The following is a 220,965-nucleotide window of genomic DNA, read 5'->3' on the forward strand; positions in this document are numbered from 1 at the left end:
CGTTCATCGTAAAGGTGAGCCGGGCCAAGGCGTTGAACGCGTTTCTTGTCGAGACGCCAGACCACGCGATCGCCGCGGCCACTGCTGCCGATACTGCGCGCGAAGCCGGCGAGACGCTCAAGCCGCTGGCCGGCGTGCCGATCGGCATGAAGGACCTGTTCTGCACCAAGGGCGTCACGACGACCGCGGCGAGCCATATCCTCGAAGGCTTTACGCCGACCTACGAGTCGACCGTCTCGCAGAACCTGTGGGACGCGGGCGCGGGGATGCTCGGCAAGCTGAACATGGACCAGTTTGCGATGGGCTCGTCGAACGAGACCTCGGCGTTCGGCAACGTGATCTCGCCGTGGAAGCGCAACGATGGCGGTAACGCCTCGCTGGCTCCCGGCGGCTCGTCGGGTGGCTCGTCGTCGGCAGTTGCCGCAAGGCTCTGCCCCGGCGCGACCGGCACCGACACCGGCGGTTCGATCCGCCAGCCCGCCGCCTTCACCGGCATCTCGGGCATCAAGCCGACCTATGGCCGCTGCTCGCGCTGGGGGACGATCGCGTTCGCGTCGTCGCTCGACCAGGCCGGGCCGATGGCGCGCGACGTTCGCGACTGCGCGATCCTGCTGGAGGCGATGGCCGGGTTCGACGCCAAGGACGGCACCTCGCTGCAGCTCGACGTGCCGAAGTGGGAAGCGGGTTTGTCGGGCAATTTCAACGGCTTGCGCGTCGGCATTCCCAAGGAATATCGCGTCGACGGGATGCCCGAGGACATCGAGGCGCTCTGGCAGCAGGGTATCGACTGGCTGAAGGACGCCGGCGCGACGATCGTCGAGGTCTCGCTCCCGCACACCAAATACGCGCTCCCCGCCTATTACATCATCGCCCCCGCCGAAGCGTCGTCGAACCTCGCGCGCTATGACGGCGTCCGCTACGGGATCCGCGACCTGCCGACCGGCGCCGGCTTGCAGGACATGTACGCCGCGACGCGTGCGGAAGGCTTCGGCCCCGAGGTGAAGCGCCGCATCATGATCGGCACGTACGTGCTGTCGGCCGGTTTCTACGACGCGTATTACACGCAGGCGCAGAAGGTCCGGACGCTGATCGCGCGCGACTTCGAGCGGGCTTGGGAGACGTGCGACGTCCTGCTGACCCCGACCGCACCGTCGGCGGCGTTCGCGCTCGGCGAGAAGTCGGCCGATCCGATCGCGATGTATCTGAACGACGTCTTCACCGTGCCGTCGTCGCTCGCCGGTCTGCCGGCGATGTCGGTGCCGGGTGGCCTCGACAAGCAGGGTCTGCCGCTCGGGTTGCAGATCATCGGCAAGCCGCTCGACGAGCAAGGCGTGCTGAACGCAGGGCTCGCGATCGAACAGCGCGCCGGGTTCGTCGCGCGGCCGGATGTTTGGTGGTGAGTTGGATCGGTGAGATCGTTTCCCAAATCATAGGGGAAGGTCTCGCCGAAGGTTTCAAGCGGCTTTTTCGCGGGCGTTCGCAATCGAAGATGGCGAGGCACCACGCGCCTGAAATGCAAAATCGGCGCGCACGGCTGCGTCAGAACGGACGAAAGAACCGATGAGCGATTACAGAATCCAGGGCGAAACCGGCGAGTGGGAGGTCGTGGTCGGCCTCGAAGTGCACGCGCAGGTGACGTCGAACGCCAAGCTCTTCTCGGGCGCGGCGACCGCGTTCGGCGCGGAGCCCAATACGCAGGTGTCGCTGGTCGATGCGGCGATGCCGGGCATGCTGCCGGTCCCGAACCGCGAGTGCATCCGCCAAGCGGTCCGCACCGGCATGGCGATCGAGGCGCAGATCAACAAATGGTCGCGGTTCGACCGGAAGAACTATTTCTACGCCGATCTGCCGCAGGGCTATCAGATCAGCCAGCTCTATCAGCCGATCGTCGGTGAGGGCGCGATCGACATCAGCCTCGACGAGAAGAACCCCGATGCCGCGGGCAAGCGGATCGGCGTCGAGCGCATCCATGTCGAGCAGGATGCGGGCAAGCTGATGCACGACCAGCATCCGACCCAGTCGTACGTCGATCTCAACCGGTCGGGCGTTGCGCTGATGGAGATCGTGTCGAAGCCCGATCTCGCATCTCCAGCGGAAACAGGGGCTTACCTGCGGAAGCTGCGATCGATCCTGCGCTATGTCGGGTCGTGCGACGGCAACATGGAAGAAGGCTCGATGCGCGCCGACGTCAACGTCAGCGTGCGCAAGCCCGGCGACGAGCTGGGCACGCGGACCGAGACGAAGAACGTCAATTCGGTGCGCTTCGTGATGGCGGTGGTCGAGCAGGAGGCCAGGCGTCAGGTCGAGGTGCTCGAAGCCGGCGGCAAGATCCAGCAGGAGACGCGGCTCTACGATCCCGATCGCAACGAGACGCGGTCGATGCGGTCGAAGGAAGATGCGCATGATTACCGCTACTTCCCCGATCCCGATCTGTTGCCGCTGGTGCTCGATGACGCGTTCCTGGCCGAGTGTCGGGCTTCGTTGCCCGAGCTGCCGGATGCGAAGCGCGCGCGGTATGAGGCGCTCGGGATCACCGCGTATCAGGCGACGGTGCTGACCGCCGAGGTCGAGGCGGCGCGGTGGTTCGATGCGTTGCTCGACGCGGGCGTGAAGCCGGCGGCGGCGGCGAACTGGACGACGTCCGAGCTGTTCGGCGCGTTGAACCGGACTGGCAAGGACATCGAGAACTCGCCGGTGTCGCCGGCGCAGGCTGCGGAATTGCTGGGGCTGATCGCGGACGGCACGCTGTCGGGGAGTCTCGCCAAGCAGGTGTTCGAGGTGATGCTCGAGACCGGCGACGGCGCGGCGAAGGTCGTCGAGGACCGCGGGTTGAAGCAGACCAGCGATACCGGCGCGATCGAGGCTGTGATCGCCGAGGTGATGGCGGCGAACGCGGACAAGGTCGCTGATTACCGCGGCGGCAAGGACAAGCTGTTCGGGTTCTTCGTGGGCCAGACGATGAAGGCGATGGGGGGGAAGGCTAACCCTGCTGTCGTGAACGAGGTTCTGAAGGGGATGCTGGGGGAGTCGATGGCCTCGTAAAGCTACCGACTTCTTTGCTCTCTCTCCCGCCCTTTCCGTTCTCCCGCGATGGCGGGAGTCTAGGGTAACCGAATGCAGCGCTGCTTGATTCCTGGGCCCCCGCGTTCGCGAGGGCACTAGCAGAAGTGTAGTCCGCCCGCCCTCGACAGGCACCACCCCGGCGAAGGCCGGGGCCCAATTGGGGGACGGTGATAACGGTGGGCAGCGCTTCGTTACTGCAACCTTTCCAATTGGGCCCCGGCCTTCGCCGGGGTGGTTGTATACGGACGCGGCCTTACCCGTCGACCTTCTGCGGATGATGCGGCACGAGGATTAGCGTGTTCTCCTCTACCCGCCACGACGCGAGGCGCGACAGGAAGTTCATCCCCAGCACGTTGGTCTCGCCGAACGCGGGCGACACCACCACCTGCAAGTCCCGCGCGACGATCGCGCCGAGACGCAAACTCGCGATCTTCCCCGTCGTCGCCGCGATCGAGCCGTTGGCGGTCTGCAAAACGATCGGCACCACGCCAACCCGCGCCTCAACACCAGCTTTCTCCGCCGTCTTTTCCGAAATCGCCGTGATCGTGGCCCCGCTGTCGATCAGCAGCCGTTGGCTGACACCGTCGATCGTCGCGCGCGCCCAGAAATGGCCATCCGGCGACATCCGGATACGGACCTCGCCGCCGACCACCTGCTGGTCCTCGATCTTCAGGAACCGGGCGATCTTGCCGACATACGGGTCGAACTGGCGCCGCTGGTCGACCGCGACGAACAACAGGCCGACCAACACGAGCGTCATGCCGATATTCACCAGCGTCCGCACGATCGGGATGCGCTGCGCGACGACGAGCACGACGACGGCGATACCGAGTGCGACATACAGCGTGTGCGGTTGGCCGGGGTTGGGCAGCGTGAAGATCGACGGGTCCTGAAATAGAGGTGCTGGCAGTATCTTAGCGTAGGCGCGGCAACCTGTATCGGTGCTGACCGACGCGTGGGTAAAAGGCGCTCGCGAAAGGGACCGATCCGAAACCGGCCGGATTGCCGTTCCTGCGGATTGCGCGTGTCCGTCGAACGCGCTTCACTGCGACCCGGGGGCGGCAGATGGCGATCAGATGGACAATGACAATCGCGATCCTGACGCTCGCCATCGGTCAGGCATCGGCCGCATCAAGCAGGTCCAGCGGCGAGCGGCGGCTTGCGGCGATGACGCCGGCGCAATTCCAGGCCCGAACGACGCTTCATGACGATGATCTGGACACGGTCGCGACGATCACCACCGCGAACGGGTTCGTCGATCGAAAGCCGCTGCTGAGGCCGGCGCTCGATGACGTATTTCTTCGCGCTTTTATCGACAAGAAGACGGGCCGGACTGCGTATCAGGCCTATGTCAGGATACGGTACCGCGACTATGGTTGGGCGAACTGGGATACGGCCAATTATGCAACGCCCGCCGGGCCGCGCACGATAGCGACGCAACGGATTGCGCGCTTGAAAGCATCTTGCCCGAGGGGGTTTGCCTGCCTGAGGTCCGAGACCGTCGGGTTTGCGATCGCGGCGGCGTTGCTCAGCGCCAATGCCAAATTGTACGCAGGCGACGGGATCACGTCATTGCCATTCAAGATCATGGCGCAAAACGGCGGAGAACGCGCTTTTCTGCTTTCGACGGCGGAAATTGCCGGCCTGTTAATGGCGGTCGATGCGTATCGCACCGACCACCATCTACCGACCTCATGACGCTTACTGCGCGTCGTTGTCCTGGTTCTTCACGACGCCCCCGGTGCCACCGACGCCGTCGGGCAGGCCGCTGTCGGTGAACGTCTCGGGCTCGTCGCCGCCTTCGCCGCGCTCGACCGCGTCGGAGCGCGACTCCACTGCCTGTTCGATGTCGCTGCGGGTATCCTCGTCACGATCCTCGGGGAGCGTTTCGGGATTGGTGCCGGAATGCGGATCGCTCACGCTCAAAACTCCGGCTGGACGGGTGCGGGATCGTTCGACGGCGTTCCTGGCACAGGCACGTCGATGTCGGGCGCCGGCGGATTGAACTCGGGCGGCGGCGCGGTCGGCTCGACGGGCGACGTCGGGGTCGGGAATTCTGCCGGGGGTTGAGTAGCCATGATGTCTCTCCTTCTGGGTGTTCAACGCCTGTAATCGAGCGCGGTTGCGTTGGGAGTTGCCTATGTGCTTGCCCCCGCATGCATCGTTGGTATAGACGCGCCCGCTACGGCGATGTCCTGTGCGGGCGTGGCGGAACTGGTAGACGCGCTTGGTTTAGGTCCAAGTATCGCAAGATGTGGGGGTTCGAGTCCCTTCGCCCGCACCAGCCCGCCGCGCAGGCGAGGCGACCGCCCGAAGAATTATCCTGAATGCTCTTTTAGACAAAGGCCGGACATGCAGACTGTCGAGACGTTGAACGAGGGCCTCAAGCGCGCCTTTACGCTCACCATCACCGCGAAGGATATCGATGCCAAGGTCGATGTCGAGCTGAAGCGCCTCGCGCCGCAGATGAAGATGCCGGGCTTCCGTCCGGGCAAGGTGCCGGCGAACCTCATCCGCAAGATGCACGGCCCGGCGCTGACGCAGGACGCGCTGAACGCGGCGATCCAGGAGAGTGTCCAGACGCTCGTCGCCGAGAAGCAGCTTCGCCCCGCGATGCAGCCTTCGGTCGAGCTGGAAGACGGCTATGACCTTGGCAAGGACGCCGTGGTCAAGGTCGAGATGGAGGTCCTCCCGCAGGTCCCCGCACCCGCGATCGACGGCATCAAGCTCGAGCGCCTGACCGTGCCCGTCGCCGACGACGCGGTGACCGAGCAGCTCCAGAAGTTCGCCGACCAACAGAAGAAGTGGGACGACGCAGGCGACGATTACGTCGCGGCGATGGGCGATCTCGTCACCGTCGACTTCGTCGGCAAGACCGCCGACGGCGTCGCGTTCGACGGCGGCACGGGCACCGACATGGGCGTCGAGCTCGGTTCGGGTCGTCTCATCCCCGGCTTCGAGGATCAGCTCGTCGGCGTGAAGACCGGCGACGACAAGGTCCTGAACGTGACCTTCCCCGAGGAGTATCAGGAGAAGTCGCTCGCAGGCCAGCCGGCGACGTTCGACATCACCGTCAAGTCGGTGAAGACCGCGGGCGAGAGCAAGATCGACGAGGATCTGGCGAAGTCGCTCGGTCTCGAGAGCCTCGAGCAGCTCACGGGGCTGTTGAAGGGTCAGATCGAGCAGGAGCATAACGGTCTCACGCGCACGCACATGAAGCGCAAGCTGCTCGACCAGCTCGCCGAGGGTCACGACTTCGAAGTGCCGCCGTCGATGGTCGAAGCCGAGTTCAACCAGATCTGGTCGCAGCTCCAGCATGAAGCCACGCATGAGGCCGATCCGGAGGCCGCGATGGCCGAGATGGAAGGCGAGCGCGACGATTACCGCAAGATCGCCGAGCGTCGCGTGCGCCTTGGCCTGCTCCTGTCCGAGATCGGCCAGGCCAACGGCGTCGAGGTTTCGAACCAGGAAATGCAGCGTCTGCTCGCACAGGCCGCGCAGCAATATCCTGCCGAGCAGCGCCAGCAGTTCATGCAGTACGTCCAGCAGGAGCCAATGGCGGCCGCCCAGCTGCGCGCGCCGCTGTATGAGGACAAGGTCGTCGACTTCCTGTTCGAGAAGGCCGAGATCACCGACCGCGAAGCGACGCGCGAGGAGCTGGAAGCCGCGATCGAGAGCGAGGACGGGTTCGCCAGCGGCACGCACACGCATGATCACGACAACCACAAGCCGAAGAAGAAGGCCGCTGCCAAGAAGGCCAAGCCAGCTTCGGACGAGGCTGCTTCGGATGACGCCGTGACGGACGAGGCGCCTGCTTCGGACGCGACGGACGACGCCAAGCCCGCGAAGAAGGCGCCGGCCAAGAAGAGGGCGGCTCCGGTCGAAGCAGAGACCGCTATGACGGAGTCGTCGCCGGTTGCTGCCGAGAACGCAGAGGGCACCGAAGCCGCAGACGCACCGGTGAAGAAGCCGCGCGCGAAGAAGGCTCCGACCAAGACCGAGGCGTAAGCTTCGCCTCCGTTATGCCGGGCTCGTTCCGGCATCCACCGTTCCGCACACTCTCAAACCGAAGAGCATGCGGAACGGTGGACCCCGGGACAGGTCCGGGGTGACGGGTGGATGGGAATCGGTAAGAAATTGTTTCCCCGCGAAGGCGGGGACCCAGCCTGGGCTCCCGCCTTCGCGGGAGAACAAGGAAGTGAAGAGGCGTCCGTGCCCGAGGTGTTCAGCCTGAAGGCGCCGTACGTCGATCGTGGCGTTTCAATGCGAGGGCAGGGCATGACCGAACCGAGAATCGCCGTCCTGCTCCCGTGCTACAACGAGGACGCCGCGATCGCGCAGACGATTGCGGGCTTCCGCGACGCGCTGCCCGGCGCCACCATCTACGTCTACGACAACAACAGCGCCGATCGCACGATCGAGGTCGCGCGTGCCGCCGGAGCCGTCGTCCGAACCGAGCGGATCCAAGGCAAGGGCGCGGTCGTCCGCCGCATGTTCGCGGACATCGACGCGGACATCTACGTGATGGCCGATGGTGACGCGACTTACGACGCTGCCTCCGCCCCGAATCTGGTCGCTCGCGTCCTGGACGAGCAGCTCGACATGGTCGTCGGCTCGCGCATCAGCCAGGTCCAGGAAAGCTATCGCCGCGGGCATCGGTTCGGCAACGCGCTGCTCACCGGTATGCTCGCCCGCCTGTTCGGCCGCAGCTTCACCGACATCCTCTCGGGCTACCGCGTGTTCTCGCGCCGGTTCGTGAAGAGCTTCCCCTCGCTCTCCGCCGGGTTCGAGATCGAGACCGAGATCAGCGTCCACGCGCTCGAGCTGAAGATGCCGATCGGCGAGGTCGAGACGCCCTATTACGCGCGCCCCGAAGGCTCCGAATCGAAGCTCAGTACGTATGGCGACGGCTGGCGCATCCTCCGCACGATCATGACGCTCTACCGGATCGAGCGGCCGCTCTGGTTTTTCGGCGCGATCGGCAGCGTCTTCGGCCTGCTCGCGCTGATCCTCGGCATCCCGCTGGTGCTGACGTACATCGAGATCCACCAGGTCCCGCGCTTCCCGACCGCGATCCTGATCACCGGGCTCGGCATCTTCGCCGCGCTCAACGTCTTCACCGGCCTGATCCTCGACACGGTCGTAAGAGGCCGCCGCGAAGTCCGCCGCCTGGCGTACCTAGCTTACCCCGCCCCAGGCATCTGACTCCCTCGCCCCTCCGGGGAGAGGGAAGGAGGAGCCGCTTGGCGACGGGAGGGTGAGGGGCGGTTGGCGGATCCCAACCGCCCCTCACCCTCCCACCCGCAAGCGCGGGCGGGCCCCTCCCTCTCCCCGGAGGGGCGAGGGCAAGCAGTCCCCGAGGCGAGGGCAGGGAGGGCTTGAACTCCCCTCTCGGACCGCCGATGTTAGCGGTTCACTGGGGCATAAGAGAGATTTCCATGCACAATCCGTTCGAGACCGGCGATTTCGCGAGCCCGTTGGCCAGCGCCGGGCTCGGCCTGCAGCAGACGCAAGCAGGCCTGGTTCCCATCGTCATCGAGCAGTCGAACCGCGGCGAGCGTTCGTTCGACATCTTCTCGCGCCTGCTCCGCGAGCGCATCATCTTCGTGACCGGCGGCGTCGAGGACGGCATGGCCTCGCTGATCACCGCGCAGTTACTCTTCCTCGAGTCCGAGAACCCGAAGAAGGACATCTTCATGTACATCAACTCGCCGGGCGGTGTCGTCACGGCGGGCATGGCGATCCACGACACGATGCGGTACATCCGTCCGCGCGTCGGCACCGTCTGCATCGGCCAGGCCGCGTCGATGGGCAGCTTCCTGCTCGCGAGCGGCGAGCCCGGCATGCGCGTCGCTATGACCAACGCGCGCATCATGATCCATCAGCCATCGGGTGGTGCACAGGGCATGGCCAGCGACATCGAGATCCAGGCACGCGAGATCCTGCGCATCCGCAAGCGCATGAACGAGCTGTATTCGCAGTACACCGGCCAGCCGATCGAAGAGATCGAACGCCGGATGGACCGCGATACGTTCCTCGAAGCGAACGAGGCGAAGGATTTCGGGCTGATCGACGAGGTGTTCGACAAGCGTCCGGCGGTATCCGAGGATGCCCCGAAGCCTGCCTGATATCCGCTTGAACGACGCTGGCATGGGGTGAATCGTAAACCCCGCCGGTTTATTTGATTGTAGGAACTCCGGGGTGCGTTACGGTAGCGGCCCCGGAAACGGCACGTGCACCGACATGCGCGAGAGGTGATTGAATGACGAAGCTGAGCGGTGGCGACTCGAAGAGCACCCTCTATTGCTCGTTCTGCGGGAAGTCGCAGCACGAGGTCCGCAAGTTGATCGCCGGGCCGACGGTCTTCATCTGCGACGAGTGCGTCGAGCTATGCAACGACATCATCCGTGAGGAGACGAAGTCGGCTTTGGTGTCCAAGAAGGACGGTGGCGTGCCGACTCCGCAGGAGATCTGCGACGTCCTCGACGATTACGTGATCGGCCAGAAGCGCGCCAAGCGCGTCCTCTCGGTGGCGGTGCACAATCACTACAAGCGGCTCAACCACGGTGCCAAGGGCGCCGATGTCGAGCTGTCGAAGTCGAACATCCTGCTCGTCGGGCCGACCGGTTGCGGCAAGACGCTGCTCGCGCAGACGCTCGCGCGCATCCTCGACGTGCCGTTCACGATGGCCGATGCGACGACGCTGACCGAAGCGGGTTACGTCGGCGAGGACGTCGAGAACATCATTCTCAAGCTGCTCCAGGCGTCGGACTACAACGTCGAGCGGGCGCAGCGCGGGATCGTCTATATCGACGAGATCGACAAGATTTCGCGCAAGGCCGAGAACCCCTCGATCACGCGCGACGTGTCGGGTGAAGGCGTGCAGCAGGCGTTGCTCAAGCTGATGGAGGGGACGACGGCGTCGGTTCCTCCGCAGGGTGGCCGGAAACATCCGCAGCAGGAATTCCTGCAGGTGGATACGACCAACATCCTGTTCATCTGCGGCGGTGCGTTCTCGGGTCTCGAGAAGATCATCGGCGATCGTCTGCAGGGCAAGTCGATCGGCTTCGGCGCGTATGTCGCAGGACCCGACGAGCGCAAGACCGGCGAGACGCTGAAGTCGGTCGAGCCCGAGGATCTGCTGAAGTTCGGGCTTATCCCCGAGTTTGTCGGCCGTCTGCCGGTGATCGCGACGCTCGAGGATCTCGATGTCGACGCGCTGGTGAAAATCCTGAAGGAACCGAAGAACGCGCTGGTCAAGCAGTACCAGAAGCTGTTCGAGATGGAGGACGTCGCGCTCGGCTTCACCGACGACGCGCTGGTCTCGGTCGCCAAGAAGGGCATCGAACGCAAGACCGGTGCGCGCGGGCTGCGGTCGATCTTGGAGAGCATCCTGCTCGACACGATGTTCGACCTGCCCGGCATGGACGGCGTCGACGAGGTGATGATCGACAAGGACGTGATCGAAGGCCGCAAGGAACCGATCCGCGTCTATGCCGAAAAGAAGAAGACCGGCGACGCTGCATAGCGTGGGGTTGGTTCGAGATACGGGAGAGGGCGTCGAGCGATCGGCGCCCTTTTTCGTTTGGGGGCAAGCGCCTCGCAGGGACACCCATCCGTCATCCTGACGAAAGTCAGGACCCAGAGCGACGAAGACCTGCGCGTTGTACCCTGGGTCCTGACTTTCGTTAGGATGATGGGGATGGGTAGGGCAGCGCGTCTGTATCGACCGTCCCGTCTATACCCAGTGCATCCTCCGGCACCTCTCCCTCCCTCAACTAGAAGAAGGAAAGGGTTCGTCACGCCTCGCGGTGGGAAGCGTAGGTGCGGCTCTGACGCTACATCTGAGAAGTTAAAAGCCTAACCCGCTCCAGATCTTTCGGCCGGCCGAACAGCCTGAGCATCTCGGCCAGTTCCACCCGGTCAGGCATATAAACGACGCGTCCCTGCACGATGATCGGCACGCGCGTCCGGGGCAGCACTTCCGTCCACCCCGCGCCGGTCGCAACATGAAACCCCGCCATGATCTCGACGACCAAAGGCGGCGTCTGCCACCGCGCGAACAGCGTCGACCGGAACATCTCTCTCTCGCCATCCTCGATCGGTGCGACACCGAGCTTGTCCATCAGCCGTCGAGCATCCCCCACGCTCATCAGCAGATCGACATCGCCAACCTCGATCGGCGTTACCCGGTGAAGCGCCACCGCTGCGCTGGAAATGACCCACCAAGGGTCTTGTGCATCCGACATCGCGTCGGCGGTCTTGACGAGCGTTTCGAGAAGGTCGGAAGCTAGCATCCCGGCAACCTACTCGATCTCTACCGGCCCGCAATCGCCCCGACCCGGACCCTTATCGCCCCTCGCGCATCCGTTGATCAGGTGGAACGAAAGAGCATGCATGACGATCGAAGCTGCCGACCGACCGGACGAAGGCTTGGTGGAAACGATGCCCTACCGTCTGGCACGGCCGATCTGGGCTCTGACCAATCCAGCCTTGATGAGCGCCGACACGTTACGCGGGGTCGGCCCGCTTAACCCAGCGCGGTGACCGAATGGCAGGGGGATACGCAGCCTCTGGTTGCAGGCGTCACCAGATATCAGATATGTCGGGTGAGCAGATGCGGGTAACCCTCTTCTTTATGCTCTGTCTCGCGGCAGTCTGCTTCGTGTCGGCGTTCAAGATCGCGACGAGCCCACCCACGGTCGATCGCGCGACCATCATGGCGCTTGGAGTGGTGACGGCGCTGGCGGATGGGCCACATCACGCCATCGTGACGGTTGCGCCACCCGGAGAATCGCCTTTCACCTTTCCGGCGAATACACAGGCGGGCCTGGAAAAAGGCCAGCAAGTGACCGTGCGGTATCAACCTGGTGAACCCGTCGCGACGGCACACGTCGTCGACGCCGGCGCCGTCGGCAATGGCAAGGCGACAATCGTCTGGTCGCTCGTCGTCATGGGGGTGCTGCTGCTGGCCGTTGCCGGAATTGGCCCTTACTTAGTGCGATGGTATCCGGATAGGTTCGCCTTCCGGATACGACCGTGAGCCTTCGCGTCCGTAGGACCAAGGTCGATCAGATGAGCAGGTCGCATGTAGCACGACGTTGCCCGGCCCTATCTAAGACGTGACTACAGCCCGCTCCGACTACGTGCTGTTCATGCTGGGTCGCGACCAAGTGATCGGTCCGATACGGCGTATCGCGGCGCGCATACTCAGTTTCTATCCGCGAGCGCCGATCCATATCTTGGCCGATGCCGGCTGGGGTGAGTTCGACTGGATGATATCGTCGCTGGTCCGGTGCGCCCTGCTACGGCTGTGTCACCAACGCGCAGACTATTGGCGCGAGCAGGCTGGCACGAAATTGCCTTCATCGGGTTGGCCGGGGAGCCTGTTCGTGGCTGCAATATGGCTGGGTTTGGTGGTGGCCGTATATCAGGTGTTTCCGATTCTGCCGGACGCGTTGATCCGTTAGACGAACGGGCGACTGGCGAAGGCCGGGTCGACCGGCGAAGGTGAATGAGAAAGCCGGATATCCTCGGCCGGATGAAACACGCCGACCAACCTTCAATGCCCTTTGGCGCCGACCTTGTGGCGAGCTTGCTGCGCACGAAACACTGTCCCGCGGACCCATCGCGCGCCTCGCGCATTCGTTATTTAAGTGAAACGAGGGAGCATGCATGACGATCGAAGTGGCCGACCGACCGAACGAACACGTAGTGGAGACGATGCCGGACCGCTTGGCGCTGCCGATCTGGACGCTGATCGCGCCGGGCCTTGGCCTCATCGCCGTCCTCGTCGGACTTGCCAAGATGGGCACGCTCGGTACGGCTGCGGCCGTCATCGTCCTGATCGGCAGCGTGCTCGCTGCGGTCCATCACGCCGAAGTGATCGCGCACAAGGTCGGCGAGCCGTTCGGGACGCTCGTCCTCGCGATCGCGGTCACCGTGATCGAGGTATCGTTGATCGTCTCGCTGATGCTCTCCAACGCCGGCGACGCCACCACGCTCGCGCGCGACACGGTGTTCGCGGCGATCATGATCATCCTCAATTTCATCATCGGCATCTGCCTGCTCGCGGGCGCGGTGCGGCATCATGAGCAGCGGTTCACGCTGAAGGGCATGACCGCAGCGCTCGGCGTGCTCGCGGCGATGGCGGTGCTGTCGCTGATCCTGCCGAACTATACCTCGTCGACACAGGGCCCGACCTACGCGTCGTCGCAGTTGATTTTCGTCGCGGTCGTGTCGCTGATCCTCTACGGTACGTTTGTGCTGGTGCAGACGGTACGCCACCGCGATTATTTCCTGCCGTCGACCGACGATAAGGACGATCACGCTGCGCCGCCATCGGGCCGCGCGACGGGCATCGCCTTCGCCGCGCTGCTGGTGGCGCTGGTGTCGGTGGTGCTGCTCGCGAAGACGCTGTCGCCGACGATCGAGGCCGCGGTGCTCGGTGCAGGCCTGCCGCTGACGGTGGTTGGCGTGGTGATCGCCGCGCTGGTGCTCGCGCCTGAAAGCCTGGCTGCCTACAAGTCGGCGCGCCGCAACCGGTTGCAGACCAGTCTCAATCTCGCGCTCGGCTCCGCGCTGGCGACGATCGGGCTGACGATCCCGAGCGTGGCGATCGTGTCGCTGGTGCTCGACCTGCCGATCGCGCTCGGCATCGATGCGAAGAGCATGACGCTTCTCGCGCTCTCGCTGTTCGTCGCCACGCTCTCGCTCGGCACTGGGCGGACGACGGTGTTGCAGGGCGTCGTCCACCTCGTGATCTTCGCCGCCTATCTGTTCACGACGGTGGTGCCGTAAGCTCAGGGGTCCTGCGTCGATAGGTAGGCGATGACGTCGGCGCGGTCCTTCGGGTCGGGCAAACCTGCGAACGCCATCGTCGTGCCGGGCACCATCTTGCGCGGGTTGGTGAGCCAGGCGTCCATGCGCTTGGCATCCCAGTTCCCGCCGAGAGCTTTCAGCCCGGCGGTATAGGAGAAGCGCGGGCGTCGCTCGCCGATCGGGCCGCCCATAACGCCGTAGAGGTTCGGACCGTCGGTATCGCCGGCATATTGCCCGATCGTATGGCAGGCGGTGCAGCGGCGGAAGACGCGTTCGCCGCTGTTTATCTGGCTGGTGGTGCCGGCGTCGGGGCTCGAACCGCATCCGGCGAGCGCCAGCGCCAGCAGGGGCCACCGCGGCAGGGTCATCGCTTTTGGCGTGCAGCCAAGGCGAGGCCGGCTGCGATCTGCACGACGGCGTAGAGGCGGCGGCGGCCAGGCCGGTCGACGAACGGCTTCACGAGTTTCTCGGTCCCGAGCGCTTCGTCTTTCCAGAGGTCGACGTGGCGACGGGGTTGGAGGAGGCCGATCAGGCCGTCCCCAACCATGAAGATCGCTGCCATCTCCGCCGCGCGAGACGCCCAGATGTTCTCCTGCGCACGCAGGAGTCCAGGAGTCACGAGCGTCGTCTCCTGGGGCTCTGGGCCCCCGCTTTCGCGGGGGAACGGTGGAGAGGTCATTGGGGCTTGGCCTTCGCAGCTTGCGCCGCTTTCCAGGCGGCCACGTCTTCCAGTGCGATACTCCGACGCAGGACCAGCGCATCCGGGTCGATCACGACATGTGCGCTAGCCGGGACGGACAAGCTCGCCTTTCCCCCAGTCATCGGCAATGTCCGCGTCCTGCCGTCGATCTGCACCTGTACCGGCAGCGGGAAGGGGCCATTCCCCGGCACCTTCCAGGCCAAAGTCAGCGTATTCCCCGTCCGCGTCTCGACCAGTTCGGGCAAAGCCGCCTGCCGGAGATACACGTCGAAGAACCACGCATAGTCCTTCCCCGTCACCTTGCGGACGAGCGCCTCATATTCCTTCGTCGACCCGAACCGCGGCGCGAAATTGCCCGGCTTCGGATCCGCGCGTCCGTACACCGCCAGCCGCGTGACGTCGAAGAACGCCTTGTCGCCGATCAGGCTTCGCAGCGTGTGGAGCATCCAAGACCCCTTGTAGTAGATGTCCTGCCCCGCACCGCCCTTGTCGAGTTCGTACACCTCCTCCTCGGTGGTGACGCGCTGCTGCGTGATCGGCTTGAGGTTCATGATCGAGGTGCGCTCGCCCTGCATCATCGCGGCATAGCGCGAACGCCCCTCGCGCCACTGGCCATAGAGCGGCTGCATGTACGTGCCATAGCCCTCGTGCAGCCAGTAATCGTCCCAATTGGCGGCGGTCAGCTGGTTGCCGAACCATTCATGCGCGAACTCGTGCTGGAACAGCCAGTCGAACCCCTCTGGCGCCTTGGCGTATTCGTTGCCGTACGCGTTGATCGTCTGGTGCTCCATGCCCTTGTGCGGCGTCTCGACCACGCCGAGCTTCTCGTCGCCGAACGGGTAGGGGCCGATCATGCTTTCGAAGAAATCGAGCGTCGGCGCGAACTCGGCAAACAGCTTTTCCGCCTGCACCTTCTCGCCCGGCAGGTACCAGTAATACATCGGGATACTGTTGCCGAAGCGGCTCTTGTACGCGCCGCTGATCTCCTCATACGGCCCGACGTTCAGCGCGATCCCGTAGGTGTTGGGATGCTTGGCGCGCCAGTTCCACGTCGTCCGGCCGTCCGCCAGCGTATCGACGCCTAGCAGCACGCCGTTCGACGGTGCCTTCAAACCCTTGGGCACGGTGATGTGGAGCGTCACCAGCGCAGGCTCGCCGGTCGGGAAGTCGAGGCACGGCCAGAACAGGTCGCAGCCATAGCCCTCCGCGGTCGTCGCGAACCACGTGCGACCGTCAGGCGTTTTCGACCAGACCATGCCGTCGTCCCACGGCGCCTTCACCGCGACGTGCGGCGTGCCACCATAGGTGATCTTCGCGGTGACCTTGCCGCCTGCCGCGACCGGCTTGGGCAGCGTGATAGTCAGTCGACCCTCGGGATTGCTCCACGCCGAGGGGGCAAGCGGCACGCCGTCGATCGCGATCGCGTCGACCGGTAGATTGCGGTCGAGGTCGATCGGCAGGCGGGTGAGGGGGGCCTTCGCAGTAAAGGTGAGCGTTGCCACGCCGTTCAGGCTCTCCGTCTCGGGCAACACCTCGAACGCCAGGTCCGCGCTGTCGAACCGTAGCGCGGTCTGCTCGGGCGTGAGGACCCCACCCGAACGCTGCGTCTGCGCAGTGATCGCCGGCTCTCCCTTTTTCGGAAGCGGTGCGGCGGCGAGAAGCGCGGTGGCGCTGGCGGCGAGGAGAAAACGCGAGATCATGCCGCGTTCTCGCGCCTGGGCGGCTCGTATACAAGTGCGATCCGGCACCGCCCGTTCTCCTGCGAACGCAGGAGCCCAGGATCGCGAATACCGCCGCCCGTTACCCTGGACTCCTGCGTTCGCAGGAGAACGGCTGGCGCTTGGGCAACGCGCTAAAACCCCTAACCACCGCCAACCAATTGATGGACGGTTCATCCTCACCATATAAGCTGTTAGATTATGCCCCCATGCAGGCACCCACCGGAGCGTTCATGACCCAGTACCCCGTCCTTCCCCTTCGCGACATCGTCGTGTTCCCGCACATGATCGTGCCGCTGTTCGTCGGCCGCGATAAGTCCGTTGCCGCGCTCGAAGCGGCCATGGCGGCGGACAAGGAGATCTATCTCGTCGCGCAGGTCGATCCCGCAGAGGACGATCCCTCGCGCGACGACCTGTATTCGATGGGCGTCACCGCGACGGTGCTCCAGTTGCTCAAGCTCCCTGACGGCACCGTCCGCGTGCTGGTCGAGGGCAAGGGCCGCGCCACGCTGGAGACGCTGGACGAAAGCGGCGACTTCCTCACCGCAACGGTCGAGCCGGTCGCCGATGCCGAGGTCGAAGGGCCGGAGCTCATCGCGCTGATGCGCTCGGTGGTCGACCAGTTCGAGAACTACGCCAAGCTCAACCGCAAGCTCTCGTCGGAAACGTCGGTGCAGCTGTCCGAGATCGAGGACGCGTCGAAGCTCTCCGACGCGGTGATCGCCAACGTCCAGATCAAGGTTGCCGAGAAGCAGGCGATCCTGCTCGAAACCAACCCGTCGAAGCGCCTCGAAATGGCGTTCGCGGCGATGGAGGGCGAGCTGGGCGTCCTTCAGGTCGAGAAGAAGATCAAGAGCCGAGTCAAGCGCCAGATGGAGAAGACGCAGCGCGAATATTACCTCAACGAGCAGTTGAAGGCGATCCAGCGCGAGCTCGGCAACGAGGACGGCGAGGGCGAAGGCGACGAGATCGCCGAGCTGACGCAGAAGATCGCGACGCTCAAGATGAGCAAGGAAGCGCGCGGCAAGGCGACGTCGGAGTTGAAGAAGCTCAAGACGATGGCGCCGATGAGCGCCGAGGCGACCGTCGTGCGCAATTATCTCGACGTGCTGCTCGGGCTCCCCTGGGGCAAGAAGTCGAAGATCAAGAAGGACATCGCCGCCGCGCAGGTGACGCTGGACGAGGATCATTACGCGCTCGAGAAGGTCAAGGACCGGATCGTCGAGTATCTCGCCGTGCAGGCGCGCACCAACAAACTGAAGGGGCCTATCCTGTGCCTCGTCGGCCCTCCGGGCGTCGGCAAGACCTCGCTCGGCAAGTCGATCGCCAAGGCGACCGGGCGCGAGTTCATCCGCCAGTCGCTCGGCGGCGTGCGCGACGAAGCCGAGATCCGTGGGCATCGCCGCACCTATATCGGCTCGCTGCCGGGCAAGATCGTGACGAACCTCAAAAAGGCCGGCACGTCGAACCCGCTGTTCCTGCTCGACGAGATCGACAAGCTCGGCCAGGATTTCCGCGGCGATCCGGCGTCGGCGCTGCTCGAGGTGCTCGACCCGGAGCAGAACGGCAAGTTCCAGGACCATTATCTGGAGGTCGATATCGACCTGTCGGACGTGATGTTCGTCTGCACGGCCAACTCGCTCAACCTGCCGCAAGCGCTGCTCGACCGCATGGAGATCATCCGTCTGGAGGGCTATACCGAGGACGAGAAGGTCGAGATCGCCGAGCGTCATCTGGTCGAGAAGCAGATCGAGGCGCACGGCCTGAAGCCGGGCGAGTTCACGCTGACGCAGGAGGGGCTTCGCACGCTCATCCAGCAGTACACGCGTGAGGCCGGCGTGCGCACGCTGGAGCGCGAGATCGCCAAGCTGTGCCGCAAGGCGCTGCGTCAGATTCTCGAGAACAAGACGACCAGCGTTACGATCACGCCCGAGAATATCGGCGAATATGCCGGCGTGCAGAAGTATCGCCACGGGCTCGGCGAGACCGAGAACCAGATCGGTGCGGTCACCGGGCTGGCCTGGACCGAGGTCGGCGGCGAGTTGCTGACGATCGAGAGCGTGACCGTTGCAGGCAAGGGCCAGGCCAAGCTTACCGGCAAGCTCGGCGACGTGATGAAGGAGTCGATCGAGACCGCTTTCAGCTTCGTCAAGGCGCGCGCGCCGAGCTACGGGATCAAGCCGAGCCTGTTCGCGCGGAAGGATATCCACATCCATCTGCCCGAGGGTGCGGTGCCGAAGGATGGTCCGTCGGCGGGTATCGGCATGGTCACGTCGATCGTCTCGACGTTGACCGGCGTGCCGATCCGGCGCGAGGTGGCGATGACCGGCGAAGTGACGCTGCGCGGCCGCGTGCTGCCGATCGGTGGCCTCAAGGAGAAGCTGCTGGCGGCGCTCCGTGGCGGAATCGAGACGGTGCTGATCCCGGCCGAGAACGAGAAGGACCTCGCGGAGATTCCGGCGAACATCAAGGCGGGGCTCAAGATCATCCCCGTTTTGCATGTCGACGAGGTGCTCCGTCTGGCGCTGACCGAGCCGCTCGAAGCGATCGAGTGGACCGATGCGGACGAATTGGCGGCGCTGCCGCCGGCACCGATCGCACCGGTCGGGGGTGGCCTTCACCACTGATCCATGTTTGGTAAGCGATGACGCGGCGGTTTCGTTTGACAGCAGACGGGGCCGCCGCATTATTGCGCGCTGAGTGCGGTCGCGAGTCCATCGTGGCTGATTCGAGTTTTTTCCGGGGGATTATATGAACAAGCAGGAGCTGATCGCGACGGTTGCCGACACGTCCGGGCTGGTAAAAGCCGACGCGGTCAAGGCGGTCGAGGCGGTGTTCGACGCGATCGAGGCATCGCTCAAGAAGGGCGACGAGGTTCGCCTGGTCGGTTTCGGCACGTTCTCGATCTCGAAGCGCAAGGCGTCGACCGGCCGCAATCCCCGCACCGGCGAGCCGATGACGATCAAGGCCTCGACCCAGCCTAAGTTCAAGGCCGGCAAGGGCCTGAAGGACGCGGTCAACTAGGACCGGTGTCGATAGGGCTGGACAGGTGGACGGGGTCTGCCTAAAGGCCCGCTTCCGAACGAGTTTCGGGCGCGTAGCTCAGTGGTAGAGCACACCCTTCACACGGGTGGGGTCGCTGGTTCAATCCCAGCCGCGCCCACCATATTTACGCCGGTCCCTTCGCACGAAGGGGCCGGCGTTGCTGTTTCTGTAGTGCGTCGGGATAGGGTGATTTGGCCAGAGGCATAGTTAAGCCTCGTCCGTCATCCTGACGAAAGTCAGGACCCAGAGCCACACTGTGCAACGCCCGTTACCCTGGATCCTGACTTTCGTCAGGATGACGGAGCGGCTTTCGTGGCGCAGCGTGCGGCAAAGATCAGTCCTTCGTACAACATGACAGCTTCTTCATTAGGCTGGTTCGTTCGATCGAACTAAACGCCGCTCGTGGTCCAGTCCCGACTCCTCGACATCGCGATCAGCGAATTCGGCACCAAGGGGTTGGAGGGGGCGAGCACGCGCGGGATCGCCGCGGCGGCGGGGACAGCGATGTCCTCGATCACCTATCATTACGGTGGCAAGGAGGGCTTGTACCTCGCCGCCGCTGACCGGATCGCCGAACGCATGTCGGCCGTCATGGGCGACCCGTCCGAGCTATCGCACGACGTCGCAGCGGACGACGCCAGCGAAGCCCGCGCCCAGATCCACCGCATCTTCGGCCGGCTGGCGGACAAGATGGCGAGCAACGAGAGCGCCGACTGGACGCTGTTCGTCCTGCGCGAACAGATGAAGCCGAGCGAGGCGTTCGAGCGGATCTATGGCGGCGTGATGGGCCAGATGGTGCGCAGGCTCAGCGATCTCGTCTGCATCGCCACTGGTTGCGCCGAGATCCGCACCGGCAGGATCGCGACGATCACCTTGATGGGGCAGGTCATCACGCTGCGGGCGAACCGCGCGACCTGCCTCAAACTGCTCGAGCGCGATACGCTCGAACCTAACGACATTCTCGATATCAAGGCGCGGATCGACGCCAATATCGACGCCATTCTCGATTCGATGCGTGCTGAAGAACAGGGCCAGGCATGACCGACCAGATGAACCACTCCGACGCCAACCACGACGACGAGGATCGCAAGGACGATCCGAACGGTGAGGATCAGCAGTCCGATGCCGACCAGCAGGACGAGTCCGAGGACGACAAGAAGCCGTCGGTGTTCAAGAAGCCGATCTTCTGGATCATCCTTGTCATCGTCGTCGGCGGACTGATCATCGGCGGGGTGCTCTACTGGCTGCACGCGCGGCAGTTCGAGTCGACCGACGACGCGTTCGTCGACACGCACATCGTCCGCCTCGCGCCTCAGGTCGCCGGCACCCTGGTCCAGGTCGCCGATATCGACAACCGGCATGTCGAGGCGGGTCGCCTGCTTGCGGTGATCAAGTCGTCGGGCCGCCACGCGCAGGTCGTCGAGGCGCAGGCGAACGAATCGCAGGCGCGTGCGCAGTTCGCGCAGGCGCAGGCACAGGTCACCGCTGCCGAGGCGCAACGCCATCAGGCCGCCGCACAGGCGCGCGTACCGATGGCGGCCGCCGTGAAGGCCCAGCAGGATCTCGCGCGCTACGAGGCGCTGCTACGGCTCGATCCGAGCGCAGTCGCGGGCCAGCAACTCGATCAGGCGCGCGCCACCGCCCGCCAGACCGCCGCCGATGCCGCCGCCGCCCGCGAGCAGATCGACACCGCCACCGCGCAGATCAGCGTCGCCAGGAAGCAGGTCGGCGCGGCCAAGTCGGTGATCGACGCCCGCCGCGCGCAGGTCGATCAGGCGAACGTCACGATCGGCGATCTCCGCGTGACCGCGCCGGTCGCAGGGCAGGTCGTCAATCGCTCGGTCAACGTCGGCTCCTATGTCGCGCCCGGCACGCAGCTGATGGCGATCATCCCCGACAAAATGTGGGTGACTGCGAACTTCAAGGAAACGCAACTTACCTTGATGCGGATCGGCCAGCCCGTCGACATCCACGTCGACGCGTATCCCGGCGTCGACTTCAAGGGCCACGTCGACTCGATCCAGCGCGGCGCCGGCCAAGCGTTCGCCCTGCTGCCCCCGCAGAACGCGACCGGCAACTATGTGAAGGTGGTCCAGCGCGTGCCGGTGCGGATCGTGTTCGACGCGAAGAACGGCCCCGATCCGAAGCGCTATCCGATCGGTCCCGGCATGTCGGTGGTGCCGACCGTCAAGGTCCGCTGAGGTGGCGAAAGCTCCTGCGAAAGTCGATGCGGGAGGCGGTCACACGTGGTCGCCAAGCCGGTCGGCGGCGGGCAAATACAGCCCGTGGCTGATCGTCGCGATCATCTCGATTCCGACCTTCATGGAGGTGCTCGACACCTCGATCGCCAACGTCGCGCTCGATCATATCTCGGGCGGGCTGTCGATCACCACCGATCAGGCGACGTGGGTGCTGACCAGCTACCTCGTCGCCAACGCGATCGTCATCCCGATCTCGGGTTGGCTGTCGGACGCGATCGGCCGAAAGCGCTATTTTCTGCTGTCGATCGCGCTGTTCACGCTCGCATCGCTTCTGTGCGGCCTTGCTCCCAACATCGGGACGCTCGTCGTCGCGCGCGTGCTGCAAGGCATCGGCGGTGGCGGACTGGCGCCAGTCGAGCAGTCGATCCTCGCCGACACCTTCCCGCCCAAGCAACGCGGGATGGCGTTCGCCGCGTTCGCGATCGTCGTCGTCGTTGGCCCCGTGCTCGGGCCGACGCTCGGGGGCTACATCGTCGAATATTCGAGCTGGCACTGGGTGTTCCTGATCAACGTCCCCGTCGGCATCGCCGCGTGGTTCCTGGTCGAGACGTTCGTCGACGAGCCCGACCAGGTGAAGAAGGACCGCGACGAGCGCTTCAAGAACGGCCTGACGATCGACTATGTCGGCGTCGCGCTGGTCGCGCTCGGGCTTGGCTTCCTCGAACTCACCTTCGATCGCGGCGAGCGCGAGGACTGGTTCGCGAGCGGCTTCATCGTCATGTCGGCGATCATCGCCGCGGTGTCGCTGGTCACGCTCGTCATCTGGGAGCTCAACCACAAGGACCCGGTGATCGACCTCAAGCTGATGAAGAACCGCAACTTCGCGCTGACGATCGGCGTGATGGGCGTCACCGGAATGATTCTGTTCGGCACCACGCAGTTGATCCCGCAGATGCTGCAACAGGTGCTCGGCTACAGCTCGCTCGACGCGGGTCTCGCGCTGACCGCCGGCGGTCTCGCGACGCTCGTCATGGTGCCGTTCGCGGGCCGGTTGAGCGGGCTGGTCGACGTGCGCTTCCTGCTGTTCCCGGCGTTGCTGGTGCAAGCGTTCGCGCTGTGGAACATGAGCCACCTGACCGCCGACATCGCGTTCTCCGACGCGGCGTTCGCGCGGCTGTTCCAGGCGATGGCGCTGCCGTTCCTGTTCGTGCCGATCAACGCGATCGCCTATGTCGGGCTCAAGCAGACGCAGACCGCGCAAGCCTCGAGCCTGCTCAACGTCTCGCGCAATCTCGGTGGGACGATCGGCATCTGCTTCGCGCAGACTCAGCTCGCGGGCGGATTGCAGCGGCATCAGTCGGAACTGACGCAGACGCTCAACCAGCTCGATCCGAATTATAACGACTGGATGCAGAAGGCGACGAGCGTGTTCGGCGGGCAGGGCGATTCGACGACGCCGCTGGCCGTTCTCTACAGCCAGATGCAGCGGCAGGCGACGATGCTCGCGTTCCTCGACGTGTTCCGCGCGATGATGGTGGTCGTGCTGTGCGTCGCGCCACTGGTTCTATTCATGCGCTCCGGCAAGACCGGCGGCGCGCCCTCGGGAGGGATGCATTGATGCGTGCGCGGTTCATGGTGGTTGCGGTTGCGGCCCTGCTCGCGGGGTGCACCGTCGGCCCTAACTACACGCCGCCCGAGATGGCGGTGCCGCCGGCGTTCGTCGGTCCGCAGGCCACCGTCGGTGCGACCGTCGATCCGGCGCGCTGGTGGTCGGCATTCGGCGATCCGCAGCTGGACGGCCTCGTCGACCGCGCGTTGAAGGGCAATCCCGACATCGCCATCGCCGCCTCGCGCGTTCGCCAGGCGCGGTTGCAGGAGATCGTCGCGCGCTCGCAAGGATTGCCGAGCGTCAATGCGAGCGCCAGCCCGAGCCATATCGAGTTCAGCAAGAATGCCGGCCTGTCGTCGATCGCCCGTGCGTTCAGCGGCGGCGCGGGGGCAGGCGGCACCGGCTCGACCGGCGGCATCGCACTCCCCGGCAGCGGGATCACGACCTATTCCGTCGGGTTCGATGCGAGCTGGGAACTCGACCTGTTCGGTGGTGTCCGTCGCAGCACCGAGGGCGCGCGGGCGCGGACCGAATCCGCAGTCTGGTCGAAGCGCGATGCTGCGGTGACTTTGGCCGCCGAAGTCGCGCAGGCGTATTTTGCGCTCCGGCTCGACCAGGCGCAGCTTGCGACGATCGAGGGCGAGATCGCCAACCAGCAACGCGCGCTGACGATCGCGGGCAACATCGCCAAGGTCGGCCTCGTCCCGCCGATCGACGTCACCCGCCAGCGTGCCTCGATCACCTCGACGCAAGCGCGCGCCGAACCGGTCCGTGCCGATGTCGACGTCCGCATGCACGCGCTGGCCATCCTGCTCGGGGAGCCGCCCGCGACGTTGATGACCGAACTCGCAGCGCCTTTGGTAGCACCGCTAGGCGTACCGTCGATCCCGGCGGGCCTGCCTTCCGAGCTGTTGCGCCGCCGCCCCGACGTACGCGCGGCCGAACGAGATCTGGCGGCCTCGACCGCGGATATCGGCGTTGCGGTGGCGGACATGTATCCGAAGTTCAGCCTCACTGGCATGGGCCAGCTGATCTCGACCGCGCTCGGCAATCTATTTTCGGGGGACAGCCTCCAGCTGACCGCGTCCGGTGCGGCGCAGTTTCCGTTGCTCGACTGGGGCCGGCGCAAGTCGACTGTGAAGTCGCGCGAGGAGGACCGCCAGCAGGCGTATCTGCGCTATCGCTCAACCGTGTTGCAGGCGTTGCGCGACGTCGAGGACCCGCTCGCACAGATCGCGGCCGAGCGTCGCCGCAACGCAGCGTTGCAGCGCGGGGTAGTTGATGCGCAGAGCAGCGCGAACGCGGCGGAGTCGCAATACCGGACCGGCTTCGTGGCGCAGAATACGCTGCTGAATGCTGAGACGGACGTCCTGACGGCGCGCGAACAGCTGGTGTCGAGCGATGCGCAGTTGCGGCAACTGACGGTGGCGTTGTTCAAGGCACTGGGGGGCGGTTGGGAGCAGGCGGAGTAGGAGCGCGCTTCACCCCGTCCGCTACCCACACCTAATTGTTCTCCCGCGAAGGCGGGAGCCCAGACTGGACTCCCGCCTTCGCGGGAGAACAAGGTAGTTGGAGAACCGTACCCACCCTCAGCAAACCACCCCGGCGAAGGCCGGGGCCCAATTGGGAAACGTCGGTAACCTAGGTGTGCGCTTCACCACTGCGACCTTGCCAATTGGGCCCCGGCCTTCGCCGGGGTGGTAGTCTTTTCGCGTAAGGCGCTTTTAGCAAACGGTCGGTGGTTCACAAAGGAGGGCGGCCAAACGACCGCCCCGAATCACTTCTTCTTATTCTTCCGCGCCGCGTACTTCGCGTCACGGATCGCCTTCTTCTCGGCGTCGGTCAGCTCGACCTTGGCCTCGGCCTCGCGCTTCTTCGCAGCAGCGGCCTCGGCTTCAGCCTTTTTCACAGCCTTCGCCTCGTCTTCGGCGGCACGCTTGGCAGCGCGCTTCTCGCGCTCGGCCAATTCCTTGGCCTCACGCGCGGCGAGGCGCTCGGCAACGACGGCTTCGTCGATCGGCGGCTTGGCACGCAGCGCTTCCAGCGCCTTCTGCTTGGCGGCGGCTGCGCTGCTCGTGCGGTCCTGGAAACTGGGGTCCTTGAAAGAGGCCATTGTCGTCGAATAATCCTGTAATGATGGTCTGACCGCTCGGACGCAGGGTTGCGCGAGCGGTGACGCTGGCAGCGCCTGTAAATCATCGCGCGCCGGATCGGAAGAGATGTGTTCGATAGCGCGGTTTTCAACCCCGTAGGGCGGCAGCATCCCAATCGACCGTCATCGAACCGTCACATCATAGTCATGCAAGCGTAACCCAAATCGCATCGCAGCGTCATCTGGCCAGCCTAACCGCCATGTCACGGTCGACAGGGGGGAGCCTGGGTCGATCCGAACAATCAACGGTACGACTCGGGAGTCCTTCGCATGACCAGCTTTACTCGCCTCGGCACGATCCTGCTGACCGGCACGGCCTGCCTCGCACTCACCGCATGCGGTGGGGCCGACGACGTCGCCTCGCCGGGCGCTGGCACGGTGATCATCACGCCGCCCGCCACGCCGACGCCAACACCTGCCACCCCGACGCCCACGCCGACGGCGATTACCGCCGCGCAGTTCGCCTCGACCTCGGGCGGCCGCTCGGACGGCACGATCACGATCAGCGCCGACGAGCAGCTTGCGATCGTCAACGCTGGCACCAACAACAACGTCAGCGGCACCAACGTCCTGACCGGCGTGTACCCGACCGCCGCGACGTCCGCCACGACCGCGACCGACCCGTCGTCGATCAACCCGTTCTTCACCAGCACGAACTTCGTCGGCGCGCTGAACGGACCGTCCGACACTGCGTTCCAGGGCTGGACCTGCAACTCGTCGTCGGCGCAGTTCGGCGGCAGCACGACTGCGAGCTGCACGGCCGTCCCGAGCATCGGTGCTTATAGCGCTGCGACCTCGGTATGCCCGACGGGTACGATCGACGATGGTACGAACGAAACCAGTTCGGCGCCCGCAACGCGCCGCCTCTGCCGTCTGCCGACGCTCATTACGACGAGCCTGACGCTGCCGAAGATCGCTGGTGTCGTCTACCGCCTGCGTGGCCAGACCGAAGTCGGCGCCGATGTCGGCACGACCGGTGCGGATACCGGCGTGACGCTGACGGTCGCGCCAGGCGTGGTTGTCGCGGCGGACTCGACCGAAGTCACCGCCGATCTCCTGCTCGTCAACCGCGGGTCGAAGATCAGCGCCGTTGGTACGCGCGATGCGCCCATCATCTTCACGTCGCAGCAGAACCTGACCGCCAACGGCGTCAGCGATGCGACGCAGGGCCAGTGGGGCGGGATCATCCTGCTCGGCCGCGCTCCCGTCGCGGTCTGCGCCACCGGTACCGGTCCGAACAACGCTGGCGGCACGAGCACGACCTGCCAGCAGGCGATCGAAGGCGTCACCGGGCGCTTCTACGGTGGCCCGACCGCCGCGGACAACAGCGGCACGATGCAGTATGTCCAGATCCGCTACAGCGGCATCGCGATCAGCGACGGCAACGAGCTTCAGGGCCTGACGTTGGGCGGCACCGGTTCGGGCACGACGATCGATCACGTCCAGAGCCACAACTCGGCCGATGACGGCATCGAAATCTTCGGCGGCACCACGAACGTCCGGTATTTCGCGGTCACCGGCGCGGACGACGACGGCTACGATATCGACAACGGCTATCGCGGCTTCATGCAGTTCATCATCGCTGCGCAGAAGATCACCCCGGCGACCGCCGACTCGTTCTCGACCGAGATCGACTCGAACGCTGCCGAGGATCTGCTGCCGCGGACCTTCGGCCAGTATTCGAACTTCACGTTCGTCCAGACCGCGCTTGCGCCGGCCGCGATCCGCCAGCGTGGCGGGTCGGACATGCGCTTCATCAACGGGATCGTGAAGACACCGGCGACCGTCGCCTGCCTCAACCTGATCGCGCAGGAAACCAGCCAGGCCGATCGCTCGACGATCCGCGCCGCCGATGCGTCGAAGCAGGACGTTGGCCCGCCGATCTTCACCTCGGTCTACTTCAACTGCAACGGCCGGTAAGCCTCCGGTCGGCTCTCCGCAGTCGATGATGTGAGCAGCGATGCCGGGGCGGTTCCAAAGACCGCCCCGGCATTCGCCCATAGACCCCTGATCTGGATATTCGGCCATGCAAACGCGCTTCGGCTATGCCACCTTACTTCTCCTGACCTCGCAGCTGGTCGCGCCGGCCGCGCTGGCCCAAACTGGTGGTGCAGCACCGGCTCCCGCCGCGCCGCCCCCCGCCTCGACCACGCCGACGGGGCCTGTCTCGACGCCGGTGGACACGTCTGCGCCACAGGCCGCAGGTGCACAGGCCGAAGTGTCGACGCCTGGCTATGATCCCAATGGCGGCGAGGACATCGTCGTCGTCGGCCGCAACATCCCGAATTTCGTCCGTGCGACGCCGCAGGTCGTGTCGGTCCTGTCGACCGAGGACATCGCCCGCACCGGCGAAGGCGACATCGCCGGCGCCTTGTCGCGCGTTACCGGTCTCAGCATCGTCGGCAACGGCTTCGTCTATGTCCGCGGTCTCGGCGATCGGTACTCGTCGTCGCTGCTCAACGGTTCGCCCTTGCCGAGCCCCGAGCCGCTACGCCGTTCGGTCCCGCTCGACATCTTCCCGACCACGATCGTCGGGTCCGCGCTGGTCCAGAAGACCTATTCGGTGAACTATCCCGGCGAATTCGGCGGCGGCGTGATCAACCTCACGACCAAGACGATCCCGGACAAGAACTTCCTGTCGTTCGGCGGCTCGGTTTCGGCCGACACCGCGACGACCAGCGAGCTCGGCTACACCTATTACGGCGGCGATAAGGACTGGATCGGCTACGACGACGGCACCCGCAAGGTGCCGAGCTTCATCAAGGATGCGTCAAAGGGCAACGGCAACATCTCCGCCGCGCAGGCCGCCACGCTCAGCAACGCCTCGACCTCGCTGCTCCAGCGCAACAATCAGCTTCCCGCCAATTTCTCGGGCGAGATCAGCGGCGGTACGGTGTTCGACATCGGATCGGGCCGGCTCGGCGTCATCGCATCGGTCAGCGCGAGCAACACCTTCCGCACCCGCAACATCACGCAGCAGGATTCGGTCACGCCCGAGGGTCTGCTGCGCAACGATTTCCAGACCCTGCTGACCGACAACCGGATGGTCGCCAACGGGCTCCTCGGCATCGGCTACGAGTTCGGCGAGAACAGCGTCAAGCTCACCAACGTCTACATCCACGATACGCTCAAGCAGGCGCGCGGGTCGGCGGCGACCACCTACAACAACTCGAGCGGTCTGCGTTTCCAGCAGAATACCAACTGGTTCGAACGCCAGTTGTTCGAGACCCAGCTGGTCGGCGCGTTCAAGCCGGTGGACGCGCTGACGCTCGACGTCCGCGGCGCCTACGCCAACTCTAAACGCAACGCGCCATACGAGCGGCAGTTCGATTACCTCTGCTCGAACACCACCACGACCGGTCTGCCGATCACCGTGCAGGATCCGAACGGCACCGGGGGCGCGCAGTGCAACGGCGCCTATCAGGTGACGCAGCGCTTCTCGCCGTTCGCGTCGATCATCTTCAGCGAACTGAAGGAGGACCTCTACAGCGGGCAGGCCGATCTGGCCTACAAGCTGTCGACCGCGCGGCCGGTGACGCTTTCGACCGGTTATTTCTATTCGGATACGAAACGCACGTCGTCGCGCCTTCAGTTCAATTACCAGACGCCACGCGGTGGTGGCACCGCGCCGGGCTATCCCTACAATCTGCTGCGCCCGGACTATCTGCTCGCGATCGACACGAACGATCCGAACAACTCGCTGGAGCTGCAGTTCAACACCCCGCTCGGCGCGTACCAGTATGACGCGTCGCTGCGCATTCATGCAGGCTATGTCCAGGCCGAAGCCGAGGTCGCCGACGGTATCCGCGGCACGATCGGCGTCCGCTACGAGACGGCGGACGAGCGGGTGACCCCGATCGATTCCGCGACGACGCGCCTGAAGAACGACTATTTCCTGCCGGCTACCACGCTGACCTGGAATTTCGCGCCCGACATGCAGTTTCGCGTCAGTGGATCGAAGACGATCTCGCGCCCGCAGTTCCGCGAGCTTGCGCCGCAGCAGTTCCGCGATCCCGAATCGGATCGCCTGTTCTTCGGTAACCCGCTGTTGCAGGATACCAAGCTGTACAATCTCGACGCACGGTACGAGTGGTTCTTCGCGCGTGACCAGCGCTTCACGCTCGGTGCGTTCTACAAGCGGATCGACAAGCCGATCGAGCAGGTCGGTTTCTACACCGGTGCCGACGATCGTCTCCAGACCGGCTTCACCAATCTGCCCAAGGCCAAGCTGTACGGCGGCGAGGTCGAGTTCCAGAAATACGTCCCGCTCGACACGCTCGGCAGCGATTTCTTCGCGACGCGCCGCCTGCTGTTCATCGCCAATTACACCTATACGAACTCGTCGATCACGGTGGACGACACCTGCGTGCCGAACGTGGTCGACCAGACCACGAAGGTCGCAGGGTGCGATACCGGGTTTGCGCCCGCGACGGGCAATTTCCGTGACGGCGCGCCGCTCACCGGTCAGTCGGATCACTTGGTCAACGTCCAGCTTGGATTGGAGGATACCAAGCGGCTGTCGCAGATCACGCTGCTGTTCAACTATGCCAGCGACCGCGTGACGAACCGCGGCCCGTCCAACCTCGGTGGTGCGGGCTTCCTGCCCGACATCATCGAAAGGCCCGGCATCCGCCTCGATCTCGTCGCGCGCCAGGGCATCGAACTGCGCGGTGCCAAATTCGAGGTGAAAGCCGAGGCTCGCAACCTCACCAAGATGCGGTTCAGCGAAGGCCAGACGTTCGAGAATGGCAACAAGGTGTACATCAACCGGTACAATCTGGGTCAGGTATTCACGCTGGGTATCAGCACGACGTTCTGATGCGGACTGACGGCGGGTGACCGCCAGTCGGTAACTACCTCCCCGGCGAAGGCCGGGGCCCAATTGGAAAGCGCCGAGTAACGTAGCGCGACCTCGGTTAGCAACGCTGCCCAATTGGGCCCCGGCCTTCGCCGGGGAGGTGCTTAACTTTTCAGACGAGATCGAGATCGCTCGGCAAGTCCGCTTGCCCTGTTCTGACCGGCTAAGCCTTACTCAGCTCAGCCTAGCCCCATGCCTTCTCGCGAAACCACTTGGTGATCACATACTTGACCCCCGACCGTACCTTCATCCCGTGATGCAGCGTCGCAGGGTTGAGGCTGCCATCCGCTCGCCGGTTGTTCCACGCGAGCAGTTTGCCCGTCTCCGGCTGAACGATCTTGTCGATCGCCTTGAAGCGCGTCGCACCGCCCGCGTCTGGCCGGTTCAGGTAGATCATGACGGTCCACGTCCTGTTCCCCGCGACGCCGCAATAGCGCGTATAATCCACCCCGTTCGGCTCGAAATAATCGGTATGCCCCTTGAACTCCTGGCCGACCGCATAGCGCTGGCCCTGCAGCGGCTCGCCGTGCACCGGGTCGAGTCCGGTCAGCGCCGCGATCCGGCGCTCGACCTCGATCGCCACGGGATCAAGCGGCGAAAGATCGCCCGTCTCACTCGTCCGATAGCTCGCGTCACCGTTCGAATCGGAGATCGTCGACGGCCGCCGTACCGCATCGATCCGCTCGATCAGCGCCGCGCACAGGTCGGGCGGCAGGAAGTCGCGCCGCACGAACAGGTCGAGCTTCGGGCTTGGTACGCGCTGCACGCCGGGCACGGACAGCCGCGCCAGGATCGCTGCGGGGGGCAGGCCGGAGCCACTGGACGGGAATGTATCGGACATGCGCGTCTTCTGCCCATCGCCGACGCGATGCGCTACCCTGTCCGTCATCTCGGCGCGCCCGGCACCGGATTGCGCATATTCGGCGGGCAAGCCATTGACGCGGAATTGTAACATGGCATGCCTACGCGACGGGATGCGGGAAATTGGGGTGGGTCGCGGATGCGGTTGAAGCTGGACGCGCGGGCGCGCCGTATCTTGCGGCGTATACCGGTCGTGAATGTCTATAGTGTCGTCGAACTCGCGCTGCTGGCCGGGCTGGCCACGCAGTGCGCGCGGCTTGCGTGGACGATCGTGACGCCGATCACGCCGCTCGGCGACTGGCGCCCGGCTGCGCCGATGGTCGTCGGATCGCCCGCCGATATCTTGCGCGGGTTCGATCCGTTCTTCCGCCTCGGTGGGGCGGCGGGCGCACCCGCCACCGTCACGTCGCTCCAGCTGACCCTGTTCGGCACGCGCATCGACGAAGCGATGGCGCGTAGCTCCGCGATCATCGCCGGTCCTGACGGTCTCCAGCAAAGCGTCGCGGTCGGCGACGAGATCCAGCCGGGCGTGCGCCTCAAGTCGGTCGCGTTCGATCACGTCACGATTGACCGTGGCGGTGCCGACGAGGACCTGTTCCTCGACCAGTCGGGCGCCGTCACGCCGGTCGCTCCGGGTGCGGCACCGGCGGGTGCGCCCGGAGCACCAGCGCCCGCCGCCGGTATCCCGATCGCTCAGTTGCGCAGCGAGATCGGCTTCATCCCGAGGATCGACGGCGGCCGCATCAGCGGGCTGACGGTCCGGTCGCAGGGCTCGGGCAACGTCTTCCGCTCCGCCGGGCTCAAGGACGGCGATGTCGTCACCTCGATCGGCGGGCGGCCCGTTTCGGGCCCCGGCGATCTCGACCGCATCGCCAAGGATTTCGCGGGCGGCGGCAACGTCCCCATCACCGTAGAACGCGGCCAGGATACCCTGCCGCTCGCCATTACGATCGCGCCACCCCAATGAAAAAACTGCTTCTCGGCCCCGTCGTGGCGCTCGCACTTGCGGCAGGCGTCCACGCGCAGACCACGCTCAACGTCCGCGATGCCGATATCCGCGCGTTTATCGCCGACGCCGCCAAGGTCACCGGGCGCACGTTCATCATCGACAACCGCGTCGCCGGCAAGGTGACCGTTGTCACCGATCGCCCGCTGTCGCGCTCCGAATATTTCGAGATATTCCTCTCGACGTTGCGCGCCAACGGCCTCGTCGCGGTGCCGACTTCGGGCGGCGCGTTCCGCGTCCAGCCGCTCGACAACGCCGCCTCGCAGCCGAGCCGGATCGGCGTCGCGGGCGCCGCACGCAACAGCTACGTTACCGAGATCATCCGCCTCCGCGCGATCGACGCGCAGTCCGCAGTCGAGACGGTTCGCCCGCTGGTCAGCGCGCAGGGCTCGGTCAGCGCGAACCGTGGCGGCAACAGCCTCGTCGTGGTCGATTTCGCCGACAACATCCGGCGCATCCGCGAAGTCCTTCGCCGGATCGACACCGACACCTCCTCCACGCGCGTCGTCGCGCTGAAGAACGCCAGCGCGAAGGAGATCGCCACCGCGCTCCAGGGCCTGATCGGAACTGGCACTGGCGGCGGTCAAGGCGGGCAGGGCGGTGGCGCAGGCTCCGGCCCGAGCGCATCGGTGGTCGCGGTCGAGGGCTCGAACGCGGTCGCGCTGCGCGGCGATCCGACCACGGTCGCCCGCCTCGCGCAGGTCGCCGCCGACCTCGACCAGAAGGCACGCAACGGCACCGAGATCAAGGTCGTCTTCCTCGAAAACGCCGATGCCGAGCAACTGCTGCCGGTGTTGCAGGAACTCGTCGGCCAGACCCCGACGCAGCCCGTGCAGACCGCCTTGTCGCGCTCGAATTTCGGGTCGAGCAGCACTAACGGTGCGTCCGGCGGCCAGTCGAACTTCTCGCAACCTCAGATCCCGCAATCCGGACCGTCGTCGAGCGGCGGGGGCGGCGGATCGGGCCAGGCGGCGATCACCGCAGCCGGCGGCAAGACCGCCGCGGTCGTTACGCGCTTTGCCGGTGCCAACGCGATCGTCATCGCCGCACCCGCCGAGATCCAGCGTCAGTTGAACGAAGTCGTCCGCCAGCTCGACACCCGCCGCGAACAGGTACTCGTCGAGGCTATCGTCGCCGAGGTCTCCGATTCGACCGCGAGGACGCTCGGTGCGCAGTTCATCGTCGGTGACCCGAGCGGTGGAGCGTTCGGCGCATCGACCTTCTCGAACTCCGCGCCCAACATCCTCCAGATTGCCGGCGCGATCGGCGCGCGTTCGATTGGCGGCAACGGCACGACGGTCGTCGCGCCCGATGGCACGCGCACCGAAACGAACACGCCCAATGCCGCGGCGGACGCTTTGCAGCAGTCGGCGATCGCATCGATCCTCGCGGCCACCGGCGGCTTTGGCGGGTTCGGCGGCAAGATCGGCAGCACGTTCTTCGGCGCGATCATCAACGCGGTGAAGAGCGACACGACCTCGAACCTGCTCCAGGTCCCGCACCTCGTCACGCTCGACAACCAGGAGGCGCACAGCCTCGTCGGGCAGGAGATTCCGATCACCACGGGGCAGGCGCTCAGCACCAATTTCGACAACGCGTTCCGCACCACGCAGCGCCAGAATGTCGGCATCGAGCTGACCGTGCGGCCGCAGGTGAACTCGAGCGGTACGGTGAAGCTCAACCTCCGCCTCGAGGTCAGTTCGATCGCCGGCCCGGTATCGAGCGACAATAGCGACCTGATCCTCAACAAGCGCGAGGTCGAGACCGTCCGCACCGTCGACGACGGCCAGATCGCGGTGATCAGCGGCCTGCTCGACGATAACGAGCGCCGCACGATCGAGAAGATCCCGCTGCTCGGCGACATCCCCGTGCTCGGCCATCTGTTCACCTCGAAGGCGAAGCAGCGGTCGAAGACCAACCTGATGATCTTCATCCGCCCGACGATCCTGCGCACCGCGGAAGACAGCCGTAAGCTGACCGAACAGCGCTATGGCTATGTCCGCCTGCAACAGGGCTTGCAGGAGCCGGGCGCCGAGCCGTCGATCGACCAGCTCGTCCGCGACTACATGGGCGCGGCTCCGCCGATCCCGAGCGCACCGATCCCCGGCAACATCGAAGACCCGCGCATCGCCGTCCCGGTCCGCACCTCGACGATGGTCGTGCGGCCCAGGAAATGATCATCCGCGAAGGCCACGAGATCGACGCTTCTGCTCCCCTCCCGCTTGCGGGAGGGGTCGGGGGAGGGCCTGTCTTACTCCCGGACGACGCGATCGAGGGGTATGTCATTCCCTCCCCCAATCCCTCCCCCAATCCCTCCCGCGAGCGGGAGGGGAGCAGTGATCTCCCCCAGATCACCATCCCCTACGCCTTCGCCCGAAAGTTCGGCGTCGTAGTCGACCACGCCGACACGGACTCCCACCTCACCATCGCCATGCGCGCCGGCGCAGACCCGAAAGTCCTGCTCGAACTCCGCCGCTATCTCGCTCGCCCGTTCGACGTCACCTTCGTCGAGCAGATCGCGTTCGACCGCCTCCTGTCGAACGTCTACGCGATGGACGGCCAGGCCAACGCGCTCGCCGCAGTCGGGATGGGCGACGAACTCGACCTGCTCGCCGGCGACATGCCGACGGCGGAGGACCTGCTCGACACCGCCGACGATGCCCCCGCTATCCGTCTCATCAACGGCATCATCGCCGACGCCGCGCGCAACGGCGTGTCGGACATCCATATCGAGCCGTACGAGTCCGGCCTTGTCGTCCGCATGCGCATCGACGGCGTGCTGCGCGAAACGCTGCGCATGCCGCCCAACGTCGCGCCGGTCGTGGTCAGCCGTATCAAGGTCATGGCGCGCCTCGACATCGCCGAGCGCCGCGTCCCGCAGGACGGGCGGATGGGGCTGACGCTCGGCGGCAAGCTGCTCGACGTCCGCGTCTCGACGCTGCCGTCGCGCGCAGGGGAACGCGTGGTGCTGCGTATCCTCGACAAGGAAAACGCCGGCATCGACCTCAAAGCGCTCGGGCTGCCGCCCGCGTTGTTCGCACTGCTCAACGAAGCGCTCAGCGAGCCCAACGGCATCATCCTCGTCACTGGCCCGACCGGTTCGGGCAAGACCACATCGCTCTACGCCGCGCTACGCCTGCTCAACGACGGCAGCCGCAACATCCTCACCGTCGAGGACCCCGTGGAGTACGCGGTCGACGGCGTCGGCCAGACCCAGGTGAACCCAAAGGTCGGCCTGACCTTCGCGGCAGGGCTACGCGCGATCCTCCGCCAGGATCCGGACGTCGTGATGGTCGGCGAAATCCGCGACCGCGAGACTGCCGAGATCGCGGTGCAGGCGTCGCTCACCGGCCATCTCGTGCTGTCCACGGTCCACACCAACGACGCGATCGGCGCGATCACCCGCATGCGCGACATGAAGGTCGAGAGCTTCCTGCTCGCCTCGACGTTGCGTGCGGTGATCGCCCAGCGCCTCGTCCGCCGGCTCTGCCCGACGTGCCGTAAGGCCGTGCCCGCGTCGGATACGGTAGCCCCGTTGCTCGGCATCCCCTCCGACGCGATCGTCTACGTCGCGCAAGGCTGCGAAGACTGCAACCAGACCGGCTACAAGGGCCGCATCGGCGTCTTCGAAGCTGTCCGCATCGACGACACGATCCGCCGCCTGATCAACACCGACGGCCACGAGTCGGAGATCACCGCGCACGCATTCGCGAAGTCCCCGAACTTGGCGCAATCGGCCCGCGACCTAGTCCTCTCCGGCCAAACCACCGCCGAAGAAGCCGTCCGAGTATCCCGCCGCGACACCACCGAAGCAGTCGAGGATTCAGTAGTTGCGTAGCGTGCGGCAATTCCTCCCCGGAACGGGGAGGGGAACCAGCGAAGCTGGTGGAGGGGGCTCACCACGCTCGCACCACCGGCCGTACGCCGCCAGCAGTGCGTGGCGGCCACAGCCGGAACGTGCGCGGCACGCCCCCTCCACCACCGCTTCGCGGCGGTCCCCCTCCCCTTGCAGGGGAGGATGATGGCGGACTTCGACTACATCGCGATCGACACCAAGGGCGCCGAACGCCGCGGCCACGTCGCCGCGTCCGACATCGACGTCGCACGAGCGACCCTCGACGCGCGCAAGTTCTACGTCGTGAAGATTTCCGCCGGCGCGCCGCCACAAGCCTCGAAAGGCCGCCCGCTCTTCGGCCTTCAACTCGGCACGCCGAAGATGTCGGGCAAGAACCTCACGCTCTTCACCCGCCAGCTCGCCACCCTCAACCGAGTCTCCCCGCTGGAGGAATCGCTCCGCACGATCACGCGCCAGACCGAGCAGGACAGCGTCCGCACGATAGTCCAGCACGTCCACGCCGGCGTCGTCGAAGGCCGCCGCCTCGCCGACGCAATGGCGCGCGAACCCAAGAGCTTCCCGCCGCTCTACCGCGCAATGGTGTCCGCCGGTGAAAGCTCGGGCTCGCTCCCGACCATCCTCGACCGCTTGGCGGCCCTGCTCGAACGCCAGGCTGAAATCCGCGGCAAGCTCATCACTGCGCTCGCCTACCCGTCGATCCTCGCGCTCGTCGCGTTCGGCGTCGTCACCGCGCTGATGATGTTCGTGGTGCCGCAGGTGGTCGAGCAATTCGACACGGTCGGCCAGCAACTGCCGCTGTTGACGCGCATGGTGATGGCGTTCTCGGCGTTCCTCGTCGGATACTGGTGGGTGATGCTGCTGATCGTCGTCGGCGGCGGTCTCGCCGGGTGGCGGGCGCTCAAGGACCCGACGCTCAGGCTCGCCTTCGACGGCTGGCTGCTCCGCATTCCGCTGCTCGGCCGGCTGATCCGAGACCTCCACGCAGCACGTATGGCGCGCACGCTCGGCACGATGGTCGCGAGCCGCCTGCCGCTGCTCGATGGCCTCAACCTCACCGCCAGCACGATCCACAACCGCCGCCTCCGTCAGGCGTCGGACCAGATCGTCGACGCGATCCGCGGCGGTGGTTCGCTCTCCGCCGCGATGCGCCGCGCCGGCGTCTTCCCCCCGCTGCTGACCTATCTCGCGGCAAGCGGTGAAGCGGCGGGCCGGCTCGACGAGATGCTGGAGCGCGCCGCCGATTATCTCGAACGCGAGTTCGACCGTTTCACCGCCACCGCACTTTCGCTGCTCGAACCGCTGATCATCGTCGTGATGGGCGGCATCGTCGCGACGATCGTGCTATCCATCCTGCTCCCGATCCTCCAGCTCAACACGCTGGCCGGACAATGAGGTTGTTCATGCGTCCCGAAGATAAAAAGAAGCGCCGCGAGGCCGGCTTTACCCTCGTCGAGCTGATGGTGGTGATCGTGATCATCGGCCTGCTTGCCACCATCGTCGCGCTCAACGTGCTGCCCTCGGGCGACACCGCGCGGATCCAGAAGGCGAAGGCCGACATCGCGCAGATCGAGGGTGGGCTGGAGCTCTACAAGCTCCAGAACATGACCTTCCCCAACACCACGCAGGGGCTGAACGCGCTCGTCTCGGCGCCTGCAGGGCTCGCCGATCCATCGCGCTATCAGCGTGGCGGATATCTGAAGAAGCTGCCGAACGATCCCTGGGGTCGTCCTTATCTCTATGCCTCGCCGGGCGCACACGGCGAGGCCGACGTCTGGACCTTCGGGGCTGACGGCAAGGAAGGCGGCGAGGGGATCGATGCCGATATCGGCAGCTGGCAATAAGTCCTTGGACTGGGTCCCCGCCTGCGCGGGGACACTTTCGCGGAGACGCGAAAGTGGCTTCACGCTGGTCGAGCTGATGGTCGTCGTCACGATCATTGGCTTGGCCTCGGCGGTAGCTGTGCTCGTGATGCCGGACCCGCGCGGCCGCGTGCTCGACGAGGCGACGCGCTTCGCCTTGCGGGCCCGCGCCGCGCATGACTCGGCGATCGTCGAGGCGCGTCCGGTGAGCGTCTGGATCAGCGGTGGTGGCTACGGCTTCGACCGGCGGCTGGCTGGCGGTTGGACGCCGATCGCGGAGAAACCGATGCGCGTTGAACGCTGGAACGACGGCACCAGAGCCAGCATCGGCGACACCAGCGGCCGCCTGCGCGTGACGTTCGACCCGACCGGCCTCGTCGATCGCCCTGCGGAGATCCGCCTTGATCGTGGCGGTGTAGCAGCGACCGTCCACATCGACGCCGACGGCAGCGTAAGAGCCGATGCGGGCTGAGCGCGGCTTCACCCTTCGTCGACGTTACGCCGAACACGGCTTCACGTTGATAGAAATCATGGTCGCGCTGGCAGTCTTCAGCCTCGCGGCGATGGCGCTGGTGCGTCTGGAAAGCGCGACGATCCGCGGCGCCTCCATCCTCGACGAAACGCTCGTCGCACAGATGGTCGCGCGCAACGTCGCGATCGACGCGGTCACCAGCGCGCAACCACCGACCGCAGGCCGCGTCACCGGCGTCGAGACGAACGGCGGCCAGCCCTGGATGTGGACCCGGCAGGTCAGCGCACTCGGCGGATCGAGCGTGTTGCGGATCGACGTAGAGGTCGCCGACCGGACCGGCACGCAACTCGGTCGTCTGACGATGGTCCGACCAGCACCGCGGATGGTGATGTGACGCCTCCGAAAACCGAGGCCGGCTTCACGCTCATCGAAGTCATGGTGTCGCTTATGATCTTCGGCATGATCGCCGCCGCCGGCGTGGCGATCCTGTCGTTCAGCGTGAAGGCGCAGAGTTCGACCGGTGCGAAGCTCGACGACATCAGCGCACTCACGCGGACGATGTCGATCCTGTCCGCCGATCTCGCCCAGGCGTCGAACCGCGCTACCCGCGACGAGGCCGGCACCAGCGTTCCCGCGTTCATCGGCGAGAGCGGGTCGGGCGTCACGCCGATGCTCCGCCTCGTCCGCGCCGGCTGGAGCAATATCGACGGTGCGGCGCGCTCCAGCATGCAGAAGGTTGCCTATCGCGTTGATGGGGGCGTGTTCCAGCGGATCGCCTATCCGATGGTCGACGGCGCGCAACCGCTTCCGCCTGCCGCGTTGCTCACCAAAGTCCGCCAGGTCGCACTCCGCTATCGCATCGCGGGCGCCTGGAGCGATCGCTGGGATGGTGCGAGCGGCAGGCCGTTGCCCGACGCGATGGAACTTACCGTCCAGCGCGACGACGGTACGCAGTTCCGCCAGATGTTCCTCGTCGGCACCAGCTACGTGCCCGCGCCATCCGATGGAACGGGTCCAGCCGCCACGCCACCTGCGGTCACACCTCCCGGACAGGAGACGCCCGGTGCGCGCACCTGATCGCGGCCTCGAGCGTGGGCGGGAACGGGGCGCGGCGCTGCTCACCGTGCTGATGCTCGTCGCGATCATCGCGGTGATGGCGGGGGCGGCGCTGGAAAAACTCCGGCTGTCGACCCGGCTTGCTAGCAATGCCGCGACCGGCGAGCAGGCGCGCGCCTATGCACTCGCGGCGGAGACGATGGCGCTGACTCGCGTCTCCAACCTGCTCGCGCCAAAGCCTACGCGAGTCACGTTGGCCGGCGGCTGGAGCAACACCCCGTTCGGCCTGCCGGTCCCCGGAGGCTTCGCGACCGCGCGCGTCCGCGACGGGGCGAACTGCTTCAACCTGAATTCTCTCGTCGGCATGACCACCCCCGGCGTGTACGTCGCGCGTGGCGATGTGCGGCCGCAGTTCGTCCGCCTGATGCGGCTGCTCGACGTGCCGGTGCAGGTCGCGGAACAGGTCGCGGCGGGCACGACCGACTGGATCGACAGCGATCAGGACCAGTCACCGATGGGGGCCGAGGACGGCGCATATCTCGGCCGTGTGCCGTCGTACCGCACCGCCGGCACGCTGATGAGCGACCCCAGCGAACTGCGCGCGATCGCCGGGATGACGCCTGAGATCTACACGAAGATTCGCCCGTGGATCTGCACGCTGCCCTTCACCAAGCCGTCGCCGATCAACGTCAACACGCTGCTGCCCGAACAGAGCGTGCTGCTCGCGATGATGTATCCGGATACTCTGTCGGTTGGTGCCGCCCAGCAACTGCTGCTGCGGCGACCGTTGCAGGGCTATGCGACCTTCGACGAATTGCAGAAGGGCGCGTCGTTGCTTGGCGCCGCCAATATCGCGCCCGGTGTGGACGCGCAGGTGCTGTCGAAATGGTTCACGCTCGATATCGACGTGACGCTCGGCACGACGCAAATGCAGGAACGTGCGTTGATCGACGCGAACCGGCTTCCCGCGCAGCTTGTATCGCGGCAATGGGGCGAGCCATCATGACGACTTTGCTGTTCCTTCCCGCCGGCGAGACCGGATATCGCTGGATGCGCGTTGCGGATGCGCGCGTGGTCGGGGAAGGGGAGGGTATCCCCGATGCGATCGACGACGAGACGATCGCGGTCGCGCCCGCCGACGCGGTGACGCTGCATTGGGCGGAACTGCCGTCGCGGTCCGCGGCGCAGGCGACAGCGGCCGCGCGTATCCTGGCGAGCGAAGCAAGTGCGTCGCCGCTCGCCGAACTCCATGTCGCAGTCGGGGACGAAGGCACCAGCGAACGACCGATCGGCGTCGTCGGTGCCGCGACGATGCGCGACTGGCTGCTGATGCTGGCGGAGGCGGGCGTCGACCCGGTCGCCGTCATTCCCGCACCGATGCTCCTTCCGCGACCCGAAGAGGGGTACGCGCGGGCGGAACTCGCTGGCAGCGGTGTCGTGCGTGGCACCTCCAGCGGGTTCGCCGATGAGGCGCGACTGACGGAGCTTGTGACCGGCGGCACTGCGCCTGCGACGATCGACCGCGATACGCTGGAGGCAGCGATCGTTGCCGCCGTCGCGTCGCCACCGCTCGACCTACGCCAGGGGCCGTTCGCGCGGCGGCGAAGGTTCGCGATCGACTGGGGGCTGATCCGTCGGCTCGCGCTGTTATCGCTGACGATTCTGGCCGTGACCCTCGCGATTTCGCTCGTCCGCATCGCGAAGTACAGCTTCGGCGCGGATGCGTTGGAGGCGGAGGCCAATACGGTCGCGGTCACCGGTTTGCCGCGCGGCGAGACGGTCGTCGATTCCAGCCGCCAACTCGACGAGCGCCTGTCGCGCGTCCGCGGCCCGGGGCTCGGCTTCACCAGCACGACCGCGGCGGTGTTCGCGGCGGTGCGTGCGACGCCCGGCACCGAAGTCACCGCGCTCGATTTCCAGGCGAACGGCGACCTGCGCCTGTCGGTGGCGGTCGAACGGGAAGCCTTGGCGACCGACCTCAAACGAGCGCTCGAATCAGCCGGCTTCTCGGTCCGCGCCGGCGTGTTCCAGGCGGCAGCCGGCCGCGTGACGGGTGAACTCACGATCAGCCCGGAGAGCGGACGATGACCGGACTGAAGACGTGGTTCGAAGGACGCTCGCTCAGGGAGCGGCGGCTGTTGCTCGTGATGGCGGGGCTAGCGGTCCTTACGTTGCTATGGGCGCTGATCATCCGCCCGGTCGGCGACGGCCTGTCCAGTGCGCGCGAACGTCACGCCGACGCCGTTACCCGGCTCGGCGAAACGCGCGCGCAAGTCGCGACGTTGCGCGATATCCAGCGGACGCGCGCCACGCCGCTGACCGGCACGCTGGCCGACGCAGTACGCGCCGAGGCGGACCAGGCCGGCTTCGCGCTCGCCTCGCTCGATCAGGATGGCGCGAGCCGGGTCCGCGTCGGCATCCAGTCGGCACGTCCTGCTGCATTGGTCGCGTGGCTCGCGCGGCTTGAACGGCTCGGCATCCTCGTCGATTCGGTGGCGATGACCGACAAGGGCGACAAGACCGTCGGCGTCGCGCTTACGTTGAAGGCGCGTGCGGCATGAGGCGGATCCGTTTGCGAACCGGTCCCGCCGCGCTGTTCGGTGGCATGCTGCTGATCGCGCTGATCGTGTTCCTGCCGATGCGCGCGGTGCTCGGCTGGGTCGGTGTCGGCGACGAAGGGCTGGTCGCGCGGCGCGTGTCGGGGACGATCTGGGGCGCGACGCTGACCGAAGCGCGGTTCGGCGATCTCGCGCTCGGCGATCTGCACGCGCGGCTGTCGCCGCTGCCGCTGCTGGTCGGCCGCGCGACGATCGTCTTCGCCGGTCCCGAATCGGTGTCGGCCAAGCCGTTGCGCGGGTCGGCGAGCGTCAGTCGCCACGGCTTCGGCGTCGATCACATGACCGCCACGGTCGCGACCGGCCGGCTGTTCGCGCCGGTGCCCGTCTCCGCGCTCGACCTCGACGACGTCTCGGTCCGCTTCCGCGATGGCCAGTGCGAGGCCGCCGAGGGCCGCGTCCGCGCAACGCTGGCGGGTGACGTCGGCGGGATCACCTTGCCGCAGTCGGTGAGCGGCACCGCGCGCTGCGACGGCACGGCGTTGCTGCTGCCGCTGGCGAGCCAGTCTGGGACCGAGGGCATCGCGCTCCGGATCGAGGGGGCAGGGACCTACCGCGCCGAGCTGTCGCTGCGTCCGTCCGATCCGTTGGCGGTCCAGAAGCTCGAGCAGGCGGGCTTCGTGAGCGGCCCGAACGGGTACAAGCTCGCCATCGAAGGACGTTTTTGACGTCTTTTTGGCAAGTCGACGGTTGACGCCGCCCGGTGACCCCCGCTAGGGGGCGATGCCTACGCGGCGGTCGTAGTTCAATTGGTTAGAGCGTCGGCTTGTGATGCCGGATGTTGCGGGTTCAAGTCCCGTCGGTCGCCCCATTTTCCCATTATTTTTCCGAGCCTCCCCAACGTGAGCGCTTTGGGCTGGTAAAACCGGCCGGAAAATAATATTTCGCCTCCCGGTAATTTTATTCTCCTCAGGAGCCGGCGATGACAGCGGTTTGGGACCTTCCCGATTTCGACGACCACGAGGGCGTTCATGCCTTCACCGATCCCGAATCGGGCCTGCACGCGGTGATCGCGGTGCACTCGACCAAGCTCGGGCCGGCAGCCGGTGGCGCACGCTTCTGGCATTATGCGGACAATGGCCGCGCGGTGACCGACGCGTTGCGTCTGTCGCGCGGCATGAGCTTCAAGAACGCGATGGCGGGCCTGGAGCTTGGCGGCGGCAAGGGCGTGGTCCTCGCGGCCAAGCCGGGCGACGTCATCACGACCGCGCAGCTCGAGGCGTTCGGCCGCGCGGTCGACTCGCTCGGCGGGCGCTACGTGACGGCCGAGGACGTCGGCATGTCCGAAGACCGCATGAAGGTGATCGCCAGCCAGACGCGCTACGTCTCCGGCCTGCCGGTCGCGAGCGGCGCTGCGGGTGGCGATCCCGGGCCGTACACCGCGCTCGGCATCTATCTCGGCGTGAAGGCGGCGGCTCAGCGTGGCCTCGGCGCGACCGACATGAAGGGCGTGCGCGTCGCGATCCAGGGCGTCGGCTCGGTCGGCGGCGGTCTCGCGCGGTTGCTGGCCAAGGACGGCGCGGTGCTGACGCTGGCCGACGTCGACGAGGGCCGTGCGCAGAAGCTGGCGGCTGAGCTCGGCGCGACCGCGGTGGTGGCCGAGGCGATCCTGACCACCGAGGCGGATATCTTCAGCCCGAACGCACTCGGTGCTATCCTGACCGAGATGTCGATCGCCGCGCTGAAGGCGAAGGTCGTCGCCGGCGGCGCGAATAACCAGCTGAGCGTCCGCGAGGACGGTGCTCGGCTGCACGCACGCGGCATCCTGTATGCGCCGGACTACGTCATCAACGCAGGCGGGATCATCAATGTCGGGCTCGAATATCTCGGGCAGGGCGACGAGGCCGAGGTTAAGGCACGGATCGCTCGGATCCCGGAGCGCTTGATCGAAGTGTGGAACGAGAGCGATCGTTCGGGCGAGCCTTCGTCGGACGTCGCAGACAGCATCGCGAAGGGCTTGATCGGCCGCTAAGCGTCCTTCTCCCCTCAGGGGAAAAGGTGGCACGCAGTGCCGGATGAGGGGAGTTGGGGCGAACGATCCAAGCCTCACTCCCCTCACCCTCCCACCGCAAGCGCGGCGGGCCCCTCCCTCTCCCCGCCGGGGAGAGGGGCTAACTCTCGCGTGACGACGGCGGATTTAGCCAATAAGGCTATCCCCAGTGGCCACCCTACACGCCTTCGCAAACCCAGCGCGCTTCCTGAAGATCGCCAAGCCGTTGACGCCGTTGCTCTTCTGGGCCGGTGTCGCGCTGATCGCGCTGGGTTGCTGGGCGGGCCTGACGCAGACTCCGCCCGATTACCTTCAGGGCGAGACCGTCCGCATCCTCTACATCCACGTCCCCGCCGCCTGGCTCGGCATGGGCGGATGGAGCGGGATCGCGATCTCCAGCATCATGTTCCTCGTCTGGCGCCATCCGCTCGCCAGCGTCGCGGCGCGCGCGATCGCGCTGCCCGGCGCGGTGTTCGCGGCTCTATGCCTCATGACCGGCTCGATCTGGGGACGGCCGACCTGGGGAACGTGGTGGCAATGGGACGGCCGGCTGACCTCGATGCTGCTGCTGTTCTTCGTCTATCTCGGCTACATGGCGCTCGCGAAGGCCGATGCGGATCGCGGCGGCGACGGGCGCGTGCCGGCGCTCTATGGGATCGCGGGCTCGGTGCTGCTGCCGATCATCCGCTATTCGGTGGTGTGGTGGAACACGCTGCACCAGGGCCCGAGCATCGGCCTCACCAAGTCGACCATCGCCGGTTCGATCCTGTGGCCGCTGCCGATCATGCTCGCCGGCTTCACCTTCGTGTTTGCAGGGATCGTCTTGATGCGGATGCGGACGATGCTCGCCGTTGCTAAGAGCGAAGCCCGTATGCGCAGGATGGCCAGAGCATGAACCCTTGGCCGTTCGTGACTGCCGCTTATGTCGTGACGCTCAGCGGCGGCGCGATCCTCGCGCTGCTGAGCTATTTCGCGATGGGTAGGGCCGAGAAATGAAGGCCAAGCATCAACGCCTCACCCTCGCGCTGCTAGCGCTGGGAGCTGTCGTGGTAGCGGGGTTGCTCGCGTTGTCGGCGCTCAAGGACCAGGCCGCGTTCTTCTATGCGCCCTCCGACGTGCGCCGCGACGGCCTCCCGCTCGGCCGCGCGGTCCGGCTCGGCGGGATGGTCGAGAGCGGTTCGGTCAAGCGCGCCGCTGACGGCATCACCGTGCACTTCGTCGTCACCGACGGCCAGGCAACCACCCCCGTCGTCTTTGCCGGCATCGTCCCCGACCTGTTTCGCGAGAAATCAGGCGTCGTCGCCGAAGGCCAGTTCCAGCCCAACGGCAGCTTCGTCGCGTCGAACCTGCTCGCCAAGCACGACGAGAAATACATGCCGCCGCAGATGGCCGGTAAGATGCACGAGACCAAGACACTCGACCCGGACGCCAAGCAATGATCGCCGAAGCAGGCCTCGCCGCGCTCTGGTTCGCAGGCGCGCTCGCGGCGTTGCAGCTGGTTATGGCCGCGATCGGCATAGCGCGCGATCGTGACGACGTCGCTGCGGCGGTGCGGCCTGTGGCGATCGTCCAGGGCCTGCTCGCATTGCTGGCGATGGCGCTGCTGATCGAGTTGTTCCTCAACTCCGACATGTCCGTAAAACTGGTCGTCGAGAACAGCCATTCCGCCAAGCCCTGGCTCTACAAGTTCGCCGGCGCATGGGGAAATCACGAAGGCTCGATGCTCCTCTGGGTGACGATCCTCGGGCTGGCCGGCGGGGCGGTGGCGATCTTCGAGCGTTCGCTGCCCGAACGCACGCTCACCGCGACGCTCGGCGCACAGGCGACGATCGCGCTCGGATTCTACGCCTTCCTGCTGTTCTCCTCGAACCCGTTCGCGCGACTCAATCCTGCTCCGGCCGATGGCCTTGGGCTCAACCCGCTGTTGCAGGACCCGGGCTTGGCGTTCCACCCGCCGACGCTCTACACGGGCTATGTCGGCCTCTCGGTCGCGTTCTCGTTCGCGGTCGGCGCACTGGTCACCCGCGATGTGGGGCCAGCGTTCGCCAAAGCGATGCGCCCTTGGGTGCTCATCGCGTGGATATTCCTGACGCTCGGCATCACCGCCGGATCGTACTGGGCGTATTACGAACTCGGCTGGGGCGGCTGGTGGTTCTGGGACCCGGTCGAGAACGCCTCGCTGATGCCGTGGCTCGCGGCGACCGCACTGCTTCATTCGGTGACCGTGCTGGCGACCCGCGACGGCCTGCGCGCCTGGACGATCATGCTGGCGGTCGTCGCGTTCTCGATGTCGATGATCGGCACGTTCCTGGTGCGCTCGGGTATCCTGACGAGCGTGCACGCGTTCGCGGTCGATCCGGAGCGAGGCGCGTTCATCCTGGCGTTGCTCGCAATCTACATCGGCGGTGCGCTCGCGTTGTTCGCCGCGCGGATTGGCACCGTCCGCGCGGGCACGACCTTCGATCCGGTCAGCCGGGAGGGCGGACTGGTCGCGAACAACCTGCTGTTGTCGGTGATCCTCGGGATCGTCCTGATCGGCACGCTCTACCCGATCGTCGCAGCAAGCTTCGACGTTCAGCTTTCGGTCGGCCCGCCGTTCTTCAACAAGGCGGCGGGGCCGATCGCGTTGCTTCTCGTCGCGGTGATGGCGGTCGGGCCGTTGCTGCGCTGGCGGCGTGACGAAGCGAAGGCGGTGCTGGGCCGTGTGATGTTGCCGATCGGTGCGACGCTGTTGGCAGCGATCGCGTTGCTGTTCGTCTGGCCGGGCGTGCTCCCTTGGGCCGGGCTTTCGCTTGCCGCCGGGCTCGCCGTCGCCAGCGTCGCGCCTCTTTGGAAGCGCAATCTCAAGCGCACGCCGCTTTTCACCTACGGCATGGTCATCGCGCATCTCGGCATCGCGGTCAGCCTCGCCGGGATAGCGTCGGACAGCGCGTTCACCCAGGAAACGCTGGTCGCGGTGCGTGCGGGTGAACCGGCGCGAGTCGGTCCGTATACCGTGACGCTCGACGGCATCTCGCCGGTGATTGGGGAGAACTGGTCGGCACTCGAGGCGCGGCTCACCGCCACGAGGGGCACGAACGCGAGCATCCTGCGGCCGCAGCGGCGGTTCTTCGCCAATCCGCCGACGAGCACGAATGAATCCGCTATCCTGACGGTACTAGATGGCCAGCTCTATACCGTGCTCGGCCAGCCAGACGGGCAAGGGCGGTGGCAGCTTCGGCTCTGGTGGAAGCCGTTCGTGACGCTGATCTGGTTCGGTGGCGTGCTGATCGCACTGGGGGGCATGCTGTCGCTGCTCGGCCGGGTGCGGCGTGAGCGCCGCGCCGCGATGCGGGTTGAATGGGCATGAAGCGGTTCGCACTCTGGGCGCCGCTGGCGATCTTCGCGCTGCTGTTCGCGGTCGTAGCGAGCGGGCTGTTCCGGCCCGCGGAAAAGGTGGTGCGATCGGCGATGGTCGGCAAGCCGCTCCCCGATTTCGCGCTGCCGGCGATGGTCCCTGGCAAACCGGGCCTGACCAGCGCGTCGTTCCGACAGGGCAAGCCGCGGTTGCTCAACGTGTTCGCAAGCTGGTGCATCCCGTGCATCGCCGAGGCGCCGCAACTGATGCGGTTGAAGGCGATGGGCGTACCGATCGACGCGATCGCGATCCGCGACACCGCGCCGGCGATTAGCGGGTTCCTCCGACGCAACGGCGATCCGTACGAGCGTATCGGCAGCGATCGGGCCAGCCAGGTGCAGTTGGCGCTGGGCTCGTCAGGCGTGCCGGAGACGTTCGTGATCGATGGCCGCGGGATCGTCGTGAAGCAGATCATCGGCGATATCCGTCCGGAGAATGTGGCCGAGATCGTGCAAGCCGTGAAGGACGCGCGGTGAGGGGCTCGCACTTCATTCCCCTCCCGCTTGCGGGAGGGGTTAGGGGAGGGGCTTCTCCTCCAGCATCACGCGCGCGTTCGCGTCATGCCCTCCCCCGGCCCCTCCCGCGAGCGGGAGGGGAGGTTCTTTCCGCGCTGTTGCTCTGCATCTCGCCGGCCTTCGCACAGCCGGTCACTCCGCCAGCGCATTACGCCAACGTGCAACTTACCGACCCCGCCAAGGAAGCCTCCGCCCGCGCGCTAATGGAAACGCTGCGCTGCCTCGTCTGCCAGGGCCAGTCGATCGCCGACAGCGATGCCGACATGGCGGCCGACATGCGCGCGCTCGTCCGCGAGCGGATCGAGCGTGGCGAAAAGCCTGCCTCGATCCGCGATTGGCTGATCGCGCGCTATGGCGATTACGTGACCTATGATCCACCGCTGTCGGGGCTGACCTGGCCGCTGTGGCTCGCGCCGATCCTGCTGCTTGGCATCGGCGGCTGGATCGCGCGGTCGAGCTTCCGGCGGAGGACGCGCTGATGGGCTGGGTGTGGCTTGCCGTCATCGGTGCAGGCGTGTTCGCGCTGCTCGCGGTGTTGAAGATCGATCGGCTGTTGTGGACGATGGTCGCGTCGGCGTTGATGCTGGGCGCAGCGGGCTATGCGTTGCAGGGGCAGCCGGGGCTCGCCGGGCATCCCGTTACGACCGGGCTCGCCCCGGCGCCCGACGATAGCGCAATGCTCGAACTGCGCGATCAGATGCTGGAGCGATACACCGGCGCGGCGGCGTATCTGGTGGCTGCGGACGCGATGACGCGGATCGGCGACCGCCGAGCGGCGGTGCAGGTGTTGCTCGGCGGCATCCGGATAGCGCCAAAGAGCCTGGTGCTGTGGACTGGTCTCGCCAATGCGCTTTCCGCGCACGATGCCAATCAGGTTTCGCCGCCCGCGTTGTTCGCGTTTCAGCAGGCAATGCGACTGGCGCCCAAACACCCCGCTCCGCCGTTTTTCCTGGGGCTGGCGTATGTGAGAGCCGGTGAGTTCGCGATGGCGCGACCGTATTGGGCTAAGGCGCTTGCCTTGACGCCAGCCAACATTTCGTATCGGGGCGAGATCGCCACGCGACTGGCTATGCTGGATCGGTTCCTGGCTATGCAGGACGTGCCGAACGCAGGCCAAAAATAGTCCCGTCATCCTGGGCTCGACCCAGGATCCAGAGCCATGAACGTTAAGCTATTTGGCTCTGGATCCTGACTTTCGTCAGGATGACGGGAAAAGGGGTGACAGGAATATGGCCTTACTGCCCGCGGCCGGTCTTCGACTGCAGTTCGTCGATCTTCTTCGACGCATCCGCCTTGGTCAGCGTTTCGTCGAATTCCTCATGCGCTTCCTCGGACAGCGTCTTGAGGTAGCTCGCCTGCGCACCGGTCATCTTCTCGTCGCCGGTGGTCCAGTCGTCCGGGTCCTTCTCGGCGTTCGAGAACGGTTCGGACTTGGGGTTCGGGGTGTCGGACATTGGAAATTCCTTTCCCCTGTCCAACACCCATGTTCCGTATCCGTTCCCGAGTCAGCCAGCCCATGCTTCGTAAGGTAAACCTAGATCATCGGCGACCGCCTTGTACGCGATCTTGCCCTTGTAGACGTTCAGCCCGTTGGCGAGGTGCGGGTCGGCCTTCATCGCGGCCTCGGCCCCCAGATTTGCCAACTTGAGCGCGAACGGCAGCGTCGCATTGTTGAGCGCGAATGCCGAGGTGCGCGCCACGGCGCCCGGCATGTTGGCGACGCAGTAATGGATCACGCCGTCGACCTCGAACACCGGATCCTCATGCGTCGTGGCGTGCGACGTCTCGAAGCACCCACCCTGGTCGATCGCGATGTCGACCAGCACCGAGCCGCGCTTCATCGTCTTCAGCATCTCGCGCGTGACGAGCTTTGGCGCAGCGGCCCCCGGCACCAGCACCGCACCGATCACCAGATGCGCATTCTTCACCGCCGCCGCGATCGCAGCCTTCGATGCGTACGCCGTCTTGATCTGGCTGGAGAAGAACATGTCGAGCTCGGCGAGGCGATCGTTCGAAATGTCATAGATCGTCACGTCGGCGCGCATGCCGACCGCCATCTGCGCCGCGTTGACGCCCGACACGCCGCCGCCGAGGATGGCGACCTTGGCCGGAGCCACACCGGGGACGCCGCCGAGCAGCACGCCACGTCCGCCCTGCTCCTTCTCCAGATAATGCGCGCCGACCTGTACCGACATGCGGCCTGCGACCTCGGACATCGGCTTCAGCAACGGCAGACCGCGACGGTTGTCGGTGACGGTCTCGTACGCGATGCAGGTCGCGCCGGACTTCATCAGCCCCTCGGCCTGCGGCTTGTCCGCGGCGAGGTGGAGGTAGGTGAACAGCAGGTGGCGCGGTTCGAGCATCGCGATCTCGCTCGGCTGCGGCTCCTTGACCTTTACGATCATGTCGGCGCCGGCGAACACGGCGGCGGCCGTCGGCAGGATCGTCGCGCCTGCGTCGATATAGTCCTGGTCCTCGAAATCGATGCCCGATCCGGCCTGCGTCTCGACGACGACCTCGTGACCGGCTGCGACCAGTTCGGCGACCGACGGCGGGGTCAGGCCGACGCGATATTCGTGATTCTTGATTTCCTTGGGGACACCGACGCGCATTGATTCCACTCCATTATCGTTTGCGCCATACTAGCGCGCCTTGGACGGGAAGGGTTCGCAAACTCGTCGCGGTGCGATACCGCATCTGCAAGATGATTGCATCCATCGCCCTTGAAACGGGATAATCTTGAGCATCACGATCGAACGCAGGATCCTAGACCTGCTCGCCGCCAATTCTGACCTCACCAGCGCCGAGCTTGGCGACGCTGTCGGCCTGTCGGCGAGCGCGGCGCATCGCCGGGTCGCGCAGTTACGGGAGAGTGGCGCGATCACCGGCTATCGTGCGGTGTTGTCGCAGGCTGCGCGGGGCGATCCCAGTATCGTCCTGGTCAATGTCACGCTGCGGGATCAGCGCAAGGAGACGATGGCCGCGTTCGAGGCCGAGATCGTCGAGTGCCCGCAAGTGGTCCAATGCTTCCTGATGAGCGGGGAGGCGGACTACATGCTTCACGTCGAGATCCGCCACGGCGAGACGTTCGAACGCATTCACCGCGAGACGCTGTCGCAACTACCGGGCGTAACGCGGCTCGCGTCACACTTCGTCATTCGCGAGGTCATCAGGCGATAGCGTTTTCCTGCGAACGCAGGAATGCAGGATCAAGAACAGCCGCGCCTGTTACTCTGGGCTCCTGCGTTCGCAGGAGAACCGGAGCGTTCTCACCTTACGCGCTGGTCCGATCAGCCTCGGTTAATCCACGCTAACCGCCTCGCCGTTGCCGCCTTCCGGCCCGCATGCTAAATGCGCGCGCTTGGGGCACAGGGTGAAATCGGAAATTCGATGAAGATTGCTGCACTTCCGAGTCGATTCACCGTCCAGTGAGCGTCGACCAGACCGCCGCGGCCTCGACCGTGCCACCCGCCAATCTCGATCTCGAGACGGGGCATCACAACTCTGACGGCATGCTGAAGCTCGCCTTCGGTGCGATCGGCATCGTCTTCGGCGATATCGGCACCAGCCCGCTCTACGCCTTCCGCGAGACCTTCGCCGGCCACCATAAGCTCGCGCTCGACGCGGCGCACATCATGGGCGTCATCAGCCTAATGTTCTGGTCGATGATGATCGTCGTGACGGTCAAATACGTCATCATCATCATGCGCGCCGACAACAAGGGCGAGGGCGGCAGTTTGGCGCTTCTCGCGCTCGTCTCGGGCAAGACCAAGACGAAGCGCTGGAGCAAGGGCATCATCCTGCTCGGGGTGTTCGCGACGGCATTGTTCTACGGCGACAGCATGATCACGCCCGCGGTGTCGGTACTGTCCGCAGTTGAGGGCCTCGCCGTCGCCGCGCCCGCATTCGGCGGCCTCGTGCTGCCGATCGTGATCGTGATCCTGATCGCGCTGTTCTGGGTGCAGAAGAGCGGCACCGCGCGGATCGGCCTCGTGTTCGGACCGATCATGCTGGTGTATTTCAGCGTCATCGCGGTGCTCGGCATCCTCAGCATCGTCCAGACTCCCGGCGTGCTCTGGGCGCTGTCGCCGCACTACGCGGTCGAGTTCTTCATCATCGACCCCGAGCGCGCCTTCCTGGCGCTCGGCTCGGTCGTGCTCGCGGTCACCGGTGCGGAAGCGCTGTACGCGGACATGGGCCATTTCGGGCGCAAGCCGATCGGCCTGTCGTGGCTGTTCTTCGTGCTCCCCGCGCTGATCCTCAACTACATGGGGCAGGGCGCGCTGCTGTTTCGCGAGGGTCGCGAGGCGCTGATCAGCCCGTTCTACAACCTTGCCCCCGAAAGCCTCCAGCTTCCGCTCGTCATCCTCGCGACGATGGCCGCGGTGATCGCGTCGCAGGCGGTGATCTCCGGTGCGTTCTCGGTGACGCAGCAGGCGATCCAGCTCGGCTTCATCCCGCGCCTCCGGATCGAGCACACCAGCGCCTCGACCGCCGGCCAGATCTACATCCCGCTCGTCAACGGCGCGCTGATGGTGATGGTAATCCTGCTCGTGCTGTTCTTCCGCACCTCGTCGAACCTGACGAGCGCGTACGGAATCGCGGTGACCGGCGCGATGTTCATCGACACGTGCCTGCTCGGCGTCGTGCTGTTCCGCCTCTGGAACTGGCCGAAGATCGCTGCGATCCCATTGCTGGCGATCTTCTTCACCGTCGATGGCGCCTATTTCGCGGCTAACCTCACCAAGGTACCCGCCGGCGGCTGGTTCCCGCTGCTGGTCGGTTTCATCATCTTCACCTTCCTGACGACCTGGTCGAAGGGGCGGCAGCTGATGATCGACCGGATGCACGAGGCGGCGATGCCGATTAAGGTGTTCATCGGCTCGGCGGCGAGTTCGGCGTCGCGCGTGCCGGGGACCGCGGTGTTCATGACCTCGACCGCGGATGGCGTGCCGCACGCGCTGCTCCACAATCTCAAGCACAACAAGGTGTTGCACGAGCGCGTCATCTTGCTTACCGTGAAGATCGTCGGCCAGCCCTATTGGCCCGCCAACGACCGTGCGGTGCGCGAGGAGCTTGGCGACGGCTTCCACCGCCTCGTGCTGCGCTACGGCTTCATGGAAGATGCCGACGTGCCCGCTGCGCTGCGCCAGGTCCATAATTGCGGTGCGGACTTCAAGATGATGGACACCAGCTTCTTCCTGTCGCGCCAGACGCTGCTCGCATCGGACAAGCCCGGCATGATGATCTGGCGCGAGAAGCTGTTCGCGTGGATGCTGCGCAATGCGGAGAGCGCGATGGAGTTCTTCCGCCTGCCGACGAATCGCGTGGTCGAGCTGGGTAGTCAGGTCGAGATTTGATGGGCCACCTCGTAAGCCTCAGCGTAACAAGCACGCATCTTTTTCCGACAGTAGCTCCCCCCCGGCGCAGGCCGGGGCCCAATTGGAGAGGTCTTGGTAACGGAGCGCGACCCTCGTCATCGACGTTTCCCAATTGGACCCCGGCCTCCGCCGGGGGGGAGCCTCTATGACGGCTAGTCCAACCGAAGTAGCCCCGATCATCGTCACCGCGCTATTCGGCCGCCAGGACACCGCGTTTTTCGATGCCATGCGCCGCGAGCATTTTCCGCCCGAGCGCAACCAGCTCGACGCGCACCTGACGCTGTTCCACCACCTGCCGCCCTCGGGCCTCGACGAGCTCAAGCACCGCCTCAACCAGGAAACGCGCGGCATCCGGGCTCCACAGGCGCGTGTGGGCGGCCTGATGTCGCTAGGGCGGGGTGTCGCCTACCGGATCGAGTCCCCAGAACTGGTTGGTATCCGTGCGCGCCTTGCCGACGCGTTCACCGGCATGCTCACCCCGCAGGACGCCGGCGGGTGGCGGCCTCACGTCACCATCCAGAACAAGGTCAGCCCGCAGGTCGCCAAGCTCCTGCTCGGGAACCTGCAGCGCGATTTCACCCCGCAAGACGTAGAAATCGCCGGTCTTGGCGCGTGGTGGTACCGCGGCGGACCATGGGAAGCGATTTCCCGGCACATGTTCGCTTGACCGCCTCGAAACCGCTTCCTATAGGCCGCGCCTCGCAGGGAAGAACGCTTCCCTGACGGACGGTACGGCGAAGTAGCTCAGTTGGTTAGAGCACGGGAATCATAATCCTGGGGTCGGGGGTTCAAGTCCCTCCTTCGCTACCATACTTACGTAGACAGCGGTACACAGCAGTCTACCTGCCCTTGCAAATCATCCATTTCCGCCCTTCATATTGGCCTGTCAGGTCCATGGCGGTATCCCCGCGTCTACCATGCGACATGGCACAATCCATGGCATCGGCTCTCGGTGCACATGGTATCGGAGCAATGCCATGCTGACTGATGCGAAAATCAAAGCTCTGAAGGGCAAGGACGCTTCCTACCGGGTGAGCGACGCTGGCAGTCTCTACGTCCAGGTTAGCCCGTCCGGTGGCCGCCATTGGCGGATGAACTACACGTACGGTCGTAGTGCCAAGGATCCGACCAAGCCGGCGCAGAAGACGCTGAGCTTCGGATCCTACCCGGCCGTTACGTTGGTCGAGGCCCGCAAGCGCCGCGACGAGGCGAAGGCGCAGCTGGCGGCCGGCAACGATCCCGCGATCGAGAAGAAGACATCACACGGTGAGCGCGCCGCATCGAACGCCAACACGCTGAGGGTAATCAGTGAGCGCTGGTACACGCTGAAAAAGAAAACGTGGGTGCCGAAGCATGCCGAGAAGGTGTGGGCGAGCCTCGTCGAGAATATCTTCCCGGCAATCGGCGACCTGCCGATCACGTCGATCAAGGCGCCCAAACTGCTCGCCGTCCTAAACGATGTCGAGGCGCGGGGGGCGGTAGAGACCGCCCACAGGCTCCGCCAGCGCCTGTCTGGCGTCTTTGCCTACGCGATTGCCGCCGGCATCGCTGACAACGACCCAGCGGCCTCGCTAGGCAAGGTTCTTAGCGCCAAGCCCCGAGTAAAGCCGCAGCCCTCGATTATCGACGGCATTCGCGACCAGCCCGGGCGAATCGAGGCGACGCGTGAGATGCTTGCAAAGTGTGAGGCCGAGCGTTGCCGAGCCACTACGAAGCTTGCGCTGCGCCTGCTCGCCCTGACCGCGGTCCGACCGGGTGAACTCGGTGGCGCGCGGTGGGCTGAGTTCGAGGGGCTCGACGGCACTGCGCCGCTCTGGCGTATCCCGGCGGCGCGCATGAAAGGCGACGAGGATCGGAAGATGGAGGCAGAGGGCGATCACCTCGTACCGCTCTCGGCGCAGGCTGTCGCGATCCTGCGCGTGCTGAAGCCGCTTACCGGTGATCTGACACTGGTATTCCCCGGCGAGCGTCACCTGCACAAGCCGATCTCGGAGAACACGCTGCGTCAGCTGCTGATTCGAGCCGGTTACTATCAGCGCCATGTGCCGCACGGTTTCCGCGCGGCATTCAGCACGATCATAAACGAGCGGCTCAAAGAAGAGGGGAAGGGCGACGATCGCGCCGTGGTCGACCTGATGCTTGCGCATGTGCCAAAGGACAAGGTCGAGGGCGCTTACAACAGGGCGGCTTACATGCCCCGGCGGCGCGAGATCGCGCAGGAGTGGGCGGACTTGCTTCTTGACGGTTTCGTGCAGCCAGAGGCGCACCTTGGCCAGCCAATCCGGCATGCGGCGACGGGGCCGGGACGGCGAGCTAACGATCCCCACGCGTTTTATTCTGATGGGGAAGGGCCGGAGTGGGGTGCTTGAACGGTTTCCTATGATCAGAATTAGGAACTTGCAAACGCGTGCACGGCAAACGATGAGTGCGGACGCATCGAAGGGGTAACGGCAGATGGAGAGCAGCGCAAAGCGCCTTACGGAGGTTCATATCGAGAACTTCCTGTCGCTTCGCGACGTTGATGTCACGCTCGAGCCGCTCAACGTGCTGGTTGGTCCTAACGGCGCTGGCAAGACTAACCTTTTGAAGGCTTTCCAATTTTTAGGAGAGATTGCACGTCGCGAGTTAGTGCCGGCCGTCGAGGCGATCGGCGGTTATGACGATCTATTCTATCGCGGCATAAACCCATCTGGGACAACGATAAAGATCAGCCTAAAAGGCCTTATTACCAAATATGCGACTGAAAACGCGCCAGACGAATACAAGCTTTCATTCTGGAGGCGTAAAGGCCGCACCGTCAAACTGGCTGACGATCGGCTAGTCCGTACTCCTGAATTTCTCCAGCGCTTTGAAGAGATACGCTTCAAACGTTTTGCCGGACAGGGACGTCGCATCACCCTACAAGGCGGTAAGGCGACTGTAGTAACCACGCTGGGGAAGAAGCAGTCCGGTCCGCAAGCGTCGACCTCAATAGAAATTGAGGGTGGGGCTACTGGTTTGGGAACGTTGCGTCGGTTCGGGGAAACCTACGGATCAAGCGAATGGAACAGCTTCGCCGCCTTGGTTGAGGACCTTAGACTTTTTGAAATTGATGTCGAGCAAGCACGGTCGGCGAGCGCGTCAACTGGAGAACGCCTCAGCGCCAAAGGCAATAACGTTGCCGCATTCCTACACCGGCTGTCATTAGATTCTCCAGCTGTATTCGATCGCGTAAAGGACGATGTACGTTTTGTCCTGCCAGGTTTCGAAGATTTTGTATTTACCCAAATTGGGGGCGCAAGTGATGCTATTCGCCTCGATTTAAAGGAGCAGCATTTACGAGACACCACGCCGCTCGGCCGGGCATCCTTCGGCACGATCCGTGCGATTGCCCTTTTTGCGATGCTCAACGATCCCGCGCCTCCAGCACTTACCTGTCTTGAAGAAATAGATCACGGGATGCACCCTCACGCCTTGGATCGGGTGGTCGAACGCCTTCGAGATGCTTCCCAAGCAACTCAAATTCTTGTTGCGACTCATTCTCCCGCGTTGGTCAATCGATTGGATCCAAGCGAATTGATCGTTGTCGAAAGAGACCCCGATTCAGCTGCTAGTCGTGTGTTCCGCCCATCGCCGGACATGATCAGCGAGATTCAAACGGCAACTGGATACGATCTTGGCGAGCTTTGGTTCTCCGGCTTGATAGGCGGAGGACTATAAGATGGCCCAAGCGTTGGCACTTATATTCGGCGAAAGCTCAAACGATACCAACGCGCTTCGCCATCTCATCCCTGCGTTGTTGCCGCCGGAAGTAATTCCATTGTGCCGCGCCGTTCGAGAGCCGGGCACGCTTTCGCGGAATGCCGCGGTGCCAAAGCGAAAAGCGGTCGCCCAGGCAATTGCGATAGTCGCCAAGTACGAGGCTCGCAGCAGAACCGTTGCGGTGGTCGCTCACGAAGACTGCGACGCAATCGAAGATGCACATTTAGGTCGGATGGCTAGTATCAAGGCGGAACTTTCGAAAGCGGGCGTAACGCATCCTATTGCGGCAGCTCCCGCGTGGGAAATGGAGGCCTGGTGGATGCTATTTCCTGAGGCATTGCGAGCGGTCCGGAAATGTTGGGCAGAGGTGGATTTTGGAGGTCGAAACGTCGGCACGATAACCGATGCAAAGGAAGTTTTGCGCCGCGCGCTACGCCCTAGTGTAGGGGCCAATAAGTGCCCCGACTATGCAGAGTCTGACTCCGTACGTATCGCGGAAGAGATAGGCCGGCTCGGCCTCGGCCGTGATGACGGCCGCCTTAAAAGGTCGAAGTCGCTGACCGCGTTCCGAGACGATTTAGCGCTGGCGTTTGCTCGGGCTTGAGGAGCAATTGGTGTCACCGCGCAGGCTACTATCAGCGCTACGTCCCACACGGTTTTCGCGCGGCGTTCAGCACGATTATGAATGAGCGGCTGAAAGAGGAAGGAAAGGGCGACGATCGCGCGGTCGTCGACCTGATGCTTGCGCACGTACCGAAGGATAAGGTCGAAGGAGCTTACAACCGAGCCGCCTATATGCCCCGGCGGCGCGAGCTCGCGTATGAGTGGGCTGATCTATTACTGGATGGCTTTGTGCCACCCGGGAATCATTTGGGACAACCGATGCGATATGCGGCGACGGGCGCGGGGCGGGGCTAATGGCAGCCTCCAAGAAGCGCAGGGAACGGTTTTTTGAAGAGCACCCGAAATGCTGTTTTTGTGCCGGACTAAACGATGCGGTGGAAGAGGATCACCAGCCGGGACGGGTGTTTTTTCTCGAACGGAAATGGCCGGAGGGGTTCGTCTTTCCGTCGTGTATCCCCTGCAATCGGGTGTCCCGCGAAGCTGAAAATAGGCTTTCAGTGCTGATCGCGAACGTCGAAGGGCCCGAGGCAGAGGAAGCATATCGCAAGCGCGTAGATTCAGTCCGGTCGAATTACCCAGGGGTCATTCCTTCTCTGCTGCAGATGTCCGGCAATCAGAAACGCACTTTCGTGAAAAGGCGGGGTTTAACGTTACCGTCCGGAGTGGCTGCATCTGACCTGCCGATCGTACACATAAAGCCCGAAATTTGGCTCAATGACCTTGAGATGTTGGGGCGAAAACTTATGCTTGCGCTGCACTATCAAACGCATCGACGGCCGCTGCCTTTAGATGGCGCAATTTGGCTACGGATAATTACTAACGGCCAAGATCCAGGAGAGGAGTGGATGCAGAGAGCAAGGGGCCTAGCTAATATTTCTGTGACGCCCGCGCGTGCTCGTCAGTTCCTTCACGAGCAGTTCTCCATCCGCTACACATCGGCCAATGAACCGCGCATGGGTTTCTATATCGCAACCTTACAGAAGACATTTATCTTCATGGGGCTGGCCACGGAGCGGCCAGACTTACACACTGATCTCGGCGAAAAGAAGTTGCTTCGCCCTTTCATCTGGCCTGTCCCAAGTAGCTAGACGAACGGGCGTTTTCCACTTTTGTCCGCCATGCGCGTACCTCGCTCTCGACCCATCGCGTCGCAATTCCACCTGGCTTGCATGGCTTCGGGAACCGCTCCGTACTGACCAGGCGGTAAACCATCGCCTTGCTCAGGCCAGTAATCTCCAGAACCTGCGCCAATCGCAGGAGACGATTGTTCAACAGGTCGGTCGTGGCCTCAACCATTCACGTTCTCCCCGGTTGGCACGATCTTCACCCGCGCTACCTCTTGCAGGATCACGAACGTCGAATCCGGCATAAGGCCGAGCAGTCGGCCGGCCTCGGCCTCAGCGGCGGCGAACGACGGGTGACGGAAGCGCGGCGGCCGGACGCGGTGCGTCTTCGCTTCTTCGGTACCGCCAGCGCCGCCGCCGCGCTTGAGCGCGTTGCCGGCCTTGCGGAACAAGAGGAACTTGCCGGCGAAGCTTTTCGTGTCGAGGGCGCGCGCGGACTTCGATCGGTCTGCCGGCGTCGGCAAGGCGATCGGGGGCGTTGTGGTGTCGGTCATCGTGCATTCCTTGTTAGTGGCACGCCGGAGCGGCTGGTTTGATCTTGTTCGCGGCGGATCTCCGCTGCGATCTTCTGCGCGGTTCCGACGATCCTCTCATCGAGCGCGTTGCCAGGCTGCGGCAGGGCCTGAGCGACCAACTGCACGAACCTGCAGGCCTGTTCGGAGGCGGGCGTCACGCGGCGTCGCCCGGATCATCGCCCAGGAACAGCTTGCGCCATTCATCCCAAAGGCGGGCGGTCTCGCCGGCCAGGCGCTGGCGAGCAGCGCTATCGGCAGGCGTGTCTGTCGTGAGGTCGATATGCCGGTACATGTAGTGGAAGCGCAGGGCTGCGGCGTCGAAAGCTGCCCAGGCGAGATCTACCGGCGACGTTGTTGTGGCGAGGCGGATCATGCCGCCACCTCATCTGCAACGGCTTCATATCGGCCGCACCAATCGATCGCGCTGGTCGCAGGGAAACGGCTAGCGCTGACAAGATCGAGCGGCATCATGTCGGGATCGGTCTGTTGGCCGTAGGCGAGCGCCGGCATGAGCGGCTTGACGATGACCTCAACCAAGCGAGGCGGCTCGCGGCGGCACGATCCGAAACCCCAGTCGGCATCGTGCGGATCGCGGTTCGACATATCCTCGAGCCAGAAGCGGCATTTATTGCAGCGTTCGGCGGGCAAGCTGTCCGTCATGGGGTCACCACCAAAATGAGATCGAAGACCGCCCAGAAGGCGGGGGCGATCGCGACGATCATCGCGGCACCGCCGTGGGTGAGGCCAGTGCCGAGCACGGGCTTTCGGAGAATGGCGATCATGACGCGCAGGCCATCGCGCGCGCGATGCGGCTTGGTTCATTCGCCACGATGTACGCGCCGACAGCTGCGCTACGTGCCGTCCCGAATCCGCCGCCGTTTCCGGTCAGCAAGCGCTGGACGCGCTGCTCGCGTTCGATCTGGACCGGGCCACCGCCAGCGCCGCCCATGCCAACCCAAAGCGCCTGCCCTTCGTCCGGTCCGATAACGACCGTAACCGCGAGGCCAGCGCGATCGGCCGCAGCGAGCCATGCGGCGGGTTCGAAGTCCAGCCGCCCGAGCGCCATCAAGCAGCACCCCAAGTCGGTATCGTGGAGATCGCGGAAATATGCTTCCTGCGCGGCTCCGTCGTTAATGCCGAGCCCTTCACCCAACTGGCGCCGCTCAATCTCGAAGGGGAAGCCTCCGGGCTCCGCACCCCAATTAGTTCCGCCATGCTCGCCGAGCATCTCGACGAACACTTTCGTCAGGAAATCACCGGGCGTGAAACACGGCGCTGCGTGCAGAGCAAGGCCCGCGGCAGACGCCGCGTCGCCCAGATGTTTGCCGTGCTCGTCCGAACCGTCGTGGTCTTCATTCACAGCCCGCACGGCTTCCCGCCAAACGTCGAATAGCTGAGACATGCCGGGGCTCACGCAGGGTCGCTGCTGCTCCATGAGATCGCGCTCGATCTGCGCCATGTACCGGGGGTAGTGGTCGGTCCAGCCTGCTCCGACGTCGCGCGTCCGCATGACCTCGAGCTTGCGCAAAATCTCGGTCGGCGTGAAAGCAGGCGCGATCAGGAAGTCTTCGAGCGTTGAATATTCCAGCTTGCCTGCGGATTCTTCGGCGGCACTACGATCTTCATTGCGAGGCGGATCATCATCGGCGAAAACGTCATGAGCGGCGTAGGCATCGCGCCATGCGGTGAGACGGGCTGCAAACTCGGGTGTGGTGTGGAAGCGCATCAACGTGCTCCTTCAGGCGCGGCGGCGTAGAGGCGGCCGATAAGGAAAGCGGTGTCGCGGGCGAGCCAGGGCAAGGCGTAGTCGATGCCCTCGGCAGCCATGATCTTCATCTTGCGAAGATACGCGTCGTGGTCGGGAGCTATGGTTCGCAAGAGTGCGTTCAGCGCGACACCGCTCCGGTCTATCATGTGGTTCTGCACCTGCTCGGTGGCGTCATCGGCATTGACGGCGGGGCCTTCATGCTCACCGCGCGCACGCGCCTCCAGCGCTACCGGATCGGTAACCGCCCGAGCCGCGCCAGCTTTTGTCAGGTCCGCTTCCGCGCGCTCGTAGGCTGCCAGAGCCTGTTCCCAGTCGAAGTGGTAGAGCTCATGGATGGCGTGGACCATCTGCCGCTGATCGCCGTTGAGTTCTTTGATGCGGCGATAGACTGCGATGAAGCCGCCCTCGCTCATAGCGCGGTCGATCCATCGATCGCATTCGCGGGTGAGCAAAGTCTGCAACCGGGCGATGATGCCGGGAATGGTCGAGGCGTGATTGTCGTGGATCTGATCCTCGACAGCGATGATCCGCTCGTCGGAAGCGGCTATCTCCTCTTCGGGCGCGTCCGGCTTGCCGTCGAACGAATAGACCCACGCCCGCTGGCGGTGCACCTCGTCCTGCGCCTCAAGGATCGTGCTATCTGCGCTGTCCGGGTCGAACGTGGGGATGATGAATGGCGCGATCATGCCGCGTCCTCCCCATTGTACCAGCGGATCAGCTGCGCGGCCTGTTCGTCCTGCTTGTACGGCTGGAACTTCGGCGTCCGCCCGATGAAAAGCGAAAACGTGACGCCGAAGCCTTCGAAGCCGATCGAGGCGGCGCGGCCTTCGCCTGCGCAGTCCCAGCGCTCGATCAGATTTTCACGATCGAAAGTAAAGCCGGGCTCAATCCGGCGCCAGAACGCCTTCAGGCGTTGGGCAAAGTTCGACTGTTCGCGCACCGAGGGCGCGCGTTGTGCTTCGGCGGCCATAAGCCATCCTCCCTGCAATGATGGAACAGGGCGATTGGCGGAGGTCGGAGCCTGATATCAGAGCTCGCGGCACGCTTTCCGGTCCTGCTTTATCAGGCGGGACCGGAAGCGTCGTTTGAACGTGCGCACCAGATCGCCTGATGAGCACTCAATACCTTAAGTATCGGTAAACTGCAATACAAAATGTACCGTCATTTAGCTGGTTGGCCGATCCAGAGGACCTGGCCCCAGATTCTAAGGTCCTTGAGCGCTATGCGGATCGAGGTATCCGCTGCTCGCAACAGCTCTACGGTTCCGTCGGGATGTCGGAACATTTCGCTAACCCCTGCAAACCCGGCGTAGGTGTAAAGCATCAGAGCGCCTTGGCGGCCGATCCTTGGGCCGGCCTGATCAACAAGTAAAATAGCGCCAAGATCGATCTCTCTCGCATCAACACGGGTATCAACACGAATGGCTTTAAAAGTGAGGGGCGTGGTGCTGCGTCCAGGAGCAACCTGCTCGATAACGCTAGCGTCAAGTGCGAATGTTTCTTTGAACATGTGATTTACGTAATCATCGTTAAGCGCCGATAGGGGCGAACTATCCAAGATGACGACCCCGAACTCTTTGGCTACCTTATCGTTAAATTCTCTAAGCGACTCAGCTTCCGCATCGGTATATATTAGGCTTTGAATTTCATCAGCATGACTTCGCCGGTCACGGTCCGTCAGTCCTAGTAGCCAGCTAGCAGACACGCCGTAAGCGCGGGCATAAATCTCAGCTATCTTTGTCGGGTAGTTCCGAGTGCCATTCTCGTGATGACGATACGTCCCCTCCGACCAACCATTCACTCGAGCGGCATCAGCCGCGCTGCTGTAGCCTGCCTGCTCGCGAGCAAGGCGCAGTCTGTCAGACGGTTTTTCGTCGGGTAACGCTGTCATGTCAGTCCTATTTGTATCATACGGTACAGGCTGTATTGCTAATAGCCGATACTTAAGGTATCGTTACTCCATGACTGCGATCGATACAATTTTTGCTGCATGGCCGTCCGCGAAGGCGATGGCCGATGACATTCGGCTTAGAGATGTGACCGTTCGCCAGTGGCGGAACAGATCGGGTGCAATTCCTCCGCGTTACTGGGAGCGCATACAGCGCGCAGCCCTCTTGCGTGGGGTGACGCTACCTATTGAGTTATTTGTGCCGTCGGGCGTCGTAGCTTCGCCAGCCCCTAAGCTGACGAAGTAGGTCGCGTGCAATCTCATTCGAGTATCGCGTTGCCCCGCAACGTTGAGGCCGAAGCTGCGCTCCTTGGCGCGATGATGATCGACAACCGGATCGCCGACGAAGTGTTCGGACGGGTCGAGCCTGCTCATTTCTTCGAGCCCGTGCATGGCCGCATCTTCGCCGCGATCACAGGCATGCGCCGCAAGGACATGCTCGTGACGCCGGTGACGTTGCGGCCCATGTTCGACGCCGATGAGGGGATGGCAGCGCTCGGCGGCCCTTCATACCTGGGCGGGCTGACGGGTAGCGGGGCGGGCCTAATCGGGGCCCGCCAGTTCGCCCAGCAAATATACGACCTCGCCGCACTTCGGGCGCTGATCGAGGTCGGCAGGACGCTGGTCGAGCGCGCAATGGATACCTCGGAGGAAATCAACCCGCGCGCGCAGATCGAGGCGGCCGAAACGCTGCTCGCATCCGTTGCGATCGGCGGCGCGGCGGCGGCGCCCAAGCCGGTCGGTTTGGGGCAGGCGTGGGATAGTGCGATCCGGAAGGCGAAAGCCGTCGCGAACGGCACTGCATCGCGCGGCGCAATGATCGCGCGCTTCGTCGAGTGGAACGAGATCACCGGTGGAATGTCGCCTGGGCAGTTGATCCTGCTCGGCGGACGTCCGGGCATGGGGAAGACCGCTATCGCCTTGGCGGTTGCCGTCGGAGCCGCGGCCGCGGGATTCGGTGTGCTGTTCATTTCGCGCGAGATGCCGGTCGACCAGCTGATGTTCCGTATCATCGCTGACATGATGTTCGAGGCCGGATCGGCGGTTACCCTCGAGGACGTCATCTCAGGACGGCTGAACGAAGGCGACTTGGTTCTTGCTGAGCGGATCCGCGCACGTATCGATGACTGGCCGTTGGTGTTTGAAGAGCCGCCGCGGTTGAACGTCACGCAGGTCGCGCCACTGATCCGGAAGCACCAGCGCCAGCTGGAGGGGAGGGGGCACGCGCTCGCGATTACGATCGTCGATTACCTCGGGCTGCTTGAGCCTCCAGCGAAGCGCCAGAACCGCGAGCAGGAGATGGGCGACACCAGCAAAGAACTGAAGATGGCCGCGCGGGACACCGGTACCGCGGTCGTCGCGCTCGCGCAGCTGAACCGCGGCGTCGAATCGCGCGACGATAAGCGCCCAATGCTATCGGACCTGCGCGACAGCGGTAGCCTTGAGCAGGACGCCGACACGGTCGTTTTCGCGTACCGCGCCGAGTATTACCTGAAGCAGGCCGAGCCCGACCATCACGACCGTAAGCGCGGCGATTGGGAGATCGAGATGGGTGCCGAACGCGATCGCCTGGACGTCTACAGCGCGAAGGTTCGCCAGGGCGCGACACAGCGCCGGAAGGTCTATTTCTTCGGCGCCCGGCAGGCGGTCCGGGGTGCCGATTACATGCGTGACGGCGGCGGCGCGTCAGCGTGGCCCACATGAGCGAGACGTTTCGCCTCCACCGAGGGTGGATGGACTCGTTCAGACCGCAGCCGTTCACGGAGCGGGAAGCGTTCCTATGGTCGGTGGAGCATGCGGCACTCTACGGCGGCGAGGAACGCCTCGGCATCCCGCACGCGCCGCTCGCGCGCGGCGAGCTTCTGACTGCAGTCCATAAACTCGCGGTAACCTTCGATTGGTCGCAGCCGAAAGTGCGCGGCTTCCTGCGGCGTATGGAACGGGCTGGTGTCTGGCAGGTCCGATCGACCGGCGGGGGCATGCTGATCATCGCAGTGTGCGCGTTTGATGCTCATGCCCCAGAGCCGGAGCCTGCGCGATGAGCGGCTATGCTCGCGCGCATCGCGGCAGGTGGGAGCACCACCTGTTCAAGAACAAACAGGAAGCCGCGGTATGGGCTTGGATGACCGATACGGCGCGGTGGCGCGCGCATTCATTCCAGACCCGGTTCGGCATGGTCCATCTCGAACGCGGGCAGGTTTTCGTGTCGCAGCGGATGCTCGCAGACGATTTCGGGTTGGGCCGGCAGCAGGTCCGCAGACTGTTTTCAGATATGCTGAACGCGGGGATGATAAGCGAAAATTCAACCCATAGCGCGGCCCGAGCTGGGACCATCGTGACCATCGTAAACTATGAACGATACCAGGGTGATACGGCCGATGTTGCCGACCGCAGCGCAGTGGAAAAACCCAAGAGACAACCCAAGGCCAACCCAAAAGCAACCCAAGACCAACCCACAAGAGAATACAGGGAAAAAGGGGAAGACAGGGAAGAAGGATTAAGTCCTTCGGACTCGTCGAGCAGCATGCTGCCCGACCTCCCGCCCAGCCTGCCGATCCACCTTCCGGTCGTCGTGCCTACGAGCGATGCGGTGGACGACGCGTTCGCCGGGTATCAGGCCGTTCGCCGTGAGTTCGTCCCCGGCGCGAAGGCGCTGACGCTCAACGACGTTCGACGGAAGAAGTTGGCCGCTCGGATCGGCGAGGTCGGTGGCAGCGAGGGATGGGGCAGGGTGCTCGCCAGCATCCGCGGGTCGCCGTTCCTGCGCGGCGAGACCGCCCCGAACTATCGGTTCGCTGAGATCGACTGGATCCTCGAGCCTAAGAATCTCCTGAAGATCACCGAAGGCAATTACGATGAACGATCTAGCGTTGACCGCGCACGGACACCTGCTCGATCCTCCCCCCTTGACGCCATGCGTGCCGCCCGCGCTGCTGTCGGCCTTGGCGGACCGTAGTTTCGTGTTCGATGGGTCGCCCGCCTGGACTCCCGAACATGCGCGCCGCGTGCTCGCTCAAGTGGGAAGCGAGGCCGAAGCAGTACGCGTGCTGGGCGCGCTTCAGCGCAGCGCGGTGCCGGTACCGCGTGAATGGCTCGGCGACCGGCTGACGATCCTCTGGACCCTTTTCATGGCGTCACGATCGCAGGCCGATCCTGAATTGCTGACGCTCTGGCTGTCGGAGCACCTTCGGCTGTTGGCGGACCTGCCGCACGATATCGCGGCGCTCGCCATCGACCGAGCCGTCCAGTCGGCACGACATGGGTTCATTCCCTCTATCGGAGAGATGCGTTCCACAGCGGAGCCGCTCGTCGCCGAGCGTGCGCGGATGATTGAACGACTTCAGCAGGTGGTTGGGACTGACGAATGAGCATTGATATGATCAAGGCCGGCACCCGCGTGCGGATAAATGCCCCTGGTTACGCGATCGACGGGGAGGTTGGCACTGTGAGGTTCGACGGCGGCGGGGTCGTCGACTTGGACAACGGCAAGGTGGCCGCTGTCGATGATAGCGAGATGAAGCCTCTGGTAGATCAAAGCCTGCGCTGGTGTATCCTGCGCACTTCCGGCGGTCGCACGCTGGCTTTGGCAGATTCGCTGACCAAAGCGGGGATTGAAGCGTGGAGTCCTCGAAAGACGCTGAAACGGGTAAAGGCGGGAGTGAAGCCCCGCCTAGACGGCACGCGGCCCTTGATCGAAGTCGACGCCGCGATCCTGCCAACGTTCGTTTTCGCCAGGGCGCGCGACCTGCCATTGCTCGTGCGGGTCGCATGCGCCAATATTACGCCTCACCCGCCGTTCTCAATCTTCCGTCACGGCGGCCGTTACCCTGAGATTGCAGACGCATCGGTGCTTGGTCTGCAAGATGCGGAGCGTGAGGCGGCCGCCGCCATCGCGGCGATCCGTGCCGCCGAGACAAGGGAGGAAGCCGAACGCATACGTAGGGCCGCGATGAAGACTGAGCGCGAGCGGATACATGCGATGCGCATAAGCGAGGCTGAACGGCGCAAGGCGTTGCGCGACGAACGCGGCGACTTCGATGCTGGGCAAAAGGTTCAGGTCGAAGATGTGCCGGCTTTTACTGGCATGACGGGTGTGGTCGAAAGTAGCGACGGTCGGTCGGCTGTCGTCGTGTTTGGAGGTATGCTCGTCATCGCTGTGGAGGCTTGGCAACTCGCCCGCGCTTGAGTATATGCGGTGGCAGTTCTTCGGGACGCCACCGCTCAAGCGGTCACGGGGCTAGACGATCTGGGGCTTTGTACCTTGCGCTCCCCACTACCGATCGCGGGAGCTCAGCTTCCGACGATTTTAGGGTCGTACCCGACTAGGCTGATGCAGTTCAAGATTCGTACTTCCGGAACTTGCAACTGAACTTCGTGCTTTCGAGTATATATGTTCTGGTTGATGATGGCTGAACCGCTTTTGCGGTTCACCGCCGTGGATTTAGTGGGGGGCGTGTAAGCGCTCGACCAGCAAAGGTATTGTTATTATCGGTGGGCGCTCAAGGAGAGTGCTTAATGGTCATGCTGGTTAAAAGCTTCACTGTCTCAAATTCCCTGACAGTCACGCACACTACGAACGGCCGAGAGACGGGTAAGACGATCCACTCTGAGCCGGGCGTGCGAGCCGAGCTCATGCTGCAATCGAACGATAAGTGGAAGGTTCGGGCTAACCCAAGCGGCGCACACGTCAGCTTGTCGATCGACATCGATCAGCCGCCCAACCTAAACCCATCTGAAATGCGGGTGTGGATCCGAGACCAACTCATTGAACTTCTTGCGGATCCCGTCCGAGAGGAAGTCGAGTAAATTCTACGCGGCCGCACTCGACCTACCTAACGCGTGTCTTTATTGATCGGCAGGCTGCCTCTTAGACAGCCTGCCGGTACCGCAGCCAACTTCTTCGTTTTCGGAGGCGGGCTGTTATGCTCTTTCTCGGTCGAGCCGGGATGGGTCTTCGCATAACCCGGCGTCACGAACTTGCCATCGCCCGAGTCCCGATAGCTCGGTGGGCCTTTGTCTTTCGCCATGTTGCTCTCCCCTTGCTCGCGAGTCGCGGCCGACCGAGGCTGGGCCCATGCTGATTGGGTAGCAACAGAGTATTCAAATCGCGAGGCGATCGATGCCGACCCGCCCGCCGAACTTGAAGGCACGCAAGGCCAAGCCCGCTCGCAAGCTGTCCAACTGGACGACGCGCACGTCGCGCCAGTCTCGAGGATACGGGCGCGACCACGACCTGATGCGTGCCCGAGTCCTGCGCGAGGAACCGCTATGTCGGGTCTGTATCGCTGCCGGTCGGTACGCTGCGACCGAGATCGCAGACCACATCATCTCCAAGGGTGAAGGCGGCGGGGACGAGCGCGAGAACTACCAGGGCCTTTGCAAGCCATGCGACGTTGTCAAGACGGCGCGGGAGTCGAAGCGAGCACGAGTGAGCAACTCACGATGAACATCGATGTCCCGATGAGTGCTGCGCTGGCGAAGACGACGTTGATCGTCCGGATGACCGGGCGCCGCCGCTGGACAGCCTGCATCTGGGTCGGGTCAAGGGTGCTGCGCCTCGGCGCGACCATCATCGGCACCGGGATGCACGCCGATCTAGGCACGATCGACGAAAACCACGCGGGCGCGCACGAAAGTTGCGCGACGACGCACGAAAAGGCCCGTCTCACCCTCGACTAGACCCAAACCGGCCCCAAGGGGGTAGGCGGGTCGAAACTCGGGGGGAGTCGGGCCTTGGGACCGCGTTGGGGGACTAATTTCTGCGCGTGCGAATTAAACTTTTGGGCCGCATTAAATTTTAGGAGGCCCGAGCATGAAGCGAGGACCGAAGGCGGAGACGCCCAGCACCAAGCTCGCGCGCGGGACGTTTCAGCCGATCCGCGACGGCATGAAAACCGAGATCATCGTCCCCGGCGACCCGCCGGTACGGCCCGACTATTTGAGCGCTGCAGCGATCGATGTTTGGCAGGACGTCATCGGCCGCGTCATGGCGGCCGGAGTTACCGAGGCCGACAGCAACTTGCTCGCGCGATACTGCGCGCTTGAAGCCGAGGTCCGCGCCGCCTTCAGCGCGAAGGACGGCGAGCTTCCCTCTGCGGCCTACCTGACGAACCTTCGCCAGATGGAAGAGCTCTTGCGGATCGCAGGGCCAAAGAGCCGGATCGGCGGTGGGGGTGCCGATGCCAGCAAGTCGACAAACCGCTTCGCCCGAAACGGCGCCCGCGGGCGGTCGTAACTTCGCGGCCATCGCCCTCGCCTATGCGAAGGCGGCGGCGGCGGACAAGAAACAGGTCAAGCATTGCAAGTGGGTCCGCCTGGCAGGGCAGCGTCACCTCGACGATCTCAAGCGGTCCAAGCAAAAGGACTGGCCGTTCAAGTTCGACCCCTGGCACGCCAATGACGTCTGCGACTTCATCGAAGGCCTGCCGCATGTCGAAGGCCGGTGGGAAACCCCGACGCTCAGCCTCGAGCCTGCTCAGATTTTCATCCTCGCGATGGTGTTCGGTTGGCGGGACAAGGCAACCGGCCTTCGTCGCTTCACCGACACCTATATCGAGATGGCTCGCAAGGGCGCGAAGTCGACGTTGACCGCGGGTGTTGTGCTGTATTGCACGACCTGCGAGGACGAGCCCGGGCCGCTGGTGCTGATCGGCGCCACCACGGGCGCGCAGGCGCAGAAGGTCTTCAACCCCGCCAAGCTCATGGTGCAGAAGACGCCGGAGCTTCAGGAAGCGTTCGGTTTGCACGCATGGGCCCGCGCAATCACCTGCGACGCCAACGGCGGCACGGTTCAGACGATCAACTCCCGATCGGCGACACAGGACGGGCACAACCCGCATCTCGCCGTTCTCGACGAGCTGCACGCGCATAAAGATCGCGGCCTCTACGACGTGATTCATTCCGCCGACGGTGCGCGCCGCAATCCGCTCTATTGGAAGATCACGACGGCCGGCTACATCCTTGACGGCGTCTGTTACGAGCAGCGGACATTCTCGACGAAAGTGCTCGAAGGCGCGATCGTCGCCGACCACGTTTTCGGCATCATTTTCACCCTCGACGGCCCGAAGGACTTCACGCCAGAGCGTAAGATCGGCGACGATCCGTACGACGAAAAGAACTGGCCTAAGGCGAACCCGCTGATGCCGGTCACGCCTAGCATCGAATCGATGCGACGGCTGGCGGTCAAGGCCAAGGGCGCACCCGGTGAAGAAGGGGAGTTCTTCACCAAGCGCCTGAACAAGTGGATGTCGGCTGCGTCCGCATGGCTTTCGGTTCCAGCGTGGATTGCCTGCACTGATCGCGCGCTTCGCCTGTCGGACTTTCGCGGGCTCGACTGCTACATCGGCGCCGATCTCGCGCACAAGAACGACATGACTTCGGTGTCGCTGGTCGCGATCGACGCGAACGACCAGCTGCTCATCAAGACGTGGTTCTTCCTACCGGACGCCGTGCTTACACGCGACGGACAGACGGACCGCAACAACGCCACGCTCTACCGGCAATGGAAGGCCAGCGGGCACCTCAAGACGACCGCCGGCGACTGGGTCGATCAGAACGTGATCGAGCGCCGCATTCGGAAGTTGACCAAGGTGCTGCGCGTTCGCCGCGTGACGTTCGATCATTTCGCCGCGGCGGAGACGATGGCGTCCAGGCTGAACGAGGATCTCGACGACGGCGGCGAGCCGATCGCGACGATCTTGCACAAGTCCGCGAAGGCCGTGACCGACCCGGCGAAGAACCTCGAGGCTCGCGTCATCGGCGGCCCGCACCTGCTGCGGCACGATGGCAACCCCGTGATGACGTGGTGTGTCGGTAACACCGTCGTCTCCCGCAAGGTCGACGGCACGATCCTGCCAAAGAAGGAGACGCCGATGTCGATGAACAAAATCGATGGTGTTGACGCTACCGTCAACGCGCTGGCGCCGCTGCAAATGCCGACGGTGGAAGACGACAGTCTCGACGACTTCATCGCTCAGATGAAGGCCACGCGCTGATGGCGTGGGTCGGATCCGTATTGAAGTGGGCGGGCGTGTCCGGTGAAAGCGGGAAGCTCAGTGGCGCTCCCGAAGACGCAGCTTCGAGCAAGGCCATCGCTTACGGCTCGTCGATCAGCAGCGCCGGGCAGACGGTAAATCAGAAGACCACCCTCGGTCTGGCGGCAGCCTGGGCGTGCGTTCGTCTGAAATCTGATGTCGTCGGCTCGATGGGGATGGGCGTTTTCGAGAAGCAGGCAGACGGTGGGCGCAAGAGTCGCGCCGACCATTGGCTGTATGACCTCGTTCACGAAGAGCCGAACCGCGACCAGACGCCCGCCGAGTTCTGGGCGGGGCAGGTTGCAGCAATGGATCTCTGGGGCAACGCGTATGCCGAGAAGGAGACGCTCGGCTCGCGCGTGACCGCCTTGACGCCGCTACCACCGCACCTCGTCTCGGTGAAGCGCGACCGGAACAACCAGCGCGTCTACGTCTATAACGATCGCGGCAAGACTGAAGAGCTTCCCGCTGACAAGGTGTTCCACCTGCGCGGCTTGACCCTGGGCGGTGACGTCGGACTGTCGTCGATCGAATACGGGCGGCGGACGCTGGGCGGTGCGATGGCGGCGAATAAGACCGCGTCGGACACCTTCCGGGACGGGCTTCAAGCGGCCGGCTTCATGGAAACCGGTTCAGTCAATCTGAAGCCGGAACAGCGTGCCGACCTTCTCGCGATCTTCGACGCGTTCGTCGGCGATGCGATGCGTGGTCGGATCGTCCCGCTTGAGAAGGATTTCAAGTTCGTCCCGCTGAAAATGAACCCGGCGGAGGTTCAGCTTCTGGAATCGCGTGCGTGGGATGTCGAAGAGATTTGCCGATGGTTCGGCATGCTTCCGATGCTGATCGGGCACGCCGCCAAGGGGCAAACCATGTGGGGCAGCGGGATCGAGCAGCTTCTGCTCGGCTGGCAAACCCTGTTGCTCAACCCCTTGCTGACGAACATCCAGCAGGCGGTGAAGAAGCAGCTGCTGCCGATCGCCGAGCGGAAGCTGATCTATCCGGAGATCAACCGCGAATCGCTGATGGCCGCCGACAGCGCCGCCCGCGCCGCGCTTTATTCCGCCTTCGGTCAAAACGGCGTGATGTCGCGCGAAGAGATGCGGGCGAAGGAAAATATGCCCGCCAAGCCGACCAGCGGCATCCTCACCGTGCAGTCCAATCTCGTCGACCTCGCGCAGCTGGGCAACGCGCCGGGCGTCGAGGCTGGTGCGCGATCGGCACTGATGAACCTGCTCTTCGGCGGCGACGTCGATTCACTGATCGATGCTCGCGTGAAGACCGCGATGCTCGGACACACCAACGGCCTGGAGGACTGACATGCTGCTTCGAGAGTATGGGCGCAAGCATAGCGGCGCCCTCAAGGTTCGCGACTTCGATTTCGAGGTCAAAGCCGTCGGCGACGACGGCACGTTCAGCGGTTACGGTTCCGTGTTCGGCACCGTCGACAGCTACGGCGAGATCGTCGCACCTGGCGCATTCACGGAAAGCCTGGCGGAGATCGCTGCGAAGGGCCGGCCCGTGCCGATCCTATGGCAGCATCGCAGCGGCGAACCTATCGGCGCGTGGACCAATCTGAAGGAAGACCAGCGCGGCCTATTCGGCGATGGCGAGTTGCTGATCGCCGACGTCGCCCAGGCGCGCGAGGCGCATGCGCTCGCGAAGCGCAAGATCGTGACCGGCCTGTCCATCGGCTATTGGGTCCGCGAAAGCAGCTACGACGAGAAGACCGGAATCCGGACGCTCACGAAGCTCGACCTCGTCGAAATCAGCCTCGTCACATTCCCCGCGAACGATGACGCGCGGGTCGAGTCTGTGAAGTTCAAGCTCGCGCACGGCGAACTGCCGACCGAGCGCGAAATGGAGAAGTACCTGCGGGAGGTAGGCTTCTCCAAAAGTAAGGCCGCGGGTTTCGTCGCCCACGGTCTGACTGAATTGCGGCGGAGGGAGTCCGATCGCGACCCGGCGAATAATCCGGGGCTCAAGGCCCTGTCGGACACCCTGGCCGGCTTCTCGCTGAAGTCCGCCTGACAAGGAAAACATGATGAAGACGCCTGCAATGCTGGCCCTCGCGGCCGGCGCTACCGCCGCGTGCATGGCACGCCCCGTTCCCGAGTTCGGCCGCAAGGATGGCGGTGCGGACGAAAAGACGCTCGACCAGCGGCTCGCTGCGGCGCTCGACGAGGTGAAGGGCTTCGCCACCGAGTTCAAGACCAAGAGCGAGGCCGGCGAAAAGGTCTCGAACGACACCAAGGAAAAGGCCGACAAGGCATTGAGCGAGCTCGCGGGTATCCGCGGCGAGGTCACCGAGCTTTCGCAGAAGCTGGCGGCTGCGCGGCGCGGCGGCGGCGAAGACGAGCCCGAGTTGAAGTCGCTTGGTCACGAAGTCGCCAATCACCCCGACGTCAAGGCATATGCCGAGGGTGGCAGCAAGGGCACGGTCGGCTTCGCGGTCAAGGCCGTCACCACCGCTGCCGGATCGTCCGGCGGCCTGATCCGTCCGGATCGGCAAACCGAAGTGACCGGCTTGCAGCGCATGGGCCTTCGCGTCCGTGATCTGCTCACGCCCGGCCGCACCGAGGGCAATTCGATCGAATATGCCTACCAGGTCGCCCGCACGAATGCCGCGGCGGGCGTTGCCGAGACCGCGCAGAAGCCGGAGTCGGCATACACCTGGGACGTCGCCCAGTCGCCGGTGAAGACCATCGCGCACTGGGTTCCCGTCTCGCGGCAGGCGATGGACGATATCCCCCAGCTCGAAAGCCTGATCGACGGCGAACTTCGTTGGGGCCTGGACGATGCCGAGGACGCCGAACTGTTGCTCGGTGACGGCACCGGGCAGCACCTGAACGGCCTGTATACGCAGGCGACGCCCTACTCGGCGCCGATCGTGATCGCCGGGGCGACGCGGATCGACCAGCTGCGCCTTGCGCTCTTGCAGGTCGAGCTCGCCGACTATGCGCCGGATGGCATGGTCATCCACCCGACCGCATGGGCGGGCATCGAACTGACCAAGGATGCGGCCGGCGGCTACATCTTCGCCAACCCGCAGGGGCTGGCGGGTCCGGTCCTGTGGGGCCGCCCGGTCGTGTCGACGAAGCGCATCGGTGTCGGCAACTTCCTGACGGGCGCGTTCAAGCTCGCCGGTCAGATCTTCGATCGGATGGATACCGAGGTCCGCATCTCCGATCAGGATCGCGACAACTTCATCAAGAACATGCTGACCGTTCGCGCGGAGAAGCGGCTTGCTCTGGTCGTGCGTCGTCCTGGCGCGCTCGTGAAGGGCGCGCTGCTCTAATCGATCAAGCGATCACCGGGTCGAGGGCAGCCTCGACCCGGTTCATCGAAGCCGCGGGCATTGCGCACGGTTTCGATGAACCGAGGAGACCGAACATGAAAGACGCATACGTGCTCGAACATCACTATGGCGACAACGGCGACACGCCGGCGGGCTCGATCCTGACCGAAGTATCTTCGAAGCGCTTCGAAGAGCTCCAGAAGAAGGGCCTCGTTCGCGAAGCGACTGCCGCCGAAGTCAAGGCGGGCTTCAAGCCGACGATCGCAGCCGACGAGTCGCAGCCGGAATCCGGCGGCGGCGGCGAGAAGAAGGCACAGGACCCCGCCAACAAGAAGGCGGCCGATCCCGCCAACAAGGGCGCCTGATCATGGCCCGCTCTGCGCGCCGCTCGCGCGGCTTCATGGTCGTCAGCACCTTTACGGCGGCCCCGGCGATCACGGGAACCGCGCAGGTCGGGCAGACTTTGACCGGCAGTAACGGAACCATCGCGGGCGGCGTGTTCGCCAGCCGTCGGTGGTTCCGTGATGGCGTCGTCATCGCCGGCGCGACAGCCGCGACCTACGTCGTTCAGGCGGCGGACGTCGGCAAGCGTATCTCGCAAGAGGTGACTGCCACCGTCACGGCGACTGGCGGCAACGTGTCGAAGCTGTCGGCGACGACCGCGATCGTGATCGCCTGATGCGCGTCGTCGTCATCACGCCACCCGAGCCGGTCGTCACGATCGACGAGGCGAAGCGGCACCTCAAGCAGGATAGCGACGACGACGCGGATCTCATCAAGACCTATGTCGCGGCGGCGACACAGCACCTCGACGGCCCTGACGGCTGGCTCGGTCGCGCGATCGGCGTGCAAACGCTGGAAGCGCGGCTCTCCGTCATTGACGGCGACTGCATTCGCCTCCCGTACAAGCCGATCATCGATCTAGTCAGCATCTCATGGCTCGGCGCTGATCGCACCGAACACGCCGGGCAGATCGCGGATTTCGATCTCTTCGATGATGATCTCGCACCAGAAAGCGGGTCGTGGGCGTGGGAGGGTTGCTCCCTCAAACGCGAAGCCATTCGCATCCGGTACCGCGCTGGCTATCTGCCGCGCGCCGTTGGTGAAACGACGGTCTCGACCGTCCCGGAGCCTATCAAGGCGGCAATCCTGCTCATGACCGGCGACCTCTACCGTAATCGCTCGACGATCACGGACAAGGCTACTTTCAAGGTGCCGATGTCGACGACGGTCACGAATCTTCTCGACCCGATCCGGATATACCGCTGATGCGCATCGATCCCGGCGAGCTTGATCGGCGGATCGAGCTTTGGCGCAGCGCCGATGTCGACGACGGTACCGCGACCGTAAAGGGTGAGCCCGCCAAGCTCACCGCACGCTGGGCGCGCAAGATCGATGTCAAAGACGGCGAGAAGGCCAGCGCGGGCGAAAACGCCGCAACACTGGCCTCGCGGTTCCTCGTGCTGTCCGACAGCGTCACGCGCACCCTGAACCCGGCGAGCGACACCCTGCGCTACAAGGGCCGCAGCTACGAAATCGTCGGCGTGAAGGAATCCGGCGAGCGCGACGATGGGATCGAAATTACCACGTCCTCTCGCACGGATGTCACGGCATGAGCCGCTGGTCCGGTACGAAGGTCGAAGGGCTGGCGGATCTCAGCAAAGCGCTTCACGATCTCCCGAACGGGCTCGGCAAAGGCACGCTTGTCCGGTTCGGCAAGAAAAGGCTCGAGCCTATGCGGGACACCGCGAAGGCCAAGGCGCCGAAGGACAAGGGCGCGCTTTCGGAGAGCATCATCGTCGGGACCAGGCAGGGCCGAACCGGCAACACCAAAAAGGCTCGAGGCGTCGATCGCGCGGCGGTCGAAGTCCTGATGGGACCCAGCGAAGACGGCTATCCCCAGGCGGTCCCCGAAGAGTTCGGATCCGTCAATAACAAGCCGAACAGCTACATGCGCGCCGCGTGGGACGAGCACAACGGCGACCTGCTCACCGGCATTGCAGCCGATCTTGGCAGCGCAATCGACAAGACAGCGAAGCGCCACGCGCGCCGCCAAGCTCGAAGGGGCTGAACATGGAGGAAGCGTTTCGCGCTCACCTGCTGGCGACAGCGGGCATCGCTGCCATTGTCGAGCGTCGTGTCGACTGGGGCATGCGCAAGCAGGGTGATCCCGTCTCCGCCATCGCATTGCACGTTATCAGCGATATCCCCGACCTGACGCTCGCCGGGGCATCCCATTGGAATGTCGCACGCGTCCAGGCGGATTGCTGGGGCCGGACTTTCAAGGCCGCTCGCGACCTCGGCAACCTCTTGGCGCTGCCGGTCGCAAGGGGCGGCCTTCACGGCTTCCGCGGCTCAATATCCGACATTCGCTTCCGCATCTTCGTGCTCGATCGGGACACGGGCACCGATGAAGACAGCGCTGGTCCCATTCACAAATCGCAGGTCGACCTGCGCATCTTCTACTCTTCATGAAAGGCCTGCCGATGAGAATCGAAGTCACGCGTCGCTTTCGCGACATGGACGCGCTCACCGATCCCAACCGGACGGACGACGCGGATCCCGTTCACGAGGTCGGCGCAAAGCTCACCGTCGATAAGGATCGCGGCACGCAGCTGGTCGATGGCGGTTTCGCGATCGACATCACGCCCGCGCAGACGCCCGCCAAGTCCGCGGCCAAGCCCCGGAAGAAGCCGACCGCCCCAGCGCCGGCACCAGCGCTCGCACCAGCCCCAGCGCCGGCACCGGCCGCAACCGATCCGGCATCGCCCCCGCCGGTCGATCCCTCCGCCCCGCCCGTCACCACCAACTGATTTTAAGGGAGACCTTTCATGGCCGAAACTGCAACTGCAACCGACATCGGGTTCGGTACGACCCTGTCGAAGAAGACCACGGGCACGACGTACATCGTCCTCGCCGAGGTGACCGAACTGACCTCGCCCGAGATGGCGCGCGATGCCGTCGAGTTCACGCATATGAAGAGCCCCGAGGGCTGGCGTGAGTTCAAACCGGGTCTGAAGGATGCCGGCGAGTTCGGTATCGTCTACAACCTCATTCCGGGCGCGGCGGATGACGCGCTCGTCGCCGCTCACATTGAGGCCGACGTCGTCGATACTTGGCGCATCACGTTCCCGAACGGTGCCACGCTCGACGCCAAGGCGTTCGCCACCGCGCACGGCCGCGCAACGCCGATCGATGATCGCATGACCGGCTCCGCGACGTTCAAGATCAGCGGCAAGCCCGTGCTGACGGCTGCCGTCTAATGTCGGCGAACCCGCTCAAGGGGGAAGTGGCGTTCCCCGCAAATCCCGATGTCGCCGGCTTCGAGGCCGGCGGCATCCTCGTCCTCGACTTCAACGCGTTGTGCGCGCTTGAGGAAGAGCTTGGCGAGAAGATCGACGAGATCGGCGCCCAGGCGTTGCGCAGCCCGACCATGATGCGCACCGTGTTCCGGATCGGGCTTGAAGCCCGGCACGGCACCGTCGAGTCGGCTGATGCCGGTCGATTGATCCAGGCGATCGGGATGGACCAAGCCGCGCTGCTCGCGCTGCGTGCGTTCGAATTGAGTTTCCCGGAGGCCGCCAACAAGGGCACCGCGGACCCTCTCAAGACGGCAGCGAAGACCCGTGGGACTGGGCCCGCTGCTTTGAAATCTGGTGCGAGATCGGGCAGTCGCCCGCAACGTTCTGGACGCAAACCCCGCGCCTCTACGCCTCAGTCGTAAAGGCGTGCGCGCAGGCGGCATCGACCGCCCGCAATCGTGACACGACTATGGCATGGTCGATCGCCGCACTCACGCGCGCGAAGAAGTTGCCGAAGCTCGAAAAGCTGATCGAGAAATCTGCCAAGTCCGTTCGGAAGAAGAAGCCGATGGACTGGAAGCAGATGCTTGCCGTTGCCGAACGACTAGCCGGCAAGAAACTATAAGGGAGGGCGCGCGATGGCTTCATCTATCATAGGCCAGTTGCGCGTCATTCTCGGCATCGACACGGCTGCTTTTGATCGCGGTCTATCGGAAGCCGAGCGCAACATGGTGCGCGCCGGTGCCAGCTATCAGCGCATTGGCGACAAGATCAGCGGGATCGGCAAGTCGCTCAGCGTCGGCATCACCCTGCCGCTGCTCGCAATCGGCGGCGCATCGCTGAAGCTGGCGTCGGACTTCGAAGCGTCCATGAACCGCGTGCAAGCCGCGACGGGCGCGACCGGCGCGCAGTTGAAGGCGCTGCGCGACCAAGCGAAGGCATTCGGCGCGGACAAGAGCGTCACCGCGACGGCGAAGGACACCGCCGACGTCATGGAATCGCTCGCGAAGAACGGGCTTTCCGCCACGCAGATATTGAATGGTGCGACCGGCGCCGTCCTGAAGCTCGCCGCTGCCAACGCAGCGGAGTTCGCGCCCGCTGCCGATCTCACGACCGACATCATGCAGCAATTCGGCAAGAGCGCCGCGGACATGAACGGCGTTGTCGACAAGCTCACCGGCGGCATGCTGGTGTCGAAGTTCGGCTTTGACGACTATCGGCTCGCGATCGGGCAGGTCGGCGGCGTCGCCGGCGGGCTGGGGCTGTCGTTCGAGGATACCAACACGGCCCTCGCCGCGACGTCCGCACTGTTCGCTTCCGGCTCCGATGCCGGCACCAGCTTCAAGACGTTCCTGACCTCGCTCAACCCGAAGTCCAAGGAAGCGGGCGCCCTCATGAAGAGGCTCGGTATCGATTTCTTCGATGCCACGGGGCGCATGAAGCCGCTCGCCGCTGTCGCCCAGCTACTGCAGGACAAGCTCGCGGGTCTTTCCGACAAGGCGAAGTCGGAAGCTCTGACGACGATGTTCGGCACGGACGCGATGCGTACGGCGGTCGGGCTCATGAACCAGGGCGCGTCGGGCCTCGCGCGCATCAACGGCGAAATCAACAAGGCGTCTGCGCAAGAGCAGATGGATGCCCGCATGAAGGGTCTATCCGGCGGCATTACGCAGCTGAAGAAGGCCGCCGAAGAGGCGGCTATCGCGCTTGGAGACACCGGCTTCCTTAGCAACGTCACGGCGCTGGTCGGCGGTATCACGTTGCTCATCCGCGCATTCGCTGGCTTGCCGGAACCGGTGCAGACCGCGCTCATGGTCTTCCTCGGGATCGGTGCGGCCGTGGGGCCGATCGTCGCGATCGTCGGCAAGCTCGTCAGTGGCTGGGGCGTGCTCATCATGACGGCGGGCCGGCTTAGCGGCGTCCTCGCCACGACGGCGGCGGCAGCGGGCGGCACCGCCGCTTCGATGGGCGTGCTCGAAGTCGCGATGGCATTCCTCGCCGCGTCCGCATGGCCGATCGCGCTCGCCGCAATCGCGGCCGGGCTTGGGTATTGGGCGCTGTCGGCAGAAGAGGCCGGGCCGGCAACTCAGGCAGCGCAGAAGGCGCTCGACGATATGAACGCGGCGCATCGCGTCGCCGAGCCCGTCATCAAGGCGACTGCCGAAGCGACCAATTCCGCGACGAGCGAGATGGAATCGGCGATCGTCAAAGCGCAGGAGCTCGCGACCGCGCTCTATGGCGTCGCAGCCGGGGCGAAGGCCGCAGCGCTCGAACTGGCGAAGCAGCAGCTGGCGGCGTCGAAGGCGCAGCTGGCGGAAGCGCAGAACACCGACGACCGCTCATGGCTGGGCGTCGCGCTGGGCGTGCCGAAGGGCAATTCGCGGCGCGATATGGCTCGCAACCGTACCGCGCAGGGTAACGTCGCGATCGCGCAGCGCTCGGTCGATACCGCTCGGGACGCATACACCACTGCAGTCCTCGATTCCCGCTTTCCGGCAGGGTGGGGCATGAAGGCCCCGCCAAAGCCGCAGGCCCCGAAATCGAACCCTGATCTCTCGTCGGGCGGCCGCACGCGCAAGCCGCGCGAAAAGAAAGACCGCACGGAAGAGCATGCGCGCAAGCGCGAAGAGCTCGAGATTGAGGCGAAGATCGAGGCCTATCGCACCGGCGGCAATATGACCGCCGCGCAGGCGCTTCAGGATCGCGTCGACCTTCTCAAGCAAATCGGCAGCTATGAGCAGACGGGCTTGTCCAAAGCGGAGGCACGCACCGCAGCCGAACGCGACATGAACTTGATCCGCGCCGCGCGCAGCAAGCAGATGGAGCAGGAGATTGCCGACGAGCGGCAATCGCTTGACCTCGACATCGCCCAGCTGACGGACAATCGTCAGTTGGAAGATAGCCTGTCGCGTCAGCGCGAGCTCAAGCAGCGCATTACTTTCTACCAGGAGCACGGGAAAGACCTGGCGGAAGCCGAGGCGCTTGCCCTAGCTGATCAGCTTCGCATGGATGAAGCCCGTGCTGCGGTGCGTGCCCGTTGGATCGAGGATGATGCCCGGTCGCGTGAAATCGCGCTCGCCGAATCCCGCGGCGATAGCGAAGAGAGAATCCGCGCGCTCAAGCAACAGGAAGATATCATCCGCCGGACGCGCGAGCTTCAGGCAAATACGGGCATGAGCGAGGCGGATGCCACCGCGCAGGCCATGACAGAGGCGATGCAGGAAGAGCAGGTCCGTCAGCAAGGCATCTGGCGCGATACCGTCAAGGGCGGCTTCCGGGCAGCTATGGACGGCAACTTCGGCAGCTGGTTCCAGGGTTGGTGGAAGGACCGTGTCGCGAAGGGCATGGAGGATGCGTTGAACAGCCTCGGCGACCTGATCGCCAAGCTGTTCGCCAACATCGGTTCCGGCTCATCGGGTGGCTCCGGCGGCGGCATTCTCGGCTCAATCGGCAAACTGATCGGCGTAGTTGCAGGCGGCTCCGGCGGCGGCACCATCGGCCCGGTCGACATGAGCGGCTGGGATGCCGGCGGGCCTATGAGCGTCGCGGATCCCAACTTGAAACTGCCCGGCTTCAAGACTGGCGGCTCTTTCAAGGTCGGCGGCATGAGCGGCATCGATCGCAATGTCGTGTCGTTCCGCGCCACGGCCGGCGAGATGGTCAACATCTCGAAGGGCGAGGACAACGGCCCTGTCGGCGGGAATGACAATGGCGGCATCATGGAGGTGCGTTTGCGCGACGAGATGCTCGACGCGCGAATCGTCCGCGGGTCTTCGAAGATCACGCAGGCCGGCATCTCGCAGAACAATCAGCAGCAATCGAAATACGCTGGTCGGAGGCTCGGGAAGTGATCGACCTTACTCACATAGAACAGACCATCGCAGAGCCCGAGCTTATCGACTTCGGCGCCAGTCTGTCGCCGTTCCTCGGCGGGCCCAGTCAGCGCTTGGACAGGCTCGGCACGCGCCATGCGATCTCGGTGCAGATGCCGACCATGAGCGTCGAGAGGGAGGGGCGGCTATGGATTGTTCGGCTGATCCGGGCGAAGCAGGAAGACTGCTTCGTCGAGTTTCAGCAGCCCGGCTTCAAGATCGGCATTCCTGGAAACTCGATAACCGTGAGTGCCGCGGTCGACGGCGGGCGAGTGCTCAGCGTCACCGGCGGGCGGCCGGGCTATTCGGTCCGCGAAGGACAGGCGCTCACGCTCACGTCTCGCGGGCGCAGGTTCTTTTACCTTGCGAGCGCGCGGTCTGTGTTCAGCGCATCCGGTCAAACCCAGATCGAGCTGGCGGTTCCGCTTCGCGAGGAAGCGACGATCGGAGACTCCGTCGACCTGCGCAAACCAGTGATGGCCGGGCGCATCATGGAAGACGGCTGGAAGTGGTCGATCGACACTGCCCGCAATGTCGGCTTGTCGTTCCGGATTGAGGAAATCGCATGAGCGTCCTAGCCCCGGCGCTGGACGCCGAACTATCGAAGGACCGCGCGACGATCTTCGGCGCGGTCGGTATCGACTTCGCTGCGAAATCCGTTCGGTTGCTCGACGGCTCTTCGGTGCTGACGTTTGCCGGGGCCAAGTTCCGCGGCGACGACCCCGACTATGGCTCGCTTCAAAGCATCGACGATTTCAGCGACGGATCGGGCGACGAGGCACCGGGCTTCAGCTTCACCCTGTTGCCGCCTTCGGCTGAAGCGGCCCTCGCCATGTCCCTTCCGAGCGACCAGGGCGCGAGGGTGCGCCTGTGGCTGGGCGCCCGCGACGACTATACCGGCCTCGTTGTCGGCGAGCCGTTGCTTCTGTCGGATGCGGAGCTTGACGTTCCGACGCTTGAGATCGGCCCGAACGAACATAGCGTGTCGTATGACGTGGTCGGCGGCATGGAGCGGTTCTTCGCGAGTGAGGAAGGCATCACCCTGTCTCCGACATCGCACAAGGAATACTGGCCCGGCGAACTGGGGCTCGACTTCATCACCGGTGTGACCGAGCCCGTCTACTGGGGCATGAACCACCAGAGCTCGGTGCAGACCGCATGACCGGCCTGATCAATCGCCGCGATGTCACTCAGGCGACGCTCGAGCATTTTGCGGGCAAGCCGTTCGACTGGCGGACGGGTGGAACCTGCGTTCATCTCGTCCGCAAACAGATTGTCGGGATGGGGCACAAGCCCCCGCCCATGAAGGAATTTCGCAGCGCGTTGTCCGCCAAGCGAGCGCTGAAGGCGAAGGGCTGGGCGAACCTCGCGGAGATGCTCGACAGCCTGCTCACGCGGATTCCGACGGCGCGGGCCGTTCAGGGCGACATCGTCGAGATGCCGAGCGACGACGAGACCTTCGGCGCGCTCGCGGTGAAAATGGATAACGGCAGGATCATGGGATACCTCGCCGGGTCCGACCTGCTGACGATCGCGCAGCCCGCGGTCACCCCGATAGCAGCATGGAGGACGTGACATGAAAATCGCCGCGTTCGCTGCCGTCGCCATATCCCTCGCCGCGGCGATCCCGACCGGCGGTGGGAGCCTGACGCTACTCGCGGCCGGCCTCGGCACATCGGCAGCAACGGCGACCGCCATCGCCGCCGGGTTCTCCGCTGCCGTCAGCATCGGCGCGGGCTTGCTCGCGAAAAAGCCGAGCGCGGGCAGCGGTTCACAGACCAACTGGTCGGCAGATCCCAATGCATCGATTCCGATCCTGTTCGGTCGCTCCGGTGTCGCCGGCGATATCAGTTATCGCAAGGGCAGCGGAGACGGCGACAAGAACAAGTATGAGACGATCAACACGGTCCTTTCGCTAGGTCCCGTGGCAAGCATCGACGCACTGTTCTGCGATCGGAAGGCGGTGCCATTCACCGGCACGAACGCGAGCGGCCCGCCATTCTCGGAACGCTTGTGGATGGACAAGCAACTCGGCGCCTGTCCCGAAGCGGGTATCCTGAACACGGGTGTCGGCAATAAACCGGGCTGGACGTCGGCACACAAGATGTCCGGCCTCGCAGCCGACCAGGTCACAATGCTCTACGATGCGAAGGGCAAGAACACCTTCACGACTGAGCCCCAGATGCTGCGCGTCGGGCATTGGATATTGGCGTACGATCCACGCGAGGATAGCACCTATCCGGGCGGATTGGGCCCGCAGCGGGTCGGCGATCAGACCACCTGGCAATGGTCAAATAACCCGTATGTCGTCGGTCTGACGTGGGCGCTCGGTTGGTTTCAGAACGGGAAGCGTCGCGCCGGCGTAGGGCTTCGCCCCGGTCAGATTGATATCGGCAGCTTCGTCGAGGCGGCGAACATCGCGGACCTGAACGGCTGGACGATGGGCGGACGGGTCACGACCGGCGACGACAAGTGGGAAGTGCTGAAGGCGATCCTTCAGGCCGGCGGCGGCGAACCCATTCGCGACGGCGCAATCCTGTCGTGCCTCATTCAGGCGCCGCGCGTCTCGATCGCCACGATCGGGGCGGGCGACTTGATCGGCAAGGCTTCGGTGCCGCGATCCCGTCCGCGCAAGGAACGGATCAACGGCGTAATCCCGAAGTACCGATCCGAAGAACATTTTTGGGAAGAGGTCTCAGGCACGGTCGCGCGCATTGATCCGTTCGTCGCCCAGGACGGCGGCACCCGTACGCAGGAGGTCGCCTATCAGCTTGTGCAAGTCGAGACCGGGCAAGATGCATCACAGCCGACGCAACTCGCCGGCTATGACGTCGAGCTTTCACGCGAGCGCATGCCGATCCAGCTGCCGCTGAAGCTGCGGTGGATTGGGTACCGCGCCGGCGATTGCATCTCGTGCGGTATCAGCGAGCTCGGGCTGACCGATGTTCAGCTGATCATCATCAAGCGTTCGCTCGATCCGGCAAGCGGCGCGGTCACGTTGACGGTGCGAACCGAAGACCCCACCAAGCATGCTCGGGTTTTTGCCCTGACGGGCTCCGTTCCTCCGGTCACGACCTTCAGCCGTCCGGACCTGCCAAGCGAGTATGCTCTTGAGATGCTCGGAGATGGCTCGGTCGTCGATGGTCAGGTGCCTCTAGCATGACGGTATCGGTCAGATTTCAAATCGCCGGCCATGCGGCGGCGGAATGGACGCAGGGCAATCCGGTGCTGCTCGATCGCGAGCTCGCCGCGGAGCGCGACACTGGCAAGTTCAAGCTGGGCGACGGCACGAAGGCTTGGGCGGACCTGCCCTACCAGCCGTTTTGGTCGCGCTGGGGCCGGATCGACGGGCAGATCGCCGATCAGCCGGACATCGCCGCCGCGCTAGCCTTGCAGCTGTTGAAGTCGGCTAACCTGTCGGACCTCGCAAACATAGTCGCAGCCCGCACGAACCTCGGGCTCAAGGCGCTGGCGCTGCGGGACAAGATCAGCGGCGACGACTGGAACGGTACGGCGCTCAGCATCGCGAACGGCGGGACCGGTTCGGGAACGGCGGCGGGCGCACGAACCACGCTTGGCCTCGGCACGGCGGCGACCTTCAACACCGGCACCAACGGCGGGGCAGTCCCGCTTCTGAATGCGCCGAACTTTTGGTCGGCGATCCAGAGCTATCAAGCGCGAATCGTCGGGGCGCAGGGGGCCGGCGCGCTCGGGATCGATATGGCGACGAACGACAATTACGCGTCGTTCCGTATAATCCAGAACGCCAAGTCCGGCGGCGATGGCCTGTTCATCGGCTACAACAGCGCGAACGGCGGATCCACAAAGCTCTATGGCGGTAGCAGCGTCGTCCGGATCGAGGTGCAGAGCGCCTATGTCCTCGTGCCTGGCCTGAAGAACGCGGCCGACGATACCGCGGCGGCGACTGCGGGCGTCCCCGTCACTGGCCTCTACCGCAATGGCTCTGCGCTGATGGTCCGAGTCGCCTGATCAAACCTCCCCTCCGATCACCAATTCAAATCAAGGGTAAATCCTTATGTCGAACGTCGCCCTGCTGCCCATCGTGGCAGACCGGTATACTCCGTGCGTCCGCACGATCCGCATCGTCGGGCTCAATCTGACGGGTGCCACCATGCGCGCGCAGGTTCGCGCCGTCGGTGACACGCCCGGCGCGCCGCTGGTCGATCTCCAGACCGTGACTAACGGCAATGCGGAAGGCTTGCGGCTCGTGTCGGTAGTCACGGCCGCCGGCGTGACGACGAGCACCGTCGAGATGGTGATCAACGAAACGACGATGGAGGCTCTGCCGTATGAGGGGGAACTTGGCGATGCGACCGATCTCGCTTGGGATTGGCAGGCGACCCTTTCGGGGCGCAAGCGGCGCATCGCCAAGGGCGCCTTCCGGATCCTCGGCGATGGTGTGACGGGGGCAGACATGGCGCCCTATGATCGCGGCGAGGCCTATGGCGGCGACCAGTCCGACACGAACGGGATGACGACCGGCGCGACGCTGACGTTCGGGGATGACGTCGTCACGATCACGATCGATGGTGCCGACCAGTTGGCGGTCATCGTTGCCGAGGCGGAAACCGCTGCCGATCGCGCCGATGCAGCAATTGCCATCGCGCTCGCGGCTGCCGATCGCGCGCAGGCCTATGCGAACCAACTGCCTGACTTCGTGCAGGGCAGTCCCGGCGCAAGCGCGACCGAGGTCGGCTTGTTCGCTGCGGCGAAGGGAATGACCTTCGTGTCGGCTATCAACCGCATCCGGACGACCGGCCGGCAACTGCGCGGCGATGGCGGCGCAGCGTGGTATGTTCGCTGGGTCGCGCCGATGCCTGCCCTTGCCGCAGGGCAGCAGGATTTCAGCTGGTTCCAGGCGGCAGACGCCTCGCGATGGGTGCTTGAGGCTGGGCAGCCATTCTATCCGCAGCAGTTTGGCGCGATGGGCGATCCGAGCCTAACGCGCACGACGATCGCGCAGAACATCGCCGTCGGATCGCGGGGGCCCGACGAAGCCGCAGCGATCAACGCCGCGCTGCTCGCGCCGATGGTCCGCGAACTGATCGTCACCGCTCAACACTGGTTCGGCACGGATATTCGCAAGCCCTCGGGCAAGCATCTGCGCGGGCTTGATCGCGCGACGTGCGGTTTCCATCGTATCCCGCTGATCGGCAACCAGGCCCGCCCGCAGTTCGGCGTATATTCCGAGGACGACGATAGCGGCTCGTTCTCCGATTTCTTCGTGAACTGCCAGCGCTCAGGCTACACCGGTGCGCCGGGCAGCAATCAGCAGCAGCTGCTCAACCGATGCTCGGGTCTGATTATACGTCGCGACAGCCGCAACGTGCGAGCATCGCGCGTCGATGTCCTGAACAGTCACGGCTACTCGCACTACACCTGCGCGGGTTCGGCAGGTAACGCCGGACCAACGCCAAAGGACACCATCCGCGAGGACTGCCGAGCCTACAACGGGCAGACCGGTTTCGAGGAAACTGGCCTCGGCCTGACGCATGAAAATATCGACTGCTCAGTCTACACCGACCCGCTCGACGGGGGCATCGTGCTCCCGATGGAATGCGCTTTCCATAGCTATTCCGGGGTCGCGTTCATTCGCCGCATCCGGTGCAGCTTCATCGGTAACGCGCCTGCCGTCCTCGACGCGATCGCCGACGGCGTCGATAGCGGCACGATCATCAATATCGATTGCGACTATGAACCGACCGGCGGGCAGGCGGCGATCATCATCACCAACCCCGACCCGGCCGGCGTAGGAAACCCGAACAACGCGGGTCGTCGCATTCAGAAATATATCATCCGTCATACCAGGGCCGTGCCCGCCCGTATCTTCGATAACCAAAAATCGCCCTATGCGGTCCAGGCCGATAATGCCGCGGTGTCGATCGAGGGCGGCGAGTTTCGCGGCCTCGGCATCACGGCCAGCACTGGCGCGGTCGTCGACATCCGCAATGGCGCTGTAGTCGAAGGGTCGCGGTCGGACGGGCTGTTCCTGTTCGCGCTCAACATCGACGGAACCGGTTTGATCAACTGGTACGGCAAGGCCGGGTCCGTGACGGCCATCAACACCACCGACCCAAATTTGGCGCGTCCCGGCGCCGATTTTGGGGTCACCTTCTACGACTTCCCGAAGCTTTACCCGGCGAGCGGCGCGGGCGGCTATACGCTTCCGCCATATCGCCAGCGTGTCCGTGGCGAGAAAGCGCGAGGCGCATGGGGCTCGTACAACCCGACCGCCGACAACCTCAATCTGTACGTGAATATCCCGCTACAGACCTCAGTCGCGTCCCGAGATCTGACGGATATCAGCCTGACGCTCCATGCTCCTGACGGCACCGTCGTTTGGCCGAAGGGCGTCACCGTCACCTACGACTGGCAATCAGACGCAGAGCTTCAGGTGAGGATCGGTGGAACCGACCCGCTGAACAACTTCGGCCTTCGCTACAGCATCTTGGAGTGGACAGCATGACCAACAGCAGCTTCGCGGCTCAGGCGGTCGCGGAAGGACCGCAGACGCTCGCGCCCCCCAGCTTCAACGGCATGGGCTGGCTCGTCGTCACCAACCTCGCCGTGATGACGATCGCGACACTGATCGGGATCATGGTGATCGTGAAACTGGTCGGAGACGCGGTGAAGCATCGCCGGCTGGACGTCTGGCGCTCGCCCGCCAGCATCTACCGTCTGCTCGGTATTCTGTTCGCGGTTGGAATCACGTTGCGCTGCGGTGCCGAGGCCGTCTGCCTGTGGGGGTGGAACCCACACGATCCGGTCGCGACCGGCGTCTATCTGACCGCCAAGCGCATGATCGACCCGATCGCGGTCGCCTGCGGGATCTCGGCGCTGATCACGTACATCCTGTCGGAGCCCGGCATGATCGAGCAGCAGCGCAAGGAACCGTTCCCGGTCAACATGTGGCTCGCATGGCCGATGGTGAGGCGCATGCTCCGCCTCGGTCTGCTGACATTCGTTGCGGCGATCGGCGTGGTGTCGACGCGATGATCTGGCGGCTCATGGCAACCGCAGGCGCGGTACTACCGGTCGCAGCAGCGGCCGTTGTAAAAACAGGGGCTACCGTGACGACTTCCACGCCGACCATCTGGTTCTTCCTCGGCTATCCGTTCGAGGCGGCGGGGATGATCGCGGCCATGTTCGGTTGCCTGTCCGCCCGGTTCTGGATCGGTGCCGGCGAGATCGCGAGGCGCGAACATCGCTGGATCCTCGATGCGCCTGTGTCGTGCATGACGCTCGCGGTCGCGGCCGGGCTGGTGATCAGCCTGCATCCCGAGCCGCTGAGCGCCCTGCTCTACGGGGGTGGCGTCGGCATTCTCGGGGAGGGCGTGTTCAAGCTCGCCGAGCAGCGGATCAACAAGCTCAAGGCGATCTTAGGATTGGCAGACAAGCCGGAGTAACGGCCCGCCCCAAGGTCTACCAAGGGCGGGCCGACCAGTCACTTTCCGGAGCTACCTGGTCCCGCTTTAACGCGGGATTGCCAGCTCGGTTTCACGATAACGGCCCGCCTCAAGCGCCGGGTGAGAACGAGAAGCGGGCCGGCCGGGCGAATGATGAGGCACACCCGACATCGCTCCCAACTACCGACGCACTAAATCGGCTCAATCGAACAAATTGAGCCGGGCCAAAGCAGTGGTTTATTCAAGTCTGGAGATGCAGCAGCCAGCCTATCCGCAAAACTGCTGAGAAAAACGGATAGGCCGACTGCCTCGATAGCTTGCGCGTCAAGCCTCGCGACGGATCAGCGTGGGAGCAAACCGCGCCGCGGACTCACAGGAACGACTCCGCACCCTCAAAGACTCAAAATTGGAAGGAATTACCATGACGACGGCATCAAAGCCGCCGCAGCTGACCCCGGCTGCGGCGAACACGAGCGCGCGCGGCAACCCTCTAGCGAAGGCGACGGTTGCGGGCGTGATGGGATCGGCCGCGCTCGCTTCCGCTCTCCTCGGCGGTCTCACCCAGTGGGAGGGCAAGAAGAACGTCGGGTATCTCGACATCGTCGGCATCCCGACCGCGTGCATGGGCGACACGAACAACGTCGTCGTCGGCAAATTCTACAGCGACACTGAATGCCGCGCCCGCCTCGAGCAGCAGGCGATCGTCCACGTCAGCGAGGTGAAGCGCTGCACGCCGTCGATCGGTGGAGGGCAACTCGTCGCGGCCGGGCTGCTCGCGTACAACATCGGCGGGACGGCATATTGCAAATCGACCGTCGATCGCATGTTTGACGCCGGTAAAATCCGCGCCGGGTGTGATGCCTTCCGGATGTGGAACAGGGCGGGGGGCAAGGTCGTGCGTGGCCTCGTCAACCGGCGAGAGTTCGAACGGGCTCTATGCCTACAGGGCGTACCGGCCTGATCGTGCGGTTCGCTAAGGGCCCGGACGATTGTCCCAATCTCTTTGCAGCTTCTCGCGCCAGCGTTGTCGAGCCGCTTCCTTACGACGGGCACGGCGGATCAATATCATTCGGTATGATCCGGCAATCGCCAATGAGCAGGCAGCCCCCACGAGCAAGATCATCACAGCCATAGCGCAAACCGGTCTCCGAACTGCGCGGCGAGATTGCCGAACAGCATCCTAGCGCCGGGTGGCGACACGCGACTCGGCCATCGTCGGGATCGTAAATCTCAATTGGAGAAAATCATGAAAAAACTGCTGACCGCTGCGCTATGCGCGGTGTCGATGTCGCTCGCCAGTTGCGCGACAATGCCGACCCCGTCGACCGCGCAGGCCGCGCAAATCGGGACCGCGATCGATCGCGCACAGGCGGCCTATGATCGCATCGCCGCGGCTGCCGAGCGGATACTGCCGTTCTTGTCGCCCGAGCGGCAGGCGCGCGTCCGGCTGGCGATGGCTCTGACCGAGCGCGGACTGATCGCGGCACGCAACGCGGCGACGATCGCCGAGCAGTTGGCGGCGCTGAGGCAGGCGGAAGCCGCAACGGCGACCATCGAAACCACCACATCGAACTGAAGGACGGACATCATGAAGACCTTTCTCCGATGGGCGGGCGTGATCACGCTTGCCTTGTCCCCGGCGCATGCGCTTGCGCAGGCCGGCTCATCCGTCCAATTTCCGGCGGGCTATGCTTCCGGCACCTCTCCTTGCGTGAAGCTCGCCGATGGCACCTGCGCGCCGGTGAGCCCGACCAATCCGCTCCCGATCGCCGATGGCCCACTCGCCGCGGCGACATCGACCCCGCTGTCGGGTACGGCAACGACCGGGACGATCGTAATCGGCCCGTTCATTCCGCAGCTGGGGCGCGCAATCCGCGTGATCCTGCGCGGCACTTGGACGGGGACGTTCGCAGTAAGCACGTCCGTCGATGCGTGCGCGACGCTCAACCCGCTCACGATCGGCGGTTCAACCTGGGGGAGTTTTACCGGCAACGCGAACGAGGTCGTCGATATCCCGACGCTCGCCGGCGTCGTCTACTGCGCCACCGCGACCGTCTCGTCCGGCTCGCTCAGCTATGGAGTCCGCAATTGATCCGCCACCTCATGATGCGGGCCATGCTCGCACTCGCCATGTTCGGCATGCTGTCGGCGCCGGTGGCCGCGCAGGTCGATCCGGCCGCGCGCGGGCTGGCGGTGCAGGCCCAGCAGCAGAACGCGTCGCTCGCGCGGGAGGCGAGCATGCAGGGCGCGTCGCTGACGAAGTGGCGGGCGTGTCGTGCCAAACTTCGGCTCGCGCTCGTGTCGACCTGCAAGATCGCGTTTCCCGGCGACAGCAAGACGGTCGGCGCGGGTGCCGGTACCGGCGCCAAGTTCACGGTCAACGCCTTCGGCTCGTCGCGCCCGTCGCGCCTGGCGGTACTGCTCGGCCAGTCCGGTCTACCGACACGTACCAACAGCTGGTTCGGCGCGGCCGGCATGTCGACGATCGCCGATGTCCTCGCATACGATCCGCGTCGCTCGGGGTTCACGGGCTGGTCGGGCGGCGTAAACTCGCTGGGCGGCGCTTCGCTCGCAACCGCGAACACGAACCCCGCAACCTTCACGCCGACGGTTCCGATCGATCGAGCCTCGATCTTCTATGTCCAGCGCCCCGGGCAGGGCATCTTCACGGTCACCAAGGGCGGCGAGACGTTCACGATCAACTCGCAGAACGCGACGAGCGCGCTCATTCGCAGCGAGATCACCTTCGCGACGAAGGACGCGAGCCCGATCAGCATCACCCGCACGTCGGGGGGGTACGTCGAGATCGCCGGCACGGTCGCCTGGGATAGCGCCACGCCGGGGATCGAGATCAGCAACTTCGCGGTCTATGGCGTCGTCAGCGGCTTTCAGGCGGACGCCTCCAGTCCGTGGACCCCGCTCAATGCGCTCGGCACCTATGCGCCGGATCTGTCGGTCATCAACCTCTGGACCAATGACCTCGGCACCGGCGTCACGCAGGCAGCGGCGATCGCGTCGTATCAGGCGATCATCAGCAAGGCGAAGCTGACCGGCGACTGCATCCTCGAGTGGCCCTCGATCGCTGGCACCTCGCCATCATACGGTGCCGACCCGGTCCGCGCCCAGTGGAAGGCATCGCTCGTAACGCTCGCCGCGACCAACGGCTGCGCCTTCGTGGATGAAGAGGCATTGCTTGGCGGCCGCGCCGGCGCGCAGTCCAACGGCGCGACCGCGGACGGCGTGCATGAAACGGCGTGGGCCTATGATGTCGAAGCCCAGCCGATCGTGCGCTACCTGCTCCAATAGATCAGTCGCCCTGCTTCAACCGCCAGACAGTCAGCGTCTCGTCGCCATCGATGAAGCGTTTGGCGACTTGGCGGAACTGGTCTCGTATCGCAGCGCTATCATGGAACCATGGTAGGCGCTGATCAGATAGGGTCTGGTCGACGCCGAGGGCTGCCCATTTCGCGCGCGGCAGGTAGGCGTAATACTCGTAGGCGAACTCGTCGAGCAGCGGGTGAACCATGTCGGGTGCGTGCTTCATTGCGGCCGCGCGTCGCTGATCTCGTCCACTGCTGCAGCGATACGGCGCCAGTCCTCCACCGCCACGCGATCGCCGAGCACATCGCCCAGCTGCCCGGTGATATACTCCGCGGTCATGCCTCCATGCTCGGCCAATATCGAACAGGCACGCACCCAAACTTCACGATCGGTCAACCGGTGTTCCCTCAGTTTCGTCGATAGCGGCGAGGATCGCCTTCACCTCGGGCACATAGCTTTCCCACATGGGGCGACCCTCGAACTTCGTGTTCTCCGGCAGGTTGTGGAACCTGCACATGGCGCGCGCGGCGCGTTCGATCCGGGTCATCTCTGCCATCGCAAGCCGAGCCTATGCGCGGTCGACCGATTCGAGCAAGCTATCTGCTCAGACGGTGAAAACACCGGGTTTAGAACAACACAGGGTCCACGCTTATCCGGAACGTCCCTTGCTTAGGACCTCAATCCGTTCGGCTTGCGCGGCAAGCTCATCAAGTTTCATGGCAGATGCCAATAGAACCGCTTTCTTATTGATCAGGGTAGTCGCTTCCGCTTCAGCCCGATCCGAAGCTGCGCGCGTGCGCAACTCGTCGCTCACTCTGCTCATGCGAGCTCTCTACCTTCCCGGCGTCCATCTGCAAGGCTATGTTGGGGATATGGACGAACTGACCACTTCCATTGTCGGCATAGACTTCCCGAACGAGGATAAGTCGAAGAGCAACAGGCGCATGGAGTGCATGCTCTGCGCCCCGGGAGACGTCGTAGAGTTACGCCTTGAGCCGAAGAACCCGTTCGACGCGAACGCCGTCGCCATCTTCAGCGACCGCGGCACGCAGCTGGGCTACGTCAGCGCAGAGCGTGCGCCCCTGATCGGCAAGCGGATCAAGGAAGACTAGGTCGTCGCGGTCTTCCAGGCGATGCACGGGAACGGGGCCTATATCCGGATCAGGTTGGGAGGCGGGTTACCTACCCTGCCAGACCCGGTCCCTGATGTTCCGAAGCCCCAGCCTCCCCGCCAGATGCGGCCGGCGCAGCGACCGGTGTACGATCCCCACGCGTTCTATCCGGACGAAGAAGGCCCAGAGTTCGGCGCCTGACCTACTGCCCTATGCTGCTGGAGCCTCGCAGTTCCGCAAGCCGCAAGCAACTGATCCGACAGGAGGGATGCCGCCTCGACGTCGAGGGTGGCAACTACGCCAGGCGCCTCGACGAGGACCATGCCCTCGCTCGCTGAGATGCTGAAAGCCTCATGCCGTAGAGCATCTGTCACCGGGTTTCTCCAATGACGGATTAACGGTCGGCGATGGCGCCCGCCCCGCGCTGGTTGACATGGGTCAGCACGATTGCTCGCGTTCTATCCTGATGAGGAAGGGCCGGAGTTCGGGGCTTAGTTCTACCGGCCTTCCAGGAAAGGGCTGCCCTGGCCGTGTACGTGATCGAACCCTGACAGAAGCGACTGCGTCCAGCGCATCAGTTCAACCCCGTTGAGGTCGTCGGAATCGTTCTTCGTCTCGGCGAAGGCTTGCCCGAGACGCTCAAGAAACGCGGCCTCGATCCCAGGCATGCGCTGCTCAAGAACTTGGACGAGCACCGTAAACATCGCGGCTGTTGCGTTCTTCGTCGTGCGCAGGCTCTCGTCGGTCACCATTCTGATTCTCCCTTTCCGGCGAGGCTACGGACGCGCTGACGTCCCGTCCAGCACCAACCCTTCCGCATCCGATGGAGCCCTCACCGACCATCTGGTCGAGGTGGGTCCAGCGCTTCCGATCGCTCCAAGTTACCCGTGGACTTGGCAGTTACCATTGCCGTGAAGCTTCACAAACATTCCCGGGTCACTCTCAGATGCAAGCGCATTGCGGCATGGGTGTCCCGACTTCGTCATCGCGCCGCACCGCGGGACCCGTTCTTCGCGCTCGTACAATTCGTATTGCGCTGGCGTCACGCCGCACGCCTTCGCAATCCAGGCGTCGCGATCTGAAACGAGCAGCGGCAGGTCGTCGGGTGAGACCCGCACCTGTGAGGCGCCGCCATAAGCCGGGATCGGCGCGTAAATGGTTGCGCCCGCGGCTTCAATCTGCCGCGCGAGCACGATCCTGTCATCATCGGTCACGCGAGTTACCCCATCGTTCTTGGTGGAAAGCCCAGCGCACGCCACCTTCGCGAGCGGTCAGACAAGATTGTTCGGCCGCTGCCCCGCACTTGGGGCAGGGAACGCGCCACGCTGCCATGCGCGCGTTATATCTGGAGCTCGAGCGGTTCGGGATGCGATCCGCCGGTGCGGTGACCCCTGACTTTATCGCTGCGGTCTCGACTGCAAGTTCGGCGATGCCTTTCCTTCGATGGATTCGCGTCATCATCGTGTCCTAAGGCATGCCGGGAGAGAATTAAGGGCGACGAACGTCCGGCGGTCAAGGTTAGATCAAGCCCTCCACCAGGGGGAGCACGCGACCGTGCGGCCCCATCGGGCCTATTTAGATTATCCGGGTCATAGGGTTTGGCCAGTATTACTTTTCAGCACGCGATTGTCGGGATGATCGATTGCGGCGGCGACGTCAGCTACGCTTGAATGCGGTAGGTGGATCGGCTCATCGATACCGCGCAAAACGATTTCCGGAGATCCATATCCGACTTTGATCGTGATTATATCATCGGTGTTAAAAACTACTTGTCCGTCGGGGAATGCGTCAAGCATTACGAGTGGCATGTATTTCTCCAGTTAGGCGGTGGACGAGATCCTCGATGCCCGATTACTGAGCCATGCTGACCCGTTAAGCAATCACTCAGCTCGGTAGGCGGTGGGATCTGCAACGAACACTTCGATATCGCTTAGATACCATGCAACGCATGCCGGACCGAGGCGAACTTTCGTAGGGAATGTCTTTTCACTAACGCGGCGATGAATCGTCGCTGTGGAGAGCCCAGTTCGGCGGCGAACCTCGGGAATGCGCAGAAGGCTGTCACCGCGCCGATCGACGGGGGTTTGAGTGGGCACAGGCTGATCGACTGTATCGAGCTCTCGTTCTTGTAATTCGCCGCTCGTAGCCGAGGATCGCACATCGCTATCTGGCTTGGTGGGGTCGGCAGCAACGGCGACAGTTGGCGAGGGCAGTTGAGCCTCTGGGGATGTGCGGCTCCGAAGCGCCTGTCGCTCAATCGCTTGGCCCATTTGCTCATCCGCCGCCGCAGACATCACTAAGCGTCCAATGCCGACAGCATTAAGCAGGTCAAGCTCGTGGCCTGCTAGGGTAATTCCCTTTCCCTTGACCCCGGCGTTCGCCCATCTCCGCGAGAGCCTGATGATTCTCCGTCCGAGTTCGTCTGACATTTCGAGCTTAGCGCGGGGATCATCCTCCGCCACGGCAGCGACAGAATGGGAGATCATAATAGCTGTCCGTTCCGTCATAGACTGCGATGTGGTATCCAGTCTCCGCGGGCATGGTAGGACCGGATGGGCGCTAGGCAAGCTGCCGCCGGGGTAAAATATTTTTCCATGGTACAATCCATGGTATAGCTCGAAATAATTCCGAAATTATCTAGAGATTTCAATATCATCTAGCATGGTTTGTGGTAGTCTCCTTCGCTACCATTTCGGACGTGGTGCACGGCACCGTCCACGTACTCCCCGCAGACAGACGCAACCGATCACCAACTGCGGGAAACTCGTCTTCGCAATCATGAAATGCGCTTCTATTGCCATGGGTTAATGGTCAGGGTGTGTGCCGTGTTTAAGGCGCATGCGTGAGTCCGGCCTCACGGGAGAGACGAGTATGCGCGACAAACGCCCTGATGGGATCGCCGATTACACGGGTCCGGCCGGCGGCTGGGGCGCACTCAAGGCGGTCGCCGTCTCGCTCAAGGCGCAGCAGATCGTCGTCCGCGGCGGCCAGACGCTGCTCAAGTCGAACCAGCCCGACGGCTTCGATTGCCCGAGCTGCGCATGGCCAGACCCAAAGCACACCTCCTCCTTCGAATTCTGCGAGAACGGCGCGAAGGCCGTCGCGTGGGAATCCACCGCCAAGACGATCGGCGCGGACTTCTTCGCCACGCACAGCGTGTCCGACATCTGGAAGCAGAGCGATCACTGGATCGAGGACCAAGGCCGCGTCACCGAGCCGCTCCGCTACAACGCCGCCACCGATCACTATGAGGTCGTGAGCTGGGCGGACGCGATGCGCGAGATCGGTGCAGGCCTCGCCGCCGTCCCCGATCCCAACCAAGCCGAGTTCTACACCTCGGGCCGCTGCTCGAACGAGGCGGCGTTCCTGTTCCAGCTTTTCGTGCGGTTGTACGGCACCAACAACTTCCCCGACTGTTCGAACATGTGCCACGAGGCGACCTCGGTCGGCCTGCCGAAGTCGATCGGCATCGGCAAGGGCACCGTCAGCCTCGAGGATTTCGACCACGCCGACCTGATCCTGTCGATCGGCCACAACCCCGGCACCAACCATCCGCGGATGATGGCGACGCTGCGCGAAGTGTCGAAGCGCGGCGGCAAGATCATCGTCTTCAACCCGCTCAAGGAACGCTCGCTCGAACGCTTCGAATCGCCGCAGTCGGTGGTCGAGATGGCGACTATGTCGGCCACCCCGATCGCCAGCAGCTATTACCAGGTGAAGGTCGGCGGCGACGCCGCCGCGCTGAAGGGCATCGCCAAGGCGCTGGTCGCACTCGACGAGGCGGCCAAGGTCTCCGGCGGCGAGCCCGCGCTAGATCACGCGTTCATCGCCGAGCATACCGCGGGCCTCGACGACTATATCGCCGATCTCGCCACCACCGAATGGGCGGATATCGAGCGCTCCAGCGGGCTTTCGCGGAAGGACCTCGAAGAAGTCGCGCTGGCGTATTCGAAGTCGAAGTCGACGATCTGCTGCTACGGCATGGGCGTCACGCAGCACCGCACCGGCACGACCAACGTCCAGCAGATCGCGAACCTGCTTCTCCTGCGCGGCAACATGGGCAAGCCGGGGGCGGGCATCTGCCCCTTGCGTGGTCACAGCAACGTTCAGGGCGACCGCACCGTCGGCATCACCGAGCGGCCAATGCCCTTGCTGCTCGACAACATGCGCGACGTGTTCGGGTTCGAGCCGCCGCGCGACCACGGCCATTCGGTCGTCGAGAGCATCGCCGCGATGCGCGACGGCCACGCCAAGGCGATCGTCTGCCTCGGCGGCAACCTCGCGATCGCCTCGTCCGATCCGCAGGCGTGTGCGGAGGGCTTCCGCAACCTCGATCTCGCGGTCCACATCACCACCAAGCTCAACCGCACGCAGTTGCTGATGGCGAAGGCGACGTATGTGTTGCCGTGCCTGGGGCGGACCGAACTCGACATGCAGGCCACCGGCCAGCAATCGGTCACGGTCGAGGATTCGATGTCGATGGTCCACGCGTCGCGCGGCTTCCTGATGCCCCCGGGCGACAACGTGAAGTCGGAAATCTGGATCGTCGGCGAGATCGCCAAGGCGACCTTTGCCGCCAAGGGCCGCGCGCCGGTCGAGATCGACTGGGACGCCTATGTCGGCGACTACAGCCTGATCCGCGACAAGATCGAGGCGGTCTTCCCCGCGTTCGCCGACTACAACGCACGTATCCGCAAGCCGGGCGGCTTTCACCTACCGAACTCGGCAGCGATGCGCGAGTGGAAGACGGACAGCGGCAAGGCGAACTTCATCGTCGCCAAGGGTGTCGAGGAGGACGAGAGCGCGGGCGATCCGACCGTCCTGCGGCTCACAACGCTGCGCGCGCACGATCAGTACAACACCACCGTCTACAGCCTCGACGACCGTTATCGCGGCGTGTTCGGGCGCCGCGACATTCTATTCATGAACGAGCGCGACATGGCGCGGCTCGGGCACAAGGAAGGCGACGTCGTCGACATCGCCACCGCGCTCCAGTTCGCCCGGCCCGACCGTGTCGTGCAGAAGCTGATGCTGGTCCGCTACGGGCTGCCCGACGGCTGCGTCGCCTCCTACTACCCCGAGACGCAGCCGTTGATCGCGCTCGAGGATCACGATCCGCAAAGCTTCACCCCTTCCTATAAATCCATCCCGGTGACCGTCCGTCCCGCCGCCGCCGACATAGGTTCGGATCGCGGCGTGGTGCGTGCCGGGATCGTCGGCCAGCAGAGCAAAGTACGCGCATGAGCACCGGCTATTCATCGACGATCGACACCTACGCGACCCTCGCGGCGACCAAGGCGGAGGCACTGCGACGCTCTCCCGTCGGGTTCTTTGCAGGCGCGATCCTCGCGGGCACGTATATCGGTATCGCGATGATCCTTGCGCTCAGCACGGGGTCGGGCCTCGAACCCGGCGTGCGACCCTTGGTGATGGGCGCGACCTTCGGGTTGGGGCTGATCCTGACGGTGTTCGCCGGCGCCGAGCTCTTCACCGGCTACGTGATGTATCTCGGCTTCGGCCTGGCAAAGCGCACGGTCAGCATTGCCCAGGCGTTGAAGCTGATCGTCGTCGTCTGGATCGGCAACCTCGTTGGCGGCGTGATCCTGTCGTTCATCTTCGCGGCGGGCGGCGGCGGTGCGATCTATGCGAACGCCGACACGATGTTCCACGCGTACGTTCAGCACAAGGTGTCGGTCGACGCGACCGCGCTGCTGGCGCGTGCGATCCTGTGCAACTGGCTCGTCTGCCTTGCGATCTGGACCGCGGCACGGATGACCGGCGATGCCGCCAAGTGCATCGGCATGGCGTGGATCCTGCTCGCGTTCGTCGCCGCCGGGTTCGAGCATTCAGTCGCCAACATGACCGCGCTGACGCTAGGGCTGCTCGTGCCGCATGCGTCGATCGATATCTTCGGGATGATCCGCAATCTCGCGATCGTCAGCCTCGGCAACATCATCGGCGGGCTAGTGTTCGTCGTCGGTGGCTATCTCGCCGCGGCAAAAACCGATGTGGTGCAGGCCACCAAGTGAGGCGCTTCGACTAGCCGCACCGTCTGCGGCTAGTCGAAGATCTTCCATGGATCGTTGACCACCAGGATCGCATCGCTGCGCGCAAGCGCGAGCAGCGTCAGGCCGTGCTCGCGCGCGTGATCGATCGCCAGGCTGGTCGGGGCGGAGATCCCCACCAGCATCGGCGTCCCGGCGATCAGCGCCTTGTCGACCATCTCGAAACTGATCCGCGAGGTGACGAGGATGAAGCCGTCGATAGGCTGTCCCGTGATCGCGATGCCGCCCACGAGCTTGTCGAGCGCATTGTGACGGCCGACGTCTTCATACGCCGCGACGATCCGACCCTCACGATCACACGCGGCCGCGGCATGGATCGCGCCCGTGGCCGCGTTGAGAGGCTGGTGGGCGCGCAACCCACCCAGTGCGGCAAACAGCGCGTCCCCAGGCGTGTCGGGCTTTGGCGGCGTCCTGGGGATCGGTTTGCGGAGCTGTTCGAGCCCGGAGATGCCGCATAGCCCGCAACTAGTGTCGCTGGTCCTATGGCGAACGCGGTCGTGGATGCGGCCCTTGCACCGATCCGACAGCCCAACGCGGACGATCCAGCCCGCCTCCGCCTCGAAGATGTCGATGTCGCGCACATCGTCGGCGCCGTCGGCGAGCCGTTCGGTCAGCAGGAAGCCGGTGGTGAACTCGGCCAAATCGGCGGGTGTCATCATCATCACCGCATAGCCAAGCCCGTCGATCTCGATCGCGACGGGGACTTCGACCGCGATAGCGCGCTCGCTTGCGGTAATCGAATCAGGCCGCAGGATCTTGATCGCTTGCGTGCGCGACGTGGTCATAAGGTTTCGAGGTCCTGCGGCGTGTTGGCGTTCGGAATAGGCGCACCCGCCGGGATCGGGATAGCCCCGATCGCCTCCGCCCACCCGCGCACCGATCGCCGCGGCACAGCCTCGATATGGGTCAGCAAATTGCCGAGCAAACCTGCCTCCCAATGCCCGAGCACCGGAGCGTCGGGGCAGTAGGCGGAGGCACGACGGGACAGCACCGTCAGCAACCCGTCCGGCAACCACGGCATGTCGCACGCGATCGTCACCACCGAAGTGAACCCGTTCGAGGCCGCATAACCGAGCGCGCCAGCGATGCCCCCCAATGGCCCGATATCCGCCCTCGGCAGGTCAGGGATCGCCCCATCACGTCCCGCGATCACCGCCGTCTCGACATGAACCAACAGCAACGCACGCGCATGCTCGGCCAACGCACGCCCGTCAAACACCGCCATCGCCTTGTCGGACCCGAAGCGCGACGACCGCCCGCCCGCCAGTACGACGCCGAGAATGCGCTGCTCGGTCAGCGCGTCTTCTCGATTCGCACCGGCACCGATTTCGCTGCCGGAACATGGCTTTCGCGGGCATGGTGAGCAACCGGTATGAGCAGATTACACTCGGGATAATAAGCACCGAGGCAGCCCTCGGGAATCGCATATTCGACCACGCGGAGCTTGTTCAGGCGACGGTCCGAATTGTCGCCTGCGTCCCCGACCAGATCGACGTCGTCGCCATCGGTGATCCCCATCCGGATCATGTCGCTGCGGTTCATGAACACGATGTCGCGCGTGCCCTTCACGCCGCGGAAGCGGTCATGATAGCCGTAGACGGTCGTGTTGAACTGGTCGTTCGACCGCAGCGTCATTAGCCGGAAACGGCCTTCCGCTTCCTCGAACCCGGTAACGTTCAACGCCTGCGGTACGTTGATCTCCGCCTTGCCGCTCTTGGTCTTCCACTCGCGATGTGCCGCCGGCACACCCTTCCAGAACCCGCCGGGCGTGAACATCTGATCGTTGAAGTTCTTGAACAGGTCCGGATACGTCACCTCGATCGCGTCGCGAACGCGGGCATAATCACGCACCCACGCATCCCAATCGAGCTTCGGATTGGGCGCGAGCGTCGCCTTGGCGATCCCCGCGACGATCGCAGGCTCGGACAGCAACGTCTCTGAAGCCGGCGTCGCCTTGCCCTTCGACCCGTAGATCTGGCTAAACGAATCCTCGATCGACACGCTCTGCGGCCCGGTGCCCTGCATGTCGGTCTCGATCCGACCCAGACAGGGAAGCAGGTACGACGTCTCACCCGGCAAAAGGTGCGAGCGGTTGAGCTTGGTGGCGATGTGCACCGTCAGGTCCAGCGCGCGCCACTTCGGCTCCATCCGCGCATGATCGGGGATCGCGCGCACAAAATTGCCACCAAGCCCGACGAACGCCTGCGCTCTGCCGTCGAGCACCGCCTCGCATGCCTCGACCGTATCCCAGCCCTTTTCGCGCGGCGGTTCAAAGCCATATTGCTCGGCAAGCTTGTCGAGCGGCGCGAGTTCGGGCTTCTCGGTGATCCCGACAGTGCGCTGGCCCTGGACGTTCGAGTGACCACGAACTGGCCCCATGCCGGCGCCCGGCTTGCCGATGTTGCCGCGGAGCAGCATCAGGTTGACGACCATGTGGACGTTGTCGATCCCGCCGACATGCTGCGTCAGCCCCATGCCGTACACCGCGATGACCGCCTTCGACTTGACATAAACCTTCGCCGCCGCCTCGATCTCGGTACGGGGCAGGCCGCTTTCATGCTCGATCGTCGCCCATTCGGTCGCGCGCGCGACATCGGCAAACGCCTCGAACCCGGTCGTGTGCTCGGCGAGAAACGCGTGGTCAAGCACCGGCAGGCCATTGATCCGCTTGGCGTTGTCGTCGGCCTCGATCAGGTATTTGCACATCCCCATGATCGCGCCGACGTCGCCGCCGGTCTTGAGCTGGTGATATTGCGAGGCGATCGGGGTCGACTTGCCCGTCACCATCTCGATCGGGTTCTGCGGGTCCTGGAATTTCTCCAGACCGCGCTCCTTGAGCGGATTGAACACGACGATCTCGACGCCGCGCTTCGCACAATCGCGCAGCGGATGCAGGAAGCGCGGGCTGTTCACCCCAGGATTCTGCCCGAAGTAGAAGATCGCGTCGCACTTCTCGTAGTCCGACAGGTGGATCGTGCCGACCGCCGAACCGATCGCCGACTTCAACCCGACCGAGGTCGTCTCGTGGCACATGTTCGAACTATCAGGGAGGTTCTGGCTGCCATACATCCGCGCGAGCAGGCTATACATGTACGACGTCTCGAGGCTGGCGCGGCCTGACGCGTAGAAGATGACCTTGGTCGGATCATAGGTCTTCAGCTTGGCGCCAATGCCGGCAAACGCCTCGTCCCAGCTGCATGCCGCATATTTGTCGGTCGCAGCATCATATTTCAACGGGTGCGTGAGCCGCCCGGCCTGCTCAAGATCGTAATCCTTCCAGCCGATCAGCTCGCTGACCGTATGCTGCTCGAAGAACGCCGGCGTGACGCGGAACGAGGTCAGCTCCCACGCGGTCGCCTTCGCACCATTCTCACAGAACTCCGCAACATGCGGATGCGCGGGCTTGCCCCACGCGCAACTCACGCACTGAAAGCCGTCGGGCTTGTTCTGGCGCGCCAGTTCGCGGACGATCTCAGGCCCGACCTTCTCGCGCGCGGAAATCTCGACCAGCGACTTCATCGAGCCCCAGCCGCCTGCTGGTGCGGTGTAGTCTTCGATCTCTACGGTCCGGTCGTCGCTCATGCTCATCTCCGCTTTTGACCTCTAACGAAGCGGCAAAGCTTTCGATGCAGGCGGCACAGATTTACCGGCGGTTCAAATCCGGGCTCCGATCGCCTAGATGCCATTCAAATCTCCAAGGAATCACGATGACGACGCACACGACCCGCATGCTTATCCTCGGCTCGGGCCCCGCCGGGCTCTCGGCCGCGATCTATGGCGCGCGTGCCGGGATGGCGCCGATCGTCGTGCAGGGCATCCAGCCCGGCGGCCAGTTGACCACGACGACCGACGTCGAGAACTACCCCGGCTTCAAAGACGTCATCCAGGGCCCGTGGCTGATGGAGCAGATGCAGGCGCAGGCCGAGCATGTCGGCACGCGAATGATGTGGGACACGATCGTTCAGGTCGATCTGACCAGCCGCCCGTTCCGCCTGATCGGCGACAGCGGCGACGTGTACGAAGGCGACACGCTGGTCATCGCGACCGGCGCGCAGGCGAAGTGGCTCGGCATCGACAGTGAGGAGCCGATGAAGGGCAAGGGCGTCAGCGCCTGCGCGACCTGCGACGGGTTCTTCTACCGCGGCAAGAAGGTGGCCGTCATCGGTGGCGGCAACACCGCTGTCGAGGAGGCGCTGTACCTCACCAACCATTCGCCCGACGTGACGCTGATCCACCGCCGCGATTCGCTGCGGTCGGAGAAGATCCTCCAGGAGCGCCTGTTCGCACATAAGGGTGTGACGGTGCTGTGGAACAAGGAAGTTCGTGAGTTCGTCGACGGCGGCGGCAATGCAGGCTTGGTCGCGCTGGAGCTCGAGGATACGGTGACCGGCGAGCGCTCGCGGCTTGCGGTCGATGGCGGGTTCGTAGCAATCGGTCATCACCCTGCGACTGAACTGTTCCGCGGGCATCTCGATCTCGATTCGGACGGGTATATTTCGGTCGAGACCGGATCGACGCGGACCAGCGTCGAGGGTGTGTTCGCGTGCGGCGACGTGGCGGACAAGGTGTATCGGCAGGCGGTGACCGCGGCGGGCACGGGCTGCATGGCGGCGCTGGACGCCGAGCGCTTCCTGGCGGCGGCCGAGTTTGCGGAGCTTGCCGAAGCCGCGGAATAACGCCCGCGTCCTTCGTCGTCGTCATCGTCATCCTGACGAAAGTCAGGATCCAGGTTTCCAAACGATAGCGATTATGGCTCTGGTCCTGCGTTCATCAGGACCAGCGCAGCTACTCCTGCGCCATCCCGTCGACGATCGCGGCGTGTAGCGCCGCGGCGTTCTCCGCCCCGGCAAAGCTATGTGACGCCGTGTCGAACCGCGTTACCTTCGCGCCACCGCGATACCGTGCGGCAAAGGCGATCGCGGTCGCGTCGCCATTCGCAAGGACGATGGCGGCGTCGTCGTGCCAGCCGTCAAGTGCGGTCAAGACGTTGGTCGCTAATGAAGCACGCTCCTCAGTCTTGGCGGCCACGACCTTTCTCAAGCCTCTGAGCAACTTGGTAAAACTGACCTGTCCTTTAAGCGCGCGTCGCCAGGTCGCGGGGTCGCGTAGCGCGCTCTTATAGCGGGCCCGGATCGCGGCGGCGGGGGGGATGTCGTCGACCGGTTGAACGACCCACGGGTTGGCGACGATGATCCGGTCGATCCCCGCCGATCGCCCGAACAGCGCGAGCGTGCTGGCCGCGTCGCAATTGCCGAAGCCGATCAACCGGCTCATCCTCGGTGCCGCGCGTCGGAACGCGGCGGCTGCTGCGACCAGGTCAGGTTCGGCGCTGAGGAAGCTGTTATTGTCGCCCGTCGAATCGCCGACTCCGCGACGGTCGTAACGGAATACGGGTGTGCCAGCGGCGGCGAGTTGATGCGCCAGCATCGCCATGCCGCGATGTGCTCCGCTGCGGATTTCATTGCCGCCGGACACGATGAGCAGTCCTGTAGACCCGTCTGCCTCGTCCAGCGTTGCGGCAAGGCTTTCGCCTTCGCAAGCGAACGCCATCAGCGTTCGCATGATGCGATCCAGTTCGAGATGTCGCCGGCAAGTATCTGAGCTAGAGCAGTATCATTGTCCGGCTCTGACCGACGCCACAGCGGTGAGGCGGCATATTTCACGTCTGCGTCGCGCGGGTCGGATTCGAGCCTGACACCTCGCAGGGGGCCCATTCCAGCAAAGGGTTTGGCGTCGCGGAGGTCGGTCAGCATTTCGCGGGACAGCGTGTTGCCCGCATACTCGGTTTCGTTGGCGGGAGCGGACCGGGACGTCGCTCGCGTGCGATCCAACTCGCGCAACAGATCTTCGCCGGTTTGCGCGGACAGCTGCCATCGTCCGGCGAGGGCCGCGTCGGTATCGAAGAGTGCGCCGCTTCTTATCGAAATGCCGTAAGTGTTCCGGCCAAGTTGCTGAGCAAGCTCGGTATAGGCTGTGCGCTGGTCGCGGAGTCGCGCTTCGCCGGTGACGACGATGCTCTCGCCGGTGCCGGGGAGATCGGGGAGCACGCTGCCGATCCCAAGAACCGCGAGTGCGCGCAAAATTGTGACGAGGAACTGGCGCGTCCGGTTCGCTTCTTCGAACAGCGGCAGGGCGGCGATGACGATCGGGCCGGCATCGGGGCCCAACCGCAGCATTGCTTCGCGGCCGCCGCTCCAGTCATAGGTATCGAAGCGCAGGGCGGTCATCCCGGGTGAGGCTAGACCCCCGGTTAAGGCTAGACCAGTGCCTTGCTGGCGGCAAACTGGACGAGTGCACCGAACGTCTCGAGCATCTCGCCGTCGATTTCGTCGTCCTCGATCAGGATGCCGAGCCGGTCTTCGAGTTCGGTCAGCACGCTTGCCACCGCCATCGAATCGAGCTCGGGCAAGGCGCCGAACAGCGGTGTGTCGGGCGTGAACGCGGCGACGCGATCGGCGCTGAGACCGAGGATATCGGCGAGGACGGCGCGTACCGTCGTTTCGACTTGGGAAGTGCCTTCGAAGATCACGAGCATCGCCTGAACGGTTAGGAACCCGGCCCCGCTAGCGTGTGGGGGTGAATTCGGCAACGGCTTGGCGCTATTAGGGCGTCATGATCGCGCTCGACCCTGTTCCGTACCCCATCGACCACATCGCGCTGCGTGGTGCGCCGGATGCCGTCGCGCTGGTCGACAAGGCGGGCACGATGACGTTTGCCGAGCTTGAGGCAGGGGTCGGTGCATTGACGGGGTGGCTCGCTGGCCGAGGGCTGTCGGCCGGCGACCGCGTCGCGACGTGGCTACCGAAGACGCGCGTGGCGTGCTTGATGCCGCTTGCGGTAGCCCGAGCGGGGCTGGTGCATGTCCCGGTCAACCCGCTGCTCCGCCGAGCGCAGGTGGCGCATATTCTGGGGGACAGCGGCGCTCGTTTGTTGGTCACCCAGAGCGCGCGGGCTGGGACGCTAGACGATGGCGACGTACCGGATGGCTGCGCGATCGTGGACGAGACGGAGCTACTCTCGTTCCCTCACGAACGCGGGGGCCCAGGATTGCAGGACGCGACGCCCGTGATTCCTGGCCCCCCGCCTCCGCAGGGGAGCGGAATGATGGGCCCCTCCGACGTCGACCCCGATACCCTGGCCGCGATCCTCTACACGTCCGGCTCCACCGGCCGCTCGAAAGGCGTGATGCTAAGCCACGCCAACCTGTGGCTCGGCGCGATCTCCGTCGCGCACTATCTGAAGCTGGAGCCTGAAGACCGCGTACTCGGCGTACTCCCCTTGTCGTTCGACTACGGTCAGAACCAGCTATTCTGCACATGGGCAGCCGGCGGGTCGGTAGCGCCGCTCGACTATCTGGTCGCACGCGACGTGGTGAAGGCGGTCGAGCGGGTCGAGGCGACGACGCTGGCAGGTGTGCCGCCCTTGTGGGTTCAGCTACTGGAAGCGGAGTGGCCGATGGAAACCGCCGCGCGGTTGAAACGCCTGACCAACTCGGGCGGCGCGCTGACGCCGCGACTCGTGCGAGGCCTGCGCGAGCGGTTCCCGGCGGCGGAAGTGTACGCAATGTACGGGCTCACCGAGGCGTTCCGGTCGACGTATCTCGACCCGGCGCTGATCGATACGCATCCCGATGCGATGGGGCGGGCGATCCCGTTTGCCGAGGTTTCGGTGGTGAAACCCGACGGCACGCGCGCTGCGCCGGGGGAGGCGGGGGAACTCGTGCATTCGGGGCCACTCGTCGCGCAAGGCTATTGGCAGGACGCTGAGCGGACGGCGCAGCGGTTCCGGCCGGCACCCGATGGCAACGGCATGGCGGTCTGGTCGGGCGATACCGTCGTCGAGGGTGAGGACGGCTTGCTCCGATTCGTCGGTCGCGATGACGAGATGATCAAGAGCGCGGGCAACCGGATCAGCCCGCTCGAAATCGAGGAGGCCGTACTGGCAGGCGGCGAGGCGCGCGAGGCGGTCGCAGTCGGTGTGCCGGACGAGCGGCTGGGGCAGGCGATCGTCGTGATGCTGGCGGGGGATGCGGGTGAGGAAGCGGCGTTGCGGGCGCGATTGCGGACCGCTCTACCGAGCTTCATGCAGCCGGGGGGGTATCTCTGGCGGGATGAATTACCGCGTAATGCCAATGGGAAGTTGGACCGGTCTGCCATTGCGTCGGAGGTAAAAGCTTGTTCTCCCGCGAAGGCGGGAGTCCAGTCTGGGGCCCCGCCTTCGCGGGGGAACATGGAGGGGAGCGCGTCATGAAACCGATGGGTGCTCTTCCTCCTGAGTTCGCACAGCAGGATGGTCCGCTAACGATCGGCGGTCGGCCTGCCGATGGTTGGGCTGTGGAGGCAGGCGACACGCCGCTGTTCGTCTACGACATGGCGATCGTCGCTGCCCGCATCGCGCGGTTTCGTGCGGCGATGCCGGCGATCGACCTCCATTACGCGATCAAGGCCAATCCGCACGCCGACCTGCTGACCGCCATCGCGCCGCTGGTAGACGGGCTCGACGTCGCTTCCTCGGGCGAACTCGCGAAGGCTATGATCGTCAAACCCGCCGTCTCGATCAGTTTCGCGGGTCCCGGCAAGCGCGACGACGAACTCGCCGCCGCGATCACCGCCGGCGCCACGCTCAACGTCGAGTCGGAAGGCGAGGCGGCACGGGCGTTCGCGATTGGCGACCGCCTCGGGCAAACACCGCGCATGGCGGTCCGCGTAAACCCCGACATCGAACTCCGCGGCTCGGGGATGCGGATGGGAGGGCGCGCTTCGCCGTTCGGGGTCGATGCGGTGCGGGCGGCCGCGCTCGTGAAGGCGATCGTCGCGGCCGGCGCGGACTGGCGCGGCTTTCATATCTACGCTGGCAGCCAGGCGCTGGATTCCGCCGCGATCATCGAGACCCAGGCCGCGACGATCGCGCTCGCCGCCAGACTAAGCGATGAGGCCAGCGTCGCGCCCCCGCTAGTGAATCTCGGCGGCGGTTTCGGCGTTCCCTATTTCGCCGGCGACGTTGCGCTGAACGTCGAGCGCGTCGGCGAGGCGCTGGCCGATGCGCTCGCATCCCGTCCCGCAATCCTCGCCGAAACGCGGTTCGCGATCGAACTCGGTCGCTGGCTCGTCGCCGAAGCCGGTGTCTATCTGACCCGCATCATCGACATAAAGCAAAGCCAGGGCGAGACCTTCGTCATCGTCGACGGCGGCCTCAACCACCAGCTCGCCGCCAGCGGCAATTTCGGCACCGTCGTCCGCCGCAACTATCCGATCGCGGTCGCCGCCCGTATGGGCCACGCGCCCACCGAAACCGTCTCCGTCGTCGGCCCCTTGTGTACGCCGCTCGACCGGCTCGGCGACAAGGTCGCGCTCCCCCCTGTCCATATCGGCGACCTGATCGCGATCTTCATGGCCGGAGCCTATGGTGCGAGCGCCAGCCCGGCGGCGTTTCTCGGGCATCCACCCGCTACCGAGATCGTATCTGTGCTATAGCGACGCGGTGCTGACCTATCGGAGCATGGTTACGAGGCGCTCCTAACGCTATCTTCACCTGTTCCCTCCATAGCGAAGGCCGAGTTTAGCCGACTGTCGGGCTGCCGATGGGCGGTGTGACACCAGGAGAAAAGTGCCAATGCGTTCCGGATCCGTTTCGAAATCCCTGCTGACCCTTGGCGTGGCCGCGACCACGCTCGGTGCCTGCACGAGCACCGGCGGTCGTCCCGAACTGCCGCCTGCCGCCTATGTCGCGAACAAGGAGCTGCCGGGCGAGCAATACGTGATCGGCCCGCTCGATCAGCTCAACATCTTCGTCTGGCGCAATCCCGAATTGTCGTCGAAGGTTCAGGTGCGTCCCGACGGCCGGATCACGACGCCGTTGATCAACGACATGCCCGCGGTCGGCAAGACCCCGGCGATGCTCAGCGACGACATCAAGAAGGCGCTCGCCGCCTATATCAAGGACCCGATCGTCTCGGTGATCGTCGAGAATTTCAGCGGCACCTATAGCCAGCAGGTTCGCATCGTCGGCGCGACCGAGAAGCCCGCCTCGATCCCCTATCGCGCGAACATGACCCTGCTCGACGCGATGATCGCGGTCGGCGGTCTCAGCCAATATGCCGCGGGCAACAAGGCACGGCTGGTCCGCTACGACCGCGCGACCGGCAAGCAAACCGAATACGGGCTGCAGATCGGCAATCTGCTCAAGAAGGGCGATTCCTCGGCGAACGTCCGGCTCGAGCCGGGCGACGTGATCATCATCCCCGAATCGATGTTCTGAGGCACGCCCAGATGAACGGGATCTACGACGAGGTGCGCATCGCGCTCCACACCATCTGGACGCGGCGCTGGCTGGCGCTCGGCGTGGCGTGGGGCGTGTGCGTGCTCGGCTGGCTGGTCGTCTCGCAGATCCCGAGCCGGTATGAGTCGACCGCGCGCGTGTTCGTCCAGATGCAGACGATCCTGCCCGCCGGGATGGACGGCGTGCCGCAGAGCGTGCCGATGAGCGTGGACGCGATCCGCACCACGTTGACCTCGGCTGTTACGCTGGAAAAGGTCGTGCGCGGCACCGATCTGGCGGCGACCGTGTCGAGCGATCGCGATGTCGCCGACCGCGTGTCGAGCCTCGCACAGAATATCAAGATCGTCTCGCAACAGGATAACCTGTTTCAGATTACCGCCACCGCCTCCAATCCCAAGCTGGCGCGACAGGTCACGCAGAAACTGATCGACCTGTTCGTCGAGCAGAATTTGGCGGGCGATCGATCGAAGACCACGCAGAGCCTGACCTTCCTCGACCAGCAGCTCGCGGCCCGGCAGAAGCAGCTCTCGGATGCCGAGGGCAAGCGCGCCGATTTTCAGAACCGCTATCTCGGCGCGTTGCCGGGGACCGGGTCGATCAGCGACCGGATCGGTGCGGCGCGGTCGCAGATGTCGCAGGTCGACGGCGATCTGGCGGCGGCGCAGTCGAGCCTCGCCGCAGTGCAGGGGCAGATGGCGGGAACCCCCGCGACCGTGGCGGGCGTTGGCGGTGTAGCCGGCGCGGCGGGTCCGGCCCGCGCGCGCTTGCAGGCGATCCAGGGCCAGCTCGCCGATGCGCGCGCGCGCGGCTATACCGAGAACCATCCCGACGTGGTGGCGCTGAAGAGCCAGCTTTCTGCGGCGACCGCGGCTGCGCGGAGCGAGCCCCTGTCCGGTGTCAGCGCCAATGGCAGCGCGCAGAACCCGCTCTATGCCTCGCTCCAGTCGATGGTGGCGGACCGTCAGGCGACCGTTGCGTCGCTGCGGATGCGGAAGAGCCAGCTGCAGGGCGATCTCGACATGCTCAACTCGAAGCTCGCGGGCGATCCCGAGGTCGCCGCCGAACAGGGTTCGATCGATCGCGACTACCAAGTGCTCAAGGACCAGTACGACACGTTGCTGACGCAGCGCGAGCAGACCGCGCTGATGGGGCAGGCGCAGTCGCAGAGCGATCATGTCAAGTTCAGCGTCATCGATCCGCCGACCATGCCGCGGACGCCGAGCGCGCCGAACCGGATGCTCCTGCTGTCGGGTGTGCTGGTCGCTGGACTCGCGGCGGGGATCGGCGCAGCGTTTGCGATGGGGCAGTTGCGGACGACGTTCGCGACCACGACGCGGCTCGAAAAGGCAGCGGGGATGCCGGTGATCGGGTCGATCGGCGAAGTCGTGACGCGGGTCCAGTCGGACCAGCGGCGTTCGAAGTTGAAGATGTTCCTGGGTGGCACCGCCGCTCTGGGCGCGGCCTATGTCCTGCTGCTGGGGGTCGAGATCCTGCAGCGCGGACTGGCGGCATAAAGGGGGATGACCGTGACGAAACCTGATCGCGAACCCTCGCTGCTCGAACGCGCAGCCAAGGTCTACGACTTCAACGCGCATCTGCGCGCGCGAAGCGCTCCGCCCGCACTGGTCGACGATCTCCTGCCTGCGGACGTTCCTGCCGTCGACGATGTCCCGACCGCGGCACCGGACCGCGCTCCGACCCACGGTCCCGCCTTCGACGCGACGTTCGAGGACGCCAGCTTCCTGGCGATCCCCGAAGAACTGCGCGCGCCGATCGGCAGCGAACTGTCCGACGAATTCTACCTGCCGCCGGACGAGTCCGACGATACCGCGCGGATCGACCGCGGCATGCTGGCGGCAAACGGCATGATCGTGCCCGGCGCGCCGGTCGGCCCGCTCGCCGAAGAGTTTCGCCTGATCAAGCGCCAGCTGTTGATCGCGAGCGCACGGATCGCCGAGAGCGACAGCCCCGAAAAGGCGCGCATGATCCTGGTCTGCTCGGCGCGGCCCGAGGACGGCAAGACCTTCTGCGCGATCAACCTGGCGCTTTCGATCGCCGCCGAGCGCGACACCGAAGTGCTGCTCGTCGACGCCGACGTCGCCAAGCCCGACGTCGCCAACCAGCTCGGGCTCAGCGCCGGCGCCGGACTGCTCGATGCGCTTGCGGATTCCGCGATCGACGTCGAGGATCTCGTGATCCGGACCGACGTGGCGCACCTCTCGGTGCTGCCCGCGGGTACCAAGACCGCGATGGACACCGAACTGCTCGCCAGTGCGCGGACCAGAACCGTGATCGCGCGGCTGCTCGCGGCCAACCCCCGCCGCATCATCATATTCGATTCGCCCCCTGCGCTCGCTGCGTCGCCCGCCTCGGTGCTGGCGATGCGCGTCGGCCAGGTGATGCTCGTCGTCCGCGCCGATCGCACGCCCGAAAGCGAACTCCGCGCCGCGGTCAACCTGCTCGACGGATGCGAGCACATCCAGCTCGTCCTGAACGCGGTGTCCTTCGTCCAGGGCGGCGCGCGGTTCGGCAGTTATTACGGCCATGAGGTGTCGCAGTGAGCCGGCACGTGTTCCGGATACTCGCGCTGGCGGGCACAGCGCTGACGTTCGGCGCGCCGGCGGCGGCGCAGACCATCCAGTCGGGGCAGTCGGGGCAGGCGGGGGCGACCGATCAACCCGCGCAACTGGAGCAGACCGCGCAGTCCGGCCAGACCCAACGACGCGTGTCGGTCAGACCGTATATGGAGGCGAGCCAGATCTTCGACGCCGACCTCAATGGCGGCGACGTGCTCACCTACACCAGCCTGGCCGCTGGCGTGGATGCGGCGATCGCGACGCAGCGCGTGTCGGGGCAGGTCAGCTACCGCTACGAACACCGGTTCGCGTGGAACAAGAACGCCGTCGACAACGACATTCACTCGGGGCTCGCGCGGGTCGACGCCCGCGTGACGCCGAACCTGACTCTCGAGGCAGGCGGCATCGCCACGCGCACCCGCTCCGATATCCGGGGCGCCGCACCGGGCCTGCTGATCGGCAATGTCGACAACGTGTCGCAGCTCTACTCGGTCTATGCCGGGCCGAGCCTGACCACCCGTGCCGGACCGGTCACGTTCGATGCGAATTATCGCCTCGGCTACACTAAAGTTCAGACGCCCAGCTTCGGCGGATCGGCGCTCGCGGGCCAGCGGCTGGACTATTACGACGATTCGATCGGCAACACCGTGACCGCGCGCGCCTCGACCGCGCCGGGCAGCGTGGCGCCGTTCGGCATCACCGTAAGCGGTGCGTACGACCGCGAGACGGCCAGCCAGCTCAAGCAGCGGTACGAGGGCTATTACGGCCGCGGCGATATCCTCCAGCCGATCTCGCCCTATGTCGCGCTGACCGCGGGCGTCGGCTACGAGAAGATCGAGACCAGCCAGAAGGATGCGTTGGTCGATGCAGCCGGTGCGCCGGTGCTCGACAGGGACGGCCGGTTCGTCACCAACGACGCGTCGCCGCGGCGGATCGCGTATCGCACCGACGGCCTGTATTACGATGCGGGCGTGATCTGGCGACCCAACCGTCGGACCTCGGTCGAGGGGCATCTGGGCAAGCGCTATGGCTCGCTCAGCTTCACCGGCACCGCGACGTACCAGGCGTCGAAGTCGGTCGGCATGGCGGTCAACGTCTATGACGGCATCCAGACCTTCGGCCGCCAGCTCCGCACCGGTCTCGGCAATCTGCCGACGAGTTTCATCTCGGGCGGGCAGCAGGGCTTCGGCCAGCAGTTCAACGGTTGCGTGTTCGGTACCAGCGGCGCGCAGCCGGGTGGCTGCCTCGACAACGTGTTCCAGTCGATCTCGACCGCGAGCTACCGCGCACGCGGGGTCGACGGCGTGATCGTCGCCACCCGTGGTCGTTCGACCTGGGGCGGCGGCGTGGGCTACACCAATCGCCGCCTTTATGCGCCCGACGGCGCACCGGGGCTGGTCGTCACCGGGCTCGAAGACCAGAGCTATTACGCGCAGCTCTTCTATGCACGGTCGCTCAGCCAGGTCTCGGGGATCAACGCGGACCTGTTCGCGAACTATTACGAGCCGGGCGTCGCCAATGTCCCGCTCGAGGCCATCTCGGGTGACGACAGCGTCTGGTCCTACGGCGCGACCGGCACCTATTATCGATATTTCGGGCGACTTGGCACCACCGCGTCGCTCGGACTTTACAGCTTCAAGGTCGGTGATCTCGACAGCGACTGGTCGGCGCAGGCGCTGATCGGTGCGCGGTACCAGTTCTGAAGGCGAGTAAGATATGTACGACGAGCATTATGGTCTGACGGGTCGGCCGTTCCAGCTGACCCCCGATCCCAAATTCTGGTTCGAGACCGCGACCCACCGCAAGGCGATGGCGTATCTCGGCTATGGTCTGGCGCAGGGCGAGGGCTTTATCGTCATTACCGGCGATATCGGCGCGGGCAAGACGACGCTGGTCGGCCATCTGATGGATACGATCGATCACCAGCGCCTGAACGCGATCCGGCTCGTCTCCACCGCGATCGAGGCGGATGATCTGCTGCGGATCGTCGCCACCGAACTGAAGGTGGATCCCGCCCGGCTGACCAAGGCCGAACTGCTCACCGCGATCGAGCGCGGGCTGCACGCGGTCGCGCGGACCGGCAAGCGGACGCTGCTGATCGTCGACGAAGCGCAGGCGCTGCCGATCTCCGCGCTCGAAGAATTGCGGATGCTGTCGAACTTCCAGGCCGGCGGGCACGCGCTGCTCCAGATCGTTCTGCTCGGCCAGCCCGAGTTTCGCGATCGGCTGCACGGCTCGGACCGGCTCGAACAGCTCCGCCAGCGCGTGATCGCGATCCACCATCTCGATCCGATGGAGGCTGACGAGGTGTCGGAATATCTGGCGCACCGTCTGTCGGTGGTCGGCTGGACCGGCAATCCCGACTTCGCGGACGATGCGTTCGCCGCCTTCTACGCGGGCTCGGCAGGCGTGCCGCGTCGCCTGAACATGCTCGCCGGCCGCGTCATGCTGCACGCCGCGATCGAGGACCTGACGGTGATCGACGCCAACGTCGTGCGCGCGGTCCAGCGCGATCTCGAGGGTGACCTGCCGACGATCGCGACCGACACCGCGAAGAATGCGCACGTCTCTGAGGCTGCGACCAATCGTCAGGCCGCGCCCGCCGCCGTCCCCACAATGGCGCCCCTCGATCCGGCGATCGTCGACCGCATCGCCGATCTTGAGGCGCGTGTCGAATTGCAGGACGAGGCGCTGCGTCGCGTGCTGACCTTGCTCGTCGACTGGGTCGAAAGCGACACCGACAAACCCGACTATTCGCCGATCCGCGGCGTTGCTGCCTGGCATGATGCGGCCTGACGTGACGGCGCACAAACCTACCGTTCTCAATGGCATGTCGGTCGATGTCGAGGATTGGTTCCAGGTTGGTGCGTTCGAGAACGTGATCGACAAGGCGGACTGGGATTTGCTGCTGCCACGCGTCGAGGCGAACACCGACGCGGTCCTCGCGCTGTTTGCCGAACGCGATACCAAGGCGACGTTCTTCACGCTCGGCTGGGTGGCGCACCGCTATCCCGCGCTGATCCGGCGGATCGTCGATGCGGGTCATGAGATCGCGAGCCACGGCTGGGATCACCAGCGCGTCTTCACGATGACGCCGGAGGTGTTCCGCGCCGATCTGGTACGTGCACGCAAGGCGATCGAGGATGCGGCCGGCACCAACGTCACCGGGTACCGCGCACCGAGCTTCTCGATCGATCAGCGGACGCCCTGGGCGCATGTCGAACTGGCCGCGGCAGGCTATGCCTATTCGTCGAGCGTCGCGCCGGTGAAGCACGATCATTATGGCTGGATCGACGCGCCGCGCTATGGATTCAAGCCGCTTCCCGACAGCGCGCTGATCGAGGTGCCGGTGACGGTCGCCAAGCTCGGCGAGCGCAAGCTGGCCACGGGCGGCGGGTTCTTCCGCCTGCTGCCCGGGGCGATCACCGATTTCGCAGTGCGTCAGGTCAATCGCGAAGACCGGCCGGCGATGTTCTACTTCCATCCCTGGGAGATCGATCCTTCGCAACCGCGCGTTGCCGCGGCACCGTTACGGTCGAAGATCCGGCATTATTCGCGGTTGGGCGCGATGGCGGGCAAGTTGCGCGGGCTGCTCGGGCGCCACGCCTGGGGCCGCGTCGACACGGTTGTCGCGCGCGAAGCGGCCCGGCTGGCGTGACCGCGCCGATGCCCGTCGGCGTGCGCGAAGCGGACCTTCGCGATCCGGCGGCGTGCGCGCGGATCGAAGCGTTCGTTGCGACGACCGAGGGCGCGACGCCGTTTCACCTGCCTGCATGGAGCCGCGCGGTGCAGGCGGGCTGTGGCCAGCGCGCGCGCTATCTGCTGTCGGAGGACGCGCGCGGTGCGATCGTCGGCGTGCTGCCGCTGACCGAGATGCGCTCGCCGTTGTTCGGGCGCGCGCTGGTGTCGACCGGGTTCGGCGTCGATGGCGGTGTGCTCGGGGATGCGGTCGAGCCGCTCGCGGCGGGGGCGTGGAACCTCGCGCTACGGATCGGCTGCCCGTCGGTCGAACTGCGCGGTGGTCGGGCGCCTGAGGGTTGGGCAAGCGATGATACCAGCTATCTTGGCTTCGCGCGCGATCTTGCCTTGGACGACGACGCCGAACTGCTGGCGATCCCGCGGAAACAGCGCGCCGAAGTCCGTCGGTCGCTCGGGTTCGATCTGGAGATCGTGACGGGCAACGACCGCAAACTGCTCGCGGAGCACTATCATGTTTATGCGGAGTCGGTCCGCAATCTCGGCACGCCGGTGTTTCCCGCCAAACTTTTCCGTAGCGTTGTGAACGCCATGGATGCCGATGTTTTGACTGTCCGGCATGAGGGCAGGGCGGTGGCGAGCGTCCTCAGCCTGTATCATGACGGCATCGTCTATCCCTATTGGGGCGGCGGCACCGACGCTGCGCGGGGGCTGCGCGCCAACGACCGGATGTATTTCGCGCTGATGGGACGCGCGCGCGCGCGGGGATGCACGCGGTTCGATTTCGGGCGCTCGAAGACCGGCACCGGGGCGGCGGCGTTTAAGAAGAACTGGGGGTTCGTGCCGGAGCCGCGGTTGTACGCCAAGCGCAGCAACGGACCGGCGCGCGAGGTCAATCCGCTCAACCCCAAATACGCGCTGATGGTGCGGACCTGGAAGCGATTGCCGCTGTGGGCCGCCAACGCCGCCGGGCCGTGGATCTCCCGAGGTCTGGGGTGACTCTGCTGTTCCTGGCGCACCGCGTGCCGTTCCCGCCCGACCGTGGCGACAAGATCCGCAGCTTTCACATCCTCCAGTATCTGGCGAAGCGCACGCGCGTTCATCTGGTCGCGTTTGCGGACGATGCGGCGGACGTCGATCCGCCGACGGCGTTCACGGACATACTGGCGAGCTGCACGATCGTGCCGCGCACCAAGTCGCAGAAGCGGGCGGCGGTCGAGGCGTTGGCGACCGGCAGGCCGGTATCGCTGACCGCGTTCGCGCATCCCGCGATGCAGGCGGCGATCGATCGCGTGATGCCTAACGTCAGCGGTGTCTACTGCTTCTCAGGCCAGATGGCGCAGTATTTGCCGGTCGACGCACCGCCGGTCGTGATGGATTTCGTCGATGTCGATTCCGCCAAGTTCTCTGGGTTCGCCGAGGACTCCCGCGGGCCGATGCGCTGGATAATGCAGCGTGAGGCTCGGCTCTTGGGGGCGTTCGAACGCGAGGTTGCGGGGCGGGTCTCGGCGAGCCTGTTCGTCAGCACCGCCGAAGCCGCGATGTTTCGCGGCGGCGGCGCGCCCGGGCGTGTGCTCGCCGTCGAGAACGGCATCGACTCGGTAGAGTTCGATCCGGGCGCGCAGTTCGCCAATCCTGCCCCCCTCCCTGAAAGGGAGGGGCCGGGGGTGGGTCGGTTTCCCCAAGCTTCAACGCCAGTGGCACAAGCCAGCCAACCCACCCCCAGCCCCTCCCTTTCAGGGAGGGGGGCAGAAGCGCTGATCGTCTTTACCGGGCAGATGGACTACCGCCCCAACATCGACGCGGTTACCTTGTTCGCGCGCGACATCCTGCCGCTCGTCCGCCAGCACACCCCCGCGCGGTTCGCGATCGTCGGCCGCGCGCCCACGCCCGCGGTTCACGCGCTCGCCAGCAACCACGTCACCGTCACCGGCGAAGTCGATGACGTCCGCGGCTGGCTCGCGGCCGCCGACGTCTGCGTCGCGCCGCTGAAACTCGCGCGCGGTATCCAGAACAAGGTGCTCGAGGCGATGGCGATGGCGCGTCCGATCGTCGCCTCCACCGCCGCGGCCGAGGGAATCGACCACGCCGGCACGATCCGCGTCGCCGAAACCGCGCGCGACTTCGCCGACCAGGTGGTAGCACTGCTCAACGCCCCCGAAACCGCCGCCACGCTCGGCACCGCCGCTCGTGCGCAGGTGATCCGACGCTATGGCTGGGACGCACGCCTTGCGCCGCTCGACGCACTGCTCGACCTTAAGGCATGACCGACTGGCGCCGCCACGGGATCGCGCTCGCGCTGGTGGCGGCGATCATCCTGCTGATCTTCCGCAGCGACGTCCGCGATCTCGCGCGGATCTGGTGGACCAGCACGACCTTTGGGCACTGCCTCTTCATCGGGCCGGTGATCGCGTGGCTGGTATGGCAGCGCCGCACCGAACTGGCGCAGCTCGTGCCGACCGGCTGGTGGCCGGGGCTCGCGCTAATCGCGATCGGCGGGGTCGGCTGGCTGATGGGCGACGCCGCGTCGGTCGGTTTCGCGCGCCAGCTCGGGCTGGTGATGATGCTGCAGGGCGCCGTATTGACGATCCTCGGCCCCAATGTCGCCCGCGGGCTGCTGTTCCCCTTGTGCTACGCATTCTTCCTCGTGCCGTTCGGCGAAGGCCTCGAACCGCCACTCCAGACCGTGACGGTCGCGATCGTCATGCCGTTGCTGCATCTGGTCGGCGTGCCCGCGGTGGTCGACGGCGTGCTGATCCACGCCGGCCGCTATTATTTCGAGGTGGCGGAAGCGTGCTCGGGCGCCAAGTTCGTCATCGCGATGGTCGCGTTTGGCGTGCTCGTCGCCAATCTGTGCTTCGTCTCCGGCCGACGCCGCGCGATCTTCCTGATCGTCTCCGTCGTCGTCCCCGTCATCGCCAACGGCTTCCGCGCGTTCGGGACGATCTGGGCGGCCGACCTGACCTCGGTCGAGGCGGCGACCGGGATCGACCACATCATCTATGGCTGGGTGTTCTTCGGCGTGGTGATGGCGGGCGTGCTCGCGATCGGCTGGCGGTGGTTCGACCGCGCGCCCGATGATCCCGCGTTCGATCCCGCGACGCTCCAGGCGCCGCGCCGCCGTCGTACCGGCGCGGTGCTCGCCGCCTGTCTTGCGGTGGCGACTGTCGCGGTGTTCCCCGCCTGGAGCGCCGCGGTCGCCGGACGGGCACAGCGATTGCCCGCGCATATCGACCTGCCCGAGATCGCCGGCTGGCACCGCGTGTCAGTCAGCACGCGCGCGCCGTGGATGCCCTATTATCCCGGCGCGGATCATTATCTGTTCGGGCGCTATGCCGACGCCTCGGGCGCGACCGTCGACATGAGCATCGCGGTGTTCGGCAGCCAGCACGAGGGCAAGGAGTTGATCGCGTTCGGCACCGGCGTGCTGCGCGAAGAGGATCGCTGGGTGCGCGTCGCCGATCTTCCGGACATCGCCGACGCGAGCGGCGCGGGCGGCAGCGTCATGCGAATCACCGCGCCCGGCCCCGTGGAGCGGATCGTCGCGACGTGGTACCGGGTGGGCGACGCAACCACCCATGACGAGACGCTGGTGAAGATCGAGACGATGAAGGCGCGGCTGCTCGGCGGTCCGCAACGCGCAGTGGCGATCCACCTGTCGACCGAGGGCGCCGATCCGCGCCCGGTCGTGCGCTTCCTGTCCGCGCTCGGGCCGCTCGACCGGATCGCCGATCGCGCCGCGGGCCAAATCGCGGGGGCACGCTAGATGTGCGGCATCGCCGGGATCTTCCATCCGGGCACCCCCAAGCCGGTCGAGCCCAATCGCGTCCTCGCGATGATCGCCGCGCAGGCGCATCGCGGACCCGACGGCGACGGCATCTGGACCGCGCCGGGGGTCGGCCTCGGCCATCGGCGCCTGTCGATCATCGATCTCGAGGGCTCGCCGCAGCCGATGTCGGACGGGTCGCTGACGATCACGTATAATGGCGAGATCTACAACTTCGCCGACCTCCGCGCCGAACTGACCGCGAAGGGCGCGATCTTCCGCACCGAAGGCGACACCGAAGTCCTGCTCCACGGCTGGCGCGCCTGGGGGCCGTCGATGCTCGACCGCTTGAACGGCATGTTCGCCTTCGCGATCCACGATTCGCAGGCGCACACGCTGTTCCTTGCGCGCGATCGGATGGGGGTGAAGCCGCTCCACTATGTCGAGCTCGCGGACGGGTCGCTCGCCTTCGCGTCCGAACTGAAGGGCCTGCTGGCGCATCCGCAACTGCGCCGCGTGCCCGATCTGAGCGCGGTCGAGGACTATCTGGCGTTTGGCTACGTACCCGATGACGCGTGTATCGTCGCGGGCGTGAAGAAGCTCGCGGCCGGCCATTTCCTGCTGGTCGAGCGCGGACGTCCGGTGCCGCAACCGCGCAAATGGTGGGACATCGACTTTTCCAATCGCGCGACCGGGTCGGCCAAGGCGCTCGGCGAGGAACTGGTCGACCGGATGCGCGCCGGCGTCCGCTCGCGGATGGTCGCCGACGTCCCGCTCGGCGCGTTCCTGTCGGGCGGAGTCGACAGCTCGGCGGTGGTCGCCTTGATGGCCGAGGCCAGCCCGAAGGCGGTCCGCACCTGCACGATTGGGTTCGACGAGGCAGGACATGACGAGCGCGCGTTCGCCGACACGGTCGCGCGCCGTTTCGCCACCGACCACCGCGAGCGGGTCGTCGCGTCGGGCGATTTCGGCCTGATCGACACGCTCGTCGCAAGCTTCGACGAGCCCTTTGCCGACGGATCCGCGCTCGCGACCTATCAGGTCTGCGCTCTCGCACGCGAAAGCGTCACCGTGGCCTTGTCCGGCGACGGCGCGGACGAAGCGCTCGCCGGCTATCGTCGGTATAAATTCCACGCGGCGGAAGAGCGGGTCCGCGGTCTGCTCCCGTCGCATTTTCGTACCGAGGTCTTCGGAACGCTGGGCCGGTTCTATCCCAAGGCCGACTGGGCGCCGCGTCCGCTGCGCGCTAAGTCGACACTGCTCGCGCTCGCGCAAGGTGGCGGCGAGGCCTATGCGCGTTCGGTCGGTGTGACGTCGCCCGAGCTTCGCGCGCAGCTGTTCACCGCCGGTGCCCGCGCGCAGCTCGGCGGCTATCGCGCGGAAGATCGCTATGTCGCGACGATGGCGAACGCGCCCGCGCGCGATGCGATCGACCGCGCGCAATATGCCGATATCAAGCATTGGCTGCCCGGCGATATCCTCACCAAGGTCGATCGCACGAGCATGGCGGTTGGGCTCGAGGCGCGCGAGCCGCTGCTCGATCACCGCCTGATCGAATTCTGTGCGACCTTGCCGGCGAACATGCGGCTCCGTCGCGGCGAGGGCAAATGGCTGATGAAGAAGGGGATGAGGCCCTATCTGCCGCGCGAGATCCTGTATCGCCAGAAGATGGGCTTCGTCACGCCGATCAGCGCATGGTTCAGGGGCGCGTTGGCGGGCGAGGCGGTGGCGCTCGCCAAGTCTCGGACGCTAGGCGAAACTGGGTGGTTCGACATGGCGACGATCGCCCGGATCGCGGACGAACACCGGGCCGGGCGGGCCGAGCACGGCCGCACGCTCTGGCAGTTCGTGATGCTCGAACGCTCGATGAAACGGGTGTTCGGCTAGGCTTCAATGCGACTGCATGGGCTCGACGCTGGTACCTGCGCGCGCGATCAACGCTTCCAGCGCGGCATCGTCGAGCCGACCTGCCGTCCGCAGCGCCGCCTCGGGGGTCATCGCGATCACCGCGCCACCGGGGCCATCGATGATGACCTCGCCCTCCTCGTGAAAAACGTCGCGTGGCTGGTCATGCGGCTGGGTCATCGTGGCTCTCCCGGTATCGTAGGATAACGCCGGACCCCGCGACTAGCTCCCTAGACGCGCGGCGGCGCTAGCCCGCGACGAGTTCGCCCATCCAGCGATCGAACAATTGCGGCCAGAGCGATCCCGGCGCGCGCGGTGACAGGCGCGTGCCAAAACCGTGTCCGCCATGCTGGAGGAAATGTGCCTCCGCCGGGATGAGGGCGCGACGCGCGGCGGCGAGCGTGTCGACGCTGTTGGCGACGGGCACGGTGTTATCGTCCTCGGCGTGGACGAGGAACAGTGGCGGGTCGCCGGCCTTCAACTGGCGGTCGACCGCGTAGCGCGCCTGTACCGCGGGCAGCGGATCGGGGCCGAGCAGGTTGGCGCGCGATCCGCCGTGGCTGCGGCCGGGATCCATGTTGGAGACCGCGTACATGAGCCCCGCCCAGGCGGGGCGGGCGGAATGGCGATCGGTGGCGTCGATCGGGCGGTAGGCCTTGAAGTCGTGCAGCACGGCGACCGATCCGGCGAGGTGGCCACCGGCGGAAAAGCCGAGCACGCCAAGCTTCTCCGCCCTGATCCCGTAAGTGCGCGCGTTGGCGCGGATCAGCCGCATCGCGCGCTGCGCGTCGGCAAGCGGGACATCGGCGCGGTCGGCCCAGCCTTCGCCGGGCAGGCGGTAGCTCAGCACGAATGCGGTGATCCCGAAACCATTGAGGACGCGTGCGACGTCGATGCCCTCGTTGCGGAGCGAGGTGATCGAATAGCCGCCGCCGGGAACGATCAGTACCGCGCGGCCGTCGGGCCGAGCTGGGCGGAACACGCCGACCTCGGGCCGCACCACGCCGCGCATCTGAAAGTCGCGATAGCCGTCCGGGTAGCGTGGCATGCGCGGCTGCGGGACCGGTAGCGGGTTCGGCGCGCCTGCCGGGATACCGGGCCAGAGCGCGAACCGCTCTGCGGGCGGCCACATCGGCATGTCCGTCGTGCGCAGCTGAGCGGCGGTGAACTGTGCACCGCTCCGCGCGAATGCAGGAAGCGCCAGCCCGGCGGCGAGGGGGAGGGTGAGCAAAGAACGGCGATCGAAGGTCATGGCGAAATCCTAGACGATCGGACTGCGTTCGGGGAGGGGCGGGCGCTACGATCGGCGATTATTCGCATGCGGTGTCGGGCGCCTCTCAAAACACGGCGAGCGCGGCATGCAGCGTGAGCGCGACGAGCATCAGGCTCGACAGCATAAAGAAGACAAAGCGGGCCCCGACGCGGTTGCTGGTCGCCTGGACGAGGCTGTGCGCGATCCGCAGCCCGACATAGGCCCAGGCGATCCAGGCGTTGACGCCGTTGCCCGTGTCGCTCAGCGCGAGCACGGCGCAAACCGCGTAGAACAGCGTCGGCTGCTCCATCAGATGATTGTAGTTGTGTGCCTTCCACTGCACCTGCGGAGGCAGTGATCGATCCGCGTCGGACGCCTTGGTGCCGACGAGCTTGCCCATGTCGACGCCGGCCGCCTTCATCGCCGGCAACCGCGTCGCAAGCGTCCAGCCCAGCATCACGAGCGTCCACGCGATCAGCACGACCATCGGCCGCAGGATCTCGCTATGCATGAAAAAGCCTCCCCCGGTTATCCGGAGGAGGCTGCATCAATTGCCCGACAGGAGCAACGCTATCTGATCCTCCCCCGCCAGGGGGAGGTGGCAGGCACTTGCCTGACGGAGGGGGAGGAAAGGGCAAACGGGCGTTATCGCCGCCTCCCCCTCCGCCGCTTCGCGCCACCTCCCCCTTGCAGGGGAGGATCAGCGAAGTAGCCTCAGGCCTTGTCGAAGCTCGCGCCCCACTTGCGGACCGGACGGTCCTTCCAAAGACCACGATGATACGCATCAGACGCCAGCAGCGGCATGACCGAACCCGCCTCGGCGAACACCATCTGCTCGATGCCCGTGTTCACCTTGCCCCACGATGCCGCTTCCTGCAGCGTCGAGGACGAGCAAGCACCATCACGCACGTCGGCCACCGTGATCTGCACCGCGTACTTGTGAACCTGGACGTCGTCGTGACCGAGGATTTCGGCGCACACCACGGTGTCCTGGATGAAGTTCTTCGGCACGCCGCCACCGATCATCAGCAGCCCCGTGGTGCCCGCCTTGATCTTGATCTCGGTGAGCTCGCGGAAGTCGGCGATCGCGTCGAGGACCATGTACGGCTTGGCCGCCTTCACCGCATCGACCTGGTGCTTGACCAGACCGAAGCCTGCCGACGAATCGACGAATGCCGGGCAGAAGATCGGCACGTCATGCTCGTAGGCGAGCTTGACGAGACTGTTCTCCTTCTTGCCGTGCTCGACGAGATACTTGCCCATCTCGCGGATGAACTCGCGGCTCGAATAGGCGCGCGGCTCGAGCGTCTCGGCGATCTCGAAGATCGTGTGGTCGACGTGCTGGAGCTCTTCCTCGTCGATATAGGTGTCGTAGATCCGGTCGATCATCAGCGAGCGCAGCACGTCGTCGTGCGGCACTTCGAGCGCCTGGTAATGCTTGTGGCCGAGGCCCTCGAAGAAATCCATGTCGACGATCGTCGCGCCGGTCGCGACGATGCCGTCGATCATGTTGTTGCGCAGCAGCTCGGCATACAGGTCCATGCAACCGCCGGCCGAGGTCGAGCCCGCGATCACGAGGAAGATCGTGCAGTCCTTGTCGGCCAGCATCTGGTTGTAGATGTCGGTCGCACGGCCGAGATCGCGGCTGGTGAACGACATCTTCTTCATCGCATCGACGATCGGCCGCGCGTCGAAGCTGGTGATGTCGATATGCTCGACGGTAGTGGAAAGGAGTTCCGCCTTGCGCTGCGCGTCGATGCGGGTGTCTTCGGTCATAACATGCTCCATAAATCCCCCTTCCGCTTGCGGGAGGGGTTAGGGGAGGGACTGAAATATCCGCGAACGCCACGCTCGCGGACAAGCCCTCCCCCGACCCCTCCCGTAAACGGGAGGGGAGGAAGAAGGGCGCGGTACTAAAGCTTGGTTACAGCTTGACGACGTTCGACGCGAGGTCTTGGAAACGCTCATCATACAGCGAGACCATCGGCTCGTCGGTGACGATCACCGTCTCGTCCGATCCAAACCCGTTGAACGCGGTCCGCATCGCCGAGCCATACGCGCCGAGCATGCCGATCTCGATGTAATCGCCGGCCTTCGTATCCGCGGGCAGCATGAACGGGCCGACCATATAGTCCATGTCGTCGCACGTCGGACCATAGAAGCTGAACTCCATGTCCTTCGCACGACTGTCCGGCTCGCGGAGCAGCTCGACCGGGAAACGCCAGCCGATATGCGCCGCATCGAACAGCGCGCCGTACGCGCCGTCGTTGATATACAGCTCGGTCCCGCGGCGCTTTTCGACGCGCACGATGATCGACGAATATTCCGCGCACAATGCCCGGCCCGGCTCGCACCACAGCTCGGACGAATAGCTGACGGGCAGCGATTCGAACGCACGGTGGATCGTCTCGAAGAAATGCTCGAGCGGCGGGGGCTCCATGCCTGGATACGAGGACGGGAAGCCGCCGCCGACGTCGATGACGTCGACCGTGACCGCCGCCTCGACGATCGCCGCACGGACGCGCTCCATCGCGTTCGAATAGGCCTCCGGGGTCATCGCCTGCGAACCGACATGGAAGCAGATGCCGAGCGCGTCCGCTGCCTGGCGAGCCGCGAACAGCAGCTCCTTGGCTTCATGCGGTGCCGCACCGAACTTCGACGCCAGCGACAGCTTCGAATGCTCCGACGACACGCGCAAACGAACGCAGAGCGTCAGGTCGGTGGCTTCGCGGGTAGCACGAACGACCTTGTCGAGCTCTTCCAGGCTGTCGAGGCTGAAGGTGCGGACGCCGTGCGTGAAATACGCCTCGGCGATCGCTTCCTCGGCCTTGACCGGGTGCATGAAGCACAGCGTAGCCTCGGGCAGCGTCCGTGCGACCAAGCGCACTTCGGCAATCGACGCCACGTCGTAATGCGTGATGCCATTGTCCCACAGGATCTGTAGGAGTTCGGGAGACGGGTTCGCCTTCACCGCGTACATCGAGCGACCCGGGAACTTCTCGACGAAGAACCGAGCGGCGCGCGCAGCAGCGTGCGGACGAACGAGCGTTACCGGATTGACCGGACGCCCTTTAGCGATGTCGATGCCGCTCCCGATGTGGGAGGTGTCGGCGGTCGAATGGGCTTTCGCTAACCCCAGCGCGATATGATGCTTGACCAATTCAAGGGACCTCCAATGTCCTGAGACAAATTACAAAAACACTGCCTTGCGGTTGGAAGTCCCATGGGGCAGCGGAAGCGCGATCTAGGGTTACGCGCCCCCCATGTAAATAGCGTTTGGCGGATAGGAGACGGTGTGTGACGATTTTGCGACAACCGACCCGGGCGGGTGTGCGGGACGCCGCGGAAAAGATCGCCCGCATCCTGCCGCCGACGCCACTGTTCGTCAGTGAAATCAAGGGCGTACCGGTCGCTTTCAAGGCTGAATCGTTGCAACCAATCGGTGCGTTCAAGATTCGAGGCGCGTGGCATCGGCTCACCGCATTGGACGAGGCGACGCGACAAAAAGGCGTCGTCGCGTTCTCCTCGGGCAATCATGCACAGGGCGTGGCGTGGGCGGCGAAACGGCTAGGCATCGCGGCTACGATCGTGATGCCGTCGGACGCACCGCGACTGAAGCGCGAGTCGACTTTGGCGCTAGGCGCGGAGGTGGTCACCTACGACCGAGCCACCGAAAGCCGCGAGACGATCGCCGCGGGGCTGGCCGAAGCGCGGGGCGCAACGCTGGTGCCGAGCTTCGACGACCCGTGGATCATTGAGGGGCAGGGGAGCACAGGCATCGAGGCGGCCGCACAGATGGCGGCATTGGGCATGGGTGTGCCAAGCCGCGTCGTCATCCCCTGCGGTGGCGGCGGCCTGTCGGCAGGCATCGCGCTGGCCTTGAAGGACAGCGCGATCACCGTCGTCGAACCCGAAGGCTGGGATGACATGCGCCGCTCGCTGGAGGCATCCTGGATCGAACCGGTCGGCCCCAACCCGCCGCCGACCGCCTGCGACTCGCTCCAGACCTTGCGCGTGTCGCCGCTCACCTTCGACGTCCTCTCCCGACGCGACGCGACCGGTGTTGCGGTCAGCGAGTCGGAGATCGCCGCAGCGCAGCGCTGGGCGGCGGAGAAATTGCGCCTGGTGATCGAACCGGGCGGCGCGGTCGGGCTGGCGGCTGTTCTGTCCGGCAAAGTGAAGCTCGAATCCGGCCTGCTCGTTATCCTGTCCGGCGGCAACGTCGACCTCGTCGCTTATGCAAGGGCGATGGCAGCATGAACGCCGCACTGACGTTGATCGCCGCAGCGGCGCCGGCGATTGCGATGCTGGGGATGTTCGCCTGCCTGATCGGCGGCGTCGTGCTGATCGCGAAGAGACGCGACCGCAAGAAGGGTGTGCTAATGCTGGTGATGGCAGCGGTCCTGCTAGCCAACGTAGCGATCTGGACGCTGTAACTCCCTCGCCCCTGCGGGGAGAGGGAAGGGGCCCGCCGCACTCGCGGTGGGAAGGGAGAGGGGAGTTGGGGAGAGCGTATCGATCCCCAACTCCCCCTCATTCGACGCTGCCGCGCCACCTTCTCCCCGAGGGGAGAAGGACCTCACCTAATCGGCGAGTTAGGGTCCAGCCGCATATCGAGATACTTGTCCACCGACCCCATCAACTCGGGCATCTCGTGCTCGAAAAAGTGGTTCGCCTTCGGGATCGTGTCGTGATGGATCGTGATATGCTTCTGCGTCCGCAGCTTATCCACCAGCTTCTGCGTAGCCCCCGGCGTCGCGACCTCGTCGGCCTCGCCCTGGATGATGATGCCGCTCGACGGGCAGGGCGCGAGGAACGTGAAGTCGTAAAGGTTCGCCGGTGGTGCGACAGAAATGAACCCGCGGATTTCCGGCCGGCGCATCAGCAGCTGCATGCCGATCCACGCGCCGAAGCTCACGCCCGCGATCCAGGTCGTCTGCGCTTCAGGATGGAAGCTCTGCACCCAATCGAGCGCGCTCGCCGCATCGGACAACTCGCCGACACCGTTGTCGAACACGCCCTGGCTCTTGCCAACGCCGCGGAAGTTGAACCGCAAAGTCGCGAAACCACGCCGCTGGAACGTCTTGTAGAGCTGCTGCACGATCGCGTTGTTCATCGTGCCCCCGGCCGACGGATGCGGATGCAGGATCATTGCGACAGGCGCGCGCGGACGCGGCCCCGGCGCAAAACGACCTTCGAGACGGCCTTCGGGACCGGGGAAAATGACTTCTGGCATAGGCACTCGCGAGCTGGGATACGCACTCGGGTAGAGTGCCGGATTATCGACGCTATATAGGGAACGAGCCCCTTTTCGCAATTGGAACCGACCCTGGCCCGTAACGACTCGCGTATCTACCTCGATCACGCCGCCACCACGCCGATACGCCCCGAGGCTGCCGCGGCGGTGATGGAAGGCATGGCGCGCTGGGCGAACCCCTCCTCGCCGCATGCCGAGGGGCGTGCCGCTAGGCGCGCACTGGAAGACGCACGCGCGCGGATCAAATCGGCGTTGGGCTGGACGGGTGAGGTCATTTTGACCAGTGGCGCGAGCGAGGCACTGGCTATCGGCCTGGGCCGATCCAAGGTCCAGCGTCAGCTCGTTTCCGCCGTGGAGCACGACGCCGTGTTCCGGGCCGCGCCTCAGGCCGACATCCTGCCGATCGTCGAGGGCGAACCGGATGAGGCCTTCCTTGCGGAATATCTGAGGACTGGCCCCCCGCCAGTCGTCGCGATCCAGGCGATCAATTCGGAGACAGGAACCGCCTTGCTTCCGTCCGTCAACTCGCCGGCGCTCAAGATCGTTCAGGACGCGGGCGGCTTGGTACTGGCGGATTGTTCGCAATCGGCGGGAAAAATGCCGCTCCCCGACGCGGATATGGTCGTGGTGTCGGCGCACAAGCTCGGCGGCCCTCCCGGAGTAGGGGCGCTGCTGATCCGGAATTTCGGCATGCTGGAGCCGACCGGCGGCCACGAGTCCGGGTACCGCGCCGGAACCGAGAATCTCCCAGGCGTACTCGGATTTGCTGCCGCACTCGATGTCGCAGGCGCGTGGTCGACGGGTGTCGAGCAACGGTTCGATTTCAAGAATGCGCTATACGACGCTGCCGACATCAACATGCCCGGCGTCCAGTGTTCGCACATAGTTTCCGTAGCGATGGAGCATCTGCCGTCGGCCGCACAACTGATCCGCCTGGATGCCCTGGGGTTTGCCGTTTCCGCTGGTAGCGCCTGTTCGTCTGGGACATTGAAGATCAGTCGTTCGCTGGCAGCATTCGGCATTCCCGAGGCGGTGGCAGCACGGACGATACGCGTCAGCCTTGGCTGGTCGACGACGGTCGAAGAACTGGATCTGTTCGCCGGGGCGTTTCACGACCTTGCGCACGATGCAGCGATGCGCGCCGCATGACCTACCTCGACTACCAAGCAACCACCCCGCTCGCGCCCGAAGCGCTCGCCGCGATGCTCCCGTGGCTCGAATCACAACACGCTAACCCGCACTCTCCCCACCGCGAAGGCCGCCGCGCCAAAGCCGCGGTCGAAGTCGCCCGCGATCAGGCCGCCGCGCTGCTCCCCCCCGGTGGCCGCGTCGCGTTCACCAGCGGCGCGACCGAAGCGCTAAACTGGGCGATCAAGGGCACGCCCGGCCCGATCGTCACACTCGCCACCGAACACGCTGCCGTCCTCGATACAGTCGCAGCGGAAGCGGCGAGGGGGCGCCAAGTCACGATCCTCCCGGTCAACCCAGACGGCGTGGTCGATCTCGACCAAGCCCGCGCCGCGATCCAACCCGGTACCGGCCTCGTCGCCGCGATGCTCGTCAACAACGAGATCGGCGTCATCCAACCGATCGCCGCGCTCGCCGAGATCGCCCACGCAGCTGGCGCGCTCATGCTCTGCGACGCGGTACAAGGCTATGGCCGCGCGCCCGTTCCCGACACCGTCGACCTCATCGCGATCTCCGCGCACAAGATCCACGGCCCCAAAGGCATCGGCGCACTCTGGATCCGCGACGGCGTCAATCTTGCCCCGCTGATGCACGGCGGCGGGCAGGAAGCCCCCGGCCGCTCGGGTACGCTGTCACCCGCACTCTGCGCAGGCTTCGGCGTCGCCGCACAACTCATGGCCGGCCGCAAGGACGAGGACGCCGCGCACATCGACCGCCTCTGGTCGCTCGCGCGCGACCGCCTCGGCCCCGGCTGGACGATCAACGGCGCCACCGATCAGCGCTACCACGGCAACCTCAACGTCCGCCGCACAAACCTCGACGTGAACCGCCTGATGTCCGATCTCCGCGACATCGCCCTCTCCGCCGGTTCCGCCTGCGCGAGCGGATCGGGCCGCTCCAGCCACGTCCTCCGCGCGATCGGCCTCACCGAAGCGCAGGCGCGGTCCAGCATCCGCCTCGGCTTCGGTCGCTACACCACCGAAACCGAACTCCGCGACGCGGTCGATGCGATCGTCGCTGCGGCCCAGGCGCAATGGCCATGATCGTCCGCTTCATCGCCCGCGACGGCACCGTCAGCAGCGTTGCGGCCAACCCCGGCGACCGCCTGCTCGACGTCGCGCAAGCCGACGATCAGCCGCTCGAAGGCACCTGCGAAGGCCAGCTCGCCTGCGCGACCTGTCACGTCATCGTCGATGCGGCCGACTTCCCCAAGCTGCAGCCCGCAAGCGAGGACGAGGAGGACATGCTCGATCTCGCGCACAACGCGACGCGCACCAGCCGTCTCGCCTGTCAGATTCGTCTAACCGACGCGCTCGACGGCTTGACCGTGCACATCCCCGCTTAGGTCAGCAAAGCTTACAGGAAGACAACGGCCGGTTCAGGGAACGTGCACGGCCGGAGGCACACTACTCCCTCATCGCCTCAATGTACGAGGTCTTGAGAGGAGTACCGGACATGAAGATCATCGCAATGTTCGCCGCTGGCGCGCTGGCCGCGGGAACCCTGGTCGCCTCGGCACCCGCCGACGCGCAGCGTTATGGATGGGACGGTCCGCGCGACGGCCCCGGCTGGCACGATCGCGGTCGCCACGAGGGGCGCGGCTGGGATGACCGGCGCGGCTGGGATGGCCCGCGCCACGGCTATCGCGGCTACCGCGACGGTTATCGTGGCGGCGGCTACGGTTATCGCGGCCCGCGCGGTTACGGTCGGTCGCGCGTCGTCTGCCGGATCGAGCGCGGCTATTACGGCCCGGTTCGTCGCTGTTTCGAACGGTAATTCCCGCGCCGATACGGAACCGCACCGACAGCCTCTAGGTTGGTAACATAGGTTGCAGGGGTCATCAGAACCCGCACCCATCAGGAGAAGTCCCATGAAGTTGTTCACCCTCGCCGCCGCCGGCCTTGTCGCGCTCACCGGTCTCGCCCCCGTCGGCATCGCCGCCGAAGCCTCGGCCCAGCGCACCGTCGTCCATGAGCGCACCGTCGTTCGCCACGACGATCGCCGTCCCGGCTACCGTCGCCACGCCGTGCGTACGCGGCAGGTCTGCCGCAACGTGTACCGCAACCATCACCGCCAGCGCGTCTGCCGCACGGTCCGCGTTCGTCGCTGATCGGACGGCCGCCACTAAAGCGGCTTGATCATCCCGCTCGACCCCGCCATATGCGCCGCGGGAGTCGGGCGGACGTGGTCGTCGCCAACTTGGTCAGATCCGGAAGGAAGCAGCCACAACGACTCAGCTACGGGTCGTCCCGGCTCCCACCGCGAACATGTCGTACCGACATGTGAGCGCGGCCAGCGGTGCAAGCGCCGTCTGACGATGCGGCTTAGCCGCAGCGCATTTCTAAACTTCTCAGTTAGACGTCACCCAATCGGAACTAGGCCTAAAATCGCGCCCGATGTTCCCGCAACGTTCCAAATCATTATCCTACACCCCGTCGTTGTGGCATAAGCCGCGCATGACCCGCACTGCTCGCATCGCAAGTCCTGACACGCCACGCGCCGGCCTCCCGCCGCGCCGAAGTGCAGACCCTTTCCAGCGTGTGCACTTTGTGAACTTCCGTCCCCTTCGACAGCACGCGCAGCACCCGCTATGACGCCTCCAATGTCAGATTCCTTCGACCTGGGCGAACCCCCGCAGCCGGTGAAAACGCCGGACGCCCCCGCCTACCGCGTGCTCGCGCGCAAATACCGTCCCCAAACCTTTTCTGAGCTGATCGGGCAGGACGCGATGGTCCAGACGCTTGGCAACGCGATCAAGCGCGACCGGCTCGCGCACGCGTTCCTGATGACCGGCGTCCGCGGCGTGGGGAAAACCTCGACCGCCCGCCTGATCGCCAAGGCGCTCAACTGCATTGGACCCGACGGCGAGGGCGGCCCGACGATCGATCCCTGCGGCGTCTGCGAACCCTGCCGCGCGATCGCCGAGGGCCGCCATATCGACGTGATCGAGATGGATGCCGCCAGCCATACCGGTGTCGACGACGTCCGCGAGATCATCGACGCGTCACGCTATTCGGCGGTCACCGCACGCTTCAAGATCTACATCATCGACGAAGTCCACATGCTGTCGAAGAACGCGTTCAACGCGCTCCTCAAGACGCTGGAGGAACCGCCCCCCCATGTGAAATTCCTGTTCGCGACGACCGAAGTGAACAAGGTCCCGGTGACGGTTCTCTCGCGCTGCCAGCGCTTCGACCTCCGCCGTATCTCCGCCGAACAGCTTGCCAGGCACTTCGCCTGGGTGTCGACCGAAGAGGGCGTCGTCGCCGATCCCGAAGCGCTGATGCTGATCGCGCGCGCCGCGGAAGGCTCCGCGCGCGACGGTTTGTCGATCCTCGACCAGGCGATCGCGCATGCCGGGCTCGAAGGCGGCGGCGTGACCGCGGACGCGGTACGTCAGATGCTCGGCCTGTCGGATCGCGGCGCGGTGCGTGACCTGCTGACGCTGATCCTCGCCGGCGACGGGGCAGGGGCGCTCGCCTCGATGCGCCGCCAATATGACTACGGCGTCGACCCGCTGTCGGTGCTGCGGTCGCTGCTCGAAACCGTCCACGGCATCACGCTGACGAAGGTCGGCACGCCGGCGGACGCCGCGCAGCCGATGGAGGAGCGTGCGGCACGCGAGGAATGGGCGGCATCGCTCGGCTTCCCCGCGCTGCACCGCCTGTGGCAGTTGTTCCTCAAGGGGCATGACGAGGTCGCCAAGGCCGCGCTGCCGATCGAGGCCGCCGAGATGGCGCTGTTGCGCGCGATCTACGCCTCGACGCTGCCCGACCCCGGCGAGCTTGCCCGCCAGATCGCCAGCGGTGCGACTCTTGCGGCTACACCAACGGCGCCGCCGCCACCTACACCCCCGTCCGGCGAAGCGCCGCCCTGGAACGCTGGAGCTACGACAAAGGCGCCCGAACCCGTCGCGACCGGCCCGATCTTGCCGCCGACGTTCGAAGCGCTGGTCGATCTGCTTGACGAATCAGGCGGTCTCGCGATCGCCGCGCGGTTGCGCCACGGCGCCCGCGTCGTCAGTTATTCGCCGCCAGAATTCGTCCTCAGCGGTAGTCGCCCGGTCTCGGCCGACACGCTCGCCGAACTCAATACGCTATTGAAGAGCGTGACGCGGACCGCGTGGAAAGTTTCGATCGTCGACGCCCCGGGCGCGCCGACGCTGCGGGAGGCGCAGGACGCCGCCGATGCCGCGGTGCGCCAAGCCATTCTCGAATCCCCCATCATGAAGGCCGCGGTGGCAGCGTTTCCCGACGCCCAGCTCGAATCGTGGCCCGGTCAAAGGAGCAACGCATGAAGAATATCGATGAAATCCTCGCCATGGCGCAGAACGTCCAGAGCGAACTTGAAAAGGCGCAGGCCAGCCTCGATACGATCGAGGTCGAGGGCGCGTCCGGCGGCGGTCTGGTCAAGGTGAAGGCCTCTGCCAAGGGCCGCATCATCAACATCGCGATCGACGATTCGCTGATGCAGGTAAGCGAGAAGCAGATGCTTGAGGACCTGCTCACGGCGGCATTCAACGATGCGCGGGCGAAGGCGGATGCGGTGTCGGGCAGTGAGATGTCGAAGATGACGAGTGGCTTGCAACTGCCGCCAGGGTTCAAGCTGCCGTTCTGAACCAAATCGGGTTCGTTTCGGCACGGGAACAATCGCTCTTCGGCCGGCGTTGCGCTCTCCAGTAATCAGGGAGAGTCAAAATGGCCGAAGAGCGTATCGTCGAAACCCCGACCACCCACACCACAATCATCGAACGCCGCGGCGGCGGCAGCGGCATGCTGATCGGCATCGTCCTGCTGATCGCGGTCCTGATCGGCGGCTATTACCTGTTCAGCCGCCAAGGCGCGCAGAACAGCAAGGACGCGGCCATCACGTCGGCGGCGAAAAGCGTCGGTAGTGCAGCCGACAAGGCCGGCGACGCGGTCGAGAAGTCGACGCAGTAACGTCTGCCAAGGGCATGTGTCCCCTAGAAGGTGGGGACACCGCCTAGCCGTGGCCTAGGCCGGGGGGCTAGCTCCTAAAGGTCGCGGTGCCCTTATCGAAGACAGCTATCCAACCCATCGTTCCGGACAACCGAAACCCGCCGCGACAGCGTATTCCCGTGCTTCCGCACGAAACCATGAGGGTCGATCGCAGCGCGCTTCTTGGGCAGCGGCAAGACGGCGGCAATCCGCCCCGCTTCGGTAGGCGACAGTCGCGAAGCGTCGTGGTTGAAATACCGGATCGCCCCGGCGTTCGCGCCGTACGTCCCGATCCCCGTCTCGGCGATGTTGAGATACACCTCCATGATCCGCCGCTTCCCCCACAGCGTCTCGATCAGTACGGTGAAATACGTCTCAAACGCTTTCCGTACATAGCCGCCACCCTGAAACAGAAATGCGTTCTTCGCGGTCTGCTGGCTGATCGTCGAGCCGCCGCGGATCCGCCCGCCCTGCGCATTGCGTGCGGCCGCGCCTGCTATGGCCTTGAAATCGAAGCCATGATGCGAACAAAACCGCGAATCCTCGCCGGCGATCGCCGCGCGCGCCATGTCCGGATCCATCTCCGACAGCGGCATCCAGTCATTGGTCACGCCGTGCCCGTTGATGACGTCGCCCATCATCGTCCAGGTGAACGGCACTGGCACGAACCGGTAGATGCCGACCCACGCGACCGTAATCAGGACGAAAGCGAAGACGATCTTGGCGGCGATGCGGATAAGGACCATCGCCGCTCCTTATGCGATCGGAGCAGGCTCGCCAATCACCGCGCGCGCGGCCGCAACGCCGGTCTCGTATGCCCCATGTGCGGTGGAGAAGTCGAACGGGTGGCATGCTTCGCCGGCGAAGTGGATGCGGCCGTCGACCGAGGCGGCCAGGACGGCACGCTGCCCGGCACTGCCAATTCGCGCGTGACTGTAGCTGCCGCCGATATAGGGTTCGTGCCGCCAGCGGGTCGCGGCGAGCGGGGTGAAGCGCTTGCGCCAGTCGCTGCCGAGCAAACCGACGAGTTCGTCGATCGCGAACTGGGCAGCATCGCCATCTTCCAGCATTTCCGCGCAATCGCCGCCAAAGAAGCTCTCGACGATCGGCCAGCCGAACGGCGACAGGCGGTGGCTCGCGGTGCAGGCGCTGTAGGGGTTGCCGATCAGGTGCGCGTTGGTTGGCCATTTGGGACGGTCGACGTGAACGAACACCTTGTCCGCGAGCCCGAGCGGGAGGTCGGCGGCGGCGGCGTGTTTGTCTGGGAGCGGCGGGTCGAACACGATCTGTGACCTGGCGAGGACGGTAGTGGGGACGCAGACGATGACGTGGTCCGCCTCGATCGTGCCGGCGGGGGTGTCGAGGTTGAGGCGGCGGCCGTTGTGGTCGATGCGCGTTACCGGGGTGGAGAGGCGGATATTCAGATCGGCGGCATGGCTGGCGACGAGCGTGCCGTAGCCTTCCTTGACTGTCCAATTGTCGTCGGTCGACGCTTTTTCATAGGCGGCCCAGTCGTGGAGCGAGACTTGCGTAAGGTTCGCGCCGTTGGCGTAGCCGGAGATCGCGTTGACCTTCGGGCGCCATTTGTCGTCGGGGGCGATGAAGTCGGAGAGGGGGCGGTCGGGGCCTTCAAGTGCGGAGAGGGCGCGGTCGTTCCACGTCAGGTAGGCTTCGGCGGATGCTTCTTGGTCTTCCGGCGGGAAACCAAGGTCTCGCCACTGGGTGCGCCAGTTCGCGTCCGAACGATCGACCGTGAAGCCGGTCGTTTCGGCAATTCCTGTCCAGGGATTGCGCTCGGCGGAATGTAGCCATCCGCAACCAGCGTCGACATGTTCCCCCGCGAAGGCGGGGGTCCAGTCTGGGCCCCCGCCTTCGCGGGGGAACAAGGAGGAGAGGGACAGGCTACGGGCTCGGCCACCTAAGCGGTCGCTGGCCTCGACCAGCAGGACCTCGTGCCCCGCATCATGCAGCGTCCTTGCCGCAGCAATACCGGCCGCACCGCCGCCGATGACGACGGTGCGCACGATGTTACGCCGCCAGCAGGCGCTTCTCGCCAGCAATCCGCATCATCGCCTTTTGCAGCTTCTCGAACGCACGCACCTCGATCTGACGCACGCGCTCGCGCGACACGCCATAGACCTGCGACAGTTCCTCGAGCGTCTTCGGATCGTCCGTCAGACGGCGCTCGGTCAGGATATGCTGCTCACGCTCGTTGAGGTCGTCCATCGCCGACACCAGCATCGAGTGGCGGACGTCCGCCTCCTGCGCATCAGCGACGATCTTGTCCTGCAGCGGTGCATCGTCCTGCAGCCAGTCCTGCCACTGGCCTTCGCCGTCCTCACGCATCGGCACGTTGAGCGACGTATCGCCGCCCATCGCCATGCGCCGGTTCATGCTGACGACGTCGGTCTCGGCGACACCCAGGTCCGTCGCGATCTTGGTAACATGCTCGGGGCGTAAATCGCCGTCCTCGAACGCATCCAGGCGGCTCTTCATGCGGCGCAGATTGAAGAACAGCTTCTTCTGCGCGGCGGTGGTGCCCATCTTCACGAGGCTCCACGAGCGCAGGATATACTCCTGGATCGACGCGCGGATCCACCACATCGCATAGGTGGCGAGACGGAAACCACGCTCGGGCTCGAACTTCTTCACGCCCTGCATGAGGCCGATATTGCCCTCGGAGATCAGCTCCGACGTTGGTAGGCCATAGCCGCGATAGCCCATCGCGATCTTCGCCACGAGGCGGAGATGCGAGGTCACCAACTGCGCCGCAGCCTCGGTGTCGCCATGCTCCTGAAAGCGCTTGGCGAGCATGTATTCCTGCTCGGGTTTCAGGAGGGGAAACTTCTTGATCTCGGCGAGATAGCGATTGAGACCGGCCTCGCTGCCGAGCGCAGGAATCGTCGCTGGAACGTTGGAGCGGGCTGCCATGGTCGTAATCCCTTTCTGCTGACCCCGAGTGCCGCACCGCGGCCCCCGATTGCCGCGTTGCGGCATGGTGTCGATTATCTATACGTGAAGGTGGGTGAACAGTTCCTGCATGTCTGCGGGCATTTCGCTTTCGAACGCCAAAGCGATGCTTTTCACCGGATGGATGAACCCCAGGTGCGCCGCGTGCAAGGCCTGCCGGCGGAAACCGAGCGTTTCGAGCAACGACTTCTGAGCTTGCTTTGTTCTACCATAGACCGGGTCCCCCAACAAGGCGTGGCCGATCGACGCCATGTGCACGCGCACCTGGTGCGTCCGGCCCGTTTCGAGCCGGCATTCGATCAGCGCCGCATCGCGTAGAGTCTTTATAGTCGAGAAATGCGTTACGGCGCGCTTGCCGCCTTCAACGATCGCGATCTTCTTGCGGTTCTGCGGACTGCGCGCGAGCGGTGCGTTGACCGTCCCGCTCGGCGGGCGCGGCAAACCGCCAACGATCGCCTTGTAGCGACGGTCTATGCTGTGGTCGTGGAACTGCTTGGCGAGCCCCTCGTGCGCGCGGTCCGTCTTGGCGGCGATCATCAGGCCCGACGTGTCCTTGTCGATGCGGTGGACGATGCCGGGTCGCGCGACGCCGCCGATACCCGACAGGTTGCCGGCGCAATGGTGGAGCAGCGCGTTAACCAGCGTCCCGTCGAAATTGCCCGCAGCGGGGTGGACGACGAGGCCGGCGGGCTTGTCGATCACGATCAGGTCGTCGTCTTCGTAAGCGACGACGAGCGGGATATCCTGCGCTTCGTTGTGCAGCGGTGTCGGCGGCGGGATCGCAACCGCGAAAACCTGGCCCGTAGCCGCCTTCTTCGCCGAGTCGCGCCACTCGCGACCGTTGAGGGACACTTGGCCCGCGGCGATCAGCGCCTTCAACCGCTCGCGCGACATCTCGGGAAGCACTTCGGCAAGCGCACGATCGAGCCTCCAGCCATCGGTGGCCGGCGTGATCGATGCTTCGACGATGGAAACCCCCCGGTCCATGTCCTACCGATGTGGCGATGAGCGTGACGATTTCAAGCGAATTGCTGCAGCGGTTGGTCGCAGAGGCGGCTGCGTCGCCGGATGCGGAGGTGTGTGGACTGTTGTTCGGGGCGGCGGGGCGGATCGAAGCGATCGCTGCGTGCGCGAACGTAGCGGCGAACCCTGCGCGGACGTTCGAGATCGATCCGGCCGCGCTGTTTGCCGCGCATCGGCGTGCTCGGGCCGGGGGGCTGGCGGTGGTCGGGCATTACCATTCGCATCCGTCCGGTTTGCCGGTTCCGTCTCCTCGCGATGCGGCGCAGGCTATGGGGGACGGGGCGGTTTGGGTGATCCTTGGAGGCGGCGTGGCTCGGGCGTGGCGATCGGTCGAGGTGGGGGCGTTCGTCGAGGTGATGGTCAAGGTCGTTGGTTAGCGACGCCGACCTTCTCTCCCCTCCTGAAAGGGAGGGGCTGGGGGTGAATTGGCTTCCGCATATCCATCGGTCGTGAATCAAACCGGCCGACCCACCCCCAACCCCTACCTTCCAGGGAGGGGGGAAGTGAGGCGGTGGTCACCCGTTCCGGGTATGGGGAACGGGACGGCGCCTTTCTTCATGCGCCTGCTCCTATGCACGGCATGCGAAGTTGGCATTGCGCACTTGCCGCCCGGTCGCCACAAGACGCTCCAGAATTAGGGGATTTTTATGACGGTCAGCCCGGTCGATTTCGCGAGCTTGCTCTGTTCGCGCCTGTGCCACGATCTGCTGTCGCCGGTCGGCGCGCTCAACAACGGGCTCGAGCTGCTCGCCGACGAAACCGATCCCGCCATGCGAGAGCGGTGCATGGAATTGCTCCACGACAGCGCGCGGGTGTCGGCCAGCAAGCTGAAATTCTTCCGCCTGGCCTTTGGCGCGGCCGGCGGGTTTGGCGAGGCCGTCGACACACGCGAAGCGCGCTCGGCGATCGAGGGGCTGGTCGCGGAGAACAAGCGGATCACGTTCGTCTGGGCGGTCGAGACAACGGCGATGCCCAAGTCGGCGGTGAAGGTGCTGCTCAACCTCGTGCTGGTCGCCACCGAATCGCTGGTGCGCGGCGGGACGATGGAGGTCGGCGGCGAAGATAACGAGGGCCAGCTCGAGATCGTCGTGAAGATCGAAGGCGCCAAGATCGTGCTCGATCCGGAGATACGCCGGACGCTGGTCGAAGGCGAAGGCCAGCACAGCGTCACGCCGCGCGCGGCGGCTGCCTATCTGATCAACACGCTCGTCCAGGAGGCTGGCGGTACCGTGATCGTATCGGAACCAGCTGAAGGTATCATGATCTTCGGCGCCGTCTTCGATGCGCGCTGACCCGTTCCGCGACGAAACCGGGCTGCCACAGGCTCGGGCGTCGCAGTCGAAGACCCGCATCGACACTAACGCGCCCTTAACCTCCGCTAGGCATGACCGTGTGTGAAACGCGGGGCGCGCATGGACGATTTGCTAGAGGACTTCATTGCCGAGACGCGCGAAACGCTGGAGGCGATCTCCGGCGAGATCGTCGCGTGGGAATCGGACCCCGCCGATCGCGCCCGGCTCGATTCGATCTTTCGCTTCGTCCACACCGTCAAGGGCAGCTGCGGGTTCCTCGATCTGCCGCGGCTCGGTCGCCTCAGCCACGCGGCGGAGGACGTCCTGGCGGCGGTACGCGATGGATCGCGCGTTCCCGACACGGCGATGGTCAACGCGGTACTCGCGATCGTCGACCGGATCGGCGAACTAGTCGAGGCGATCGATGCCGGCGCGTCGCTCGACGATACCAGCGAAAGCCTGCTGATCGCCGCGCTCGCACCGGACGCCAAACCGCTGGTGCATGTGGCCAGCGCACCGCAAAGCCGCGCCGCGAGCCGGAGCGTTCGCCTGAACGTCGATCTGCTCGATCACATGATGAGCGGCATGTCCGAGATGGTGCTGGCACGCAACGAGCTCGCCCGACGGTTGCGGGACAGCGAGAGCAGCGTCGATCCGCAGGTCGAGGCCGCGCTCGAACGCCTGTCGCTGACGGTGGCCGACATGCGCGATACGGTCACCCGGACGCGCATGCAGAAGGTCGACGCGCTGTTCTCCGCGTTGCCGCGCATGGTCCGCGACACGAGCGCGGAACTGGGCAAGGTGGTCAATCTCGTCATCGAAGGTGCCGACGTCGAGCTCGACCGCGAGATGATCGAATTGATGCGCGATCCGCTGGTCCACATCGTCCGCAATGCGATCGACCACGGCATCGAGGCGCCGGGGATGCGCCGCGCCGCGGGCAAGCCGGAAACCGGCCGTCTGGTGGTGTCCGCACGACAGTCCGGCAACCAGATCCTGATCGAGATCGCCGACGACGGACGCGGCATCGACGTCGCGCGGATCGTCGCCAAAGCGGAGCAGCAGAAGCTGTATTCGGCAGCCGAACTCGCAGCGATGAGCGATGCCGCCAGGCTCGACCTGATTTTTGCGGCCGGGCTATCGAGCCGCGACGAAGTGACCGCCATCTCGGGCCGCGGCGTGGGCATGGACGTGGTCCGCGCGAACATCGACCAGATCGGCGGCCGGATCGCCCTGACCAACGATCCCGGCCATGGGCTGCGGATCGTCGTTCATGTGCCGCTGACGTTGTCGATCCTTTCGACGATCGTCATCGGCGTCGGTACGCAGCGGTTCGCGATTCCGCGCCAGTCGATCGAGGAGATCGTGACGGTCCGCGGGGATCAGGTTCGGATCGAGACGATCGGCGACGCGGCCGCCGTCACCGTGCGCGGACGTCGCATGCCGATGGTGGCGCTCGCATCGCTGTTCGGACTACGGGCTGGCCGGCCGCCGACGCTGGTCATCGTTTCGACCCGTGAGGGGGAGTATGCGCTCGGGGTCGACAGCGTCGTCGATACCGAAGAACTGGTGGTGAAGCCGGCGTCGCCCGCGGTGATGGCAACCGGCGTCTATGCGGGCAAGACGCTTCCCGACAACGGTCTGCCGATGCTGCTGCTCGACACGTCGGGCATTGCCGCGGTCGCAGGGCTGCGGTTCGCGCCGACCCTGGCAAACCATGCGGCGGCGGAAGAAGCGGTCGTGCCGGGCATTCCCGCCTTGTTGTTTGACGATCTGGACGGTCAGCGGCGCGCGATCGCGCTTGCGGTGATCGACCGGGTCGAAGTCGTCCCGACCGACGCGATCCGGTGGAGCGGCGGCGCCATGCGACTGTCGGTCGGCGGCGCCCTCGTCCCGCTCTACGCGGTCGGCGAGTTCGGCGGCCGTGCCGACGTGTCCGTGTTGCGGCTTACCGATGGCGAGAGCGAAATGGCGTACGCGATCACCGACGCGATCGAGATCGTCGAATTGCCGGCGGAGGTCGCCCCGGCGCGCCAGGCGATTCCCGGGGGTGGCGGACCGATCGCGGGGGTCGTGCTGATCGACGGCGAGCCGGTCGAACTGGTCGACCCGCATGCGTTGTTCGCCGGCGAACCGATGAAGGCAGCGGCGCCGCCGGTCTGCCTGTTGCAGGTCGACGGGTCGGGCTGGATGGAGACGTTCCTCAAACCCGCGCTGGAGGCATCGGGCTATCGCTGCGTCACGGCACTCGCAGCGGGAGAAACCGCGGCGGTCGCGTTGGCGATGGAGGACGCGCCGATCCGCGAGACCGCAGCGCCGGTGGTCATGCTCCGACGCTTCCGCACTGCCGAAGGCGACGATGATGGCAGCATCTATCGGTACGATCGGCCCGCGCTGATCGCGGCGATTGCGGCACGGAGAGCGCAATGAGCGATCTGTTCCTGGTCGCGCATATCGCGGGTCGCGGCGTCGCGATCGATGCGGCGCAGGTCGATTCGGTGGTCGATATCGGCGATATCGTTGCGGTGCCGCGGGCCGGCACGTTCGTCCGCGGTTTGGCTGCGCTGCGTAGCCGGGTCGTCACGGTGATCGACACCGGCACTGCGCTCGGGCTGGCGCCGACGCCCGATACTGCGCGACGCGCGGTCATCACGATGGTCGAGGGGCATCACTACGCGATCCTGGTCGACTCGGTCGAAGATGTTGCACCGTTCCAGCGACTCGCTCTGTCGCCGGGTCTGGCATTGCAGCACGGCTGGGCCACGGCGGGGACGGGGATCGTCGAGCGCGATGGCGAACCGTTGCTGATCGTCGATCTGGCCGCGCTCATCCCCGCGTCCACGCTGGTGGCGTGAGCCAGCGGCGTGACGGGAAAAAGCGGTTGATCCGCTACCCTTAACCCGCCGCTTACGGTTTGCGGGCTATCATCACCCCAACGATTTCCCCGGAAGGCTTTTGATGAAGACCTGTCTTGTCGTCGACGATTCGAAGGTGATCCGAAAGGTCGCCCGTCACATCCTCGAGACGCTCGAGTTCACCGTCACCGAAGCGTGCGACGGCCGCGAGGCGCTGCAGGCCTGCATGGCATCGGTGCCCGACGTGATCCTGCTCGACTGGAACATGCCGGTCATGAACGGCATGGATTTCCTGCGTGCGCTGCGCGAAGCCGACGTCCCGCGTCGTCCGAAGGTCGTGTTCTGCACCACCGAAAACGGCATGGCCTATATCCGCGCCGCGATCGAAGCCGGCGCGGACGAATACGTCATGAAGCCGTTCGACCGTGACACGCTCGAATCGAAGCTCCAGATCGTCGGCATGGCCTGATCCGAGCGATTCGATGACGGCTCGGCCTCATCCCTCTGCACGGCGCATCGCGGACGTTTCTACCGATACGACACGCGTGTTGATCGTCGACGATTCGGTCGTCGCGCGCGCTGTGATCGCGCGGCTGATCGATGCAAGCGATCGGTTTTCGGTGGTCGGCGCAGTCGGCAATGTCGGGGCCGCGCTGGAGTTCCTCGCGCGGGCGACGGTCGACTTTATCCTGCTGGATATCGAGATGCCGGGCATCGACGGACTGACGGCGTTGCCCGATCTGATCGCGGCGGGGGATGGCGCGAAGGTTATCATCGTGTCGTCGTCGGTCGATGATGGGGGCGCGGCGACCGTTCACGCGCTCGCGATGGGGGCCGCGGAAACGCTCGTCAAACCGACCGCGAGCGAATTGTCGGCGCGGTTCGGCGCGGTGCTTGTCGCCAAGCTGGAAAAGCTTTGCGAGCATCCGGGACAGTTGCCGCCGGCACTCGTCGTTCGATCGACGCCATCGCCACTTCCCGGATCGTATTCCCCCATCACCCAGCCTCCTGTCTCGCGCTCTATAGGCGTGCAGACGACGCCATTGGTTCGCCGCGCGACCGGCGACGATTACGACATCGTCGCGATCGGGGCATCGACCGGCGGCATTCATGCCTTGAGCCGAATGTTTCGCGAACTGCCGAGCGGCTTTCGTCTGCCGATCGTCATCACCCAGCACCTGCCGGCATCGTTCATGCCGTATTTCGCTGCGCAGATGGCTCTGTTGTCGGGGCGGGTCTGCGAAGTCGCTGTCGACCGGTTGCGGATACGCCCGGGCCGCATCGTCGTCGCGCCCGGCGACGCGCATCTCAAATGCGTCAGGCTCAGCGATGGCGGGGCGGCGTTTCGCCTGACGCACGAGGCCGTCGCAAGCGGGTGCATGCCGTCGGTCGACCCGATGCTGGCGTCGCTGGCCGATGTCTATGGCGCACGGGTCATGGCGGTCGTGTTGAGCGGCATGGGTCGCGACGGGGCCGAAGGCGCGCGCCGCGTCCATGATGCGGGCGGTTGCGTCGTCGCGCAGGATCAGGAGACGTCCGTGGTGTGGGGCATGCCCGGCGCCGTGGTGGGATCGGGCGTTGCCGACGCGGTATTGGCGCCCGACGCGATCGGTCGCCTCGTCGCATCGCGACGGCGCGCATGACCCATGCGGCACTCCCCGCGTCGCTCCCTACGTCGGTCGCCTCGCCGACCGCGGTCAGCGTTCTCACCGCATTGCTGGAGGCGCGGACCGGGCAGCAGATCGCCGCCTATCGATCATGGCGCCTCGATACGGCGCTGAAACCGCTGTTGCGCGACCAGAAGCTGGATACGCTCGATCAGTTGGTGACCCAGTTGCTCAACGGAAGCGACCGGCTGATCGGCGACCGGATCGTCGATGCGCTGGTCAATCAGGAAACCTCGTTCTTTCGCGATGCGCACATTTTCGAAACGATCGTCGAGGCGATCGCCGTTGCTGAAAGCACGGGTCAGCGTGCGCGGATCTGGTGTGCGGGCTGTTCGACCGGTCAGGAACCGCTGTCGCTGGCAATGCTGTTTGCGGAACGGCAGGAAACCACCGGCGCTGCGATGCCGGAAATCATCGCCACCGACGTGTCCGATGCGGCCATCGTCCGGGCACGGACGGGGCGCTTCACGCAATTCGAAATCCAGCGTGGGTTGCCGGTTCGCCGGATGGTCCGCTGGTTCGATACCACCGGGAGCGATTGGGTCGCCAAGCCGGAACTGGCCAAGGCGATCGCGTTTCGCCGGATGAACCTGGTGTCCGATCAGCCGCCGCCGGGTCGGTTCGATATCGTTCTGTGCCGGAATGTCCTGCTGTACCTGTCGAATGAGACCAAGCTTCATGTCTTTCCGAAAATCGCCGCGGCGATGCGGCCGGGCGGACTTCTGGTCATGGGCGCCGGCGAGACCGTGATCGGCCAGACCCGCGTGTTCGAACCGAGCAAGCGCTTTCGCGGATGCTACGAGACGCAAGGACCCTCAGGCCGAAGCTGACGGCATCTACAGTGCGCTAACCGCGCTGATCGGTATCCGCCGCAGCCTATTACTTCGGCAACCCGTTGACGCTACTGATGTCGTTGGGCAGTGGTCGGGCGGTACACGGCGTCGCGGCGCCCTCTGTGCCACGCGTGCAGAACGGCTCGAAGGGAAGCTGGTTTGAAGTTCATCGAGACGCCGTCACCCAATTTCGACGATCGCACGCTGCCCATCACGATGATCGTGCTGCATTATACCGGCATGAAGGACGGCGCATCGGCGATCGCGCGGCTGCGCGATCCCGAGGCGAAGGTGTCGTCGCATTACCTGGTCGAAGAGGATGGCACGGTTCTGCGGATGGTCGCCGACGACCAACGCGCCTGGCACGCGGGCAAGTCGCACTGGCGGGGGATCGAGGACGTCAATTCCGCCAGCATCGGCATCGAGATCGTCAATCCCGGTCACGAGTTCGGCTATCGCCCGTTCCCGCCCGAGCAAATCGCATCGGTCGTGGCGCTGGTCGCCGAGATCAAGGATCGCCACGAGATCACGCGCGGCAACATCGTCGGCCACTCCGATATCGCGCCGACGCGCAAACGCGACCCGGGCGAGCTGTTCCCGTGGCACGAACTGGCACGGCGGCGACTGGCATTGCCACGGCCAACCAAGAATTTGATGGATCCTGGCTGGACCGAGGGCGGCTTCTGTCTCGCGCTCGAACGCTTCGGCTACGACGTCGAGAACCGGATGGCGGCGACGATGGCGTTTCAGCGGCGGTTTCGCCCGGAATTGGTCGATGGCGAGGTCGATGCGGAGTGCCGCTGCATTCTGCTGGCGTTGTTGCTGCCGAAACCGATGGGCGACGACTGACGTCTTTCTCCCCTCCCTGAAAGGGAGGGGCAGGGGGTGGGTCGGTTTCCACATCATGCCAGGGTTGCTACTAAAACCGGCCAACCCACCCCCGACCCCTCCCTTTCAGGGAGGGGAGCGCGTCGCGCGTGTCGGAGAGCTTTTTGGCCACGAAAACGGTGGTGCATCGCCCGCACTCACGCTAGGGCTCGCGTCGCCAGAGGGTCGGGCGGCCGCGGGTGTTTTCGGACACGCGAGGAAAGTCCGGGCTCCGCGAAACGACGGTGCCGGGTAACGCCCGGCGAGGGTGACCTCAGGGAAAGTGCCACAGAGAGCAGACGGCCAACCCTCGGCTTCGGTCGGGGCGGTCAGAGTGAAAGGGTGCGGTAAGAGCGCACCGCGCGCCTGGTAACAGGGGCGGCACGGCAAACCCCACCGGGAGCAAGATCGAATAGGGGTGGCACATGGGCTTCGTTTCAGCTCGTCACCCGGGTTGATTGCTTGAGGCGGCGGGTAACCGTCGTCCTAGAGGAATGGTCGCCTAACTTCCGTATCGAAGGATCGGAAATGGACAGAACCCGGCTTACAGACCCTCTGGCATCCTTTCCCGAACCGTAGCAGACTGCGCGCAAATGATGCGGGGTGCGACGTGGGGGAAGTGATGCGGATCAAGACGATCGCGCTGTTGGGTGCAGGTGTGTTGACGATGTCGGGCGAGCTTGAGCCGGCAGGCGCCCAGACCCCGCCGCAGTCGACGACTACGGTTCAGCAAGATTTCGACGCAGCGACAGCGTTGGATGCGAAGCCTGATCGCGCGGCCTCTCTTGCAGCGTGGGAAAAACTGGAAGCGCGAACCAAGGCCGGGTCGCGCAGTCGCGGCATCGTACTGGTCCGCAAGGCGCCGACGCTGTTCGCGCTGAACCGCGCCGACGAGTCGGTGAAGGCCGCACGCGCAGGGCTCGCCTTGCTTCCGGCGGACGACGCCAGTCTCGCGGAGGATCGGACGCGCGCGTTCCTCATCCTCGGCCAGGTCGCGACCGACACGCTCGATTACGCGGGCGCCGTGACCGCGCTGCAACAGGCAGAGGCGAGTGCCATCACCACGGGGGACAAGCTGGGCGCGATGCTGGCGTTGGCGACCGCGCAGATTTTCATAGATCCCACTGCGGCAGCCGCCACTTTGGCACGAAGCGACACGCTGATCGCCAAGTCGAAGCTCGAGAAGAGCGTAGCCGCGCGGTTCGCACGCGAGCGGACCCTCCTGAAACTCAATACTGGCGATATCGCCGGCGCCCGTGCGAGCGCGTTGCAGGCGATCAGGCTTCTCGGCGGCCTCGAAACGGACAAGGTCGATATCATGGACGCCTCGGCACGGTCCGACGCCGCGATTGCGTTCCTGCTGGGGGGCAACGCGGAAGAGGCACGGCGGTACATGGCCTATACCGGTGCAGGACGCATGGTGAAAGGTTCGTTCGATCCCGCGGCGGAGATGCGCTCGCCGGATTGCGGCGGCGATGCCGGTCTCAAGCCGCAGGACGTCGCGGTGGTCGAGTTCAACATCGCATCCGACGGCACGATCGACCAAGCGGTGCCGATCTATGCCGCGGGTGGCGGTCAGGTCGCGCTGGAGTTCGCGCGTGCGGTCAAGGGTTGGTCGTGGCCTGCCGAAAAGGTTCAGGCGATTCCGGCGTTCTATCGCTATCACGTGCGGGTCGAGATGCGCTGTTCGACCGCGTTCCAGCGTCCGTCGATCGGCGACGGGTTGGACGGTGTGTTGGAGCAATGGCTCTCCAGCAAGGGCGTCACGGTAGCGCCCGAACCGGTAGGGCCGCAGGCGGCAGCGCTCGCGGGGCAGCGGGCCGAACTCGCTTCGGCGACGGCCCGGTCGCCTGACGGTTTGCGCACGCTCGCCGCCATCTACCGCCTGACGAGCAATCCGACCGTCGCGCGCGAAGAGCGGGCTGCACTGTACGCACGCGCTCTGGCGATCGCGAAGGCCAATGATGCGCCCCCCAGTGCGCGACTGACCTTCGATTTGCCAGGACGCGTCGATGCGGTCACCGATATCTGGAAGCCGGGTGTCTTTGAGCGCACGTTGACTCCGATGGTATCGGAACCCGTCTATGCGAACGATCCTCAGGCGCGAGCGGCGATCCGGCTGATCATGGTCGATGGCGCCGTTGCACGGACGCGAAAGTCCGAAAAGAACGACACGGCGATCGTCACGCTTAGGCAAGTGGCGGACGACAAGGCGTTGCGGCCGAACGATCCGCTCCGCGTCGGCGCGCTGATCCGCATCGCGTCGATCGAGGAACGCAACGGTCAGATCGATGCGGCCCGCGCGACGTTCGCCTCCAGTGGCCTGACGGCGAACCAGTGTGCGATCATGGATGCACCACCCAAGATGGTATCCAAGCCCGGATCGGAAGCGTTCCCGATGGAAGCCCAGCGATGGGGTTTCGAAGGCTGGACCCAGGTTCAGTACGACATCGGCGCGGACGGCAACGTCGTCAACCAGCGCGCGCTGTTGAGCTATCCGCCGTTCATCTTCTCCGAAGCGGGGACCAAATTCTTCACGATGGCGAAATATGCCAAGACTTATCGGCCCGACGGCGGCCTCGGTTGTGGTGCGACGACGAGCCGCATCAAGTTTCTGCTGCCGGAATCGGCGCGGCGTGGATTGTGAGTTTTAGGTAACGCCCTCCCAACGACCGTTGGGAGGGAGCGAGCCCTACACCAGAACCTTGTCCGGCCGACCGACCTCTTCGAGAACGGTCGTCGAGTCGATCTCCATCATCGGTTTGATCAGCCCGTCGCGGATGTCGTAGACCCAGCCGTGGAGCAGCACTTCCTGCCCGCGCGCGAACGCGCCCTGGATCGTCTTGGTACGCGCAAGGCGTAGAAGCTGGTCGCGGACGTTGACCTCGACCAGTCGGTTGACCTTTTGCTCGCGGTCGGGCTGCGCGTCGATCTCGTCGGCATGGTCGTGCAGGACGCAGCGCGCGGTCGAGAGCCAGTCGTCGACCGGACCCGTCGTGCCGCCGTCGAGCGTAGCGCGGATCCCGCCGCACGCATAATGGCCGCAGATGATGATGTGCCGCACGCCGAGCACGTCGACCGCATATTGCAGCACCGACATCAGGTTCATGTCGTCGTCGTTGACGAGGTTGGCGATGTTGCGGTGGATGAACATGTTGCCCGGCGGCGTCATCGTCATCTGTTCCGGGCTGACCCGGCTGTCCGAACAGCCGATCCACAGGAACTCCGGGTTCTGCCCGACTAGCTGGCGCTGGAAGAAATCCGCGCTTTCCTCGATGATCTCGGCCGACCACGCCTTGTTGGCGAGCAGGAGCTGTTTGTACTGCCTCATGCGAAACGGACCTCGGTCTGGGGGGCGTTGATCAGCTTGACCGTGCGCAGCGCGAGATCGCCGCGGATGAGCACGGTGATGCCGCGATACGCGGCGCCCTTGATGAACGCGTTGATGATGTCGACATTGTCGAGATCGACATAGCTGGTCGACGACAGGTCGATCAGCAGGTTTGCGTTGTCGGGCACCTTGGCGAGCGACTTCTGCAACTCGTATTTATGGATGAAATACAGATTGCGTCGCGCCCGGACGAGGCAGTCCTCGTCGTCGCAGGCAAAGGTGATCGCGGTGCGGAAGTTGCGCGCGACGACGAACACGAAGCCGACCGCGAGGCCGATGACGATCCCTTCTAGCAGGTCGGTAAACAGGATCGCGACCACCGTGACGACGAACGGGATGAACTGCGTCCAGCCCTGCTTGAAGCGTTCGGTGTAGAGCTTGGGCTTGGTCAGCTTGTAGCCGGTCGCGATCAGCACCGCGGCGAGCGCGGACAGTGGGATCAGGTTCAGCACTGCGGGGATCAGCGCGACGCTGACCAGCAGCCAGAAGCCGTGCAGGATCGTCGACAGCTTGCTCTCGGCCTTCGCGTCGACGTTCGCCGACGAACGCACGATCACCGAGGTGACGGGCAGGCCGCCGATCAGGCCGGACAGGATATTGCCGCCGCCCTGCGCCATCAGCTCCCAGTTCTTGTCGGTGGAGCGACGGCGCGGATCGATCTCGTCGACCGCCTTGACGCTCAGCAGTGACTCGAGGCTGGCGACGATCGCGAGCGTCACGGCACTGCTCCAGACGATGCCCATCGTAATACCGGAGAAATCGGGGAAGGTGAACAGCGACGGGAACTGCGACAGCGTCTGCGTGATCGGCACCTGGACGAGGTGCGTTGCCTGGAGCTGCCAGTCGGGCTTCACCAAACCGAGCAGCATATTGCCGAAGATGCCGATCAGCACGACGACCAGCGGGCCGGGGACGAAGCGCAGGGGACCGTCCTTCGGCTTGGCGCCATCCCACCAGAACAGGAAGGCGAGGCTGACGCCAGCAATCAGGATCGCGCCGGGCGTCACGCTCGCCGAGAGGCTGTCGAGGATCCGCGAGAAGGTGTTGACGCCGTTGGCCGTGGTGAATTCGAAGATGCCCACCGCCTCGCGGTCGAATCCGACCGCATGCGGGATCTGCTTCAGGATCAGGATCAGGCCGATCGCCGCGAGCATGCCGGTGATGACCGACGACGGCACGAACTCGCTGAGAATACCGGCGCGGGTGAGCGAGAAGCAGATCTGGAGCACGCCCGACAGTACGACCGCCATCAGGAACATCTGGTAGCTCGGCATGCTCTCGATCGCCGTGAGCACGATCACGGTAAGGCCGGCGGCGGGGCCGCTGACCGACAGCGGCGACTTGGAGAACAGGCCGACCGCGATGCCGCCGACGATGCCGGAGATGATGCCGGCGAACAGCGGTGCGCCGGACGCGAGCGCAACGCCTAGACAGAGGGGCAGCGCGACGAGCGCGACGACGATGGAGGCGGGAAGATCCGCGCGCCATGTGGTAAGCTTTGGAATGAGAGTCGGCACCAGGGCTCCTGTCGCTAAGGTGTCGGCTGGGAATACGTCCGCACCGGACGCATCTATCCATGCCACATGACAAATAGTTCATGTTCATTAATCGATGAACGGTGGCTGACTCAAGGCGGAATGTTGCGACGCGGAAGATAGTTGGAACGGACGAGTTTGGCTCGGCTTCGTCGCGCGCGGTTGCGTTGTCCGCGGGGACGCCTATCTCGGGCCGCTATGGCTCGAAGCACGACACGATCTTCCGACTGGGGTTTTCCGCGCTGGCGCGAATATGGCGCGAGCACTGAGGCGGTGACCGTCCGGCTGTGCGACCGGCATGGCTGCAACGAGCCCGGTAATTGCCCGGCGCCGAAATCGCCGAACAGCCCGGACCGCTGGTATTTCTGCATGAACCACGCCGGCGAATATAATCGCGGCTGGAATTATTTCGAAGGCTTGAGCGCGGAGGAAGCGGCCGAGCGCGAGGCGGCGGAAACGCGCACAGCTGACGGCTACACCGATCCGAAGCATTATGCCTGGGCTGGCTCGGGCGACGGAAGCCGGTCGCGTGACGAGATGCGCGCGTTGGAGGTACTGGACCTCGAACCCGATGCGACGTTCGAGGACGTGCGCGCGGCGTGGCGGCGGATGGCGAAGGCGAACCATCCGGATGTGCGCCCGAACGACAAGGACGCGGCGAAGCGGTTCCAGGGCGTGCAGGCGGCGTATGAGGTTTTGAAGGTCGCCGAGGATCAGCGGACCTGGAAACCGGCGTGATCCGGGTTCTTGCCAGTCGCTGGCAGGGTAGCGTTCTGGTCTGCGGCAAATGTTCGAAAAAGCTCGACGGCGGGTTCGGCGAGAAGGGCCGGACGCCACTCGTGAAACTGCTGCGTCAGGCGCTCGGCGTGAAGAAGGGCCGTAAGTCGGACCGCGGCGTTGTCGAGGTCAAGTGTCTCGGGGTGTGTCCGAAGAACGCGGTCGTGATAGTCGACGGCGCCCGGCCTGACCGCTGGATGCTGGTGCCGGCGGGGGCAGACGCCGACGAGGTTGTCGCAACTCTTCGCGAACACGGTAACGTGCTTTCACCCTTGCCGCCTCCAGCGTCTCCCCCTCTCTGCTGAGAGAGGGAAGGGGCCCGCTGCCACTTGGCCGTAAGAAGGGTGAGGGCACTATCTCAGCCAGCGTACCGCTCGGCCGTCTCCCGGATCAACGCGATCATGTTTGGGATCCCCTGCGTCCGGTTCGAACTCAACTGCTTGCTCAGATCGAAAGGCGCTAGTTCCGCGGTGATGTCGGTCGCGACGATCTCGCCTGGCGCCTGATCCTGTACCGTCAGCAACACCAGCGCGATGATCCCCTTGGTGATCGCCGCATTCGAATCCGCGAGAAAGTGGAGCCGGCCATCATCGGTCGTGGTCGGATAGACCCAAACCGACGCCGAACACCCGCGCACCAACGTCGCATCGGTCTTGAGCGCATCCGGCATCGCTTCGAGCTCTTTGCCGAGGTCGATCAGCAGGCGGTAGCGGTCGTCGGGTTCGAGGAAGTCGTATTCCTCGCGAATATCGGTGAGAGTGGCCATGGCGCGGTCGGTAGCGGTTCGGCCTCAGCGCTTCAACACCGGGGAACAAACCAGAGGCGTATCTCTGGTTGCTACCACCCCGGCGAAGGCCGGGGTCCAGTTGGGGGACAGCTATGGTGAGGTACGGTAATTTGTTATTACTACCTCTCCAACTGGGCCCCGGCCTTCGCCGGGGTGGTCGTGTGGTTTTGGCGAGGCTTAAAGATCCACCCCGGCAGCGATCGCCTCGAGCTTCTTGATCCGCTCCCTCAAGTCGGCGATCTCGATCCGCGACCCGGTCGACACCGCGACCGGCATCCGACTGTCTTGTGTATGATCCAACTCCAGCCGCCGCAGCGAGAGCCATCCGCGCCATCCGGCCAAGCCACCGGCGACGATCATCGCTAGGCCCGCAAGGCTCGCCAGCGCCAGGGTGATGTAGACGTTCGGTTCGATCATGTCCGCCTCCTAGCGGTCGCGGAGCCGCTCGATCTCTCGGTCGAGATCGACGCTCTTGTGGTTGTCGGTGATCACGCGCTCCAACACCTGGATGCGCTCCTTCATCTGCTGCACCTCGTCGCGCAGCCGCAGCGCATCGACGCTGTCGACCGGGTTCGCCGGGGCGTCGCCCAGCGCGCGGTAGCGAGCGGTCAGCACCTTGGCGACCATCACGATCAGCACGATGCAGACGACCATCGAAAAGGGGTTCATCGTGTCTCTCCTTCGGCGGGGCTCGCGGTGCGGCCCGTCAGCGTAAGCGTTGGCGACGTCTCTAAAGGTCGCGCTGGGGAGGGTGGATCGGCCCGGAGCCGTTCGATCTCGTCGGCAACGCCGATGCCCCGGTCAGTGACGATCCGTTCCAGTACCCGCACCCGTTGTTCCAGGCGTTCGGTGTGCGCCGCATATTGCGCGGACTTCTCGGCGGTCTGCGCATTGAGCGCGGTTGCCATGCGCTCCTTGTGCTTGATCCAGTCCTTGAAGACGCTGCTGCCGATCCCGAGGATGACTGGCAGGCCGATCACGATGAAGACGAGAAGGAAGATCGTGAAGTTGTTCATGATCCTTGTCCTTCAGCGGTCGCGAAGGGCTTCGATCTCGCGGGCAGTGCGCTCGGCGGGGTCGGTGGCGATGCGTTCGAGGACTGCGATCCGTTCCTCGAGCCGCGACACCTGCCCGGTCAACCGCTCGTTCTCGTTGCTGAGCAACAGGACCTTGCGGTCACCGTCGACATCGCCGTCTCGCCCGCGTTTGCGGCTACGCATTTCCGGTTCGAAGCCATGCTTGGCGCGGATCCAATTGTTCGCAACCCAAGCGACCGGTCCCACCGAAATCGCCACGATCGGTATCATCAAAGCCCAATCCATCGATATTCTCCCTGTTGACGCCGCGTCTCAGCGCAGGCTGTCGATCTCTGCCGCGAGGCTGTTGCTGGAGCGGCTGGTATAGTGCGTCTCGATGTCGGCAAGTCGGCGGTCGATGTCGCGGAACTTGCTGCGGACCTCGGCGGTCGACCGCTTCGGGTTCGAGCGGACACCCTGCCAGAACTTCGCGTCGTCGGGGGTATCGTACAGGCCGATCGGCTTGGCGTGTCCCATCCATGCGACCATCCAATAGGCTAGCAGCGTCCAGGGAAATCCCCCGGCGAGCGTCAGGACGACCATGCCGACACGGACGAAGAGCGCGTCGACGCCGGTATAGTCGGCGATCCCGGCGCAGACGCCCTTCCACTTGGCGTTTTGCTTATCGAGATAAAACTGGGTGCGGCTACCGGACATGTCAGTTTCTCCGATCGATTGGGCGATCTGGCGTGCGGTCGGACTGGTGGTCCGACAGATACGGCGATTGCGTGGTGCCGAGACCCGGCTTCCAGTCGGGATTGTCGGCGGCGATGATCCGTTCGACGGTCATCACGCGGTCCTCGAGGCGGCGCGCGAGCGCCTGCATCTCGTCGAGCAGGCGTTCATCCTCTTCGGTGATCCGCGGCGCCTGCTTCCACTTGGTGATGTAGTGCAGGATCACCCAGGGCAGCCCGATGAAGAGGATGCCGCAGACCAGAACTGGCATGAAATCATCCATCTCAATCGTCCTTCCTCAGGCGCGCCTTGAGCGCGGCGAGCTGGGCGTCGACCTTGTCGTTGCTGCGCAACTCGGCGATTTCCTCTTCGAGCGTCTTGACGACCCCGAGCCCCATCGCGTCTGCGCGGCCCTCGGCTTCGTCGACGCGGCGATCGAGGATGTCGAAGCGGCTGAACGCCTCGTGCGTCTTCGGCCCGTTGTACATCTCGCGCAGCCGGGTGCGGTTGTTCGCGCTCTCGAGCCGGGTCTGCACCGCGTTCTGCTTGGTGCGCGCCTCGCGAAGCTTGGTCTGGAGCTTGGCGATGTCCTCTTCCGACGCGCGGAGCGCATCGTCGAGCACGCCGACCTCGGCCTTCAACTGCTCGGCCATGTCGAATGCCTTCTGGCGCTCGACCAAGGCTGCCTTGGCGAGGTCCTCGCGGTCCTTGCTCAGCGCCAGTTCGGCCTTCTCGGTCCAGTTGTCCTGGAGCTGCTCGAGCTTCGAGATGTGGCGGCGCATCTCCTTCTGGTCGGCGATGGTGCGCGCGGCGGAGGCGCGAACCTCGACCAGCGTTTCCTCCATCTCGAGGATGATCATGCGGATCATCTTCGACGGGTCTTCGGCCTTCTCGATGAGATCGGCGAAGTTGGCGGCGACGATGTCGCGGGTGCGGGAAAAGATGCCCATGTAAATCCTACTCCAGGGGTCGGCCCGAGGCTCCAAGCCTGCGGGGTCTTATGCCACGATCGAGGTGTGAACCGCGATAGGCGTTGTGGTGGTTGCGATGGCGGGGCCTACTGCGCCGAGGACGCAGGTTGCGCTGACGACGATGGTGCAGAGCGTGGCGGCGACGGTGCGGGCGATGGTGGTGTTGAACATGGTGGGTCCCCTTTAAGGATGGTTAGTTCCGCTATTCGGCTGGTTGCCTGAAGCATTGCATCTGTCGTGCCAGTTTCGAAAATGGCGGAATTGCAGGGGTTTACGCGATTTTGGCTGTCTGGGCGGTACCGCAAGCTTGCCAAGAGTTGGGAATTCGCGCCACATCTTCGCCATGGAGCGAACAACCCAGGTCATCGGCGAGTCCGGCACGTTCATGGCGGCGCTCGAACGCGCATCGCGGGCGGCGGCGTTGGACCGTCCGGTGCTGGTGATCGGCGAGCGCGGGACGGGCAAGGAACTGGTCGCCGAGCGCCTCCACCGCCTGTCGCCGCGGTGGGACCAGCCGCTGGTGATCATGAACTGCGCGGCGCTGCCCGAGACGCTGATCGAGGCGGAATTGTTCGGACATGAGGCGGGCGCGTTCACCGGCGCGACCAAGGCGCGGGTAGGGCGGTTCGAGGAGGCCGATGGCGGCACGCTGTTCCTCGACGAACTCGGCACGCTGTCGATGGCGGCGCAGGACCGACTGTTGCGCGCCGTCGAATATGGCGAGATCACGCGGATCGGCTCGTCGCGGCCGATGCGCGTCGACGTGCGGATCGTGGCCGCGACCAACGAGCATCTCCCCGACAAGGTCGATCGCCATGAGTTCCGCGCCGATCTGCTCGACCGGTTGTCGTTCGAAGTGGTGACGTTGCCGCCGCTGCGCGCGCGCACCGGAGACGTTGTGGTCCTCGCCGAACATTTCGGCCGGCGCATGGCGTCGGAGCTGGGGCGCGAGCGCTGGGAAGGCTTCGGCCCGGCGGCGATGGACGCGCTGATCGCGTATCCCTGGCCCGGCAACGTCCGCGAACTCCGCAACGTCGTAGAGCGCGCGGTGTATCGTTGGGAGCAGGCGGGACCGATCGATGCGATCGAGATCGACCCCTTCCAGTCGCCGCATCGGCCGGGGGCGTCGACTGCGCCGAAACCTATCGTGGTGACCCCACGCGCGGCCGAGGCAGACGAGGGCGAAGATCCTGTCGTTGCCTGCGAAGAAGGCCCCTCAGACTTCAAGTCCCGCGTGTCGCGCTTCGAACGCGACCTGCTTTCGCGCGCGCTGTCGGAACACCGCTTCAACCAACGCGCCACAGCTGAAGCACTAGGCCTCAGCTACGACCAACTCCGTCATGCGCTGAAACGCCACGACCTGCTGAACGTGGGAGGCTGACCTATTTTCTTCGTTCTCCCGCGAAGGCGGGAGCCCAGGGTTGCGAACGATACCGGTCTTGGTCCCTGGACCCCCGCTTTCGCGGGGGACAGTATCGGGATGCTCGCTGCTTGGTTTGCTCAGGCGCTCTTCCCCACCAACCCCGCCAGCTTCTTCAACTTCGGCGCGACGATCGGTACCGTCAGCATCGTGCTCGCCAGCGCCATCAGCAGCAGCGCCGTGAAGGTCTCGTTGGTGATGATCTTCTTATCCAGCAGGATGTTGACGAAGATGATCATGATCAGCGCCTTAGTCTGGAGCAGCCAGCCGATCGCCGAAGCCTCGCCCGGCCGCCACTTCAGGATCCGCCCGGCGGCGTGAACCCCGGCCAGCTTGCCGCCCACCGACGCGACCAGCAGCAGCGCCGCCGCGCCGAACACCGCGTAACCACCGACCGCCCACTGCGTCTTCAGCCCCGTCGACAGGAAGAACACCGGCATCACCGCGAGCAGCACGAAGTGTCGGAACTGGTCCATCTTCGCGGTGGTGAACCATTTCGAATCAAGCACCGCGCCGGACAGGAACGCGCCGACCATGAAGTGCAGCCCCGCCCAGTCCGCCGCGAATCCGCAGCCAGCGAGCCAGATCAGGCTGACATACCAGCGATCGCGCTCCTCGATCCGCGCCATCAGTTTGCGCACGATCACCGTCGCCACCGCGAAACCGACGAGGAAACCGCCCTGCCGCCCGACGCGCTCCCAGTCGAGTAGGATCAGCGCGAGCACACCCCAGATCGCGATGTCGTCGAGGCTGGCATAGCGCAGGATTCGTTGGCCGATCGGCTGACGCAGCACATCGAGCTTTTCGAGGAACAGCACGAGGATCGGCAGTGCGGTGACGGCGCATGCCATGCCGATGCCGAGTACCACCTGCCACGTCGCGCCGTCCGGCCCCCGCCAGCCCGGATAGCGCAGCATCAGCACCGCGGCGATGCTGCCGGTGATCAGCGGCGCCGCGAGCGCGAGCCCTGCGGTGACGCCGGTTTCGCCGCGCCGCTTCCAGGCCTCGCCGAGGTCGAGTTCAATGCCGGCGACCCACACGAACATCATCACCGCCCACCACGCGATCCCGTTCAGCGAGCCCAGCGTCGCGGGTGTGAAGACCGTCGCGTAATAATCGGGATACGCCGCGCCGAGTACGCCCGGCCCGAGCAGGATGCCGCCGAAGATCTGCACCACCACCAGCGGCGCCCAGTAATCGGTCCGCCCGAGCCGCCACACCAGATACGGCACGGTGAAGATGATGAGTATCGCGAGGAGGAAGACCTCCGTCGGCGTCATGGCGTGCATGCAGATCCCCCGGCGCCGATCGGTTCCCCCCGCCGGCTTCGTTTCGCGTGCACACTATCCGCGCGTGGGTGCGGCGGCAATCGGCTGATGGTCGCGATCGACTACGCTGAGCTTGCGCCATTGCGGGACACGCAAACCGGCTGACATGGAGCGGTTCAACCTGATACGCCTCGCGTCACCGTCGGTGCCTTGCTCCGGGCGGGCGCGACCCCGCGAAAGGATTTCCGCATGAAACGATCGTTGTTTGCGCTGGCGTTGCTGTCGGCGCCCGCCTTTGCTCAGGGCACCGCGCCGTTCACCGTCAACGGTCAGGGGTTCGCGACGCTCCAGGAGGCGGTGACGTCGATCCGGATGGGGACCGCGACGATCCTGATCGCCCCCGGCACCTATCGGCAGTGCGCGATCCAGCAAGGTGGCCACATTACCTTCAAGGCGGTGCAGCCCGGCAAGGCGATCTTCGACAGCGTCGCCTGCGAGGACAAGGCGGCGCTGGTGCTGCGCGGCAACGGGTCGGTGGTCGATGGCCTCGTCTTCCGCGGCTACCGCGTGTCCGACGGCAACGGCGCCGGTATCCGCACCGAATCGGGCGACCTGACCGTCACCAATTCGATGTTCCTCAACAGCCAGGAGGGGATTCTGGGCGGCCAGCCGACCAACCAGCGGATCACGATCGACCGGTCGACCTTCTCGGGGCTTGGCCAGTGCGACCAGTCGCCAAGCTGTGCGCACTCGATCTATCTCGACAACAAGGGTAGCATCTCCGTCACCAATTCACGGTTCGAGCGCGGCAACGGCGGGCATTACGTGAAGCTGCGCAGCCCCACGGTCTCGATCACCGACAACAGCTTCGACGATACCGCGGGGCACAAGACCAACTACATGATCGATCTCCCCGAAGGCGCGACCGGCCTGATCGCGCGCAACACCTTCGTCCAGGGTAAGGACAAGGAAAACCATTCGGGGATGATCGTCGTCGCGGCGGAAGCGCGGACCTATCCATCGACCGGCCTACGTGTCGAGAACAACGACGCGCGGCTGTCGCCCGGTGACACCACCAACCCGGCGTTCCTGATCGACTTCAGCCACGACAAGCTCGCGGTCGGCGCGAACCGGTTGGGTGCGGGGCTGCGGGCGTTCGAGACCCGGTGACGAGCGGCGGGGTGGCGTGCTGGGTGCGTCACCCACGAACCAAAGTACTGCTCCAACCCGAAAGGCTGTGCTCCCGCGAAGGCGGGAGCCCAGTCTGGGCTCCCGCCTTCGCGGGAGAACAAGCGCTACTTGAGAGCGTTGGCCAATCTTAGTTAGCGCAGGTACTCGCAGCACTCGGATCAAGATCGAGGCACCGCCCGTCGAGCCCCGACACCGGCAACCCGATCGTCGCCGCCAGCGTCGGCACGATATCCACCGTTTCGACCGACAGCGGCTGCTCGAACCCGGTCATCCCCTTGCGCCAGAACAGGATCGGCACGCGGCGATCATAGTCCCAGGGTGACCCATGCGTCTCGACATAGCCGCCAGCGGGCGAGACGATCGTGGTTACGCGCGGCTTGAGCAGCACCACCATCTGCCCCGACCGCTCCGGATAGAACGACGCGCGCGCCCGTTCGATCAGCGTCCAAGTCTCGGGCGGAGTCTTCGCCATCGGCGTCGCCATGATCTCGGCGGCGGAGTAGGCTCCCGCAATCTGCGGCATCGCGCGATACCGGCGCAGCGCCTCGGCAAGCACCTTCGCCTGCGTTTTGGCGGGCAGCGTGTCGTCGATATAGACGTCGCCCTCCGTCCCGAGCAGCACGCTGCCCGGCAGGCCAAGATCCTTGGCGATCGCAGTGCCGACCTGCTTGGCGAGCACGTTCTCGTCCATGTGCGCCTCCATCGGCATCGCGCGCTGCTGCTGGCGTTCGGTCGCGTCGTGCGCACCGTGATCCGCAGTCAGCACGACCTCGTAATCGACCCCGGTCTCGTCCATCACGTTGAAGAAATCGCCGAGCGTCTTGTCGAGCTGTGCCATCTGGATGCACATCTCCGAGCCCTGCGTGCCATAGGTATGCCCGATATAATCGGTCGCCGATGCGCCGATGTCTATGATGTCGGTCTGCGGACCCTTGCCAAGCTTCATGTCCTGAACCAGCGCGGCCGCCATCGCGAACACCGCGGCGTCCGAGGCCGGCGATATGCGGAAGCCCTTCGCGTCGCCCGCCTCGCGCTCGAAGCGCCCCTGGCCGTAGGTCTTGCCCGCGATCATGATCGGATGGTTCACGCCCGCGCAATAGCCCGGCAGCGGCAGCGCCGCCTGCGGCTTGGCGATCAGCGCGGCGACCGCGTCGCGCGTCCGCTGCACCGCCGGCGGCACCGCGCGCCCCGCGTACGAAACGTACGTCTTGCCGTCCCACCACCAGAGCTCGTCGACCTTGTGGCCGCCCATCATCACCGCCGCACGATCTTTCCCCGCGACCGACACCGAGCGCGTCCGCGGATCGCGCGCCTTCATCATCTCGCCGAGCGTCGGCACCTTCAGGTGCATGTCGGACACGGTATAGCTCTCGTGAGTGCTGCCGGTGACGCGCTCGTCCTCCGAGCAATAGACCACCTTATCGGGCCGCCCGGCGCGCTGGTCGATCCAGTTGTTGGCGATGATCCCGGTATGCGCAGGCCGCATGCCGGTCAGGATCGTCGAGTGGCCCGGGCACGTCTCGGTCGCCGCATGGCTCTGATACCCGCTCGGGAACACCGCGCCGTTCAGGAGTCGCGTAAAGCCGCCGGTGTAGTGATTGCGATATTGCTGGAACAGGTCGGCGGCGAACTGGTCGACCGAGATCGCGACGATCAGTTTTGGCGGCGTCGTCGGGGTCGCTGCAGGGGGCGGTGCCGTCTGGGCAGAGACCGAAGCGGCCGAAGTCAGCAGGAGCGCGGCGATAAGTGCTTTCACGAACAGTCCTTTAGCCAGCAACGTCCCTTGAGCGGGGCCGTCGCTTTGAAGTGCAATACGACAAGGTCACCGCTATGGCTTTGCGCGATGAACGAAACAAGGATGGCCATGCGCGGATTACGTTGCGTCCTCATGACGGTCTTGCTGGCCGTCTGCGGGCTGGCGGGTACGCCCGCGCTTGCGGAATCGCTGAACGGCTCCAGCCAGCATCTGATGATGAAGCTGGTCGCCGAAAGCGATCACCCGAAAGCCGGCACCCCGCTGACGATTGCGCTCGCGACGACGCCCGAGACCGGCTGGCACGGCTATTGGCGCAATCCAGGCGATGCTGGTTTTCCAGCGACGTTCGACTGGACTTTGCCGACGGGCGCGAAGGCAGGCGAGCCCGAATGGCCGGTGCCGACGACGCTGCTGATCGCTGGCCTCATGAATTATGTCTACGAGGCGCCCTATGCGCCGCTCGTGACGATCCAGGTACCGGCCGGGCTGACGGCGGGGACTAAATTCCCGATCCGCCTGAAGACGAGCTATCTCGTCTGCTCGGCGACGATCTGCGTACCCGAAGAGAAGGCGCTCTCGCTCGACCTTACGATCGGTGATGGCGCGCCATCGCAGGCCGCCGCGTTCGCGGGCTGGCGTCAGGCGATCCCCAAGCCGCTCGATGCCGGCGCGACGTACGCGGCGAGCAACGGGACGATGCGGATCGCGGTGCCGTTTCCAGCGGGCGCGAAGATCGACAAGGCGTATTTCTTCCCGGTCACCACCGGCACGATCGAGAATGGCGCGGCGCAAACGGTCACGCGCGACGGCGACCGGCTGACGATCAGCACCAAGGTTGCGGCGAACGCCAAGGCTGGCGGACCGATCGAAGGCGTGCTCCGGATTGGCGACGGGCAGGGGCTCGGCGTCAAGGCAACGCCCGGTGCGGTGGCTGAAGCTGCCGGCGGCGACGCGACGAGCGCGAACGGCGAGAGTTTCTGGCTGACCGCGCTGATCGCGTTCGCGGGCGCCGTGCTCGGCGGCTTGATCCTCAACATCATGCCGTGCGTCTTCCCGATCCTGAGCCTGAAGGCGCTCAGCCTCGCCCGCGGCGGCGCCAGCGAGAAGGACGCGCGCGGCGAGGCCTTGGCCTACACCGCTGGCGTCGTGCTGGTCTGCCTCGGCCTCGGTGGCGCGATCCTGGCCTTGCGCGCAGGCGGCTCGGCGGTCGGTTGGGCGTTCCAGTTGCAGCATCCCGGCGCGATCGTCGCGTTGCTGCTGCTGAGCACCGCGATCGCATTCAATCTTGCCGGCCTGTTCGAGGTCCCGACCCCACGCTTTGCCGGTGAGAGTGGTGCGAGCGGCGCATTCGCGACCGGAGCACTTGCCGCGTTCATTGCGACGCCGTGCACAGGGCCGTTCATGGGCGCAGCACTCGGTGCGGCGCTGGTGCTGCCATGGCCGGCGGCGCTCGCCGTGTTCGGCGGGCTCGGGATCGGCTTGTCGCTCCCGTTCCTCGCGATCGGGTTCATTCCTTCGTGGCGGCGGTGGTTGCCTAAGCCCGGCGCGTGGATGGAGACGTTCCGTCACATCCTGTCGGTGCCGATGTTCCTCACCGCGATCGCGCTCGGCTGGGTGCTCGGGCGCCAGACCGACGTTGATACGCTGACGCTAGCGCTGGTCGCGGTGCTGGCGGTCGGCGCGGTGCTTTGGATCGGCGGCTCGCGTCAGCGCAAGGGCAAGTCGTTCGGCATGGTTGCGCAAATCCTGCTGCTCGTCGTGTTCGTCGGCAGCGCGGTGCTAATCTCACGCGCGCCGCCGGTCGCCGCCAAGACCGCCACCGCAGGCGACGAGGCGTTCACCGAGGCCAAGCTCGCCTCGCTGCGCGCCGAGAAGCGTCCGGTGTTCGTGTATTTCACGGCCGACTGGTGCCTGACGTGCAAGGTCAACGAGAAGGCAGCGATCGACACCACCGGCGTCCGCGATGCCTTTGCCAAGCACAAGGTGGCGGCTTTGATCGGCGACTGGACCGACGGCGACCCGGTAATGGGTCGATTCATCCAAGCCCACAACCGGGCGGGTGTGCCGCTATACCTATACTACGCGCCAGGTACAGATGAACCGACGGTCCTGCCGCAGGTTCTCACGCCAGGTCTGCTCGAAGGCCTAGGCGCCTAAATCGCATCGACTAACACTCGATCCCGTCATCCTGACGAAAGTCAGGATCCAGAGTACCATGTGTCACCGTCGATGACCCTAGATCCTGAGTTTCGTCAGGATGACGGACGTGTGCGGCGGCAGGCGACATTCAACCCTTGTGCAGCGCAGCGATGCGTTGCAGCATGGAACCGCAACGCTTGATGGGGATTGACCGTTTCGATGGGGAAACAAGCGTTCGACGAGATCATGGGGACACCGGGCGACACGGTCGCTCGGCCCGAACTGGCGGCTTTGTGCAACTGGATCGAGGATACGCCCGATGCCGAGTTGCGGCGTCGACAAGAGGCGGCAGAAACCACGTTTCGCCAGCTCGGCATCACCTTCGCGGTCTACGGGGAGAACGAGGCGGCCGAGCGGATCATCCCGTTCGACATCGTCCCGCGCGTGTTCCTCCACGACGAATGGACCCGGCTGTCCGAGGGGCTGGTTCAGCGCGTCGAGGCGATCAACGCGTTCCTCGACGATATCTACGGCGAGCGTCGTATCCTGAAGGAGGGCATCCTTCCCGAAGACCTCGTGCTCGGCAATGCGCAGTTCCGTCCCGAGATCGCCGGTATCCGCCCGCCGCACGGCGTATGGGCGCATATCTGCGGCATCGATCTCGTCCGCACCGGCCCCGACGACTTCTTTGTGCTCGAGGACAACGCGCGTACGCCGTCGGGTGTCAGCTACATGCTCGAAAACCGCGAGGCGATGCTCCGGCTCTGTCCCGAACTGTTCCGCGAGTTCCGTGTCGCCGCAGTCGACAGCTATCCCGACCTCCTGCTTGAAACGATGAAGTCGGTGGCGCCGCACGGCACGGGCTCCAACCCGACCTGCGTGCTGCTGACCCCCGGTCACTATAATTCGGCCTATTACGAGCACAGCTTCCTCGCGGATTCGATGGGTATCGAACTCGTCGAGGCCGCCGATCTTGTCGTGGACGACGATGTGGTCTGGATGCGGACGATCGCGGGGCGCGTGAAGGTCGATGTGATCTATCGCCGGATCGACGATGATTATCTCGATCCGCTCGTGTTCCGTCCGGACTCCGCGCTGGGCGTACCGGGTCTGATCGCAGCCTACGCAGCCGGCAACGTCGCGATCATGAACGCGCCGGGCAACGGCATCGCCGACGACAAGGCGATCTACAGCTACATGCCCGACATCGTGAAGTTCTACTCCGGCGGCGAGTGCAAGCTGCGCAACGTCGAAACGTGGCGCTGCCGCGAACCGCAAGCGCTGCAATACGTCCTCGACAATCTCGAAGACGTCGTCGTCAAGCTGGTCGACGGTTCAGGCGGCTATGGCATGCTCGTCGGCCCGACCGCCTCGAAGCAGGAGATCGAGGATTTCCGCGCCGCGCTGATCGCCGAGCCACACCGCTACATCGCGCAGCCCACGCTTGCGCTGTCGACCGTCCCGACGATGGCGAAAGGTGGGCTTAGCCCCCGTCACGTCGACTTCCGCCCGTTCGTGCTGAGCGGTTCGAAGGGTGTCCAGGTCGTACCGGGTGGCCTCACCCGCGTCGCGCTCAAGGAAGGATCGCTGGTGGTCAATTCCAGCCAGGGCGGCGGCACCAAGGACAGTTTCGTGCTCATGGCTGACCAGTCGCAGCGGATGAACGCCGGCGGTATGACGCAGACGATGGGTGGCATTACGCAGACCCTCGGTGCACAGACTTCCGGCGGGAATTCCTGATGCTGTCGCGCACTGCATCCTCGCTCTACTGGCTCGGCCGTTATTTCGAGCGTGCCGACTTCATCGCCCGGCTGGTCGAAGCCACCGTCCGGCTCGACGTGCTCTCATCGCAACCCTCGGGCGATGCCGCCTGGGCGTCGGCGTTGGCCGTGACCGAAACCGACGAGGCCTTTGCCGCGACCGGCGTCGAGATCGGTCAACGCGACGTCGTGCGGTTTCTGACGCTCGATTCGAGCCATCCGGGATCGATTGTCCGCTGTCTCGACATGGCGCGTAACAATGCCAAGGCGGTCCGCACCGCGTTGACCCGCGAGGCATGGACCGCGATCAACCGCGCGTGGCTGCTGTTCGAGAACCGTGCGACGCCCGGAAGCACGACCTCGCAGCTGAACCTTGTCGAGGCGGTCAAGAACGAGACCCGCGGCTTCGAAGGCGCGGTCCACCGCATGCTCCGCAACCAGACGACGTGGTTCATCCGGCTCGGCCAGGCGGTCGAGCGCGCGGACAACACCGCGCGTCTGCTCGACGTCAAATATCACATCCTGCTGCCCGAGGGCGAACGGCTGGGCGGTGCGATCGACCGCGACCAGTGGACTACCATCCTCCAGACCGTGTCCGCCGTTACGGCCTATCGCTGGCTCTATAATGACGGCTTGCGTCCCGCCGACGTCATCGACCTGCTTCTTGCCCGGTCCGAACTGCCACGCAGTTTGGCCGCATCGGTCGAGGAAACGGTGGACGTGCTCAACCTGCTCGCCAAGCGGACGGGGAACCACGGCGAGGCCGATCGTATGGCCCGGATGCGTGCGTCGCGGATGGCGAAGACACGATCGGGCGAGGTCATCGCCTCCGGGCTGCACCAGTATTTGCAGGCGTTCATCGCCGAGAACGCGCTGCTGCACGGCGCGATCGGCCGTCAGTTCAAGTTCCTCTGATGCGGTTGTCGATCGACCATCACACGATCTACCGCTTCGCGCAGCCGCAGGGCCGGCTGGTGCAGATGCTCCGGCTCACGCCCGAGAACACGCATGACCAGACCGTGGCGTCGTGGCGGATCGACGTCGATTGCGATGCGCGGCTCCGGCCGGGGCGTGACGGCTTCGGCAACGCGGTGACAATGCTGTATGCCGAAGGTCCGGTTGACGGGATCGAGATCACCGTCAAGGGCGAGGTGCTGACCAGTCATTCCGACGGCGTCCTGCACGGTGTGCACGAAACGCTCCCGCCCGCGCTGTTCCTCAGGGCTACCGAGGTGACCGCCCACGACACGGCGATCGCCAAGTTCGCCGCCAATGCGGCCGAGGGCGCGCGCGATCGGATCGGCGCATTGCATCGGTTGAACCGGGCGTTTCACGCGAGGTTCTCGTTCGATGCCGGGCGTCCCGAACCCGGTCGGACAGCCGCCGCGGCATTTCGCATGGACAGCGCCACGCCGCGCGACATGGCGCAGATGTTCGCCGTTGCCGCACGGTCGCTCGGCGCGCCCGCGCGGTATGTGTCGGGCTATCATCACAACGATCACGAGGTCGTGCATCTCCCGACGCCGCACGGCTGGGCGGAGGCGTTCGTCGAAGGGCTCGGCTGGGTCGGGTTCGATCCGTGCACGGGGATGTCGCCGGAGGAGCATTATGTTCGCGTCGCGATGGCGCTCGATGCGGCGGGCGCCGCGCCGGTGGCGGGCTCGCGGCTGGGCGAGGGTGGCGAGGAACTCGACGTTGACGTCGTGGTGCAGCGTGAGGACTAAGATGTGTTTCCCCGCGAAGGCGGGGATCCAGACTGGGCTCCCGCCTTCGCGGGAGAACAAGGGGCAGGGGTTCTCGCGGGTACCACCCCGGCGAAGGCCGGGGCCCAATTGGCAAGGTGGTCGTAATGGAGCGCTGCACTCAATTAGCGGTGTTTCCCAATTGGACCCCGGCCTTCGCCGGGGTGGTGGTTCTTGGGACCCGGGAGTGGACTAATTTAGTCCCCCAACTTCAAACCAGTGCCGCAACCCGCACGGCTTGCGTCGCCAGATCCGCATCCTCCAGCCGCCGCCATCCCGCCGGCCCCAGCACTTCCAGCGGCCGGTACCGCGTCTTATACTCCATCCGGGGCGAGCCCTTCACCCAGTATCCAAGATACACGTACGGCAGCCCGGCATCACGCGCGCGGAGGATGTGATCCATGATGATAAAGTTGCCGAACCCCGGTCGCGCCGTGTCGTCGGCCGCGAAGAAGCTGTAGACCATCGACAGCCCGTCCGCCTGCCTATCCGTCAGGCAGGCGCCGATCAGCGCTCCCGGCACGCCGGCGACCGACGGCTCGCGATACTCGACGATCACCGAATTGACCGGCGAATGCTCGATCATGTCGGCATAGTCGTCCTCGTCCATCCCCGCCATGCCGCCACCGGGATGGCGCGTCCCTAGATAGCGCCGAAGCAACTGGAACTGCTCGTCCGTTGCCCATGCCTTGCACGCGGTCACCTCGATATCGCCAAGCCGCTTGAGCAATTTGCGCTGCGTCGCGTTGGGTACGAATTCGTCGGTCACCACGCGGACCGAGACGCATGCCGTGCAGCCCGCACAAGACGGCCGATACGCCACCCCCTGGCTGCGACGAAACCCGATCCGACCGAGCGCATCGTTCAACTCGTTCGCATGCGGACCGGTCAGCTCGGTGAACACCTTGCGCTCCTGACGATCCGGCAGATACGGGCACGGCGCAGGGCTGGTGACGAAGAAGCGCGGAAAACGAAAGGGCGCAGTCACCGAGCGGAAAGTCCTTCAGGCAGGCGCGATCAGCCGCGTCGCCTCGTATATGGCCGCCCAACGCAAACGTGCAATCGGTTTACCACGAATGTCGGTTAACGCGGTAAATCACCGTATCAGAATGGGATTACGCGAGCTCGACGGTCGACGTCTCATACCCGCCAGCCCGCAGTGCTCCCACCAGCCGATCGAGATGCGCACGGTCGCGGAGCTCGCATTCGATGTCAGTAATCAGGCCCTTCGCCGGCAACGTCGTGAAGACGCGTTGGTGATAGATCTCGATGATGTTGACGCGTTCCTGGTCGAAGATCCGGGCGACATGGAACAGCGCGCCCGGCTTGTCCTGCAACCGGATCCGCAGCCGCGCGAGGCGACCCGACCGCGCCAGATCGCGCAACAGCACGTTGGCGAGCAGCCGCGTATCGATGTTGCCGCCGCACAGCACGATGCCGACGGTCTTTCCCGCGAACCGCTCGGGATGCGACAGCAGCGCGGCAAGCCCGGCTGCACCGGCGCCCTCGACCACCGTCTTCTCGATCTGGAGCAGCAGGCTGACCGATTCCTCAAGGCTGCGTTCGCTGACCAGCACGATGTCGTCGACCAGTTCGGCGACGATCTTCGAGGTGATCGCGCCCGGCTCCTTGACCGCGATGCCCTCGGCCAGCGTATCGCCGGCGCAGGCCATGTCGGTGCCGTTGATGCGGTTATACATCGACGGGAACAGCTCGGCCTGCACGCCGACCACCTCGATCGGGTGACCGCCCGGCGCTTCGCTCAACGCCCGCGCGACCGTCGACATGCCCGATATCAGCCCGCCGCCGCCGATCGGGATAACCAGAGTATCGAGCTGCGGCACGTCCTCCAGCATCTCGATCGCGACGGTGCCCTGCCCTGCAATGACGCGCGGGTCGTCGAACGGATGGACGAAGGTAAAACCGCACTCGCCCTCCAGAATACGCGCGTGCGCATAGGCCGCGTCGAACGTCTCGCCGTGCAGCACGACGTTGGCGCCGTGCCCTTCGGTCTGCATGACCTTCACGGTCGGCGTGTTGGTCGGCATCACGATCGTCGTCGGAATGCCGAGCCGGTTGGCGTGATAGGCGAGGCCCTGCGCGTGATTGCCCGCCGACGCGGCGATGACGCCCTTCGCGCGCGCTTCCGCCGACAGCTGCAACAGCGTGTTGAGCGCGCCGCGCTCCTTGTACGCCGCGGTGAACTGGAGGTTCTCGAACTTCAGATACACCGTCGCGCCGGTCATCTTGCTCAGCGTCTTGCTGATCAGCGTCGGCGTGCGGACGATCGAGTCGCGGATCCGGTCATGCGCGACGCGGACGTCGTCGATCGAGACGGGGAGGGTGGGTGCCGCTACGGCAGCGTGGGTAGCCATGCCCGACCCGCTAGACCATCTGGCGCGCGTGGGAAACACCGCTTATGCGCGAAGGCTATGGCAAAACTGGCATTCATCGGAACCGGCGTCATGGGCGCGCCGATGGCGGGGCACCTCGCCGCGGCAGGACACGACGTCACCGTCTATAATCGGACTCAGGCCAAGGCGTTGGCATGGGCCGATAAATATGGCGGCAAGGTCGCCGACACGCCCGCGGCAGCGGTGAAGGACGCCGAGGCCGTGTTCGCCTGCGTCGGCAACGACGACGATCTGGCCGGTGTCACTTTAGGCGAGGACGGCGCGTTCGCCGCGATGCGCGACGACGCGGTGTTCGTCGATCACACGACGGTCTCCGCCTCGATCGCGCGGCGGCTCGCGGGCAAGCGTGCGTTGGTGGTCGATGCCCCCGTATCGGGCGGACAGGCTGGCGCGGAGAACGGTAAGCTTTCGATCATGTGCGGCGGCTCGGCCGAAGCGATGGCAAAGGCCGAACCCTTCATGCAGGCCTATGCCGCGCGCATCGTCCATGTCGGCGAGGCGGGGGCTGGCCAGACGACCAAGATGTGCAACCAGATCGCGATCGCCGGCGTGATCCAGGGCGTCGCCGAATCGCTGCGGTTCGCGCAAAACTCCGGGCTCGATCTCGACAAGGTGTTCGAGGCGATCTCGGGCGGCGCGGCGCAGAGTTGGCAGATGGTCAATCGCTGGCCGACGATGGCGAAGGAGGAGTTCGACTTCGGCTTCGCGGTCGACTGGATGCGCAAGGACCTGGGCCTCGCGCTGGACGAAGCGCGACGCAACGGCGCGGTGCTGCCGGTCGCGGCGCTGGTCGATCAATTCTACGCGGACGTGCAGAAGATGGGCGGCGCTCGGCAGGATACGAGCGCGCTGGTGCGGAGATTGCCGAAGTGATGCGTCTGATGGTTTCCGCAGCCGCGATCGCGCTGCTCTCCACACCAGCTTTTGCCGATGGGATCGTCGACAACGTCAACGGCATCACGGTCGCCGACGGTGGCCGCGTGATCCACTTCAAGGCGATCCTGGTCGACAAGGACGGGCGTGTGACGCGGCTCGTGCCGCCGGGCGAAGAAGCGCCCAAGCTCAGCCGCAAGGAGCTGAAAAAGAACGCCGGCAAGCCGCTCTACGACTGGCGCGTCGACATGGGCGGCAAAACGGTGCTGCCGGGCTTCGTCGATGCGCATGGCCATGTCCTCGAACTCGGCTTCGGCGCGTTGTCGCTCGATCTGTCGATGACCAAGTCGCTCGACGAGGCGAAGGTGCGGATCGCCGCGTACATCGCGGGCAATCCCGATCGGAAGTGGATCCTCGGGCGCGGCTGGAACCAGGAGGTCTGGGGGCTGGGTCGTTTCCCGACCGCCGCCGATCTCGAATCCGTCTCGGGTGGCCACCCGATCTGGCTGTCGCGCGCCGACGGCCACGCCGGCTGGGCGAACCGCGAGGCCATGCGTGAGGCCGGTGTCACGAATGCGACGGTCTCGCCGTCTGGCGGCAGGATCGAGAAGACCGGTGGCGCCCCTGCGGGCGTGTTCGTCGATGGCGCGCAGGCGTTAATCGAGAAGGTCGTGCCGCAACCCCTCCCAAAGGAGCGCGACGCCGCGTTCCTCACCGCGCAAAGCATCCTGCTCGGCTACGGCGTCACCGCTGTCGCCGACATGGGCACCACCCTCGATGACTGGCTTACCTATCGCCGGATGGCGGACATCGGCGGGCTTCGTGTGCGGATCATGAGTTATGCGCTCGGGATCGACACCGCGAGCCGGATCGGCGGCAAGGGGCCGACGCCTTGGCTGTACAACGATCGCCTGCGGATGGGCGGCGTGAAGCTGTATGCGGACGGTGCGCTTGGATCGCGCGGCGCGTGGCTGCTGAGGCCGTATTCCGATGCACCGGGTCAGTCGGGCCTCGGCTTCCTGACCGATGCGCAACTTCAGAACCAGATGAGCCGCGCGGCGATGGACGGCTATCAGGTCGCGGTCCACGCGATCGGCGACAAGGCCAATCAGGAAGTGCTCGACGCGATCCAGGTCGAGAGCGACACCTATACCGGCGATCGCCGCTGGCGGATCGAGCATGCGCAGATCGTCGATCCGAGCGACCTGCCGCGGTTCGGCAAATACGGCACGATCGCGTCGATGCAGCCCACCCACGCGACCAGCGACTGGAAGATGGCGGAGGCGCGGCTTGGGCCGAACCGGCTCGTCGGCGCCTATGCGTGGAAATCGATGCTGACCAATGGCGCCAAGCTCGCGTTCGGGACCGACTTCCCGGTCGAGAAGCCCGATCCGTTCGCGACCTGGGCTGCGGCGTTCACGCGGCAGGATGCCGATGGCCAACCTCAGGGCGGCTGGCAGCCGCAGGAACTCGTCACGCGCGAACAGGCTTGGTGGGCGATGACCGGTGCGGCGGCCTATGCCGGGTTCGCCGAGAAGCAGTTTGGTGCTTTGGCGCCGGGCCAGCGCGCGGACTTCATCGTCGTCGACAAGGACCCTATGCTTGCGTCGTCGACCGATCTACGCGCGACCAAGGTCAGCGAGACGTGGATCGGTGGCGAGAAGGTCTGGGTACGCAAGTAACCGCGCGGGTTACTGGCGCATCCGAATTAGCCCCTCCTGCGCGACGCTGGCGACGAGCCGGCCGTCTCGTGCGTAGATCTTGCCGCGGTTGAAGCCGCGTGCATGGCCCGACCATGGGCTGTCGCACGCATAGAGCAGCCAGTCGTCGGCGCGGAAATCCTCGTGCAGCCAGAGCGAATGGTCGAGACTGGCGGTCTGTAGGCCCGGCGTGATCCAGTTCTTGCCGTGCGGCAGCAGCGCGGTGCCGAGCAGCGCCATGTCCGACGCATAAGCGAGGATCGCGCGGTGCATCGCCGGATCGTCGCCGATCGGCGCGACCAGACGGAACCAGTTGGCGTAGTGGGGCTCTTGCGGGGCAGGGTCGATCCAGCTGCGTGGGTTGACCGGGCGCACCTCGATCGGCCGCCAGCGGAGCATGTGCGCGCGGAATTTCTCGGGGATGCCATCGATATTCTCGAGGCGCAGGTCGCGGTCGGAGCGAAGGTCTTCGGGCGGCGGTACGTCGGGCATCGCGTGCTGATGGTGCAGCCCCTCTTCCGGCATCTGGAACGACGCCGCCATGTTGAGGATCGGCTGGCCCTTCTGCATCGCGATCACACGCCGAGTGGCGAAGCTGCGGCCTTCGAAGTCGCGGACCACGCGGAAGACGATCGGATAGTCCTCGTTGCCCGGCCGCATGAAATACGCGTGCAGCGAGTGCGCCGTCTTCGGGCCGTCGGTCGAGCGTTGTGCTGCCTGGAGAGCCTGCGCGATGACCTGTCCGCCAAACACGCGACCGACTCCGCCAGGCTGGCGCTTGCCGACGTAAAGATCGGTATCGACCTCCTCGATCTCGAGCAGGTCAACGAGACCCCGGGCGAGCGCTTCGGGCGACGTATCGGCAGTTTCCGCGGTCATCTAACTTCCTTGTTCTCCTGCAAAGGCAGGAGCCCAGACTGGGCCTCCGCCTTCGCGGGGGGACAGGTTTGGGTCAATACCCCGCCGCTACCGCTAGCCGATCTGCGTGGAAGTTCGCGTCCCCGAACATCTCCGCCAGCACCCGCGCGCGCTTCATGTAGAAGCCGATGTCGTATTCGTCGGTCATGCCGATGCCGCCGTGCATCTGGATGCCCTCCTGTACGCTGAGCGTGGTCGCCAGCGCGATCATCGCCTTGGCCACCGAGACCGCCTCGTCGGCGCGGTCGCTGCCCTGGTCGAGCAACTGCTGCGCCTTCAATACGGCGGCGCGCGCCACCTCCATCTCCGAATACAGATGCGCAGCACGATGCTGGAGCGCCTGGAAGCTGCCGATCAGCGTCCCGAACTGCTTGCGCTCCTTCATGTAGCCGATCGTCATGTCCATCGCGCCTCCGCCAACGCCGAGCAGTTCCGCCGACGCCCCGGTCCGGCCTGCGCGCAACAGGCGATCGAGCGGCGTCCGGCCGGCATCCACCTCGCCGATCACCGCGTCCGCATCGACCTCGACGCCCTCAAACTCGAGCCGCGCGGCCAAGCTCGAATCCGCGAGGCGCTCGGCGTGTGCCGTCAGTCCTGCGGCATCCTTCGGCACTGCAAAAAGCGTGATACCGTCCTTATCGTCGGCACTACCGCCGGTGCGCGCGGCGACGATGATCAGGTCGGCGGTGTGGCCATGTGTGACGAACCGCTTGGCGCCGGTCAGCTTGAAGCCGTTGCCCGAGCGTTCGGCGGTCATCGCCACGGTGTCGCGGTGCTTGGCACCCTCGTCGATCGCCAACGCCGCGACGGTCTCGCCGGCGATGATGCCAGGAAACCACCGCTCGGCCTGCGCCGTGCCCTTCAAGGCCTCGACCGCTGCGACCGCGGTGGACAGGAACGGGGAGGGGGACAGGTTACGCCCGATCTCCTCCAGCACCACGCCCGCCTCGACATGGCCGAGCCCGAGCCCGCCCTGGTCCTCGCCGATCAGGATTCCGGTAAAGCCCATCTCCGCGAACTGCTTCCACAAGTCGCGTGAGAAGCCGGTCGCGTCCTCGGCATCGCGCAAGGCCCGCATGTGGCTCACGGGCGCGTGCTCCGCCACGAAATCGCGGATGGTGTCCTGAAGGACGGTCTGGTCGTCGTCTAGATACAGTGGCATTCTGGTTCCCCCGCGGAGGCGGGGGCCCAGGAGCCCCACGCGCAGCGTTCGTGATTCTGGGCTCCCGCTTTCGCGGGAGAACGGTCAAAGGTCAGGCAGGCAATTCCAAAATCCGCTTGGCAATGATGTTGAGCTGGATCTCGCTCGTCCCGCCCTCGATCGAGTTCGCCTTGGTGCGCAGCCACGACCGCGGGATCGCCCCGCCGCGCGATCGATCGCTGTCCCATTCGAGCGCATCCGATCCGCCCGCCGCCATCATCAATTCGTACCGACCCTTGTTCAGCTCGGTCCCGTAATATTTCATCATGCTCGGCTGAGCCGGATGCGCCTTGCCCGCCTTCAGCTCGTCGATGAACCGCTCGGACATCGCCCCGAACGCCTTCGCGCGCACCTCGAACAACGCGATCGACGCGCGCAGCAACGGATCCGCCAGCCGCCCGTCATGCCCAAGACCCACGGTCGCGATCGCCCCGTCGATCAACGGATTGCCGCCGCTCGACGCCAGCCCCATCCCCGAGATCATCTCGCGCTCATGCCCGAGCAGGTATTTCGCGACGTCCCAGCCCTTGTTCTCCTCGTAGACGCGGTTGACCTTGGGCACCTCGACATTGTCGAAGAACGTCTCGCAGAACGGCGAATTGCCGCTGATTAGCAGGATCGGCTTGGTCGAGACGCCCGGCGACGCCATGTCGAACAGCACGAAGCTGATCCCGCCCTGCTTCGAGGTCTTGTCGGTGCGAACGAGGCAGAAGATCCAGTCGGCCTTGTCGGCGTAGGAGGTCCACACCTTCTGCCCGTTGACGAGATAATGGTCGCCCTTGTCCTCCGCCGATGTGGCGAGCCCGGCAAGGTCGGACCCCGCATTCGGCTCCGAATACCCCTGGCACCAGCGGATTTCACCGCGCGCGATCTTGGTTAGGTGATCGAGCTTCTGCTCCTCGGTACCGTATTTCAGCAACGCCGGCCCGAGCATCGAAATCCCGAACGAATTGAGCGGGTTGCGCGCCTTTATTGCCGCCATCTCTTCACGCAGGATCTTGGTCTCGGCGGGCGACAAACCGCCGCCGCCATAGGCCTTGGGCCAGTCGGGCACCGTCCAGCCCTTGGCCGCCATCTTGTCGAGCCACTCCTTCTGCGCAGGAGTCGAAGGCTTGAACTGGCGCCCGCCCCAGCAGACGTCGTCCTCCGAGCGCACCGGCTTGCGCATCTCGGGCGGGCAATTCTCCGCGAGCCACGCGCGGGTTTCGGACCGGAAAGTATCGAGGTCGGACATCGGATCAGCTCCTGCTTAGTCGATTGCACAGCGCGGCGACGGCGATCGCGTCGTGGTCGCGGTAACGGTTGGTGATGACCTGCACGCCGATCGGCAGGCCGCGCGGGTCGGTCCCGACGGGCACGCTGGTCGCGGGGAGATTGGGGAAGGTGGCGAGGCCTGCCCAGGCGAACTGGACGCCGAACGGGGTATCCTCGCTGTCGATCGACAGCGTGCGCCGCGCGACGTTGCGCTCGGCGATGTGCGGGAAGGCGTTAACGCCGCTCGCCGGCGCGATCACCGCGTCGAACTGCTCGAACAGCGCACCCCAGGCGCGTTGCATCCGCGCCTGCGAATCGAGCAGGTCGAACCAGTGCGACAACGTCGCGACCTTGCCGTCGCGCGCAGGTCCGCCGCGGGTCATCGCGATGCCGAGCATCCGCATATAGTCGGCGTGCTGAGCAGCGAGGTCGATCGGCGGGGGTGCGCTTGAAATGATGGCGCCGGCCGCGGCGAGGGCATCGCCGACGCGCCCGATTGCGCCGACGATCGACGAATCGACGCGTGCCGAGGGATGCGCGGTGAGCAGCAGGATGCGTGGTCGGGCTAAGTCGACGGTCGCGCGCGGCAAGGGGATGTCGGCGAGGATGGCCAGCGCAACGGCCAGATCCTCGGGATTGCGCGCGAGCGGTCCGATCACGCCGAGAGCCGCACTCGCCCCATCGGTGTCGGGCACGCGGTGGCCGATATCGGACAAGGCGCCATAGGTCGGCTTGTGCCCCCAGACGCCACAGAACGCGGCCGGCACGCGGATCGAGCCGCCGATATCGGAGCCGAGCTCGAGCGGTACCATGCCCGATGCGAGCGCCGCCGCGGCACCACCCGACGATCCGCCGGGCGTCAGCGTCGGATCGAGCGGATGGTTTGTCCGGCCATGGATCGGGTTATCCGCCTGCCAGTCGCTCAACCGCACCGGCACGTTGGTCTTGCCGAGGATCACCGCGCCCGCCGCCTTCAGCCGGGTGACGGCGACGGCATCGCGGTCGACGATGTTGTCGCGGTGGACCCCGACGCCCCAGCTGGTCGGCAGGCCGGCGACGTCGAACGATTCCTTCACCGTCATCGGCACGCCGAACAGCAGCCGGTCGTCCGGACCCTCGGCATCGAGCGCCTGAGCCGCCTCTCGCGCCCGGCCAAAATCGCGCACGACGACGGCGTTGATCGCACCGTCGCGCGCCTCGATCCGCGCAATCGCCGCCTCGCACTCGGCGAGCGCGGTAGTCTCGCCCGCACGGATCGCCGCCGCGGTCTGGAGCGCAGACCGCTCCATCAGCGATCGACTACCGGCAAGAAACGACCGAGACCGATCACTTCAGTCGACCACCCGATGCCGCGGCATCCTTCAGCGACTTCGCCACCGGGAACCCATATTTTTCGAGCCCCGCGACGACCTTCGGCAACCCCTCGGACTGCGCCCAGAACATCGGCCCGCCGCGGTACACCGGCCAGCCGTACCCGTAGATCCACACCACATCGACGTCCGACGCACGTTGCGCCTTGCCCTCTTCGAGGATCAGTGCGCCCTCGTTGACCATCGTATAAAGCGTCCGCACGACGATCTCCTCGTCGCTGATCTCGCGCGGCGTCACGCCCGACTTCTTGCGGAAGTCGTCGATAATCTCGGTTACCCGTGGAGAGTTCGATGGCGTCCGCTTCTCGTCATAGTCGTAGAAGCCCGCCTTGGTCTTCTGGCCCCAGCGGTTCTCCGCCGCCAGCGCGTCGCGGATGTTCTCGATCCGGCTCGGGTCGCGGTGCCAGCCGATGTCGACGCCCGCCAGGTCGCTCATCTGGAACGGCCCCATCGGCATCCCGAACGCGACATGGACCTTGTCGATCTGCTCCGGGCTCGCGCCTTCGAGCAGCAGCTTGGTCGCCTCGACCTGCCGCGGCATTAGCATGCGGTTGCCGATGAACCCGTAGGTGACGCCCGCCACCACGGCGACCTTCTTGATCTTCTTGGCGAGCGCCATGACCGTCGCCAGCACATCGTCCGCGGTCTTGTCGCCGCGCACGACCTCAAGCAATTTCATCACGTTGGCGGGCGAGAAGAAGTGCATCCCGACCACGTCCTCGGGCCGCTTCGTGCACGCCGCGATCGCGTCGATATCTAGATATGAGGTGTTCGACGCCAGGATCGCGCCCGGCTTGGCAATCGCGTCGAGCTTGGTGAAGATCTCCTTCTTCACCTCCATCGTCTCGTACACCGCCTCGATGATCAGGTCGCATCCGGCGAGATCGGCGAAGTCGAGCGTCGGCTTCAGCGCGCCCATCGCCTGCTCGACCTGCTCGGGCTTCATCCGGCCCTTCGCGGCGGTCGCCTCGTAGTTCTTGCGCACCACGCCGGTGCCGCGGTCGAGCGCGTCCTGCTGCATCTCGACGATCGTCACGGGGATACCCGCGGACAGGAAGTTCATCGAGATGCCGCCGCCCATCGTGCCCGCGCCGATCACGCCGACGCGCTTGATCTCGCGAAGCTTGGTGTCGGCGGGGACGTCGTCGATCTTGGCCGCCTGGCGCTCGGCGAAGAAGATGTGGCGCTGTGCGGCCGACTGCACGCCCATCATGAGCTTCATGAACTCCTGGCGTTCGAACGCGATGCCCTCTTCGAAGCTGGAGCCGTCCGCAGCCTTCTCGACGCAGGCAATGTTGGCGGCCGGCGCGTCGAAGTTCCGGAAACGGCGCGCATTCTCCTTCTTGAACGCGGCGACCGCATCGGGATCGGCCTGCGCGGTCTTCTCGGACGCACGGGGCAGGGGGCGCTTGGTCGCGATCTCGCGCGCGAACGCGACGGCATCGGCCTCGAGCGAGTCCTCACCGACGATCTTGTCGATCAGCCCGGCGTCGAGTGCCTTCTTGGCCGAGATCGGATCGCCCTTCGCGGTCATCTCGAGCGCGAGCTTCACGCCGGCGATCCGCGGAATACGCTGCGTGCCACCCGCACCAGGCAGCAGGCCGAGCTTCACCTCGGGCGTACCGATCTTCGCCGACGGGACGGCGACGCGGTAGTGGCAGCCGAGCGTGACCTCGCAGCCGCCGCCGAGCGCAGTACCGTGGATCGCCGCGACGACGGGCTTCGACGATGCCTCGATCATGTCGACGACGGTCGGCAAGCCCGGCTCGACCATCTCCTTGCCGAACTCGGTGATGTCGGCGCCCGCAAAGAACGTGCGGCCGTCGCAGCGGATCACCATCGCGGTGATGCCGTCGTCGTTCACGCCTTCCCTAATCGCCGCTTCAAGGCCCTGGCGGACCGCGGCGCCAAGCGCGTTGACCGGCGGGTTGTTCGAGATGATGACGAGCACGTCGTCATGGCGTTCGGTGCGGATCGGCGATGTCATCGTCTATTCTCCTTGTTCTCCTGCGAAAGCAGGAGCCCAGGGCCACATCGGCAGCCCTGTGTGATACTGGACTCCTGCGTGCGCAGGAGAACGGAAACTCAGGTCATCGCCGCGTAGATCATCGTCTTCAGTTCGCGGCGGATGGGATAGAAACTGCTCGGCGAAAGCTGCGTCATGAACACCATCGACAGGCGCTCGACGGGGTCGACGAAGAACGCGGTCGAGAACATTCCGCCCCAGTAGAACTCGCCCTTCGACCCCGGCACCATCGTCTTCGCGACGTCGTCAGTGATCGCGAACCCGAGCCCGAAGCCGGTGCCCGCGTTCGACGCCTCGCTGAACAGCGACTTCGACATGGCCGCGAGATCGGATTTTCCGGGCAGATGGTTCTGCGTCATCAGGTCGAGCGTCTTGCGCCCTAGGATGCGCGCGCCGTCGAGTTCGCCACCGTTCAGCAGCATCGTATTGAACCGGTGATAATCGAGCGCGGTCGAGACGAGCCCGCCGCCGCCGGAAACGAGCTTCGGCTGCCGGCTCCACGCACTCTCAGTCCCGCGATCGTACATCACGCGGCCCTTGCCCGGCGCGAGCGTGTAGCAATCGGTCAACCGGTCGAGCTTGTCGGCAGGAACCTGGAAGAAGGTGTCGTCCATCTTAAGCGGCGCGAAGATGCGCTCCCTGAAGAACTGGTCGAGCGGCAGGCCCGACACGCGCTGCACGACCGCGCCGAGCACGTCGGTCGCGACCGAATAATTCCACGCGGTGCCAGGCGAGAATTCGAGCGGAATCTTCGCCAGCGCGCCGATGAAGCCGTCGAGGTCATACCCGCCGTGCCAGCCCTCGATCTTGCCCTCGCGGTACGCGGCATCGACGTTCGACCGGTTCTGGAAACTATAGGTCAGCCCCGAGGTGTGGCGGAGCAGGTCGACCATCCGCATCGGCTCGGCGGTCGGCCTGGTCACGAAGGGCACGCCGCCACCGCCGCCATCATAGACGCCGATATCCTTGAACTCGGGCAGCACGTGGTGGACCGGCGTATCGACCGCAACGAGGCCCTGTTCGACCAGCATCATGAACGCGACCGAGGTGATCGGCTTGGTCATCGACGCGATCCGGAACAGCGATCCTTCGTCGACGCTCTTGCCGCCCTCACGCGCCGCGCCCGCGTTCGAGAAATGGACGATCTCGCCGTCCCGCGCGATCAGCAATTGCGCATTCGGCAGCTTGCCCGAATCGATATAGCGCGTCCGGAGGAGCGTATCGATCGCCGCCAATCGGCTCGCATCGAAGCCGTGCGCGGCAGGTTCAGCGATTTTCACGATTCGACCGTCCGTGCCATGACCCGCTCCATACCCCTAGTTCGAACTTGGTGCCTCTATTGCCTTGAGTGCGGCATGAATCAACTATAACCTGTCTTCGAACAGGCGATAAGCCAAACCCGAAATTCAACTCTGGAGTCAACCGGTCTTGGCAAGCGAACCGATCATCGCACTCGATCCCTCCTGGCCGGCGATGTCGCTCGCCGATGCCGAGCGAATGCTGACCGCGCCCGGCGCGAAGTTCGAGATGGAGACGCTGACGATCGACGGCATCGAGACGCGCGTCTGGAAGAACGCGCCGCCGTCGTTGCGCTGGCTGGCCGAGGCGGCGCGCGCGCATGGCGACAGGGTCTTCACAGCGTATGAGGACGAGCGCGTCACCTACGAGGCGAACTTTCGCGCGATCGCCGTGCTGGCGCACCGATTGCGCGAGATGGGGATCGGTCCCGGCGAGCGCGTCGCGCTGGCGATGCGCAACCTGCCCGAATGGCCGGTCGCGTTCTTCGCGGGCGCGAGCATCGGTGCGATCATGGTGCCGCTCAACGCGTGGTGGACCGGCGCGGAGATGGAATACGGCCTCGCCGACTCGGGCGCGCGCGTGCTGATCACCGACGACGAGCGACATCACCGGCTGGAGACGGCGTATGCGACGCTGCCGGCGCTGGAGCACGTGTTCGTCGCGCGCGCCGCCGAGCCGCTGACGGGGATCGTGACGCGGCTGGAGGACGTGATCGGCACTCCGCACGACTGGGCTGCGCTACCCGACGTAGGTCTGCCCGAGGCGACCATTGCGCCCGACGACGACGCGACGATCTTCTACACCAGCGGCACCACCGGCGCGCCCAAAGGGGCACTCGGCACGCACCGCAACATGATGTCGAACATCATCTCAGGCGGCTATTCCTCCGCCCGCTCGTTCCTGCGGCGTGGCGAGGCACCGCCCGAACCGACGCCGCGCGTCACGCTGACGGTGATTCCGCTGTTCCACGTCACCGCCTGCTCGGCGGGGATGATGGGGGTGATCGCGACCGGCAGTACGATGATCTTCATGCGGAAATGGGACACGATCCGCGCGATGGAGATCATCGAGCGCGAGAAGGTCAACATCACCGGCGGCGTGCCGACCATTGCGTGGCAGTTGCTCGAGCATCCCGACCGTGGCCGCTACGACCTCTCGTCGCTCGAATCGATCGCCTATGGCGGCGCGCCTGCGGCACCGGAACTGGTGAAGCGCATCTATGCCGAGTTCGGCGCGATGCCCGGCAATGGCTGGGGCATGACCGAGACGATGGCGACCGTCACGCACCACGGCGGCGAGGATTACCTCAACCGCCCGACCAGCGCGGGACCACCAGTCGCGGCGGCCGACCTGAAGATCATGGCGGACGACGGCGTGACCGAGATGCCTCTGGGCGAAATCGGCGAACTCTGGGCACGCGGCCCGATGATCGTGAAGGGCTACTGGAACAAGCCAGACGCGACCACCGCGACCTTCGTCAACGGCTGGGTCCGAACCGGCGATCTCGCCCGGCTCGACGACGAGGGGTTCTGCTACATAGTCGACCGCGCCAAGGACATGATCATCCGAGGCGGCGAGAACATCTATTCGAGCGAGGTGGAGAACGTCCTCTACGCGCACCCGGCGGTGACCGACGCGGCGCTGATCGGCATTCCGCACCGGATGCTCGGCGAGGAGCCGGCGGCGGTGGTCCATCTCGCACCGGGGGCGGTGACGACCGAGGCGGAGTTGCAGAGCTGGGTGCGGCAACATCTGGCGGCGTTCAAGACGCCGGTTGCAGTGCGCTTCGTGCATGAGACTTTGCCGCGGAATGCGAACGGGAAGATCATGAAGAAGGATCTCCAGGCGCTGTTCGAGGACCGGGTGGGGGTGTCCACTTAGGAGACCGTACCTGATATTACTCCGTGATCCTGACGAACGTCAGGATCCAGGGTAACGGAGGGCAGCGCTTTTTTGGCTCTGGGTCCGGACTTTCGTCAGGATGACGAAGAGCGGGTGTCTCCGGATCAAGACATGATCGGACATGACGCGCTCTTTTCGAGGAATTCCATCGCGCTGGCACCGCGCGCCGCTTGAATGCCGGCCGGGATTACGGGATGGGAGTGGCAAAGGAATTGCCATGATGGACGAGGGTCTTCGCGAGGAAACGCATCAGCCGCAGGGCGGGGACGGCGTCGTCGCGGAAGGTCCGCCGGCCGAATGTGCGTTTGGGTTGCCGATCGCGGTCGGGGTCGAGGATGCGATGCGGATCGCGCAGCGTCGCGATCGGTTGCTCGCGGCGCTGACGCTGACCGCTGGCGTGGGCCTGATCCTCGCGACGCCGTTCGCGCTGAAGTCGGGCGCGGAGTTTTTCCTACCGCTCACGATCGCGCTCGTGATTTCCGTCGCGCTCGTGCCTGTGCTGGAATGGCTCGAACGGCGCCACGTGCCGTCGCCACTCGCCGCGATCCTCTGCATCCTCGTGTTCCTGATCGCCGCGAACATCGCGATCGCCGCGATCCTCGTCCCTGCGACCGACTTCTTTCGACTGTTGCCGACACGGTTGGACCGGATCCAGAGCAACCTCGCACCGCTGCTCGACCTGTATTCGAGCCTCGAGAAATACGTGAACAAGACGCTGCGGCAGGTCGCGTCGACGCCGATCAAGCAGCCGGCGACCGCTGGCGTCGCCGCGCCGGGCTCGATCCTCGAACTTGCGGCGACGTCGGCGCCGGCGGTTATCGTGCAATTCCTGTTCGGCGTGCTGATCGTGTTCTTCTTCCTCTCGGGCTGGACGCGGATGCGGCGGCAGACGATCACCGGGCGGACCAGCTTCGACGGGGCGATGGCGACCGCTCGGGTGATCCAGGATATCGTCGACGACGTGTCGGCGTATCTCGGGACGATCACGCTGATCAATATCGTGCTCGGGATCGTCACCGGGACCGCGTTGTGGTTCATCGGCATGCCGTATCCGGCGATGTGGGGCGGGATCGTCGCGCTGCTCAATTACATCCCGTATTTCGGGCCGGTGATCGGTGCGTTCCTACTCGCGCTGGGCGGGCTGATGACGTTCTCGGACATCTGGATGGCGATGCTGCCGCCGGCGCTGATGTACGGGCTGCATCTGGTCGAGGCGAACGCGATCACGCCGTTCGTGGTCGGGCACCGGTTGACGATCAGTCCGTTGCTGATCCTGATTTCGCTGAGCTTCTGGGGATGGGTGTGGGGCACGTCGGGCGCACTGCTCGCGGTTCCGCTGCTGATCATCATCCAGACGATCGTGAAGGCCGCTGGAAAGCCCGACATCGCCGGGTTCCTGTTCGAGCACGGGACGCTGGTGCAGCCCAAGACCGGACGCAATCGCCGTCGTGGCGACCCGCCCGAGGCACAACGTGAAACTGGCGGATAATTTGGGTTGACGGTATCCGAACCCTCGCCTAGTTGCCGCCTCCACGCTGTTTCAGCGGGTGTAGCTCAGTTGGTTAGAGCGCCGGCCTGTCACGCCGGAGGTCGCGGGTTCGAGTCCCGTCACTCGCGCCATCGTTTGCCCTGACCGGGTAGATGGTTCGAGATAGTGTTGAGGTTTTGACGAGCCTTCCCGCGTGTCCTTTGGGGCGCTAGGGTTCGTCATTGGGAATGCGGGTGTAGCTCAGTTGGTTAGAGCGCCGGCCTGTCACGCCGGAGGTCGCGGGTTCGAGTCCCGTCACTCGCGCCACCCTATTGGGGTGGCCGAGACCCTTTTTAGATTTTGGATGCAGAGAGCATTCCACCCCATACCGTTCGTGCTGAGTAGAGACCGAGTAGCTTCGTCAGAAGCGTATCGAGGGCTCGTATCGAAGCATGTGTTACGCGCGCCAACCTGTCCTTCGGTACGACCTCTCGATACGCCGCCTTCGGCGACTACTCGATGGCTACTCAGGACGAACGGTGGGGGGGCGGACGGAACGCGTCGGGTCAGGGAGACGGTAGTGGGGGTGGAGCGCATCGGCGCAGGGAGCCGACAGGTGGGCTGGGTTACCGCCCGAGCTCCATCCACCGCAGGACCGGCTTCAGCGGTGCGATCCAGATCAGGCCGGTGAACAGGTAGAACACCAGTTGCCCCAGCCAGTGCCAGCTGCCGACGATGTTCGACAGGCTGACGATTGCTACGCACCATACCAGGATCAGTAGCAAGATGCCGAGCATGCCGACGGGTTTGCGCCAGGTTGGCGTCATGGCGTGATCCAGTCTGATTCGGTGGCGATGGCGTGGAGCGGGACGTCCCACGGGTCTGGGGTCAGCGTGTCGACTTCCTGCACCGACAACGCAACCCCGACGCGCCAGGCGTTCGGGTGGGCGAGGAAGGCGCGGTCGTAATAGCCGGCGCCCTGGCCGATCCGGTTGCCGCTGCGATCGAAGCCGACGAGCGGCGTGAGGATGATGTCGGGTTCGAGTTCGGCGGCGTCTGCGGCGGGCTGGTGCAGCCCGAACGGTCCGGCGATCAGCGCCGCCTCGGTTGCCCATGACAGGAAGCGCATCGGCAGCGACCGGCGGACGACATGCGGCAGGGCGATGACGCATCCGGCATCGACCGCGGCGCGCGCGAAGGGCGAGGGGTCCGCTTCGCCCCCGAACGGGACATACGAGGCGACCGTCAGTCCGGGTTTCAGCCAGTCAAGGAACGCCGACGGCACCGGAAGCTCGACCGGCGGGCGCGCTTCTCGCGCGGCGCGGAGCGAGGCTCTGAGCGCGCTCTTGTCGGTCATGCGCTTGCGACCCTGAGATAGGGGGAGGATGGTGGTGTGGCGGGCCCACCATGGCCGTGTGCCGGGTTATCCACTGACGCACGGTACGTCAGGTGGGGACCATGTGCTTCGGACCAGGATCCTAACAGGGACAGCCCCCTATGGATGATGAATAGCCTCAGGGATAATAAAGGCTCGTACCGGGCAGAACCCGCCACAACCAATCTAGGCGTTGGGCGGGCTAAGCTCAAGGGGCGTGCGTTCGAGAACCTGGGCGAGCCCTTCGAGACGATCGGCGATCCGGGTAAGTGCGATCTCGCTGACTGCGGAGCCTTCGGGTGGCCGGTGCGCGGCTTCGTCGAGGTCGTCGGCGAGCATCAGCGCGACGAACAGCATCGCGCGCTCGGCGCTGAGACCGCCGGCCGCGCGGTCCGCGGTCGCCCAGCGCTCGGCGACCATCGCGCCCAGCAGCCGCACGCGCGACTCTTCGCCGTCACGGCAGGCGACGGCGTGGGGACGGCCGCCGATATCGAGCATGACCTGGGCCATCAGTTGGGGCTCCCGCGCGTGATGACGTCGTCGAGCGCGGCGACGGCTTCGGCCATCCGCGCCTTGAGGGCGGCGTGGCGCTTGGCGAGCGCGTCGCCGGCTTCGGTGCGGGCTGCAATGGCGGATTCGATCCGTGCGATCGCGGCGTCGATCCGTTCGACGGCAGTTGGTCCGTCGGGAAGTGTTTCTGACATGCCATGCGAGATAGCATGGACGGGGGGTGCGACAAGTCGGTTTAGGCGAAACCCATCACCATCCACGGTGTTGACAGGGCGCCCCACCGCCCCGCAAAGGCTGCGCGCCCGGAACGGACTCGCGGGCGTAGCGGAGATACAGCAATGACGGTCAAGGTTGCGATCAATGGTTTCGGGCGCATCGGCCGTCTCGTCGCCCGTGCGGTACTCGAACAGTCGAACGGCGCACTCGAACTCGTCGCGATCAACGATCTCGGCGATGCCAAGTCGAACGCCTGGCTGTTCAAGCGTGACAGCGTGCACGGCAAGTATCCGGGTGAGGTTTCGGCCGAGGGCAACGAGCTGGTCGTCGACGGCAAGCGCATTCGCGTTACCGCCGAGCGCGACCCCGCCAATCTGCCGCACGCCGAGCTGGGCGTCGACATCGTCCTCGAATGCACCGGCTTCTTCACCGACAAGGCGAGCTGCCAGAAGCATCTCGATGCGGGTGCCAAGAAGGTGCTGATCTCGGCGCCTGGCAAGAACGTCGACCTGACCGTCGTTTACGGCGTCAACCACGACAAGCTGACCGCCGAGCATACGATCGTCTCGAACGCGTCATGCACCACCAACTGCCTCGCGCCCGTCGCCAAGGTGCTGAACGATGCGATCGGCATCGAGCGCGGCCTGATGACGACCGTGCATGCGTACACCAACGACCAGAAGATCCTCGACCAGATCCACCCGGATCTGCGTCGTGCGCGTGCTGCGGCGATGTCGATGATCCCGACCACGACGGGGGCCGCGCGTGCGGTTGCCGAAGTGCTGCCGGAGCTGAAGGGCAAGCTCGACGGTTCGGCAATCCGCGTGCCGGTGCCGGACGTTTCGCTGATCGACCTGACCTTCACCCCGTCGCGCGATACGACGCGTGAAGAGGTGAATGCGGTGCTGAAGGCGGCCTCCGAGAGCGGCCCGCTGGTCGGCGTGCTCGACTGGTCGGACGAGCCGCTCGTCTCGATCGATCTCCAGCATACCCCGGCGTCGTCGACGATCGACAGCCTGGAGACCGCGGTGATCGACGGCAAGCTGGTCCGTGTCGTCAGCTGGTACGACAACGAGTGGGGCTTCTCGAACCGCATGGTCGATACGGCCACGGCGATGGCGAAGTTCATCTAAGCTCGCGATCTATGCGTCCCCTCTTCCGTTCGCTTCGAGCGCAGTCGAGAAGTCGTTTCCCGTGACAGATGGTGTCTCGACTGCGCTCGACACGAACGGGGAGGGAGCGGTGGCTCAGGCCCCGGCCTCGACGACAGTCGGCACGATCGCCGGGATCGCTCGCCACGCCCGCGCCAAAGCCCCTATGGAGGTCATCGACGATGTCGAGATCACCATCGAGGCTGGTCTGCACGGCGACTTCCGCGGTCGCGTGAAGCCCGGCGGCAAGGGGCGGCGGCAGGTCACGTTGCTCGAACGTGGCGACTGGGACGCCGCGATGGCCGAAGTCGGGCGCGATATTCCGTGGTACGAGCGCCGTGCGAACCTGCTCGTCGACGGCTTCGATCTTCCCCAGATACCCGGCACGCGGCTGCGCATCGGCGCGGACGTCGTCCTGGAGGTGACGCGCCATACCGATCCGTGCGACCGCATGGATGCACTGGCGCCAGGATTGTTCGCCGCGCTGACGCCGGACTGGCGGGGCGGGGCGTGTACCCGAGTTTTGATGGGCGGCAGAATCGCCGTCGGTGATGAGATCAGGATCGAAGAACCATGACCAAGCCATTCAAGACGCTCGATGATATGGGCGATGTCCAGGGCAAGCGCGTGCTCGTGCGCGAAGACCTCAACGTGCCGATGGCCGAGGGTCGCGTCACCGACGATACCCGTCTGCGCGCCACCGTCGCGACGGTTGGCGAACTCGCCGACAAGGGCGCGATCGTCCTCGTCCTCGCGCATTTCGGCCGTCCGAAGGGGGTGCCGAGCCCCGAATTCTCGCTTTCGCAGGTCGTGAAGCCGTATAGCGAAGTGCTCGGCCGCGAAGTACGCTACATCGACTGGGAAGGGGCGGATGACGCCGTCGCTACGCTCGAACCCGGCGATATCGCGGTTCTGGAGAACACGCGCTTCTTCGGCGGCGAGGAGACAAACGACGCGGCGGTCGTCCAGCGGTTTGCAAGCCTTGGCGATCTCTACGTCAACGATGCCTTCTCGGCTGCGCACCGCGCGCATGCCTCGACCGAGGGTATTGCCCACGTATTGCCCGCCTTTGCCGGCCGGGCGATGGAAGCCGAACTCGATGCGCTCCAGAAGGCGCTTGGCGAGCCCGAGCATCCGGTTGCGGCGGTCGTGGGGGGCGCGAAGGTGTCGTCGAAGCTCGACGTGCTGCGGCATCTCGTCACCAAGGTAGATCATCTGATCATCGGCGGCGGCATGGCGAACACCTTCCTCGCGGCGCGCGGGGTCGATGTCGGTAAAAGCCTTTGCGAGCATGATCTTGCGAGCGTTTGCGAACAGATCATGGAAGCTGCGGACAAGGCGAACTGCACCGTCCACCTGCCGTACGACGTCGTGGTCGCCAAGGAGTTCAAGCCGAACCCCGCCACCCGTACGGTCAACGTGCACGAAGTCGCCGCCGACGAGATGATTCTCGACGTCGGTCCGGCTGCGGTCGAGTCGCTCGGCGACGTGCTGAAGAACTGCCGCACGTTGGTATGGAACGGCCCGCTCGGCGCGTTCGAGACGCCGCCGTTCGACAAGGCAACCGTCGCGCTCGCCAAGACCGCTGCGGCGCTTACCGAAGGCGGTTCACTCGTCTCGGTCGCGGGCGGTGGCGATACGGTTGCGGCGCTCAATCACGCGGGCGTCGCGGATGCGTTCACCTTCGTCTCGACGGCGGGCGGCGCGTTTCTCGAGTGGATGGAAGGCAAGGACCTCCCCGGCGTCGCGGCGCTGACGCGTTAAGGCGCTGGTTCCCGCAGCAACGGGACCAGCAAGGTATTGAGTTCATTCAGGTCGAACGCGCCGGCTTTCGCATAGCGAACCATGCCGGCGCGATCGATGATGTAGTTGGTGGGGAGGGCGCCCATCACCGCGAACGGTCCCTTGATTCGCCGCGCCGACGGGATCGTCATCGCGGCGAACAGGGGTTTCAGCTTGAACGCAGGCAGCGAATCCTCCGTCGCCACTGCGAACACGCGCAGGCCGTTGTCCTTGCGAATGCGGTAATAGCTGTCGAGCAGCGGAAGCTCCGCCTTGCACGGCCCGCACCATGTCGCCCAAAAGTTCAAGACGACGACCTGTCCGTGCAGATCGGCACTGCGCACCTTGGTCCCGTCGATCAACGTCAGTTCGAACGGCGGCGCTGGTTCGCCGATCTTGACTGCGGCCGTCGCAGCGGAGGCGATCGCGATCATCGCGCATGCGACGACGCTTTGCATAATCTTCATTTGCCCGCCCCTGTGCCGTCCGCCCCGTATTTCGAGAGTGTCGGCGTCGAGAGATCCAACGTCAATTACCAGGTTTGCAGTGCAGCCGGGGTTGATCCTCGACACCCGCCCACCTATGTTTAACATGTTAAACGGAGACTCGGATGCTCGGCGTCAGGCTCGATAGCGAACTCGAAGAGCGACTCGCGGCGGTTGCGCGCACCCAAGGGCGCAGCAAGAGCGATATCGCACGCGAAGCCGTACGACGCTATGTCGAACGCCACGACGAGGCTTTCCTTGCCGAGGCTAAGCGGCAGTCGCTCGCGGCGGCGGCACTTGGCTGGGCCGAAGAAGACGACGCATGGGAGCGGTTGGGTGTGGCTTGGGATGATCCGGAGCCTGCCAGCAATCGCCGTGATGCCGCCGAATGAAACGCGGTGACATTGTTACTATTGCCGACGCCAACGCAGGGGACTTTGCCAGCAAGCCGCGCCCGGCGCTCGTCGTTCAGACCAACGCGTTTCTTCAGGATCACGACAGCGTGACGGTCTGTTTGATTACCAGCCAGCTTGCCGGCCTGGGCATGTTCCGCATACCGATTGCGGCAAATCCCGATACGGGACTCTTCAAGCCGAGCGAGATCTGTATCGACAAGGTTCAGTCGGTCTGGCGGCATCGCGTCGGCCGACGGATCGGTAATGCTTCCAACGAAACCATGTTTGCGGTTGATCAGGCACTGCGCCGATGGCTGGAACTTTAAAATATTGAGAAAGGACTTACCCATGACCTCCACGATCACTCCGCAAGTCAAAACCATTCTCGACAAGTACGAAGCCACCAGTTCGGCGGTGAAGGCGAACCTCGCGCGCATCCTGATGCAGGGCAAGCTTGGCGGCACCGGCAAGCTCGTGATCCTACCGGTCGACCAGGGCTTCGAGCATGGCCCGGCGCGCAGCTTCTCGGTCAATCCGGCGGCGTACGACCCGCATTACCACTATCAGCTCGCGATCGACGCAGGGCTCAGCGCCTATGCGGCGCCGCTCGGGATGCTCGAAGCGGGTGCGGATACGTTTGCGGGGCAGATCCCGACGATCCTGAAGTGCAACAGCTCGAACAGTTGGGCGACGACGATCGACCAAGCGGTGACGGCGACGGTATCCGACGCGGTGCGGCTCGGGTCGGCGGCGATCGGCTTCACGATCTATCCGGGCGCGGACCAGTTCTTCGATCTCGTCGAGGAAATCCGCGAGCTGAGCGAAGAGGCGAAGTCGGTCGGCATCGCGACCGTCATCTGGTCTTACCCGCGGGGCGGCGAGCTCACCAAGGACGGCGAGCTCGCTTTGGACGTCGGCGCCTATGCCGCGCACATCGCGGCGCTGCTCGGCGCGCACATCATCAAGACCAAGCTGCCGACCGCGCATATCGAGCAGAAGGAAGCCAAGCAGCTCTACGCGAACACCGACTGGTCGAAGCAGTCGGACCGCGTGAAGCATGTCGTCCAGTCGAGCTTTGCCGGGCGTCGCATTAACGTCTTCTCGGGCGGCGCGTCGAAGGGCGAGGACGCGATCTTCCAGGACGCGCGCGACATTCGCGACGGCGGCGGTAACGGCTCGATCATCGGCCGCAACACCTTCCAGCGTCCGCGCGACGAAGCGCTGGCGATGCTCGACCGGATCATCCGGATCTACAAGAACGAGGAGTAAGCCTCGGTTTGCCTGCGCGTCACTCTGGTCCTGCGCCGGGGTGACGTGGCGGATATGAGCGGCTAGGGGGGCGGACATGACCGAATTCGAAGATCCGCTGGGCCCGCTCGATCCCAATTTCGCCGAGAATTTCCGCCGCGACATACGTAGGCCGGCTTGCCAGCTTTATCTGGTGTCGCCGCTGGACGTCGGTGGCGACTTTCCGGAGCGTCTTGCTCGGGCGCTCGACGCCGGGCCGGTGGCTGCGTTCCAGTTTCGCGTGAAAGATATCGATCAGCATGCAGCTGCGGCGCTGGGCGAGCCGTTGCGCGCGATCTGTGCCGAGCGCGATGTCGCGTTCATCGTCAACGACGATATCGGGTTGGCGAAGCGGCTCGATGCTGACGGCGTGCATCTCGGGCAGGACGATGGCGATCCGCGCGAGGCGCGGGCGCAGCTTGGGCCCAATGCGCAGATCGGCGTGAGCTGTCACGGCAGTCGTCATCTGGCGATGGAAGCGGGCGAGGCTGGGGCCGATTACGTTGCGTTCGGGGCGTTCTATCCGACGACGACGAAGGTCGCGACGCATACCGCCGAGCCGGTGATCCTGTCCTGGTGGTCGACCTTGTTCGAGATGCCTTGCGTCGCGATCGGTGGCATCACGCCGGAAAACGCCGCGCCGCTCGTGGCGGCTGGCGCGGACTTCATTGCGGTGTCGGGCGCCGTCTGGGGCGGCGACGAGGTCGCGGCCATCAAGGCCTTCGGCGAGGTTCTCGCCCGGCGCTGAGATCGCGCTGAACCGTTGGAAACAACCGTCGTCCCGACCGTTTGATGCACGAGCGTAACGGTTTGGGATGACGGGCATGACGGCATTTGTGACGAAAGCTTCGGTTCTTGCTGCGTGCCTGTTCGGGGGCGCGTCGCCCGCGTTGGCGCAGACAGAGCCGGCCAAGCCCGTACCGATCGATCGCAATATCCTGCACGTGCAGGTGATCCTCGACCATCTCGGCTTCGGGCCGGGCGTACTGGACGGTCGCGGCGGGCAGTCGTTGGTCGCCGCGCTGAAGGGGTTCCAGGAGGCGAAGGGGCTGCCGGTTACCGGCAAGGCTGACGCGCGGACGTTGCAGGCGCTGTATCCGTACCGCGCCGCGCGGCCGACCGTGACGGTCGCGCTGACGCCGGAGATGCTGGCGGGGCCGTTCGTCAATCCGTTCCCGAAGGATCCCGCCAAGCAGGCCGAACTGCCGTCGCTGGGCTACAAGACAGTCATGGAGAAGCTCGGCGAGATGTTCCACACGACGCCGGCGGTGATCCTCGCGCTGAACTCGCCGACGACGAAGCTGTCGCCGGGGACGAAGGTGGTGTTCCCCAACGCGCTGCCATCGTCGCGCGCCTATGATCCAAAGCTGAAGCCGGACTGGATCGCGACGCTCACCATGCTGAATGTCGACGCGGTGCAGCCTAAGGCGGATCATGTCGTTGTCGACAAGTCCGACGGTGTGCTCCGCGTTATGGACGCTAACGACAAGCTAATCGCGCAATTCTCGGCGACGATGGGATCGAGCCACGATCCGCTGCCGCTCGGTACGTGGACGATCAAGGGTTCGGATTACAATCCGAAGTTCCATTTCAACCCGGCGCTGTTCTGGGATGCGAAGAAGGGGCAGCAGAAGGAGATGCTGCCGCCGGGGCCGAACGGTCCGGTCGGGGTGGTCTGGATGGATCTCTCTAAGCCGCATTACGGCATTCATGGTACGCCAAACCCCGAGACGATCGGACGTGCGGAGAGCCATGGCTGTATCCGCCTGACCAACTGGGATGCGGCGCGGTTGTCGATGATGATCAAGCCGGGGACCAAGGCCGTGTTCCAGGCCTGAGGCGATGACGCGGACGTTCTGGATCATTCTCGGGCTGATCGTGGTGGCGATCGGCGCGTTCGCCTCGATGGTGTCGTTCGGCAGCAGCGGTAGCGGCATCGAGCGGCGGATACCTTGGCGCAAGCCGGTGCCCGCCGCGGAGGGTCCCACTGTTTCCGTGACGCCGGGAGCGCTGGCCATCCCCGTGGCTGGCGTGTCGCGGAAAGCAATTGCGGACAGCTGGAACGATGCGCGGGGCGGCGGTCTACGCGGCCATCATGGCACCGATATCATGGCACCGGCTGGCACGCCCGTGGTCGCGGCCGCGCCGGGGCGGGTCGAGAAGCTGTTTCAGAGCGGGCTTGGCGGGATCACGCTGTACGTGCGTTCGCCCGACCGGCGCTGGACCTATTATTATGCGCACCTTGCCGGGTACGCGGCTGGCATCCGCGAGGGGATGCCGGTCAAGGCGGGCGATACGCTCGGCTATGTCGGCGACACCGGCGATGCGGGTGCGGGCAATTACCACCTGCATTTCGGGCTGACCAAGATGCAGCCGGGTGAGCGCTGGTGGCAGGGCGAGAACGTGAACCCGTACCCGCTGCTTGCCGGACGCGAGCGCGCCCGTTAAAGCCCGCCGCTTCGGGTTTCCGCAGAGCCACGCCTTGATGGCCATGCTTGGCGGACGGCCCCTAGCTCTTTCCAGCAGGAATCGGTCATGAAGATCAACGCGGTCGAGATTCGTCCCGGCAACATTCTTGAATATGAGGGCGGCATCTGGCGCGCCGTCAAGATTCAGCACACCCAGCCCGGCAAGGGCGGTGCCTATATGCAGGTCGAGATGAAGAACCTCATCGACGGCCGCAAGAACAACACCCGCTTCCGCTCCGCCGAGAGCGTCGAGAAGGTGCGGCTCGAGACCGTCGACTTCCAGTTCCTGTTCCGCGAAGGCGACATGCTGACGTTCATGGACAAGATCAATTACGAGCAGATCTCGCTCGACGCCGACATCCTGGGCGACGCCGCGGCGTTCCTGCAGGACGGCATGGACGTGGTGATGGAGCTCTGGGAAGAGCGGCCGATCTCGGTCCAGCTGCCTGATACGATCGAGGCGCTGATCGTCGAGGCGGATGCCGTCGTGAAGGGGCAGACCGCCTCGTCGAGCTACAAGCCGGCGGTGCTTGAGAACGGCGTCCGCGTGATGGTGCCGCCGCATATCGGCGCTGGCACGCGGATCGTCGTCGATGTGTACGAGCAGACCTACGTTAGGCGCGCGGACTAAATTCCCCTTCCGCTTGCGGGAGGGGTTAGGGGAGGGCCTTCTTCCAGCTTCGCGTATCGGTTCAAGCCCTCCCCCGACCCCTCCCGCAAGCGGAAGGGGAGGAGATTTCTAATGCCTAGCCATTCCGGCATCATGACCGTCATCGAGCGCGCAGCCCGCAAGGCAGCGCCGCGCCTGCGCCGCGACTTCAACGAGGTCCAGCAGCTCCAGGTGAGCCGCAAGGGTCCAGCCGACTTCGTCAGCCAAGCCGACCAGCGCGCCGAGCAGACGATCTTCGAAGAGCTCAGCCACGCTCGTCCCGACTGGGGCATGCTCATGGAGGAGCGCGGCGAGGTCGCGGGCGATCCGAACAAGCCGCGGTTCATCGTCGATCCGTTGGATGGGACGTCGAACTTCCTCCACGGCATCCCGCATTTCTGCATCTCGATCGCGGTCGAGGAGCCGATGGCGAACGGCAAGCGCGAGGTCACGACTGCGCTCGTGTATCAGCCGCTGACTGATGAGAGCTTCTGGGCGGAGAAGGGGCGGGGGGCGTGGCTCACCGACCAGCGTCTGCGGGTGTCGTCGCGGCGTGATTTGTCCGAATCGCTGATTGCTACGGGGATTCCGTTCCTCGGCCACGGCGACTTCGCGCAGTGGAGCCGGATTTTCGGTGCGGTTGCACCTGAGGTTGCGGGGATCCGTCGTTTGGGTGCTGCGGCGCTCGATCTGGCGTGGCTTGCGGCTGGACGGTTCGATGGGTTCTGGGAGTCGAACTTGAAGCCTTGGGACGTTGCTGCGGGCATGTTGCTGGTGAAGGAAGCCGGCGGCTTCGTCACCGACTTCCGCGGTGGCGACCGTGCGATGGAGCGCAACGAGTTTCTTGCGGCGAACGACGCGCTGCATTCGCGGCTGCATAAGCTGGTGGCCGGCGCACTGCGTTAAGGCTAGCTGTTCGTAACGGACGGCCGGGCAGATCGGCACCCTTCTTCCGTCATCCTGACGAAAGTCAGGACCCAGAGCCAATAGGGTTGCCGTTTGTAACCCTGGATCCTGACTTTCGTCAGGATGACGAGGAATGGGGGAGGGTATCGAATTCTCCACCTTCGGGGTGGAGGATCGTTAAGTTGTTCCGTCATGCCGGGCTTGTTCCGGCATCCACCGTTTCGCAACCTCTCCCACCGTTGGTTTGCAGCACCGTGGCCCCCGGAACCAGTCCGGGGTGATGGAGAGGGTTTGGCGATGTTGCGCTATTTGCAGCACCCCCGGCTGTAGCTGGGCACGTCAAGTGCAGCCGTGCACGCCGAGTAACGCATGTTTCCCGCCACCCCGGCCCCTCCACTTGCGAGTGATTCTCACACCCTCCACGCCTTGCCCATCACCCCCCATCGGCCTAAAGCGGGCCCGTTCCGTTCGCACTTGCGAGAAGCAATTTGGTCGACCTGTCGCACTATCTTCCGATCCTCCTGTTCCTCGGGATCGCCATCGCATTGTCGAGCACGTTCGTGTTCCTGCCGATGGCCGTCTCGCGCCTCACGGGATCGCACAAGCCTACGCCCGAGAAGCTCAGCGAATACGAGTGCGGCTTTCCCGCATTTGAGGATCCGCGGAGCCAGTTCGACGTACGCTTCTACCTGATCGCCATCCTCTTCATCATCTTCGACCTAGAGGCCGCGTTCCTGTATCCCTGGGCCGTCTCGGTCTTCACGCTCGGCTGGACCGCGTGGATTTCGATGATGATCTTTATCGGCGAATTGGCTCTTGGCCTCGTCTACGCATGGAAGAAGGGAGCACTCGATTGGGAGTAGAGCTTCAGCCCGCACCCGGTTCGCCCAGTTCGCTGGTGCCACCCGACCAGGGCTTTTTCGACGGATTGAACGGTGAGCTGACGGACAAGGGTTTCCTCGTCACGTCGACCGAGGAGCTGTTTCAGTGGGCCCGTACGGGCTCGCTGTGGTGGATGACGTTCGGGCTCGCCTGCTGCGCGGTCGAGATGATCCACGTTAACATGCCGCGTTACGATCTGGAGCGCTTCGGCGCCGCACCGCGCGCGTCGCCGCGCCAGTCGGACGTGATGATCGTTGCCGGCACGCTCTGCAACAAGATGGCGCCTGCGCTGCGCAAAGTCTACGACCAGATGTCGGAGCCTAAGTACGTGATCTCGATGGGATCGTGCGCGAACGGCGGCGGCTATTATCATTACAGCTACAGTGTCGTGCGTGGCTGCGATCGGATCGTGCCGGTGGACATCTACGTCCCCGGCTGCCCGCCGACGGCTGAGGCATTGCTGTACGGCATCATGCAGTTGCAGCGGAAGATCCGGCGGTCCGGGAGCATCGAGCGTTGAGGGCTCCCGCACCAGCTTACACGTCGAACGACGGCGTGATCGACAGCGCCCGCGCGGCGCTCGGCGGCATGTTGCTCGACGCGGTCGACCATGTCGGCGAAGTCGCGCTGCACGTTCGGCGCGAAGACCTGTACGACGCGATGATCGCGCTGCGCGATACGCCGGGGCTTGCCTACCAGCAGCTCATGGAGATCGCTGGCGTCGACTATCCGGATCGCCCAGAGCGGTTCGAGGTTGTTTATTGCATGTTGTCGCTCACGCGGAATCACCGCCTGCGCGTGCATGTCGCGACCGACGAGGAAAAGCCGGTGCCGTCGGTGACGGACATCTGGCCGGTCGCCGGCTGGCTCGAGCGCGAAGTGTACGACATGTACGGCGTGCTGTTCAGCGGCAATCCGGACCTGCGCCGCATCCTGACCGACTATGGTTTCCGCGGTCATCCGCAGCGCAAGGACTTCCCGCTGACCGGGTATGTCGAGCTGCGCTATTCGGAAGAGTCGAAGCGCGTCGTGTACGAGCCCGTGCAGCTTGCGCAGGATTTCCGCACGTTCGATTTCATGAGCCCGTGGGAGGGCGCGAACTACGTGCTTCCGGGTGACGAGAAGGGCGCATTGCCAGAGGCCAAGGGTGCGCCGACGCCGCTCAAGGCTGACACGATCGTGAAGGCGGACGCGGCGCAGTCGCCTACCCAGGCGCCGACCGAACCCAAGAGCACCGAGTCGACCGCACAAACGGGCGCCGGCAAGTCGGAGTCCGATGCGACGCCGAAGCCTGCGAACCCTGACGTGGTCCCGACCAAGGGTGGAGGACAGAACCAGTGAGTCTGTATGTCGAAGAGCTTCTGGGCGAAGCCGACGCGGCCGATCCCACGACCGGCGATGTCACGATCCAGAACTACACGATCAACTTCGGTCCGCAGCATCCGGCCGCGCACGGCGTGCTCCGTCTGGTCATGGAACTCGACGGCGAGATCGTCGAGCGCGTCGATCCGCATGTCGGCCTGCTCCACCGCGGCACCGAGAAGCTGATCGAGTACAAGACCTACACGCAGGCTCTGCCGTATTTCGATCGTCTCGATTATTGCTCGCCTTTGTGCATGGAGCATAGCTGGGTGCTCGCGGTCGAGAAGCTGCTCGATCTCGAAGTCCCCGAGCGCGCGCAGTATCTGCGAGTGTTCTTTGCCGAGCTGACGCGCATCTCGAACCACATGCTCAATCTCGGTTCGCACGTCATGGACGTGGGTGCGATGACGCCGAACCTTTGGCTGTTCGAGATCCGCGAAGACTGCATGAACTTCTTCGAGCGTGTCTCCGGCGCGCGCATGCATTCCAACTATTTCCGTCCGGGCGGCGTGCATCAGGATGCGCCGTTGAAGCTGCTCGCCGACATCGGCGACTGGCTCGACACGCGGCTGCCGCGGCTGTTCGAGGATGCGATCTCGCTCGTCGCGGACAACCGCATCTTCAAGCAGCGCAACGTCGACATCGCCGTGGTCAGCCGCGACGACGCGATCAAGTGGGGCTTTTCCGGCCCGATGATCCGCGGCTCGGGTATCGCCTGGGATCTGCGCAAGTCGCAGCCCTATGACGCCTATGCCAAGATGGACTTCGAGGTGCCGGTCGGCACGCGTGGCGATTGCTACGACCGGTTCATGGTCCGCGTCGAGGAAGTGCGTCAGTCGGCACGGATCATGAAGCAGTGCCTGCGCGACATGCCCGAGGGGCCGATCGCATCGCTCGACCGCAAGGTCGTGCCGCCCAAGCGTGGCGAGATGAAGCAGTCGATGGAAGCGCTGATCCATCACTTCAAGCTCTACACCGAGGGCTTCCACGTACCCGCCGGCGACGTCTATGTCGCGACCGAAAGCCCCAAGGGTGAGTTCGGCGTGTATCTGGTCGCCGATGGCTCGAACAAGCCGTACCGCTGCAAGATCCGCCCGACCGCGTTCTCGCATCTGCAAGCCATGGACTTCATGGCGAAGGGCCACATGCTGGCGGATACGACTGCGATCCTCGGTGCGATGGATATCGTTTTTGGTGAATGTGACCGCTGATGGCTGAAGCTCCGAAAATTCCCGATGAGGCCGAGGCCCGCGCACGCTGGGGCTCTTTCGCGTGGACGGAAGAGAACCAGGTGAAGGCGAACGAGATTCTCGGGCGCTATCCCAAGGGTCGCGAGCAGTCGGCGTCGATCCCGTTGCTCGACTTGGCGCAGCGCCAGGTCGGTGCGGAAACGCAGACGCAGGGCTGGTTGCCGGTGCCGGTGATCGAGTTCGTCGCGCGCCAGATCAGCGTGCCGTACATGCGCGTGTATGAGGTCGTGACCTTCTACACGATGTTCAATCTGGCGCCGGTCGGCCGCTTCCACGTTCAGGTTTGCGGCACCACGCCGTGCATGCTGCGCGGGTCGGACGACGTTCTCGCCGCGTGCAAGAACCGCGGGCTGGTCAAGGGTGGCACGACGCCGGACGGCATGTTCACGCTGACCGAGGTCGAGTGCCTGGGCACGTGCGCGAATGCGCCGATGGTGCAGATCAACGACGATAACTTCGAAGACCTCGATTACGACAAGACGACCGAGATCCTCGAGGCGCTGGCCAATGGCGGGCACCCGACGCCGGGTCCGCAATTCGGTCGCCGCGCGAGCTGCCCCGAAGGCGGCCCGACGTCGCTGAAGGCGATGGTCGACGCGAACCACGATTACCGGGGGGAGTGGGCCTGATGCTCGCCGACAAGGACCGCATTTTTACCAACGTCTACGGTTTCCAGCCGTGGAATATCGACGCGGCGATCATGCGCGGCGATTGGGACAATACCAAGGACCTGATGGCACTCGGCCAGGACGCGATCATCGACGTGATGAAGGCGTCGGGGCTGCGCGGCCGAGGCGGTGCGGGTTTCCCGACCGGCACCAAATGGTCGTTCATGCCGAAGGAGCCAAAGCCGGACCGGCCGAACTTCCTCGTCATCAATGCCGATGAATCCGAGCCGGGCAGCTGCAAGGATCGCGAGATCATCCGCCACGATCCGCACAAGCTGATCGAGGGCGCGCTGATAGCCGGGTTCGCGATGCGCGCGCGCGCCGCGTACATCTACATCCGCGGCGAGTATATCCGCGAGGCCGAGACGCTGTTCGCGGCCGTCGCCGAGGCGTATGACCGCGGCTTCATCGGCAAGAATGCGTGCGGGTCTGGCTACGACTTCGACGTGTTCGTGCACCGTGGTGCTGGCGCCTACATTTGCGGCGAAGAGACCGCGATGCTGGAGAGCCTCGAAGGGAAGAAGGGCCAGCCGCGGCTGAAGCCTCCATTCCCGGCGGGTGCCGGTCTTTATGGCTGCCCGACGACCGTCAACAATGTGGAATCGATCGCGGTCGCGCCGACGATCCTGCGGCGTGGCGCGGCGTGGTTCTCCAGCTTGGGCGCGGAGAATAACCGCGGCACCAAGCTTTTCCAGATCAGCGGCCATGTGAATAAGCCGTGCGTCGTCGAGGAGGAGATGAGCATCTCGTTCCGCGACCTGATCGAGACGCATTGCGGTGGCATCCGTGGCGGCTGGGACAATCTGCTCGCGGTGATCCCCGGTGGCTCTTCGGTGCCGCTCGTGCCTGCCGCGCAGATCATGGACTGCGCGATGGATTTCGACGGCCTGAAGGCGGTCGGTTCGGGCCTCGGCACCGCGGCGATCATCGTCATGGACAAGTCGACCGACATCGTCCGCGCGATCAGCCGCATCTCGTACTTCTACAAGCATGAGAGCTGCGGCCAGTGCACGCCGTGCCGCGAAGGCACCGGCTGGATGTGGCGCGTGATGGAGCGGATGCGCACCGGCGACGCCGAGCTGTCCGAGATCGACATGCTCCAGCAAGTCACCAAGCAGGTCGAGGGTCACTCGATCTGCGCACTGGGCGACGCAGCCGCATGGCCGATCCAGGGCCTGATCAAGCATTTTCGCCCCGAGATGGAGCGCCGTATCCGTGAGCGCGGTGGCGACACCGCGCCGATGATGGAAGCCGCAGAGTAATGCCCTTAGTCAAAGTCGATGGCGTAGAGATCGAGGTGCCCCAGGGCGCCACCGTGCTGCAGGCGTGCGAGCTTGCCGGCAAGGAGATCCCGCGTTTCTGTTATCATGAGCGGCTGAGTATCGCCGGCAATTGCCGGATGTGCCTGGTCGAGGTGAAGCCTGGTCCGCCCAAGCCGCAGGCGTCATGCGCGCTGCCGGCGGCGGACAAGCAGGAGATCTTCACCAACTCGCCGATGGTGAAGAATGCCCGCGAGGGCATCATGGAATTCCTGCTGATCAACCATCCGCTCGATTGCCCGATCTGCGATCAGGGCGGCGAGTGCGATCTTCAGGACCAGTCCGTCGCTTACGGCCGCGGCCATTCGCGCTACGACGAGAACAAGCGCGCGGTCACCGAGAAGTATATGGGCCCGATCGTCAAGACGGTCATGACCCGCTGCATCCAGTGCACGCGCTGCATCCGGTTCGCCGAGGAAGTGTCCGGCGTCGAGGAGATCGGTGCGATCTTCCGCGGCGAGGACATGCAGATCACCTCGTATCTCGAGAATGCGGTCAAGAGCGAGCTGAGCGGCAACGTCGTCGATTTGTGCCCGGTCGGTGCGCTGACGTCGAAGCCGTATGCGTTCGAGGCGCGTCCGTGGGAATTGCGCAAGACGCTGACGATCGACGTGATGGATGCGGTCGGCACCAACATCCGGCTCGACAGCCGTGGTCGTCAGGTGCTGCGTTGCGTGCCGCGGATCAACGAGGACGTGAACGAGGAGTGGGCGACCGACAAGACGCGCCACGCGATCGACGGTCTCGTGCGTCGTCGTCTCGACAAGCCTTATGTCCGGGTGAACGGCAAGCTGGTTCCCGCGACGTGGGACGAGGCTTTCGCAGCGATCAAGGCTGTGAACGCCGGGTCGAGCGTCGCGGCTGTTGCTGGCGATCTGGTCGATTGCGAGACGATGTACGCCGCGAAGGCGCTGCTCGCGAAGATGGGGTCGAGCCTGCTCGAAGGCCGTCAGACCGGCATGGACTATGACGCAACGAGCATCGCTGCGGTCAATTTCAACACGACGATCGCTGGCACCGAGCGTGCCGATGCGATCCTGCTGGTGGGCACCAACCTGCGCTGGGAAGCGCCGCTGGTGAACACGCGGGTGCGGAAAGCAATCAAGAAGGGCGCGAAGGTCTTCGCGATCGGGCCGGAGACGGACCTGACGTACAAGGTCGAGTGGCTCGGCGACGATCTCGCGATGCTCGGCGCTCTGCCTGAGGCGGTGACCGAGGCGTTTGGCAAGGCCGAGCGTCCGATGGTGATCGTCGGTGGCGGCGCGCTGAAGGGTGGCCATGCGGCTGCACTGAAGCTCGTCGATACGCTGGGTCTCGTCAAGGCGGACTGGAACGGCTTCAACGTCGCCCACATGGCGGCCTCGCGGATGGGCGGACTGATGCTCGGCTATGCGCAGAAGGGCGGCATCGCTGACGTGATGGGAGCGAAGCTCGGCTTCTTCCTTGGCGCGGACGAGGTCGATTATTCGAAGTTCGCCGGCTTCAAGGTGTTCGTGGGGCATCACGGCGACAAGGGTGCGGCGGCTGCCGACGTCATCCTGCCGGGTGTCACCTATGCCGAGAAGTCGGGGACGTGGGTCAATCTCGAGGGCCGTGTCCAGCGCGGCGAGCGCGCTGTGTTCGCACCCGGCGACGCACGTGACGACTGGTCGATCTTCCGTGCGCTGTCCGACACGCTCGGCCACACGCTGCCGTTCGACAGCTTCGAGGGTCTGCGCGAGGAAATGTACGCGGACGTGCCTGCGCTGCGTCATCAGGCGCTCGCGACGTTCGAGTGGAACCCGCCTTCGCTCAACGGTGCAGGTGAGGGCGTTCTCGCCGGCTATCCGATCAAGGACTTCTACCTGACCAACGCGATCTGCCGTGCGTCGCCGACGATGCAGCGCTGCTCGGCCGAACTTCTCCACGGGGAAGATTACGCGGAGGCAGCCGAATGATCTCCTGGTTCGAATCCTCGCTCGGTTACGACTGGGCGTTCGTCCTCGCGACGATCATAGACATCCTCGTGATCGCGCTGCCGCTGATGCTGGCGGTGGCGATGATCATCTATGCTGACCGCAAGATCTGGGCGGCGATGGCGTTGCGGCGTGGCCCGAACGTCGTCGGGCCCTTCGGTCTGCTCCAGAGCTTTGCCGATGGCCTGAAGGTGTTTTTGCAGGAGACTATCGTCCCCGCAGCCGCCAACCGCACGCTGTTCCTGCTGGCACCGATCATCACCTTCACGGTCGCGCTGATCGTCTGGGCGGTGGTGCCGTTCGGGGTCGGCGTCGTGCTTGCGGACATCAACGTCGGGCTGCTCTACGTACTCGCGGCGTCGTCGCTCGGCGTCTACGGGATCATCCTGTCGGGCTGGGCGTCGAACTCGAAATACCCATTCTACTCGGCGCTTCGTGCGGCCGCGCAGATGGTGTCGTATGAAGTCGCGATCGGCTTCATCCTGATTTCGGTCGTGCTGTGGACCGGCAGCTTCAACCTGTCGGCGATCGTGATGGCGCAGAAGTCGCACGTCTGGTTCTTCAACGGGTACATCCTGAACCCGCTAATGTTCCCGATGGCGGTGATGTTCTTCATCTCGTCGCTGGCCGAGACGCAGCGTGCGCCGTTCGATCTGACCGAGGCGGAGAGCGAGCTCGTCGCCGGGTACCAGACCGAATATTCGTCGATGTCGTTCGCGCTGTTCTGGCTCGGCGAGTATGCGAACGTGCTGCTGATGTGCGCGCTCAACGCGACGCTGTTCTGGGGCGGCTGGCTGCCCCCGGTCGACTGGGCGCCGTTGTACTACGTGCCAGGGATCATCTGGCTGTTCGCCAAGATCCTGTTCTTCTTCTTCCTGTTCAGCTGGGTGAAGGCGACCGTGCCGCGCTATCGCTACGATCAGCTGATGCGGCTTGGCTGGAAGGTCTTCCTCCCCGTCTCGCTGTTCTGGGTTTTCCTCGTGTCGGGCTATCTCATGCTGACGCGCGTTGGAGTGGGTTCATGAGCGTCGCTCAGATCATCAAGTCGTTTACCCTGTGGGAATTCGTGAAGGCGCACGCGTTGACGCTTCGCTATTTCTTCAAGGAAAAGGCGACGATCAACTATCCGTACGAGCGCAATCCGGTATCGCCACGGTTCCGCGGCGAGCATGCGCTGCGTCGCTATCCGAATGGCGAGGAGCGGTGCATCGCGTGCAAGCTGTGCGAGGCCGTGTGCCCCGCGCAGGCGATCACGATCGAAGCCGAGCCGCGTGACGACGGTTCGCGCCGCACCACGCGCTACGACATCGACATGACCAAGTGCATCTACTGCGGTCTATGTGCCGAGGCCTGCCCGGTGGATGCGATCGTCGAGGGACCGAACTACGAGTTCGCCACCGAGACGCGCGAAGAGCTGATCTACGACAAGTCGAAGCTGCTCGATAATGGCGACCGTTGGGAAAGCGCGATCGCGGCGAACCTTGCCGCCGATGCGCCGTACCGTTAATGGCGCGCTCATTCTTCTCGTGGGCGTCTAAGGGGCCGCAATCGTGATTCAGGCCTTAGCCTTCTACCTTTTCGCCTTCGTCGTCGTCCTGTCGGGCGCACTGACGATCGCGTCGCGCAACCCGGTCCATTCGGTGATGTGGCTGATCCTCGCGTTCTTCAACGCGGCCGGCCTCATGATCCTGGTCGGTGCCGAGTTCATCGCGATGTTGCTCGTCATCGTATATGTGGGCGCCGTCGCGGTGCTGTTCCTGTTCGTGGTCATGATGCTCGACATCGACTTCACCGAACTGCGCGCAGGCGTCGCGCGGTATTTCGGGATCGGTCTCGCACTCGCCGTCGCACTCGCCGCTGAGGTGATGATCGCGATCGGCGCATGGCGCACGGGTCCGATCCAGCTCGCGCGGCGTGCCGCACCGATCGACGACACCGTGCCCAATATCCAGGCGATCGGTAACCTGCTCTACACGCGCTATCTGTTCGTGTTTGAGGGTGCCGGCTTGGTGCTGCTCGTCGCGATGATCGGTGCGATTGTCCTGACCCACCGCCAGCGCGGCGGCGTCAAGGCGCAGAACATCAGCCGCCAGAACGCGCGCCGTCCACAGGACGCCACGCGCAACACGAGCCCGGTCGTCGGGCAGGGAGTCGAACTGTGACGATCGGTCTCGTCCATTATCTGGTCGTCGCGGCGATCCTGTTCACGATGGGGGTGCTCGGCATCTTCCTGAACCGCAAGAACCTCATCGTCATCCTGATGGCGATCGAGCTGATTCTGCTGGCGGTGAACATCAATCTCGTCGCGTTTTCGGCGTTCCTTCACGATCTCGTCGGACAGGTGTTCGCGATGTTCGTGCTGACGGTCGCTGCGGGTGAAGCCGCGATCGGCCTCGCCATTCTCGTGATCTATTTCCGCGGTCGCGGCACCATCGCGGTCGACGACGTCAACCGGATGAAGGGGTAATACGGTTGATCCAGCTTATCGTCTTCCTGCCGTTACTGGCCGCGATCGTTGCCGGGTTCGGCAATCGCGCGATCGGCAACGTGCCGGCGAAACTCGTCACGACGGCTGCGCTGTTCGGCTCGTGCCTGTTGTCCTGGCCGATCTTCATCGGCTTCCTGTCGGGCACTAGCACGGCCACCGTCGCGCCACTGCTCGACTTCATCCACTCCGGCGACATGAACGTCGCGTGGTCGTTGCGCGTCGACGCGCTGACCGCGGTGATGCTCGTGGTCGTCACGTCGGTCTCGGCGCTCGTCCATCTGTATAGCTGGGGCTATATGGACGAGGATCCCGACCAGCCGCGCTTCTTCGCGTATCTGTCGCTGTTCACCTTCGCGATGCTGATGCTCGTGACCGCGAACAACCTCGTCCAGATGTTCTTCGGCTGGGAAGGCGTGGGTCTCGCATCCTACCTCCTGATCGGCTTCTGGTTCCGCAAGCCTTCCGCAAGCGCGGCCGCGATCAAGGCGTTCGTCGTCAACCGCGTCGGCGATCTCGGCTTCATGCTCGGTATCTTCGGCACGTTCCTGGTGTTCGGCACGGTCTCGATCCCCGAGATCCTCGCCGCAGCGCCCGGTATGGCGGGCTCGACGCTCGGCTTCCTCGGCTACCGCTTCGACACGATGACGGTGCTCTGTCTGCTGCTGTTCGTCGGCGCTATGGGCAAGTCGGCGCAGCTCGGCCTGCACACCTGGTTGCCGGACGCGATGGAAGGCCCGACCCCGGTGTCGGCGCTGATCCACGCGGCGACGATGGTTACGGCCGGCGTCTTCATGGTCTGCCGCCTGTCGCCGATGTTCGAGATGAGCCCGGTCGCGCTGACCGTGGTCACCTCGGTCGGTGCCGCGACCTGCCTGTTCGCGGCGACTTGCGGTCTCGTACAGACCGACATCAAGCGCGTGATCGCGTATTCGACCTGTTCGCAGCTCGGCTACATGTTCTTCGCAGCTGGTGTCGGCGCGTACGGCGCGGCGATGTTCCACCTCTTCACGCACGCGTTCTTCAAGGCGCTGCTGTTCCTCGGTGCCGGCTCGGTCATCCATGCGATGCACCACGAGCAGGACATGCGGTACTATGGCGGCCTGCGTAAGAAGATCCCGGTGACGTTCTGGGCGATGATGGCGGGTACGCTCGCGATCACCGGCGTCGGCATCCCCGGTATCTTCGGCAACACCGCGATCGGTTTCGCCGGCTTCCATTCGAAGGATGCGATCATCGAGGCGAGCTGGGCTGCGGGTCAGCCGGGCGTGTGGTTCGTCGGCGTGCTCGTCGCATTGCTGACCAGCTTCTATTCGTGGCGCGTGATGTTCCTGACCTTCTGGGGCAAGCCGCGCTGGGCCGCATCGGAGCACATCCAGCATGCGCTCCACGACGCTCATGGTCATGACGATCATGCACACGACGCGCATCATGCGGATGACCATCATGCGAACCCGGCTCAGGCCGAGGACGCAGGTCACGCGCCGCACGATCACCACGACGCAACGCATGCACCGGCCGAGGGCGATGGCGGGTATCACCCGCATGAGAGCCCGCTGCCGATGCTGATCCCGCTGATCGTCCTGTCGATCGGTGCGGTGCTTGCCGGCTTCGTGTTCCACGGCTTCTTCATCGAGCCGACCGCAGGCGAAGAGTTCTGGAAGGGCGCACTCGCGTTCCGCGAACATCTGATGCACGAGATGCACGGCGTGCCGTTGCTGATCAAGCTGTCGGCGACGATCGCGATGCTGCTCGGCCTGCTGACCGCCTGGTATGCCTATATCAAGGCACCGACGTTCCCGGCCAAGGTCGTCGAACAGTTCGGCGTGCTCTACGACTTCCTGCTGCATAAGTGGTATTTCGACGAGCTGTACGACCTGATCTTCGTTCGCCCCGCGTTCGCGATCGGCCGCTTCCTGTGGCACCGCGGCGACGAGAAGACGATCAACCGGTTCGGGCCTGACGGCGCGACCTGGGTCGTCCAGATCGGCAGCCGCGTGGCCAACCGCTTCCAGACGGGATACCTCTACACCTATGCCTTCGTCATGCTGATCGGGCTGACCGCAGCCGTAACCTGGGCGATCGGACTGTAATGACCGGCTTTCCTATCCTCTCCGTCCTGATCGCGGTCCCGATGATCGCGGCTGTCGTGTGCCTGTTCGTCTCGGCGAACAGGGCGCGGATGCTGGCGCTCGCGGCAACGCTGATCGACTTCGTTCTCGGCATCATGCTGTGGATGAACTACGATATCGGCGGCGCGCAGTGGCAGTTCGTCGAGCATGCTCCCGGCATTTTCGGTCCGTTCGGCTGGTCGCTCGGCATCGACGGCTTCGCGCTGATGCTGATCATGCTCAGCGTTTTCCTGATGCCGATCTGCATCGGTGCCAGCTGGCGCTCGATCACGACCCGCGTGCCCGAATACATGGCGGCGTTCCTGTTCACCGAAGTGCTGATGATCGGCACGTTCGCGGCGCAGGACCTGTTCCTGTTCTACGTGTTCTTCGAAGCCGGCCTGATCCCGATGTACCTGATCATCGGCATCTGGGGCGGTGCGAACCGGATCTACGCGTCGTACAAGTTCTTCCTGTACACGCTCCTCGGCTCGGTCCTGATGTTCATCGCGATGCTCTACATGGCGAAGACCGCGGGCACGACCAGCATCCCGGCGCTGATGAACTACGACTTCCCGGCGCACGTCCAGACGTGGCTGTGGCTGGCGTTCTTCGCTTCGTTCGCGGTCAAGATGCCGATGTGGCCGGTCCACACCTGGTTGCCCGACGCGCACGTCCAGGCGCCGACCGCAGGCTCGGTGATCCTGGCGGGCGTGCTGCTGAAGCTCGGCGGATACGGCTTCCTGCGCTTCCTGCTGCCGATGTTTCCCGAAGCCTCGGGCCAGCTGACCTGGCTGATCTTCGGGCTGTCGGCGGTCGCGGTGATCTACACCTCGCTTGTCGCGCTCGTGCAGTCGGACATGAAGAAGCTGATCGCCTATTCGTCGGTCGCGCATATGGCGATCGTCACGATTGGCCTGTTCGCGTTCAACCGGCAGGGCATCGAGGGTGCGATGATCATGATGCTGAGCCACGGCCTGGTATCGGGCGCGTTGTTCCTGTGCGTCGGCGTGATCTACGACCAGCTCCATACCCGCGAGATCTCGCGCTATGGTGGCCTCGCGATCAACATGCCGAAGTACGCGATCTTCTTCCTGTTCTTCACGATGGCCTCGATCGGCCTGCCGGGCACCAGCGGCTTCGTCGCCGAGTTCCTGTCGCTGATGGGCACGTATCAGGTCTCGACCTGGACCGCGTTGCTCTGCACGACGAGCATCATCCTCGGCGCCGCGTACATGCTGTTCCTGTATCGTCGCGTCGTATTCGGCGAGATCAAGTCGGACGACGTCCGTGCGATGGTCGACCTGTCGGGCCGCGAGATGTGGTTGCTCGCGCCGATCGCAGCCGTCGTGCTGTGGATGGGCGTGTATCCCGAGAGCTTCCTGGCACCGATGCGCAAGGACGTGGGCGTGCTTCTCGCCCGTGTCGACCGCGCCAAGCCGGCCAGCGATTCCAACCCAACCGCGGGGAAGCCCGCCGCAACCGTCCATAGTGCCGCGCACGGGGAGGCACACTGATGGATTACGCCGCTAACATCGCAATGACGCTGCCCGAACTGGTGCTGGCGTTGGGTGCGATCGCCCTGATGCTTGTCTCGGCCTGGGGCGGGGACAAGTCCACGCGCGCCGTCTCGATCGCTGCCGTCTTCGTACTGGTCGGGGCAGGGATCGCATTGGTCGGTCCGGCCTCGTCGGGTGGCTACGCGTTCGACGGCCTGTACCGCGCAGACGCGTTCGGCGCGTTCGCCAAGGTACTGATCTACATCGCCTCGGCGGTTGCGATCGTCATGGCGCCGAGCTTCTTCGCGCGTACGCACGGCGACGATCTGCGTCCGGAATATCCGGTGCTGATTCTGCTGTCGGCATGCGGCATGGGAATCATGGTTTCGGCCACCGACATGCTGACGCTGTATGTGGGTCTCGAACTCCAGAGCCTTGCAGCATACGTCCTCGCCAGCTTCATGCGGCGCGACGGGCGTTCGGCGGAAGCCGGCCTGAAGTATTTCGTGCTCGGCGCGCTCGCCAGCGGCATCCTGCTGTACGGCATCTCGCTGGTCTACGGGTTCAGCGGTACGACGTTGTTCTCGGGCATCTCGGAAGCCTATGCGGGCACCAAGTCGCTTGGCCTGCTGTTCGGTCTGGTGTTCGTGTTCGCTGGCCTTGCGTTCAAGATCAGCGCGGTGCCGTTCCACATGTGGACGCCCGACGTGTATGAAGGCGCACCGACCCCGGTCACCGCGTTCTTCGCGTCCGCCCCCAAGGTCGCGGCGCTTGCGCTCAGCGTCCGCGTGGCGGTCGATGCGATGGGGCCGGCGACCGACCAGTGGCGCCAGATCGTGATCTTCGCGGCACTCGCCTCGATCATCCTCGGTGCGGTCGCAGCGATCGGCCAGACCAACATCAAGCGCCTGCTCGCCTATTCGTCGATCAATAACGTCGGCTTCGCGCTGATCGGTCTCGCGGCCGGAACGCCCGAAGGCGTTTCGGGCGTGCTGATGTACCTGACGATCTACGTCGCGATGACGCTCGGATCGTTCCTGGTCGTGCTGCAGATGCGTGGTGACGACGGGCAGCCGGTCGAGACGATCGACAGCCTCGCCGGCATGTCGCGGACGCGGCCTGCACTGGCCGCGGCGCTCGCGATTTTCATGTTCAGCCTTGCCGGCATCCCGCCGCTGTTCGGCTTCTACGCGAAGTTCGCGGTATTCAGCGCAGCAGTCGACGCGGGGCTGTTCCCGCTCGCGGTGGTCGGCATCGCGGCTTCGGTGATCGGCGCGTATTATTACCTGCGCGTCGTCAAGACGATGTACTTTGACGATCCGGCACCAGCGTTCGCGCCGATGGAGAGCAAGGTCGAGGGTGGCCTGATCGCCATCGCCGCGGTGTTCGTGTCGCCAGCCGGCTACCTCCTCATCCCCGTGCTAGGCGCGTGGACGATGGCGGCCGCACGGGCGTTGTTCTGAGCATCATCCGCACCGTCGCGGAGACAGGATCGACCAACGCCGACCTGCTGGAGCTTGCACGCGGTGGCGCTGAGGACGGTCTCTGGTTGCGTGCCATCCGCCAAACGGCGGGGCGGGGGCGGCTCGGGCGTGAATGGTCGTCGCCCGAGGGTAACCTCTACGCCAGCACGCTCGTCCGGTTGCGGCCGAGCGATCCTCCCGCGGCGAGCCTCGCGCTGGTCGCCGCGGTCGCCTTGCAGGAAACCGTGTCGACGTTCCTCGTCGCCGGGATCTGCCAGGGCACGACGGATGCGAGCGAGACGCTGGTCCTGAAATGGCCGAACGACTTGCTGCTCGCGGACGCCAAGCTGTCGGGCATCCTGCTTGAACGTGCGGATGACGCGGTGATCGTCGGCTACGGCGTCAACATCGCGCATCATCCCGATCTGCCCGATCGTGCGACGACCGATCTTGCCGCGCACGGCGTTGTGGTCGAACCTGCGATGTTCCTCGACATTCTCGCCGACAGTTTCGCGCGCTGGATCGGCCGCTGGCGCACCGAGGGCATTGCCCCCGTCCGCGAGCGCTGGGTCGATTGCGCGCACCCGGCGGGCACAGCGCTGACCGCTCGGCTTCCCGATGGCAGCGGCATCGACGGCCTGTTCGTCGGGCTCGACACCGACGGCGCGCTGATCCTCCGCTTGGCGTCTGGCGAGCGGCGTGTCATTCACGCTGCCGACGTCTTCTTGCTTTGAGGCCCCGCTGATGCTGCTCGCGATCGATGCCGGCAATACCAATGTCGTGTTCGCGCTCGTCGAGAGCGGTGAGATCGTCGCACGTTGGCGGATCGCGACCGATCCTCGGCGCACGGCGGACGAGTATGCGGTGTGGTTGAGCCAGCTGATGCAGCTTGGCGGGCATGATCGTAATGCGGTCGAGGGCGTGATCGTCGCCACCGTCGTCCCCCGTGCGCTCCACAACCTCCAGGTGCTTGCGACGAAATATTTCAGCACCGAAGCATTGATCGCCGGCCATGCGCCGGTCGAATGGGGCATTGCGATCGACGTCGATGAGCCTGCTTCGCTGGGTGCCGATCGCGCGGTCAACACGATCGCTGCGCATGCGCTGCATCCCGGCGACCTCATCGTGATCGATTTCGGCACCGCGACCACGTTCGACGTCGTCGACTATAGCGGCGCGTACAAGGGCGGGATCATCGCGCCGGGGATCAACCTGTCGCTCGACGCGCTGGTAACCGCCGCGGCGAAACTCCCGCGGATCGCGATCGAGGCACCGACGGATACCAGCGTGATCGGGCTCAACACCGTCTCGCAGATGCACATCGGCATCTATTGGGGTTATGTCGCGATGATCGAGGGGCTGGTGGCGCGGATGAAGCGCGAGATCGGCCGCCCCGTGAAGGTCGTCGCTACCGGCGGCCTTGCCACATTATTCGAGAAACAGACCGACGTGTTCGACGTCATCGAAGCCGACCTGACGATCCAGGGGCTGGCGATGATGTGGGATCGTCACCATATCTAGGGCCATTGGGCTCGCGCCGACCGGCCTGCGGGCCATATTCCTGTATAATCCTGAAAGTAATCAATGACTCCGAAGAACGAACTCCTTTTCTGTGGCCTTGGCGGCTCCGGCGAAATCGGCATGAACGTCAACCTGTACGGCTGCCAGGGCAAGTGGGTGATGGTCGATCTCGGCATCACCTTCGCCGATCCGCAATATCCCGGCGTCGACGTGATCCTGCCCGACCTGTCCTTTATCGAGGACCGGATCGACGACCTGCTCGGCATCGTCATCACGCATGGTCATGAAGATCACATCGGCTCGTTGCCGTACCTCGCCGAGGATCTCGGCGTGCCGATCTATGCGACGCCGTTCACGATGGGCCTGATCCGCGGCAAGCTCGAGGAAGAGGGCATCGCCAACCGCGTGAAGCTCAAGATGATCCCGATGGGCGGCAATTTCCAGCTCGGGCCGTTCGGCTTCACCTTCGTCGAGATGTCGCATTCGATTCCGGAAGCGAACGCGCTGCTGATCGACACGCCTTACGGTCGCGTGTTCCACACCGGCGACTGGAAGCTCGATGCGAACCCGGTGATCGGCAATCCGACCAAGCCCGAGGGCTTCATGGCGATCGGCGACAAGGGCGTCGACGTCCTCGTCTGCGATTCGACCAACATCTTCAACACCACGGCGTCGGGTAGCGAGAGCACCGTGCGGAAAGGTTTGTTCGAGGAGGTCAGCAAGGCCAAGGGCCGCGTGATGATCACGAGCTTCGCGTCGAACGCAGCGCGGCTGCACACGTTCGGCGAAGTCGCGAAGGAAACCGGGCGCAAGCTGTGCGTGACCGGCCGTTCGCTCGACCGGATCATCAAGGTGGCGCGCGCGACGGGCTATCTGAAGGATTTCCCCGACACGATCAGCCCCGACGAAGCGATGCGCCTGCCCAAGAACAAGGTGCTGATCATCGCCACCGGCGGCCAGGGCGAGGAGCGCGCGGCGCTCGCGCGCGTCGCCAATGGCCAGCACACGATCACGCTCGAGGCCGACGACACGGTGATCTTCTCGTCGAAGCAGATCCCCGGCAACGAGGTCCAGATCGGTCGCATCCAGAACACGCTGGCGGCCAAGGGCATCCGCATGATCACCGAGCGCCAGGCGCACGTCCATGTGTCGGGCCATCCGGGTCAGCCGGAACTCGCGCAGATGTACGACTGGCTGCGGCCGGAGGTGCTCGTGCCGACGCATGGCGAGATGCGCCACATGATGGAGCATGCGCGCTTTGGTCTCGAGCAGGGCATTCCGCGCGCGATCGTGCAGAGCAATGGCGACATCATTCGTCTGGCCCCCAAGGGCCCGGCGAAGATCGGCAACGCGACGGTCGGTCGTCTGGTGCTCGACGGCGACGTGATCCTGCCGGCGGACGGCGCGACTCTGAGCGAGCGGCGGAAGCTGGCGATCAACGGCCAGATTTCGGTCGGTGTCGCGCTCGGCAAGGACGGCCGGATGGTCGGCCAGCCGCAGGTTCGCGTGCAGGGCGTGCCGGTCGAGGAAGATCGTGCGGCGTTCATCGCCGATGCGGTCCAGGCGGCTGCCGACACGGTGCGCGGCGGCAAGCGCGAGAGCGAGAAGATGCGTGAGCAGATCCGTCTCGCGGTGCGCAAGGTCGCCAAGCGCTGGACGGGCAAGCAGCCGATCGTCGACGTGCTGCTGATCGAGGGCTGATCGGGTGCGCTGGACCTCGGCACTTGCGATCTACGTCCTGTTCTGGTCGTTCTCGGTGTTCCTGGTCCTGCCGTTCGGCGTGAAGACGACACGCGAGGTCGGGGGCGAACACGTCCCCGGCCAGGCCGAAAGCGCGCCGCACGAGTTTCGGTCTGGGCGGACGGCTTGGCGGGTGACCGTGGTCGCGACGGTGCTGTTCGTACTGTTCCAGCTTAACTATAATTACGGCTGGATCACGCCGCAGACGGTCGACCTGTTCGATCGCGGCAACATGGTCACGCGCTGAACGACCTAGCGATCCTCCCCCGCAAGGGGGAGGTGGCTGGCCCTTGCCAGACGGAGGGGGAGGTAAGCGCAAACATCTGTTGCGTGTTCCTCCCCCTCCGTCACTTCGCGCCACCTCCCCTTGCGGGGGAGGATCGTTACCCCGGCGACGCGGCTGAACCCGCCAACAACCCGCCATCGATATTGATCTCGGTCCCCGTAATATACGTCGCCTCGTCCGACGCGAGCATCACCGCCACCGCGGCCACCTCGTCCGGCATCCCGAACCGCTTCAACGGCGTATCCGCTACCAGAGCTGCCATCCGCGCCTCGCGGTCCGGCCCATCCCCAAGCATAGGCTCCCAGATCGGAGTTAGTATCGCGGCCGGGTGCACCGAGTTGCAGCGGATCTTCAGCCCCTGCTGCGCGCAATACAGCGCCACCGTCTTGCTGTGATTGCGGATCGCCGCCTTCGACGACGCATAGGCCGCGGCGAGGGGAATGCCGACCAGCCCGGATCGCGACGAGATGTTGATGATCGAGCCCGTGCCCGCCGCCTTCATCGCACCGATCGCATAGCGGCAGCCGAGGAACGTGCCGTCAAGGTTGACCGCATGGACCGCTCGCCAGTCCGACAAGGTCGCATGCTCGGGATCATGCGCGGTCATACCGTGCTCGAAGCCGGTGACGCCCGCATTGTTCACGAGCACATCGGCCGCCGGAACGACCGCCGCCAGGCGCTGCCAGTCGGCTTCTTCGCGGACGTCGAACTTTTCGAACCGGCAACCGATGGCCGCCGCAGTCTCGGCGCCGGCGGTTTCGTCGATATCGGTGAGAATGACGATCGCGCCCTCGGCATGGAAGCGCGCGGTGATCGCGCGGCCGATGCCACGCGCCGCGCCGGTGACGACGCAGATCTTGCTATTCAATCTTGGCATGTAAGCCTCGAATTTGAGTCCAGTCGGCGGATTTCTCCGCTGGCGAAGGCCGCGTTAGCGGTGGCGCTGGATCATTTCGTGGACTCCCGTTCCGATTTTTTAGCGCAGCCGCTCGATCGCCTGTGCCAGCGCGACGTACAGCTTGCCCATGTCCGACGACAGCAGCGTCACCCCGAGCGGCGAGCCGTCGCGCTGCGTCAGGATGGCGCGGAGCATCGCCTCGAAGTCGTGTATGTAGCGGTTGACCATGTCGCGGAATGCGTCGTCGTCGTCGTAGAGCGTTGCGATCGCGCGGACCTCGCTGGCGTCTAAGATGCGGACGGCACGGCGCGTGAATACGCCGCGGTCGCCTTTGAGGTACGCCCCCCAAGCGCTGTCGGAGATTTCCGGTGCGATCGCCTTGGTGATGTCGATCGAGGCCGAGTTCAGCGATTCGATCAGCAGGGACACGCGGCGCGCGAAGGTATCGCGTTCGGCTTCGTCGCGCTCGGCGCGTGCATCTTCGATCCGGGTTTCGACGATCGCGGTCTGGTCGACGATCGCCTGAACCTGATGCGAGAGCCGCTCGGTCGCCTGGGTCGCGGCGGCGACCGCAGCATCGGTGGTATCGATGATTGCGCGGACCTGCCGCTCGACGGTGTCGTTGGTCGCGCGGCGCATTGCATCTGCGCTGGCGGCTTCGAGCGCGGCCGCGGCTTCGGGAATGACCTTCGACAGCGTCTCGCGCGCCTTGTCGGCAGCGACGGCGGCGGTGTCGCGGACGCGGTGCAGCGCCTCGATCAACTGCGGTGCTGCGTCTTCGGCGAAGTGCTGCGTCCGGCCGATGGCCTCGTCGACCATCTGGCCGAGCGCATCCGCCTTCGCACGGCCGGTGTTGAGCGTGTTGAGCAGGTCGGTCGAGAGGTGGTCGAGCACGAGCCGCTGTTCGCCGATGACGCCGGCAATCGCCTCGATCGCGTCGTGCGTGCTTTCCGCCGCGGTGACCAGCGCGAGCAGTTCGGGGCGGGCGGAGACGACGATCGTCTTGCTGGCGAGCACATGCGAATCGAGCCGGCCAAGCGCTTCGGGCATCGTCTCGTCGATCTCCCGCGCGGCAGCATCGAGCGCGACCAGCAGCGTTTCGGTCGTGGCGATCGTCCGCTGCGCCATGTCGTCACCGGCGCGCAACGCCTCGGTCATCGCATCCGCCGAGCCGCCGAGCGCGCTGATCGACGCGGCGAGGCTTTGCGTGCGCTCGGTGCCGTGGCGGTGGAGCGCTTCGATCCGCGTTTCGACATCGCCGAGCCCGGTATGAAGGTCGTCGACGATCCGGTCGCCGGCGCTGCGTTGCAGGTCGAGACGGATCGCGACGCGTTCGATCGCGTCCTCGACGCTGGCGATCCGCTTGGCAAGCGCTTCGGCGCTGTCGCGGGCGGCGCTGTCGAGCGCGGCCTGGTTCGCGCCGACCAATGCCAGCATCGCGTCACCCTGCGCGGCGATGCCACGGCGCGAGTGATCGACGGCGTCGGCGGTGCGGTTGAGCAGCGCGTCGACCGCCGCGGACATGCCCTCGGTAACAGATTCGAGATGTGCGCCGGCGGTCTGGCTGGTCGCCTCCATGCGTACGATGTGTGCGGCGAGACGTTGCGCGGCCCCGCTCGCCATTGTGTCGGCCTCGCGGCCGCGTTCGGCGAGCGCGACGATCTGGGCATCGAGGGCCGCTGCGTGTTCGCTCGCCGACAGACCGGTACGTTCGAGCCGCTTGGCGACGTCGTCGATATCCGCCTGCGCGCGGGGAAGGGTGGCGATCAGGACGCCCAGGCTGGACTGCGCGCCCGCGGTCGATGTTGCGAGGTTGCGGGCATGCGCGGCGGCCTGGTCGATCTCCGAGGCCATGCCGCGACCGATAGCGGCAAGCTGTTCGGTCGCGCCATTGCCCATCAGCAGGAACGTATCGACCTGCTCGGCGAGCTGCGCGCGGTTGGCCTCGATCGTATTCGACAAGGCGGCGACGGTCCGCTCCAGGCTTGACGCCTCGTCGCGCATAGCCTGAGCCGTGACGCCGAACCGATACGCTTCGGCGCGGCTGGTCCGCATTGCGAGGAGCCAGATGATCCCGACAAGCGCCGGAACAACGCAGAGTGCGGCGACGAACTGGACGAGTGCGAGAGGTTCGATCGTCGCCAGCGCATTCCGTGCGAACCAGACCATGCCGAACAGCCACGCCAACACGCCGAAGATCGCAATCCCCGCAAACACTCGACCAAGTCCGCGTGCGGGATCATCCACCTCGAACGCTTCGAATGTTTCCTGATACGCGCTCTGGGGCATAGGGTCCGATACCGGTTCCATCACGATATCCGCGCGAATGGGATGGGCATTGCCTGCCGCCGCACGAAACCCGATCATTGGCGAACCCCCGTTCATGAGCTGTCGAAGTATCACGAAACGTGGCCGGACAAAACGTCTTCTGCAATCTTCCCTTAAGCATCCGTCCGGTAAGCAGGGCGATATGGCGTATGACCCCGGAGCAATCGATGCGACACTGGCGGCCGCGGTGGGTGACGAACCCATCCTGATCGCCGAGTTGCGAATCGCGTTCATCGAAAGCGCCGAACGGGCACTGACGGCGATGACGCTGGCGACCGACGTCGACGACTGGCGCGCCGCGGCGTGGCGGTTGAAGGGACTGGCCGCGAGCTTTGGCGCGATCCGGTTGATGACGATCGCGACCGTGGTCGCAGACGGCGATCCACGCGATGCCGAAGGCCTGAAGAAACTCCGCCGGGCCGTCGCCAGTCTTTGATCCCACGACGTTCGATCCGCGCTTTCAAGCGGATTGAGCCGTATCGAGGGGCGTTGCACCCGAACCCGGGCTTTGCAGGACGCTATCGACCGCCTAACAGCCGACGATGCTTGCCGGCCTATTATTTGCAATTCACGACGCGGACGATCGCCCCGATCGTCTGGCGGCCACGCTTCCGTTCAGCGGCGTAACCCTTATCGAGTATCAGGCGCGGTTGCTGATCGCCGCCGGCGTGGCGCAGGTGATCGTCGTCGTCGCGCGGATGACGCCCGAACTATTGGGCGCCATCAATCGGATCGGACGGCGCGGCGTCAGCGTCGATACCGTGCGTTCTGCGGCCGAGGCGGTCGAAAAGCTTCATCCGCTGGCGCGCGTGCTGATGCTCGGCGACGGACTCGTCACGACCGATGCGATCGTCAAGGCGATGGCCGCCGAAGAGGGCGATTGCCTGCTCGTCGTGCCGGAGGCCGATGCCGGGCCGGGGTTCGAGCGGGTCGGCGGCCAGATGGCATGGGCAGGTGTCGCGCGGCTCAGTGCGAGCCGGATCGCCGAAGTTGCGGGACTGCCGCAGGATTACGACCTGCAATCGTCGTTGTTGCGGTTCGCGGTCCAGTCGCGCGCGACGCAGGTGCTGTTGCCGACCGATGCGGTGCGCGGCGGACACGGCATCGAACGCCAGGCACGCACGCTGGAAGAGCGCGGACGCGCCGTGCTGATGACGATCGTGTCGGGCCGGCGCGGCTGGTTCGATCGGTTCGTGCTGGCGCCGATCGCGCGGCTTGCACTGCCATTGTTGGTCGATCGTGGCGCGGCGGGCGCAAGCGTCGGCGGGGCGGGGCTGGCGCTGGGCGTCGCTGGCCTGGTGACGATCGGGTTCGGTCTTGCCTCGACGGGGCTGGTGATCGCGCTGGTCGCCTGCGTCGCCTTGGCGCTCGGCTCGGTCCTGAGCGATCTTCGCGACGAGGCCCCACTTGCCCGGTGGCAGACGCTGGCGATCGGCGGCATCGCTGCGGCGTCGACCTTGGTCTTCGCGTTCATCGTCGCGGGACGTGCCGGCGAGAATACGGCGCTCGCGATCGGCACCGCATTGATCGCGATCGGCGGCCTTGCAGAGCGCGCTATTCTCGAACGCGATCGTCGGCTTTGGTGGGGGAGCCCGGCGGCCTATCTGCTGATCGTGGGCGCGTTCGCGTTGCTCGGGTTTCCCGTATTTGGGCTTGGTTTTGCTGCAGTATATGCGACTGCGACCCTGGCGGATGCGATCGAACGACTTCGTCGCGATCCTTAGGCCGACATTAACGACAGGGGACTACCTACCGGATCATGTCTGTCGGCCAAGATCCTGTCCAAGACGCGATGCCGTCGCCTGATGCGCCCGTCGCCCGTGCGGAAAGCGCGCGCCTACGTGCCGAAACGCGGCTGGCGGGAACGATCGCCGACTTCTTCCTCGATGCGGACGCGCGGCTCGACGATCGCACCCGGCTGATGCTCGCCCGGGTGCTGGGCGGGATCGTCGAAGCGATCGAAGCCGACATCCGTCGCCACGCGGCGCGGCTGTTGGCCGGGCAAGGGCTGGTAAAGGTCGGCGAGGCGGTCCTGCGGCCGAAAGGCGCGGGCGTCGTCGCCCGGTTGACCCGCGCCGGTCTGTTACGCGACGAAGACTTGATGGAAGAGCTGATCGCGCGGGTCCGGCACGACCTGATCGCCGCGTCGCTCCCCATCGATATCGCCGATCCGGACGAGGCGAGCCTCGTGGTGCGGCTGGCAGGCGTACCCGATCGCGTCGTCGCGTCCGCCGCGTCGGCCTTGCTGGCGGCGGAAAGTCGACGGCGCGTATCGAACGAACAGGGCCTGGCCAGCGGCAGCGAATTGCCCGCCGAACTCCATCATCGGCTCGTCTGGTGGGTCGCCGCGACGATCCGCGACGAGCAGCGCGTGACGACGCGGGAGGGCGACCGGGCGATTACCGACGCCGCCGAGCGCAGCCTGGCCGCGCACGACGAAGGCGAGCGGGCGGATGCGGTCGCGATGCGGTTGGCGGGCGCGATGGATGCGCGGCCGAACGAGCTGGCCGCCGTGCTGGTCGAATCGATCGGCGATCGTCGGCTGTCGCTGTTCGTCGCGGTACTGGCGCATGCGCTTGGCATCGCATTCGACCAGGCGAGGGCGATCACGCTCGAACCGGATGGCGATCGGCTGTGGCTGGCGTTGCGGGCGATCGACATGGATCGACCGACGATCGCCAGGATCGGCCTCGCCTTGTCCGAAGCGGATCCGCGGCGGGATATCGAGGCGTTCGCCGACGCGCTCGACGAAATCGCTTCGATCGACGTGACGGAGGCCCAGGCCGCGGTCGCGCCGTTGGCGCTGAACCGCGATTTTCGCCTGGCCTTGCGGGCACTTGCGCGTACGGACCGTCGATGACGATGTTCGATCCCACCATCGAGAACCCGATCGCGCACGCCATCGTTGCCGCCGATGGCACGCTGGTGTTTGCGGATCCGGCCTTGGTGGCACTGAACCAGCGCGCCGGCGGCATGCGTGGTGCGCCGCTGGCGGTTCCGCAACTCGCGACGATCGCGCGTCTCGCGCGGCGGCTCGGGATCGTCGTCTCGCGCAGTGTGGTCGTCGCCGACGACGAGGCGGATGTCGACCTCTGGGTCCGCGCGCAGCCCGATGGCGAGAATGTCCGGCTGACGGTCAGCGGCTGGCGCGAGATCGCAGCGTGGCGCCCGACGCGGCCTTCGCCCGATGTGCAGGGCTTCCTAGACAGCGATAGCGACTGGCGATGGGAAACCGATGCCGCGTTGCGACTGACGTTCGTCACGCTGGATGCCGGGCCCAAGCACGGCTTCGATCCATTCGCGTTGCTTGGACAGCCGCTGACGGCGATGTTCGCGCTCGACTCCGGATCGGACGGCGGATTGCCGATCCTCGATTCGCTCGCGCGGCGGCGTCCGATGACGGCACAGCCGGCGCGGCTGCGGAGTTCTGGGCGGGCGGTTATGCTGACGGCCAACGTTCGCTACGATGTGTCGGGCGATTTTGCGGGCTTTGTCGGCGCGGCCCGGATCGTCGTCGAGGATACGCCGCCGCCCGCCGAGCCCGCCGTTCTGTCGGCTACCTTCACGACCGGTCTCGACAAGGCATTGCGCGTGCCGCTCGCGCGGATCGTGGCGAATGCGGACAGCATCAATGCGCAGTCCGACGGCCCGGTGCAGGGCGACTATGCCGATTATGCTGCCGACATCGCAACCGCCGGACGGCATCTTCTGTCGCTGGTCGATGATCTGGTCGATCTCCAGGCGGTCGAGCGGCCCGACTTCACGATCGCGCCCGAACCGATCGACCTTGCGGACGTCGCGCGTCGTGCAGCGGGGCTGTTGACCGTGCGCGCGGCCAATCTCGGCGTCTCGATCGCGCGGCCTGCGACCGACGTGCGTGTTCCGGCGATCGGCGACTTCCGCCGCGTGTTGCAGATATTGGTCAACCTCGTCGGCAACGCGCTGCGGTATTCGCCTCGCGGATCGGATGTGTCGGTGACGGTTACACGCGACGCGACGCATGCGGTTCTGACCGTGGCGGATCAGGGCAAGGGCGTAGCGCCCGAGGATCAGGTCCGGATTTTCGAGAAGTTCGAGCGGGTCGACACGTCGGAGGCCGGCGGCAACGGGCTCGGCCTGTATATCGCACGGCGCTTGGCGCGGGCGATGCAGGGGGATCTCACGGTAGAAAGCGCGCCCGGCGAAGGCGCGCGGTTCGTGCTGACGTTACCGGCGGATCCGGCGCGCCACTAATATCAGCGCGAGGCCGAACGCGGCGAGGAATGCGCCGCGATCCGCCCATGGCCGCTGGTCGAGCATGAAGCTCGACTGCGGCCAGTGGACGTATCCGAGCCCCTGACCGATCCAGAGCAGACCCATCAGCGCGCTGAGCACGCCGACGATCATTAGGATCGGCCGGAGCGCTTTCATCAGCGTGACGCCATCGGGACGTAGTCGCGCGCGGTCGGGCCGCTGTAGAGCTGGCGCGGACGGCCGATCTTCTGGTCGGGATCGGTGATCATCTCGTTCCACTGCGCGACCCAGCCGACGGTGCGGGCGAGCGCGAAGAGGACGGTGAACATCGACGTCGGGAAGCCGATCGCCGACAGGATCACGCCCGAGTAGAAGTCGACGTTCGGGAAGAGCTTCTTCTCGATGAAGTACGGATCGCTGAGCGCCAGACGCTCGAGTTCGATCGCGACGTCGAACACGGGGTCGGTGACGCCCAGCTCGCCGAGCACTTCCTTGACGGTCGTCTGCATGACGGCCGCGCGCGGATCGTAGTTCTTGTAGACGCGGTGGCCGAAGCCCATCAGGCGGAACGGATCGTTCTTGTCCTTCGCGCGGGCGATGTACTCGGGGATGCGGTCGACGGTGCCGATCTCATGCAGCATGTTGAGCGCGGCTTCGTTCGCGCCGCCGTGTGCTGGGCCCCACAGGCAGGCGATGCCGGCGGCGATGCACGCGAACGGATTGGCGCCCGACGAGCCGGCCAGACGGACGGTCGAGGTCGACGCGTTCTGCTCGTGATCGGCGTGGAGGATGAAGATGCGGTCCATCGCCTTTTCGACGATCGGGTTCACGACGTACTTCTCGGCGGGGACACCGAACGTCATCTTCAGGAAATTGCCGGTGTAGCTCAGCGTGTTGTCCGGATAGACGAACGGCTGGCCGACGCTGTACTTGTACGCCATCGCGGCGATCGTCGGCATCTTGGCGATCAGGCGGTGCGACGCGATCACGCGCTGCGCCGGATCGTGGATGTCGGTCGAATCGTGATAGAACGCCGACAGCGCGCCGACGACGCCGCACAGGATCGCCATCGGATGCGCGTCGCGGCGGAAACCACGGAAGAACTGCGCGAGCTGCTCGTGCAC

At 65.1% G+C, this 220,965-nt stretch carries 236 protein-coding genes, 6 tRNA genes and 2 other RNA genes (2 of these 244 only partly in view); 169 read left to right on the forward strand and 75 right to left on the reverse strand.

The window, feature by feature from the left end:
• Together gatA and gatB are read left to right on the forward strand one after the other, a co-directional pair.
• A protein-coding gene (gatA, locus tag ASF09_RS02830; RefSeq protein ID WP_060524393.1) for an Asp-tRNA(Asn)/Glu-tRNA(Gln) amidotransferase subunit GatA crosses the window boundary here: on the forward strand, positions 1-1,400 show its 3' portion. Its footprint begins 85 nt before the window's first position; only the last 1,400 of its 1,485 coding nucleotides appear in the window; its start codon lies off the left edge, out of view; the stop codon is at positions 1,398-1,400.
• Between the two features lie 160 nt (positions 1,401-1,560).
• Entirely contained in the window at positions 1,561-3,042 is a 1,482-nt protein-coding gene (gene gatB, locus ASF09_RS02835) for an Asp-tRNA(Asn)/Glu-tRNA(Gln) amidotransferase subunit GatB (RefSeq protein WP_060524395.1), read from the forward strand.
• A 274-nt stretch (positions 3,043-3,316) separates the two neighbouring features.
• Here the strand turns inward: gatB and ASF09_RS02840 are convergent, their stop codons facing one another.
• Positions 3,317-3,877, reverse strand: coding sequence for a retropepsin-like aspartic protease family protein (locus tag ASF09_RS02840; RefSeq protein ID WP_235529533.1), 561 nt, complete (start codon positions 3,875-3,877; stop codon positions 3,317-3,319).
• A 269-nt stretch (positions 3,878-4,146) separates the two neighbouring features.
• On the opposite strand from ASF09_RS02840, the gene ASF09_RS02845 reads away from it, so the two are divergent.
• The gene (locus tag ASF09_RS02845; protein ID WP_060524399.1) at positions 4,147-4,761 is read left to right on the forward strand and encodes a hypothetical protein; all 615 of its coding nucleotides are present in this window, start codon (positions 4,147-4,149) and stop codon (positions 4,759-4,761) included.
• A gap of 3 nt (positions 4,762-4,764) precedes the next feature.
• Here ASF09_RS02845 and ASF09_RS02850 read toward each other — a convergent pair whose 3' ends face one another.
• Positions 4,765-4,983 (reverse strand): hypothetical protein, encoded by a 219-nt coding sequence (locus ASF09_RS02850; RefSeq protein WP_082444012.1) that lies wholly within the window; start codon positions 4,981-4,983, stop codon positions 4,765-4,767.
• Between the two features lie 2 nt (positions 4,984-4,985).
• Complete coding sequence (locus ASF09_RS20615; protein WP_183128689.1) at positions 4,986-5,141, reverse strand: hypothetical protein; 156 nt, start codon at positions 5,139-5,141, stop codon at positions 4,986-4,988.
• Positions 5,142-5,262: 121 nt separating this feature from the next.
• Here ASF09_RS20615 and ASF09_RS02855 point away from each other — a divergent pair.
• The 5 genes from ASF09_RS02855 (at position 5,263) to clpX (ending at position 10,591) form a co-directional block, all read left to right on the forward strand.
• Positions 5,263-5,347, forward strand: a tRNA-Leu gene (locus tag ASF09_RS02855).
• Positions 5,348-5,415: 68 nt separating this feature from the next.
• Positions 5,416-7,071, forward strand: a complete 1,656-nt coding sequence (tig, locus tag ASF09_RS02860) for a trigger factor (RefSeq protein ID WP_060524403.1) — start codon at positions 5,416-5,418, stop codon at positions 7,069-7,071.
• A 270-nt stretch (positions 7,072-7,341) separates the two neighbouring features.
• Entirely contained in the window at positions 7,342-8,268 is a 927-nt protein-coding gene (locus tag ASF09_RS02865) for a glycosyltransferase family 2 protein (protein ID WP_060524405.1), read from the forward strand.
• Between the two features lie 233 nt (positions 8,269-8,501).
• The gene (locus ASF09_RS02870; RefSeq protein WP_056048165.1) at positions 8,502-9,191 is read left to right on the forward strand and encodes an ATP-dependent Clp protease proteolytic subunit; all 690 of its coding nucleotides are present in this window, start codon (positions 8,502-8,504) and stop codon (positions 9,189-9,191) included.
• A gap of 134 nt (positions 9,192-9,325) precedes the next feature.
• Positions 9,326-10,591 (forward strand): ATP-dependent Clp protease ATP-binding subunit ClpX, encoded by a 1,266-nt coding sequence (gene clpX / locus ASF09_RS02875; RefSeq protein WP_056048170.1) that lies wholly within the window; start codon positions 9,326-9,328, stop codon positions 10,589-10,591.
• 310 nt (positions 10,592-10,901) lie between these two features.
• Here clpX and ASF09_RS02880 read toward each other — a convergent pair whose 3' ends face one another.
• On the reverse strand, positions 10,902-11,360 hold the full coding sequence (locus tag ASF09_RS02880; protein WP_060524407.1) for a hypothetical protein: 459 nt from the start codon (positions 11,358-11,360) through the stop codon (positions 10,902-10,904).
• Between the two features lie 100 nt (positions 11,361-11,460).
• Here ASF09_RS02880 and ASF09_RS20010 point away from each other — a divergent pair, with 100 nt between their 5' ends.
• From ASF09_RS20010 to ASF09_RS02895, 4 genes are all read left to right on the forward strand, one after another.
• Positions 11,461-11,610, forward strand: coding sequence for a hypothetical protein (locus tag ASF09_RS20010; RefSeq protein ID WP_156359147.1), 150 nt, complete (start codon positions 11,461-11,463; stop codon positions 11,608-11,610).
• A 55-nt stretch (positions 11,611-11,665) separates the two neighbouring features.
• Positions 11,666-12,106, forward strand: coding sequence for a hypothetical protein (locus ASF09_RS02885; RefSeq protein WP_060524409.1), 441 nt, complete (start codon positions 11,666-11,668; stop codon positions 12,104-12,106).
• A gap of 79 nt (positions 12,107-12,185) precedes the next feature.
• Positions 12,186-12,533: a hypothetical protein gene (locus tag ASF09_RS02890; RefSeq protein WP_060524411.1), complete on the forward strand. Its 348-nt coding sequence runs from the start codon at positions 12,186-12,188 to the stop codon at positions 12,531-12,533.
• Positions 12,534-12,738: 205 nt separating this feature from the next.
• Positions 12,739-13,863: a calcium:proton antiporter gene (locus tag ASF09_RS02895; protein WP_060524413.1), complete on the forward strand. Its 1,125-nt coding sequence runs from the start codon at positions 12,739-12,741 to the stop codon at positions 13,861-13,863.
• 2 nt (positions 13,864-13,865) lie between these two features.
• On the opposite strand, the gene ASF09_RS02900 is transcribed toward ASF09_RS02895, so the two are convergent.
• The 3 genes from ASF09_RS02900 to ASF09_RS02910 are packed head-to-tail and all read right to left on the reverse strand — an operon-like array spanning position 13,866 to position 16,284.
• A complete protein-coding gene (locus tag ASF09_RS02900) occupies positions 13,866-14,252 on the reverse strand; it encodes a c-type cytochrome (RefSeq protein WP_082444013.1) in 387 nt (128 codons plus the stop codon).
• Entirely contained in the window at positions 14,249-14,503 is a 255-nt protein-coding gene (locus ASF09_RS02905) for a hypothetical protein (RefSeq protein ID WP_235529535.1), read from the reverse strand. Before ASF09_RS02905 ends, ASF09_RS02900 begins: the two co-directional genes overlap by 4 nt.
• Before the next feature lie 56 nt (positions 14,504-14,559).
• The gene (locus ASF09_RS02910; RefSeq protein ID WP_060524415.1) at positions 14,560-16,284 is read right to left on the reverse strand and encodes a M1 family metallopeptidase; all 1,725 of its coding nucleotides are present in this window, start codon (positions 16,282-16,284) and stop codon (positions 14,560-14,562) included.
• A 251-nt stretch (positions 16,285-16,535) separates the two neighbouring features.
• Between ASF09_RS02910 and lon the strand changes: the two genes are divergently transcribed.
• The 7 genes from lon (at position 16,536) to ASF09_RS02945 (ending at position 24,629) form a co-directional block, all read left to right on the forward strand.
• Positions 16,536-18,929 carry an endopeptidase La gene (lon, locus tag ASF09_RS02915; protein ID WP_060524947.1) on the forward strand — a complete coding sequence of 798 codons (2,394 nt, stop codon included), beginning with the start codon at positions 16,536-16,538 and terminating at the stop codon, positions 18,927-18,929.
• 124 nt (positions 18,930-19,053) lie between these two features.
• The gene (locus ASF09_RS02920; protein ID WP_056048186.1) at positions 19,054-19,326 is read left to right on the forward strand and encodes an HU family DNA-binding protein; all 273 of its coding nucleotides are present in this window, start codon (positions 19,054-19,056) and stop codon (positions 19,324-19,326) included.
• A 67-nt stretch (positions 19,327-19,393) separates the two neighbouring features.
• Positions 19,394-19,468, forward strand: a tRNA-Val gene (locus ASF09_RS02925).
• A gap of 281 nt (positions 19,469-19,749) precedes the next feature.
• Positions 19,750-20,388: a CerR family C-terminal domain-containing protein gene (locus tag ASF09_RS02930; RefSeq protein ID WP_060524417.1), complete on the forward strand. Its 639-nt coding sequence runs from the start codon at positions 19,750-19,752 to the stop codon at positions 20,386-20,388.
• Positions 20,385-21,548 (forward strand): HlyD family secretion protein, encoded by a 1,164-nt coding sequence (locus ASF09_RS02935; protein ID WP_060524418.1) that lies wholly within the window; start codon positions 20,385-20,387, stop codon positions 21,546-21,548. The genes ASF09_RS02930 and ASF09_RS02935 overlap by 4 nt, the downstream gene beginning before the upstream one ends.
• A 1-nt stretch (position 21,549) precedes the next feature.
• Positions 21,550-23,166, forward strand: a complete 1,617-nt coding sequence (locus ASF09_RS02940; protein WP_060524420.1) for a DHA2 family efflux MFS transporter permease subunit — start codon at positions 21,550-21,552, stop codon at positions 23,164-23,166.
• Positions 23,166-24,629: an efflux transporter outer membrane subunit gene (locus ASF09_RS02945; protein WP_060524422.1), complete on the forward strand. Its 1,464-nt coding sequence runs from the start codon at positions 23,166-23,168 to the stop codon at positions 24,627-24,629. Before ASF09_RS02940 ends, ASF09_RS02945 begins: the two co-directional genes overlap by 1 nt.
• A gap of 305 nt (positions 24,630-24,934) precedes the next feature.
• On the opposite strand, the gene ASF09_RS02950 is transcribed toward ASF09_RS02945, so the two are convergent.
• Positions 24,935-25,420 carry a DUF6481 family protein gene (locus ASF09_RS02950; protein ID WP_327196536.1) on the reverse strand — a complete coding sequence of 162 codons (486 nt, stop codon included), beginning with the start codon at positions 25,418-25,420 and terminating at the stop codon, positions 24,935-24,937.
• Positions 25,421-25,579: 159 nt separating this feature from the next.
• On the opposite strand from ASF09_RS02950, the gene ASF09_RS02955 reads away from it, so the two are divergent.
• A complete protein-coding gene (locus ASF09_RS02955) occupies positions 25,580-27,229 on the forward strand; it encodes a hypothetical protein (RefSeq protein WP_060524424.1) in 1,650 nt (549 codons plus the stop codon).
• 106 nt (positions 27,230-27,335) lie between these two features.
• Complete coding sequence (locus ASF09_RS02960) at positions 27,336-30,128, forward strand: TonB-dependent receptor domain-containing protein (protein WP_060524426.1); 2,793 nt, start codon at positions 27,336-27,338, stop codon at positions 30,126-30,128.
• A 223-nt stretch (positions 30,129-30,351) separates the two neighbouring features.
• Here the strand turns inward: ASF09_RS02960 and ASF09_RS02965 are convergent, their stop codons facing one another.
• Positions 30,352-31,008: a prolyl hydroxylase family protein gene (locus tag ASF09_RS02965; RefSeq protein ID WP_060524949.1), complete on the reverse strand. Its 657-nt coding sequence runs from the start codon at positions 31,006-31,008 to the stop codon at positions 30,352-30,354.
• A gap of 159 nt (positions 31,009-31,167) precedes the next feature.
• Here ASF09_RS02965 and ASF09_RS02970 point away from each other — a divergent pair, with 159 nt between their 5' ends.
• The 20 genes from ASF09_RS02970 to ASF09_RS03065 all read left to right on the forward strand — a co-directional run bounded on the left by ASF09_RS02970 (position 31,168) and on the right by ASF09_RS03065 (position 48,917).
• Positions 31,168-31,995 (forward strand): type II secretion system protein N, encoded by an 828-nt coding sequence (locus tag ASF09_RS02970; protein ID WP_060524428.1) that lies wholly within the window; start codon positions 31,168-31,170, stop codon positions 31,993-31,995.
• Positions 31,992-34,211: a type II secretion system secretin GspD gene (gene gspD / locus ASF09_RS02975; RefSeq protein WP_060524430.1), complete on the forward strand. Its 2,220-nt coding sequence runs from the start codon at positions 31,992-31,994 to the stop codon at positions 34,209-34,211. The genes ASF09_RS02970 and gspD overlap by 4 nt, the downstream gene beginning before the upstream one ends.
• Positions 34,208-35,872 (forward strand): ATPase, T2SS/T4P/T4SS family, encoded by a 1,665-nt coding sequence (locus ASF09_RS02980; RefSeq protein ID WP_082444014.1) that lies wholly within the window; start codon positions 34,208-34,210, stop codon positions 35,870-35,872. Before gspD ends, ASF09_RS02980 begins: the two co-directional genes overlap by 4 nt.
• A gap of 183 nt (positions 35,873-36,055) precedes the next feature.
• Positions 36,056-37,282, forward strand: coding sequence for a type II secretion system inner membrane protein GspF (gene gspF / locus ASF09_RS02985; protein ID WP_060524432.1), 1,227 nt, complete (start codon positions 36,056-36,058; stop codon positions 37,280-37,282).
• An 8-nt stretch (positions 37,283-37,290) separates the two neighbouring features.
• Positions 37,291-37,731 carry a type II secretion system major pseudopilin GspG gene (gene gspG / locus ASF09_RS02990; RefSeq protein ID WP_082444053.1) on the forward strand — a complete coding sequence of 147 codons (441 nt, stop codon included), beginning with the start codon at positions 37,291-37,293 and terminating at the stop codon, positions 37,729-37,731.
• A 4-nt stretch (positions 37,732-37,735) separates the two neighbouring features.
• The gene (locus ASF09_RS02995) at positions 37,736-38,221 is read left to right on the forward strand and encodes a GspH/FimT family pseudopilin (protein ID WP_327196537.1); all 486 of its coding nucleotides are present in this window, start codon (positions 37,736-37,738) and stop codon (positions 38,219-38,221) included.
• Complete coding sequence (gspI, locus tag ASF09_RS03000; RefSeq protein WP_060524434.1) at positions 38,211-38,615, forward strand: type II secretion system minor pseudopilin GspI; 405 nt, start codon at positions 38,211-38,213, stop codon at positions 38,613-38,615. The genes ASF09_RS02995 and gspI overlap by 11 nt, the downstream gene beginning before the upstream one ends.
• Positions 38,612-39,298 (forward strand): type II secretion system minor pseudopilin GspJ, encoded by a 687-nt coding sequence (gspJ, locus tag ASF09_RS03005; protein WP_235529539.1) that lies wholly within the window; start codon positions 38,612-38,614, stop codon positions 39,296-39,298. Before gspI ends, gspJ begins: the two co-directional genes overlap by 4 nt.
• Positions 39,285-40,283 (forward strand): type II secretion system minor pseudopilin GspK, encoded by a 999-nt coding sequence (gene gspK, locus ASF09_RS03010; RefSeq protein ID WP_235529544.1) that lies wholly within the window; start codon positions 39,285-39,287, stop codon positions 40,281-40,283. The genes gspJ and gspK overlap by 14 nt, the downstream gene beginning before the upstream one ends.
• Positions 40,280-41,365 (forward strand): type II secretion system protein GspL, encoded by a 1,086-nt coding sequence (gspL, locus tag ASF09_RS03015; protein ID WP_060524436.1) that lies wholly within the window; start codon positions 40,280-40,282, stop codon positions 41,363-41,365. Before gspK ends, gspL begins: the two co-directional genes overlap by 4 nt.
• On the forward strand, positions 41,362-41,838 hold the full coding sequence (gene gspM / locus ASF09_RS03020; protein WP_056058034.1) for a type II secretion system protein GspM: 477 nt from the start codon (positions 41,362-41,364) through the stop codon (positions 41,836-41,838). The genes gspL and gspM overlap by 4 nt, the downstream gene beginning before the upstream one ends.
• Complete coding sequence (gene gspN / locus ASF09_RS03025) at positions 41,835-42,560, forward strand: type II secretion system protein N (RefSeq protein ID WP_060524438.1); 726 nt, start codon at positions 41,835-41,837, stop codon at positions 42,558-42,560. The genes gspM and gspN overlap by 4 nt, the downstream gene beginning before the upstream one ends.
• A gap of 66 nt (positions 42,561-42,626) precedes the next feature.
• A tRNA-His gene (locus ASF09_RS03030) sits at positions 42,627-42,703 on the forward strand.
• Positions 42,704-42,814: 111 nt separating this feature from the next.
• The gene (locus ASF09_RS03035) at positions 42,815-43,864 is read left to right on the forward strand and encodes a Leu/Phe/Val dehydrogenase (RefSeq protein ID WP_060524440.1); all 1,050 of its coding nucleotides are present in this window, start codon (positions 42,815-42,817) and stop codon (positions 43,862-43,864) included.
• A gap of 187 nt (positions 43,865-44,051) precedes the next feature.
• Entirely contained in the window at positions 44,052-44,777 is a 726-nt protein-coding gene (gene ccmC / locus ASF09_RS03040; RefSeq protein ID WP_060524442.1) for a heme ABC transporter permease CcmC, read from the forward strand.
• Between the two features lie 97 nt (positions 44,778-44,874).
• Positions 44,875-45,321, forward strand: a complete 447-nt coding sequence (gene ccmE, locus ASF09_RS03045) for a cytochrome c maturation protein CcmE (RefSeq protein ID WP_060524444.1) — start codon at positions 44,875-44,877, stop codon at positions 45,319-45,321.
• A complete protein-coding gene (locus ASF09_RS03050) occupies positions 45,318-47,231 on the forward strand; it encodes a heme lyase CcmF/NrfE family subunit (RefSeq protein ID WP_060524446.1) in 1,914 nt (637 codons plus the stop codon). The genes ccmE and ASF09_RS03050 overlap by 4 nt, the downstream gene beginning before the upstream one ends.
• Positions 47,228-47,755 (forward strand): DsbE family thiol:disulfide interchange protein, encoded by a 528-nt coding sequence (locus tag ASF09_RS03055; RefSeq protein WP_060524957.1) that lies wholly within the window; start codon positions 47,228-47,230, stop codon positions 47,753-47,755. The genes ASF09_RS03050 and ASF09_RS03055 overlap by 4 nt, the downstream gene beginning before the upstream one ends.
• A 134-nt stretch (positions 47,756-47,889) precedes the next feature.
• The gene (locus ASF09_RS03060; RefSeq protein ID WP_060524959.1) at positions 47,890-48,273 is read left to right on the forward strand and encodes a cytochrome c-type biogenesis protein; all 384 of its coding nucleotides are present in this window, start codon (positions 47,890-47,892) and stop codon (positions 48,271-48,273) included.
• A complete protein-coding gene (locus ASF09_RS03065) occupies positions 48,198-48,917 on the forward strand; it encodes a tetratricopeptide repeat protein (protein WP_235529545.1) in 720 nt (239 codons plus the stop codon). The genes ASF09_RS03060 and ASF09_RS03065 overlap by 76 nt, the downstream gene beginning before the upstream one ends.
• Before the next feature lie 112 nt (positions 48,918-49,029).
• Here ASF09_RS03065 and ASF09_RS03070 read toward each other — a convergent pair whose 3' ends face one another.
• Positions 49,030-49,248, reverse strand: a complete 219-nt coding sequence (locus tag ASF09_RS03070) for a DUF3072 domain-containing protein (protein WP_056058060.1) — start codon at positions 49,246-49,248, stop codon at positions 49,030-49,032.
• Positions 49,249-49,299: 51 nt separating this feature from the next.
• On the reverse strand, positions 49,300-50,406 hold the full coding sequence (ald, locus tag ASF09_RS03075; RefSeq protein WP_060524450.1) for an alanine dehydrogenase: 1,107 nt from the start codon (positions 50,404-50,406) through the stop codon (positions 49,300-49,302).
• A gap of 127 nt (positions 50,407-50,533) precedes the next feature.
• Between ald and ASF09_RS03080 the strand changes: the two genes are divergently transcribed.
• The 9 genes from ASF09_RS03080 (at position 50,534) to ASF09_RS20020 (ending at position 58,628) form a co-directional block, all read left to right on the forward strand.
• Positions 50,534-50,974, forward strand: coding sequence for an Lrp/AsnC family transcriptional regulator (locus tag ASF09_RS03080; RefSeq protein WP_060524452.1), 441 nt, complete (start codon positions 50,534-50,536; stop codon positions 50,972-50,974).
• Between the two features lie 281 nt (positions 50,975-51,255).
• Complete coding sequence (locus ASF09_RS03085; protein ID WP_060524961.1) at positions 51,256-53,154, forward strand: potassium transporter Kup; 1,899 nt, start codon at positions 51,256-51,258, stop codon at positions 53,152-53,154.
• A 166-nt stretch (positions 53,155-53,320) separates the two neighbouring features.
• The gene (locus ASF09_RS03090; RefSeq protein ID WP_060524454.1) at positions 53,321-53,842 is read left to right on the forward strand and encodes a 2'-5' RNA ligase family protein; all 522 of its coding nucleotides are present in this window, start codon (positions 53,321-53,323) and stop codon (positions 53,840-53,842) included.
• A 66-nt stretch (positions 53,843-53,908) separates the two neighbouring features.
• Positions 53,909-53,985 (forward strand) — tRNA-Met (locus tag ASF09_RS03095).
• A 167-nt stretch (positions 53,986-54,152) separates the two neighbouring features.
• The gene (locus ASF09_RS03100) at positions 54,153-55,544 is read left to right on the forward strand and encodes a tyrosine-type recombinase/integrase (protein WP_060524457.1); all 1,392 of its coding nucleotides are present in this window, start codon (positions 54,153-54,155) and stop codon (positions 55,542-55,544) included.
• 85 nt (positions 55,545-55,629) lie between these two features.
• A complete protein-coding gene (locus ASF09_RS03105; protein ID WP_060524459.1) occupies positions 55,630-56,874 on the forward strand; it encodes an AAA family ATPase in 1,245 nt (414 codons plus the stop codon).
• Position 56,875: 1 nt separating this feature from the next.
• Positions 56,876-57,520: a hypothetical protein gene (locus ASF09_RS20015; protein WP_156359148.1), complete on the forward strand. Its 645-nt coding sequence runs from the start codon at positions 56,876-56,878 to the stop codon at positions 57,518-57,520.
• Positions 57,521-57,597: 77 nt separating this feature from the next.
• Positions 57,598-57,834, forward strand: a complete 237-nt coding sequence (locus ASF09_RS03110; RefSeq protein ID WP_060524461.1) for a hypothetical protein — start codon at positions 57,598-57,600, stop codon at positions 57,832-57,834.
• Positions 57,834-58,628: a hypothetical protein gene (locus ASF09_RS20020; protein ID WP_156359149.1), complete on the forward strand. Its 795-nt coding sequence runs from the start codon at positions 57,834-57,836 to the stop codon at positions 58,626-58,628. The genes ASF09_RS03110 and ASF09_RS20020 overlap by 1 nt, the downstream gene beginning before the upstream one ends.
• Here the strand turns inward: ASF09_RS20020 and ASF09_RS21050 are convergent.
• The 10 genes from ASF09_RS21050 to ASF09_RS20535 form a co-directional block, all read right to left on the reverse strand.
• A complete protein-coding gene (locus ASF09_RS21050; RefSeq protein ID WP_156359150.1) occupies positions 58,603-58,836 on the reverse strand; it encodes a helix-turn-helix transcriptional regulator in 234 nt (77 codons plus the stop codon). The genes ASF09_RS20020 and ASF09_RS21050 overlap by 26 nt on opposite strands.
• Complete coding sequence (locus ASF09_RS03120; protein ID WP_060524465.1) at positions 58,829-59,158, reverse strand: hypothetical protein; 330 nt, start codon at positions 59,156-59,158, stop codon at positions 58,829-58,831. The genes ASF09_RS21050 and ASF09_RS03120 overlap by 8 nt, the downstream gene beginning before the upstream one ends.
• Before the next feature lie 175 nt (positions 59,159-59,333).
• Positions 59,334-59,552, reverse strand: coding sequence for a hypothetical protein (locus ASF09_RS03130; protein ID WP_060524469.1), 219 nt, complete (start codon positions 59,550-59,552; stop codon positions 59,334-59,336).
• The gene (locus ASF09_RS03135; protein ID WP_156359151.1) at positions 59,549-59,827 is read right to left on the reverse strand and encodes a hypothetical protein; all 279 of its coding nucleotides are present in this window, start codon (positions 59,825-59,827) and stop codon (positions 59,549-59,551) included. The genes ASF09_RS03130 and ASF09_RS03135 overlap by 4 nt, the downstream gene beginning before the upstream one ends.
• An 8-nt stretch (positions 59,828-59,835) precedes the next feature.
• The gene (locus tag ASF09_RS21055) at positions 59,836-59,961 is read right to left on the reverse strand and encodes a hypothetical protein (RefSeq protein ID WP_268795596.1); all 126 of its coding nucleotides are present in this window, start codon (positions 59,959-59,961) and stop codon (positions 59,836-59,838) included.
• A complete protein-coding gene (locus tag ASF09_RS03140) occupies positions 59,958-60,905 on the reverse strand; it encodes a hypothetical protein (protein WP_060524473.1) in 948 nt (315 codons plus the stop codon). Before ASF09_RS03140 ends, ASF09_RS21055 begins: the two co-directional genes overlap by 4 nt.
• Positions 60,905-61,633, reverse strand: coding sequence for a hypothetical protein (locus tag ASF09_RS03145; protein WP_060524475.1), 729 nt, complete (start codon positions 61,631-61,633; stop codon positions 60,905-60,907). The genes ASF09_RS03140 and ASF09_RS03145 overlap by 1 nt, the downstream gene beginning before the upstream one ends.
• The gene (locus tag ASF09_RS03150) at positions 61,630-61,917 is read right to left on the reverse strand and encodes a hypothetical protein (protein ID WP_060524477.1); all 288 of its coding nucleotides are present in this window, start codon (positions 61,915-61,917) and stop codon (positions 61,630-61,632) included. Before ASF09_RS03150 ends, ASF09_RS03145 begins: the two co-directional genes overlap by 4 nt.
• 191 nt (positions 61,918-62,108) lie before the next feature.
• Positions 62,109-62,837 carry a helix-turn-helix domain-containing protein gene (locus ASF09_RS20025; protein WP_156359152.1) on the reverse strand — a complete coding sequence of 243 codons (729 nt, stop codon included), beginning with the start codon at positions 62,835-62,837 and terminating at the stop codon, positions 62,109-62,111.
• A 192-nt stretch (positions 62,838-63,029) separates the two neighbouring features.
• Positions 63,030-63,287, reverse strand: coding sequence for a hypothetical protein (locus ASF09_RS20535; protein ID WP_162237208.1), 258 nt, complete (start codon positions 63,285-63,287; stop codon positions 63,030-63,032).
• Between ASF09_RS20535 and ASF09_RS03160 the strand changes: the two genes are divergently transcribed.
• From ASF09_RS03160 to ASF09_RS03180, 5 genes are read left to right on the forward strand one after another with little or no spacing between them, the layout of a single operon-like run.
• On the forward strand, positions 63,216-64,598 hold the full coding sequence (locus ASF09_RS03160) for a DnaB-like helicase C-terminal domain-containing protein (RefSeq protein ID WP_235529598.1): 1,383 nt from the start codon (positions 63,216-63,218) through the stop codon (positions 64,596-64,598). The two genes, ASF09_RS20535 and ASF09_RS03160, sit on opposite strands and share 72 nt — an antisense overlap.
• A 29-nt stretch (positions 64,599-64,627) precedes the next feature.
• Complete coding sequence (locus ASF09_RS03165) at positions 64,628-64,936, forward strand: hypothetical protein (RefSeq protein WP_060524483.1); 309 nt, start codon at positions 64,628-64,630, stop codon at positions 64,934-64,936.
• Complete coding sequence (locus ASF09_RS03170; RefSeq protein WP_060524485.1) at positions 64,933-65,850, forward strand: hypothetical protein; 918 nt, start codon at positions 64,933-64,935, stop codon at positions 65,848-65,850. Before ASF09_RS03165 ends, ASF09_RS03170 begins: the two co-directional genes overlap by 4 nt.
• Complete coding sequence (locus tag ASF09_RS03175; protein WP_060524487.1) at positions 65,813-66,262, forward strand: hypothetical protein; 450 nt, start codon at positions 65,813-65,815, stop codon at positions 66,260-66,262. Before ASF09_RS03170 ends, ASF09_RS03175 begins: the two co-directional genes overlap by 38 nt.
• Positions 66,259-67,080 (forward strand): hypothetical protein, encoded by an 822-nt coding sequence (locus ASF09_RS03180; protein ID WP_060524489.1) that lies wholly within the window; start codon positions 66,259-66,261, stop codon positions 67,078-67,080. The genes ASF09_RS03175 and ASF09_RS03180 overlap by 4 nt, the downstream gene beginning before the upstream one ends.
• 646 nt (positions 67,081-67,726) lie before the next feature.
• Here ASF09_RS03180 and ASF09_RS20030 read toward each other — a convergent pair.
• Complete coding sequence (locus tag ASF09_RS20030) at positions 67,727-67,921, reverse strand: hypothetical protein (protein ID WP_156359153.1); 195 nt, start codon at positions 67,919-67,921, stop codon at positions 67,727-67,729.
• Between the two features lie 209 nt (positions 67,922-68,130).
• Here ASF09_RS20030 and ASF09_RS20845 point away from each other — a divergent pair, with 209 nt between their 5' ends.
• The 30 genes from ASF09_RS20845 to ASF09_RS03330 all read left to right on the forward strand — a co-directional run bounded on the left by ASF09_RS20845 (position 68,131) and on the right by ASF09_RS03330 (position 92,129).
• The gene (locus ASF09_RS20845; RefSeq protein ID WP_235529599.1) at positions 68,131-68,340 is read left to right on the forward strand and encodes an HNH endonuclease signature motif containing protein; all 210 of its coding nucleotides are present in this window, start codon (positions 68,131-68,133) and stop codon (positions 68,338-68,340) included.
• Positions 68,337-68,573: a hypothetical protein gene (locus ASF09_RS03195; protein WP_060524494.1), complete on the forward strand. Its 237-nt coding sequence runs from the start codon at positions 68,337-68,339 to the stop codon at positions 68,571-68,573. Before ASF09_RS20845 ends, ASF09_RS03195 begins: the two co-directional genes overlap by 4 nt.
• Positions 68,574-68,706: 133 nt before the next feature.
• Positions 68,707-69,129, forward strand: a complete 423-nt coding sequence (locus ASF09_RS03200) for a hypothetical protein (RefSeq protein WP_060524496.1) — start codon at positions 68,707-68,709, stop codon at positions 69,127-69,129.
• Positions 69,074-70,888, forward strand: a complete 1,815-nt coding sequence (locus ASF09_RS03205; protein WP_082444018.1) for a terminase large subunit — start codon at positions 69,074-69,076, stop codon at positions 70,886-70,888. Before ASF09_RS03200 ends, ASF09_RS03205 begins: the two co-directional genes overlap by 56 nt.
• The gene (locus tag ASF09_RS03210; protein WP_060524499.1) at positions 70,888-72,243 is read left to right on the forward strand and encodes a phage portal protein; all 1,356 of its coding nucleotides are present in this window, start codon (positions 70,888-70,890) and stop codon (positions 72,241-72,243) included. Before ASF09_RS03205 ends, ASF09_RS03210 begins: the two co-directional genes overlap by 1 nt.
• Position 72,244: 1 nt before the next feature.
• Positions 72,245-72,955: an HK97 family phage prohead protease gene (locus ASF09_RS03215; RefSeq protein WP_060524501.1), complete on the forward strand. Its 711-nt coding sequence runs from the start codon at positions 72,245-72,247 to the stop codon at positions 72,953-72,955.
• A gap of 13 nt (positions 72,956-72,968) precedes the next feature.
• Positions 72,969-74,222, forward strand: a complete 1,254-nt coding sequence (locus ASF09_RS03220) for a phage major capsid protein (protein ID WP_235529549.1) — start codon at positions 72,969-72,971, stop codon at positions 74,220-74,222.
• A 95-nt stretch (positions 74,223-74,317) separates the two neighbouring features.
• The gene (locus tag ASF09_RS03225; RefSeq protein WP_060524505.1) at positions 74,318-74,587 is read left to right on the forward strand and encodes a hypothetical protein; all 270 of its coding nucleotides are present in this window, start codon (positions 74,318-74,320) and stop codon (positions 74,585-74,587) included.
• Positions 74,588-74,589: 2 nt separating this feature from the next.
• Positions 74,590-74,901 carry a hypothetical protein gene (locus ASF09_RS03230; RefSeq protein ID WP_060524507.1) on the forward strand — a complete coding sequence of 104 codons (312 nt, stop codon included), beginning with the start codon at positions 74,590-74,592 and terminating at the stop codon, positions 74,899-74,901.
• On the forward strand, positions 74,901-75,491 hold the full coding sequence (locus ASF09_RS03235; protein ID WP_060524509.1) for a head-tail connector protein: 591 nt from the start codon (positions 74,901-74,903) through the stop codon (positions 75,489-75,491). The genes ASF09_RS03230 and ASF09_RS03235 overlap by 1 nt, the downstream gene beginning before the upstream one ends.
• Positions 75,491-75,838: a phage head completion protein gene (locus ASF09_RS03240; protein ID WP_235529551.1), complete on the forward strand. Its 348-nt coding sequence runs from the start codon at positions 75,491-75,493 to the stop codon at positions 75,836-75,838. The genes ASF09_RS03235 and ASF09_RS03240 overlap by 1 nt, the downstream gene beginning before the upstream one ends.
• Positions 75,835-76,293 carry a hypothetical protein gene (locus ASF09_RS03245; protein ID WP_060524513.1) on the forward strand — a complete coding sequence of 153 codons (459 nt, stop codon included), beginning with the start codon at positions 75,835-75,837 and terminating at the stop codon, positions 76,291-76,293. The genes ASF09_RS03240 and ASF09_RS03245 overlap by 4 nt, the downstream gene beginning before the upstream one ends.
• A 2-nt stretch (positions 76,294-76,295) precedes the next feature.
• On the forward strand, positions 76,296-76,697 hold the full coding sequence (locus tag ASF09_RS03250; RefSeq protein WP_060524515.1) for a DUF3168 domain-containing protein: 402 nt from the start codon (positions 76,296-76,298) through the stop codon (positions 76,695-76,697).
• Positions 76,698-76,708: 11 nt separating this feature from the next.
• Positions 76,709-77,035 (forward strand): hypothetical protein, encoded by a 327-nt coding sequence (locus tag ASF09_RS20620; RefSeq protein WP_200912498.1) that lies wholly within the window; start codon positions 76,709-76,711, stop codon positions 77,033-77,035.
• A gap of 18 nt (positions 77,036-77,053) precedes the next feature.
• A complete protein-coding gene (locus ASF09_RS03260; RefSeq protein WP_060524519.1) occupies positions 77,054-77,485 on the forward strand; it encodes a phage tail tube protein in 432 nt (143 codons plus the stop codon).
• Positions 77,485-77,946, forward strand: coding sequence for a hypothetical protein (locus tag ASF09_RS03265; RefSeq protein ID WP_060524521.1), 462 nt, complete (start codon positions 77,485-77,487; stop codon positions 77,944-77,946). The genes ASF09_RS03260 and ASF09_RS03265 overlap by 1 nt, the downstream gene beginning before the upstream one ends.
• A gap of 47 nt (positions 77,947-77,993) precedes the next feature.
• Complete coding sequence (locus tag ASF09_RS20040; protein ID WP_156359155.1) at positions 77,994-78,149, forward strand: hypothetical protein; 156 nt, start codon at positions 77,994-77,996, stop codon at positions 78,147-78,149.
• 13 nt (positions 78,150-78,162) lie between these two features.
• Positions 78,163-81,375 (forward strand): phage tail tape measure protein, encoded by a 3,213-nt coding sequence (locus ASF09_RS03270; RefSeq protein WP_082444019.1) that lies wholly within the window; start codon positions 78,163-78,165, stop codon positions 81,373-81,375.
• Positions 81,372-81,965: a hypothetical protein gene (locus ASF09_RS03275; protein ID WP_060524525.1), complete on the forward strand. Its 594-nt coding sequence runs from the start codon at positions 81,372-81,374 to the stop codon at positions 81,963-81,965. The genes ASF09_RS03270 and ASF09_RS03275 overlap by 4 nt, the downstream gene beginning before the upstream one ends.
• Complete coding sequence (locus ASF09_RS03280) at positions 81,962-82,558, forward strand: hypothetical protein (RefSeq protein WP_060524527.1); 597 nt, start codon at positions 81,962-81,964, stop codon at positions 82,556-82,558. Before ASF09_RS03275 ends, ASF09_RS03280 begins: the two co-directional genes overlap by 4 nt.
• Positions 82,555-82,971 carry a DUF6950 family protein gene (locus tag ASF09_RS03285; protein WP_060524529.1) on the forward strand — a complete coding sequence of 139 codons (417 nt, stop codon included), beginning with the start codon at positions 82,555-82,557 and terminating at the stop codon, positions 82,969-82,971. The genes ASF09_RS03280 and ASF09_RS03285 overlap by 4 nt, the downstream gene beginning before the upstream one ends.
• A gap of 1 nt (position 82,972) precedes the next feature.
• On the forward strand, positions 82,973-84,559 hold the full coding sequence (locus ASF09_RS03290) for a hypothetical protein (RefSeq protein ID WP_060524531.1): 1,587 nt from the start codon (positions 82,973-82,975) through the stop codon (positions 84,557-84,559).
• A complete protein-coding gene (locus tag ASF09_RS20625; protein WP_060524533.1) occupies positions 84,556-85,386 on the forward strand; it encodes a hypothetical protein in 831 nt (276 codons plus the stop codon). The genes ASF09_RS03290 and ASF09_RS20625 overlap by 4 nt, the downstream gene beginning before the upstream one ends.
• Before the next feature lie 46 nt (positions 85,387-85,432).
• Positions 85,433-87,883, forward strand: a complete 2,451-nt coding sequence (locus tag ASF09_RS03300; RefSeq protein WP_060524534.1) for a hypothetical protein — start codon at positions 85,433-85,435, stop codon at positions 87,881-87,883.
• On the forward strand, positions 87,880-88,413 hold the full coding sequence (locus ASF09_RS03305) for a hypothetical protein (RefSeq protein ID WP_060524537.1): 534 nt from the start codon (positions 87,880-87,882) through the stop codon (positions 88,411-88,413). The genes ASF09_RS03300 and ASF09_RS03305 overlap by 4 nt, the downstream gene beginning before the upstream one ends.
• 74 nt (positions 88,414-88,487) lie before the next feature.
• Complete coding sequence (locus tag ASF09_RS03310) at positions 88,488-88,823, forward strand: hypothetical protein (protein WP_235529552.1); 336 nt, start codon at positions 88,488-88,490, stop codon at positions 88,821-88,823.
• A gap of 421 nt (positions 88,824-89,244) precedes the next feature.
• Entirely contained in the window at positions 89,245-89,784 is a 540-nt protein-coding gene (locus tag ASF09_RS03315) for a lysozyme (RefSeq protein ID WP_082444020.1), read from the forward strand.
• 285 nt (positions 89,785-90,069) lie between these two features.
• A complete protein-coding gene (locus tag ASF09_RS03320; protein WP_060524541.1) occupies positions 90,070-90,399 on the forward strand; it encodes a hypothetical protein in 330 nt (109 codons plus the stop codon).
• Between the two features lie 12 nt (positions 90,400-90,411).
• Positions 90,412-90,915 (forward strand): hypothetical protein, encoded by a 504-nt coding sequence (locus ASF09_RS20545; protein WP_060524543.1) that lies wholly within the window; start codon positions 90,412-90,414, stop codon positions 90,913-90,915.
• Complete coding sequence (locus tag ASF09_RS03330; protein WP_162237215.1) at positions 90,912-92,129, forward strand: SGNH/GDSL hydrolase family protein; 1,218 nt, start codon at positions 90,912-90,914, stop codon at positions 92,127-92,129. The genes ASF09_RS20545 and ASF09_RS03330 overlap by 4 nt, the downstream gene beginning before the upstream one ends.
• 1 nt (position 92,130) lies before the next feature.
• Here ASF09_RS03330 and ASF09_RS03335 read toward each other — a convergent pair whose 3' ends face one another.
• Both ASF09_RS03335 and ASF09_RS20550 read right to left on the reverse strand, forming a co-directional pair.
• The gene (locus ASF09_RS03335; protein WP_060524547.1) at positions 92,131-92,367 is read right to left on the reverse strand and encodes a hypothetical protein; all 237 of its coding nucleotides are present in this window, start codon (positions 92,365-92,367) and stop codon (positions 92,131-92,133) included.
• 159 nt (positions 92,368-92,526) lie between these two features.
• Positions 92,527-92,691, reverse strand: a complete 165-nt coding sequence (locus ASF09_RS20550) for a hypothetical protein (protein ID WP_162237217.1) — start codon at positions 92,689-92,691, stop codon at positions 92,527-92,529.
• A gap of 325 nt (positions 92,692-93,016) precedes the next feature.
• Here ASF09_RS20550 and ASF09_RS20555 point away from each other — a divergent pair, with 325 nt between their 5' ends.
• Complete coding sequence (locus ASF09_RS20555) at positions 93,017-93,256, forward strand: HIRAN domain-containing protein (RefSeq protein WP_162237218.1); 240 nt, start codon at positions 93,017-93,019, stop codon at positions 93,254-93,256.
• Between the two features lie 497 nt (positions 93,257-93,753).
• Here ASF09_RS20555 and ASF09_RS03345 read toward each other — a convergent pair whose 3' ends face one another.
• The 5 genes from ASF09_RS03345 to ASF09_RS21115 all read right to left on the reverse strand — a co-directional run bounded on the left by ASF09_RS03345 (position 93,754) and on the right by ASF09_RS21115 (position 95,763).
• Positions 93,754-94,008 carry a hypothetical protein gene (locus tag ASF09_RS03345; RefSeq protein ID WP_060524551.1) on the reverse strand — a complete coding sequence of 85 codons (255 nt, stop codon included), beginning with the start codon at positions 94,006-94,008 and terminating at the stop codon, positions 93,754-93,756.
• A 129-nt stretch (positions 94,009-94,137) separates the two neighbouring features.
• Positions 94,138-94,470, reverse strand: a complete 333-nt coding sequence (locus ASF09_RS03350; RefSeq protein ID WP_060524553.1) for a hypothetical protein — start codon at positions 94,468-94,470, stop codon at positions 94,138-94,140.
• Complete coding sequence (locus tag ASF09_RS21170) at positions 94,460-94,717, reverse strand: zinc finger domain-containing protein (protein WP_443024942.1); 258 nt, start codon at positions 94,715-94,717, stop codon at positions 94,460-94,462. The genes ASF09_RS03350 and ASF09_RS21170 overlap by 11 nt, the downstream gene beginning before the upstream one ends.
• A gap of 128 nt (positions 94,718-94,845) precedes the next feature.
• On the reverse strand, positions 94,846-95,064 hold the full coding sequence (locus ASF09_RS20055; protein WP_156359158.1) for a hypothetical protein: 219 nt from the start codon (positions 95,062-95,064) through the stop codon (positions 94,846-94,848).
• A gap of 72 nt (positions 95,065-95,136) precedes the next feature.
• Positions 95,137-95,763, reverse strand: coding sequence for a helix-turn-helix transcriptional regulator (locus ASF09_RS21115; protein WP_327196538.1), 627 nt, complete (start codon positions 95,761-95,763; stop codon positions 95,137-95,139).
• A gap of 364 nt (positions 95,764-96,127) precedes the next feature.
• On the opposite strand from ASF09_RS21115, the gene ASF09_RS03355 reads away from it, so the two are divergent.
• A complete protein-coding gene (locus ASF09_RS03355) occupies positions 96,128-98,500 on the forward strand; it encodes an FdhF/YdeP family oxidoreductase (RefSeq protein ID WP_060524555.1) in 2,373 nt (790 codons plus the stop codon).
• Positions 98,497-99,285, forward strand: a complete 789-nt coding sequence (locus tag ASF09_RS03360; protein WP_060524557.1) for a formate/nitrite transporter family protein — start codon at positions 98,497-98,499, stop codon at positions 99,283-99,285. Before ASF09_RS03355 ends, ASF09_RS03360 begins: the two co-directional genes overlap by 4 nt.
• 29 nt (positions 99,286-99,314) lie before the next feature.
• Here ASF09_RS03360 and fdhD read toward each other — a convergent pair whose 3' ends face one another.
• Genes fdhD through ASF09_RS03375 form a run of 3 tightly spaced genes read right to left on the reverse strand, consistent with a single transcriptional unit; the run spans position 99,315 to position 102,903 of the window.
• Entirely contained in the window at positions 99,315-100,106 is a 792-nt protein-coding gene (gene fdhD / locus ASF09_RS03365; protein WP_060524559.1) for a formate dehydrogenase accessory sulfurtransferase FdhD, read from the reverse strand.
• Positions 100,103-100,648: a molybdenum cofactor guanylyltransferase gene (gene mobA / locus ASF09_RS03370; protein WP_327196540.1), complete on the reverse strand. Its 546-nt coding sequence runs from the start codon at positions 100,646-100,648 to the stop codon at positions 100,103-100,105. Before mobA ends, fdhD begins: the two co-directional genes overlap by 4 nt.
• Positions 100,615-102,903: an FdhF/YdeP family oxidoreductase gene (locus ASF09_RS03375; protein WP_060524563.1), complete on the reverse strand. Its 2,289-nt coding sequence runs from the start codon at positions 102,901-102,903 to the stop codon at positions 100,615-100,617. Before ASF09_RS03375 ends, mobA begins: the two co-directional genes overlap by 34 nt.
• A gap of 125 nt (positions 102,904-103,028) precedes the next feature.
• On the opposite strand from ASF09_RS03375, the gene trxB reads away from it, so the two are divergent.
• Positions 103,029-103,997: a thioredoxin-disulfide reductase gene (trxB, locus tag ASF09_RS03380; RefSeq protein ID WP_060524565.1), complete on the forward strand. Its 969-nt coding sequence runs from the start codon at positions 103,029-103,031 to the stop codon at positions 103,995-103,997.
• Positions 103,998-104,106: 109 nt separating this feature from the next.
• Here trxB and ASF09_RS03385 read toward each other — a convergent pair whose 3' ends face one another.
• Genes ASF09_RS03385 through ASF09_RS03395 form a run of 3 tightly spaced genes read right to left on the reverse strand, consistent with a single transcriptional unit; the run spans position 104,107 to position 105,856 of the window.
• Positions 104,107-104,883: a hydrolase 1, exosortase A system-associated gene (locus ASF09_RS03385; RefSeq protein ID WP_060524570.1), complete on the reverse strand. Its 777-nt coding sequence runs from the start codon at positions 104,881-104,883 to the stop codon at positions 104,107-104,109.
• On the reverse strand, positions 104,871-105,548 hold the full coding sequence (locus ASF09_RS03390; RefSeq protein ID WP_060524571.1) for a hypothetical protein: 678 nt from the start codon (positions 105,546-105,548) through the stop codon (positions 104,871-104,873). The genes ASF09_RS03385 and ASF09_RS03390 overlap by 13 nt, the downstream gene beginning before the upstream one ends.
• 29 nt (positions 105,549-105,577) lie before the next feature.
• Positions 105,578-105,856 (reverse strand): acyl carrier protein, encoded by a 279-nt coding sequence (locus ASF09_RS03395; RefSeq protein WP_183128688.1) that lies wholly within the window; start codon positions 105,854-105,856, stop codon positions 105,578-105,580.
• A gap of 77 nt (positions 105,857-105,933) precedes the next feature.
• Here ASF09_RS03395 and ASF09_RS03400 point away from each other — a divergent pair, with 77 nt between their 5' ends.
• From ASF09_RS03400 to ASF09_RS03455, 12 genes are all read left to right on the forward strand, one after another.
• Positions 105,934-107,571 (forward strand): acyl-CoA ligase (AMP-forming), exosortase A system-associated, encoded by a 1,638-nt coding sequence (locus ASF09_RS03400; RefSeq protein WP_060524573.1) that lies wholly within the window; start codon positions 105,934-105,936, stop codon positions 107,569-107,571.
• Entirely contained in the window at positions 107,568-108,794 is a 1,227-nt protein-coding gene (locus ASF09_RS03405; RefSeq protein ID WP_060524575.1) for a pyridoxal-dependent decarboxylase, exosortase A system-associated, read from the forward strand. Before ASF09_RS03400 ends, ASF09_RS03405 begins: the two co-directional genes overlap by 4 nt.
• A gap of 139 nt (positions 108,795-108,933) precedes the next feature.
• Complete coding sequence (locus ASF09_RS03410) at positions 108,934-109,578, forward strand: XrtA/PEP-CTERM system exopolysaccharide export protein (protein ID WP_060524577.1); 645 nt, start codon at positions 108,934-108,936, stop codon at positions 109,576-109,578.
• A gap of 11 nt (positions 109,579-109,589) precedes the next feature.
• A complete protein-coding gene (locus ASF09_RS03415) occupies positions 109,590-111,113 on the forward strand; it encodes an XrtA system polysaccharide chain length determinant (RefSeq protein WP_060524579.1) in 1,524 nt (507 codons plus the stop codon).
• Positions 111,114-111,119: 6 nt separating this feature from the next.
• Entirely contained in the window at positions 111,120-112,160 is a 1,041-nt protein-coding gene (locus ASF09_RS03420) for an AAA family ATPase (protein ID WP_060524581.1), read from the forward strand.
• Complete coding sequence (locus tag ASF09_RS03425) at positions 112,157-113,878, forward strand: hypothetical protein (RefSeq protein WP_235529556.1); 1,722 nt, start codon at positions 112,157-112,159, stop codon at positions 113,876-113,878. The genes ASF09_RS03420 and ASF09_RS03425 overlap by 4 nt, the downstream gene beginning before the upstream one ends.
• Positions 113,879-113,891: 13 nt before the next feature.
• Positions 113,892-114,971 (forward strand): ExeA family protein, encoded by a 1,080-nt coding sequence (locus ASF09_RS03430; RefSeq protein ID WP_060524583.1) that lies wholly within the window; start codon positions 113,892-113,894, stop codon positions 114,969-114,971.
• On the forward strand, positions 114,958-115,833 hold the full coding sequence (locus ASF09_RS03435; protein ID WP_235529559.1) for an XrtA system polysaccharide deacetylase: 876 nt from the start codon (positions 114,958-114,960) through the stop codon (positions 115,831-115,833). The genes ASF09_RS03430 and ASF09_RS03435 overlap by 14 nt, the downstream gene beginning before the upstream one ends.
• A complete protein-coding gene (locus ASF09_RS03440; RefSeq protein WP_060524585.1) occupies positions 115,830-116,870 on the forward strand; it encodes a FemAB family XrtA/PEP-CTERM system-associated protein in 1,041 nt (346 codons plus the stop codon). Before ASF09_RS03435 ends, ASF09_RS03440 begins: the two co-directional genes overlap by 4 nt.
• On the forward strand, positions 116,867-118,138 hold the full coding sequence (locus ASF09_RS03445; protein WP_060524587.1) for a glycosyltransferase: 1,272 nt from the start codon (positions 116,867-116,869) through the stop codon (positions 118,136-118,138). The genes ASF09_RS03440 and ASF09_RS03445 overlap by 4 nt, the downstream gene beginning before the upstream one ends.
• The gene (gene xrtA / locus ASF09_RS03450) at positions 118,135-119,637 is read left to right on the forward strand and encodes an exosortase A (RefSeq protein ID WP_060524589.1); all 1,503 of its coding nucleotides are present in this window, start codon (positions 118,135-118,137) and stop codon (positions 119,635-119,637) included. Before ASF09_RS03445 ends, xrtA begins: the two co-directional genes overlap by 4 nt.
• Positions 119,638-121,524 carry an XrtA/PEP-CTERM system amidotransferase gene (locus ASF09_RS03455; protein ID WP_060524591.1) on the forward strand — a complete coding sequence of 629 codons (1,887 nt, stop codon included), beginning with the start codon at positions 119,638-119,640 and terminating at the stop codon, positions 121,522-121,524.
• A 3-nt stretch (positions 121,525-121,527) separates the two neighbouring features.
• Here ASF09_RS03455 and ASF09_RS03460 read toward each other — a convergent pair whose 3' ends face one another.
• The 5 genes from ASF09_RS03460 to ASF09_RS03480 all read right to left on the reverse strand — a co-directional run bounded on the left by ASF09_RS03460 (position 121,528) and on the right by ASF09_RS03480 (position 125,954).
• A complete protein-coding gene (locus ASF09_RS03460) occupies positions 121,528-121,722 on the reverse strand; it encodes a hypothetical protein (RefSeq protein ID WP_060524593.1) in 195 nt (64 codons plus the stop codon).
• 67 nt (positions 121,723-121,789) lie between these two features.
• The gene (locus tag ASF09_RS03465; protein WP_060524595.1) at positions 121,790-122,794 is read right to left on the reverse strand and encodes an alpha/beta hydrolase; all 1,005 of its coding nucleotides are present in this window, start codon (positions 122,792-122,794) and stop codon (positions 121,790-121,792) included.
• Between the two features lie 85 nt (positions 122,795-122,879).
• On the reverse strand, positions 122,880-123,305 hold the full coding sequence (locus ASF09_RS03470) for an MAPEG family protein (protein WP_060524597.1): 426 nt from the start codon (positions 123,303-123,305) through the stop codon (positions 122,880-122,882).
• Positions 123,306-123,508: 203 nt separating this feature from the next.
• Positions 123,509-124,570 carry a 1,9-bis(guanidino)-5-aza-nonane synthase gene (locus tag ASF09_RS03475; RefSeq protein ID WP_060524599.1) on the reverse strand — a complete coding sequence of 354 codons (1,062 nt, stop codon included), beginning with the start codon at positions 124,568-124,570 and terminating at the stop codon, positions 123,509-123,511.
• Between the two features lie 148 nt (positions 124,571-124,718).
• A complete protein-coding gene (locus ASF09_RS03480; RefSeq protein WP_060524602.1) occupies positions 124,719-125,954 on the reverse strand; it encodes a type III PLP-dependent enzyme in 1,236 nt (411 codons plus the stop codon).
• A gap of 137 nt (positions 125,955-126,091) precedes the next feature.
• Here ASF09_RS03480 and ASF09_RS03485 point away from each other — a divergent pair, with 137 nt between their 5' ends.
• Positions 126,092-127,054 (forward strand): threonine ammonia-lyase, encoded by a 963-nt coding sequence (locus ASF09_RS03485; protein ID WP_200912499.1) that lies wholly within the window; start codon positions 126,092-126,094, stop codon positions 127,052-127,054.
• Positions 127,051-127,230, forward strand: a complete 180-nt coding sequence (locus tag ASF09_RS03490) for a hypothetical protein (protein ID WP_060524606.1) — start codon at positions 127,051-127,053, stop codon at positions 127,228-127,230. The genes ASF09_RS03485 and ASF09_RS03490 overlap by 4 nt, the downstream gene beginning before the upstream one ends.
• Before the next feature lie 143 nt (positions 127,231-127,373).
• Here the strand turns inward: ASF09_RS03490 and ASF09_RS03495 are convergent, their stop codons facing one another.
• Positions 127,374-128,030, reverse strand: a complete 657-nt coding sequence (locus ASF09_RS03495) for an alpha/beta hydrolase (protein WP_056048342.1) — start codon at positions 128,028-128,030, stop codon at positions 127,374-127,376.
• Positions 128,031-128,201: 171 nt separating this feature from the next.
• On the opposite strand from ASF09_RS03495, the gene ASF09_RS03500 reads away from it, so the two are divergent.
• From ASF09_RS03500 to ASF09_RS03540, 9 genes are all read left to right on the forward strand, one after another.
• Entirely contained in the window at positions 128,202-129,200 is a 999-nt protein-coding gene (locus tag ASF09_RS03500) for an aminotransferase class V-fold PLP-dependent enzyme (RefSeq protein WP_235529561.1), read from the forward strand.
• Positions 129,197-130,282, forward strand: a complete 1,086-nt coding sequence (locus ASF09_RS03505; RefSeq protein WP_060524608.1) for a cysteine desulfurase family protein — start codon at positions 129,197-129,199, stop codon at positions 130,280-130,282. Before ASF09_RS03500 ends, ASF09_RS03505 begins: the two co-directional genes overlap by 4 nt.
• Positions 130,279-130,584 (forward strand): 2Fe-2S iron-sulfur cluster-binding protein, encoded by a 306-nt coding sequence (locus ASF09_RS03510; RefSeq protein WP_443024943.1) that lies wholly within the window; start codon positions 130,279-130,281, stop codon positions 130,582-130,584. The genes ASF09_RS03505 and ASF09_RS03510 overlap by 4 nt, the downstream gene beginning before the upstream one ends.
• Before the next feature lie 110 nt (positions 130,585-130,694).
• Positions 130,695-131,015, forward strand: a complete 321-nt coding sequence (locus ASF09_RS03515; protein ID WP_060524613.1) for a hypothetical protein — start codon at positions 130,695-130,697, stop codon at positions 131,013-131,015.
• Between the two features lie 94 nt (positions 131,016-131,109).
• A complete protein-coding gene (locus ASF09_RS03520; protein ID WP_056048354.1) occupies positions 131,110-131,349 on the forward strand; it encodes a hypothetical protein in 240 nt (79 codons plus the stop codon).
• Positions 131,350-131,407: 58 nt separating this feature from the next.
• Positions 131,408-131,501: signal recognition particle sRNA small type (gene ffs / locus ASF09_RS03525), an RNA gene on the forward strand.
• A gap of 340 nt (positions 131,502-131,841) precedes the next feature.
• Positions 131,842-133,536 (forward strand): DNA polymerase III subunit gamma/tau, encoded by a 1,695-nt coding sequence (locus tag ASF09_RS03530; protein ID WP_060524615.1) that lies wholly within the window; start codon positions 131,842-131,844, stop codon positions 133,534-133,536.
• On the forward strand, positions 133,533-133,856 hold the full coding sequence (locus tag ASF09_RS03535; RefSeq protein WP_060524617.1) for a YbaB/EbfC family nucleoid-associated protein: 324 nt from the start codon (positions 133,533-133,535) through the stop codon (positions 133,854-133,856). Before ASF09_RS03530 ends, ASF09_RS03535 begins: the two co-directional genes overlap by 4 nt.
• Positions 133,857-133,936: 80 nt before the next feature.
• The gene (locus tag ASF09_RS03540) at positions 133,937-134,179 is read left to right on the forward strand and encodes a hypothetical protein (RefSeq protein WP_056048365.1); all 243 of its coding nucleotides are present in this window, start codon (positions 133,937-133,939) and stop codon (positions 134,177-134,179) included.
• A gap of 92 nt (positions 134,180-134,271) precedes the next feature.
• Here ASF09_RS03540 and mtgA read toward each other — a convergent pair whose 3' ends face one another.
• The 4 genes from mtgA to ASF09_RS03560 form a co-directional block, all read right to left on the reverse strand.
• Positions 134,272-134,943, reverse strand: coding sequence for a monofunctional biosynthetic peptidoglycan transglycosylase (gene mtgA / locus ASF09_RS03545; RefSeq protein ID WP_060524619.1), 672 nt, complete (start codon positions 134,941-134,943; stop codon positions 134,272-134,274).
• 9 nt (positions 134,944-134,952) lie between these two features.
• Complete coding sequence (locus ASF09_RS03550) at positions 134,953-136,221, reverse strand: flavin monoamine oxidase family protein (RefSeq protein ID WP_235529563.1); 1,269 nt, start codon at positions 136,219-136,221, stop codon at positions 134,953-134,955.
• Between the two features lie 4 nt (positions 136,222-136,225).
• Positions 136,226-137,128, reverse strand: a complete 903-nt coding sequence (gene rpoH / locus ASF09_RS03555; protein WP_056048373.1) for an RNA polymerase sigma factor RpoH — start codon at positions 137,126-137,128, stop codon at positions 136,226-136,228.
• 78 nt (positions 137,129-137,206) lie between these two features.
• Positions 137,207-138,154, reverse strand: a complete 948-nt coding sequence (locus ASF09_RS03560; protein ID WP_060524620.1) for an RluA family pseudouridine synthase — start codon at positions 138,152-138,154, stop codon at positions 137,207-137,209.
• Positions 138,155-138,171: 17 nt separating this feature from the next.
• On the opposite strand from ASF09_RS03560, the gene ASF09_RS03565 reads away from it, so the two are divergent.
• From ASF09_RS03565 to ASF09_RS03610, 10 genes are all read left to right on the forward strand, one after another.
• Entirely contained in the window at positions 138,172-138,567 is a 396-nt protein-coding gene (locus ASF09_RS03565) for a M67 family metallopeptidase (protein WP_060524623.1), read from the forward strand.
• 270 nt (positions 138,568-138,837) lie between these two features.
• Positions 138,838-139,482, forward strand: a complete 645-nt coding sequence (locus ASF09_RS03570) for a histidine phosphotransferase family protein (protein ID WP_060524625.1) — start codon at positions 138,838-138,840, stop codon at positions 139,480-139,482.
• Between the two features lie 120 nt (positions 139,483-139,602).
• Positions 139,603-141,912, forward strand: a complete 2,310-nt coding sequence (locus ASF09_RS03575) for a chemotaxis protein CheA (RefSeq protein WP_060524627.1) — start codon at positions 139,603-139,605, stop codon at positions 141,910-141,912.
• A complete protein-coding gene (locus tag ASF09_RS03580; protein ID WP_060524628.1) occupies positions 141,909-142,337 on the forward strand; it encodes a chemotaxis protein CheW in 429 nt (142 codons plus the stop codon). Before ASF09_RS03575 ends, ASF09_RS03580 begins: the two co-directional genes overlap by 4 nt.
• A gap of 103 nt (positions 142,338-142,440) precedes the next feature.
• Positions 142,441-142,806, forward strand: a complete 366-nt coding sequence (locus ASF09_RS03585; protein ID WP_056048393.1) for a response regulator — start codon at positions 142,441-142,443, stop codon at positions 142,804-142,806.
• Positions 142,807-142,882: 76 nt separating this feature from the next.
• The gene (locus ASF09_RS03590; RefSeq protein WP_060524630.1) at positions 142,883-143,980 is read left to right on the forward strand and encodes a chemotaxis protein CheB; all 1,098 of its coding nucleotides are present in this window, start codon (positions 142,883-142,885) and stop codon (positions 143,978-143,980) included.
• Positions 143,977-144,834 carry a CheR family methyltransferase gene (locus ASF09_RS03595; RefSeq protein WP_060524632.1) on the forward strand — a complete coding sequence of 286 codons (858 nt, stop codon included), beginning with the start codon at positions 143,977-143,979 and terminating at the stop codon, positions 144,832-144,834. The genes ASF09_RS03590 and ASF09_RS03595 overlap by 4 nt, the downstream gene beginning before the upstream one ends.
• A gap of 162 nt (positions 144,835-144,996) precedes the next feature.
• The gene (locus ASF09_RS03600) at positions 144,997-145,686 is read left to right on the forward strand and encodes an N-acetylmuramoyl-L-alanine amidase (protein ID WP_156359159.1); all 690 of its coding nucleotides are present in this window, start codon (positions 144,997-144,999) and stop codon (positions 145,684-145,686) included.
• A gap of 196 nt (positions 145,687-145,882) precedes the next feature.
• Positions 145,883-146,267, forward strand: an RNA gene (gene rnpB / locus ASF09_RS03605) — RNase P RNA component class A.
• 59 nt (positions 146,268-146,326) lie between these two features.
• Positions 146,327-148,351, forward strand: a complete 2,025-nt coding sequence (locus ASF09_RS03610; protein ID WP_060524633.1) for a hypothetical protein — start codon at positions 146,327-146,329, stop codon at positions 148,349-148,351.
• A 45-nt stretch (positions 148,352-148,396) separates the two neighbouring features.
• Here ASF09_RS03610 and ASF09_RS03615 read toward each other — a convergent pair whose 3' ends face one another.
• Together ASF09_RS03615 and ASF09_RS03620 are read right to left on the reverse strand one after the other, a co-directional pair.
• Positions 148,397-149,035: a carbonic anhydrase gene (locus ASF09_RS03615; protein ID WP_056048405.1), complete on the reverse strand. Its 639-nt coding sequence runs from the start codon at positions 149,033-149,035 to the stop codon at positions 148,397-148,399.
• Entirely contained in the window at positions 149,032-150,612 is a 1,581-nt protein-coding gene (locus ASF09_RS03620) for a SulP family inorganic anion transporter (protein WP_082444024.1), read from the reverse strand. Before ASF09_RS03620 ends, ASF09_RS03615 begins: the two co-directional genes overlap by 4 nt.
• A 216-nt stretch (positions 150,613-150,828) precedes the next feature.
• Between ASF09_RS03620 and ASF09_RS03625 the strand changes: the two genes are divergently transcribed.
• Together ASF09_RS03625 and ASF09_RS19560 are read left to right on the forward strand one after the other, a co-directional pair.
• On the forward strand, positions 150,829-151,368 hold the full coding sequence (locus ASF09_RS03625) for a J domain-containing protein (RefSeq protein WP_056058203.1): 540 nt from the start codon (positions 150,829-150,831) through the stop codon (positions 151,366-151,368).
• A complete protein-coding gene (locus tag ASF09_RS19560; protein WP_082444059.1) occupies positions 151,368-151,712 on the forward strand; it encodes a hypothetical protein in 345 nt (114 codons plus the stop codon). Before ASF09_RS03625 ends, ASF09_RS19560 begins: the two co-directional genes overlap by 1 nt.
• Before the next feature lie 53 nt (positions 151,713-151,765).
• On the opposite strand, the gene ASF09_RS03635 is transcribed toward ASF09_RS19560, so the two are convergent.
• From ASF09_RS03635 to ASF09_RS20630, 9 genes are all read right to left on the reverse strand, one after another.
• Positions 151,766-152,173 (reverse strand): SufE family protein, encoded by a 408-nt coding sequence (locus ASF09_RS03635; protein ID WP_060524636.1) that lies wholly within the window; start codon positions 152,171-152,173, stop codon positions 151,766-151,768.
• 198 nt (positions 152,174-152,371) lie between these two features.
• The gene (locus ASF09_RS03640; protein ID WP_060524640.1) at positions 152,372-152,611 is read right to left on the reverse strand and encodes a hypothetical protein; all 240 of its coding nucleotides are present in this window, start codon (positions 152,609-152,611) and stop codon (positions 152,372-152,374) included.
• A 9-nt stretch (positions 152,612-152,620) separates the two neighbouring features.
• A complete protein-coding gene (locus tag ASF09_RS03645; RefSeq protein WP_056048416.1) occupies positions 152,621-152,863 on the reverse strand; it encodes a hypothetical protein in 243 nt (80 codons plus the stop codon).
• Complete coding sequence (locus ASF09_RS03650; RefSeq protein ID WP_327196539.1) at positions 152,860-153,210, reverse strand: hypothetical protein; 351 nt, start codon at positions 153,208-153,210, stop codon at positions 152,860-152,862. The genes ASF09_RS03645 and ASF09_RS03650 overlap by 4 nt, the downstream gene beginning before the upstream one ends.
• A 12-nt stretch (positions 153,211-153,222) precedes the next feature.
• Positions 153,223-153,501, reverse strand: coding sequence for a hypothetical protein (locus tag ASF09_RS03655; protein WP_231420318.1), 279 nt, complete (start codon positions 153,499-153,501; stop codon positions 153,223-153,225).
• A gap of 42 nt (positions 153,502-153,543) precedes the next feature.
• Positions 153,544-153,927 carry an envelope stress response membrane protein PspC gene (pspC, locus tag ASF09_RS03660; protein WP_060524642.1) on the reverse strand — a complete coding sequence of 128 codons (384 nt, stop codon included), beginning with the start codon at positions 153,925-153,927 and terminating at the stop codon, positions 153,544-153,546.
• Between the two features lies 1 nt (position 153,928).
• Positions 153,929-154,228, reverse strand: coding sequence for an envelope stress response membrane protein PspB (pspB, locus tag ASF09_RS03665; RefSeq protein WP_060524645.1), 300 nt, complete (start codon positions 154,226-154,228; stop codon positions 153,929-153,931).
• 1 nt (position 154,229) lies between these two features.
• Positions 154,230-154,895 carry a phage shock protein PspA gene (pspA, locus tag ASF09_RS03670; protein WP_060524651.1) on the reverse strand — a complete coding sequence of 222 codons (666 nt, stop codon included), beginning with the start codon at positions 154,893-154,895 and terminating at the stop codon, positions 154,230-154,232.
• Positions 154,896-154,943: 48 nt separating this feature from the next.
• The gene (locus ASF09_RS20630) at positions 154,944-155,087 is read right to left on the reverse strand and encodes a hypothetical protein (protein WP_200912500.1); all 144 of its coding nucleotides are present in this window, start codon (positions 155,085-155,087) and stop codon (positions 154,944-154,946) included.
• Positions 155,088-155,259: 172 nt separating this feature from the next.
• Between ASF09_RS20630 and pspF the strand changes: the two genes are divergently transcribed.
• Positions 155,260-156,297 (forward strand): phage shock protein operon transcriptional activator, encoded by a 1,038-nt coding sequence (pspF, locus tag ASF09_RS03675; protein ID WP_060524653.1) that lies wholly within the window; start codon positions 155,260-155,262, stop codon positions 156,295-156,297.
• A 119-nt stretch (positions 156,298-156,416) separates the two neighbouring features.
• Here pspF and ASF09_RS03680 read toward each other — a convergent pair whose 3' ends face one another.
• On the reverse strand, positions 156,417-157,625 hold the full coding sequence (locus ASF09_RS03680) for a cation:proton antiporter (RefSeq protein WP_060524655.1): 1,209 nt from the start codon (positions 157,623-157,625) through the stop codon (positions 156,417-156,419).
• A 228-nt stretch (positions 157,626-157,853) separates the two neighbouring features.
• Here ASF09_RS03680 and ASF09_RS03685 point away from each other — a divergent pair, with 228 nt between their 5' ends.
• On the forward strand, positions 157,854-158,774 hold the full coding sequence (locus ASF09_RS03685; protein ID WP_060524657.1) for a right-handed parallel beta-helix repeat-containing protein: 921 nt from the start codon (positions 157,854-157,856) through the stop codon (positions 158,772-158,774).
• A 148-nt stretch (positions 158,775-158,922) separates the two neighbouring features.
• Here the strand turns inward: ASF09_RS03685 and ASF09_RS03690 are convergent, their stop codons facing one another.
• Positions 158,923-160,551, reverse strand: coding sequence for an alkaline phosphatase family protein (locus ASF09_RS03690; protein ID WP_082444025.1), 1,629 nt, complete (start codon positions 160,549-160,551; stop codon positions 158,923-158,925).
• Between the two features lie 108 nt (positions 160,552-160,659).
• Here ASF09_RS03690 and ASF09_RS03695 point away from each other — a divergent pair, with 108 nt between their 5' ends.
• The 4 genes from ASF09_RS03695 to ASF09_RS03710 all read left to right on the forward strand — a co-directional run bounded on the left by ASF09_RS03695 (position 160,660) and on the right by ASF09_RS03710 (position 166,174).
• The gene (locus tag ASF09_RS03695) at positions 160,660-162,708 is read left to right on the forward strand and encodes a protein-disulfide reductase DsbD domain-containing protein (RefSeq protein ID WP_200912501.1); all 2,049 of its coding nucleotides are present in this window, start codon (positions 160,660-160,662) and stop codon (positions 162,706-162,708) included.
• Positions 162,709-162,909: 201 nt separating this feature from the next.
• Positions 162,910-164,430, forward strand: a complete 1,521-nt coding sequence (locus tag ASF09_RS03700; RefSeq protein ID WP_060524660.1) for a circularly permuted type 2 ATP-grasp protein — start codon at positions 162,910-162,912, stop codon at positions 164,428-164,430.
• Complete coding sequence (locus ASF09_RS03705; protein WP_056048449.1) at positions 164,430-165,365, forward strand: alpha-E domain-containing protein; 936 nt, start codon at positions 164,430-164,432, stop codon at positions 165,363-165,365. The genes ASF09_RS03700 and ASF09_RS03705 overlap by 1 nt, the downstream gene beginning before the upstream one ends.
• Positions 165,365-166,174 carry a transglutaminase family protein gene (locus ASF09_RS03710; protein WP_060524662.1) on the forward strand — a complete coding sequence of 270 codons (810 nt, stop codon included), beginning with the start codon at positions 165,365-165,367 and terminating at the stop codon, positions 166,172-166,174. The genes ASF09_RS03705 and ASF09_RS03710 overlap by 1 nt, the downstream gene beginning before the upstream one ends.
• Before the next feature lie 229 nt (positions 166,175-166,403).
• Here the strand turns inward: ASF09_RS03710 and ASF09_RS03715 are convergent, their stop codons facing one another.
• Entirely contained in the window at positions 166,404-167,180 is a 777-nt protein-coding gene (locus ASF09_RS03715; protein ID WP_060524666.1) for an arginyltransferase, read from the reverse strand.
• A gap of 127 nt (positions 167,181-167,307) precedes the next feature.
• Complete coding sequence (locus tag ASF09_RS03720; RefSeq protein ID WP_056048458.1) at positions 167,308-168,567, reverse strand: threonine ammonia-lyase; 1,260 nt, start codon at positions 168,565-168,567, stop codon at positions 167,308-167,310.
• A gap of 57 nt (positions 168,568-168,624) precedes the next feature.
• Between ASF09_RS03720 and ASF09_RS03725 the strand changes: the two genes are divergently transcribed.
• Together ASF09_RS03725 and ASF09_RS03730 are read left to right on the forward strand one after the other, a co-directional pair.
• Complete coding sequence (locus ASF09_RS03725) at positions 168,625-169,479, forward strand: NAD(P)-dependent oxidoreductase (RefSeq protein ID WP_060524667.1); 855 nt, start codon at positions 168,625-168,627, stop codon at positions 169,477-169,479.
• 8 nt (positions 169,480-169,487) lie between these two features.
• On the forward strand, positions 169,488-171,161 hold the full coding sequence (locus ASF09_RS03730; RefSeq protein WP_060524984.1) for an amidohydrolase: 1,674 nt from the start codon (positions 169,488-169,490) through the stop codon (positions 171,159-171,161).
• Between the two features lie 9 nt (positions 171,162-171,170).
• Here the strand turns inward: ASF09_RS03730 and ASF09_RS03735 are convergent, their stop codons facing one another.
• The 6 genes from ASF09_RS03735 to ASF09_RS03760 all read right to left on the reverse strand — a co-directional run bounded on the left by ASF09_RS03735 (position 171,171) and on the right by ASF09_RS03760 (position 179,228).
• Positions 171,171-172,058: an acyl-CoA thioesterase gene (locus ASF09_RS03735; protein WP_060524669.1), complete on the reverse strand. Its 888-nt coding sequence runs from the start codon at positions 172,056-172,058 to the stop codon at positions 171,171-171,173.
• Positions 172,059-172,131: 73 nt separating this feature from the next.
• On the reverse strand, positions 172,132-173,259 hold the full coding sequence (locus tag ASF09_RS03740; protein ID WP_060524671.1) for an acyl-CoA dehydrogenase family protein: 1,128 nt from the start codon (positions 173,257-173,259) through the stop codon (positions 172,132-172,134).
• A gap of 91 nt (positions 173,260-173,350) precedes the next feature.
• The gene (locus ASF09_RS03745) at positions 173,351-174,532 is read right to left on the reverse strand and encodes an acyl-CoA dehydrogenase family protein (protein ID WP_060524673.1); all 1,182 of its coding nucleotides are present in this window, start codon (positions 174,530-174,532) and stop codon (positions 173,351-173,353) included.
• A 4-nt stretch (positions 174,533-174,536) separates the two neighbouring features.
• Positions 174,537-175,841 (reverse strand): amidase family protein, encoded by a 1,305-nt coding sequence (locus tag ASF09_RS03750; RefSeq protein ID WP_060524675.1) that lies wholly within the window; start codon positions 175,839-175,841, stop codon positions 174,537-174,539.
• A 37-nt stretch (positions 175,842-175,878) separates the two neighbouring features.
• Positions 175,879-177,909, reverse strand: a complete 2,031-nt coding sequence (locus ASF09_RS03755; RefSeq protein WP_060524677.1) for a 3-hydroxyacyl-CoA dehydrogenase NAD-binding domain-containing protein — start codon at positions 177,907-177,909, stop codon at positions 175,879-175,881.
• A gap of 98 nt (positions 177,910-178,007) precedes the next feature.
• Positions 178,008-179,228: a serine hydrolase domain-containing protein gene (locus ASF09_RS03760; RefSeq protein ID WP_060524678.1), complete on the reverse strand. Its 1,221-nt coding sequence runs from the start codon at positions 179,226-179,228 to the stop codon at positions 178,008-178,010.
• A gap of 193 nt (positions 179,229-179,421) precedes the next feature.
• On the opposite strand from ASF09_RS03760, the gene ASF09_RS03765 reads away from it, so the two are divergent.
• The 4 genes from ASF09_RS03765 (at position 179,422) to ASF09_RS03780 (ending at position 182,944) form a co-directional block, all read left to right on the forward strand.
• Positions 179,422-181,128 carry a class I adenylate-forming enzyme family protein gene (locus ASF09_RS03765; protein ID WP_060524986.1) on the forward strand — a complete coding sequence of 569 codons (1,707 nt, stop codon included), beginning with the start codon at positions 179,422-179,424 and terminating at the stop codon, positions 181,126-181,128.
• A gap of 361 nt (positions 181,129-181,489) precedes the next feature.
• Positions 181,490-182,638 carry an AI-2E family transporter gene (locus ASF09_RS03770; protein ID WP_093398070.1) on the forward strand — a complete coding sequence of 383 codons (1,149 nt, stop codon included), beginning with the start codon at positions 181,490-181,492 and terminating at the stop codon, positions 182,636-182,638.
• 54 nt (positions 182,639-182,692) lie between these two features.
• Positions 182,693-182,769: transfer RNA gene (locus tag ASF09_RS03775), tRNA-Asp, on the forward strand.
• Positions 182,770-182,867: 98 nt separating this feature from the next.
• Positions 182,868-182,944: transfer RNA gene (locus ASF09_RS03780), tRNA-Asp, on the forward strand.
• A 299-nt stretch (positions 182,945-183,243) separates the two neighbouring features.
• On the opposite strand, the gene ASF09_RS03785 is transcribed toward ASF09_RS03780, so the two are convergent.
• From ASF09_RS03785 to ASF09_RS03800, 4 genes are all read right to left on the reverse strand, one after another.
• Positions 183,244-183,444, reverse strand: a complete 201-nt coding sequence (locus tag ASF09_RS03785) for a DUF2842 domain-containing protein (protein ID WP_056048481.1) — start codon at positions 183,442-183,444, stop codon at positions 183,244-183,246.
• On the reverse strand, positions 183,441-183,974 hold the full coding sequence (locus ASF09_RS03790) for a 5-formyltetrahydrofolate cyclo-ligase (protein ID WP_060524680.1): 534 nt from the start codon (positions 183,972-183,974) through the stop codon (positions 183,441-183,443). Before ASF09_RS03790 ends, ASF09_RS03785 begins: the two co-directional genes overlap by 4 nt.
• Positions 183,975-184,178: 204 nt before the next feature.
• Complete coding sequence (locus ASF09_RS03795) at positions 184,179-184,502, reverse strand: cell division protein ZapA (RefSeq protein WP_060524686.1); 324 nt, start codon at positions 184,500-184,502, stop codon at positions 184,179-184,181.
• Entirely contained in the window at positions 184,502-184,696 is a 195-nt protein-coding gene (locus ASF09_RS03800; RefSeq protein WP_181321090.1) for a hypothetical protein, read from the reverse strand. The genes ASF09_RS03795 and ASF09_RS03800 overlap by 1 nt, the downstream gene beginning before the upstream one ends.
• A gap of 144 nt (positions 184,697-184,840) precedes the next feature.
• On the opposite strand from ASF09_RS03800, the gene gap reads away from it, so the two are divergent.
• From gap to ASF09_RS03815, 3 genes are all read left to right on the forward strand, one after another.
• A complete protein-coding gene (gene gap, locus ASF09_RS03805) occupies positions 184,841-185,851 on the forward strand; it encodes a type I glyceraldehyde-3-phosphate dehydrogenase (protein WP_056048489.1) in 1,011 nt (336 codons plus the stop codon).
• 184 nt (positions 185,852-186,035) lie between these two features.
• A complete protein-coding gene (locus ASF09_RS03810; protein ID WP_060524688.1) occupies positions 186,036-186,446 on the forward strand; it encodes an MOSC domain-containing protein in 411 nt (136 codons plus the stop codon).
• Positions 186,443-187,633, forward strand: a complete 1,191-nt coding sequence (locus ASF09_RS03815) for a phosphoglycerate kinase (RefSeq protein ID WP_060524689.1) — start codon at positions 186,443-186,445, stop codon at positions 187,631-187,633. The genes ASF09_RS03810 and ASF09_RS03815 overlap by 4 nt, the downstream gene beginning before the upstream one ends.
• Here the strand turns inward: ASF09_RS03815 and ASF09_RS03820 are convergent.
• Positions 187,630-188,109 carry a TlpA family protein disulfide reductase gene (locus ASF09_RS03820; protein ID WP_156359192.1) on the reverse strand — a complete coding sequence of 160 codons (480 nt, stop codon included), beginning with the start codon at positions 188,107-188,109 and terminating at the stop codon, positions 187,630-187,632. The two genes, ASF09_RS03815 and ASF09_RS03820, sit on opposite strands and share 4 nt — an antisense overlap.
• A gap of 152 nt (positions 188,110-188,261) precedes the next feature.
• On the opposite strand from ASF09_RS03820, the gene relB reads away from it, so the two are divergent.
• The 26 genes from relB to ASF09_RS03950 all read left to right on the forward strand — a co-directional run bounded on the left by relB (position 188,262) and on the right by ASF09_RS03950 (position 212,343).
• Positions 188,262-188,528, forward strand: a complete 267-nt coding sequence (gene relB, locus ASF09_RS03825; protein ID WP_060524692.1) for a type II toxin-antitoxin system RelB family antitoxin — start codon at positions 188,262-188,264, stop codon at positions 188,526-188,528.
• A complete protein-coding gene (locus tag ASF09_RS03830; RefSeq protein WP_060524694.1) occupies positions 188,525-188,857 on the forward strand; it encodes a type II toxin-antitoxin system PemK/MazF family toxin in 333 nt (110 codons plus the stop codon). The genes relB and ASF09_RS03830 overlap by 4 nt, the downstream gene beginning before the upstream one ends.
• A gap of 22 nt (positions 188,858-188,879) precedes the next feature.
• Positions 188,880-189,800 carry a class I fructose-bisphosphate aldolase gene (locus ASF09_RS03835; RefSeq protein WP_060524696.1) on the forward strand — a complete coding sequence of 307 codons (921 nt, stop codon included), beginning with the start codon at positions 188,880-188,882 and terminating at the stop codon, positions 189,798-189,800.
• 76 nt (positions 189,801-189,876) lie between these two features.
• Positions 189,877-190,566 carry a thiamine phosphate synthase gene (gene thiE, locus ASF09_RS03840; protein ID WP_060524698.1) on the forward strand — a complete coding sequence of 230 codons (690 nt, stop codon included), beginning with the start codon at positions 189,877-189,879 and terminating at the stop codon, positions 190,564-190,566.
• A 76-nt stretch (positions 190,567-190,642) separates the two neighbouring features.
• The gene (locus tag ASF09_RS03845; RefSeq protein WP_060524990.1) at positions 190,643-191,656 is read left to right on the forward strand and encodes a L,D-transpeptidase family protein; all 1,014 of its coding nucleotides are present in this window, start codon (positions 190,643-190,645) and stop codon (positions 191,654-191,656) included.
• A gap of 4 nt (positions 191,657-191,660) precedes the next feature.
• Positions 191,661-192,266 carry a M23 family metallopeptidase gene (locus tag ASF09_RS03850; RefSeq protein WP_060524700.1) on the forward strand — a complete coding sequence of 202 codons (606 nt, stop codon included), beginning with the start codon at positions 191,661-191,663 and terminating at the stop codon, positions 192,264-192,266.
• Between the two features lie 87 nt (positions 192,267-192,353).
• Positions 192,354-192,917, forward strand: a complete 564-nt coding sequence (efp, locus tag ASF09_RS03855; RefSeq protein ID WP_056482276.1) for an elongation factor P — start codon at positions 192,354-192,356, stop codon at positions 192,915-192,917.
• Positions 192,918-193,028: 111 nt separating this feature from the next.
• A complete protein-coding gene (locus ASF09_RS03860) occupies positions 193,029-193,841 on the forward strand; it encodes an inositol monophosphatase family protein (protein ID WP_060524702.1) in 813 nt (270 codons plus the stop codon).
• A gap of 488 nt (positions 193,842-194,329) precedes the next feature.
• Positions 194,330-194,704 carry an NADH-quinone oxidoreductase subunit A gene (locus ASF09_RS03865; protein ID WP_056048518.1) on the forward strand — a complete coding sequence of 125 codons (375 nt, stop codon included), beginning with the start codon at positions 194,330-194,332 and terminating at the stop codon, positions 194,702-194,704.
• Complete coding sequence (locus ASF09_RS03870; RefSeq protein ID WP_056058310.1) at positions 194,695-195,243, forward strand: NuoB/complex I 20 kDa subunit family protein; 549 nt, start codon at positions 194,695-194,697, stop codon at positions 195,241-195,243. Before ASF09_RS03865 ends, ASF09_RS03870 begins: the two co-directional genes overlap by 10 nt.
• Positions 195,240-196,064, forward strand: a complete 825-nt coding sequence (locus ASF09_RS03875) for an NADH-quinone oxidoreductase subunit C (RefSeq protein WP_060524704.1) — start codon at positions 195,240-195,242, stop codon at positions 196,062-196,064. Before ASF09_RS03870 ends, ASF09_RS03875 begins: the two co-directional genes overlap by 4 nt.
• A 20-nt stretch (positions 196,065-196,084) precedes the next feature.
• Positions 196,085-197,296, forward strand: coding sequence for an NADH-quinone oxidoreductase subunit D (locus tag ASF09_RS03880; protein ID WP_274705252.1), 1,212 nt, complete (start codon positions 196,085-196,087; stop codon positions 197,294-197,296).
• Positions 197,296-197,964: a complex I 24 kDa subunit family protein gene (locus ASF09_RS03885; RefSeq protein WP_060524706.1), complete on the forward strand. Its 669-nt coding sequence runs from the start codon at positions 197,296-197,298 to the stop codon at positions 197,962-197,964. Before ASF09_RS03880 ends, ASF09_RS03885 begins: the two co-directional genes overlap by 1 nt.
• Complete coding sequence (gene nuoF / locus ASF09_RS03890) at positions 197,964-199,265, forward strand: NADH-quinone oxidoreductase subunit NuoF (RefSeq protein ID WP_060524991.1); 1,302 nt, start codon at positions 197,964-197,966, stop codon at positions 199,263-199,265. The genes ASF09_RS03885 and nuoF overlap by 1 nt, the downstream gene beginning before the upstream one ends.
• Positions 199,265-201,259 carry an NADH-quinone oxidoreductase subunit NuoG gene (gene nuoG / locus ASF09_RS03895; protein ID WP_060524708.1) on the forward strand — a complete coding sequence of 665 codons (1,995 nt, stop codon included), beginning with the start codon at positions 199,265-199,267 and terminating at the stop codon, positions 201,257-201,259. Before nuoF ends, nuoG begins: the two co-directional genes overlap by 1 nt.
• Positions 201,256-202,302 (forward strand): NADH-quinone oxidoreductase subunit NuoH, encoded by a 1,047-nt coding sequence (gene nuoH, locus ASF09_RS03900; RefSeq protein ID WP_060524711.1) that lies wholly within the window; start codon positions 201,256-201,258, stop codon positions 202,300-202,302. Before nuoG ends, nuoH begins: the two co-directional genes overlap by 4 nt.
• Positions 202,299-202,784 (forward strand): NADH-quinone oxidoreductase subunit NuoI, encoded by a 486-nt coding sequence (gene nuoI / locus ASF09_RS03905; RefSeq protein WP_055877898.1) that lies wholly within the window; start codon positions 202,299-202,301, stop codon positions 202,782-202,784. The genes nuoH and nuoI overlap by 4 nt, the downstream gene beginning before the upstream one ends.
• Positions 202,785-202,827: 43 nt before the next feature.
• Positions 202,828-203,439 (forward strand): NADH-quinone oxidoreductase subunit J, encoded by a 612-nt coding sequence (locus ASF09_RS03910; protein ID WP_060524713.1) that lies wholly within the window; start codon positions 202,828-202,830, stop codon positions 203,437-203,439.
• Positions 203,436-203,744: an NADH-quinone oxidoreductase subunit NuoK gene (gene nuoK / locus ASF09_RS03915; protein ID WP_082441002.1), complete on the forward strand. Its 309-nt coding sequence runs from the start codon at positions 203,436-203,438 to the stop codon at positions 203,742-203,744. The genes ASF09_RS03910 and nuoK overlap by 4 nt, the downstream gene beginning before the upstream one ends.
• A gap of 5 nt (positions 203,745-203,749) precedes the next feature.
• Entirely contained in the window at positions 203,750-205,855 is a 2,106-nt protein-coding gene (nuoL, locus tag ASF09_RS03920; RefSeq protein WP_060524715.1) for an NADH-quinone oxidoreductase subunit L, read from the forward strand.
• The gene (locus tag ASF09_RS03925) at positions 205,855-207,390 is read left to right on the forward strand and encodes an NADH-quinone oxidoreductase subunit M (protein WP_060524717.1); all 1,536 of its coding nucleotides are present in this window, start codon (positions 205,855-205,857) and stop codon (positions 207,388-207,390) included. Before nuoL ends, ASF09_RS03925 begins: the two co-directional genes overlap by 1 nt.
• Positions 207,390-208,835, forward strand: coding sequence for an NADH-quinone oxidoreductase subunit NuoN (gene nuoN / locus ASF09_RS03930; RefSeq protein WP_060524719.1), 1,446 nt, complete (start codon positions 207,390-207,392; stop codon positions 208,833-208,835). The genes ASF09_RS03925 and nuoN overlap by 1 nt, the downstream gene beginning before the upstream one ends.
• A 2-nt stretch (positions 208,836-208,837) precedes the next feature.
• Entirely contained in the window at positions 208,838-209,569 is a 732-nt protein-coding gene (locus tag ASF09_RS03935) for a biotin--[acetyl-CoA-carboxylase] ligase (RefSeq protein WP_060524993.1), read from the forward strand.
• Between the two features lie 10 nt (positions 209,570-209,579).
• Positions 209,580-210,356 (forward strand): type III pantothenate kinase, encoded by a 777-nt coding sequence (locus ASF09_RS03940; RefSeq protein ID WP_060524721.1) that lies wholly within the window; start codon positions 209,580-209,582, stop codon positions 210,354-210,356.
• 63 nt (positions 210,357-210,419) lie between these two features.
• Positions 210,420-212,057 carry a ribonuclease J gene (locus ASF09_RS03945; protein ID WP_060524723.1) on the forward strand — a complete coding sequence of 546 codons (1,638 nt, stop codon included), beginning with the start codon at positions 210,420-210,422 and terminating at the stop codon, positions 212,055-212,057.
• Between the two features lie 4 nt (positions 212,058-212,061).
• Positions 212,062-212,343: a DUF1467 family protein gene (locus tag ASF09_RS03950; protein ID WP_060524725.1), complete on the forward strand. Its 282-nt coding sequence runs from the start codon at positions 212,062-212,064 to the stop codon at positions 212,341-212,343.
• 136 nt (positions 212,344-212,479) lie between these two features.
• Here the strand turns inward: ASF09_RS03950 and ASF09_RS03955 are convergent, their stop codons facing one another.
• Together ASF09_RS03955 and ASF09_RS03960 are read right to left on the reverse strand one after the other, a co-directional pair.
• Positions 212,480-213,259, reverse strand: a complete 780-nt coding sequence (locus tag ASF09_RS03955; RefSeq protein WP_060524727.1) for an SDR family oxidoreductase — start codon at positions 213,257-213,259, stop codon at positions 212,480-212,482.
• Between the two features lie 99 nt (positions 213,260-213,358).
• Positions 213,359-215,647, reverse strand: coding sequence for a hypothetical protein (locus ASF09_RS03960; protein WP_235529568.1), 2,289 nt, complete (start codon positions 215,645-215,647; stop codon positions 213,359-213,361).
• Positions 215,648-215,750: 103 nt separating this feature from the next.
• On the opposite strand from ASF09_RS03960, the gene ASF09_RS03965 reads away from it, so the two are divergent.
• From ASF09_RS03965 to ASF09_RS03980, 4 genes are all read left to right on the forward strand, one after another.
• Positions 215,751-216,044: an Hpt domain-containing protein gene (locus ASF09_RS03965; RefSeq protein WP_056048567.1), complete on the forward strand. Its 294-nt coding sequence runs from the start codon at positions 215,751-215,753 to the stop codon at positions 216,042-216,044.
• A gap of 106 nt (positions 216,045-216,150) precedes the next feature.
• Positions 216,151-217,332 (forward strand): hypothetical protein, encoded by a 1,182-nt coding sequence (locus ASF09_RS03970; RefSeq protein ID WP_060524731.1) that lies wholly within the window; start codon positions 216,151-216,153, stop codon positions 217,330-217,332.
• Between the two features lie 35 nt (positions 217,333-217,367).
• The gene (locus ASF09_RS03975; protein WP_060524733.1) at positions 217,368-218,468 is read left to right on the forward strand and encodes a DUF2336 domain-containing protein; all 1,101 of its coding nucleotides are present in this window, start codon (positions 217,368-217,370) and stop codon (positions 218,466-218,468) included.
• Positions 218,465-219,841, forward strand: a complete 1,377-nt coding sequence (locus ASF09_RS03980; RefSeq protein WP_082444026.1) for a sensor histidine kinase — start codon at positions 218,465-218,467, stop codon at positions 219,839-219,841. The genes ASF09_RS03975 and ASF09_RS03980 overlap by 4 nt, the downstream gene beginning before the upstream one ends.
• On the opposite strand, the gene ASF09_RS03985 is transcribed toward ASF09_RS03980, so the two are convergent.
• Positions 219,815-220,018, reverse strand: coding sequence for a hypothetical protein (locus ASF09_RS03985; RefSeq protein ID WP_060524735.1), 204 nt, complete (start codon positions 220,016-220,018; stop codon positions 219,815-219,817). The two genes, ASF09_RS03980 and ASF09_RS03985, sit on opposite strands and share 27 nt — an antisense overlap.
• Positions 220,018-220,965 carry the 3' portion of a citrate synthase gene (locus ASF09_RS03990; RefSeq protein ID WP_060524737.1) on the reverse strand. The gene runs 336 nt beyond the window's last position, so the window shows 948 of its 1,284 coding nt (coding positions 337-1,284); its start codon lies beyond the right edge, outside the window; it ends in the stop codon at positions 220,018-220,020. Before ASF09_RS03990 ends, ASF09_RS03985 begins: the two co-directional genes overlap by 1 nt.

Source organism: Sphingomonas sp. Leaf242, from assembly GCF_001422045.1.
GTDB lineage: Bacteria > Pseudomonadota > Alphaproteobacteria > Sphingomonadales > Sphingomonadaceae > Sphingomonas.

Bases quoted from the DNA above. Each gene is read 5' to 3' on its own strand.
- gatB (WP_060524395.1), top strand. From the start codon at position 1,561: ATGAGCGATTACAGAATCCAGGGCGAAACCGGCGAGTGGGAGGTCGTG.
- ASF09_RS02845 (WP_060524399.1), top strand. From the start codon at position 4,147: ATGACAATCGCGATCCTGACGCTCGCCATCGGTCAGGCATCGGCCGCA.
- ASF09_RS20615 (WP_183128689.1), bottom strand. From the start codon at position 5,141: ATGGCTACTCAACCCCCGGCAGAATTCCCGACCCCGACGTCGCCCGTC.
- tig (WP_060524403.1), top strand. From the start codon at position 5,416: ATGCAGACTGTCGAGACGTTGAACGAGGGCCTCAAGCGCGCCTTTACG.
- ASF09_RS02865 (WP_060524405.1), top strand. From the start codon at position 7,342: ATGACCGAACCGAGAATCGCCGTCCTGCTCCCGTGCTACAACGAGGAC.
- ASF09_RS02870 (WP_056048165.1), top strand. From the start codon at position 8,502: ATGCACAATCCGTTCGAGACCGGCGATTTCGCGAGCCCGTTGGCCAGC.
- clpX (WP_056048170.1), top strand. From the start codon at position 9,326: ATGACGAAGCTGAGCGGTGGCGACTCGAAGAGCACCCTCTATTGCTCG.
- ASF09_RS02880 (WP_060524407.1), bottom strand. From the start codon at position 11,360: ATGCTAGCTTCCGACCTTCTCGAAACGCTCGTCAAGACCGCCGACGCG.
- ASF09_RS20010 (WP_156359147.1), top strand. From the start codon at position 11,461: ATGACGATCGAAGCTGCCGACCGACCGGACGAAGGCTTGGTGGAAACG.
- ASF09_RS02885 (WP_060524409.1), top strand. From the start codon at position 11,666: ATGTCGGGTGAGCAGATGCGGGTAACCCTCTTCTTTATGCTCTGTCTC.
- ASF09_RS02895 (WP_060524413.1), top strand. From the start codon at position 12,739: ATGACGATCGAAGTGGCCGACCGACCGAACGAACACGTAGTGGAGACG.
- ASF09_RS02900 (WP_082444013.1), bottom strand. From the start codon at position 14,252: ATGACCCTGCCGCGGTGGCCCCTGCTGGCGCTGGCGCTCGCCGGATGC.
- ASF09_RS02910 (WP_060524415.1), bottom strand. From the start codon at position 16,284: ATGATCTCGCGTTTTCTCCTCGCCGCCAGCGCCACCGCGCTTCTCGCC.
- lon (WP_060524947.1), top strand. From the start codon at position 16,536: ATGACCCAGTACCCCGTCCTTCCCCTTCGCGACATCGTCGTGTTCCCG.
- ASF09_RS02920 (WP_056048186.1), top strand. From the start codon at position 19,054: ATGAACAAGCAGGAGCTGATCGCGACGGTTGCCGACACGTCCGGGCTG.
- ASF09_RS02935 (WP_060524418.1), top strand. From the start codon at position 20,385: ATGACCGACCAGATGAACCACTCCGACGCCAACCACGACGACGAGGAT.
- ASF09_RS02945 (WP_060524422.1), top strand. From the start codon at position 23,166: ATGCGTGCGCGGTTCATGGTGGTTGCGGTTGCGGCCCTGCTCGCGGGG.
- ASF09_RS02950 (WP_327196536.1), bottom strand. From the start codon at position 25,420: ATGCTGCCGCCCTACGGGGTTGAAAACCGCGCTATCGAACACATCTCT.
- ASF09_RS02955 (WP_060524424.1), top strand. From the start codon at position 25,580: ATGACCAGCTTTACTCGCCTCGGCACGATCCTGCTGACCGGCACGGCC.
- ASF09_RS02960 (WP_060524426.1), top strand. From the start codon at position 27,336: ATGCAAACGCGCTTCGGCTATGCCACCTTACTTCTCCTGACCTCGCAG.
- ASF09_RS02965 (WP_060524949.1), bottom strand. From the start codon at position 31,008: ATGTCCGATACATTCCCGTCCAGTGGCTCCGGCCTGCCCCCCGCAGCG.
- ASF09_RS02970 (WP_060524428.1), top strand. From the start codon at position 31,168: ATGCGGTTGAAGCTGGACGCGCGGGCGCGCCGTATCTTGCGGCGTATA.
- gspD (WP_060524430.1), top strand. From the start codon at position 31,992: ATGAAAAAACTGCTTCTCGGCCCCGTCGTGGCGCTCGCACTTGCGGCA.
- ASF09_RS02980 (WP_082444014.1), top strand. From the start codon at position 34,208: ATGATCATCCGCGAAGGCCACGAGATCGACGCTTCTGCTCCCCTCCCG.
- gspF (WP_060524432.1), top strand. From the start codon at position 36,056: ATGGCGGACTTCGACTACATCGCGATCGACACCAAGGGCGCCGAACGC.
- gspG (WP_082444053.1), top strand. From the start codon at position 37,291: ATGCGTCCCGAAGATAAAAAGAAGCGCCGCGAGGCCGGCTTTACCCTC.
- gspI (WP_060524434.1), top strand. From the start codon at position 38,211: ATGCGGGCTGAGCGCGGCTTCACCCTTCGTCGACGTTACGCCGAACAC.
- gspL (WP_060524436.1), top strand. From the start codon at position 40,280: ATGACGACTTTGCTGTTCCTTCCCGCCGGCGAGACCGGATATCGCTGG.
- gspM (WP_056058034.1), top strand. From the start codon at position 41,362: ATGACCGGACTGAAGACGTGGTTCGAAGGACGCTCGCTCAGGGAGCGG.
- gspN (WP_060524438.1), top strand. From the start codon at position 41,835: ATGAGGCGGATCCGTTTGCGAACCGGTCCCGCCGCGCTGTTCGGTGGC.
- ASF09_RS03035 (WP_060524440.1), top strand. From the start codon at position 42,815: ATGACAGCGGTTTGGGACCTTCCCGATTTCGACGACCACGAGGGCGTT.
- ccmE (WP_060524444.1), top strand. From the start codon at position 44,875: ATGAAGGCCAAGCATCAACGCCTCACCCTCGCGCTGCTAGCGCTGGGA.
- ASF09_RS03050 (WP_060524446.1), top strand. From the start codon at position 45,318: ATGATCGCCGAAGCAGGCCTCGCCGCGCTCTGGTTCGCAGGCGCGCTC.
- ASF09_RS03055 (WP_060524957.1), top strand. From the start codon at position 47,228: ATGAAGCGGTTCGCACTCTGGGCGCCGCTGGCGATCTTCGCGCTGCTG.
- ASF09_RS03070 (WP_056058060.1), bottom strand. From the start codon at position 49,248: ATGTCCGACACCCCGAACCCCAAGTCCGAACCGTTCTCGAACGCCGAG.
- ald (WP_060524450.1), bottom strand. From the start codon at position 50,406: ATGCGCGTCGGTGTCCCCAAGGAAATCAAGAATCACGAATATCGCGTC.
- ASF09_RS03090 (WP_060524454.1), top strand. From the start codon at position 53,321: ATGACGGCTAGTCCAACCGAAGTAGCCCCGATCATCGTCACCGCGCTA.
- ASF09_RS03100 (WP_060524457.1), top strand. From the start codon at position 54,153: ATGCTGACTGATGCGAAAATCAAAGCTCTGAAGGGCAAGGACGCTTCC.
- ASF09_RS03105 (WP_060524459.1), top strand. From the start codon at position 55,630: ATGGAGAGCAGCGCAAAGCGCCTTACGGAGGTTCATATCGAGAACTTC.
- ASF09_RS20015 (WP_156359148.1), top strand. From the start codon at position 56,876: ATGGCCCAAGCGTTGGCACTTATATTCGGCGAAAGCTCAAACGATACC.
- ASF09_RS03110 (WP_060524461.1), top strand. From the start codon at position 57,598: ATGAATGAGCGGCTGAAAGAGGAAGGAAAGGGCGACGATCGCGCGGTC.
- ASF09_RS20020 (WP_156359149.1), top strand. From the start codon at position 57,834: ATGGCAGCCTCCAAGAAGCGCAGGGAACGGTTTTTTGAAGAGCACCCG.
- ASF09_RS21050 (WP_156359150.1), bottom strand. From the start codon at position 58,836: ATGGTTGAGGCCACGACCGACCTGTTGAACAATCGTCTCCTGCGATTG.
- ASF09_RS03120 (WP_060524465.1), bottom strand. From the start codon at position 59,158: ATGACCGACACCACAACGCCCCCGATCGCCTTGCCGACGCCGGCAGAC.
- ASF09_RS03130 (WP_060524469.1), bottom strand. From the start codon at position 59,552: ATGATCCGCCTCGCCACAACAACGTCGCCGGTAGATCTCGCCTGGGCA.
- ASF09_RS21055 (WP_268795596.1), bottom strand. From the start codon at position 59,961: ATGATCGCCATTCTCCGAAAGCCCGTGCTCGGCACTGGCCTCACCCAC.
- ASF09_RS03140 (WP_060524473.1), bottom strand. From the start codon at position 60,905: ATGCGCTTCCACACCACACCCGAGTTTGCAGCCCGTCTCACCGCATGG.
- ASF09_RS03145 (WP_060524475.1), bottom strand. From the start codon at position 61,633: ATGATCGCGCCATTCATCATCCCCACGTTCGACCCGGACAGCGCAGAT.
- ASF09_RS03150 (WP_060524477.1), bottom strand. From the start codon at position 61,917: ATGGCCGCCGAAGCACAACGCGCGCCCTCGGTGCGCGAACAGTCGAAC.
- ASF09_RS20025 (WP_156359152.1), bottom strand. From the start codon at position 62,837: ATGACAGCGTTACCCGACGAAAAACCGTCTGACAGACTGCGCCTTGCT.
- ASF09_RS03160 (WP_235529598.1), top strand. From the start codon at position 63,216: ATGATCGACAACCGGATCGCCGACGAAGTGTTCGGACGGGTCGAGCCT.
- ASF09_RS20535 (WP_162237208.1), bottom strand. From the start codon at position 63,287: ATGCACGGGCTCGAAGAAATGAGCAGGCTCGACCCGTCCGAACACTTC.
- ASF09_RS03165 (WP_060524483.1), top strand. From the start codon at position 64,628: ATGGACTCGTTCAGACCGCAGCCGTTCACGGAGCGGGAAGCGTTCCTA.
- ASF09_RS03170 (WP_060524485.1), top strand. From the start codon at position 64,933: ATGAGCGGCTATGCTCGCGCGCATCGCGGCAGGTGGGAGCACCACCTG.
- ASF09_RS03180 (WP_060524489.1), top strand. From the start codon at position 66,259: ATGAGCATTGATATGATCAAGGCCGGCACCCGCGTGCGGATAAATGCC.
- ASF09_RS20030 (WP_156359153.1), bottom strand. From the start codon at position 67,921: ATGGCGAAAGACAAAGGCCCACCGAGCTATCGGGACTCGGGCGATGGC.
- ASF09_RS20845 (WP_235529599.1), top strand. From the start codon at position 68,131: ATGCGTGCCCGAGTCCTGCGCGAGGAACCGCTATGTCGGGTCTGTATC.
- ASF09_RS03195 (WP_060524494.1), top strand. From the start codon at position 68,337: ATGAACATCGATGTCCCGATGAGTGCTGCGCTGGCGAAGACGACGTTG.
- ASF09_RS03200 (WP_060524496.1), top strand. From the start codon at position 68,707: ATGAAGCGAGGACCGAAGGCGGAGACGCCCAGCACCAAGCTCGCGCGC.
- ASF09_RS03205 (WP_082444018.1), top strand. From the start codon at position 69,074: ATGCCAGCAAGTCGACAAACCGCTTCGCCCGAAACGGCGCCCGCGGGC.
- ASF09_RS03210 (WP_060524499.1), top strand. From the start codon at position 70,888: ATGGCGTGGGTCGGATCCGTATTGAAGTGGGCGGGCGTGTCCGGTGAA.
- ASF09_RS03215 (WP_060524501.1), top strand. From the start codon at position 72,245: ATGCTGCTTCGAGAGTATGGGCGCAAGCATAGCGGCGCCCTCAAGGTT.
- ASF09_RS03220 (WP_235529549.1), top strand. From the start codon at position 72,969: ATGAAGACGCCTGCAATGCTGGCCCTCGCGGCCGGCGCTACCGCCGCG.
- ASF09_RS03225 (WP_060524505.1), top strand. From the start codon at position 74,318: ATGAAAGACGCATACGTGCTCGAACATCACTATGGCGACAACGGCGAC.
- ASF09_RS03230 (WP_060524507.1), top strand. From the start codon at position 74,590: ATGGCCCGCTCTGCGCGCCGCTCGCGCGGCTTCATGGTCGTCAGCACC.
- ASF09_RS03235 (WP_060524509.1), top strand. From the start codon at position 74,901: ATGCGCGTCGTCGTCATCACGCCACCCGAGCCGGTCGTCACGATCGAC.
- ASF09_RS03240 (WP_235529551.1), top strand. From the start codon at position 75,491: ATGCGCATCGATCCCGGCGAGCTTGATCGGCGGATCGAGCTTTGGCGC.
- ASF09_RS03245 (WP_060524513.1), top strand. From the start codon at position 75,835: ATGAGCCGCTGGTCCGGTACGAAGGTCGAAGGGCTGGCGGATCTCAGC.
- ASF09_RS03250 (WP_060524515.1), top strand. From the start codon at position 76,296: ATGGAGGAAGCGTTTCGCGCTCACCTGCTGGCGACAGCGGGCATCGCT.
- ASF09_RS20620 (WP_200912498.1), top strand. From the start codon at position 76,709: ATGAGAATCGAAGTCACGCGTCGCTTTCGCGACATGGACGCGCTCACC.
- ASF09_RS03260 (WP_060524519.1), top strand. From the start codon at position 77,054: ATGGCCGAAACTGCAACTGCAACCGACATCGGGTTCGGTACGACCCTG.
- ASF09_RS03265 (WP_060524521.1), top strand. From the start codon at position 77,485: ATGTCGGCGAACCCGCTCAAGGGGGAAGTGGCGTTCCCCGCAAATCCC.
- ASF09_RS20040 (WP_156359155.1), top strand. From the start codon at position 77,994: ATGGCATGGTCGATCGCCGCACTCACGCGCGCGAAGAAGTTGCCGAAG.
- ASF09_RS03270 (WP_082444019.1), top strand. From the start codon at position 78,163: ATGGCTTCATCTATCATAGGCCAGTTGCGCGTCATTCTCGGCATCGAC.
- ASF09_RS03280 (WP_060524527.1), top strand. From the start codon at position 81,962: ATGAGCGTCCTAGCCCCGGCGCTGGACGCCGAACTATCGAAGGACCGC.
- ASF09_RS03285 (WP_060524529.1), top strand. From the start codon at position 82,555: ATGACCGGCCTGATCAATCGCCGCGATGTCACTCAGGCGACGCTCGAG.
- ASF09_RS03290 (WP_060524531.1), top strand. From the start codon at position 82,973: ATGAAAATCGCCGCGTTCGCTGCCGTCGCCATATCCCTCGCCGCGGCG.
- ASF09_RS20625 (WP_060524533.1), top strand. From the start codon at position 84,556: ATGACGGTATCGGTCAGATTTCAAATCGCCGGCCATGCGGCGGCGGAA.
- ASF09_RS03300 (WP_060524534.1), top strand. From the start codon at position 85,433: ATGTCGAACGTCGCCCTGCTGCCCATCGTGGCAGACCGGTATACTCCG.
- ASF09_RS03305 (WP_060524537.1), top strand. From the start codon at position 87,880: ATGACCAACAGCAGCTTCGCGGCTCAGGCGGTCGCGGAAGGACCGCAG.
- ASF09_RS03315 (WP_082444020.1), top strand. From the start codon at position 89,245: ATGACGACGGCATCAAAGCCGCCGCAGCTGACCCCGGCTGCGGCGAAC.
- ASF09_RS03320 (WP_060524541.1), top strand. From the start codon at position 90,070: ATGAAAAAACTGCTGACCGCTGCGCTATGCGCGGTGTCGATGTCGCTC.
- ASF09_RS20545 (WP_060524543.1), top strand. From the start codon at position 90,412: ATGAAGACCTTTCTCCGATGGGCGGGCGTGATCACGCTTGCCTTGTCC.
- ASF09_RS03335 (WP_060524547.1), bottom strand. From the start codon at position 92,367: ATGAAGCACGCACCCGACATGGTTCACCCGCTGCTCGACGAGTTCGCC.
- ASF09_RS20550 (WP_162237217.1), bottom strand. From the start codon at position 92,691: ATGACCCGGATCGAACGCGCCGCGCGCGCCATGTGCAGGTTCCACAAC.
- ASF09_RS20555 (WP_162237218.1), top strand. From the start codon at position 93,017: ATGGACGAACTGACCACTTCCATTGTCGGCATAGACTTCCCGAACGAG.
- ASF09_RS03345 (WP_060524551.1), bottom strand. From the start codon at position 94,008: ATGGTGACCGACGAGAGCCTGCGCACGACGAAGAACGCAACAGCCGCG.
- ASF09_RS21170 (WP_443024942.1), bottom strand. From the start codon at position 94,717: ATGATGACGCGAATCCATCGAAGGAAAGGCATCGCCGAACTTGCAGTC.
- ASF09_RS20055 (WP_156359158.1), bottom strand. From the start codon at position 95,064: ATGCCACTCGTAATGCTTGACGCATTCCCCGACGGACAAGTAGTTTTT.
- ASF09_RS21115 (WP_327196538.1), bottom strand. From the start codon at position 95,763: ATGACGGAACGGACAGCTATTATGATCTCCCATTCTGTCGCTGCCGTG.
- ASF09_RS03355 (WP_060524555.1), top strand. From the start codon at position 96,128: ATGCGCGACAAACGCCCTGATGGGATCGCCGATTACACGGGTCCGGCC.
- ASF09_RS03360 (WP_060524557.1), top strand. From the start codon at position 98,497: ATGAGCACCGGCTATTCATCGACGATCGACACCTACGCGACCCTCGCG.
- fdhD (WP_060524559.1), bottom strand. From the start codon at position 100,106: ATGACCACGTCGCGCACGCAAGCGATCAAGATCCTGCGGCCTGATTCG.
- ASF09_RS03375 (WP_060524563.1), bottom strand. From the start codon at position 102,903: ATGAGCGACGACCGGACCGTAGAGATCGAAGACTACACCGCACCAGCA.
- trxB (WP_060524565.1), top strand. From the start codon at position 103,029: ATGACGACGCACACGACCCGCATGCTTATCCTCGGCTCGGGCCCCGCC.
- ASF09_RS03385 (WP_060524570.1), bottom strand. From the start codon at position 104,883: ATGCGAACGCTGATGGCGTTCGCTTGCGAAGGCGAAAGCCTTGCCGCA.
- ASF09_RS03390 (WP_060524571.1), bottom strand. From the start codon at position 105,548: ATGACCGCCCTGCGCTTCGATACCTATGACTGGAGCGGCGGCCGCGAA.
- ASF09_RS03395 (WP_183128688.1), bottom strand. From the start codon at position 105,856: ATGCTCGTGATCTTCGAAGGCACTTCCCAAGTCGAAACGACGGTACGC.
- ASF09_RS03400 (WP_060524573.1), top strand. From the start codon at position 105,934: ATGATCGCGCTCGACCCTGTTCCGTACCCCATCGACCACATCGCGCTG.
- ASF09_RS03405 (WP_060524575.1), top strand. From the start codon at position 107,568: ATGAAACCGATGGGTGCTCTTCCTCCTGAGTTCGCACAGCAGGATGGT.
- ASF09_RS03410 (WP_060524577.1), top strand. From the start codon at position 108,934: ATGCGTTCCGGATCCGTTTCGAAATCCCTGCTGACCCTTGGCGTGGCC.
- ASF09_RS03415 (WP_060524579.1), top strand. From the start codon at position 109,590: ATGAACGGGATCTACGACGAGGTGCGCATCGCGCTCCACACCATCTGG.
- ASF09_RS03420 (WP_060524581.1), top strand. From the start codon at position 111,120: ATGACCGTGACGAAACCTGATCGCGAACCCTCGCTGCTCGAACGCGCA.
- ASF09_RS03430 (WP_060524583.1), top strand. From the start codon at position 113,892: ATGTACGACGAGCATTATGGTCTGACGGGTCGGCCGTTCCAGCTGACC.
- ASF09_RS03435 (WP_235529559.1), top strand. From the start codon at position 114,958: ATGATGCGGCCTGACGTGACGGCGCACAAACCTACCGTTCTCAATGGC.
- xrtA (WP_060524589.1), top strand. From the start codon at position 118,135: ATGACCGACTGGCGCCGCCACGGGATCGCGCTCGCGCTGGTGGCGGCG.
- ASF09_RS03455 (WP_060524591.1), top strand. From the start codon at position 119,638: ATGTGCGGCATCGCCGGGATCTTCCATCCGGGCACCCCCAAGCCGGTC.
- ASF09_RS03460 (WP_060524593.1), bottom strand. From the start codon at position 121,722: ATGACCCAGCCGCATGACCAGCCACGCGACGTTTTTCACGAGGAGGGC.
- ASF09_RS03465 (WP_060524595.1), bottom strand. From the start codon at position 122,794: ATGACCTTCGATCGCCGTTCTTTGCTCACCCTCCCCCTCGCCGCCGGG.
- ASF09_RS03470 (WP_060524597.1), bottom strand. From the start codon at position 123,305: ATGCATAGCGAGATCCTGCGGCCGATGGTCGTGCTGATCGCGTGGACG.
- ASF09_RS03475 (WP_060524599.1), bottom strand. From the start codon at position 124,570: ATGACCGAAGACACCCGCATCGACGCGCAGCGCAAGGCGGAACTCCTT.
- ASF09_RS03490 (WP_060524606.1), top strand. From the start codon at position 127,051: ATGAACGCCGCACTGACGTTGATCGCCGCAGCGGCGCCGGCGATTGCG.
- ASF09_RS03495 (WP_056048342.1), bottom strand. From the start codon at position 128,030: ATGCCAGAAGTCATTTTCCCCGGTCCCGAAGGCCGTCTCGAAGGTCGT.
- ASF09_RS03500 (WP_235529561.1), top strand. From the start codon at position 128,202: ATGGAAGGCATGGCGCGCTGGGCGAACCCCTCCTCGCCGCATGCCGAG.
- ASF09_RS03505 (WP_060524608.1), top strand. From the start codon at position 129,197: ATGACCTACCTCGACTACCAAGCAACCACCCCGCTCGCGCCCGAAGCG.
- ASF09_RS03510 (WP_443024943.1), top strand. From the start codon at position 130,279: ATGATCGTCCGCTTCATCGCCCGCGACGGCACCGTCAGCAGCGTTGCG.
- ASF09_RS03515 (WP_060524613.1), top strand. From the start codon at position 130,695: ATGAAGATCATCGCAATGTTCGCCGCTGGCGCGCTGGCCGCGGGAACC.
- ASF09_RS03520 (WP_056048354.1), top strand. From the start codon at position 131,110: ATGAAGTTGTTCACCCTCGCCGCCGCCGGCCTTGTCGCGCTCACCGGT.
- ASF09_RS03530 (WP_060524615.1), top strand. From the start codon at position 131,842: ATGTCAGATTCCTTCGACCTGGGCGAACCCCCGCAGCCGGTGAAAACG.
- ASF09_RS03535 (WP_060524617.1), top strand. From the start codon at position 133,533: ATGAAGAATATCGATGAAATCCTCGCCATGGCGCAGAACGTCCAGAGC.
- ASF09_RS03540 (WP_056048365.1), top strand. From the start codon at position 133,937: ATGGCCGAAGAGCGTATCGTCGAAACCCCGACCACCCACACCACAATC.
- mtgA (WP_060524619.1), bottom strand. From the start codon at position 134,943: ATGGTCCTTATCCGCATCGCCGCCAAGATCGTCTTCGCTTTCGTCCTG.
- rpoH (WP_056048373.1), bottom strand. From the start codon at position 137,128: ATGGCAGCCCGCTCCAACGTTCCAGCGACGATTCCTGCGCTCGGCAGC.
- ASF09_RS03560 (WP_060524620.1), bottom strand. From the start codon at position 138,154: ATGGACCGGGGGGTTTCCATCGTCGAAGCATCGATCACGCCGGCCACC.
- ASF09_RS03565 (WP_060524623.1), top strand. From the start codon at position 138,172: ATGAGCGTGACGATTTCAAGCGAATTGCTGCAGCGGTTGGTCGCAGAG.
- ASF09_RS03570 (WP_060524625.1), top strand. From the start codon at position 138,838: ATGACGGTCAGCCCGGTCGATTTCGCGAGCTTGCTCTGTTCGCGCCTG.
- ASF09_RS03575 (WP_060524627.1), top strand. From the start codon at position 139,603: ATGGACGATTTGCTAGAGGACTTCATTGCCGAGACGCGCGAAACGCTG.
- ASF09_RS03580 (WP_060524628.1), top strand. From the start codon at position 141,909: ATGAGCGATCTGTTCCTGGTCGCGCATATCGCGGGTCGCGGCGTCGCG.
- ASF09_RS03585 (WP_056048393.1), top strand. From the start codon at position 142,441: ATGAAGACCTGTCTTGTCGTCGACGATTCGAAGGTGATCCGAAAGGTC.
- ASF09_RS03595 (WP_060524632.1), top strand. From the start codon at position 143,977: ATGACCCATGCGGCACTCCCCGCGTCGCTCCCTACGTCGGTCGCCTCG.
- ASF09_RS03610 (WP_060524633.1), top strand. From the start codon at position 146,327: ATGCGGATCAAGACGATCGCGCTGTTGGGTGCAGGTGTGTTGACGATG.
- ASF09_RS03615 (WP_056048405.1), bottom strand. From the start codon at position 149,035: ATGAGGCAGTACAAACAGCTCCTGCTCGCCAACAAGGCGTGGTCGGCC.
- ASF09_RS03625 (WP_056058203.1), top strand. From the start codon at position 150,829: ATGGCTCGAAGCACGACACGATCTTCCGACTGGGGTTTTCCGCGCTGG.
- ASF09_RS03635 (WP_060524636.1), bottom strand. From the start codon at position 152,173: ATGGCCACTCTCACCGATATTCGCGAGGAATACGACTTCCTCGAACCC.
- ASF09_RS03640 (WP_060524640.1), bottom strand. From the start codon at position 152,611: ATGATCGAACCGAACGTCTACATCACCCTGGCGCTGGCGAGCCTTGCG.
- ASF09_RS03645 (WP_056048416.1), bottom strand. From the start codon at position 152,863: ATGAACCCCTTTTCGATGGTCGTCTGCATCGTGCTGATCGTGATGGTC.
- ASF09_RS03650 (WP_327196539.1), bottom strand. From the start codon at position 153,210: ATGAACAACTTCACGATCTTCCTTCTCGTCTTCATCGTGATCGGCCTG.
- ASF09_RS03655 (WP_231420318.1), bottom strand. From the start codon at position 153,501: ATGATACCGATCGTGGCGATTTCGGTGGGACCGGTCGCTTGGGTTGCG.
- pspC (WP_060524642.1), bottom strand. From the start codon at position 153,927: ATGTCCGGTAGCCGCACCCAGTTTTATCTCGATAAGCAAAACGCCAAG.
- pspB (WP_060524645.1), bottom strand. From the start codon at position 154,228: ATGGATGATTTCATGCCAGTTCTGGTCTGCGGCATCCTCTTCATCGGG.
- pspA (WP_060524651.1), bottom strand. From the start codon at position 154,895: ATGGGCATCTTTTCCCGCACCCGCGACATCGTCGCCGCCAACTTCGCC.
- ASF09_RS20630 (WP_200912500.1), bottom strand. From the start codon at position 155,087: ATGTTCAACACCACCATCGCCCGCACCGTCGCCGCCACGCTCTGCACC.
- pspF (WP_060524653.1), top strand. From the start codon at position 155,260: ATGGAGCGAACAACCCAGGTCATCGGCGAGTCCGGCACGTTCATGGCG.
- ASF09_RS03680 (WP_060524655.1), bottom strand. From the start codon at position 157,625: ATGCACGCCATGACGCCGACGGAGGTCTTCCTCCTCGCGATACTCATC.
- ASF09_RS03685 (WP_060524657.1), top strand. From the start codon at position 157,854: ATGAAACGATCGTTGTTTGCGCTGGCGTTGCTGTCGGCGCCCGCCTTT.
- ASF09_RS03695 (WP_200912501.1), top strand. From the start codon at position 160,660: ATGCGCGGATTACGTTGCGTCCTCATGACGGTCTTGCTGGCCGTCTGC.
- ASF09_RS03700 (WP_060524660.1), top strand. From the start codon at position 162,910: ATGGGGAAACAAGCGTTCGACGAGATCATGGGGACACCGGGCGACACG.
- ASF09_RS03705 (WP_056048449.1), top strand. From the start codon at position 164,430: ATGCTGTCGCGCACTGCATCCTCGCTCTACTGGCTCGGCCGTTATTTC.
- ASF09_RS03710 (WP_060524662.1), top strand. From the start codon at position 165,365: ATGCGGTTGTCGATCGACCATCACACGATCTACCGCTTCGCGCAGCCG.
- ASF09_RS03720 (WP_056048458.1), bottom strand. From the start codon at position 168,567: ATGGCTACCCACGCTGCCGTAGCGGCACCCACCCTCCCCGTCTCGATC.
- ASF09_RS03725 (WP_060524667.1), top strand. From the start codon at position 168,625: ATGGCAAAACTGGCATTCATCGGAACCGGCGTCATGGGCGCGCCGATG.
- ASF09_RS03730 (WP_060524984.1), top strand. From the start codon at position 169,488: ATGGTTTCCGCAGCCGCGATCGCGCTGCTCTCCACACCAGCTTTTGCC.
- ASF09_RS03735 (WP_060524669.1), bottom strand. From the start codon at position 172,058: ATGACCGCGGAAACTGCCGATACGTCGCCCGAAGCGCTCGCCCGGGGT.
- ASF09_RS03740 (WP_060524671.1), bottom strand. From the start codon at position 173,259: ATGCCACTGTATCTAGACGACGACCAGACCGTCCTTCAGGACACCATC.
- ASF09_RS03745 (WP_060524673.1), bottom strand. From the start codon at position 174,532: ATGTCCGACCTCGATACTTTCCGGTCCGAAACCCGCGCGTGGCTCGCG.
- ASF09_RS03750 (WP_060524675.1), bottom strand. From the start codon at position 175,841: ATGGAGCGGTCTGCGCTCCAGACCGCGGCGGCGATCCGTGCGGGCGAG.
- ASF09_RS03755 (WP_060524677.1), bottom strand. From the start codon at position 177,909: ATGACATCGCCGATCCGCACCGAACGCCATGACGACGTGCTCGTCATC.
- ASF09_RS03765 (WP_060524986.1), top strand. From the start codon at position 179,422: ATGTCGCTCGCCGATGCCGAGCGAATGCTGACCGCGCCCGGCGCGAAG.
- ASF09_RS03770 (WP_093398070.1), top strand. From the start codon at position 181,490: ATGCGGATCGCGCAGCGTCGCGATCGGTTGCTCGCGGCGCTGACGCTG.
- ASF09_RS03785 (WP_056048481.1), bottom strand. From the start codon at position 183,444: ATGACGCCAACCTGGCGCAAACCCGTCGGCATGCTCGGCATCTTGCTA.
- ASF09_RS03790 (WP_060524680.1), bottom strand. From the start codon at position 183,974: ATGACCGACAAGAGCGCGCTCAGAGCCTCGCTCCGCGCCGCGCGAGAA.
- ASF09_RS03795 (WP_060524686.1), bottom strand. From the start codon at position 184,502: ATGGCCCAGGTCATGCTCGATATCGGCGGCCGTCCCCACGCCGTCGCC.
- ASF09_RS03800 (WP_181321090.1), bottom strand. From the start codon at position 184,696: ATGTCAGAAACACTTCCCGACGGACCAACTGCCGTCGAACGGATCGAC.
- gap (WP_056048489.1), top strand. From the start codon at position 184,841: ATGACGGTCAAGGTTGCGATCAATGGTTTCGGGCGCATCGGCCGTCTC.
- ASF09_RS03810 (WP_060524688.1), top strand. From the start codon at position 186,036: ATGGAGGTCATCGACGATGTCGAGATCACCATCGAGGCTGGTCTGCAC.
- ASF09_RS03815 (WP_060524689.1), top strand. From the start codon at position 186,443: ATGACCAAGCCATTCAAGACGCTCGATGATATGGGCGATGTCCAGGGC.
- ASF09_RS03820 (WP_156359192.1), bottom strand. From the start codon at position 188,109: ATGCAAAGCGTCGTCGCATGCGCGATGATCGCGATCGCCTCCGCTGCG.
- relB (WP_060524692.1), top strand. From the start codon at position 188,262: ATGCTCGGCGTCAGGCTCGATAGCGAACTCGAAGAGCGACTCGCGGCG.
- ASF09_RS03830 (WP_060524694.1), top strand. From the start codon at position 188,525: ATGAAACGCGGTGACATTGTTACTATTGCCGACGCCAACGCAGGGGAC.
- ASF09_RS03835 (WP_060524696.1), top strand. From the start codon at position 188,880: ATGACCTCCACGATCACTCCGCAAGTCAAAACCATTCTCGACAAGTAC.
- thiE (WP_060524698.1), top strand. From the start codon at position 189,877: ATGACCGAATTCGAAGATCCGCTGGGCCCGCTCGATCCCAATTTCGCC.
- ASF09_RS03845 (WP_060524990.1), top strand. From the start codon at position 190,643: ATGACGGCATTTGTGACGAAAGCTTCGGTTCTTGCTGCGTGCCTGTTC.
- ASF09_RS03850 (WP_060524700.1), top strand. From the start codon at position 191,661: ATGACGCGGACGTTCTGGATCATTCTCGGGCTGATCGTGGTGGCGATC.
- efp (WP_056482276.1), top strand. From the start codon at position 192,354: ATGAAGATCAACGCGGTCGAGATTCGTCCCGGCAACATTCTTGAATAT.
- ASF09_RS03860 (WP_060524702.1), top strand. From the start codon at position 193,029: ATGCCTAGCCATTCCGGCATCATGACCGTCATCGAGCGCGCAGCCCGC.
- ASF09_RS03885 (WP_060524706.1), top strand. From the start codon at position 197,296: ATGGCTGAAGCTCCGAAAATTCCCGATGAGGCCGAGGCCCGCGCACGC.
- nuoF (WP_060524991.1), top strand. From the start codon at position 197,964: ATGCTCGCCGACAAGGACCGCATTTTTACCAACGTCTACGGTTTCCAG.
- nuoG (WP_060524708.1), top strand. From the start codon at position 199,265: ATGCCCTTAGTCAAAGTCGATGGCGTAGAGATCGAGGTGCCCCAGGGC.
- nuoH (WP_060524711.1), top strand. From the start codon at position 201,256: ATGATCTCCTGGTTCGAATCCTCGCTCGGTTACGACTGGGCGTTCGTC.
- nuoI (WP_055877898.1), top strand. From the start codon at position 202,299: ATGAGCGTCGCTCAGATCATCAAGTCGTTTACCCTGTGGGAATTCGTG.
- ASF09_RS03925 (WP_060524717.1), top strand. From the start codon at position 205,855: ATGACCGGCTTTCCTATCCTCTCCGTCCTGATCGCGGTCCCGATGATC.
- nuoN (WP_060524719.1), top strand. From the start codon at position 207,390: ATGGATTACGCCGCTAACATCGCAATGACGCTGCCCGAACTGGTGCTG.
- ASF09_RS03940 (WP_060524721.1), top strand. From the start codon at position 209,580: ATGCTGCTCGCGATCGATGCCGGCAATACCAATGTCGTGTTCGCGCTC.
- ASF09_RS03945 (WP_060524723.1), top strand. From the start codon at position 210,420: ATGACTCCGAAGAACGAACTCCTTTTCTGTGGCCTTGGCGGCTCCGGC.
- ASF09_RS03955 (WP_060524727.1), bottom strand. From the start codon at position 213,259: ATGCCAAGATTGAATAGCAAGATCTGCGTCGTCACCGGCGCGGCGCGT.
- ASF09_RS03960 (WP_235529568.1), bottom strand. From the start codon at position 215,647: ATGATCGGGTTTCGTGCGGCGGCAGGCAATGCCCATCCCATTCGCGCG.
- ASF09_RS03965 (WP_056048567.1), top strand. From the start codon at position 215,751: ATGGCGTATGACCCCGGAGCAATCGATGCGACACTGGCGGCCGCGGTG.
- ASF09_RS03970 (WP_060524731.1), top strand. From the start codon at position 216,151: ATGCTTGCCGGCCTATTATTTGCAATTCACGACGCGGACGATCGCCCC.
- ASF09_RS03975 (WP_060524733.1), top strand. From the start codon at position 217,368: ATGTCTGTCGGCCAAGATCCTGTCCAAGACGCGATGCCGTCGCCTGAT.
- ASF09_RS03980 (WP_082444026.1), top strand. From the start codon at position 218,465: ATGACGATGTTCGATCCCACCATCGAGAACCCGATCGCGCACGCCATC.
- ASF09_RS03985 (WP_060524735.1), bottom strand. From the start codon at position 220,018: ATGAAAGCGCTCCGGCCGATCCTAATGATCGTCGGCGTGCTCAGCGCG.